Origin of the sequence: Methanimicrococcus stummii (genome assembly GCF_032594435.1) — an archaeon.
Taxonomy (GTDB): Archaea; Halobacteriota; Methanosarcinia; order Methanosarcinales; family Methanosarcinaceae; genus Methanimicrococcus; species Methanimicrococcus stummii.
Genome location: NZ_CP131062.1, coordinates 57672 through 288357, shown reverse-complemented (window position 1 = coordinate 288357; position 230686 = coordinate 57672). Strand labels below are relative to the sequence as shown.

Below are 230686 nucleotides of genomic sequence, written 5' to 3'. Positions count from 1 at the left end.
TCAAAACGTCGACAACATCGGTTTCGTAATCGTAAGGAAGCAAACTGTCATATTTGTCGCTGCCGTAATCATCAAAACCGCGTTCACCGAGATCTTCAAATTCAAATCCGCAATTGATGCCGTCTTCGTAATCCGGATCTTTGTGGAAACTGATCAATTCATCCGCTTTCAGCGGCTGAGCCGCGCGGATTGTTTCAATTTCTTCTTCAAAGTCCTGTTCGCAAAGACCGGAACGAATGTATGAAATACCTCTGTCAACGGCGGTCAGGCCGGTTGAGCCTGTCAAACCGCTTAAATCGCTTTGGCGATATTTTTCTCCGCTGATTTTTATTAAAGAGTATTCCGTTCCGATTTCAATTGCCATTATTTCACCTGAATTATTTTGATTCTCGATTTTATTTTAAGAACAAATTCAAAAACATCTTTGAGGCATATAAAGGTCAAATAAGCGGGGTGAAAGTATTGAACAACAAAATCAAAACCAGCCGTTTGAAAACTCGAAAAAACGCCGGCGAAACTATAAAAATATATAGCCCGAATGCCAATTCAATCTCATGTTCAAATACGACTTTCACATTCATTCCAAATATTCCAGAGATTCCCAAACGCCGCTCAAAGACATTTTGCGTGCGGCTGCCGATAAAAATCTCAACGGAATCGCAATCTGCGACCATGATGAAGTGAAAGGCGGGCTTAAAGCCGCCGAAATCGTTCGGGAAAATCCAAACAAATACGGCAATCTCGTCGTCATTCCGGGAACCGAAGTCAGCACCTCCAAAGGACACGTTTTGGTGCTCGGCGTAACCGAGAAAATTCCTTCATTTATGACGCCGGAAGAAACAACCGATTACGCGCGCGATTTAAATGCGGTTTCAATCATCGCGCATCCGTTTCGAAAAGCGGCTCACGGAATCGGCTATTTGGCCGGAAGCGGCGCGGATGCCGCTGAAACTTTCAATTCCAAATGCATTACAAACGGCTCCAACAAAAAAGCGCGCGCTGAAGCGGAACGCCTCGGAATGCCGCAAGTCGGCGGCAGCGACGCGCACATCGCCGAGCTGGTCGGGCAAGGATACACATTGGTCAACATCGAAGTCAACACCGTCGAAAACGTGTTTGATGCGATTCTTCGCGGAAAAACAGTTCCCGCCGGCGAAAATACGCCGAAAGGAATCGTAATTAATCAGATGAAGAAAAATGTTGTCAGAAGAACGCATTCTTTATTGAAAGGCAAAACACATGAGCTTTAAAATTCTCAAATAATAGATTATCATAAATTAATCAAATCATTTTCAGGGCCGGTTATGAAAAACACTTCCATTCACACGGTTGAAAAATCCGAAATCAGGATTTTACACACGGGCGACACGCATCTCGGATCGCGCCAATATCACAGCGACATCCGGCGCCGGGATTTCTTCGATTCATTTGAAAAAGTCATCGCCGACGCGATTGAAAATGAAATGGATGCCGTGATTCATTCAGGCGATTTGTTTGATAACCGCAATCCGACGATCGAAGATTTAATTGACACGATTGCGATTTTAACGCCGCTGAAAAAAGTCGGCATTCCGTTTTTGGGAATTGTCGGCAACCATGAAGGAAAACAAAATACGCAATGGTTGGACATATTCCAGTCGATGGGTCTTGCTGAAAGACTCGGCAGCGACCCGGTAATCGTTGAAGGACCGCGTGCCCAAATTCGTTTTTACGGCGTTGACAATCTTTCGGGACCGCGCCTTGCAGCCTTTGATTTCTCTGTTTTTGACGCGAATCCGAATTACGGCGGCGACGGTAAAAAGATCTATAACGTGCTGACGCTTCACCAACTGCTCGACCCGGTTTTACCGGGGCAGCCGCTCTCATGCGACGATTTTACAAGCGCCATTCCGATTCCGTTTGACGCGGTTTTGCTCGGCGACAATCACAAATACGAATGTATTAAGCACAACGGCGCTTGGCTGACCTATCCCGGCAGCACGGAACGGTGCAGCGCCGCCGAGTCCGAGCCGCGCGCGTACAATATTTTGACTTTTGACGGCGCGGACATTTCAATCACCCGCCGCACGATTCCGACACGTGATTTCGTGACAATTCCGGTTCAAAGCGATGACAGCGGAGAGATTCAAATTGATGAAATTTATTCTAAAATTGATTCATATTCCGAAAAAATAAACGGCGCCGTCGTTTTTATTGAATTTTCAGGCGTTAAGAAAACACTGATTCCGATCAGCGAAATTGAAGAATATGTCAAAAGCAAAGGCGCAATCGTCGCGCGCGTCGGTGATAAAAGAGATTTGGAAAAGGACGAAGACGATTCGGTGAAGCAAATCGTTTTCAGAGACCCCGACGAAGTGGTGACGCAGGAGCTTCGAAAATTGAATTTAACGGAAGCCGGCCTTCTTTTGGACAGCATTATCCGCGATTCCGAAACCACAAAAACGAATGTTGCCGACGTTTCCGAAGACCGATTAAAAGAATATTTAGGAAATCACGATTTTAAAGACGAATTCAGACGCGACAGCGTTTATTTTGACGAGGATGAATCGACTGATGAAAATCAAATTGATGTAAATGATTTAATCGAAACGGCCGGCTTGATTGACCGGAATGCCGCCGAGCAAGCGGTTTCAGTCGAGGAAACGCCCGTCGAAGAAACAAAAATCGACAACGAAATTTCAAATCAAACCGATGAAACGGAGGAGAATTTAATGTCTCCCGAAACGGAACCCGAATCAAAGCCGGTTTCCCAAAAAGAAAAACCGAACAGCAGGCCGCGGCAATATACGTTGGGCGACATGTTCGGCGCGGAGGAATCCGAATGAAATTTAAGCATCTGCATGTTGAAAATATCCGCAGTTACGAAACGCTGGACTTGGATTTTCCAGACGGCGTCACCGTGATTTCAGGCGTGAACGGCAGCGGCAAGTCCAGTATTTTGGAAGCCTGTTTCATGGGCATTTTCGGCGGCGAAGTTTTGAAAGGAACGGCGCTTCAGATTCCGGATATGATTCGAAAGGACAGCGCGAAGGCTTGCATTATTTTGGATTTTGAGCATGCCGGCGAGGATTACCAAATCGAGCAGCATTATCGGGCGACGAAAAGCGGCGCGAACAATTCCAAATCCATTCTTCGAAAAAACGGCGAGATTATTGCCGAGCAATCTAAAAACACGTACGCAGCGATTCAAAATTTGCTGAATATGGATGAGAAAAATTTCCAAAATTGTGCTTACATCCGACAGGGAGATGTCGACGCGCTCATTAACGCAAAACCCAAAGACCGCCAGCAAATGATTGATGATTTGCTGCGCCTCGGCAAATTGGAAGAATATCGCGAGCGGACGCAAAGCGCAAAAACGGCGGTTTCAAGGGTTTTGAGATCCGAAAACGAAAGAAAAAATGCCGCGGCGGAAAAAATTGACCGGCTGCGCTCTAAAAATTTACATGAAGAATTAAACCGCCGCTTGGAAGTGATTGATAAAATCAACGCGGCGATTGCAAAGAAAAATGAAGAGAAAGAAAAACTTTCAAGTGACCTGACGCTTTTAGATGCCAAAATCAAGGAAATCGAAACGGATAAGGCGGAAATTGAAACGCTGAAAAAGGAATCCACTGAGCTGGATCGGCAATGCGCTTCCGAGCTTGAAAGGCGCGAGAAATCGCTTTCGGAAGTCCTGGCCGCCGAGAAAAAATTAGCGGAAATCGCCGCCGCATCCGACAAACTTCGCCCGGAAATTAACGGATTTAAAAATACGGACGACGCTTCCTTTTTGAGCACCGATTTCCCGTCGCTTCGAATCAATGGCGACGACGGAAATCTCGAATCCGTTTCGCTTTCCGTCCGCGCAGAAGAGAGCCGCGCGCTTGACGCGAAACATGCGGCGTCTAAGGAAGTTGATATTATTAATGTTCGAAAGGACACAGCTGAGAAAGAAATTCTGCAAAAGGAAAAGGATCTCACGGATTTGAAATCCAATTCGGAAAATCTGAAAGCGCATATTGAAAAACAGGTTTCGGCCGTTTCGAAGGCTGACGCTGCCGTTTTGGGCGGGCTTTCAAAAGCCGACGCGGAAAAAACGGCTTTTTTGAAATTGTTTGACGAATTATACGCCGTTCTTCTGAAAGATTCGGAAGCGGTAAAGATTGACAGTTCGGCCGAAAGTTTTGTTGAAAATTCGGCTGAAACCGCTGCCGATTGCATTTCCGGCGTTTGCGACATTTCGTTTTATTCCAATGTTGTTAAAGTCGAAGATTTGCCGCGTCCGGCTGATGAATCTTCCTGGAAAATGATGATATCGGATATTGAAAATCTTGAGAAATACATTTCCGATAAAATTCGCGGCGAAGAAGCGCGAATGACGGAAGAAGAGAAAAAGAAAGCGTCTATCAAAGGCGAGCTTGAGGAAAAAGAAAAGAGTATTGAAGAGACCGAAAAAGATCTAAGAAGATTGGACGGGGAAAAGGAAAAAACGACGCTTGATTTGAAAAACGAATCCGCGGAGTTTGAAAAGAAGAAAAAACTGATTTCCGATTACACGGCTTTGCTTGAAATGCACAACGCGAAGCGCGCCGAAAAAACGGCGGCCGCATTGATTTTAAAAGAAACCGTTCCGCCGTCGCGTTATCAATTAAATGATATTTTACCAAAAGACGTGACGGACGCGTATGATTTTCTGTCGGCGCAGAAAGAATCTTTCATTTCGGAAAGCGCGGCGCTTGAATCGCGCGATAAAGAGATTCAAAAGGCGGTTTTAAAGAAAGAGGAGCTTTTAAAAGCCGGCAAATGTCCGACATGCGGTCAGGCGGTTTTGGCGGATGCGGCGCATCCCGAACACGGAACGGATGACGAGATCAAGCAGCGGACCGAAATCGAAACGCGCCTCAAAGAGCTTTTAAAACTTAAAGCCGATGCGGATTTGCAGGCGGCTGTTTTGAAAGAAATTTCTCAAATTGATGAAAAGATTGAACAAATTAAAGCGGAAATGAATACATTCCGCGCCGAGGAAAAAGGAAAAGCGGAAATGATTGAAAAATTCCGCAAAGATTTGGAAGAAATCGAACAGCAGAAAACCGCGCTGAATGCGCGGAAGGTTGAGCATTCCGTTTTCTGTGACGCGCGCAAAAAGGATTTGGCGAAAATTGACGCGCGCTTGGCCGACCTTTTGGCAGAAAACGATAAGCGCCGCGAAAAGTTGGAATTGCTTTCAGAACGAGAGAAAAGTTTTTCGGAAGCTGCAAACGCCGTTTTGATGGAATACAAAACGCTTGAAGCCGAAAAGAAAATGAACGAAGAGTCCAAAAACCGCCTTGCCGAACTCGAAACTCAAAAAGAAACGGCTGAAAAGGTGTTGACCGAATTGAAAGCAAAAGCCGATCAAATCAATGTCGAAATGATTCAGGCAAAAGCGAAAGATGGGACGGCAGACAAGATTTATGTTTTGATTTCAAATCTTCGCGCGAAAATTGACGCGCTGGCGGATTTTGGAAATGAAAAATCCACGCTGAAAGCGGTTTTGGAAGGGCGCCGGACAACGATGGCGGAACAGGACAAAGCCGTTGACAATTATAAAAAACAAATTGCCGATAAAGAAATCAAAATCCGGGCGCTGACAGAAAAAGTTGAAAACGCACTTGGCAGCAGCGCAGACGGTGAAAGCGGTGCGCTTTCCGTTGCCGATCAAAAGCAGCGGCTTTCCGATCAAATCCGCGCCGTTTCGGAATCCGTCGCCGAATGGGACGCGAACAGGATGAAAATTTTAGAAGAAACCGGCCAAATCCGAAATGAAATTTCCATGCTTTCCGATTATGAAAAAGAAGCGGAAACTCTTCGAAACAAACTTCTCTTTTTGTCTTTCGTGTCAGAAGACGTTTCCGTTCTGGAAGAGATGTATTTGCGTATCCGCTCGGAAATGCGAATGAAAAATATCAAGGCGCTTGACCGCCTTCTCAACGATATGTTTGATTTCATTTATTCAAACAACGCTTATTCTCATCTGGAACTTGACAGCGATTACAATTTAAAAGTTCACGAAAAAGACGGATCGACGCTGGAGCCCAAACAGCTCAGCGGCGGTGAGCGCGCAATTTTCAATCTGGCGCTTCGCTGCGCGATTTATCGCCTTCTTTCACTCGGATTCGGTGAAAACAGCACGGGAAAGACATCGCTTCCGCCGCTCATTTTCGATGAGCCGACTGTTTTCCTGGACAGCGGTCATGTTCGCCAGCTCATCAATTTGATTGAACACATGCGAAAAGACGGTGTCGGGCAAATCATTGTCGTCTCTCACGACGAATCATTGATTGATTCGGCCGACGTGAATTTCAAAATAGAAAAAGATCCGCTGACAAACGCGTCATCGGTGGTTTAATTTTATCAAAGCCGAGATTTCGGCTTTGATTATTTTTCGTATTCAACTGTTTTTAATTATTCGACAATCGCGCCGGAATTGGCCGAGTGTACCGTTCTTCTGTATTTTTTCAGGTAACCGTCAACAGGTTTTTCGACCGGCTTGAAAATTTTGCGGCGCTCATCAAGCGTTTTTTCATCGACCAAAACGTTAAGTTTTCTGTTCGGAATGTCGATTTCAATCAGATCGCCGTCAGCAACGAGACCGATCGGACCGCCTTCCGAGGCTTCGGGAGAAACGTGACCGATACAAGGACCGCGTGTGCCGCCTGAAAATCTGCCGTCTGTCACAAGCGCGACCGACTCAATCAAACCGAGACCGGCAATCGCCGCCGTCGGCGAGAGCATTTCACGCATTCCCGGACCACCGCGCGGTCCCTCATAGCGAATGACAACGACATCGCCGGCGACGATTTTGCCGTCCATAATCGCGGCCATCGCGTCTTCTTCACTGTCAAAGACGCGGGCGGGACCGGTATGCTTCATCATTTTTTCGCTGACCGCCGCTTGTTTAACGACCGAACCGTCGGGCGCGAGGCTGCCTTTCAAAACGGCGATGCCGCCTTCTTTGTGAACCGGATTGTCAACCGTTGAAATCACTTTTTGATTGAATTTCGGATTCACCAAAACGCGGCTTTTCAGATTTTCGCCGACAGTCTTGCCCGTCACCGTCGCTTCATCTTTGAAAACGCGGTCGCCGAGTCTTTCAAAAATCGCGTAAATGCCGCCCGCGCGGTCAAAATCCGTCATAAACCAAGAGCCGGCCGGGCGCAGCGAAATCAAATGCGGCGTATTTTTACTGAGACGATCGAAATCATCCAGCGTCAAATCGATCCCGAAAGCATTTGCGACCGCCGGCAAATGAAGCGCCGTGTTGCTGCTGCCGCCGATTGCCATGTCCGTCATCACGGCGTTTTCAAATGAATTTGCCGTTACGATTTTTCGAGCGGTAACGCTGTCTTTGACCATTTTGACAATCCGCTCGCCGGATTCTTTCGCCAACCGAATTTTATTCGCGTCCACCGCCGGTGCCGTCGCGCAGCCCGGAAGCGAAAGCCCAAGCGCTTCGGTCATGCACGCCATAGAATTCGCCGTAAACATGCCGGAACAAGAGCCGCAGCCCGGACAGGCGTTGTCTTCAAGCATTTTCAATTTTTCTTCGGAAATGTCGCCGTTTTTAACGGCGCCGACGCCTTCAAACATGGAAATTAAATCCAATTCAGAATCGTCGGCAAAACCGGGCTGCATCGGACCGCCGGTCACAACGATTGCCGGAATGTCCAATTCGCCCGCCGCCATCAAATGGCCGGGAACAACTTTGTCGCATGACGGAATCAAAACCATGCCGTCAAACTGATGCGCGCGGACCATCACCTCAATCGTGTCCTGAATCAATTCGCGGCTCGGAAGTGAATAGCGCATGCCGGCATGACCCATCGCGATGCCGTCGCAAACGCCGATGGTTTGAAATTCGAACGGAACGCCGCCGGCATTTCGAATGCCGGCTTTAACGGCTTCGCCGATTTTATCCAAATGAATATGCCCCGGAACGATTTCATTTTTGGAATTGACCACCGCGATAAACGGTTTGTCGATTTCGGAATCCGTGAGTCCCAAAGCTTTCAGCAAAGAGCGGTTGGCGGCTCTTTCAAGTCCTTTTTTCGCATTATCGCTTCTCATAATTGCTGTCATAATTGTCGCCTGATTATATTTTGAAATTTTAAAATTTTTTGAAATAATGAAGAATGAATAGAAAAAAGAACAGAAGAGTATTAAAATTATTGCGTTTGCCGACCGCCCGAAAACAATTCGAAATGATTTATTTCATTTCGGAATCGGCCTCATCGGATTTTTGAGTTCCTTCAAATTCCTCTTCCGATAAATCCGAATACTCATCCTCATCGCCGACCTGCTGCACTTTTGTGAGAACGCTCTTATTGTAAGCGTTCATGATGTCTTTTTGCGTAATGATTCCGACCATCTTTTTCGGATTCGATTTCATCACGACGGGAAGCCGGGAAACGTCGCGGCTGACCATTCTGTCCAAAACGACATCCAGCGTCTCAAACGGATACGCGGCAATCACGTCCGTTGTCATAATGTCTTTTATTTTCTGTTCTTCGTTTTCCGGATCGACTTTTTGCTGCATGTCTTTAATCGTGACAAGCCCGGTCAGCTCGCCGCTGCGGTTGAGCACCGGAAATCCGGCATGCTTGCTGCTTTGCATAATCGCGCTCAGCGCCTCGATGGAATGATCTTCAAAAACGGTTTGCGGATGCGGATACATCGAATCTTTAACCAAAATGGACTCCATGACATCGATTTCGCGGCCGCCGCGAATGGTATAGCCTTTCCGGCGAAGCATTTCGGTAAAAATGGTTTCGGGATTTGCTTTGCGCGCAACCGCATTGCTGAGAACGCAGGCGACCATAAACGGCAAGATGAGGCCGTAATCCTGCGTCATTTCCATGAGCAGAATGATGGAAGTGAATGTCGCGTTAGACGTTCCGGCAAACACCGCGCCCATTCCGGCCAGAGCAAACGCGCCTTGGCTGACGGAAAGGCCGGGGATGAGAGAATCGCAGATGAGGCCGAAGGCCGACCCGAGCATGACGCCGACAAACATGGACGGAACGATTGAGCCGCCGGCGCCGTCCGAGCCGATCGTGAACGAAAAGGCCAGTGTTTTAAGAACGATCAATGCGAGCAAAAGCATAATCGGAAGCGGATTTTCAACGACATCAATCATCACAGTGTAGCCGAGGCCGAGCACTTGCGGGAAATACCAGCCGATGACGCCGACTAAAATGCCGCCGATTGCGGGTTTGAAAACGCTGCTGATTTTCAGATTTTTAAAAAGCTCGCGGATGAAATAAAAGATTTTGATGAACAAAACAGAAGCGATTCCGGCCAAAATGCCGAGGACGGGGAAAAGCCAAAATTCGTAAAGCGGCTGAGCCAGGCTGTAATGCGGAAAGCTGAGGGCATCGGATCCGAAAAACGCTTGAAAGATGAAGGTTGAGAAAATCGAGGAAAGCACAATCGGAATAAATGTTTTGGCTTCGAGTTCGCCGAAAATGACTTCAACGACAAAGACGATTCCGGCAAGCGGCGCGTTAAACGCGGCAGAGATTCCGGCGGCAGCGCCGCATCCGAGATAAATGCGGAGGCTTTTGCCGCGCAGATTGAAAACTTTTGCGGCCAGCGATCCTGCGCCCGCGCCCATTAAAACGCCGGGCGCTTCTTTGCCGGCAGAGCCGCCGGTTCCGATTGTGATGACGGATAAAAAGGCTTCGGCAATTGCGTATCGGGCTTTCAGGCGGCCGCCGTGAAGGGCGGAGGCTTCAATGACGCTTTCAACGCCGTAATGCGTTTTTAAGAAATATTTTCGGATTAAACCGACGGCTAAACCACCGAACATCGGAACGAGAATGATTGTCCAACGCGGAATGCCGTAATATTCAAAAACGGAATTGCCGCCGTAAAACGTGTTGCTGAGCGCGTCCATCAGAAATGTGTACACGCCGATTAAAAGCCCGGTCAGAATGCCGATGAGAATCGCAATGAGAGAAATCTTAACGGTCGGCGTATAAAATTTTTTGACCTGCTGCTTGAGCGAGAAAATCTTACCCTCAAAAGATTTTCCGAAGAGGGGGGAATTAAAGGCATCTGCCACCCGAAACCGTCCGTTAATTGTAAAAGCAATAATGAAATTTGCGTGAAATCGTTTGTGTGAAATGAATGATAATGAAAAATCATCCATAAAACGAATTTTATTTTTGAATAAATTTAATGTATCCCGTTTTTGGATTTGTGAAAACTTTTTGTGATATACGGTTTGAGAATATAAATATTCGGATAACAGAGGAAATATGAGAGTCTGAAAAATTATATACTATTACTTTCAGTAATATTCTTTATGCAATTACCGACTCCTGAGGATTTAAAAAAGAAGAGAATAGAGTTGGGTTTGACCCAAAGCGATTTGGCAAAGCGCGCCGGAGTCAGCCAGCCGCTGATTGCGCGCATTGAAATGAGCGACGTCGATCCACGTCTCTCGACGGTTGCAAAAATTCTCACCGCTTTTGACGAAGTGAAAAAAGAGCAGCAGATTGTCGCAAAAGACATTATCAGCTCCCCTGTCATTCACGTTCAGCCGAAGCAGCCGCTTGAAGAAGCGGTTCACATCATGAATTTAAACGGCATTTCCCAGCTTCCGGTGATTGAAAACGGCGTCCCTGTCGGCAGTTTGTCCGAAGGCGTTGTCGTCCGAACAATCGCGGTCAGAAAATCACTAACGGGAATTACGGTTTCGGATTTGATGGAAGAATCGTTCCCGACCGTTCCTCAAACGGCATCCGTTTTAACGGTCTCTCACATTTTAGAACGCAGTCCGGCAGTCTTGGTGATGGAAAAAGGATTCGTGACCGGCGTGATTACAAAAAGCGACATCATGAAAATCGTCAACGGTTAATGAAATATAACCGGCAGTTTTAAACCGCCCGATTTTATTAATTTGTTTGGCTGAATTTGATTTATTCATTCGATTTATCCATTTGATTTATCATTTATTTGATTTATCGTTATTTTTTGTATTTGATTTTAAATTATTTTTTTCTGCTGATATTTATGATGACTGAAAAAGAAAAAGCTGCCGCCGGATTACTTTATGATTCGGCGCTCAAATCTTTTGAAAAAGAGCGGCATCGCGCGAAAAACTTGTATTATAAATACAACCGCTGCAAACCGACAAATTTTGAGAAAAGAAACAAAATTATCAAAAAACTGTTCGGAAAAACCGGTAAAAACTTTTTAATTGAGCAGCCGTTTTATTGTGATTACGGTTATAATATCGAAATCGGCAACAATTTTTTCGCGAATATGAATTGCGTGATGCTTGACGGCGCGAAAATCAAATTCGGCGATAATGTGATGATTGGGCCGAATGTCGGCTTTTACGGAACGGGGCATCCACTGAATGTTGAAATTCGAAACAAATTCATTGAATATTCTTATCCGATTACGGTCGGCGATAATGTTTGGATCGGCGGCGGCGTTTCCGTTATGGGGGGCGTTACAATCGGCGACAATTCTGTTATCGGCGCGGGAAGCGTCGTGACAAAAGATATTCCGGCGAATTGCGTTGCTTACGGCAATCCCTGCCGCGTTGTCAGAACGATTGATCAGGAAGAAGCGAAGCGGAATGAAAAATATTTCAAAAAGCTGACGAAAGAGGAGTTTAAAAAACTCAAAGAAATGAATGAAGAAGAATGAGGAATAAATTTATTATTGGATGGTGGATTAATCCGTCTGATTCAAATAAAATTCATCAAATTTGAAAAATTAATTTTCTTAAATTCAATTAATTCACGTTAATATTTTAATTAAACAATTACAAAATTTACATCAAAAACGGCAACTACAGAGGTATGAATATGATTAAAACCGAAGACAAATTAATGATGATGCCCGGACCGGTTTCGGTTCCGCACCGCGTTTTAATGGCAATGGCCAAACCGATGATTAACCACCGCGGAAAAGAATTTTCCGCAATTTACGATGACTGCCAGAGAATTTCAGCATCTCTTTTTAACACCGCGCAGGAAAATGTGTCTGTCATTTCCGGCTCGGGAACCGCCGGCATGGAAGCGGCTGTCGGCTGCTTGAACGGCAAAGACGACAAGATTCTCGCGATTGAAAACGGTAAATTCGGTCAGAGATTTAAGAAATTGGCCGGCAAATACGGAACCGTCGTTCCGCTCGAATTTGAATGGGGAAAATCCGTTGACTTGGCGGCAGTTGAAGAAAAATTAGCGGCCGGCGACATTAAAACAATTACAATGGTTCACAACGAATCATCAACCGCGATTCGAAATCCGGCGCCTGAGATCGGCGCGCTTGCCAAGAAATACGGCGCGTACTTCATTTTAGATGTCGTGTCATCCCTCGGCGGCGATGACATTCGAATTGACGAATGGAACGTTGACGTTGCCGTCACAGGTTCACAAAAATGTATTGCAGCGCCGCCGGGAATTTCCGTCGTTGCCGCAAACGAACGCGCGCTTGCCGAAATGGAAAACATCGCAACTCGCCCGTATTATTTGGACTTGGTCGCGTACCACAAAAGCGCGTCCAAAGAATTAAAAGAAACCCCGTACACGCCGGCCGTTTCATTATTTTTCGCAATGCAGGAAGCTTTGAAAATCATCGAAGAAGAAGGTCTTGACAACAGAATCGAAAGACATTATTTAATGACAAAAGCCGTCCGCGATGCCGTGACCGCAATCGGCGTTGAAATGTTCCCGCAGCTCAATGATGTCAGCGCGTATTCAAACACGGTTTCCGCGATGAAAGCGCCTGCCGGAATCAGCGGCGAAGACATCAAAAAAGCGCTGAACAAGAGAGGAATCATCATCACCGGCGGCCAGGACGATTTGAAAGGCAAGATTTTCAGAATCGGCTCCATGGGCTCGACAACACCGACAAACATCATGACAACGCTTTCCGAATTGGAACAAGTTCTCTATGATATGGGAATCGCCGAAGAAACCGGCGCGGTTATGGAAATTGCCGGCAAAACAATGGCAAAGCTTTACGAGTAAAGCATCATCAGAATCAATCGCAAACTATCGCAATATCACAATAACAAATAATAAGGTGAAAAAATGGCAAAAAAAGCAATTTTATCCTATTCGGGCGGCCTTGACACGTCTGTCTGCATCCCGATGCTCAAAGAGGATTACGGATTTGACGAAGTCATTACCGTTTCCGTTGATGTCGGTCAGCCGGAGCAGGAAGTCAAAAACGCTGAGGAGAAAGCAAAACTCATCAGTGACAAACATTACACGATTGACGCGAAAGACGAATTCGTCTCCGATTACATTTTCCCGCTCATTAAAGCGAACGGCGACTATGAAGGTTATGTGATGGGAACATCCATCGCGCGCCCGTTAATCGCTAAAAAGGTGGTTGAAATCGCCGAAAAAGAAAGCGCGTCCGCTTTTGCGCACGGCTGCACCGGCAAAGGAAACGACCAACTTCGTTTTGAAACCATTTTCCGCTCGACCGGCAAAGATGTAATCGCGCCGATGCGCGAGCGCAATTTGACGCGCGAATGGGAAATCGAATACGCGAAAGCCCACAACATTCCGGTTGCCGCAACCAAAGACAAGCCGTGGAGCGTTGATGAAAACCTCTGGAGCCGCAGCATCGAAGGCGGCCGTCTGGAAGACCCGAGTTTTGTTCCGCCGGAAGAAATCTACGAATGGACGACATCTCCCGAAAATGCGCCCGACAAGGCAACAATTGTGGACATCGGCTTTGAAAACGGTGTTCCCGTTTCGCTTGACGGTCAAAAAATGAAAGGATACGATTTAATCCAAAAATTGAATCAAATCGGCGGTGCAAACGGCGTCGGCCGTTCCGACATGGTGGAAGACCGTGTTCTCGGCCTCAAAGCGCGTGAAAATTACGAACACCCGGCCGCAACGATTCTCTTAAAAGCGCATAAAGATTTGGAACAGCTCGTCCTCACCCGCGCCGAACTCAAATTTAAAGCAAACGTTGACACACAGTGGTCCGAACTCGCGTACCAGGGACTTGTTGACGAACCGCTTTACGCTGATTTAAACGCGTTCATCGACAAAACACAGGAGCGTGTGACAGGAACCGTCAAAGTGAAGCTTTACAAAGGCGGTTTGATTGTTGTTGCCCGTGACTCTCCGTTCGCGCTTTATTCCGAAGATTTGGTGTCTTTTGACAGTCAAACGATTGATCAAAAAGACGCGGAAGGATTCTGTAAATATCACGGATTCCAGGCGCGTTTGTATAAGCAGTTGAAGAAGTGAATTAAAATTGAAGCGCTATCGCTTCATTTTTTAATTTTCATTATCAATTGAAACAATACGATTTTAGGAAAAGATTATTAAAGGAATAATCCTGTTTACGATTCATTCAAACGTTCTATCGAAGTATATAACGCATATCGAATCGCCGTGTCTTTTCACAGCGGTTTTCATTATTTTTATACAATTATTGAATCAGAGGATTCGCTCATGAAGCGATTCCGCTTTTAAAAGTGATTACTATGGCATTGAAGAAAGGCGATTTTGTCCGGTTAAACTACACCGGTAAAATGGAAGACGGTAAAGTCTTTGACACAACCGAAGAAGAAGTTGCGAAAGCAGAAAACGTTTACACACCGCAGGGCCTTTACGGCGGCGATGTGATTATCATCGGCTACGGCCACACAATCCCCGGTCTTGACAAGGAACTCGAAGGCAAAGAAGTCGGCGCGTCCGGCGAAGTCACAATCGGCCCCGAAGATGCGTTCGGCATGCCCAGAGAAGATTTGATGCAGTCCGTTTCAACTTCCAAATTCAAAGACGGTAAAGCTCAAGTCGGCATGGTCATTGAACAGGAAGGCCGTCAGGGCGTTGTGACAAAAGTCATCGGCCGCCGCGCAACAATCGACTTTAACAGTCCGCTTGCCGGAAAATCTGTCACTTACAGCTACAAGATTGAATCCGCTTTGGAAACACCCGAAGACAAAATCAAAGGGCTTTTCGCGCTTTACACCGGCGTTCAGGATGCCGATGTGAAAATCGACGGTGACGCTGCCGAAATCGAAATCCCGACGGGAATTACATTCAACCAGAGATGGCTTTTCATGAAAGGCAAGTTGGCCAACGAAGTTTTGGAAAACACTGACCTGAAAGAAATCCGCTATGTTGAAACTGTGAAAAAAGCGGAAAAGGAAGAGAAGGCTGAATAATCGGATTCATTCCTTTTATTCAATTTTTAATTTCTTTCATTTTTATTTGATTTCATTTAATTATTTTAATTTGATTTCGATTCGTTTTTTGAAAAATCATTATATATCCGAATCGTGTTTATGTGTTGCAGTTTTGCTGCGCGAATCCCTTTGCGGAGATAGCCAAGCGGCCCACGGCGCCGGTCTTGAAAACCGGTGGTGCCTCGCACCTCGGGAGTTCAAATCTCCCTCTCCGCGCTTTATTCTTTATTTTTATTTTTTGATTTCATTGACATCATTGAAATAAATACTGAAATGAATTTCATTAATTTTAAAAATCAAATGAGGAAACATCATGACAGAAGTTTTACTTGAAACCACGATGGGAAACATCAAAATTAAGTTGTACGACAACATGCCGATTACCGCCGGCAACTTTAAACAGCTCGTTGAAAACGGCTTTTACGACGGCATCATCTTCCACCGCGTGATTCCGAATTTCATGATTCAGGGCGGCTGCCCGAACGGAAACGGAATGGGCGGTCCGGGATACTCTATTCCCGACGAATTCGTGAAAGGCCCCTCCAATGTCCGCGGCACAATCGCAATGGCCAACGCAGGCCCGAACTCCGGCGGCAGCCAGTTCTTCATCAACCTCGTTGAGAACACCTACCTTGACTGGGACAAGCCCCCGGGATCCTCCAAGCACCCCGTTTTCGGCGAAGTCGTTGAAGGCATGGACGTTGTTGACAAGATCGGCGCTGTCAAAACCGCAAGAGGCGACAAGCCGACTCAGGATGTTAAAATCATTAAAGCAACAATTGTTTGATTGAACAATGGGAAACGGATTCAAAATCCGTTTCATTTTTTATTTTTATTTCTGTTTTTATTTTCATTTCTGCTTTTATCTACTTTATTTCAAGTTCTATTTTCGGATTTTTTTGTTTTGCCAATACTTTTTTAACCCAAAAACAAGAAACTCTTTTTCATGGATTACAGAGTCGGACAAATCGGCCGTGTCTTTGCCGTCAGAATGGATCACGGCGAAGATTTATTGGAATCACTGAAAAATCTCGCGAATCTTGAAAATATTCAAGCTGCGACATTCGTTTTACTCGGCGCAATCGAGTCCGGAAATTTGGTTGTCGGCCCAAAAAAGAACGAGCGTCCGCCGAATAAAATGTGGACGCGTTTTGAAGAAGCGCATGAAATCGTCGGCGCCGGCAATTTGTTCCGTGAAAACGGCGAGCCGGTTGTTCATCTTCATGCCGGGCTCGGCAGAGCCGAGGACGGAAAAGTCGGATGCGTTCGAAAAGAGAATCAAATTTTCATGGTGATTGAAGCGTTTATCTTTGAATTGACGGGATTTGAGGCGGAACGCGTTTGGAATGAAAAAGAAGGATATTCGCCGATTACTTTTAGATGAAAAACCGAGGGTGGTTTTTCAATTATTTTTTAAAAACGGAGCAGCTCGCGCGCGGCGACGGCAGCGGAAACGGTAAAGTAGCAGACAGCAACGGAAACGGCAAGGTAACCGCGCCCACGTTCGCGAAGCGAACGGCTGCTCTAAAAAGCAGATGCTTGCACAGACAAGACTTCCCCACCGGCAGCAAAATAAGAGAAAAGCATTCGAAAAACTGTTTTTTTGGTTTCATCGAAGTCTTGGGGCGAATCTCCAATCCTCATTTTGCTCGCTTCGCTCACAAAACTCGGATTGGAGGGACGGCTCTTATGATTTCGATTAATGATTGTAAACCGAAACATCGTTTTATTTAAAATTTAAAGAAAAATGAACCCCTTTTTTAAATTTTTATTTTTCAGAAAAAGGGGGCTCGGGTTTTCAAAAATTTATGAAAAATGATGTTTCGGTTTTCAAATTTTTAAAAACACAGCCGAGAGAAAGAATTGGAATAAATCAGAAAAGACGGGAAAACGGATCCATATTTTTAAAAAAATAATATTCATTTTTACAACCTAAAAACAGGATTGGAAAAAAGGATTAAACAAACATGTTTATATACATTGAAACCCTTTTTTTGTCATTCGAAAATGAAGAATAGAACAGAGTTTTTCGATTCAAAAAAATAACCGATTGATATTGTTTTTAACCAAACGGCAAATTAAATCCCAAAAATGATTTTTTTAGATTTGTCATTGCTAAAAATTCAATAATTTTTGAAATCAATTCTGTTTGAATAAAAATTGCCGAAAACAACAGCAGGCAAATAAAAATAAAATTTTAAAAATCGCGGAAAATTGAGATTCATTAGCACACCCTGTAAAATTTTTCACGAAAATGAAACGGCAGACAGAATCGCACACAAGAGATGTGACAAAAATTGCCGTTTGAATCAAACTTATTTTCTCATAAAAATACATAAAACATAAACGCACGAAGGAATTATTCCATGGACGAACAAAAAAACTATGACGGTTCCAGTATTCAGGTTTTAGAAGGCCTCGAAGCCGTCCGTAAAAGACCGAGCATGTACATCGGCAGCACGGACGCGCGCGGTCTCCATCACCTGGTTTACGAAGTCGTTGACAACAGCATCGACGAAGCGCTGGCCGGATACGCGAAAAACATCCGCATGACAATTAACGAAGACGGCAGCGTGACCGTTGTCGATGACGGAAGAGGCATTCCCGTCAGCATCCAGCCGAAATATCAAAAATCGGCACTTGAAGTCGTCTTAACAATTCTTCACGCCGGCGGCAAATTCGATAAAAACACCTACAAAGTGTCCGGCGGTCTTCACGGTGTCGGCGTTTCCGTCGTCAACGCGCTTTCCGAATGGCTGATTGCAGAAGTCAGAAGAGACGGCAAAGTCTACCGCCAAACCTACGCCTACGGGATTCCGACATCCGGCGTTGAAGCCGTCGGCGAATACGAAGGCGACAAAACCGGAACAACCATTCAGTTCAAGCCCGACAGCACGATTTTTGAAACAACCGACTTCAAATACGATATCCTGCTCAACCGCCTCAAAGAATTGGCCTTCCTCAACAAAGGCATTCACATCATCACCGAAGACCTCAGGCTTCCCGAAAACACAGGCGAAGACGAATTCGGCGACATTGCGGAAGACGATTCCGATGTGACCGCCGACATTGAGTTTGAGTCAGCCGAAGAAGATGATGAAGACGGCGAAAGCGCCGGCAGCAAAAAGAAATCCGGACGAACGCTCGGCACCAAAGAAAAATACCACGACCTTTACTACGAAGGCGGTATCATCGAATTCGTCAAATATTTAAACAGCGGCAAAACCGTTCTTCACGACACGCCGATTTATTTTGAGCGCCAAAGAGACGGCACCGACGTTGAAATTTCCATGCAGTACACGGAAAGTTACAATTCAAACGTCCATTCTTTCGCGAACAACATCAACACGACCGAAGGCGGAACGCATATGGTCGGCTTCAAATCTGCTTTGACCCGCGTTGCCAACGATTACATCAAAAAGAACAATTTGGACAAAGACACCAAAGACGGCGCGTCATTAAGCGGCGAAGACATTCGCGAAGGCTTAACCGCAATTATCAGCGTCAAACTCTTAGAACCGCAATTTGAAGGCCAAACGAAGACAAAACTCGGCAACAGCGAAATCAAAGGCATTGTCGACTCCCTCGTCACCGAAGGACTTGCCGAATACTTCGAAGAGAATCCGAAAGTGGCAACCACGATTTTGGAAAAAGCGCTCCTCGCCAAAAAAGCCAGAGAAGCCGCGAAAAAAGCCAGAGAATTGACGCGCAGAAAAAGCGCGCTTGAAGTCAGCACCTTGCCCGGCAAGCTCGCCGACTGCTCCGAGCGTGACGCCTCTTTGTGCGAACTCTACCTTGTCGAAGGTAACTCCGCCGGCGGATCGGCCAAGCAGGGCAGAAACCGCGCGTTTCAGGCGATTCTGCCGTTTAGAGGCAAGATTCTTAACGTCGAGAAGACAAGAATGGACAGAGCGCTTAAAAACGCCGAAATCGCGTCGCTCATCACAGCGCTCGGCGCAGGCCTCGGCGATGACATGGACATGGACAAACTTCGCTACCACAAAGTCGTCATCATGACCGATGCCGATGTCGACGGCGCGCACATTCGAACACTCATTCTGACATTCTTCTTCCGCTACATGCCGGATCTCATCAACAGCGGCTACGTTTATATCGCTCAGCCGCCGCTTTACAGAATCAAAAAAGGCAAAGCGGAATACTACGCTTACAATGACAAACAGCTCCGGGCGAAATTAGCTGAGCTCGGCGACAAAGGAATTACGGTTTCCAGATACAAGGGTCTTGGTGAAATGAACCCCGAACAGCTTTGGTCCACCACAATGAACCCGGAAACCAGAACCTTGCTTCAGGTAACGATTGAAGACGCGATTGCCGCCGATGAAATTTTCTCAATTTTGATGGGCGATGAAGTCCTTCCGAGAAGAGAATTCATTCAGGCGCACGCGAAAGAAGTGGAGAATTTAGACATTTGAGGAGGCTGGAATTATGGATGAAAATCAAGACAACCAACAAAACAATCAACAACAGCATCTCCTCGATGAATACATCAGCCGCTCCGAACTTCCCGACGAAGTTGAAGACGATGTAAAAACCGCAGCCGTTTCTGAAAATGACGGCGGAAATGCAGGCGGTGACGGAAACAATGGCGGAGATGATGAAAACGATGAAGACGGCGCGCCGATCGTTGACGAAGAACGCGTTTCCGTTCGCCCGGTTTTATTGAACGATGAGATGAAAAATTCTTACATTCAATATGCGATGAGCGTTATTATCGGCCGCGCACTTCCCGACGCGCGCGACGGTTTAAAACCGGTTCACCGCAGGATTCTCTTTTCAATGAAAGAAAACGGCATGGTTTATGAAAAGCCGCCGAAAAAATCCGCGCACGTCGTCGGTGACGTTCTTGCGAAATACCATCCGCACGGCGATTCCGCTGTTTACGATTCCATGGTCAGAATGGCGCAGGACTTTTCACTGCGCTACCCGCTCATTGACGGACAAGGCAACTTTGGTTCAATTGACGGTGATGAAGCAGCCGCCATGCGTTACACAGAAGCGCGAATGGCAAAAGTTTCTGCTGAAATGCTTGAAGATTTGGATAAGGAAACCGTTGACTACCGCCCCAATTACGACGAATCGCTTCAGGAGCCGGCAGTGCTTCCGGCAAAACTTCCGAATCTTTTAATCAACGGCTCCACCGGCATTGCCGTCGGTATGGCAACAAACATGCCGCCGCATAATTTAACGGAAGTCATTGACGCAACTGTCATGATGATTGACAATCCCGACGCGGATGTCCCGGAATTAATGTCCGTCATCAAGGGACCCGATTTCCCGACGCGCGCCGTGATTTTAGGAAACGAAGGAATAATTAATGCGTTTAAAACCGGACGCGGAAGCGTTCGCATTCAGGCGGTTTCCCACATTGAAGAAATGAAAGGCAACCGCGAAAAAATCGTCGTGACCGAACTGCCTTACCAAGTGAACAAGGCGCGGTTGATTGAAAATATCGCCGAGCTTGTCCGCGATAAAAAAGTGACCGGTATTTCTGATCTTCGCGATGAATCCGACCGCGACGGTATTCGTGTTGTCATGGAATTGACGAACGGAACAAATGCCAGCGTTTTGATGAATCAGCTTTACAAGCACACGCAGCTTCAGACGAGTTTCGGTATTATCAATTTAGCAATCGTTGACGGCGTGCCGCGTGTGATGGGACTGCGCCAGCTTTTAAAGATTTATTTGAAACACAGAATGGATGTTGTTCAGAGAAGAACGCTTTACGATTTAAGAACCGCAAGAGAGCGCGAGCATATTTTAAACGGTTTGAAAATCGCGCTTGACAATATTGATCCCGTCATTGAATTGATTAAAGCGTCCGATGACGCGCAAACCGCAAGAGACGGTTTGATGGCGCAGTTCGGCCTTGATGAAATTCAAGCGAAAGCCATTCTTGAAATGAGACTTCAAAGGCTCACCGGCATGGAAATTCAAAAGATTTTGGACGAACTCGAAGAGGTTTTGACCAAGATTCAGGAACTTGAAAAGATTGTCGGAAGCGATGAAATCAAATACGGAATCATTCGCGATGAACTAACGGAAATGAAAGAGAAATTCGGCGATGACCGCAAGACGCAGATTATTCACGGCGGTTTCGACATCGACAACGAAGATTTGATTCAGAAGGAAGATGTTATTATCACAATGACGAACCGCGGCTACATCAAACGTCTTTCCGCGAACACTTATTCGCGTCAGCGCCGCGGCGGCAAAGGAATTATCGGCATGGAAACAAAGGATGAAGACATTGTCGTGAATCTTTTTGTCTCTTCCACCCACAATTACATTTTGTTCTTCACGAACAAGGGCCGCGTTTACTGGAAGAAAGGCTATGAAATTCCCGAAGGCAGCCGAACTTCAAAAGGCAAATCCATTGTCAATTTCTTGGATTTGAAAGAAGACGAAACGGTTACTGCGTCCATTCCGGTTTCCGAATTTAAGGACGGGCAATACCTGATGATGGTGACGAAGCAAGGAACGGTTAAGAAAACGCCGCTCACCGACTTCAAGAACCCGAGAAAAGCCGGCATTATCGCAACAACGCTTGCCCCCGGCGACGAACTTGTCAATGTGATTCAAACCGACGGCGCCCGTGAAGTTGTGATTGTTTCACGCGCCGGCAAAGCCGTTCGCTTCGCCGAAGAAGAAGTCCGTCCGATGGGCAGATCCGCGCGCGGCGTGATGGGCATGCGCCTGTCAAAGCCGGGAGATGCCGTTGTCAGCATGGACGTCGTCAACCCGGAAGAGTCGCTCCTGACAATCACGGAAAACGGATACGGCAAATTAAGCCCGTTCACGGAATATCTGAAAAAGCACCGCGGAATCCAGGGCGTGATGTCCATCGTCACCGATGACAGAAACGGTCAAGTCGTTGCCGTCAAGTCCGTCAATTTAAGTGACGAGCTGATTATCACGAGCGCCGAAGGAATTATCATCAGAATCCGCATCGGCGAAGGACTCCACGAGCAGGGCAGAAACACAAAAGGCGTTCGCATCATGAAGCTTGCCGACAACGATAAAGTTGTGAGCGTCGCCACCGTGAAACAGCCCGAAGACGGAAAATTAGAAGCATCGGAAGGTGCCGAAAACGATTCGGATTCCGCTCAGCAAACTTTTGATGCCGATTCCGGCGAAGCCGAAACCGTCGTTGAAGAAGTAATTGAAGAAACAAAGTTTGAAGAAAACGAATAATCGAAATGTATCTCACGATACATTTCTTTTTTTAATTTTTAGCAAAAATCATCCGTTTTTGAAAAAATTATCAAAAACGAAAACACCGGCATGTGACCGGCCCTGCCAAGTTTTATTCCGCGCACTGTTTTATGCAATCCGCCGGCAATGTTCATTTCTGCGACGCTTTTGTTTGCGGCAAAGCCGCCAAAATTGCGAAGCAATTTTCTGCAAACACCGCCCCAAATCGACGGCGAAGCCATTAAAATTTGTGAGCGCAGCGAACAAATTTTCTGCAAACACCTGATAAAACAGCCCTTGAAATTTTGTGAGCGAAGCGAGCAAAATTTATTTAGAAAATCCAAATTCCGTCTAAAACGTCGGTAAACTCATGGAGAATGAAAATAATCATTAGAAAAACAATAATCACTTTGGTGGACCAGAAAATCGCCCAATAAATCGGTTTGACTTGAGCCTGATTTCCCATATATTTTATTTTCGGCATGATACATTCATAAAACCCCTTTTGTGATTTAATGTTTTTCAAAAATGATTTTTTATTTTTCAAAAATTAACTTTTTTTCAGATAATAGATTGTATTTTTCAAAAAACTTGATCAAGAACGGATTTCTTCCAAAAAAATAGCTTCAATTGAAACCGCATTTTAGAGAACGGTTATAAAGAAAAACTTTCTTTTGGGGGTATCGGGAAATTTGAAAAAATATTTTTCAAGAATTTCTAAAAACGATAAAATCAAAAGGGGAAAACTTATGAAGAAAATACTTATGGTTTTTGCGGTTCTTGCAGCCGCGATTTTAGCAGTCGGCGCAAGTGGCTGCTTAGGCTCAGACTCCGATATCGGAAACGACACGATTGTGACCGGCGCGCCCGCGCAGTCCGTCATCATTTACACTGACGGTGACGATGTTATCGCTCAAATGGTTGTCATGATTATGGGAACGCACAGTCAGTCCATTGACAAAGACAATGTGACTGTCAACGTCAGCGGCTCGGTTGTTGACATTTTTGTTCCGGCTGTTACTGTCAGCGGCATTAACACAATGGACATCGGCTACGAAGATGTGACCGTTGTTCTCGGCAAAGTCAGCGACTTTGAAGCCGGCAGAAAATATACGATTGCAATCGACGGCGAAGCGAATGTGATGAAGCAGTACGGTTTTGAAATCGTTGACGGCACATTGTATTCATTCAGACCGGCCAACATTGACACTGTCACCGTCGCTGTTGACGGAAACGACATCATTGCAACCGCGGTTGTCGCAATCGGCGGCGGCTCAAACAGCATTGACAAAGAAAACATCACAGTCGCAAGCGAATTTGATAAAGACAACGAATATGACATTTACATTCCGTTAAAAGTCAAAGACGGGCCGTCCACCATGGAAATGAAATGGGGCGAAGAAAAATTCACAATCGGACAAATTAATAAAATGAAAGACGGAACATATGCCGTAAACGTCAACGGATATTTCGTTTCATTTACAATTACCGGCGGCGAATTAACAGTCAACGCTTAATGAATTAAAAAATAAATTCGATTAAAAAATGTCAGTCCTGAAATCAGGAGCTTGACATTTTTCTTATTCTAAAATCGCTTTATGCAAGCGTGTTTTGATCACAAACAGTAATTTGAAAAATCTCTTTTCAAATCTGAATTAATCGTCACCAGGGAACGAACAATATTTGTGATGACGGATTCCGATAATTCGATTAATCTTAAAAGAGCGGCATCCGCTTTTTCAAATCCTTTTAAAACGTCGCCGGTGTCGATATGCGTAATGAAAACCTGCTCCGTCAAGAGATTTTTAATGGATTCGAGAGAAATGACGACGACAATCGAATCTTTATTGAATTCTTTGCCGACATAAGGATGATCATTGTTTAATTTTTGACCTTTTACGATGAACTCGTCAACGATTTTCGCCAATCCTTCATGATATTTCAAAACCGAAACATGACGGAATTTGGAATCCAATTCATAATCCTTTTTCAATTCGGCGCGAAATTCGTTTAAGTCCTTTCGAACCTGTTTTAACAATTTATTGGACGGAACGTAATAATCTTCTAAAATCGTTTGATAATATTTGAAATTTTCAATCGCCAGATTCTGTTTTTGATATTGTATAAGAGTTAAAATTTGGTTATTGTCTGTTAAATCCATTTAATTTCCCCGTTTTAAGATTCAATTTTGATAATCAACGAATTTATAATTTAAAAAGAATTTATATAAGCGTTGTCACAATAGAATATGTAGGGAATCATATTCAAAATAGAATATATAGAACATTGTGAACCAAAATTTTAGGATTCTTCTTGCATCACTTTTTTGTAATAATTGCCCCATGACTGCATTGAATCCAACACAGGTGCCATGCTTTCCCCAAGTTCCGTTAATGAATATTCAACACGCGGCGGAACTTCAGCAAAAACTACCCGGTTGATTAATCCGTCTCTTTCCATGGCTTTAAGCTGCTGTGTCAGCATCCGCTGACTGACGTTACTGATGGATCGTTGTAACTCACTGAATCTTTTTTTATCAGGCATTAATTCCCTTAAAATTAAAACTTTCCATTTGTCACCGATTAATTGAAGCGTGATTTCGACAGGACAGGGCGGTAATTCTTTCATTTTAATCACTTTTTACATTTCTAAATCATTCAAACAGGTATATGGAAACAACAGTTACTTTTTGGTTCATATATTACATTTTGATTTCTGCTTACTATAAATAAGAATCGTTCGTTCTGAGAATTATGTTTGCCGGCAACTTAAATCAAACAATAAAAATCAAATTGAACAAAACCAAAAATATGAGGTAAAATATGAAAATCGCAATTATCGGCGCAGCCGGAAAAGAAGGAAAATATCTGTTCGAAGAAGCCGCCTCGCGTGGACATGATGTGACCGCTGTTGTTAGAGATGCTTCTAAAATCACAAATTTGAACATGAAAATTTTAGAAAAAGATTTGTTTGACTTAACTTATGACGATTTAAAAGATTTTGACGTTGTCATTGACGCATTCGGTGCTTGGACACCGGACACGTTGCCGCTTCATGAAACATCTTTGAAACATCTGGCAAACATTTTGAAAGGCCATGAAAATATTCGCCTTTTAATTGTCGGCGGTGCCGGCAGTTTATATGTCGATCCCGAACACAAAATAAGACTCGTGGACACACCTGAATTTCCCGAAGCTTTCATGCCGCTTGCAACAGCGATGGGAAATGCTTTTGACATGTTGAAGAAAACGGAAGGCGTAAATTGGACATATCTGAGTCCTGCGGCGGATTTTGTCGCCGACGGTGAGCGGACAGGAAAATACAAACTCGGCAGCGATGAATTAATCGTAAACAGCGACGGAAACAGTCAAATCAGTTATGCCGATTACGCAATCGCGATGATTGATGAAGCCGAAAACGGAAAATATTTGAAACAAAGATTCAGCGTTGTTTCTGAATAAATGAATGGAAAATGAAAAGTGATATAATGAAATTAAAATTAATTTTGGTTCTTGCAGTTATTTGTATTGCATTTTCAGGATGTCTCGAAAACGGTGATGAAACAAAACCAACTCCGGAAATACCTTCAAATGTTATCGTCAAAGAATTCGGTGATGTGAAGCTTCATTCATTCCTGTCCGATAGCGTTTCTCCCGTTATCGTCGAACATGATAAGCTTATCATTATTGATTATCCGGGCGACTCGGAAATACAAGCAACTGCCTTTAAAGAATATGTTGAAAGTTTCGGTAAACCCATTGACCGCATCATTATCAGCCATGTTGATGAAGCACATTGGATCAATATTCAAAAATATTTCCCAAATGTTTCGATTTACAGTGTCGATGCCGATGAAATAATGGCAATGGCCACCGGATCGAATTTGACTGTCACAAAGTTAAACGATGATTCAAAAATGACAATTGACGGCGTGAAATATGAATTTGAAACGAATCGTGAAATCGGCGCATGGGCAATCAAATTGTCGGATCAGAAAGCTGTTTATGTCGAACATTTGGGTTATGTGAATCTTCATGTTTTGATTGCGCCGCTTGAACCGCGTGCGGAAATGCTGAAAGATTTGGAAGCGCAAGGGTACATTTGGTTTATGTCCGGGCACGGCGTTCCTGCAACAGCATCTGAATTTGTTGATAATGTTGAAAAATATTACAGCGAGATTTTGAAGGCCGTTGCCGAATCTGAAACGCCTGATGAAGCAAAAACAATTATTATGCAGAAGTATCCGAATTATGTGACAGAAGAGATGCTTGATGCAATGCTGCCGCAGTTTTTTTGAGTCAAATGTAAAGAACCGGATTTTAAATTCAGTTCTTTATTTCATTTTTTTGAAAAAAATCAAAATGAATCATCAATTTAGCCGTTTAATTCTTTTTTAAATTCATGAAACACTCTCAAAGATTAATTAGATTTTAAACAAAATAATCATACAAGATTATATTAAAAAAGTATAAAGTGCGGGGAAAGGGAGTCGAACCCCTGAACGCCTACGCGAACAGATCTTGAGTCTGTCACCGTTGACCACTTGGTTATCCCCGCAGAACGAGTTTTCAGAAAAGTAAACAACTCTAAAATCGATTTTTCATATAAATAAGTTATGATGAGCAGGAACAGGTATGCTCCTTTGTTTACCGCCCTTTGCATTTATGAACAGCATGATCGGGATCAATAGAAACAATGTGAAATACATTTCCGGTGTAATAGCCGTGTATTCTGTATTTCGAACTGAGTTTAATGTGTTCAAGCGGATATTTTCCGCGATCGGGGTGATTTGAATCTTTGAACGTATTGGAATCTTGATTGGATACCGAATTATGCCATATTCTTTTGAAATCGTTTATTTTGCAGCAAAAAGATTCTTTTAAAAATTGATCAAAAATTTCTTTCTGTTCTTTTGTTTGTCGGCAAAAACAAGTTTCCGAAATTCCGCAGGATTTGTAATCATGAATTCGGAATTGAACAAATTGAACAATCGGGAATGTCGGAGTCAGCGGAAAAATTCCTTTTGCGTACCCTTCCGGTTTGTTTGGAATTTTTCCGATGCCGATTGAAATATTTTCAACCGGCTCAATTCGTTTTTTCATTTTGTAAGCCATACGGAATCAATCGTTTTGTGAATTTTCATATAATTTACGATAAAAATCTTTCATAATTTCCGGTGAAATCACTTCTTCCGAACGCTCAAACTCGGAATATCCTGCACGCGCTTTTTCCCACGGCAATTCCGAATGCGTCAGGTTTTCCAACTGAAATTGAGAATAATCTTTGTACACTTCCCAAACGAAATCCAAAACTTCTTCAGACTTTCCGAAATCTGCGGCGGATTCAGTTTGCGGAATAAAAGTCCAGCCGTAATTTTTGTAAAGATCGTAAAGGACAGGGCTGACGGGTCCGTGGATCCATGCTTGGAACGTGTCTCTTTTACAAAGCGGCGCATCTAATAATGCATAATTCCAGGCAACTGCATAATAACTGAGTTTTTGAAGTTTTTTGTGCTGCAATGAACTTTTGTTCAAAAACCAATTCGCAACGTCTTCAATATCAAAATAATCGTTCATTTTATCCCCCGTTCAGACTTTGTTTCTGTTTTGAATTGCAGGGCATATACTTAAATCTTTTTTTAAATTTTTTGAAAGATTGATTTCTAAAGTATATTTTATGAAAAATGAATTTTTGAAAATATTAGTTTTGAAAATATTTCAAAAAATTTGCGGTTTAAAACAGCAGGAAGTAAAGCGCAAATGAAATAACCGCGCCCGAAAGCGTTGAGAAAAAGTTGACACTGCTGTTGGTGAGCCAGCCTCTTTTTTGGCAAATTGCGCCGAGAACACTGTCGATGTTGGTTCCGATAAATCCGCCGGCGATTGCAACGGCGAGAGCAAGCGGAAGCGAGCCGATCATGCCGAACGCGAAAGCCATGAGGCCGATGATTGTTGATCCGATGAACGCCGCGGCTTCGCCGAGAAGGCTGACACCGCCGTCTTCGCCGACTCTTGCTTTTCTGAAATTCGTAATCATGTAAGTCGGCCCTTTTGCCGTCACGCCGATTTCACTGGCCATTGTGTCACCGGTTGCCGTTGCGACTGTTCCGACGTACGCGAAGACAAGCGGCATCGCAAGCCAATTATATTCCGGATGCGCCGCGAGGATGCCGTAAAGAACGGCGATTGCAAGCGCCCAAAAGCTGTTTGAAAAAACATTTTCATAACTGCGGATTCCGGTTTTGGATTCGGCAAGCCCGGCGGCCTTTTTTTGCTTGAATTTGTATTTTGTAAAACCGCCGCCGAGGATGAAAAAGGCGACGAGAAGGACAAACCACCACAAATTTGTGAAAAGAATGATCACAATTCCGAGAACGGCTGCCGAGAAAAGTGCCGAGACATCCGCGATTTTGTAGCGGTAGGCCAAGAATGCCAAGACGACGGAAAAGAGTGCGGCAAGCGCAGTTTCCGACCACGGCGTTTGGTAGCCGAGCAAGTAAAGCGCCCACATGGAAAGCAGTGCGCCGAGATAAATGGAAGCGTTGGCATTCATTTTTGACGGGATTGATTCAAACAAGCTGCCGACAAAGGCGCCGATGATTGAAATGAAAAACAGCTGATTGAGAAACTCCGCCGTCAAATCAAATCCCGTAAACGAAGCCGCCCAAACGCCGGCTAAAAACGCGACCGTGACGCGAAGCAAAATCAAAAAGAATTCGTAAAGCAGAGAAATGTTTTTGAAACCGTCCGTTTCGCGGACGTTTTCATAAAGCGTGACTTTGCCGAATAAACAATACCAAGAGCGCGTGCTGAAAATCGTAACCGCAAGCGCTTGGAAAATCAAAAAGCTTGGGAGCTGAATGCCTGTGCCGAGCCCCGACATTTCAAAGAGCAGCGCCGCCAAAAAGCTGAGCGCCATGATGCCTGCCAGCAATCTGAAATCAAACGAAAGCTGACGAAGCTTCTCTTCATCGGTTAAATGAAAAAGCGCCGCCGTCTTTGAAAGAGCCGGCGTAAACGCCAAAATGAAAAGAATAAAACAAATCGCAAAGAACATCCAAAGCGGCAGAACCGCAGCAGATAAAATGAACAAAATACCGGCGGCGTATTTTGCCAAATAAAATAATTTGCAAGTACGAATATCCCGATCAGAGTAAGAAGTACTTGATGATTCCGCCGATGTCATAAATGAAAGCCGCCTGTTCGATGCAATATAAAAGATTGAAAATTAAGATTGAAAATATACATTAAGAGAATGGGTTTTCTTATCTTTTGCGGTATATTAAATTGTCTGATGCGAAAATGAAGAGTGACAAATAGAAAATGACAAAAAAATTGGAAATAAAATAAATGAAAAAATGAAATGAATAAAAAAGTAAAATAGATGGAAAGTAAAATAGATGGAAAATAAAATGGATGAAATAACACGAACAGCCGTCGTCAATTCAAGTAAATGACTCTTGTGTAAGTATAAACCTGATTGAAATTATCGCCGTAAACCACGCACGAAAAACGCGTTTGATTCCGCCGCGGAACTTGAACCATGTATTCCGCCCATCCCGAAGCTTCGTCAACCATTGTGCCGACCAAAATCGCATCGCTTTGAGACCAAACACGCGTCATGTCAAACGGATCGGATTCTGCGAAAAGCAAAGCCGTAACATTGGAAGCCGTTGTCGGTCCTTTGTTTGTAATGTCGCAATGAATTTTGTAATAAGCGTAATTCAAATCACTGTCAATCAAATCAGCGCGCAGCTGAATTTTAATTTCCGGCATCGGGTTCATTGTGTATAATTTCGCGCTCGCATTTTTGAATTCGGCAGGAATTTCGCCGAGTTTGTAACCGCTTGCCGTCGTTTCAACATAGAAATACCGATCACCGTTGTGTGTATAATAGGTGCCGCTGATGTTTTCGCTGCCTTTAACACCGAGCGCCATGTGTCCCGGAAGCTCGATTAAAACGACGCCGTAATTCATTTCAAGCAAAAGCGCGGCGGCCAAAATCGCGCTGTCTTCACAGTCGCCGCCGCCGTCAACAAGCGTTTCAATCGGATAGCGCGGATATTCGTCATATCCCGTCGTCACGCTGTCGGAAGTGTAAGGCATCGCCTGCACGAACGCGATAATATTCAAAACATTTTGATCCGCCGTAAAATTGCACTGCTCACCTTGTTCTTTAAAACTTTCAATCATTTTCCCCAGGAAAACGCGATCGTCTTCAGACAAAGCGTAATGATCGAAGTCTTTCCCCGAATGCGATTTGTTGCGATAATAATCATAATATTCTTTCGGAACGGAAACGGTAATCGTTTGATTATATCCGCCGTACGTCCACGAATATGTTCGCGTATATGTATCGGAAGACAAAACGAGATCGTCTTCGGCAGGATCTTCAATTGATGAAATCGAATCCGGTGTTTCCGCCTCTTCGTATTCGGGCTCGGACAGAACGGGAATCACAACAGGCACATTTGCCGGGCTTGAAGGCGCTGTTTCAGAATAAACGAAAGCGATCGTCCCGATTGCGATACACGCGGCAAGAAGGAATAAAAAAGCAATAAAGCAAACACTTACAAATTTTATAATTCCGCGCGCGTCTCGAACCATAAATTCACCGATTGTAATAAAAAGAGAATGAAATAAAAATTTAACGTAAGCTGTAAAAAAAATAGAAATAAAAAAGCAAAAATGCTGAAAAAACAAAAAACAAAAAACAAAAAACCGAAAAACAAAAAACCGAAAAACAAAAAACCGAAAATTAAAATGAAAGTGACGAGCAAAAACGAAACAAAAAATAAAAACAAAAAAGACTGAAAAAGATTTCAGTCTCTGGATTTGTATTTCTTGTTTTCAATTCTTTTTGTCGCGTAATCTTTGTTGTGGGAGTATTTTCCGCCGCCGTATTTCTTGCCGCCGCCGGAGCCGCCTTTGCCGGAGCCGCCGTATTTTTTACCGCCGCTTCCGCCTTTGCGGTCATCGTATTTGCCGCCTTCTTTTTTGCCTTTGTAACCGCCTTCGCTTCTGCGGCCGCGGCCCTGACCTTGTCCTTCGTCAGTGTTTTTAGCGCCGTATCTTCCTTTTTTGCCGCTGTCGCTTGTAAAGCGCTGTTTCGGAATCTGCGCGAACATTTCGTCAATGATTTTGTCATCAGCGCGCGGCAAAATTCTGTTTTCGTAAGCGCGTTTTAAGAGACAGACGACGACGTCTTCTGCGGTTCGGTCTTCTGTAATCAAAGCTTCCGCGAATTCTTTAAACGGCTCGGCTTCGTCGGTGTTAACGAAATCAGATTCGATTGCAAGCGATAAGTCGTGAAGCAATTTGTCGCGCTTCATCATGGCGACCTGATCGGCATCGGGAAGCTCAACGCGGCGAACATCGACGTTCGCGAGTTTTCTGATAAAAGCGAATTTTCTGAAATCGGCAGGCGTTAAAAGCGTGATTGCGATGCCGGTTTTTCCGGCGCGGCCGGTTCTGCCGATTCTGTGTGTGTAAGATTCGGGATCTTGCGGGATGTCGTAATTGACGACGTGCGTCAATTCGTTCACATCGATACCGCGCGCGGCAACGTCTGTCGCGACCAAAATTCTCAATTTTTGCTTTCTGAAGCGGTCCATAATGCGAATGCGCTGCTCCTGTAAAATGTCTCCGTGAATCACATCAGCATCGTAGCCGCGCTCTTCCAATCTTTGAACGACGTCATCCGACGTGTCTTTTCGGGCGCAGAAAACCAAGCCGTAAAAGTCGGGATCGGAATCAATGACGCGGCAAAGCGCTTCAAATTTCAAAGCCGGCGGAACATCGATGGAAAGCTGTTCAATTAAAGCGGTTTCTTTGAGTTTTTCAACGGAAACCATCTCGTATTGACCCATATATTTTTTTGCGATTCCCAAAATTTGCTTCGGCATCGTCGCCGAGAAACAAAGCATGCGTTTGTCGTCGCTGGTGTGCTGAATGATTTCTTTGATGTCGTCAATGAATCCCATATTCAGCATTTCATCGGCTTCGTCCAAAACAAAATAAGAAATGTGAGACAAGTCGAGACGTTTTCTGTGAATTAAATCAATCACACGGCCGGGTGTTCCGACAACGATGTCGGCGCCGCCTGCAAGCGCGCGAAGTTGAATCGGAATCGGCTGGCCGCCGAAAACGGGGACGATGTTTAACCCTTTGATGCCGCCAAAAGACGACATTTCGTCAGAAACCTGAATCGCAAGCTCGCGCGTCGGCGTTAAAACAATCGCCTGAACGTGGCCGGTTTTTTCGATGATATTCTGAATGATCGGAACGCCAAAGGCGGCGGTTTTTCCGGAACCGGTTTGCGCCTGCCCGATAATATTGCAGTCGCCGCTTAAGAAAAGCGGAATGGTTTGAATCTGAATCGGTGTCGGGTTTTCATATCCTTTCACGAGAAGCGATTGAATAATTCTGTCATTTATTCCGAGATCTTGAAATGTTGTTGTCATGATAAATTGTCCTTTAATTATACAAAAACAACGTCATCAGAACCTGCATAAAGCTTCAAAGAGACCGACTCGCCGGGCCACCCCGAACGGAAAAGGCAACAATAAAAACAAATTCAAATTACTGCGCCGAAAGCTGCTGAAAAAAACGGTTTCAGCAAATCAATAACACGATTGAAGAACAGGTCAAAACGCTGTTTCTGGCGGCCGTTTGCTTAGAAGCAAAGATAAAAACTAATCTACTGATTGCGGATTCTCTCTGATTGTCGGAATACGGCCAAAAATTCCGGAATTATCCTCTGAAAAATGAATGCGTCGTAACGCATCTGAGAGAACCTTAAATCCGGTAAGAACACTTAGAATAGTATCCCACTATATGAACTTTTCTAAATTGAAAGTGAAAAAAATGAAAAAAGCACAGCGAAATGGAAAACACAAGACAAATGATTTATCCGTTTGGTGCATTCACTTCATTCAATTCAAAACAAAATTAAAAAAAGTAAAAAAAACAATCAGGAGTCTACAAATGTCATTTCCGCTCACTCAAAAAAACTATGATGTCGTCGTTGTCGGCGCGGGGCCTGCCGGGTCCGTCGCTGCGAAATATGCTGCTCTCGGCGGCGTGGATGTTTTATTTGTGGAAAAGAAGCGTGAAATAGGATCGCCTATTCAGTGCGCCGGATTTACGCCGGACGCCGGCGAAATTGAAAGTTTGATTCCCGGAATGACGCTTCCAAAAGAAATGAAAAAGATTCCGAAAAAAAGTATTCTTTCCAAAACGACAACGCAAAGACTCTACAGCCCGGATTTGAAATCAAAAGAGTTTGACGTCAACGGCTATGTTTTAGACCGACGCATTTTTGACACGGATTTGGCGGAGCAAGCGACTTTTGAAGGCGCGGAACTTTTGTGCGGAACGTCCGTTAAATCCATTTTGTCAGGATCGACAAAATATACCGTTCGCCTGAGCGGTGTTTTTGGAAAAGCCGACATAACGACGAAAGTTATAATCGGTGCCGACGGCCCGAATTCTTTTATCGGAAAAACATTCGGTTTGTGTCACGACGCGGGAATTCCGAGACCGGAAGAATATGATATCGGAAACACGATAAATTCGGTTCAAGATTCCGGTTTTGAGAGAGGAATCGGTTTTGAATATAAAATGACGGATGTCGACATTGATTCGGAATCATTGGAAATGTTTTTCGGAAACAAATACGTCCCCGGCGGATACATTTGGATATTTCCGGAAGGCGAAGGCAAAGCAAATGTCGGCATCGGCCTTCGAAGATCATTATGTTCGGAAAAATTATCCGCCCGTGAATTCCTGAATCGTTTTATTCAGGAACATCCGATTGCTTCTGAAAAATTAAAAGGTGGAAAAGTCACGTCCGTGATCGCCGGTGTCATTCCAGTCTCGGGCGCGCCTGAACGGACGGCGACGAACTCCGTGATGGTTGCAGGCGATGCGGCCGGACACGTGATGGCGACAAACGGCGGCGGCATTCCGTTCGCGATTGCGGCCGGAAAAATTGCAGGTGAGACGGCGGCAGAAGCTGTTTTGGACGACAAATGCGGCAAAGGACTTTCCGTCGCGCTTTATGAACAGCGCTGGCGCGCGGAATTTGGAAACGCGCTTGACGCGTCCGTTCAGGCAAGAAAAGTGATGGATAAATTTTTGGTCTCCGACAAACGAATTAACGCGGCGTTTAAGCTTTTGCCGGCGGACAAATTAAAAGAAATGCAATGCGGAAGCATTCCGAATGCAATGAAAAGAGGACTTGATCTTCTTTTAAAATAACTTTTTTAGCAATTCTTATTTTAAAAAACGATTTCTGTTTTTGAAAAAAAAAAAAAAAAAAAATCAGCGGTTTCCGAGCGTGAAATAAAATCCGCCGACTTCGATCGGATCGAAATTGTCGCCTTCGATAAAAAGAGTAATGAGGCCGTTTGCTCTCGGCACTTTTACAGTTATTTCAATGTCGGCGTTGTAATCTTCGGGAACCGTGCCGATTGAAATCAGCTGATCCGAAACAGGCGCCGCTTCCGGATCGGTCACATTTGTGACAACGCGAAGAGAAACATTTTGGCCGTGTCCTGCGCCTGCGTTTTGAACAACGCCTTGAAGAACATATTTATAAGATTCGTCATCGAATCCGATCATATACTGATTCAGGCGCGCTGAAAAATCGGGTTTTTGAGCCACGGGAAAAATCGCGATGACTTCGGGATTGATGGTGTCAGAAATGACCCCGATAACCGTTTCGCCGTCAGTCACGCCGGCGTAATAGTAAACGGTGTCATTATAACGGTAAGAAGCGCCGGAGAAATTGCCGTTGTCTTTTAAGCCGAGCGCCATGTGATCTTTCATTAAAATGAGAATGCAATCCATATCAAGCTCGTAAAGAATGGCAGCTGCAAGGATTGCACGGTCTTCACAATCGCCGCCTTCGACAAGTGTTTCTGCCGGATAACGCGGGTATTCGGAAAGACCTGTTGTTTCTAAATCAATCGTGTACGGAATCGTGTGAACGAAAGAAATGATGTTTAATGCGATTTCGTCATCGGAATATCTGTTTTTTTGGCCGTGCGCCTGAAAAGAATCGGCGAGTTTTCGAACGATTTCGCGGTCGTATTCGGAAACGGCATACTGTGCGTAATCGCGGCGAGAATGAGATTTGTTTTGCTGATAAAAATCAAACATTTCGCGCGGAATTTCAACGCTTTGAGAATACGCTTGTTTATCAAAAAACCAAGTATAAGTGACGTTGTAAGATTCGTCTTCAGCGGATAATTTGAATCGTTCCGGACCGTTCCAATTGGAAAGAGACGGATAAACGATGACAATATCACTCTCAGGCGTCATCAGATCGCGGACGGCGTAGACAATCGTTTTTTGGACATCCTCGGGCGGAACAAAATGAAAAAGTCCCGCGGAAATGACGATGACGCAAACGGTCATGAAAATAAAATATTTAAGAAGATTGAAAAGCGTCCGTTTAGAAATCACAATGAATCAACAGGATAAACAGAATTGATATTAAATAAAGATTCCGAATAAGGAATCAGAAGGATTTTGCCAAAAACGAAGCCCCGATTAAAACTGCTTTTTGAAAAGCAGTGGCGTGATTAGAATATTTTTAAAAATCTGTATGTTTCGCGTGCGGTGCCGCGCAGCACACTGCATCGCGGAAAAAAAGAAAAAGGAAAACACAATTCGCGTTTTTATTCATTCACCAATTCGCTTGATGAAACAAGCGGAATCAAATCGACGCCGAGTTCTTTTAAGGATTCTGCCGCGCCGGATTCGCGGTCTACGATTGTAATGACTTTTCGAATGAGCGCGCCGTCTTCCTGCAAGGCGGCAATCGCTTTTTTGACGGAACCGCCGCTGGTTGTAACATCTTCCATTAAAATGATTTCTTTGTTCGGGTCCAATTCGCCGACATAACGGCTTTTGGTGCCGTATTCTTTTTCGGATTTGCGGATGATTAAAAGCGGTTGCTGCGACGACAAAGAAACGGCGGTTGCAATCGGAACGCCGCCGAGTTCAACGCCGCCGATAATAATTCCGCCGGCATTTAAATCCGCGACCGCCGGAAGCAACCGCGTGATGTAATCCGCGATAATTTTCAGTGTTTTCGGGTCGGTACTTGCTTTTTTAATATTGATGTAAAAATTGCTTTTTTGTCCCGATGCCAAAGTAAAGTCGCCGAATTGAACGGCATCGCAGTCTTTTAATGCTTGAATAATTTCAGAATTGTCCATAATAATCAGCCAGATGAGAATGTTTTTAAGTTTTTACCACGGCTCGTTTTTAATGCCGAGCCAATAGCCGACGATATTCGTTCCCAAATGAAGAATGGGCGTGATAACGATAATCATAATGAATGTCAGCCAGTCCAGTGTTGCCGTCAGCCAGCCGAAAGAGGTGAGCGCAGTCAACAGGAAAGCGCCGATTAAAAAGTCGTATTGGTCCGCAAGCGGCAGAGATTGTCCTCTTTTGAGTCCGATGCGGCGTTTCAAAAAGCTGAACGCCATGTCGCCCAAAAGCGCGCCGACGGCAAGCGATAAAATGGCGATGCAAGCGGAGAGGTCAAACGCGCCCGAAACGCCTGACGCGCTGAATCCGGGAAGCGAGATGCCGAAAACATGAAAACCTTTGCTGAGAAGGAAAATTTCGGCGAGCCCCGTTAAAAATCCGAGAAGAATACCTGCGAAAAATCCGCGCCAGGTTTTGCCGTCACCTAAAATGCGGCGCCCATCTTTCATTGACTTTCCGCCGTCAATCGGTTTTCCGCCGCCGAAAACAGCCGCGAATGAGTTCGGCAGATATGCCGGAAGCATCACCCACAAACCGACAACGATTGCCGTTATGATTTCAATAAACATGTTTTTTAGATCCTTTGAAATGAATGAAAGGAAATAGCTGTCCCCTATATTATATTTATCGCGGAAAAACCGAACGGAAGATTGAAAAAACGGATTGAAGAGGGATTCCAAATCCGGCTGATATGATTTTTGGCGGAAATCGGAAATTTATTAAAAGAATTGTATTGTTTTTCCGAAAATTTCGATTCGTTTAAATAATTGGACAAAATTTATTCACAAAGTTGATAGGATTTAAAATCGCATGAAAAATAAATTCATGCGAAAAAAACGGATTTAAATGAAGTAAAATGTGTCTTTTCGAAAAGTTTTGTATTTTACAGATATCGAGAGGCGCGATTAGGTGGTTATTTTGATCGATTTTGAAGTAAAAATATTAGATGAAAACGATTTGATATTCGTTTCCGATTTAAGGAATTTGGGCGTGCAAAGAAATGTCGCGCTGACGCTCGTTTATCTGACAAACGTAAAAGAAGCTTCGTCGCGCGAAATTGAAATCGGAACAAGCTTGCGCCAACCCGAAATCAGTCTCGCGATCACATTTATGAGTGAACACGAATGGATTGAAAATAAAATGCTGAAAGTCAATAAAAAAGGAAGGCCGCTGAAAGTGTATTCCCTCTCGGTTCCGATGGAAAAGATTTACGCGTTTTATGAAACGAAAGCGCATCGGGACTATGAAGAATCTATTGTAAAAATAAATCAGCTTAAAGAATTGGTTCAAAAAGAAAATGAAATGAATTAAAAAATAACAACCAACGTTGTTATTTTTTAGATTATTTTTTCAATTGTTTTCGAAATAATCAGTCTTCTTCGCCTTCAAAAACCATATCCGTAATGTCAATGCTGTCGCCGCCGAGTTCTTCGGACAAATCGTATTCGACGCCGTCTTCATCGACAAAACCGTCAAAAGAATTGTCGGCCGGATTTTTGCGGGCGATAATATACGTTTCCTGTCTTTCAGGCTCAATGATTTCTTCAACCATATAGCCGGCTTCTTCGATTTTTCGAAGAACAGCGGACTTGGATCTGTTTTTCGGAATTTTGATGACTTGAAGGAGGCGGCCGCCGGCTCGGAGAAGCGGTGTCATTCGAATCAAAGCTGAAATGGAATCGGTCGGCTCAAGCGTCATGTCATTGAGCAAAACATCAAAAAGACCGTTTTTAGACGTTTCGGCTGTCGCCACGGTTTCAAAAGGAACGGTAAAAACGTCGGCGAACATAACACTGATGTTTTCATTTTCAAATGCCAGTTTTCCGAGTTCTGTTCTGAAATCTTTTGAAAATTCAATGCCGTGAACGTGCCCGGACGCGCCGATGTGTTCGCCCGCATACATTAAAAAACCGCCGGCGCTGGACCCTAAATCCAAAACATAATCGCCGTCTTCAAAAAGCGGAATTCTTTCGTGAATCGCTTTGATTTTAAAATAGCCACGCGGCATATCCATGCCTTCTTCGACTTCAATCACGTCATCGACGGTGATATTTTTGGAAGGTTTTGTGCAGATTGCGCCGTTTAATTTTACTTTTCCCTCTTCAACCGCTCTTTTCGAGCGGCCGCGCGATTTGAAAAAGCCGGAATCTACCAAATAACTGTCAAGTCTCATAATAACATGCCAAAAACATCTTTGATATAAATAACATCGTTTGTGTCATTGAAAAGAAAATTACAAAAAATGATTAAATAAAAAAACAGAGTTATAAAATTGCTTTTTGAGAAGCAATTCATGGAGATGAAAGAAAATGGTTAAATTAACAGCTGAAATGAAAGAAGACATTAAAAGCGTCGGCGTTCTTCCGCTTGCAACCGCGACAAAATCCGGCGTCCCGAATGTTGTCCCGATCGCGATTTTAGAAATTGACGACAGTGATGAGAAAGACGATTACATCAACATTATGAACAATTTCTTCCTCAAAACACTTAACAACATCAAAGAAAATCCGCTTGTCGCGCTTTATTTCTGGACACCCGAGACAGTCGGCTGCAATCAAATCAAAGGCGAAGTCGTTGAAATCACCGACAAAGGAAATGTTTACGAAGATTTCGCGGCGCGCGTCAGACCCGAAAAGCCGGACCTGCCCTTAAAAGAAGTTATCCGCGTCAAAGTCACGGAAGTCTTCGACTGCCAACTCGGAAAGGAAGCCGGCAAACAGAAACTTTAAATGAATCGATTGATTCTGCTTTCTTTTTCTTTTTTTATTTAACACTCATTTTAATTTGTTTTTTGATTTATCAGGGGAACGTCTTTTGATTTATTTAATAATCGTGCGGCTCGCGCGCGGCACGCTGCGGCATTGACCGGCGCAAATTCAAAACAAAAATAAAAACAAAAAACAATAAAAATTAAAAATATAGAACAGGGAATTTTTAAATAGACTGCAATTCTATTTTCATTGTTATATTAAAAACGGTTTAACGATTTAAAACTCAAGGAGATGTAAAAATATGGTTAAATTAACCCCTGAAATGAAAGAAGATATTCAAAAAGTCAAAGTTTTACCGCTTGCAACCGCCTCAAATGACAAAACACCGAATGTCATTCCGATCGGAATCGCCGAAATCGATGACAGCGACGCAAATGATGATTACATTCACATCATGAACAACTTTTTCTTAAAAACCATCGCCAACATCCGTGAGAACCCGAAGGTCGCGCTTTACATCTGGAGTCCCGAAACTGCCGGCTGCATTCAGATTAAAGGCGAAGTCGAAGAAATCGCCGCCAAAGGCAATGTTTACGACGACATGACCGGACGCGTCGCGGAAGCCAAACCCGGCCTCCCGATGAAGGAAATTATCAGAATCAGAATTACGGATATCTTTAACTGCAAAGGCGGAAAAGATGCCGGGCAAAAGATTTTGTAAATCAGATTGATGATTTTGCCGGAATTTTCCGGCATTCTTTTTTATGAGTCACTCATATTTTTTAAAAACGGCATCATAAACTGAATTTTGCGGAGATTAAAATGTTATTCGCCGCATTTTTGCGGTGATTAACAGACATATTCACCGCACAATTTGCGGAGATTATTTATATATTCGCCGCATAATTTGCGTCGAATAAATGAAAAATGTTTTTTTGCATATTTCTGCGGAGAATAAATAAAAGCGAGAGGATTTGAAATGACTGAATACATATATGATTTGGAAAATTGGCCGAATTTTACATGGGATTATGGAAAACTCATTATACCTCTCGGCGAGGCTCGAAATAGACAGGGAAAATTAATCGGAAAGATGTCGGCATTGGGATTTTCGATGGAAGAAGAGGCTGTATTGAAAACAGCATCCGTCGAAATTGTTAAATCATTCGAAATTGAAAATGAAAAATTGAATGAAAACGAGGTTTATTCTTCCATCGCAAAAAACTTGGGAATGGATAAGCCGGGATTGATTCCTTCAAGCCGCCGAGTGGATGGCATTGTTGAAATGACTTTAGACGCCGTCAAAAATTATAAAGAACCCTTGGCAAAAGAGCGTTTATTCGAATGGCACAAATCTTTGTTTTCGGAAAATCAAAATCGGTTGAAAGTCATCGGAAATTGGAGTCCGAATCAAATGTATGTCATTTCCGGAAGACCGGAAAAAGAAGTGATTGAATATACCGCGCCGAGCCCCGAAAAAGTTCCGCATGAAATGGATCAATTCTTAGAATGGATTAATTCAGATGAACCCTTGGATCCCGTATTAAAAGCCGGAATCGCGCATTTGTGGTTTTTAATCATTCATCCGTTTGAAGACGGAAACGGCCGAATCGCGCGCACGATGACGGATATGCTTTTGGCGCGCGCGGACGACACGCCGCAGCGTTTTTACAGCATGTCTGCTCAAATTCAAAAAGAACGCAAAGAATATTACAAAATGATTCAAAAAACGCAAACCGGAACATTGGACATAACGGATTGGCTGGTTTGGTTTTTGGGCACTGTTGAAAAAGCGATAGACATGTCTGAAAATACAATCGGAAACGTCCTTCAAAAAACGGACTTTTGGAAAAAACATTCCGAGACGAACTTTAATGACCGTCAGGTAAAAGTCATCAAATTGCTGCTTGGCGATTTTGACGAAAAATTAACAACATCCAAATGGGCAAAAATTACAAAAACATCACAAGATACGGCGTTAAGAGACATCAAAGATCTGATTCAAAAAGGCGTTTTGGAGCAGGAAGAAGAAGGCGGAAGAAGCACGAGCTACAGGCTTTCTGATTTGAAATGAATTCATAGATTTATTTTAAGAAATGATTTGATTTCATTTAAAAAATTGATTTCATTCAAAAACAACATATTTCGAAATCAATTTCCCGTGCTGAAATCGTTTCACTAAATCTTCTTCATCCGCATAAGGCCGTTTCAAAATCAATTCTTCCGCCATGGATTTATTCAGCCCCGGCAACTCTTTTAAAATCGAAAGCGTTGCCGTGTTTACATTAATCGGATACGGAACGCCCGTAATCGAGCGGAAACCGTGATTCGTCACAAGAATATCATAAAAACGATTGAGCGGCAAGTATTCGGGAACCGCAATCAAAAGCGGATACGTTCCGAATTGGCGCCCGAATGTTACGGACTTTGAACCGCTTTTTTCATTTGAACTTTCTGAAACTTCCGCGAATACGTCTTTTAGGACTGTTCCGACCGGAACAACACGGCGCAGCATCAGCAAATCAATTGTTTTTCGAACGAGTTCTTTGTGCGCGCGGAAGAGTTTTTCGTTTTTGAAATCAGTGATTTTGTTATCGGCTAACGGTGTTTTTTGAAAAACCATCACTTGGCGGAGGTTGATTCTTCGAACCATTAAACCTTCGTCATAGATTTGCTTTAAAAAATCGTAATTGAACTGATACGTTTTTTTCGTTTCGCCAAGCAATCCGTAAACGAAATTAATGCCCGGCAAAATCTCGGGCATGCCGTTTGCGCCGCGCGCCGCGCCGACTTCGTTGACGAGGCGGACGGCCGCAAGAACCTGCTCGGGCGTTGCTTTGAGTCCGTTTGCTTCAATGACGGCAGGATCGGCGCTTTCAATGCCCATCGCAATCACGTCTCCCGGCGTGTGATATTTGACAATCGTGTTTAAAATTTCACGCGACTCTTCGGGATATTCGGCAATCGTAATCGGATTGCCGTTGTCCATATGAAGCGTTTTCAAATCGGGCGCAACGCGGCGGATTCCGGAATATAATTTTTCAATCGCCGCAGGGTTTGGTTTTAAAATCGCGCCGCCGTCATCAATTCCTTTGTAGGCGAATAAATCCGGCTGACGGCCGATTCGAAAATGGCGGACGCCGTTTTGGTAAAGCAATTCGGTTTCGGCGATAATGTCCTCCTCCTCTCTGAAATCGGGACGGCCGTAAAACGCTTCCGTGCAGAAGGAGCAATGCTTTTTTCGGCCGCAGCCGCGGTAGGTTTCAAGCTCGCAGATAATGTTCGGGAAATCGGGGTGCTGTTTTGCAATGAATGCGCCTCTTTTTGACCAATCGGCAATTTCCTCGGTTGTTCGATAACGGTGCGCAAACGGCGGCTGTCCTTCTTTATTGGAAAAATAATCATAAACAAAACTTTCAATATCTTTTTGCGCGACCGTTACGTCTTCGGGCAAAAAGGAAAGATTTGAGGCGGCGATTCCGCCTTCATTGGAATAGCCGAGGCGAATCGGGCCGCCGAGGATTTTAACGCCGTCTGAGAGGCGGAAAAGCGCACGGATTTCGTCGGCGGTAATCGGCGTTCCTTTCAAATATTTGCCGGGGACGGTCATTCCGGAAATGATGATGAAAACGTCGGCGGATTTGAATTGTTCGGTCAGCGTTTTTCCGGACGCACGGACGGTGTCAATCGTGAAATAGGAAATGTCGGATTCAGAAAAGCCGGCGGCAATCAGCGCGCCTGCCGTGTATCTCGGATAGGGGGAAAGATAAGGCGGAACGCCGAAACAGGCGGGCTCATCCACATAACCGTCGAGAATAATTGCTTTCATTGTTTTTTCCGGTCCGTTCAATTCTGTTCAATTCCATTCAAATTCGATTCTTTGATTTTCTTGTCAAATGAATACCTTTATTTATTTATCTATCTATTTTTCTGTCATGCCTACAATCGGAATTGCCGACACAACTTTTGCGCGCTACAATATGGGCGCGGCCGCCGTTGACGAACTCAAGCAGCGGGTCAACGCGAAAATCATTCGCGTTACGGTTCCGGGAATCAAAGATTTACCCGTCGCCGCCAAAAAATTAATTGAAGAACAAAACTGCGACATCGTGATGGCGCTCGGCATGCCGGGCGCGAAAGCGCAAGACAAAACGTGCGCGCACGAAGCGTCACAGGGAATAATCATGGCGCAGCTGATGACAAATAAACACATCATCGAAGTTTTCGTTCACGAAGACGAAGGGCGCGACGATAAAGAACTCGCTTTTTTAATGGACAGCCGAACGCGCGAACATGCTCAAAATGTTGTTAAAATGCTTCAATCCCCCGACCAATTGATTAAAGAAGCGGGAACGGGACAGCGCGAAGGATTTGCCGACGCGAAACCCGTCGGGCAATGAACGAAAATCAAAAACAAAAAATTAATAAATCAATTTGCGGTGAATCAATGATTATTTCTTTTGCTTCTGTTTCCAAACAAAATGTCCGCGATTTTGAAAACGGAGAAATTGATGAAAGCAAATTCATTGAAATTTTAGCAAAAGCCGAGCGGATCGGTTTGTCTCAAATCGACCGCGCGGCAAATATTTTAGCCGGCGACGATGAATTTTCAAAATATTGGGAAATCACGGGCGCCGGCGAAATTTTAGCAGGCGGCAACGGCGAGGCGCTTATCATTGATCCGGTTTCGTTTGAAGATGAAGACGGCGGCGGTTTTGAAATTTGCGACCCTGCCGTTTACATGATGAATGAAGAAGTGAAAGAGGCCGCCGCGCTTTTGGCTGAAATTGATGAAAACCAATTCAAAGCCGCGTTTGACGCGAAAATGAAAAAACTCACGAAATGGAGCTTTTTGAACAAAAACAAAAAAGCGCTCAAAGAAAGCGCGCCCGAGATTTTTGAAACATTTTGGGACGAAGTTCAAATGTTGAGAGATTTTTATCAAAAGACGGGCGATGCGGGAAATTGTGTTGTAATTTTTGTGATGTATGAAGATGCAGATTTTGAATAAAATAAATTTAAAAAACAAAACGACCGCCTCCAACAACGAGTTTCGCAAGCGTAGCGAATGAAAGGAGAAGTTGGAGATTCGCTCCAAAATTTCAATAAAATATTGTTACCGATTCAACAATTCAAAATTAGACGGAGAAGTTTGAATTGTTTATTTTTCTTTATTTTATCCGCAGCTCTCAATTTTGCTCACTTCGCTCACAAAATTTCGCGTTGCGGTCGTACTCGAACTTTTCTTTCATTTCAACAAAATCCAAACATCGTTTTTGAAAAATAATACAAAACTGATTTTTCAATCTCAAAAATGTCTGAATTAAATATTTATCAAATTACTTGATACATGGTTTAACAATCGAAGTAATCAAAACAATTATCAAAACAAGAAAAAGGAGATTCAAAAAAATGACAATTAAAATCGGATTTGTTGTTGCCGAATTCAACAGAGATATCACTTACCAAATGGAAATCCTCGGAGAAGAACACGCCAAATTCCTCGGCGCGGAAGTCACCGAAAAAATCTACGTCCCCGGCGCTTATGATATGCCGCTTGCGATTAAAAAATTGCTCGAAAACAAAGACATCGACGCGGTTGTCACCGTCGGCTGTGTCATTGAAGGCGATACCAGCCACGATGAAGTCGTTGTCGCGCAGGTGACAAGAAAAATGACCGACTTGTCGCTCGAATACGGAAAGCCTGTCGCGCTCGGCATCTCCGGCCCGGGCATGACGCGCATGCAGGCGATGGAACGCATGGACTACGCCAAAAGAGCAGTCGAAGCGGCTGTTAAGTTGATTCAGCGCGTTTAAGCGCAGTTTTTATTTTTAAAAAGTTAAATCATCGGCTGAATTTTCAGCCGAAACTGTTTTATTAATTCTGATTTTCATGAATTTATTTATTATTCAAATTTTGATTCATTGGTTTTGTTGAAATAGGTGCGGAAAAATGATTTCATCCAGAATAGAAAGAGTTGAAGAATCGGCGACAATCAAATCTTCCAAAAGAGCGAAAAATTTAATCAGTCAAGGCATTGACATCATCAATTTCACGCTCGGTGAGCCGGATTTTGACACGCCGGCAAATATCATTGAAGCCACTCACCGCGCAATGCTCGCCGGAGAAACACATTACTCCGCCGGCGCCGGGATTCCGGAACTCCGAAACGCGATTGCCGACAAACTCCAAACCGAAAACAACATTCCGACATCGGCCGAAAACGTCATGGTGACGCCCGGCGCAAAGCTTGCCATTTTTGAATCTATGATGACGCTTGTCGAAGAAGGCGACGAAGTTCTTTTATTCGACCCCGCTTGGGTTTCTTATGACGCCTGCGTGAAAATGGCCGGCGGAAAAACCGTATGGGTGGAAACCGATCCCGACAGAAATTATCGGCCGACGAAGGATTTAGCGGAATACGTCACCGACAAAACAAAAATGATTGTGATTAACACGCCCTGCAATCCGACCGGCGCGGTTTATGAAAAAGAACAATTGCAGGAAATCGCCGACTTGGCAATTGATCATGATTTCCTGGTCATGTCGGATGAAATGTATGAAAAAATCATTTACGACAAAAAGAATTACAGCATCGCCTCGTTTGATAACATGCACGAGCGCACTCTGACGATTAACGGTTTTTCAAAAGCGTACGCGATGACCGGGTGGCGTCTCGGCTACATGGACGCGCCGCAACACATTTTCAAGAGCTTGGAGAAAATCCAAAGCCACACCATCAGCAACGTGACGACTTTTATCCAATACGGCGGTGTCGAAGCGCTCACCGGGCCGCAGGACGAACTTCACAAAATGCAGGCGGCATTCAAAGAGCGCCGCGGTGTTTTGGTCGAAGGTCTCCGCGAACTCGGACTGAAATGCGCGATGCCCGACGGCGCTTTTTACGCGTACCCCGATGTCAGCGAATTCGGAACCGGCGAAGAAATCACAGACCGCCTGCTTGACGAAGCGCATGTCGCAGTCTCTCCCGGAATCGCATTCGGCGAGTCCGGCAAAAACAACATTCGCATTTCTTACGCGGCCTCCGTTGACCGCATTCAAGAAGCGCTTGTCCGAATGGAAAAAGTGTTTCAGTAATCATAAATCAAACTTTTGTCAATTGTCGCCGTTTTTCGGTATTACAATTGGCACCTTTTCGTATTACAAAACTGTTTTAAACAAATGTATCCTATTTTGAATGATTCAAATTTGGAGATGAAAAAATGACTGAGATTCCGTGGAAAAAAATCGCTGTTTTCGACATCAATCACGGCGGACTCTCAATTGCGAAGCAATTGAAAAAAAACGGTGCTTCACCAACTGTTTTTGACACTTACAAAAAGATTCCGCCCGAAAAATTAAAAATGTATTCGAAAGATTGCGATTTTTTGGTAACGAATGATGAAAACGCGCTGACCGATGATTTTGAAATCGTCTGCATGCCCGTTCATTTAAGCCCCGAAAACAGTTTTTACAAAAAAGCGGTCGAACTCGACCTTCCGATGATGACGCATCACGAAACGGTCGGCAGAATCCTGAGAAGCGATTCGAGAATTGCTGACCGTTATTTGATTGAAATCACAGGCGTTCGCGGCAAAACCAGTACCGCCGTCTTACTTGCGCAAATGCTTTCCTACAAAAACCGCGTGCTTCTGCACACTTCGGAAGGCCTGACATTTTGGGACAACGGCCGCTTCGAGCGGATTGAGCCCGGCATCAGCATAACGCCGGCTTACATTCCCGATTTGGCAGACTTGGCGTTTGAGCGAAAATACAATCCCGACACACTCATTTTTGAAGTTTCCCTCGGCTTTACGGGCGCGCAGGACATCGGCATTTTAACTGAAGCGCAGCCGGATTACTTAATTGCGGGCGGCGCGATGACATCAACGGATGCCAAAACCAAAATGATCAGCCGTTCCAAAGAGGGCAGCGTTTTCGTCATCAACTACGATGATTTGGAAACCGTTCAGAATTATATTCGGGAAGATCAGGAATTTATTATTTTCGATGACTCCGGCGCGGCGGTTGCCGAAAATACGCCGACGGACGTTTATGTCAATATCACAACCGATTCGGATGACGAATGCGTCGCGGATATTGAGTCGTCAAGAACAGGAATCGTATTCAGAGCACCGCTCTCTTCGGGCTACGATGTAAATTCTTACACAACGGCAATGGCCGCAGCCGTTGCAACCGCGCTTGAATTAGACGTTCCGGAATCTCAAATCGCGGAAGTCATTTCAAACTTTGAAGGCGTGAAAGGTCGAATGCGCGAATATGAAGAAAACGGCCGATTGATCATGGATAATTCCAATTCGGGGCTTACGATTGAGACGGCGGAGACCGCGATTCAATATATGCTTGAGAAATATTCGGATAAAAAGTCGCCCGATTACGACACGTCCAAAAAGATAACGCTTGTCATCGGCGAAGAAGAAAAAACAGTTTGTGAAGGGCTTGATCCTCACGACGTTGAAGAACTTATTGTCAATTATAAAGATGAAATTCAAAATTTAATTCTTGTCGGCGAACGCATGAAACCGTTTGTTGCAATCGGAAAAGCCGACTTGAATTGTGAAACGCTTGAGAAAACGGAAGATGAAATATTCTGTAAAGCGCGCTGCGCCGAATCGTTTAAAGACGGCCTCGCGCAAGCGCTTGAAATATCGGAAGACGGCGACATCATCATTGCCGCAGTCAAGTGTTTTAGATAATTAGGTAAAAATAAGGTTAAAAAATGACGGAAGAGAAACTGATTATTCACCCGAGGCCGAGTTCGATTGTGGCCTCGCTTTATACGCTCCGCGATTTAAACGTGGACGTCGCGATTTTACACGGGCCGCCCGGCTGTTCTTTTAAACACGCTCGGCTTCTTGAAGAAGACCGCCTCCGCGTTTTGACAAGCGCGATGGATGAAAACGATTTCGTCTTCGGCGGCCGGGAAAAACTGGAGCGGACCATTCAACAGGCCGTTGACTTGTTCAATCCGAAAACAATCGCTTTGGTCGGCACTTGCACGAGCATGATTATCGGCGAAGAGCTGACGGATTCAGCCGCTGCCGCGCCCGACGGTGTCGATGTCATCTGCGTTGAGACGCACGCCGGCTACGCCAACAACACCGACGGCGTTGTCAGCGTGCTGGAGCCTGCAATGGAATGCGGCATGATAACGACGGAAGAGCTGGAGCGTCAGCGCCGATTGCTCGCGGAAGCGACCAACGTTGAAATTCGTCACGGTGCGGCCAGCAAAGGGTATTTGGCGCCGTCCCGCGGTGATATCAAATACAAAACGGCCGAGCGTTTAATTGAAATTATTCGAAGCGGCAAAAAAATTGCCGGCATTTTAAACGCGAAAAAGGAGACGGCCTACATGTTCGCCGACGAACTCATCGCACTTTACGAAACGGCGCGGCTTTTCGGCATGGAAGAAAATATTACGATTTTTTCAAACACCGACATCAATCTCGGCCTTACGCGCGTTCGCGAACACGCGGCCAACGTGATGAAAGCGTTTGACGAGCAAAGCATTCCCGTTCACGAAATCATCGGCGGGCTCGACGAATACGCGGTGACGGGAGATGTTGTTTCAGATTTGATTCTCAACAAATACGGCGTCTGTAATGTAACGCGCCGCTGCGGCATGTTTGAAGCCGCGGTTATTGCCGGCGTTCCGCACGCGCTCCCGATGGAAGCGTTTGCCGGCATGGAACTCTTCTCCATTACGAACGGTCCGAGACAAGTGGCGCCGCTTAAAGATATGGGACACCAGCACGTGATGGTGGAAATTGATCTGCATCCGCAGACCCTCGGTGTTTCAACAATCGTTGCATCAGAATTCGGCGACACGCTTCGAGCGGTTGCGGCAGACATAATGGCGGCGGAAATCGGAGAGAAAAAATGAAGAAGATTATTGCAATTTACGGAAAAGGCGGCATCGGAAAATCCAGTACGGCATCCAACATGGCGGCAGCCTGCGCGCTCGCCGGCAAAAAGGTGATGTTAATCGGCTGCGATCCGAAAAGCGATTCATCAATTACGCTTCTTGGCGGCAAAAGGATTCCGACCGTCCTCGAATCTTTGAAAGCAAAGAAGAATGTTGAAAAAGATGACGTGATTTTTGAAGGTTTCGCAGGCGTGAAGTGTATGGAAGTCGGCGGTCCCGAACCCGGTGTCGGCTGCGCCGGCCGCGGTATTATTGTCGCGATTGAAACGCTGAAAAAGATTTATCCGGAATATTTGGACAATGATTTGATTATTTACGACGTTCCGGGCGACGTCGTCTGCGGCGGATTTGTCGCGCCGATTAAGAAAGGGTTTGTCAACGAAGTTTACGTTTTGACATCGGGTGAATACATGCCGCTTTATGCCGCAAACAACATTTGCCGCGGATTTAATAAAATCGGCATGGAACTCGGCGGCGTCATCTGCAACTCTCGAAATGCCGATCGCGAACACGAACTCGCCGAGGAATTTTCAAGTTCAATCGGCAGCAAGCTTATCGGTTATATTCCGAAAGATCCGCTCGTTCAAAGCTGCGAGCGCGACGGTTTTTCGGTTCTTGAAAAAGCACCGGATTCCGAGATTGCAGGCGTTTACAAAAAACTTGCCGAAGATTTGCTTGCCAATAACGAACGCGTGAAAGCAACGCCGCTTGACGATGACGAACTCAGAGAATTGTCAAAAAAATACAGCGTTTGATTCAAATAAATTTTAAAAAGGGAGAAAAATGACATCCGACAACCGCCAAATTCCGAGAATTTTAATCTCTGCCGACCGCTCATCCTCGGGAAAGACGACGATTTCAATGGGCATTATGGCCGCTTTGAAGGCGCAGGGCTATGTCGTTCAACCGTTTAAGGTGGCGCTTGATTACATTGATCCAGAATACCATACGGAAATTGTAGGCCGCCGCTCCCGAAATTTGGACGGCTATTTGATGGAAGAAGAGGGCGTCATTGATGTTTTTACTCACGCCTGCAATTCTTTGGAAAACGACGAAAAAGGCGCGGACATTGCCGTCATCGAAGGCGTTCGCGGTTTGTATGAAGGATTAACCGCAGACACCGACATGGGCAGTACGGCGCAGATTTCGAAAATGCTAAAATGCCCCGTCATTATGGTGATTAACGCGCGCAGCATGACGCGGTCGTGCGCGGCGCTCATTAAAGGGTTTGCGTCGTTTGATCCCGATGTCAATATTGCAGGCGTTGTTTTAAACAATGTCGGAAGCCAGCGCCACGCGGATAAAGCAATCACGGCGATTGAAAGCGTGACGGGAATTCCGGTCATCGGCGTTGTTTACAGAAATCCGGAGCTCGACTTTTGGATGCGCGAACTCGGTTTAATTCCGATACCGGAAGGTCGAAAAACGTACGACAGATTCGCCGAAAGAATTCGAGTGATTGAAGAAACGGTTCAAAACAGCGTGAATTTGGAAAAATTAATTGAAATCGCAAACACAGCCGGACCGATTCAGGCGCCGGCAAAAAGCCGTTTTGAAGAACGCCCCAAGATTCCCGGCGAAATCGCGCCGAAAATCGGCGTGGCTTTCGATGAAGCTTTCAACTTCTACTATCCGGACAACATGGACTTGCTGCAGGCGCAGGGCGCGGAAATCGAATTTTTCAGCCCGATTCGAGATTCGGAATTGCCGGATGTTGACGCGGTTTACATCGGTGGCGGAACGCCTGAAATTTTCGCGCTTGAGCTTTCTCTGAATGAGTACATGAAAGAATCAATTAGAGAAGCATCGGTCGCAGGAATGCCGATTTTTGCCGAGTCGGCCGGCATGAATTATTTGACGAAAAACATGACGATTAAAACGCGCGACGCGCCGGATGTTTCGTTTGATATGGTCGGAATCTTTGACTGCGAAACAGTTTACGGCAGCGGAAAACGCGTTGTCACTTACACGAACGGCGTTTTTGAAAAGGACACGCCGATCGGAAAGAAAGGAAATCAGTTCATCGCACACGAATTTCACCATTCGATTTTGGAAAACATATCAGACGACATCGAATACGCGATTGATATTTCGCGCGGTATCGGAATAAAGGATAAAAAAGACGGCATGATTTCGAAAAACACAATCGGAACGTATGTTCATTATCACGGCTCTTCTTATACGGATTTTGCCAAAGAATTCGTTAAAAGCGCGCGAGACTATCAGAATAAAAAATGATTCTTTTTATTTTGATATTTTTGCTTTTTTGAAAAAACGAAAGATATTTCGTTTTTAAACTATTTTTTAATTTATTTTCATCTTTTTTAATTTATAATTATAATTTGTCATTACAAATTAATTTCAATTTTCAGCACCCAGAGAACCGATGGCAAAAACTTACATTTTAAAATTTTCAGAGGACAGCTGAAATAAATCGACACCAAGAGATACATTTTTTTTGAGAAGTCCATGCAAATGTCAAAAAAAAGAGTTATATAATAAAAGGATTCATACAAAAGAACATAGAATAATATACCAACTGTATAAATTATATCAAAAAGCATTTAGACTGTCAATAAACATTCTAACAGTAAATAATACCAATAACGAATAAATGCGAATAAAACGGAGCAGAATATGAAAAATTACGGGAACAGATTCAAAAAAACACTCACCGCCTTGATTCTCATTTTACTGGTCGTGAGTCTTGCTCCGGCGCAAGTATCCGCCGGAGAACCGACCGCGATAGTGACATTTTATGCGAACGGGGAGAAATACGAGACAGAAACAGTCATCATCGGGCAGGGCGCATCCGTGCCGCTCGCGCCGGCGATTCCTTCCGGCATGGTTTCATTTATCGGATGGTCCACCGAATTAAACGGGCATGATAATTTATACAATTTTTCAACGCCTGTAACCGGCAATTTGAACTTGTTCGCGCAATATTCCGATAAACATCTGATTTCATTCAAAGATGCCGATGGCGACATTTATTATACGCAATTGGTGGAAGCCGATGATTATGTTGTACCCCCCGAAGCGCCGCCGAGCGGGACCAATGACGTTTTTGTTTATTGGGTCATCGGAGACACCTATGACATTTATGATTTCAGTCTGCCCGTGAACAGCAACATTATTTTAAGACCGATTTATGACAACTCCTATTACATTTACTTCAATTCGATGAAGGGAACTCCTGTCGATAACCAGTTAATCGGCATCAACGAAGCCGCAGCCGAGCCGGCAGACCCGACACGCGTCGGATACAATTTCGCGTTTTGGAGCAAAACGATGAACGCAAACCCGACCAATTTGGGAGCAGCCTATGATTTCTCGGCGCCCGTCACAGAATCATTTACACTGTACGCGATTTGGAAAGCGGACAGCGTTAACAAACCCGAAGTGAAAGTCATCATCTGGAAAGAAAAAGAGAATCTTCCGCTTCTGTTTGATAAAACGGATGCCAACAATTATGTTTATCATGACTCGTTTGTGATTTGGGAACTTGCCGGCACGACGGTTGAAATCACCGAATCCGATATGAATTCTGATTATTCGTATTACATCCCAAAACACAGCGAATTTTCGCGCTCCGTTCCGGCCATCGTCGAAGGCGACGGCTCAACCGCTGTCAATGTTTATTACACGAACACGATTTACACTTTGTATTATTATTTGAACAACAGTTCCGCCTCCATGATTGACAGCAGTCAGTCCCCTGCAAAAACGTATACAAACACGACGAACGAAGTGGATCAATATTCGATTCAACTCAAACTTGGAATGGATGTTGAAAAAATTTGGCCGGTGAACGGAAATGATAATTTCAGCATTCAAACAGCTGCTTCGGGATATTCATTCCAGGGCTGGTTGATTCCGCTCGGATTAAATGCCGAGACAGGTTCTTTAGTGAATACGGTTTGGGTTTCAAAGAGACAAATCGTAACCGAAGAAATGCTGCCGGATTCGACTTACGGAAACGGATCGGAAACCGAATTCACTTTAAGCGGTTATTGGATTAACAACGGCCTGGACACAAATTTAAGATACATGTTTGAAGCACTCCCGGGTGAAGGAAAAACCGGAACATTGGGCGTGGATTACGTTGAATACAACGGCAAAGTGTATATTAACGCCACTCAATACAGTCAAGTCGCAATTTCAAACGGTTCTGCTTTCAAACCGAAGAGCATCGAGGGTGAAACGGCGTTAACGGAATATGCGCTTCAATTAAATGCGGTGACGGAAGAGTTGGAAGACATTTCGGGGATAAGCTTCACGCAGTATTTTGTTTATGACCGCAAAAAATTCGGCCTTGAATTTGACACTTTAGGCGGCAGCGCGATTACGGGTCAAACAAACATAATGTTTGAAGAGCCTTTGGTAAATTACATGCCGGCTGACCCGACACGAACAAATTACGTCTTTGTCGGCTGGTATGAAGACCGCGAATATCAAAAGCCGTATGATTTGGAAAACGCGCTCATGCCGAACGGAAATTTGGAATTGTTCGCGAAGTGGGAGCATGAAGGCGTCACCGCGACATTTTTGGATCAAAACGGCGGCGTGCCGCTCGGCGTTCAGAATGTGAAGCTGGGCGAATCAGTGCACGCGCCTGTCAACGCGGATTCTTATTTCCTTGAAATCGGCACGGCTTATCCTGGTTTAGGCGTTTTCAAAGGATGGTATCACACGCTGAACAACGGATTGATTGTGCCTTATGATTTCATGATCGGCATCGAGAAGAATGCTGTGATTTACGGTTTGTACAAAACCGACGGATTCAAAGTGACTTATGACGAAAACGGCGGAAGCGGAACTGTCCCGACAGATCCCGAAACGTACAAAGTAAACGCTTTGGCACCGGTTAAAAACGCGGCGCTGACAAAGGATTCCATGATTTTGGCCGGCTGGCAGGAAAAGGACAAAACCGGCATGATTTACTATCCGGATTCCACGATTAAGATTTACGGAAATGTCAATTTTGAAGCCGTTTACGCTGATTCAAGTTCGCTCGTCAATTTGATTTACAATTCGAATTACGGCGGATCGGAGACGAAAACGGACACGGTGATTGAAGGACGCGCATACGCTTTAAGAGACAATCAGACGTTTAAGAGAAGCGGATACGTTTTGACAGGCTGGTCGGAAACGCCGGGAGCAACAACGCCTCAGTATGACTGCGGCGACAGCTTCTTGATTCCTGCCGGCGGCACGACTTTGTACGCGACGTGGGAAGAAGTTCAATACTTTACAGTCACGTTTGCGATTCGCGATGCTGATTTGAATAAAGGAAGAATTACTTCTCAATACGAATTCAAAGTCGAAAAGGGCGCGCTCAGCGTTCAGGCAATTCCTGTCGCCGTTCGTCCTTTGGTCGAAATTATTCCGGACGCGTACGGTGAATACAAATACAGATTTACAGGCTGGAGCGCGCTTCCTGTGACGATTACAAGAGATTTGATTGTTTACGCCAATTTCGAAAGCCTTGAAAAAGGCGGCGGAGGAGGCGGAACGGCAATTGTGCCGCCGACAGAAGAAAACAAAGAAGACGGCGGCGGACTCGGAGACAGCGGCGCGCCTGACGCGGCGGCGGAAGGTTTTGAAACACCGATTGTTCCCGGAAATCCGGTCCTGAAAAACTCAATCATTTTGCTGTTCCCGATTGCAATCGTGATTTTCATCTACTTCAAAAAAGAAGAACAGGACGAGGAATGAAATGAGATTCGCTCTCATTTCATTTTTTTAATTTTTCAATTTTGTTCGATAATTTGACAAATTGTTTTTTGGTTTGTCGTTTGTTTTTTGTTCATTCGTTTTTTGTTCATTCGTTTTTTGTTCATTCGATTTTGATTTCATTTGATAAATTCGAAGTCACGGAATCTTTTTTAACTTGAATCAATGTTTAGTTGTCATCAGTTACAAGTCAGGTGTGCTTTTTGAAAATGCAGATTAAAGGAAACTATGTTGTCGGGGACGCGCAAGCTGTCGCAACGCTTTACGAGACGGGCGGCTTCGGGCGGCCGCGCGACGGCAGTCTTCAGCTGCGCTTTGTTGAAGCCGCTTACCTTTTGTCACGCGGCAAAATTGCGATTTTGAAAAACGGCAAAGAATTGGATTTTGACGAATTTATTCAATTTGCGGCGCTTGCCGAAGATTTTTTCGAACTCAAATACATCGTTTACAAAGATTTGAAAGAACGCGGCTATTACGTTCAATCTTCCGCGACGGATTTCAGAGTTTATCCGCGCGGCGGAAAGCCGGGAAAAGGATCCGCGAAGAGCTACGTTTTCGTGAGATCGGAACGCGTTCCGATTCCGCTGTCAGAACTTCTCGGACTCATTAATGAAGCGCAGAATGTGCGAAAACAATTCATTCTCGCCGTTGTCGATGAAGAAAGCGACATTACATTTTACGATGTAAAACGTTCCGATGCAGTCGGCAGTTTCGAAGGCGGCATGTCCGCGCCGTATCCGGCGGAAGCAAAGAAAGAAAAGCCGGTGAAAGCGGTTTTGTTTAAAGAGCGCGTGATTTTATCGGACAAGGAAACTGCGGATTTACTTTACAACCGCGCATTTTTTGGAAGAAAAATGGACGACGAGCGCCTTTTGCTCTCGCTGCCCGAGTCTTTGTATTTGGCGGAAAACGGAGTTTTGGAACTTTACGAAATGGACGGAAAAAGGCTTTCAAATGAGGATTTTTCTAAAAAAGCCTCCCTCATTGATTCCGAATTTTCGAAAAAATATACGATTTACAAAGAGCTCAAAGAGAAAGGATTCGTTCCGAAAACCGGTTTTAAATTCGGAACGCATTTCCGCGTTTACCGCAAAGTCGAGTCGCTGGACAAGATTCCGCACTCGGAATTTTTGTTAAACGCGATTTCGACGGATTATGAATTCCATTTGCCGGCGACATCGGGCGCGATTCGCTTGGCAAACAGCGTTCACAAAAGAATGATTTACGCGGCGGATTTCGGCGGCAAGCGCGAATATGTTGAATTTGAGCGCATTAAAATGTAACAGCGAGAGACTGATTTTTCATGTTTACGATAATTGCAGTCGATATTTCGGGAAGGCATCGGATTGATGCCGGCTATTATATGGTTTGCGCCGCCGCGTCCCTTGAAATGACACCGACATCGATTGAGCGTGTCAATGAAATTAACACCGACGCTTTTTTATTTAACAAACCGCTGGAACTGCCCGATATTGTGAAAATCATTGAAACGACGGCGGCGAAAATCAAGAAGAAAGGACCGCTGATTGTTGAGCGCGGCGATCTTTTTAATTTGGACGAAAATTTATCAAAAACTTTGTTTTCACAAGAAATCCGCTATCAAGAATCCATCGGCGAGCGAAAAGCAATTGAGCTTGCGCATTATGTTTCGCTTTCGACGCGGAATTTATTGCTCAAAGAAACGGGAATGGACATTCGTTACGAAAGTGAAGAGGAAAGCGAAGAAAACGAAACGGACGGTGATGTCGAATGAATCCTTACCAAGAAAACGGCGCGGACGCTTCCCGGAATGTGATTCTTGTCATGCGCATTGACCCCGATTCGGACGCGGAAGACAATTCAAGAAAGCTTCAGGAATTTTCAGAATTGACAAAAGCACTTAATGACCGCGTTGTTGATATCATCACACAGGAGCGCTATCCCGATCGAAAATATAATGTAGGCAGCGGCAAAGCAAAAGAAATTGCAATCGCCGCGCGGGACAAAAAAGCGAACCGCGTCATTTTTTATGACCCGCTGTCAACGTCTCAAATTTACAATATTTCAAAGCTTTGCAATGAAGCAGGTGCAAGCTGCCGCGTGATGGACAGATTTCAGCTGATTTTAGACATTTTTGCACAGCGCGCGACAACGCACCGATCCAAATTGCAGGTGGAGCTTGCGCGCCTGCGCTACGAGCTGCCGAATGCGCGCATGCTTGTGTCGCTTTCCAAGAAGGAAGAGCGCGCCGGCTGGGGCGGTCTCGGCGATTATGAAGATTCTTACGAGCAGGACATTAAGAAACGGATTGCGAGAATCACGGCGGAATTGAAAAAAGCGGATTTGGAAGAAGAAGCGCGCCGTGTTTATCGTCATAAAAACGGTTTTTTCATTGTCTCGCTCGCGGGTTACACAAACGCCGGCAAGAGTACGCTTTTTAACGCGCTCGTGGATGAGGAAACGGAATCCAAAAATATGTTTTTCACGACGCTGATTCCAAAGACACGAGCGCTTCTTATCAATAAGCGCAAAATTCTGCTGACGGATACGGTCGGCTTCATTGAAGATTTGCCGCACTTTTTGGTGGACGCTTTTCGCTCAACGCTTGAAGGCATTTATTTTTCCGACATGATTTTGCTCGTCGTTGATTTCAGCGAACCGGCGGAACATATTCGAAAGAAACTGATGATCAGCCACGAAACGCTTTGGGAAAAAAGCACGTCCAATATCATCACCGTGCTCAACAAATCGGAAACGATGAAACCGGCGGAACGAAAAAGGAAGCTTCAGGAATTAGAGCATTTGATTTACAATCCGATTTTCATTTCCGCCAAAACAGGAATGGGCATACAGGATTTGGTTAATAAAATCAATGAAAACCTGCCGCTGCTTGTGACGAAAACGATTTCGCTCCCGAACGACGAACGCGGCGCTGCCGCCTTGTCCTGGTTTTACGACAACGGCGTTGTTGAAGAAATTTTATACGGGAAATACATGACGTTTGAATTCAGCGCGACGGAAGATGTGATGGCGAGAGCGGATGACGCGGTTTCAAAAGCGCAATAAAGCCGCCCTAAATCTTTTTTTAATATTTTCCGCTGAAAACGGTATGTTTGAGACATTCGAATTTCCGGGAAGAATCGGAACATGAACAAAAGCGGCATCGTTTTGCCGTTCAGTAAAGATATTTTGCAGCGCTTCTTTTGTACAAACTCTTGAAATGTTTGAAAAACCCGCACCTTGAGCAATGACTGCCAAATCCGCAGTTTTGTAAGCCGGACTGATTTGATTTCCGGTGCTTCCGAAAGTGCCGTTGTCCAATGCGAAAATTGTCAGATTTGCAGGATTTTCGGCAGCGATCACCGGCAAAACGGAAGAGCTGAGCAGGCTGCCGTCGCCGTCAATGACGTAAACCGCGCGCCTTGAACAGAGGCTGCAGCCGAGTCCGATTGCGGAAGCCTGCGTGTAGCTGCCGAGCATGTAGAAATTTAATTCGCGGTCTTTGTAAGCATATAATTCTTTGGAAGGGATGCCGATATTTGAAATTAAAACGGCGTCTTTTGGAACATTTTCCGCGATTGCGGAAATCGCATCCCGTCTTTTCATAGAAAGATCTTTGAATCCGTCAAATGAAATCGTTTTATTCGGGCAGTCTCGCGGCAGATATTCTGTCGGTTTCGCGAGCAAATCCGCCGAAGATTCCCAAACAGACGGCAGAATTAAAGCAACAGCCGGCGTATTTTTTTCATAAGCGGTTTTTATGATTTCGCTTAAGTTTTTCAAATCGGCGCTTTTTGCAAAAATACGATACGGAATGTTGTAAACGTCTAAAAGTTCCGGCAATTTTTGATTGAACGGTTTTTGCGCTTCAATCGTTTCATCCGGTCCGCCGCGCCAGCTGGCAAGTATCGGAAGCGGTATTTTGTAAACACACGTCAGCGACATCAAAGCATTAAGCATATTGCCGAGGCCTGAACTTTGAATTGACAAAAACGGCTTTCTGCCGGAGAGATAAGCACCGGCACAGATGCCGACGCCGTCTTCTTCGCGCGTGATGTCAACCGTTTTGAAAGAATCATAAAGCAAAGACGTGAAACGTTTGTTTTTGTCGCAGGGAAGAGAAACGGCAAGGTCGATTCCTTCTTCTTTTAAAATTTCAATGACGTTTTCTTCAATCATTTTAAAACCTCTTTGAGTTCGTTTGCGGAAAATTCCGAAGAAACGGCGGCGGCGACATCAATCGGAATTTTCCCGAGATCTTCTTCGATTTTTTTAAAACCGCCGCCGGTCAAATTCAAAACGATTGTTTCATTGGCGCAAACGATTCCGTTTTCCGCCGCCTGAATCAAACCGGCAAACGCAACCGCTGCCGCCGGATCCAAATCAATTCCGGTTTCATTTTCAAATATTCGAAACGATTCTTTCGCACTCGAATTATCAACCGCGGAAATATCGCCGCCGCAGGCGCACATCGCATCAAAAACGCCGCCCGGAATTCCGTAAGGCGGCGTCCGATTTGTCAAAACAGGAGAGTAAACTGAAGCAATAGAAGAGTCGGAGAAATCCGAAGCATTTATGTCTCGGCTGCCGCGTTTCCAAGCCGAAAACATCGGCGTAAACGGCTGATTTTGAATCAGATGTAATTTCGGAAGCGATGATCCGAACCGACCGTCTTGAATCAGCCGCTTTGACGCTTCCCACGCGGCAATGCCGCCTGTTCCCGAGCCGACGGCTTGGAAATAGCGATTCGGAAGGCGGCCGATTGTTTCTGCGGCGTTGAGCATAACCGTTCCCATACCATCGCGCCGCGCAACATTTTTGGCGCCGCCTTCGGAAACAAAACCGTCTGATGCGCACAGTTTTTCAGAAAGGCGAATCGCATCCGAATAATCACCGGAAACGGCAATCAATTTGATATTCGGGCCGGCAGGCGTTACCGTCCAAAGCGAATCCAATGAAGTTTCCGGAACAAGCAAAACAACGGATGCGCCTGTTTCCGTGCAAGCTTGTGCAAACGCACGTCCCGTATTTCCGGCGGATGCGACGACAATGGACTGAGTATGCGGCGCGCGTGAAAGCGTCGGATACGCTTCCAGTTCTTTAAAAGAGCCGGTTTTTGCGTAAGCACCGATTTCGGGCGCCCAGCCTGTAAATGTGAACCAAAGATTGGGAAGTCCGACCGTTTTGGAGATGTTTTTGTTTTGAAACGTAATCGGACAAGCAGTTGTCGGGATTGTTTCAGAAACGGGAAGCCAATCAAAATAGCGAAACAGTCCGGGAAGCTCGGGGCGAACGCTGAACTGTTTATTTTGATAAACCGTTTGAAGAAGACCGAAATGGTTGCAGCATTCCAAAAAAGAATAATCCGGCGGCAGGATTTCATTGCCGCCGAAACATTTGAGCCGATAATTTCCCGTTTAAATCACCCACCGGCCGAATTCGATTTCGGATTTAAGAAGAGAAGCCGCTTTTTCGCCGCGCCGCCGATCAGATTGTCTTAAACGAATCGGCACTGTTTTGCCGTTTACGAAAAGACTGCCGCCGTCTGCGGTAAAAACACCGTTCGGACAAGCGGACGTACATGACAGGCAAAAAACGCATTCATCGGAAACAATACAAGAATCTGAAATCGCGCCGGTCGGACAAAACGCCGCCGCTGCGCATTCGCCGCACCGATTACATTTTTCAGGAGAAACGGAAATTTCGGCATCAACTCCTTTCCAAACAGCTGCATACGTCGTTTCGGCAACGATTCGGCGCGATGAGACGTCAATAATCGGAAGGGAAATCTTTTCATCCGTTATTTGAAGCGCGGCGTATGTTTCGGTGTCCGTTATCGGAATGACGGAAGCAACGGATGTCAGGCATTCGGCACCTTTTGCGGTGACAAAGCCGCCCATCAAATCGGGATTCATTTCAAACATATCGGCTGCCGCGGATAAATTCGGTTTATCTTTTGTGCTTCGCGTCCCCGTTCCGATGATAATTCCGGGCGCGCCGTTAATTAAAACAAAAGTCCCCGGTTTGTGATGTTTCAAAAACGGATCGTTTTGAAGCGGATTGATTTCACCGCAGCCGGAGACGGTTGCTTCTTCCGATTCGCCTTTGAGAGGCCGAACGGAAAATATTGTTGAAACGGATTCATCGGAAACGTTGACAAAAGCGGTATAATTTTTAAAAGCGCCGCGTGTGAGAATTATTCGGGCGGTATTAAAATCGTCAATCGTCAGTGTTTTTGTAAAACTGTCGTTATCCGTTTCAATTTCTGCGAGAATTGCGCGGCGCAAAACGAGATCTTTAAACAATCGGCCGCCGCCATACTTTTCTGAATCTTTGGAAACGGCGGTTCCGAGAACGATTAAATCAATAAAACCGTTGTTTTCATTCGGACAGGGACCGATGACAGTCGGAACACCGTTGAAAAAAACGGATTTTGCTTTTCCAAAAACACCGGCTTCCGTCGCCTGAAATGAAAAGACGGCGATTGTTCCGGACATTATGCCGAATGTTCCGCAGGTAACGGCATCGATTTCATCAATCGCCGGAATTTTTCCTTCGCGGATTTTTGTTTTAAATTCGGATGCCGTCATCACGCGAATTTTATTTTCATTTTGAGCTGCCTTCATCATAAAACAATCACCCCTTCGACGCGAACATGAATTCCGGATGGTTTGTTCAAAACCAAATTGACAAGTCCCGAATGCGCCCGATGCATCATGCAAAATCCGGGAAGAAACGAATAACGTTTACCGAATTCCGGCGGATTTGAGATGACTTGCGCGCGCCCTTCAAACCCGATCATATGATACATTTTCACATCTTTAATTTCGGAATTTTCGCGTGCTTCTGCCGGGCTGACAACATACCCGATAATGACGCCCGTCACGGGATCTGCTTCGCGAACTTTAAGAACATGCTGAACGGGACATCCGGCGCCGGCCGGTCTTCCGAGAACCAAATCGTCCGCCCGAATGTCCATTCGTTCCGTTAAATCCGGACGAAACGGCAAAATGATTTTTCGAGCGGACGGCTCGTTCGGAAAAGCGTGAATGACAAAATCATAAGGCATTCCCGTCACGTCCGTTCCGGAATAACAGGAATCGGAAATTATCGGGAACGGCGATTCTTTAGAAGACGAAGACTTGCCGGAATAGAAAATGCAATCGGAAACGGCTTTAGATTTTCGGGCAACTGCCGCTGAAAAATCGGCGCAGGTTTGAAAGCCGCAGACGCCGCAATTTTTCCCGGGCGGTGTCCATTGTTTTGATTCGGACATTTTATTCGCCTCGAAACAGATTTTCGGGAGAATCCAATGAGCGGATAACACCAAAGTGATTTTGCCAGCCGACATCTGTTTTTCCGACGCAGACGGTGCACACGCCAAGCGGCGGAACACCGCGCAGAACATCCGGCTTTGAATCGGTTTTTGGAAGTTCTTTGATTCGTTTCAGCAAATAACGCATATTTGTTCCGGAAAGGGCATCGGTTTCAATAATATCGATTTCAGAAGAGACTTCGCGGACAGCTTCTCTGAAAACTTCCTTTTCGGCTTGGGACACCAAATCAATTTTTGTAACGATGACGGCATCGGCAAAAGTAATCATCGGCGCCATTTTAAGCGGCGTATGGATTCCGGAAATCGCCGGAACGACGCACAGCCCGAAAGAATGAGACGTGTAAGGCGTACATCGAAGACAAAGTCCCGCGCTTTCATAAATTAAGTAATCGGCGCCGACGGATTCGGCCCACTCGACCGCATCCTGAAGAACCATAATTCCCATGTGATCGGGGCACATGTCGCCGGAATAAACTTTTTTCGTCGGGATTTTAAATTCGGCGGCGAGTTCTTCATCTTCAAAAGCTCGAACGACATCGATTTTCAAATACGCGGCTTTAAATTCCGGGAGCAGATTTTTGAGAATTTGGCGAACAACGGCAGTCTTTCCTGCGCTCGGAGGACCGGCAACCGTAATCAAACGAACTGTCATGTGAAAACCTCTTTTTTTAAATCGACAGAATTTGACTCAACCAAATTCGGATCGGCAAAATTTGAGTCGGTGTGGGTTGAGTCGACGTGGTTTGAATCAGTAAGATTTAAATCGGCCAGAATTTCTCCCCTCCGGATACGTTCCCGAAAAGCGGAAAGTTCTCGATCCATTCCGGAAATGCGCAACAAAACTTCTTTTTCACATCCGTTCGGTTCTAAAATACATTTCACGGTTCCGTTTTCCATGACAATTCGGCGGTCGGTTAAAAGAGAAACATACGGATCGTGTGTGACAAAAATTGTTGTTTTGCCGAGCGTTCGAAGTTCTTCGATGACTTTTTCTTTAAAAATTCCGGCATTTTCCAATTCGTCTAAAAGAAGAATCGGTGTATCGGAAATAATGACGGCATCGGCGATGAAAAGAGAGCGGGTTTGACCGCCGGAAAGAGATGAAACACGCATGTCGGCATGAATTTTTTCGCCCGTGAATTTGTTGGCGGTAGAAATCGTTTTTTCCAAAACATCGTTTTCGGAGATTTTTCGGGAACGGATATGCATTTCCAAAAATTTGCGCACGGTTAAATCCGCTAAACATTTCGTATTTTGAGTAATCATTGCAATCGGTTTTTTAGACGGGTCGCGAATGAAATCATCCGGCGGCAAACAGCCGTTGATGAGAATTGTGCGACCGGTTGCGGTATCGCCTTGAGCTAAGACTTCGATGTCGTTGATAAAAGCTGTTTTTCCGGAACCGGTTGAGCCGACAACGGATAAAACATCGCCGGGCGAAAGGATGATTTCGGAAAATGTTTCAACTGCACCGCATTTATTTTTGCCGGGAAGAATTGTCAATGAATGAATTGTTTTTGAAAAGGACATAGAGAGTGATTTTGATTAATTAAATATGAATGTTGGCACAAAACTGAATTTATTGTACAAAAAGGAAAGAATGAAAAATGCGAATTTTTTGAAAACATGACGAGTCGTATAAAGAAGATAAATTGAATATTTTAAAAATTGTACAATTGTCATAATATTGAAAAATCATAAATTCGACCGAGTTGGGTTATACTTTTGTAGAATATATTCAAAAATTATCCGAATCAGGCATAAATGAATTCAAAAAAGAATTGACATGTTATTTTTCCGTTTTCGTTCCCTTTATATACATTGATTCATTCTAATTTTACGCAAGTTTTCATAACCACATTCTGCCGCTTTCATATGAGGCAGACTTCTTGCAAACAACTCAAAAAAGGAGTTAACAGAAATGGATAAACAAACACAGGACGTTCTTGAAATTCTGGAACAAAACGCGAAAGCGACTCCCGAAGAAATTTCAGAACTCACCAGAATTCCGCCGGCTGAAGTTCGAGAAATGATTCGGACGCTTGAAGCGGCGGGCGTGATTCGAAGCTATAAAACAATCATTGATTGGTCATTAGTCGAAGGTCCGTACGCGTACGCGTTTGTCCATTTGAAAGCGTCACTTAAAAGGGGTCACGGATATCAGAAATTGGCTGACAGAATCTGCAAATTTCCGGAAGTCCGGTCACTGCGTATCATATCAGGCGAAGATTATGATTTGGAATTCATGATCAAAGGAAAATCCACAGGCGATATCGCAACCTTTGTCATGGAAAAAATCGCGACGCTCGACCAAGTTCAGAGCACATCGACACACTTCATTTTAAAAACATTCAAAGAAGACGGTGTAATTTTGGAAGAGAAAAAAGAGCTGAAAAGACTTCAAGTTTCACCGTGAGGAATAAAAAATGACGCAAATTCCAAAACAAACTCCGAGAAAAGTGGATCTCGATTATTCAAAATACATCACCAACAAAATGCAATATGTGCCGCCGTCAGGAATCAGAAAGTATTTCGACATCGCGGCAGGCATTGAAGATGTGATTTCTCTCGGCGTCGGCGAACCCGATTTCGTGACACCCTGGCATATTCGCGAAATGTGCATTCATTCACTTGAAAAAGGCGAAACCGCTTATACTTCCAATTACGGCATTCCCGAATTGCGCGAAGAAATCGTCAAGAGATACAAACGAGATTACAGAATGGATTACGACTCCGACAAAGAAGTTCTCGTGACAACCGGCGTTTCAGAAGCGTTAGACATTGCGATTCGCGCGGTGACGGATCCTGGAGATGAAATTCTCATCGTTCAGCCGACTTATGTCGCTTACATTCCCGAAATCATTTTAAGCGGCGGCGTTCCTGTTGTCGTTAAAACGGCCGCCGAAAATGAATTTAAGATTTTGCCGGAGGAACTCGAAGCCAAAATCACGCCGAAGACGAAGGCGATTATTATCAATTACCCCCATAATCCGACCGGCGCCGTCATGACGCGCGAGGATTATGAAAGAATCGCGCCGATCATTGAAAAGCATGATTTGATTGTGATTTCGGATGAAGTTTACGAATGCATGACTTACGACGGCGTTCACACGCCGTTTTCCGCAATCGACGGCATGAGAGAAAGAACGATTCTTCTCAACGGATTTTCAAAATCGTACGCGATGACAGGTCTTCGCCTCGGCTACATTTTAGCGCCGCCTGAACTGATTTCCGCAATGATGATGATTCACCAATACTGCATGATGTGCGCGCCTGTGACATCACAAATCGGCGGCATTGAAGCGCTCAAAAACGGCGAAGAGGAAATGAAATCCATGGTTCGCGAATTTAACCGCCGCCGCATTTTAATCGTTGACGGCTTTAACAGCCTCGGTTTAGATTGTTTCGAGCCCAAAGGCGCTTTCTATGCGTTTCCGTCCATCAAATCGACGGGGCTGACATCGGAACAATTCGCCGACAAATTCTTTGCCGACCAGCATGTTATCACAATCCCGGGAACCGCATTCGGCGAGGCCGGCGAAGGTCACATGAGATGCGCTTACGCGACATCGCGCGACGATATTAAAATCGCGCTGGACCGGTTTGAAGATTTCTTAAAAACGATTTAAAATGAAACGAAGTGGAAACTTTGTTTCATATTTTTACAATTTTAAAAAAAGAATTTATTTGATTTTCAAATAAATCAAAAATTTAAAGTTCCGATTTCATCTCATTAAGAACGTCTTTAATGAGCGATTTCAAATACTCTTTTTTAACATCTTCAATATTATGCGTCTCGGATGCCGAAGACAAAGAATGATCATATCTTTTAAAGAATTCATTTAAAGCGATTCGGATGATGACGGAACGCTTTAATTTTGTCATTTTGGAAAGATGTTCCAATTTATTAAAAAGATAGAAACTCAAGGAAACCGATATGTTTTTTGTTTCGCTGTCAGTCTCTGCAATCAGCTGATGAATCATTGAATAATCAAAAAAAGGATCGTTTTCATAAATCGAAAGCTGTCCGACAAATTCCGCGGCGGCGACATTGATAACATCAGAAACATTTGAAAATTCCGATGTTTGAAGCAACTCCCCATCTATTTTTTCAGACAAATTCTCACTTATTGTAACCGTGATTGTTTTCTTTTTATGAGTGAGAAAATCTTTGGGGATTTGTTCGACATTTGAATCATTTGCCATTGAAGTTATTTTGAGGTTATTAAAAAATATTAAGTATTAGACGTATAAATACAACATTTTTTTCTAAATTGTTAAAATAATAATTTTTTAGGAAAATTATTAAATAAAAGGTTGTTAAAATAATATTTTTAAGAAGTAGAACAAAATGCAATAAAATTGGTATGAAAATTCTGCTTAATTATTAATAGAGAGGTGTAAAATGAATCGTTCGTTTTTGTTTTTATCTAAGGGGTTAAATAACAATAAAAAACAAATGAATATGAAAATTGCCGCCGTATTGGGAATTATCATAATCGGAATTGTACTCGGTGTATCCGGATGTATTGAAGAAGAGTACACGGTTACTTATGCGCCGGGAGACCATGGAACCTTTTCAAGCCAAACGACAAGTAATCTTACAAACGGTACCGCAACTCCAAAAGCACCGGCTGTCATTGGTGAACCGGGATATGATTTCAATGGGTGGTCGCCTTCGGTTAAATCTGTTGTGACCGAAAATGTGACATATACAGCGCAATGGGTAAAAGTTCCCCCGAGTATTGAAATTACAAGTAAGAATATTCGAACCGACATTTCCGGTTTGCATTATTACACATATGTAGATGTCAGCGTTCACAATTATGGCGGTGACGGAAATGCCGTTGTTTGGACGACTGTTTATCAAGGAAATAAAAACTGGACAAAATCCCAGCCTGTGTATTTAAACGGAAGAGGAACGCAGAATTTAATGTTTACATTCATAGAACCCAGTTTATGGGATTCAAATACAATCAAATACTCAGTTTGGGTAGAAAACCAATATATTTTGTGAAACAAAATTTTTTGTTTCACTTTTTCTTTTTAAATTCAACATTTACTTTACAGCTGCCGCCGTTCGCGCGCGTGCCGCACATTTTCTTGGATTTTTCAAAATAGAACTCACAATTTGCATTTGTTTTTAAAACCCAACTCGATTGAAAAAATCAGCTGAAAACGCCGCCGTTGTATTTTTTCTGAATGAAATAAATCCAAACGACTGCCGCAATCAGAATAATTATTAAAACGGCAACGGATAGAATTACGTCAACAGGCCACAGCAATACACTGACCAAAGGAGCGATGCCGATTAAAATCATGGCAAACCCCATTTTTTGACCGTACCCTTTGAAATCGGTGACATTTTTTTGATGATAATCGTGAATTAAATCCGTTTTTCCGTTGTAGATGAAATAACCCAACATGAGACAAAGAAAACTTGAAAATAACATCACTGATAAATAAATTAGAAAGCTCGCGTCCATGAAAAACCTCCAAAACGGAATTTAGGAAAACGAATCATAAATAGGTTTGCAGAAACGAATAATCCCTAACGTGTCGGAAAAAGACCGATAAAGAGAAATTCAGCTTAAAAAACTTTCTCTTTTTTTGAAAATATTTTTTCCATTCGGAAAAAGCAATATTTCATGAACCGCAGAAACAGATTTTAAACGAAATTGAAACGCAATGTTTAAAACCAGAATTTTGTTTTACGTTCTTGAGAAATTATGGAAATAGGTATAGAAATCATCATCATTGCGATTTATCTCATTGCGATGCTCATCATCGGTTTCGTGACCCAAAGAATCGGGTCCTCCTCTTCCAAAGGGTATTTGGTTGCAAACAGAAATGTCGGCGCGCTGTTGATTGGCGGAACGCTTTTTGCGACATTCTGGGGTGGCGGAACGGTTATGGGCGGCGCAGGTGCAGCTCTTGACTCATACAATTTAGGCACAGTTGCCGACCCGTGGGCTTCGGGTATTACGCTTATTATTATGGCCATGTTTATGGTCCCGCTTTTGCTGAAAATGAAAATGGGAACGCTTGGCGAAATGTACCGCATTCGATTCGGAAAACGCGGCGCGTACGTCGCGTCTATTCTTTCGGTTCCGACATTGATTGCGTGGACAGCCGTTCAAATGGTTGCCATCGGCAAAATGCTGAATTTATTCATCGGCGTCGAACCGTGGATCAGTATGCTTTTGGCCGGCGGTATTGTTATCGTTTACACTTACATGGGCGGCATGCTCGCGGTCATTTGGACCGACAACATTCAAGCCGCTGTTATTATTTTAGGTCTTTTAGTTTTGATTCCGGCAGCTGTCTGCTACATCGCAGCCGGCGGCAATCCCGATTTCACGCTGAATTTGAATAATATGATTTCGGGTCTCGGCATCATCAAAGAGAATACGCCCAACGATTTCTGGACGCTTTTCCCGTCGGCTGATCCCGATCATCCAAGCGGCATGGTGCGCACGGTGAAAGGCATTTTGCTTTGGGCCGCCGCCTGGTGCGGTATGGGTCTCGGCAGTTTGGCCTCTTTAGACATCACGCAGCGTGTTTTGACCGCAAGAGATGAAAAAGCCGCGAAAAGTGGTCTTGTCGCAGGCGCCGGTCTTTACTGGATTGCCGGCCTCGGTCCGATTTTCATCGGTCTTTTGGGCATTGTGATGACACAGCTCGGCTTCTTCTCGGGTCCAGAATTGGCGACGCTTGCCAGTGATTCCGAAGTGATTGTCCCGATGCTTGCTCAAAAACTGCTTCACCCAATTCCGATGGCAATTTTCATCGGCTCTTTGATGGCCGCGATTATGTCAACATCAAGCTCAACGATTTTCGCATCAGCTGCCGTCATTTCAACGGTTTTGATTCCGGGAACGGTCGGCGAAAAACAAACGGTTGAAAACGATATGAAAGCCATTCGTCTGACGAAAATATTGGTCGTCGTTATCGGCATTTTCTGTATCGGCATCAGTATGCTTGCCGTCAGTTTGTATGATTTGATGATTTTCGGATTTACGCTTTTGTTCGCCTGTTTATTCTGGGCGGTCGTTTGCGGTTTGTTCTGGAAAAAGGCGAATGTTCCCGGCGGAATCGCGTCCATGCTTGTCGGCATTACGTTTTCGATGTTGGGCTGCCTTTATTTATCGATTCAGGCAGGCGGTCTTGTGATCGTTCCGCCCGACGCGGAATGGGAAATTTATTTCACGTTTATTCCGTGGCTCTTCTCAGGCATTGCGATGTTTGCGGTATCGCTTCTGACGCAAAAGAAACACCCGCCGCTTCCGCTGACGGACACGGACGGCAATGTTTTGAAATGGCCTGAGCTTGCGAAAAAATAAGAATAAATTATTGACGGGAATTATTCCCGTTCATTTCTTTTTTTATTTTTTTAAATTTTTTACAACTTTTTTTGAACTTTTCACACGTTTTTGATAAAACTTGTCAGCGAAATTTTATAATTTCGCGGATTATTTTTCCTTGATATAGTTATCGTTTTTGAAAAAATCAGAACGCCTATTAATGTTTAAGAGGTTGGCTCATTTGCAGTAAATCGTTTTGTCTCAGGGTTTGCTGCCATCTTAACAAATAAAAGAGGATAACTATGAAAAACAATTTTAAAAACATCGGGAAAGCACTTTTGCTTTCTTTTTTGATTTTGCTCGCGCTGACCGGAACGGCAGCCGCAAAGGAATGGACCGTCGGCGCGACAGGAGCTGATTTCCAAACATTGCCCGAAGCCGTGACAGCCGCTTCTGACGGCGACACGATTCTCATCAGCGCCGGACTTTATGAAACGTCGGCAAATATCAGCGTCGGGAAAACACTGACGATTGAAGGCGCGGATCGCGAAACCGTGATTTTGGATTTAGGCGGATTTTCAATCATTCCGAAAAAAGAAAACTTCGTTCTCCGCAATGTGACGATTTACAACGGATCCAACGGCATCAATCTTCAAACAAATGCAAACGATGCCGTCATTGAAAATTGTATTTTTGACAGCCTGACGCACAAAGACGGCATTAAGCTTGCCAAAGACGGCGCTGTTTTCAAAAACAATATCGTCAAAAACATGAACGGTTTTACGACTGCCGTTAACGTCACCGGAAATGAGGTTCAAATCATCGGAAACACATTATCCGGGCTTTCCGGAAGCGGCAACGCGGCCAGAATCTTGTGTCTTGAAAATGCAAGCGATGCGCTCATCGAAGGCAACACCATTACAAACAATGCCGGCGAAGCAATCCGTTTGTGGAAAGCGGAAACCGCAAACGCCGTGATTACGAAAAATACAATTTCCGGAAACACGCAAAAAGGAATTTACCTTTACGCCGCCGGTGAAAATAACGAAATTTATTTGAACAACATTTTTGACAACGCCGGCGGAAATGTTGCAAGTTCCGGAGCGCTTCCGGACGTTGTTTCATTCAACAGCCCGAGCAGCCTGACTCTCGTTTACAACAGCCAATCCTGGACCGGAAATCCCGGCAATTACTGGGGCGACGACTATGACGGCGCCGACAACGGCAAAGGAATCGGAAGCACTCAAAAAACAATTTTGGACAAGTATGCCGATCTTTCTCCGTTAATGTATTCTTTTGCCGCGTATTCCGCAGAATCCGGAAACGAGAATCCCGAACAGCCCGAAGAACCGGAAATTCCAGGACCGCAGCCCGGTAAAACAGGAAATCCGATTTCAATGACAACAAACATTTTACCGTCGCTTTCGGTTTCATTCTCAATCGACTCTCTTGACTTCGGCGACTTGGCCGCGGGACAGACAAGCGCGCCCAAAGATCTTGAAATTACAAACAGCGGCGGCTGTGATGTCAAAGTGACCGCGGAAGTCACCGAATCATCTGATGATTTGTACAAGAGAGGCATTTGGATTGATAACGAATTCTGGCCCGACTTTGAAAAAGTTGTTGAAAATGGCGAAACCGAAATTTCAGAAGTTGTCTTAAAAGTTCCCGCTGATTATTCCGGCACAGGAAATGTTGACGGCACTTTGATTTTCTGGGTTGAAGCCTGTTAAATAAAAAACAAAAAAGAATCAGGAAATAAAAAATCCGAAAATAAAAACTAAAAATCAAAAAATTAAAAAAATGGAAATCATCGCAAGATGATTTCTTTATTTTTTGTTTTTTGAAATTAAATTGATTTTAATTCGGGATTATCATCAATAAACAAAATCACGACTTTATCGCCGATTTCCGTTTTCAGCCTTTGTGCCAAAACGCGCATCCCCGGATTTTCCGTCGCGTAATGACCGGCGTCAATAATTGTCATGTCGCCGCGCTCACGCAAAACGTCACTGTGTTTGAGCTCGGAAGACAAAAACGCGTCAACGCCGTTTGCTTTGGCGATGGAAAGCGCGTGTCGGTTGAGACAGCTGCCGCCGCAAATCATTACTTTTCGAATCGTTTTATCGCCGGCGTAAAGAAGCGGCGCGTTTAACTTTTCGGAAACGGTTTTGACAAACGTTTCCGTTTCAATCGGATCAACCGTTCCGATGATCCCGAAATCCGTCATGAATGTTTTTTTGAGTCCGAACATGTCGGCCAAAACAGTATTGATGCCGCCTTCCGCGTTATCGTAATTGGTGTGCATCGCGTAAATGGAAATGTTGTTGTCAAACGCGATTTTCAGGCGTTTTGCCAAATCTTCGGGAATCACCATAATCGGATGAAAAAGCGGTGTGTGGTGGCAAATCAAAAGATCTGCGCCGAAATTCGCCGCCTTTTGAAGAACGGCATCCGTGACATCTAATGTGACAGCGATTTTTTGAATATTTCTGTTTTTTGTGTACAGCAAATCTAAAATCAAACCGATTCTGCCGTTGTCGAAATCATCAGCAATTTCGGGCGGCGCGATTTGTTCCAGTAATTGAATTAAATCCTCTTGCTTCATAATTTCAAAAAAGGTCTGCATCCTTTAAATAGAAGACGACAATATTCATGCCCATACAAGAGACTGATTGATTTCTTGATTAAATCAATCTCCAATCACCCCCAAATAAAAGAGGTTAAGAAAATGACAATCCCTCCCGTGTCCCATAAGCCGAAACACGGCATTAAAAGAAAGAAAAATTTAGCGAAATTGAAAAGCCGCCAGAAAGTCAAAACGATGGAAAAAATCGAGAAGAAGAACAATGCCGTCACTTTTGAAGTTGTTTTTGTCGGCCGGTCCAATGTCGGAAAATCCACGCTTTTGAAAAATCTGACCGGCCGAAATGTCCGGACAGGAAAACGTCCGGGTGTGACGCTGAAGCCGACACACCTTTATTTTGACGACTTTTTAATCACCGACATGCCGGGCTTCGGTTTCATGTCAGGCGTTACAAAAGAGAAATCAGAAGATGTGAAAAACAATATTGTTCAATATATCGAAGAGCATGCCGACCGCATTTTTTTGGCGGTTCAAGTCATTGACGGGCCGGCGTTTGTTGAAATCGTTGAGCGCTGGGACGCGCGCGAAGAAATTCCGATTGATTTGGAACTTCACGATTTCTTGGAAGAAATGGAAATTATCCCGATTATCGCCGCCAACAAAATGGATCGCGTCAAAGAAGATGAAAAAGATGCGTTGCTCAATGATGTCGTTGAAATTTTCGGATACGAAGGAAACTGGAAAGAAAGCGGCGCGCTTGTTGCGCCGGTCAGCGCTCGCGGCGGCGACATTCGACCGCTTGTATCGCATTTGAAAAATGAGTTCCATAAAATGAAACGCGACGATTTGTTTAAACATTTCAAATGAGGAGAGGAAAAAATGACAACGATTCATGAAATTGCCGAAAAAATTATCGCGGAAGGACCGATTTGCGATCACTGCCTCGGCCGCCAATTCGCGAAATTATCAACGGGGCTTTCCAATGACGAGCGCGGCAGATCTGTGAAACTGGCGCTTGCCATGGATGCTGACCGCCGCTTCAAAGACGACGGCGACGACGCGCTTCTCTTAGAAATCGCGCCTTCCAGCATTCACGCTCAAAAAACATTGGCAAAAGAAAACAAAACGGAAATTGAAGCCGAGCCCGCCGTTGAAAAATGTTGGGTTTGCTTAGACATTTTCAAAAATTTGGATTTCTGGGCGGACATGGCAATTGAAAAACTTCAGGGAATTGAATACGAAACGTTTTTGGCCGGCACAAAACTCAGCGGTCTTCTCAGCGAAAACGAAGAAATTTTGTGGGAACAAGCCGGAACCGCCTACGCCGAACAGCTGAAAAGCGAACTCAACCGCGAAATCGGAAAAATCATTTCACAAAAAACCGGCAAAACGGTTGCGTTTTCCAATCCCGATATCATGATTACATTTGATATTGCCAAGAAAGAAGCGGACTTAAACATTCGCTCGCTTTACATTTACGGCAGATATCAAAAGAAAGTCCGCGGCATTCCGCAAACCAAATGGCCGTGCAGAAACTGCCACGGCAGCGGCTGCGACAACTGCGGCGGCACCGGCAAACAGTATCCCGAATCCGTCGGCGAACTGGCCGGCTACCCGCTTTGGAAAGCCGCGCAATCGGAAGACGTTGTTTTCCACGGCGCGGGCCGAGAAGACATTGACGCGCTCATGCTCGGAACAGGCCGCCCGTTTGTTTTGGAAGCAAAAGCACCACTGATTCGAACTTTGGATTTGGCGGCGCTTGAAAAGGAAATCAACGAATACGCCGCCGGAAAAGTCGAAGTTTCCAAACTTTCGATTTGCGGCAAAGATATGGTTGAAAAACTGAAAACGGAGAAAGCGACAAAAACATACCGCCTCAAAATTAAATTTGAAGCGCCGGTGACAAACGACGTGCTGACAACCGTTTTAAAAGAATTGGAAGGGAAAGAAATCAATCAGAACACGCCCAATCGCGTCAAACACAGACGCGCTGATTTGTGCCGCAACCGAACCGTGCACACCGCCGAATTGGAGCGAACGGAAACCGAAGGGACATTTGATATCGCGTGGGTGAAAATTCATTGCGACGGCGGCCTTTACGTCAAAGAATTGACGTCAAGCGATGAAGGCCGGACTGTTCCAAGCATTGCGGGACTTCTCGGCATCGGCGCGAAAGTGGACGAATTGGACGTTATTGAAGTGGACATTAAAGACGCAGAGTGAAATGCGGCACCGCGCGCGAGCCTGCAAGCTTTTCAAAATTCTGAAAATCGTCCTGCGTTTTTTAATTTAAACGAAAAATCATGAAAAACAAACAGAATCAAATCCGAAAAAGCATATGTTTATTAAGGTTGGATTTGTATTCTGTTTTCTTCTATTCGATAAACTTAATATACCAAAATAATTATTCATGGCTTAACTTTGATTAAAAACGCATGAAAATAATTGTTTTTTCATTATCAAGAGAAAAAGCGGCTTAAACGAAACTAAACCGCTGACAGGGACTGCCCTTTAAAGAGCAATTTCTGAAACGATCAAAATATTGATCAAGAACCGGTTTCGGTTCATAAATTACGTTCATCCCATCACTACATGACAACGTTAACGTCATTATTTAGGAGGATTTAAAAATGTCATCAAAATCAGCAGGCGAAAGACGCTGCACAAGATATAAATTAAAGAACTCGATTCGCGAGAGAGGTACTTCTGCACCGAGCAGAGCCATTCAGGAATTCGAAGAAGGACAAATGGTCCACATCGACATCGACGCAAGCACCCAACACGGCCACCCGAACCCTAAATTCCAGGGCTCCACCGGCAAAGTGATTGGTCAGCGCGGCCGCGCATATATTTTAAGTGTCAGAGACGGAAGAGCTCAAAAAGAAGTCATCTCCCTCCCCCAGCACTTAAAACCCCAAAAATACAATTAATTAAAAAATAAACGAAAGGCTTGATTTTATTTAAATAAAATTAAGCCTTACTCTTTTTATTCATAAATAAAAACTCAGTTGCAAATGAGTGAAAAATATTCGATCGGAAGTGTTTTGAAATGATTGTCAAAGAAGTTGTCGAAGAAGAGCTCTTAACCCTTGCCGAAGTCAAGGAAATGTTGACTCAAATTATGGAAGAAAGACGTGAAGAAAGCGACGAAGAACAAGTTTACGAGTTCAGAAAAGCTTTGAACCACGCTGAAATTTTCTCAAAATTAAGCGCTGCCGATGCGAAAGAATTGGTTGCCAAATTATTGGAATTTGAAAAAATGAGACCGACCGTTGCCGTCAGAATCACAGACATTTTGCCGCAATCCAGAGACGAGCTCAGATCCATTTACGCCAAAGAAAAATATACATTGAAAGATGAAGAATTAGACGCCATTTTAGATGTCGTCAGACAATACGCCTGAGGCGTAAAACACTTCATTCATTTTCACTTATTTTGAAAAATAGTTTAAAAGGTTTTTTTAAAAAGAACCTTTTATATTACATTATTTTCTTAATCAGTTCTGTCTGACGAAAACAGAAACTGACATTTGAAAAACAAATTCTGTTATTTCAAATGAAATCATTTCAGCATGACAATGATCAGCCGCAAAGAAGCGGCGAAAGAGGGACAAAAATGAAAAGTAACGATTGGCCGGAATCCGGCGATTATGTTGTTTGTAATGTCACAAACGTGACAGACTTCGGCGCTTATGTCGAACTTGAAGAATTTAAAGAAAAAGAAGGTTTTATTCACATTTCTGAAATCAAAGCTGGCTGGGTCAAATATGTCCGCGATTACATTCGCGAAGGACAAAAAGTTGTCTGTAAAGTGCTCAACATTGACAAAACCCGCGGTCACATTGATTTATCCTTAAAAGATGTCAACGAACATCAGAAAAGAACCAAAATTCAGCTTTGGAAAAACGAACAAAAAGCTGAAAAATGGATTCAAATCGCAGCCGAAGCCGCCGGTTTTGATGAAAAAATGGTTGAAGAGCTTTACCATGATTTCGTTTCGGAATTCGGAAGCGCTTACACCGCGTTTGAAGAAGCCGCAATCGCCGGCGAATCCGCGTTTGACAGCATGTCTGTTAACAAAAAGATGATTGAAGCCGTTGTCAATGTCGCGCGCGAAAACATCAAAGACGCATTCGTTGAAATCGCAGGCTATGTCGATTTAACGACAAACGCGCCTGACGGCATTGAAATCATTCGCGAATCTTTAAAAGCGGCGGCAGATGCAATTGATGATGAAGAAGTGCGCGTTGAAGTGACTTATGTCGGCTCACCGCGTTACAGAATTAAAGTCGTTGCGCCGGATTACAAAAAAGCGGAAGCCGTTTTAAAGAAAGCGTCAACCGCATCAATTAAAGTTATCACGGACCAAGGCGGCGAAGGTCTCTTCAACCGCCACATTGAATCCGTTAAATCGTAATCGGACAAAAATAAATCCGGTGATGAAATGGGAAAGCGAATTAAAAAATGTCAAGGCTGCGGAAGATATACGCTGTCGGATACTTGTCCCGATTGCGGCGGCGTTTGTGTCAGCCCGAAGCCGGCTTCCTATTCACCGGAAGACCGATACGGCAAATACCGCAGAATTTACAGGCAAAATTTGTCTTCCCAAAAGGAATAAACCGCAATAATACCGAATTAATACCCTTTATATCGGGGGTTTAAAATGAAAGAAGAAATAATTTATCACATTGATCAAAACGTTCTTGAATTAAACAATCCGGTCATGATTGTCGGCCTTCCGGGCGTCGGTCATGTCGGAAAATTGGTTGCCGATCATTTGACGGAAGCGTTGGACGCTCAAAAAGTTGCGGAAGTTTATTCCGAGCATTTTCCGCCGCAGGTGATGGTCAAAGAAGACAGCACGGTCGAACTTGTCGGAAACAGACTTTATTTGGCGAGAACGGAAAAAACGGATTTATTGATTTTAGCCGGGGATTCACAAAGTAACGATCCTGCCGGCCATTACAAACTTTGTGAAATTTATCTTGATTTCGCGTCACAGTTTAAAGTGAAACGCATTTTTACACTCGGCGGTTATCCGACAGGCGTGATGACGGATGAAAATTACGTCATCGGCGCGGTCAACAACGCAGATTTAATTGAAGAGCTGAAAGAAAAAGGAATTCAATTTAATCCGTCCGAGCCGCCGGGAGGAATCGTCGGCGCGTCAGGTTTAATTTTATCATTCGCGAAATTCAGAAATATCGACGCGGCATGTTTAATGGGAACAACAACGGGATACATTGCCGATCCGAAAAGCTCAAAAGTTCTTCTCGGAAAATTGTGCGGCATCTTGGATATTGAAGTCAACATGGATGCGCTTGATGAAAAAATCAAAGATATGGACCAAATCGTTGAAAAAATCAAAGATTCCGTTTCAGGCGAAGAATCCGACGAATATTACGAATCGCCGGCAACAGATGAAGATTTGGTTTATTTCGGTTGAATAAATTTAATTTTCATTTTTTATTTTTAATTCAATTGTTTTATTTTGTGTTATTATTTTAATATCGTTTTAATTATTGTTTTAATTTTTATGTAACATATCTTAAAAATTAAAGGCGGAAACAGAAATGACACTTTTCGGAACAAACGGTGTCCGGGGAATCGTAAATGAAGACCTGACACCCGAAGTCGCGCTGAATTTGGCGCGCAGTTTAGCTGTTTTTTTACTGGGAAAGAAAAGTGAAACCGACCGGCGTTCTGCACCGGTTGTCATACTCGGAACAGACACAAGAATTTCCGGAATGATGTTAAAATCCGCCGCGGCATCGGGTTTACTAGCAAGCGGCATTGCGATAACGGATGTCGGCGTTGTTCCGACGCCGTCTCTTCAATATTATGTCAAAAACCATTCGGAAGCGGATGCCGGAATCATTATTACCGCATCACACAATCCGCGCGAATACAACGGCATTAAATTAATCGCAGAAGACGGAACGGAATTTTCAAGAGATGATGAAAAACGCATCGAGGCGATTTACAATTCCAAAAAGTTTGTCGGCGCGGCCTGGTCAAAAACCGGCGATATTTGTTTTGATCAAAACTGCAACGATGATTATTTAGCAGGCATTTTGGCGATTATTGACAGAAAAGCGATTGAGAAAAAACAATTCAAAGTACTGACCGATACCGGAAACGGCGCAGGCTCGCTGACAATGCCGAGACTGATGAGCAGTTTGGGCTGCAGCGTGCTGGCGCTCGGCGCGCAGCCGGACGGTACTTTCCCATGGCGGAATCCGGAACCTGTCCCCGACGCGCTCAAAGAAGCGGCGGCGCTGATGACCGAGTCCGGCTTTGATCTCGGAATCGCGCAGGATGGAGATGCTGACCGCGCGGTTTTCATTGACGAAAAAGGCGAATTTATTGATGACGAAATAATGCTCGCCGCGGTCGAGAAATATATTCTTCACAAAGAAAAAGGACCGGTTGTCACAACCGTCAGCACATCTCAGCGTTTTACGGATATTGCAAAAGACGAAGAAGTTGATATTTATTACACCGCGGTCGGCTCTGTCGATGTCGGCCGAAAAATGGTTGAAGTCGGCGCGGTTTTCGGCGGCGAAGGAAACGGCGGCATTATTTATCCGCGCCATCAGGTTTGCCGAGACGGCGCGATGGCGGCGGCGCTTGTTTTAGAAATGCTTGCGCACACAGGAATGAAGGCATCCGATATTAAAAGCACGGTTCCGACTTATTTTAATGAAAAAGAAAAAATTCGCCTGCAAGATAAAGATTTGAAAAAAACGATGGCGGAAATTACGAATAAAATCATCGCCGACAAAGATGAAATTAATTATACGGAAGCCGAAAGGATTGACGGTTTGAAATTGTGGTTCGGCAGCGGCTGGCTTTTGATTCGCCCGTCGGGAACGGAGCCGATTATTCGAATAACAGCCGAAGCAAAAAACGAAGAAGACACTTTGAAATATTTGGAAATTGGTAAAAAATATGTGAATGAAGCGGCGCGCTGAAAACCGCCGCTGATATTTTAAGATAATTTGAGAAAATATAATTCTTCTAATCGTTCTTTCGTTAAAGGGCAATTGATTAATTCGTCAAATTGTTCATTTTCCAATTGCAATTGTTTAATCATGGAAAACAAAATCGGACCATTGTACTCGACCATTCCGCGACTGATAAAAGTTTGAACGGTTGACTTCCGGCCTTTGTTTTGCCAAATATAATATTTGTGATGTTTTTTATTATATTCTTTAAATCCTTTTTTTAAAAGCGCGGATTCGATATCCCTTGTTTTGTATGTTTTTGACTGCATTCGCGACTCTCCAAGTATTCTGTCAGAAGTTTCTTAAGCCGAATGCTTTCCGGTGCCAGGCGCTGCTCATCTTCCAAAACATATTCTTCCCACAAAAAAGAAAAATGCTGTTCGATTTCTAAAACCGCAGTTTCTAAATTCTCCGAAAAAGAAAAAAGATTAAAAACGGCGTTTTCGATGATGTATAATTCGTCTTCATACCGGAAATTCAGCTCAAGCGGCCTGCGCAATATCAAAGAAGGGTCAGGAGAAATAAATCCGTTCAAACAATAAGAAACGGAATCGGACATTTCAGTAAGCAAGCGGCTGATTTCATGAAGCGGCAAAGAGTCGGAAGGCAGAGACAAATCGAATTGAGAAATTTCCGTAACCATTTTTATCACCTGAATTTAAAATAACAATTAAACCGAAGATATTTAAATGATTTTAAATTTTTTTGAATGTTATAGATTTGAAAAAAATAAAAACGGAACAGAAAAATACAAAAAATCAAGACCGATTGCATAAACCAAGATGAAAAACAAAAACCGGAAAATGAAAAACAAAAAAAAACGAGAAAAACAAAAAAGAAATCAGAGAATCAAAATTGATTCTCATTCATTTTAAAAAGTATCCAATTGCCCGCTTGAAACCAATTCCGTAATCTTCTTTGTATCAGCAAGCCAAGCGTCTGTAATTCCTTCGGCTTCTTTTCTCATGGAATCGAATTTAACGCCGTCTTTGACGCTGATTTGAACGCTCGCGACAAGCGGTTTGTCAATCGGCTGACCGATTTGGGACAAAAGCTTGACATAAACGTCGTCGATGCCGTCGAGTTCGGAGGCGATTTGTCTTGCAATTTGCGTTGACATGAGGTTGTAGATTTTTCCGATGTGGTTAATCGGGTTTTTGCCGCTTGTTGCTTCCATGCTCATCGGACGGTTCGGCGTAATCAAACCGTTGCAGCGGTTGCCGCGGCCGACAGAGCCGTCATCGCCCATTTCGGCGGATGTGCCGGTGACGGTTAAGAAAACAGATTCTTTTTCGATGTTGTCCGCCGTGTTGACATTAACATCAACGTTCCTGGAAGTGTATTTCGGAACTAAGTCTTTCACATAGTCTTCCAACTGTTCTTTGTAATTGACATAAGCGCCGATGTCGTCAACGTATTTGTCAACCATGCCGCAGCAGATTGTTAAGGAAATGTCTTCGCCATTTCTGAGACCCATGACTTTAATGTCTTCGCCGATGGCGTTAAATCCCTTTTTCTTTTTCAAATCTTCAATCAAAGAGCGTTCCGTGTTGTAAACAATGTTTTCAAGTTCTGAAAACGGCGCATGGCCGACACCGAATGAAGTGTCGTTTGCCATCGGGACGTAACCTTCGCGGCCGAAAACGTCGGACAAATCGGAAGAGCCGCGGCCGAATTTGCAGTCAATAATGACATCGGAATCCAAATCGAGATTCGGAATCGTGTTTTTCAAATAATTGCGCGCGGTTTTGATGGCAAGCGTATCGGTTGCGATATCAACGTCGCCGAACGCTTTGGTCGCGCGGCCGACAAGTAAAATGAAAATGGGATGAATAACCTGACCGCCGCCGAATTTAGGAATTGAATGACCGGCCGCGATTTGCGTTTCATCGGTGTTGTGATGCAAAATAACGCCGCATTTGTCCAAATATTCCTTACAGAAAGCGCGGCTGACCGCCTCAGCCAAGCCGTCTGCGATACTGTCCGGGTGACCGATGCCTTTTCGTTCGACCAGTTCGATTTGCTGCTTTTCGATGGGCGTTTCCATATATTGCTCAACGCAAACGTTTCTTTGACTCATGTAAAACACATCCTTTTTTAATAATTAAGCCTCAAATAATCGTTTTTAGATGGGGTCTGCTTTCTCTTCGATTCTTTCCCAAAAGCAGACGTTTTTAAATTTAAATAAAATTGATTTTGATGTAAAATAAAATCAGGAATTAATCTTATTGAAGCGATACTATATAATCGTTACACTTAAGTATAACTGACAGTAATATGGCGAAATGATTTTCGGTAATAATATCCGCATTTTTATCAAAAGGATTTGATAAGAAAACAACCGGATTTGACAAACCGACCAAAAATTATTCGGCAATATTCACATTTTGAATGATTCGAAAATTTCCGATAATCTCTAAAAATTCTTAAACAAACAAAGTTTTTATAAACACAGTGTCTCAATAAAGCTATACAAATAGCTTCTATAGTTCATTAAAACATAATAAAATTAAGGAAAATTAAAATGATTCGAATTGCGATTCCGAATAAAGGCCGCCTCCACGAACCGACATTGGCATTGTTCAAAGATGCCGGCCTTCCCGTTTTCGGCGGCGGGCACGAAAGCCGACAATTGATTTCAAAAACAACCGACCCGGAAATTACGTTTATTTTCGCGAGAGCCGCAGACATTCCGCTTTACGTGGAAGAAGGAACGGCCGACCTCGGAATTACGGGGCTTGATTTGATTACGGAAAGAAATGCGGAAGTCGAATGCCTCATTGATTTAAAATACGGCAGTTCACGCCTTGTTTTGGCAGTTCCCGAAACATCCGAGATTCAAAAACCCGAAGAGCTGTCCGGAAAACGCGTCGCGACGGAATTCCCGGAAATTACGAGACAATATTTTGAATTCAATAAAATCAAAGACGTTGAAGTGATTCAAGTCAGCGGCGCCTGCGAAATGACGCCGCACATCGGCGTTGCCGAAGCGATTGTTGACATCACCAGTTCGGGAACAACGATGATGATCAACAAATTAAGAGCGATTGACGTTGTTTTTGATTCAAAGGTCTTTTTAATCGCCAATAAAAAAAGTTTGGCGGCGCAGGAAAAGATCAAAGATGTTGAAACCGCGTTAGAAAGCGTTCTTTTGGCAAAAACCAAAAGATATGTGATGATGAATCTGCCGGCAGCGGCGCTTCACGACGTTTAGAAGATTCTCCCCGGCATGAACGGTCCGACCGTCATGGAAGTTCAAAGTACAAAAGAAGGTGAGAAAATGTTTGCCGTTCACGCGGTTGTCGATTCGGATTCCATTTTTTCAGTCGTCCGCAAGTTAAAAATTCTCGGCGCAAGAGACATTTTGGTTTTGCCGGTCGAGCGTTTAATTCCGTGAGGGGAACATGTTTCAAATCATTCCGGCCGTTGATATGAAAGGCGGCAAATGCGTCCAGCTCGTCCAAGGCGTTCCCGGCAGCGAAATGGTTTCCCTTGACGATCCGGCGGCGGCGGCGCTGAACTGGGTCGCACGCGGCGCGAAAACGCTTCACCTCATCGATTTGGACGGCGCTTTTGAAGGCAAAAGGAAGAACGGACAAATCATCGAAGACATTGTTGCGCGCGCAAAACCGCTCGGCATTGAAATTCAAATCGGCGGCGGCATTCGTTCATTTGAGGATGCGGAAACGCTGCTTTCGGCCGGCGCCGACCGTGTCATTCTCAGCACGATTGCGATGCAAAATCCGCAAATCATTCGCGAGATTTCTGAAAGTTTCGGAAAATCGGCGGTTGTTGTCGGCTTGGATGCGAAAAACGGAAAAGTCGCAATCGAAGGCTGGACAAAACTTTCAGAGAAGAGCCCGACAGATGTGGGAAAACAATTTGAAGATTTGGGCGCGGGCTACATTCTGTTTACAAATATCGACACAGAAGGACTTCTCAAAGGTGTTGATGTCAAGCCGACGAAGGATTTGATTGATTCTGTCAGCATTCCGGTGATTGCATCGGGCGGCGTCGCATCAACCGATGATTTATTGAAGCTTCGGGATGCCGGCGCGTACGGCGCAGTTGTCGGAAGCGCACTTTACACGGATAAATTTACGTTAGAAGAAGCGATTGCCGTTTTAGAGAAATAAAATAAATAATAGAAACGGCAATATTGTCATATTTATAAAAGAGGAAAGAACGATGTCACAATCCAGAAAAGCTTCAGTCTCCCGGAAAACAAAAGAGACGGACATTACGATTGAAATCAATTTAGACGGCAGCGGAAAGTCCGCAATAGACACGGGCATCGGTTTTTTTGACCACATGTTAGACGCGTTTTCACGCCACTCCGGCTACGACCTGACGGTCAAAGCCGTCGGTGATTTGCACGTTGACGCGCACCACTTGGTGGAAGACTCGGGAATCGTCCTCGGCCAAGCGGTGGCAGACGCGCTCGGCGACAAGCGCGGCATTGCCCGATTCGGCGAAGCGCGCATCCCGATGGACGAAGCGCTCGCAGAAGTTGCGATTGACATCAGCGGCCGCAGCTTTTTGGTAATGGAAGCGGATTTCTTTTCGCCTGTTGTCGGCACTTACAGCACGCAGATGACGAAACACTTCTTTGAATCATTCGCATCCGCGGCCGGCATTAATATGAATATGAAAGTCGAAGGCGACAACGATCACCACAAAACGGAAGCGCTTTTTAAGGCGTTCGCCTACGCCATGAAAAGAGCGACCGTTATTGAAGGACAGGAAATTAAAAGCACGAAAGGCGTGCTTTAATTTCATTCATTTTTATTTTTTCGTTTTGGTTTGCCGCCGCGCGCGAAAGCATCATTTTTTCAAAATATTGAAAAGGGGCAGCTGCGTTTTTTTAAAATTGTGACAAATTATGAGCAGAGCTCATATTAATTCATCAGAATTATTCATTCCAATTGTCATGACTTCAACCAAGCCCTTTTTTTAAAATCGTAATGAGGAATTGAAATGATTATGTTTGTCGGTAATATCATGATTTAGCGTGATATTTTTCACTAAAAAGGTTTATATTCTACTTCAAATCAGTTAAAATTATGATGAAAGAAAAGCGAATTATTCCTTGTCTTGACCTTCTTCTTGATGAGAACGGTGGTAGAGTTGTCAAAGGCATTGAGTTTGAAGAACTCAAAGATGCCGGAGATCCGGTTGAATTTGCCAAAAAATACGAAGCGCAAGGCGCTGACGAACTTGTATTTTTAGATATTACGGCATCGGTTCAAGGAAGAGAAACGATTCTTGACGTGATTAAAAGAGCGGCCGAATCGCTTACAATTCCGTTTACAATCGGCGGCGGCATTTCAACGCTTGAAAACGTTCAAAAGAATTTGGACGCGGGCGCGACAAAAGTTTCAATTAACACGGCCGGCGTTAAAAATCCGGAATTTATTTCAAAAGCGATTGAAGAGTTTGGCGCAAACAGAATTGTGATTGCAATCGATTGCAAAAGAAACCCCGACATCAGTGTCGAAGGCGTGAATGTTTTTGAAGAAAACGGCCAAAAATTCTGGTACGAAGTCGCGATTATGGGCGGAAACGAGCACACCGGAATGGATACCGTGGAATGGGCCAAGCAAGTCGAAGCACTCGGCGCTTATGAAATCCTTTTGACCAGCAAAGACCGCGACGGCACTTGCGACGGATACGACCTCCCGATTACGCGCGCCGTTGCCGAAGCCGTTTCAATCCCGGTCATCGCGTCAGGCGGTGTCGGAACGCTGGAACACATGGTCGAAGGTGTCACGGAAGGCGATGCCGGCGCTGTTTTGGCGGCAAGCATTTTCCACTTTGATAAATATACGGTCGGCGATGTCAAAGAAGAATTCCGCAAGAGAGGAATTCCCGTTAAGGATTAAGTTTTTACTTAATTCTTTTTTACATTTTTAAAAATAAAAAATACGAACCGGGCGATTACAAATCGCCCTTTTTTATTCATTTTTTTGTTTTAGTTTTGTTTATTCATTTAATTTCATTTTTGCGATTTCTTTTTTCGATCAAATAAATACCATCCGACAGCGATTGCCGCAATAATGAGAATGAGAATCGGAATCCAAATCGGATATTTGGGATAATAACAACCGATTTCGCTTGGGGGTTCAAAAACCGGATTGTAAGAACAGTCAACGATGTTTGAACCGTAATTTTCATTGAAACCGCCGATAAACAAATTTTCATCAACCGGAGAATATGACAAGCCTGTTGCCGAACAATTCGTAATATTTCCCCGATAAATATAACCGATAAAACCGCCCGCGTTTTCATTTTTTGCCGTCGCGGATATATCGGAAGAACTGTCCGAAATATCACAATTGCGAATCAATCCCGCAAAGCCGCCGACGTTGCTGTTTCCGAAAACGGCAGCTTCGTTTCCCATAACGGAGCAATTGACAATTTTCGGAACCGCATTTTCAACAAGACCGGTAATTTTGTAGTGAAACGCATTTGTCCCGTTGCTTGCGATTCCGACAAAAGCGCCGACATTTGAATCGTTTTGATTGAGAATGTCGCCGTTATAAACAATCGTTAAATTTCGAATTTCGGCATCGCCGCGAATGTTTCCGAAAAAACCGTAACCTTGGCTGCCGGCATCAATCGTCGGGCCGAACGGTTGCCCAAATAAAACATCTTTCGTGAAAATAATAGCGTGGCCGTTGCCTTCAAATTCCCCTGTGAACGGTGAATTGGAATAACCGATGCAACGCCATGTCGAATCGCTGATGACAATATCAGACTCCAGATAATAAACGCCGTCTAACGGCCATTCCGCGCCGATTTTTAAAAGATCGGTTTCGGATTCAATCGTCTCAGAAAAACGCGGATCAACGACAGAAAGAGCATCTGAAACCGAAAGCGAACATAAAAGGAACAGCAGAACAAAAAGGATGGATTGATATTTCATGAGAATCACATTTTTTAAATTTTTAATGAGAAGACACAACGCATCTTTTTAAAAGTTTCGATTTTTAAAAACGGAATATTTTTCAATTCAATTGTATCGGATTTATGAAATTTAATCATCTTTTTAAAGCAGAAACCCGTTGTGTCAAAACATATCTTGAAAATTAAATACGAGTGAAAAAATGGAAACAGATACATTTCAAAAATTAAGCGACCGCGCGGAATTGTGCGCGGCGCAGTTAAGGGCGGCTGATTCGGTTCATTTGGTTTCCCATATTGACGCGGACGGCATCACTTCCGCCGCGATTATGTGCCTTTCTTTTGAGCGCGCCGGTATTGATTATACGGTCGAGTTCGTGAAGAAATTAGATGAAAAAATTATGGCGCGCCTTTTGGAAGAAAATCATGAGCTGCTTGTTTTTACCGACCTCGGCAGCGCCATGGTCGATTTTATGGTTGACAACGGTATGAAAACAATCATTGCCGATCACCATCAGCCCAATGGCCGCCCGGAAAACATCGCAACCGATTCAACCACATTTTTGTATCACATGAATCCGCATTTGTTCGGCGCAAACGGCGGTTTTGAAATCAGCGGCTCCGGCGTGTCTTACATTTTGGCAAACGCGCTCGGGGACAACAAAGATTTGGCAGGCCTTGCGATTGTCGGCGCAATCGGCGACATGCAAAACCGCAAATACGGCAAACTTGTCGGCTTGAATAAGGAAATTTTAGAACAAGGCGTTGCCGCCGGCGTTTTAAAGAACGCGCAGGATTTGTCCCTTTTCGGCAAACAAACGCGCCCGATTTACAAAATGCTTCAATATTCGTCCGAACCGTATTTGCCGGGACTGACAGGAGATGAAGAAGCTTGCATCCGATTTTTACAAAACGCGGGCGTCGGCTACGACCAGCGCGACGGCGCAAAACTTTGGATCGAACTGTCCCAGGAAGAGCGCGTGAGCGTCATTTCCGCGCTGATGAAATTCTGCCAGGACCGCGGATTTCCGGCGCACCGCGTCGAAGAGCTGATTCGCGAATGCTACACGCTTCTGACGGAAAAAGAAGGAGCAGAAATGAGAGACGCGTCCGAATTTTCAACGCTTTTAAATGCGACCGGCCGTTACGATAAAGCCGATATCGGCGTTCGCGTTTGTATGGGCGACCGCGAAGACGCGCTTGCGGAAGCGAGAACGCTGCTTTCGGAACACCGGAAAAACCTTGTCAACGGCTTGAATTTCGTCAAGGAAAACGGCGTGACACAGCTTGAAAATATTCAATATTTCTATTCGGGCGAAGAAATCAAAGAAACGATTGTCGGCATCATTGCCGGAATGGCAACTTCAATTGACGGCATTGACCGCAAAAAACCGATAATCGGCATGGCGGATTCCGAAGACGGCATTAAAATTTCATCACGCGGCACACAGGATTTAATTCGCCGCGGACTGAATTTATCCAAAGCGATGAACGAGGTCACGGAAATGGTCGGCGGCGCGGGCGGCGGACACGACATCGCAGCAGGCGGAACGGTTCCGCCGGAACGGGCAACAGAGTTCATTGATTTGCTGGACAAGTATATCGGAGAACAGCTGAAAAAATAAAAACGAAAAGGTGCATGAGTTAACAAAAAAATGAAAAACAAAAAAGCTTTAAGATTATGTTCTTAAAGCCGAGGTGTAAGCATCGTAAATGTTCCAGAGCCAATAGAGAAGAACAATTAAAAAACCGATGACCGGAATAAAAAAGCTGATAGCTGAAACCACAGCTGCACCGATAAAAACCATAATACCTTTTAAAAACTGACCGCAATAAAATTGTCCGAGACCGGGAATGAAAAACGAAAAAACCGCTGCTAAAACTGAATTTGCCATAGGCGGAACAAACGGTTTAATCGTATATCACTTTTGTTGTCGGTTTTAAAACTTTAAAAGATTTATATCACTTATTCATTACAACATACAAAAGACAGGAGGCGCAAGTATCGGAAATTATCTGGCAACGGGATGCAAACCGATTGACGATTTAATCGGCGGCGGCATTGAATGCGGCATTGTCACGCAGATTTACGGCGAGCCCGGCTCAGGTAAAACGAATTTATGTCTTCAGACGGCGATTGAATGTTCAAAATCGGGAAAAAAAGTCATTTATATTGATACGGAAGGGCTTTCTTTTGATCGATTTACGCAAATCGCCGGCGAAAAATCCAAAGAAATCGCGCAGAATATTTTGATTTATGAGCCCATGAGTTTTGACGAACAATATACCGCGATTTGCGAAGCGGAAAAGATTTCAAGTGAAAATATCGGTTTGATTGTCGTCGATTCCGCAACCTCTTTTTACCGCTACGAGCTGGACGATGAAGACGCCGGCATTCAGGGACGGCGCGAGCTTTCCAACCAAATCGGATTTTTGCAGGGGATTGCGCGAAAAACAGGCATTGCCGTCTTGATTACAAATCAGATTTTCAGCGACGTTGAAAACAGCGGAAACGTAAAACCGATCGGCGGCCGCGGCATCGAACATATTTCTAAAAGCATTTTAAGATTAGACCGCGTCGGAACCGGCGAGAGAAGCGCGAAAATCATCAAACACCGCGCAAAACCCGAAGGCGAAATGTGTTATTTTGCAATCACGGCGGAAGGATTAAGGTAATATTCAAATTTTATTCACAAATCAAGGAAAAAACATGAGAACAATTGAATGGGACGATTCGGATTCGTCCGTAAAAATGATTGATCAGACGCTTTTGCCGAGCGAATTAAAAATAATTAAATGCAAAAACATTGCCGAGCTTTGCGAAGCGATTCAAAACTTAAGGATCAGAGGCGCGCCGGCGCTCGGCGTTTGCGGCGCGTTCGGCGTTGCTCTGTCGGCGCAGCTGAGCAGCGCAAGCACGGTAGAGGGCATTATCAAAGACATGAAAGCCGCAGGAGACGCGATTAAAAAAACACGCCCGACCGCGATTAATTTGGCGTGGGGCGTTGACCGCGTTCTCGAAGTTGCCGAAGATGAAGGAATGGACCCGCGCCTGATTCAAAATATCGCGCTTGAAGTCGCCAAAGAAATCGCCGACGAAGACGTGGCGACCAATAAAAAAATCGGTAAAAACGGCGCGAAACTGCTTCGCGACGGCGACGTCGTTTTGACGCATTGCAACGCCGGCAGATTGGCCTGCGCGGACTGGGGAACGGCGCTTGGCGTGATTCGCTCGGCCGTTGCCGACGGAAAGAAAATTACCGTCGTCGCCTGCGAAACGCGCCCGCTCAATCAGGGCAGCCGCCTTACCGCCTGGGAATTGCACGAAGATAAAATTCCGGTTCAAGTCATACCGGATTCGGCTGCCGGATTTTTGATGAGCGAAGGCGTGATTAACAAAGTCATTGTCGGCGCGGACAGAATCACGCAGGAATTCGTGTACAACAAAATCGGAACGTACACCCATTCCGTTTTGGCAAAGGAACACAACATTCCGTTTTATGTCGCGGCACCGATCTCAACGCTGGACCCGGAAAGCTGGGAAGAACACGTGCAAATCGAAAGGCGTTCCGAAGACGAAATCCGATATATCGGCTCCAATAAAGATTTGAACGTGCCGCTAGGTGTTCCGATTTTGAATTTGGCGTTTGACAAAACGCCGATGGAAAACGTATCGGCAATCATTACCGAAAACGGTGTGTTTTATCCGCCGATCTTGCTTGATGAAATCATTCTCGGCTGAAAAAAAGATAAATGTTTATATAAGAACAAACGCTCTATCAATTACATTCTTTGAGTCGTATTAAAATTAAAAATTAAGGAAAGATATATTTATGGCAAAGCAAAAAGGAAACGGTCTCCAGTCTTCCGCAGGATTGATGAGATATTTTGACGCGGACAAAAAAGCAATTACTTTTAAACCGATTTATGTTTTAATTGCAGGCATTGTCATCGGTCTTTTCGTGTTAATTATTTCTTACTTCTACGGCACCTGGCCGTTGACAACTGTTTAATGAAGATGAATAAAATTCATTTTCAACATTTCTTTTTAAATTTTTATCAAAACTTTTAATTATATTTTATTGAATTTTTTTTGAAATTAAAAATAGAGAGCAGAAATGCCGAACAAATCAAAAAGAAATGAAAAAAAGAAAATTGGACAAAAAGGAAAGAAATTTAAAATTTTATCCGATTTTTCGCATCGCAATTTCAATCGCTTCCGTGATGCTTTCTTTGGGCATAATCGTTGTGACCGGAATGGAAACGATTTTTTCAACGGTGTGACTGACAATCGGCGCGCAGACCAGCGCTTTGGCACCGTCGCGCTCGGCGCGCGTGGCAACGATAATCGCTTCTTCGATGGAATTTGCGGAATATTCTTTAACTGTAATCAAGCGGCCGCCGATTTTTCGTTTGGTTTCCGTAATCGTGTCCAAAACCATACGCGCGGCAATGACTGCGATAAATTCGTCCGACGGTCGCTCATGCATTCGAACCGCAAGAACAATCTGCCGCAGCGTTTTGATATTCGGTGTCCGGTTGCCGGTCAGAATTTTGTATAAAGTGCTGTGCGGAATGCCGGCTTCTTCCGCGAAATCAATCGCGCTCATGTTTAAATCTTCTTTAATCACGCGATGAAGGACGATTTGAAAATTTTCATCAGATTCAAAAGCGGCTTTCATTAAACGTTGGGATGTTGATAGATTCATCCCCCTGCCCTGTGTTTTCATAATTCGCGAACCATTTTTTCATTTTTGTTTTATTTCATTTGAAATGATTTTTTCAAATTCATAATTTTATTTTTCAATAATTTGAATAGAATATTGTCCTAAATAGGAAACAGAGTATAAAAAATTATCACAAAAATGACAAAAATTGACTGATTTCGGATAGATTTTTATATGAATTTCAGGCAAATTGTTATTTGCGGTTAAATCCGCACAATTAAATGCCGAATTCGGCAAAACCAAAAAAAGTATTTCGAGGAAAAATAACTCATGTTGATGCGCTGAAATTTCAAGTGTATCGCTTTTCATTCCCCTGTATTACGCCGTAAAATTTTTTCTCGAAATACTCCCCAACCGATTGAAGTTTTGTGTATATTATAGAATATGATGTCTCACGATGACAAATCATTGCAAGCCGAATATCGCGCTTGAAATTGTTTTTGAATTTACGGAGGTTTACTATGAAAAAATTAATGTTTATCAGTCTCGCATTTTTGCTGATTGCGGCTGTTGCGTTTTCAGGCTGCTTAGGCAACGATGACACCACCGAAGTCGTTATCGGCTACCAGCCGAGCACGCACCAAATGGCTTACACCACCGCAAAAGAACTCGGATGGTGGTCCGCCAATTTAACACCGATGGAGGAAGTCAAATCCGTCGGCGACAAATCATTCCCGAGCGGTCCGTCTGAAGCAACCGCGCTTGCATCCGGCGCCATTCAATTCGCATACATCGGCGCAGCGCCGATTATTCCGGCCGTTGCTCAAAACAACGCCGATTTAAAGATTATCGCAGCCGTTCAAATCAACGGATCCGGCTTGGTTATCCCGACAGATGCCGAATACACCGACCCGACTTATTTCGAAGGCAAAAAAATCGCGACCTTCCCCCCGGGCTCCATTCAGGACACGCTCCTCAAACAGTGGCTGACCGACAACGGTGTTAACCTTTCAAAAGTTGACATTAAAGGAATGGACTCAGGCGAAGCGCAAACCGCTTTGAAAGCAGGTTCTGTTGATGCCGTTTTCTTGCCGCACCCGGCACCTTCCATCATCGTTAAAGCCGGTGACGGAAAAGTTATTTTGGACTCGGGCGAAATGTCCGCCGACCACGCTTGCTGTGTTTTGGCCGTCAGCCAGGATTTCATTGACAAATACCCCGACATTGTCGCGGAAGTCGTTAAGATTCATGTTGATGCAACCAAATATACAAATGACAATCCCGAAGAATCCGCCAAATATTACGCAAAAGTAACCGGCGTTTCCGAAGATATTATCATGGCTTCTATCAGCGAATGGGACGGCGCATGGATTTCAGACCCGCACATCATTGAAGAGTACGTCGTCGCTTACGCGAAATCTCAGTATGAACAAGGTTTGGTTCCCAAACAATTGACATCTGAAGACCTCTTTGATATGTCATTCTACGACGCTTATGTCAACCAAAAATAATTAAACCGAATTGACATCCCTCATTAAAAACAAAAACGAAGGATTGCCGTCCCCACGGCAATCCGCTTCCTCTACATTTGCTCTCTGCCATTTCTTCTTCGATGACTTTTTTTGAAAAAGCAAAGCTATTTTAAAGTGTATCCTGTTTTTCAGATTGTTATCAATCGATTTATTTTGCTTTCAGGTGTTTTTGTGTCCGATTCCAAATCTTCATCTCATTCCAATTCTTGCGCGGATCCGGCCGTTGAATTGCTGGCGCCGGCAGGAACGCTCATTTCGCTTTTGGCGGCCGTTCAAAACGGAGCGGATGCTGTTTACATGGGCGCGTCCAGGTTTGGCGCGCGCGCTTACGCCGGCAACTTCTCCGACTGTGAACTTGCTGCCGGAGCCGATTACGCGCACGCATTCGGAAAAAAAGTTTATGTAACGCTCAACACGCTCTACCGCGATGACGAATTAGACGATGTTATGATTTTATTTGACGAACTTTACCGCCACGGCGTTGACAGCGTTATCGTTCAGGATTTGGGACTGTTAAAAAGAGTTACCGAACGCTACCCCGATTTTGCCGTTCACGCGAGCACGCAGATGACGGTTCATAATTCCTATCACGCCGCATTTCTTCACCGCCGCGGCATCTCTCGCGTTGTCCCGGCACGCGAAAATTCGATTCCGGAACTTATTGAAATTAAAAAAACCGGCGTCGAAGTTGAAACATTTATTCACGGTGCCCTTTGCATTTGTTATTCCGGCCAATGTTTGTTCAGCAGCCTTGTCGGCGCGCGCAGCGGCAACCGCGGAAAATGCGCACAGCCGTGCCGAAAGAGATATTCGCTCAACGCTTGCGGAAAAACCATGTCAACCGACGGCCAATATTTAATCAGCCCGAAAGATTTGAACGCTTCAGAAAACATCGGCGCGTTGATTCAAGCCGGCGTTGATTCTTTTAAAATCGAAGGCCGCATGAAAAAACCCGAATATGTTGCAGGTGTCGTTTCCGTTTACAGAAATATTATAAATCGGGCGCTGTCGCAACCGGGTTCAAAAATTTTGCCGACCGCAATTGAAAAAGGAAAATTAAAAAAACTGTTCAATCGCGATTTTACGGAAGGCTATTTCCAAAAAAATCCCGGCGGCGACTTGATGAGCCGAAAACTGCCTTACAATAAAGGCATCCTCATCGGAAAAATCACAAGCGTTGACCGTAAAAATGAAAATATTTACGTTCAATTAACGTCGGAACTATCCGCCCACGACGGCATTTCAATCGGCGACATCGGAAAAAATATGAATTCAACCGAAGACCCGCGCCGCGGTTTTACGGTAAAAAAAATGTTTGCCGGCCGAAAAATTTGCAGCAAAGCCGGCGCGGGCGAAACTGTTGAGATTCCGCTTCCGCAAACCGCAGAAAACCGGACGTCCCTTCCGGCCGTCGGCGATTCCGTTTACAAAACATTTGATTTTGAGCTTCAAAGAGAAATTTTAAAAACGTTTCCGGAAAACAACGGCAGCGACGAAGACCGCGACACTCTTATTGAACAAACCGTTTTAGCCGCATATGAAAATGAATCCGCTGAAATTAAAGACGTTTATTCGTCATCAGACGTGTTCCCGATTGCGGAAATGGTTGAAAAATTATCACCTGCCGAATCTCTTCAAATTCCGATTTCATTCGAATGTAAAATAGAAACAGGATCACCGATTTCAATAACCGTTTATGACTCATGCAACCGCAAAGCAACGGTTTTATCAGATTACATTGTCGAACCGTCTCAAAAGAATCCGTTTTCAGAAGCGCAGGCGCGAGACATTTTATCAAAACTCGGCGGAACGATTTATCAAACCGCATCAACCGACATAAAAATAATTGGAGATTGTTTTGTTCCGGTCGGAGAATTTAAAACGGTTCGCAACAAAGCTTTGCAGGCGCTCCTTTTCAAAAGAATTTCCGAAAAAAGAAGAAACTCGCCTGCGATTTTTGATTCGGCAGCAAACGATTCAAAAGAACAAACAGACAGAGATTCAAAACACGAATTGCCGCCTCAAATTTCCGTTTGCATTTATTCGGAAGATGAATTGTTTGCGGCGCTTGCAGCCGGCGCGGACAGAATCTATATCGGCGGCGACATTTTTAAAGATCCGCTGTCCTTTGCGGAATACGGAATTTCAGCGGATATGATTTCTTCAATTTCCGGCAAATTATCGGCAGCCGACAAGGAAAAAATATTTTACAAAACGCCTGTCATTACGAAAGAAAATGATTTTGAATCGTTGAACCGGATTTTTAAAACGCTTCAAGAAGCCGGAATTTTTGGAATATTAGCGTCAAACGTCGGCGTTTATGAATTTATAAAATCGCATCCGGATTATTCGAAAAATTTCAAAATCGCAACCGACGGTTCGTTTAATATTTTTAATTCGGATGCGGCTCAACTCTTTTTAGAAGACGGCGCTGTGTCGGTTTTATTATCACCCGAACTCTCAATTTCCGAGATCGGACAACTGACAGAAAACGCGATTTTAAAAGGAAATCCGGCGGATTTTGAATGCACCGTTCACGGAAGACAAAGATTAATGGTGACAGAACATCCGCTTTTACAATCGCTTTTGACCGAAACGGAATCAAATTTAAAAGAAAACGAATCAAAATCAGGCAACGAAGAAGAAAAAACATTACCGTTGCAAAATTACGTTTTAAAAGATTCCAAAAATTATATGTTCCCCGTATTTCCCGATACAGTCGGCAGGAATCATATTTTCAATTCACGAGAATTGAATGCGTTTGATTTATTGGACAAGCTTCGCCATGCGAATATTACATTTTTCAGAATTGACGGAATCGGCCACACCCCGGATGAAATCGCCGCATTGATTCGCCGTTACAAAACAGGCTTGGAAGAATCAAATAAAAACAACCCCGGCAGACCGGATTCAGATTTAAACACAAAAACGAATTCAAACGCAAAAACAAATTCAACCGATGGATCTGAATTTACAAAAGGCAACTTTTTAAGAAGCGCCGAATAAACGATTTAACCGAGCAATTCGAAATAAAAATAAAATTTGATGACAAATTGATTCGAATTATTTTTTGGACAAAATTTAGAATAATCAATTTGAAGTCACCACATATTTTTATTCTGTTTTGAAAATATATTGTCTATTTATTAAATTTAATTCAATTTAATCATTTCAATTAAATTTATATAAGGGAAATGTTTAGTTCCGTTTACATTTCTGTTAAATAGAATTTTCATATTGATAATGAAATTCTTCCTTAACACGTACTTAATTTGTCATTCAAACCAATTGAGTAATTGATTGAGATTATTTTTCAACAGTGCAATCCGATTATATTTTCGGATGAAAACTGCAGACAAAACTTAAGTAAGTTTTAAGGTATAGAATTATACAAACAAAGTTTTGAAACAAAACATTTAATTATAACTGTTTCACTATACCTTTTATTAACGGCTATCAATGATTATTTTGGAATTAAAATATTTTCTAATGAACAATCTTGATGCATTTATAATATACCAATCTACCATCAAAAAACAGAGAGAGGGAGCAATGAAAATCAGAATTATCAGTTCTAAGGACGAAATCGGGACGTTGAAATCAGGTGACAAAATTGTCCATCTGGCATTCCGACCCTCAAACAAGGATATCATGACATTGATTTCACTCTGCCCGAGTGTTAAAGCAATTCATATTCCGAGTTCCTACAAAAAAACATTATCTGAATCCATTCAGATGTTTTTGGCAATGCAAAACATTGCACTTCTTGAGGGAGATGTTTGGGGACATCGAAAAGACATTAACGAATATTTTGAAATTTCGAAAGAAATGATCAATACAATCAACGAATTAAAAGAAAACAATGTCTCAGAGGAAGATATTATTTCACATCTCAGAGATACAAAATTAAGCGCCGATTTAATTCGGTATATTATGAATTCCTAAAAACGTTTTTAATTAGAATTTTTTTGCCGGTTTTACGGCTTTTATAAAATCATGATGCTGCCAGCCTCGGCGCATCTTTTAAATTTTTATAAATTTTAAATATATCATATTGTTTTGTATATTTGGAATTGTTTTTTCAAGCAAGATTGAATACTTTCTCTCCGCGCGGCAAACCGTCATATACTTTTTAATTGTTTTGAAATTATGACGGAATTTGAGAGAGGACTTGTCACTTCTTTTAACAATTATTTTAAAGAAAACAATATGCGCGGAATTTCATATCGGTTAAAACAGCACCGGTTTACGTCGCAATTTCTGGATGTTTTAGTTGATTCTCTTCACCCCGATTACTACATGGGAATCGAATGCAAGAGCATTTCCGTTGAAAAAGGAACGAAAGCGCTTTACTTTACCCAGCACTTTACGACCGATAAAAAAGGCGTTCATCAGATTGAACGCATATCCGATTTTTTGAACCACTCCGGAAGATGCGGTTTTTTGGCGGTTGAATTGCGTTACGGTGCCGGGCGCCCGCGCGAAGCGTACGCGATTCCGTGGAAAGACATTTGGGAAAGATTCGACTCGGATTCTTTGAAATTCACAATTGAAGAAATCAGCGAATACCCGTCAATCATTCGATCGGGCGGCGGTTATCGAGTCGACCCGACCGCTTGGATTAAGAAATAAAGACGGTTTTCCGATGTTTTCCTTAAATTGCCGGAATTCAATTTTATCGCCGGATTTTGTCCTTTTTGTACATTCCTATCGTTTTTTCCTACAAGGTTATAAACAATGAACCCGTTTAGAATAGGCATGGAATCCCAAAACGCGCAAAAAATAATTATCGGGGCTTTATCGTTAGCAGCCTTCGCAATTCTTTGGGAATTGCTGGCGATATATATTAACAATTCATTTTATTTGCCCCGCTTCTCAAGTGTTATTACGGCATTTTTCAGTGTCATTCAAACATCCGTTTTCTTTAGAGATGTCGGTATCAGTTTGTACCACTTCATCATCGGATTTGCTTTTTCATTAATTGTCGGCATTCCGATCGGCATGCTGATGGGCTGGTTCCCGATATTGGACAAAGCGCTCAACCCGATTGTTGAGATTTTTCGGCCGATTCCGCCGCTTGCATGGATTCCGTTTGCAATCATTTGGTTGAAATTGACGCACCAAGCCGCCGGCTTTATCATTTTTATGGGAATGGTTTTTCCGATCATCATTAACACCTATTCGGGTTTTAAAAACGTCCCGAAAATTTATGTCGAAGCCGCGAAAGTTCTCGGAAGCGCTTCAAGTTTGAAATTAATAAAAAATGTCGCGATTCCGGCAGCGTCGCCGATGATTCTCTCAGGCATTAAAACCGCAATGGGTGTCGGCTGGATGTGTTTGGCAGCGTCTGAAATGTTCGGCGTCAGCGATTCCGGCATCGGCTACAAGATTTGGTTCTATTACGGCATCCAGTCCATGGATTACGTTGTTGTTTACATGCTGATTTTAGGTTTTATCGGACTCCTCCTGGACTTCCTGTTCAGATATTTCATTCAAAATCGCGTCTTAAAATGGCAAAAAGGAACGGTGGTCTGAATGGGCGATTTAGTTATTGAAAATTTATCCAAGAAATTCAAAAAAGGAGACACTGAATTTCTGGCATTGGAAGACATTAATCTGACCGTCAGAAGCGGTGAATTTGTCACGATTTTAGGCCCGTCCGGCTGCGGCAAAACAACGCTCTTGCGCATCATCGCAGGCCTTGAAACTTATTCAAGCGGAACGGCATCTTTGGACGGCGAGCTGATTACCGGCCCCGGCCCGAAGCGCGGCATGGTTTTTCAGGAATATTCCTTATTCCCGTGGAAAACTGTTCTCGGAAACGTCATGTTCGGGCCGCTGATGCAAGGATTTTCAAAGAAAGAAGCCGAAGAAAAAGCGATGTCTTATTTGAATTTGGTCGGCTTGACCGAATTTAAAAACAGTTACCCGTACGAACTCTCAGGCGGCATGAAACAGCGCGTTGCAATCGCGCGCGCGCTTGCAAACGAGCCTGAAATCATTTTAATGGACGAGCCGTTTGGCGCGCTCGATGCGCAAACCCGAAACAATCTTCAAAACGAACTCCTCCGCATTTGGCAGGAAGAGCAGCGAACGATTATTTTCGTTACGCACAGCGTTGACGAAGCAGTTTTCTTGTCAGACAGAATTGTTGTTTTATCCAAACGTCCCGGAAAAATCAAAAAGATTATTGAAATTCCGATTCAGCGCCCGAGAGACAGAACGCGCCCCGCCGAAAACGCGGTTCGCAATGAAGTTCTCAGACTTTTGGACACCAACACAAATTGTGAAATTGATTAAAAGCCGTGTCTTTTAATCTCTTTTTTATTTTTTAAAAACGCCAGTTATTAATCTGTTTTAAAATCACAGATTCTCTTTTTTGAAACTTTTGGAAACACCTGCGGATTTGCGCGCGCGGCGAAGCGGCGGCAGCACGGCGGACAGCAGCACTTTACAAAAAAGAATACAAAACACAATTCAATTTAAAAACGACAATTAAAAACGTACACCGGAATTCAAGAACACAATAAAAAAGAAAAGGTTCGGAAAACCCGAACCTGTTTATTTTAAATTAAGATCAAATTCCTTATTTTCTTTGGAATTTGGATTTCATGTCGCTAAAGATTTCGCCGGCAACATCTTGATAGTTGTCTTTTGTTGCACCTTTCACACCGAAAAGATACGCGACAAATCCGATCACCGCAATAACGATGATTGCAAGGATTGCCAAAACCACGTACAAGATGGTTGATCCGAACTTCGCCGCGTTGACAGGAACGGTAGACATGCTGGAAGGCAAATCAATTGTTCTGTTGCTGTCGGTTTCGCGAAGCGTCAGAGTGTAAGTGCCTTCTTCGGGTGCTTTCACAGACAAGGAAACGCTCTTTGTTTTGCCCATGTCAACGGAAACGGTTGCATTGTCCTGATCGACAATATTTCCGCTGCCGTCTCTCAAAATCAAAGAAACGTCGTGAGAACCGCTTTTGACACCATTGTTGGTCACGTCAAAGGAAAGTTTAATTGCTTTCTTTGCGGCCGGATCCTCGGGTTTCATTGAGAAAGCGGAATAGACGAAGGCGACTTCTTGAGAAATATTAACATACGTGGTTCCGTTGTTGTATTTCTCTTTAACGACATCGATTGAAATGTTTCCGGTATTGTTAAAGGTATAACCGAATTCACCGGAAGAATTGGTCGTGCCGACTCTTTCGCCGCTGATGTAAACAGTCGCATCACTGACAGCTGATCCGTTCAAGGAATCTGTGGCTTTAATCGTTGCAGGCACGCCGTAGTAAACGGTTTCCGGAGAGACGCGAACCGTCATGTTGATGAGTTTTTCTGCGACGTTCAAAGTTGTGCTGCCGTTCACAAAGCCGGATTTTTCACCCGTCACTTTGAGAGAACCGACAGAATTTGCCGTATAACTGACTTCACCGGAGGTGTTGGTTGTGCCGACACTTGATCCGTTGACATAAACAGTAACTCCTTCAAGTTCCAATCCGCGGTCAGTAACAGTAATCAAAACCGAATCGCCGACCGTGACGTTGCTCTGGTTCAAAGAAACCGTCAGCGGATCCGTTGACCCGATTGTACGTTCAACGACAGGCGCGAATCTCAATGTGCTGCTGTCACCGACTTTGAAGTACATCGTATCGTTTCCGACTTTCATAAATTCAACATCGTTGTCTTGTGAAAGTGTGATCCTTTCATCATTGGAAAGGCGAATACCATCTTTACTATAAGTGCCCTTCATTTTACCGTATTTTGTATCTGAATCAAGTTTTGTTAAATCTAAAGACGCTTGGAAAACACCCGAGATGGAAACAATACTGCTTTCAGTACCTTGGAAAACGGAATCAACACGAACACGAATGAAAGAAGTATCATTGATTTTACTGAAATTACCTTCATAAATCAAATCACTGCCAGCTGAAACGATATCGGAATGAAGTTCTTTGCCGTTTCGTTCAACGACCAAACGAGCTTTACCACCATTTGTATCAATTTGCTCGACTTTAATTGAAACGCCTTCTTCAAGCGTCATATAAGATCCGACACGCATTTGGTATTTGTCATCCCGATCAATCAAAACTTTGGACAAATTACCATCTTTCAACAAACTGCCATTGTCGCCGGCATAATATTTCTCACCCATGAAACCGACAATGGTATAATTCTCATGCCATCCGGAATAGTCATAACTAATATTCCTGATTTGAGATGTATATGTCAAATTTCCTTTTTCGATTGTGCGGGAACTATCACTAAGCGTTTGAAGAATTTTAATTTCTTCAATAGAATCATTATCATCATTGATGTCATAATAAAATCCTTCAAAATTTCTCGGATTCCATACATCAATGATAAAATCAAAATTAGTATCATAATCTGAAACAGTTCCACGGATTTCATAAACGCCCGGATCAGTGTATTCAATGACAGGCATAAACTTCAAGAAAGAGGAATCGGCAACGATGAGTTTGACTTTTCCCATCAGTTCGACTTCAGAATCTTGACTTAAGCTAATTCTTTCGTCATTCTCCATCAAGATTTCAGTATCGGTGACACTCTTGATTTTCATTTTACCGATGGATGTACCGCTTTCCAATCGAACCAAGTTATCCGAAATTTGGAAGAAACCTTCAAGTTCAACAATTGCGCTTTCTGTCCCTTGGAAAACGCTTTTAACGCGCGTTTTCACAAAGGTTGTATTATTACCGCTGCCACTGCCGACATTTTTCGTATAAACGGCATCTTCATTTTCGTTTGTAATATAACTTCCGATTTCTTTACCGTCTTTTGAGAAGATAATTTGTGCTTTACCGCCGTTAATATCAATTTGCTGGACGGAAATGGAATAACCTTCTTCAAGAGCATAATTTTGACCGGTACGCAATTGGATCTTATCATTATTATCTAACAATACTTTTGAAAGGTTTCCATTCTTCATTAACCTGCTTTCATCATCACCTGCAAAGTATTTATCACCCATAAAACCGACAATATTATAATTGCCCCATTTTGAAAAATCATAATTGACGGGAGACGGTTTGGTTTTATAAATCAGATCATATTTCTCGATAGAACGACTAATGTTTTTGATGGTCATCTCTTCATTACCTTCACCGGTATCCAAATCATAATAAAAACCGGAGAAACTGCGTGCTGTCCAGGTATATTCTCCACCCAACGCATAAATCCGTTCATCCCAAACACGATCACCCGTTGTTTTGGGAATGACTTCAAAAGCCCATGTTTTGATTTGAGCAGGATTTGTTCCGTCATTCACGGTTAATTCCAAAGAATAATTCCCGGTTTCATTTGTTCTCCATTCAAAAGCATCTTCTGTAGCACCGGACACATCATTTTTAGTAAGAATGCTCGTAGAGGTGTCAGTATTATTCAATTTCCATACGAATGAACAAGATGCTGTTGTGATTGCCTTCAAACGGATAGAAGAACCATTTTCAATATCCGCAATAGATTTTTCAGTACCGTTCGGATAAAGGAAATCTTCCATTTCAGTTAAATCGAACAGATTTAATGCAGCCAATTCGACTTCATCAGTACTGTATAAACTGTAATAATCAGTATCATTTCCTCGAATTTTAAGAGTATATTTATAACCGGGATCAAGATTTGAAGCAGTCAATACACCCGTTCCAGATAAAGAAAGATCAGACGGGTTCACAGTAGCACTGTCATTTCGGGTAACAGCATAATCACTGCCATAAGTATCCCAATTTGATAAAGTCCATGTAATTGAATCAGTGGTAGTTGCATTGGAAAAACCGACAGGTGCAATTGTTTTCAGAATTGTTTCATTATTATCTGTCCCATCACTTGTACGGAAACGGATGTCTGTATTTGCATTCGGATTTCCTTTAACGAAAGCAGTTGTTACAGATGTAACATCCTCCCAGCCGGTTCCGTTATAAATTTCTAAGAAATATGTGCCGGCAGGTGTCCAAGATGTCCACGTTAATTCAAAATGCGTTTCATTGGAATTAGAAGTAGACTTCAAATCACTAACATCAGGTTCCGGAACAGGAGTCGGTACAGGAATAGGAATAGCTGAGAAGGGAGCTGATTCTTCAGTAATACCGTTGTCAGTAAGTTTGACAATATAAGAATCGCCTGCAGTTAAACTAATACCAGTAAACATATAGCTACCGGAGTCAGACGGGGTTTTGACAGGACTGATTGAAGTAGAACCGGTATCATCAAAAATCTGAATAGTCGCTGTAGAAGCATCATCCAAAGTGCCACCCCAATTAACAGTGACATTATAAATTCCCGAACCGAGAGCATCTTCAGTAGCCGAAGCAGAAACGCTGTTGGCATCAACAGCCGCGCTCGCCATTCCGACCATTGAGAACAGAAGCAGTAAAACGACCGCGTATTTTAATATGGTTTTCATAATTTTTTCCTTTAATTTAATCAATATTTAAAAATCCCTAATTATTCAAACTTTAATTATTTTTGAAATATAAACCCTAAATTTTTACTGAAAAGTAAAAACAGATGAAACAATTTCACAATCTCATCTCATATATATTTTGTGAACGAATCGTACCCCAATTTCATCAAGGGCTGCCTTTGTGAATTTAAACCCGTATGTCTGAGAATGACGTTTTCATTTTCGGCGATTGCCTTTCCGATAACCGTGAACTTGCAGGGATATCTGCCGGATTTGCCGTTTGAAGAAAGAGAATCAAACCGGCCTGCTGCGCCTTCGTTGAACTTTTGGAAAAGTTCTTCGATGAACGAAAGTTTATCGGACGGAATCGTAAACAAAAGTTCGTAATCGCCGCCCGTATAAAGCGCTTCATGAATCAGCAAAGAACGCGCGGCCGCTGCGATTTGTTCGTCAGTCATTTCAGTTTCGTTTTGTTCATTTTTCTCGTTTTGTTCGTTTTGGTTTTTCAAATGATCTGAAAGGATTTCCAAAGCTTCCGCATCTAACGGAAGTCTTTGTTCGTCGATTTCAAAGAAGACGCCAGAAAGCGCCGATAATTCGTAAACGGATGATGCCAAGCCGTCGCTTGTGTCAATCATTGAATTGACGGCGCCGCTTTTTGCAAGCATTTCGCCTTCAAAAACACGCGAGAAAGGCTCGGTTAAATTTTTCAAAAATTCGGCAGAAGCGTTGGCTTCCCCGATTTGTCCGAGCAAACCGGAAAGTGCGACACCGGCAGAGCCTAAAAATCCCGTCACGCAAAGGAGGTCATCGGGTTTTGCGCCTTTTCGCAAAATCAGATTTTTATTTTCGGAAATCCCGATGACGGTTCCCGTAATCGTCAGTTCATCGCAAAATTCGGTATCGCCGCCGATAACTTCCGCGCCGAAAAAGGAAACGCATTCCTGAATACCGCGCGCAAGATCTTTCGCATTTTCAAGCGTAAAGCCCGCAGGAAGACCGGCCGAAAAAAGGAAAGCGACCGGTTTTGACCCCATCGCCGCCAAATCGCTTAAATTAACGGCCGCCGCCATCCATCCTTTTTGGAAAAAAGTCATTCCGGACGGAAAATCCGAAGATTCGCGAACCGTATCCGTGCTGAAAGTCAACGATTCAAGAGAAATGTTTTTCGAAAAAGAATCAAGCCTGAGCGCCGCGCAGTCATCGAATTCGGAGCCGGAGAGAATCGGTTTATTTTTAAATTGAAAAACATCGGAAAAAACACGAATAAAATCTTTCTCCGTCGGCTGATCGCTCACAAATGACACCCGGTTTGGTTTTACAAAACATACAACATGATAAAATACGGCAAATTGACCGTACAAAATGGAATAACAAATGAATAGAATCGAATCCGATTACATAAACGATATCTGATACTTGATATTTAAACCTGTTTAAGAAGAATTCAAGAGTGCAAGGACTCGAACGAAAAACATTACCATCGGAATAGGGAATTGGGGTTTGGAACGAGGGGTCGTATCCTTCGTTTTTGAGGGTTCGTTTTTTTACAAAACATGAATATTTTCCGTTCGAGGTGCAAAAGAATAAAATGCCAGATATATTAAATCATTTACTTTAACTGCAATCGAAATTGAAGTTAATCGGAAACAAAAACAGAAACAAGAATCAAAATAAAAAAATAAAACGCGCCGTTTTTCTAAAAAAGATTTTTTCAAATAACTGAAAAAACAAATAAAATAAAAAAGGAACAAGGAAACCTTGTTCAAGAATAAATTGAATTTGAATGATGTGATTACAACGGAACTTCAAAGTTGGAAAGTTCGGCGTTGAACGGAATTCCCTTTGCTTTGCAGAGTTCTCTTGCCAAAAGCCAGTAAACGAGGGAAAGCGCTTTTCTTCCTTTGTTGTTGGTCGGGATGACGAGGTCAACATTTTTGGTTAAGTTGTTGGAGTCGGCAAGCGCGACAACAGGGATGTTGATGTCAAAAGCTTCCTTAATCACTTGAGCGTCACCGGCAGGGTCTGTCACGATGATAATCTCAGGTTCGAAGTAGTTGTCCATCTTCGGGTTGGTCAGCATGCCCGGAATGAAACGTCCGAGTGCGGAACGGCAACCTGTTGCTTTTGCGAACATTTTTGCAGGGTATTGACCGTACTGTCTGGAAGAGACAACCAAAACACGGGAAATGTCGTATTTGGAAAGTAATTCGGCCGCTGCGATAATTCTGTCGTCTGTGGACTGAATGTCAAGGACGTAAAGACCGTCGGTTCTGACGCGGTAAACGAAGCGCATCATGTCTTTTGTTTTCTGTTGCGTTCCGATGTGGACACCGGCTGCCAAATATTCGTCGATTGAGACGAGATAGTTCTGTTCGTTTGCTGCAGTTTCTTCAACTGCGGGTTGTTCTTGGTTTTCCATTTAATTCACCTTTTAATTTGAATTCAAATTGAGTTCCTTAATGTTTATTTTCCTTAATTCGATGAGTGATGATTAGAATCACACGTTTGAGAATAAATTCGCAAATTTCTTCGAATCTTGTCGACTCGAACTCGTGATTTGAAAATGTTTTGAGATAATCAATTCGATGAAATTATCTCTTGACGGTAATCGGAACGACGCCTCTTTCGAACTCTTCAAGAGCGATGTAGAGCGGATCGACACCCGATTTTTCATAATCTTGAATTAAGACGGGGGCACCCATTGAAATTTGAAGGGCGCGGGCACCGACAATTCTGGCTCTTTCGAACCGTGTATATTCTTGTACTTGGAGTTTCATACCCTTTTCACCCGGAACTTTGTCCGTCGCTGTTTCTGAATGTGAAACGGACAGAAGAGAACAAAGAAAATTTCAAAGAAACGAAGGATTCAAAGAACCCGACGAATCCGAGAAAACAAAGAGGATTTCAGAAGAATCCTCTGTCTTTGCTTTCGCTGTCGGTTGTATCAATAAATTGATTTTTTTGTTTTTACTGGTACGGTGCAATCACGTCAACCATTTCGATATGACTCAAAAGCATTCTTCTGCAGCAGTATCTGGAATAGCCGAGGTCGTTTAAGACCTGGCCTTTATCTTCGCCTGCTTCGACGCGTGCTTTGAATTCTTCATATCCGGAAGCAATGACTTTCCCGCATGAAAAACAACGGACCGGTAACATGTTTTATCACTTTATCTGTAAGATTTCTGGTATTTTGCTCTGGCGCCCGGACCACCGTAGTATTTCGGTTCTTTCTGTCTGGAGTCGCTGACGAGCAAGCTTCTGTCAAACTCTGCAAATGCGTCGCGGATAGCTGTGTCGTTGGTAAATTCAACGATGCCTTTTGCGATTGCCGTACGGGCCGCGTTTGCCTGGCCGACAAATCCGCCGCCCTGAACGGTGACGTTAATGTCGAGCTTTGAGATCACCGCTTCGCCGGCGATGTTAACGGGCTCGGAAACTTTTTGGTTCACAAGCCAGCTGCCGTAAATGGGAAGCGGGATTTTGTTAATTCTGACGATGCCTGTTCCGCTCTTAACGGTTGCTCTGGCAACGGCGGTTTTGTGTTTACCTGAAGTGTTTACAACTTTTTCTGCCATTTGAATCACTCCACCTTAGCGCCGAGGTTCTTGCTGATTTCGCCGAGCTTCACATATTTTGCGGAGCCGAGACGGGTCATGCTTGCGGCGTCGATTGTTTCGGTTTGTGCGTTCTTCAGTTCCATGGGCACACCGACATAGACTTTGAGGTTTGCCATTGCGTTACGGCCGCTCTGTCTCTTGTACGGAAGCATACCGCGAACTGTTCTTTTCAAAATTCTCTCCGGTCTCTTCGGGAAGTAGGGACCGTATTCGGGTCTTCCTCTCTCGACAGAGTGGCGGTAGTCTGCAAAAATTGTATATTTGTTTCCGGAAACAACCGCGTCTTCGGCGTTGATAATATCAATCTTTTCACCGGCAAGGAGACGCTTCGCGACAATGCTTGCCAGACGTCCCATAATTAATCCGTTTGCGTCAATAACTGTCATACTTTTGCACCTCACTGGAAAATTCTGATGCCGGAACCGGTCGGGTTCTCTTCGATGATGTCTTCGATACGGACACATGTGCCGCCTGCTGCGGTGATTTTGTCAAATGCGCCGACGCTGAAATTCAATGCCGCAACGGTCACGGGAATCGTGATGTCGCCTGCGCCGAGAACTTTTCCCGGAACCAAAAGGACATCGTTTTCCTTTGCGTGTCTGTTGATTTGACTCATGTTGACAGCGGCATAGTTTCTGGACGGGTTTTCCAATTTCTTGGCAATTGCTGACCAGATCGGTGCATCATTTTCTGTACTGGCGCTCTTAAGCGTCAAAATAAGGTTAATCATTCTCGGATTTGTCTTTCGAGAGAGCTTTACAAGTGTTTTCTTACCCATTATTTTCCTCCGCAAGATTTTTTGAAATAAAAATCCTACTCACGCAGTTTGCTTAAAAATTAGAAAAGCCGGTTGCGTTCGAAAATAAAGTACCTTGAAATGATATATCAAAAAAGATATCTTACAAAATCAGATACGCTATTTTCCTATAGGTGAACGCTTAGAAAGGAGTAATGACATATAAAGGTTTCTTGAATCCGCGCATTGCGGTTCAAATGCAAATCGCCGACAAATATTGATTTTAAAAAATCGGAACCAAAATTCGATTCGAAAAAAATGATTGAAACGGTTCTGCTCAATCAGAGCAGAGACCATTCCAAGAAGTAAATACAAAATGCCAAAAGCGCCGCCGATAAAACAATCAGCCCGACGAAGATGACCGCATTGATTTTTCCGCTCGCGCCGATCAAATCCAAAATGCCGGTTTTGGTGTTGACATATTTGCCTGTCTTTTTGAAAATAAATTCCAAAATCTCATCAAAGAACAAACCGCCGCCGATATTGACAAGCGTTCCGAGAACAAGCGGAGACATGTACGCCGCGTACGGTGACAACAGCCCGCCATTTAAAGACGCGTCAACCGCATCCCCGAGAAGCGTGTCAATCACACCGATACCAAAGATGAAGAAGAGAACCAAATAAGCGGTTCTGGCCGTCAAAAACTGCGCTAATTTCGGCGGATTGAATTTAAACGAAATTTGTCCTTTCATCAAATTTCGAACTTGTCCGGACGAAACATCGAAGAATAAATCGATAAGACCGGCAACAATCAATAAGATTGAACCGACAGCCGCGCCGACAACAACCGATGACGGCGCGATGTAACCGGAAACGACTTCATTCGTCGGCACATTTCCGTCTTTTAATCCGACAAGAATACCGTTAAAACCGCCGCTGCTTCCGGCATAGCCGGCACCTTGGTCACCGGGACCGGACTCCGGATCTTCAGGCGGCTGCTCGGGCGGCAATTCGGGAGGTGCCTCGGGTGGTTCTTCCGGAGGCAATTCGGGCGGTTCTTCCGGCGGCTCAGAACCCCCGCCGGAGGAGGAGGAATATTTTGTCAAAGGATACGGATCGGTGAGACCGTATATGTTGCCGAAAGTTGCGGAAATCAAATAAGGAGTTTCCGAATATCCTTTCGCTTCTCGCGGCAGCATGTCCGAATAACCGTCGTCGGCAAGAGTTCCCCAGTAATTACCGCCGACCCACGGCGCACCCATGATACCTGACCCGTCCATATACGGACCTCTATAAAAATCTAAGTTTGAGAAGAAACTGCTTTCACCGGACGGATAATCAATATAGTCGGCACCGGAATTTATGAAGACGTTATTGAAAATTTCAGATGTGTTCACCGAAAGATTTTCAAGCGTTAAGACAGGACCAAAATTTGAAATTTTATTGTTGCTGACTGAAACCCAACAATCCAAAGAAGAAAGCCAAAGATGTCCGTTTGTAATGTTCGAGTTTGTAAAAGAAAGAGAATGTGAAGCGTTGCCCGACCGCCAGAAACGAACATATCCGTCTGACACCGTTAAACCGTCAACGGATACACTTGATGCGTTGCTCGGCCAATTGAAATCATAAATCATTGAACTGCCGATCATATCCAATTCGGAAATAAAAGCAGAACTGACATCCGCGTGATTAACATTAATATCACCGCCGTCAAACGCGGAGTTGCTGAGTTCAAAATTATCGGCAGTCATATCCAAGAAAATTAAATCAGACGGCGTGGCTGTCGCAAAATTTGAATTGTTGATTGTAATATTTTTGGAGAAAACAGAAGTGAAATTCAATGTTCCGTTTGTTAAAGTCAGATTATTCACAGTTATGTTTCGATTTGTGATAGTATTAGAACCAACATCCCCCACCGTTACATTGCCATTGATTACAGAATTTTCGATAGAAACCTTTGTTGCTGCATTATCGACGTATCTTATACTCAAATTTCCATCCAACATATTTAATCCGTTTATTGAAATATTACCAGAAGGCCCGAATATAGAAATGTTTTCATGCGTTTGTTTATTATTACCTTGAAAAATGATATTATGAGTATTATTCAGGATAGAAATAGAAATATTTTGATAATAATTTTCGAGAATGAAATTATCTGCCAAAACAAATGTTACATTAAGCGGCGTGAGATCAGAAACAGAAATCGACAGACCTGTTGTACCACCGACTGACAAATCATAATAGATAATAAAATCGTAACCACCTGAATAAGTGTAAATATCGGAAACTTCAGTGAGATCGGCATATGACACACCACCTGTTCCCCGAATTGTACCGCTGTCGTTCCAAAGACCGGGATCAATAACAAATGTATAATTATCGCCCCCGGTATGTGTAATAACAGTATCTGCAGAAGCTATTCCCATTAAACAAAACAAAATCAAAATACTCAACAATATCCGAGCGAACGAAGCAAAACGCATATTTTTCCCTTTTTACCCTTTTAAACCATTAAAATCGAATGCTTAACAGCATAACGATTGAAGATAATTAAAAAGAAAACAAAAATGAGATATAAATACCTTTACCGCGAAAAAAAGATACTTTGACGAAAAAATCGGCTGCCGCGAAAAAAAATGTTTTTGAGAATAATGTTATGTAAACAATGTTTGCGAAATAATTATTTAGAAAGAATTAATTAAAAATAAAAACAGAAGGGGAAAAAATGAGTTCGTTTGCGGTTGAAGATATTTTACAATACATAAATCAAGATGAAACAGCATTAATCGGTGTTTTTTTTGTCGTTCTCGGCATTTTGTTATTTGCCGTCATGCGGAAAATTCGAAAGCTTTTAATTTTAAAAGCGAAGGGAACAAAAACAAAATGGGACGACATTTTGCTGGCATCTTTCGGAAAACCTGCGACAATCATCGCGCTTCTGATTCCTGCTTATTACGGCATTTCTCACTACATTTTAACGCCGGAAGGAATGGAAATTTATCGGGAAACCGAATTAAACGAAGTTCTTTTTGTGATCATCGCCGCCTGGTTCGTCTCCGCCTTGGTTCAAAATATCATGGAATTTTACGGCCGCAAATTCATTCACGGAACGGCGCGCGGCTCTAAAAGAGACTTCGCCGCTCGATTCTTAGGTCTCCTTGATTTGCTGTCCGTTTACCTGATTTGGTTTGTCGCGTTTTTAATTATTTTAAGAATTTATCACATCAGCTTGACACCGCTTTTGGCCGGCGCGGGTATTGCCGGTATCGCAATCGCCTTGGCCGCGCAGGATATGCTCGGCAACTTCTTCGGCAGCGCCATGATTTACCTGGACCGTCCGTTTAAAGTCGGCGACCGTGTCAAGATCGGCGAGCATGTCGGCGACATCATGGACATCGGGAACCGCAGCACGCGCATTCGAACGTTGGACAACGAATTGATGACAATCCCCAACTCCACCGTCTCAAACAGCATCATTACAAATTACGCGCTTCCCGACATTAAAATTAAAGTCCGGTTCAAATATTTCGTCAGTTATAATTCCGACATTGTCAAAGTCAAAGAAATATTGCTTGAAATCGCTAAAGAAGCCGCGCACAATTTCGATCACATTTTAGAAGACCCCGAACCGGAAGTTTTCTTTTTAGAGTTCGGCGAACATCGTTTGGATTTAATGCTGATTATCTGGTCCAACCGTTTTGACAGAAAATGGGAATCGAAAGACTACATCAACACAAAAGTTCTTCAAAGATTCCGCGAAGAAAATATTGAAATCCCATACCCGCAGCGCGACATTTACATTCACGAATGCGATAACACAGCGATTACCCGTAAACCGAAATCGGTTTGGGAAGGTATGGATAGAGATGTTGAAGATGAATAATTAAAATAAAACAGATCAAAGATCTGTTTTTCACTTTTTTGAAATATATTCTTTCAATTGATTTTGTAACTTTTTTCCGCCGGCTGTTAATTTTGTTTCGTCTTCTAAAACATAAATTCTCCAAAGCAATTCAAATTGAACTTCTAAAGAATGAATAGAATTCAATTGAATAAAATGATGAGAAAACAAACGATATTGAAAAACAAATCCGTTTTTTAATTATATAAAAAATAAGAGGCCGTTTAAAACGGCAAAAATAGAGTTAAAAACCAAAAAGCAAGGATTGGAAAATTAAATTTCCACAATCTTCGCGCTCAAAACACCGTCAACCGTCGTCAGCTTCGAAAGAACGTCTTCCGGAACATCGCTGTCAACGCTGATGACCATGATTGTCGGCTCACCGACTGCGACGTGTCCGACCTGCATGCCGGAAATGTTAATGTTGTTTTCACCGAGAATCTGGCAGCACGGGCCGATGACGTTGGGTTTGTTGATGTGATCGGCAAAAATCATGTGCGCGGACGGGAAAACGTCGACGCGGGTTTGGTTGATCTGAATGATTTTAATGTCGTTGCCGATTGCAGTTCCCGAAACACTTGCGGATTTTCCGCCGCCGGAAACAGTCATCGTAAAGACAGACGCGTATTCGCCGGATGTTTCAGACTTCTTTTCGCTCACTTCGATTCCGCGGGACTTGGCAAGGCCGGGGGCGTTGACATAGTTGACGCCTGCGCCGACTGCGACCGCAAGCGCGCCTTTAAGCGCCGCAAGCGTGACCGTTCGGACATCTTTGGTTGAAATGTCGCCGTTGTACGCGAGTTCGACTTTGTCATAGCTGCCGCCGATTAAGGTTGCCGCGATTTTGCCCGAAACTTCCGCCAATTTCACATACGGAGAAATGACTTCCATCACTTCGGGGCGAACGGCCGGAATGTTGACCGCGCTTTTCGCGCCTTCGCCGTTTAAAACATTGATAATTTCGTGAGCGATGTCGATTGCCACATTCACCTGCGCTTCGACGGTGGACGCGCCGAGGTGGGGTGTGACGATAATTTTATCGGATTTCAAAAGACCGGCACCGGACGAATTGAACGGCGGTTCTTCGACGAACACATCGATTGCCGCGCCCGCGATTTTTCCGGATTCAACGGCTGCCGCCAAATCTTCTTCATTAATAATTCCGCCGCGGGCGCAATTAACGATTCTTGCCGTCGGCTTCATCACGTTAAACATATCGGTGTTGATGAGGTTTTTAGTCTCTTTCGTGAGCGGCGTGTGAACGGTAATGAAATCCGCTTTTCTGCAAATTTCTTCGACGGTTGCGAGTGTGATGCCCATCGATTTTGCACGCTCTTCGGAAACGAACGGGTCGTAACCGAGAACGGTCATGTTAAACGATTGGAATCGTTTGGCAACTTCGGCGCCGATACGGCCGAGACCGATGACACCGAGCACTTTTTTATTAAATTCAACGCCCATGAATTTGTTGCGCTCCCACTTTTCGGATTTGAGAGAAGCGCAAGCCTGCGGAATGTTTCTGGCAACCGCCATCATCATGGCGCAAGTGTGTTCGGCAGCGGAAAGCGTGTTGCCGTCGGGCGTGTTGGACACGATGATGCCTTTCTTGGTTGCCGCATCGACGTCCACGTTGTCGACGCCGACACCGGCGCGGCCGATGATTTTCAAGTTGTCGGCAGCTTCAATCACGCGCGCGGTCACTTGCGTTCCGCTGCGAATCACGAGCGCGTCAACGTCTTTAATCTTTTCAACAAGCTGGTCTTCGGACAAGCCTGTATCAACAACAACATCAAAACCGCTGTCTTTTAAGATATCCAAACCCTCGCCCGAGAGGGAATCACTGACTAAAATTTTCATATTACAAACTCCAATGAATAAATAATTAAAATTTAATTTTTAAATTTTTTTAATTTTTGAAACGAATAATTCATAAATTGAAACAAGATTGAATAAATTTCAATCTGTATATCATTTTTGCTTTTTGATTTCAAATTGAATTTTATTTGTGCGCGAAATACGCGACAACGTTTTCACCGTCAACCGAATCAATGCGGCAGAAGCCGAAACGCTCAAACTGAACGACTTTGTCAAGCTCGCTTGAAATCGTGCGCTCCCCGATTCCCGAGAAATTGCCGTCGGGTCCGAGAACCGTCACTTTCAACCCGTTTGTCGGCGCCCAGTGAATGATTTTCATCTTTTCTTTTTTGGTTGTTTCCATTGAATTGTCGATGTATTTTGCCGAAAGCGGCGACATCGATGTGATTTCCGCATTGCCCAAATCTTTCAAACGGATTTTGGAGCCGACTTCCAAGTTGGCGGCATCCTCTTTTGTGATAACAACCGTATTGCCGGTTTCGATTTTTCTCATTTCCGGCTGATTCGGATAAAGCGGCGCTTCGACAATACCGCCGCCATAGCCGTCAATCGTCAACTCGACCGGATTTGCAACGAAAAACATTCTGTGCGCAATCGGGTCAACAAACTTGCGGTTTTCGGCATAGAGCGATTCCATGCTCATGCTGACATCCGTCTCGCCGACGCCCATTTCGATCATGAATTTTTTGAGCGCTTCGGGCTGAATGCCGCGGCGGCGAATCGCCTGAACCGTCGGAAGACGCGGATCGTCCCAGCCCGTGTAAACGCCGGCCTCAATATCGCGGCGGATGCCGCTGGTGCTGAGTTTGCCGAACTCTTCGATTCGAACGCGTCCCCAGTGAAGCGTCACCGGATAAGTCCAGCCGAGATAATCGTAAATGTATTTTTGGCGCTTGCCGCTGTCCTGCAAGTCTTTACCGCGGATGATGTGGGTTGTTCCGAGCAAATGGTCTTCAATCGCGCCTTCAAAATCCAAAAGCGGCCAAACGATGTATTTGTCACCGATTTCAGGACGCGGATGATCTTTCTTTAAAATTCTGAAAGCGCCCCAGTCGCGAAGCGCGGGATCTTTGTGTGAAATGTCGGTTTTAATCCGAAGAACCGCCTCGCGCTCCTCATAGCCACCGGCAAGCATTTTCTTCCAATGCTTCATATTTTCTTCAGGCGCAGCATCGCGGTGCGGACAAGCCTGCTTTTTGTCTTTCAATCCTTTGAACGTCTCGCCGTCGCAGAAACAAACATAAGCGTGCCCTGCTTCAATGAGCTGCTCGGCGATTTCGTAATAAGTGTCAAATCGGTCGGACGCTTTCACAATTTCATCGGGGACAACGCCGAGCCATTTGAAATCGTCAACGTACCAGTCGTAAGCTTCAAGCATTGGTCGTTTCTGATCGGGATCCGTATCATCGAACCGGAGAATAAATTTCCCGTCATACATTTTGACGTATTCGGAATTGACAATCATGCCGCGGGAACTGCCGATTGTCGGCGGCCCGTTCGGGTTCGGCGCAAAACGCATGACAACTTTGCCGGCCTCAGCGCCCGGAAGCGCTTTCAATCCCTTCTCAGGCTCTTTTTTCACGGAAAGCTCTTCCAAAAGTTCGGGCGCGATTTCGTTTAATCTCGCCCGCCACTCATCCGGTGTTGTTTTATTCAAGCCGGCGGCGATGTTTTCAATCGCTTCCTTCACTTCGGGAACGCGCGCGCGAAGCTGAGGCGCAACACCCATAATTTTTCCGAGAACCGCTTTTTCCTGCGGCACGGCTTCATATTTCACAGCGTTTTGAAGCGCGTATTTCTCAATCGTCAGTAAATCTTCGGGATCTAATGCCATAGTTTTTCCTGTAAATAATTCGATAGAAGTTGATATAGAATGAAAGAACAGAATTTCATTTATAGATATTTAAAGGTGCTCATCAGCTTGAAAACGAAAAATATAAAACCGAACAGAAATGGAAAAACGAAATGAAAAACGTGAATCGGTTTTACAAGTTTTTGAAAAACGGAGACGAGAGTCAGGCGCGCGCGGCTGTGGGCAGCTGCCGCCGCAAACGGAATCGGAAGGTAGCGGCGGCAACACAAACCTGAAGGTAACAGTGCCACGTTCGCGAAGCGAACGGATGTGATAAGAAAGAGGAGATGCACGCAGAAATGCAACCCGCCACGCAGAACAGGCGCCGTAGCAGGCACAGCGAACAGTACTGAACAGGCACAGCAGACAGCAGCGCGCGCCCGAACGTACCCAGACAAACGAATTTAAAAAATATTGAAAAACCCGACCACGAGTTTTAAAAAAAGATATGAAACGAGATAAAAAAGAAAATTAAAAAAATCAAAAAAATCAACGAACGATCTCATCGCCGTGTTTTTCAATCATATCCAAAAGATCTTTCATTTCTTTGAATTTTTCATTCGCCGTTCTCAAAAATTCGTCAACCGAATCGCCGGCGACGGCGCCTTGAGGAGACGCTTTAATCAAACCGTTTTGTTCCAAAACGCGAAGCGAATAACGGACTTTGTGCGCCTGCATTCCCGTAATTTCGGACAATTTCAAAATACCGATCGGTCCGTTCTCGATGACGATTTTCAGCACCTGAGTGTGACGGTCGATTAATTCCAATTCATTGCGGGCCTGATCAAACAACATGACAAACAAAACCTGATTTGATTAAAAATAATTCAATAATTCTAATGACTTCCCATTCATAAAAGTTCTTCTTGATTTTAAAAATCATGAACAATTTCAGAAAATTCCGTTTTGAAAACATTTTTCAAGAAATCAGCCTGATACAACCGTATTTCTCAAAACGCCGATGCCTTCAATCTCAACTTCAACAACATCGCCGACCAAAAGCTCACCGACGCCCGGCGGCGTTCCCGTCGCGATAATGTCACCAATTTCAAGCGTCATAACCGATGAAATAAAAGAAATCAATTCGGAAATGTTGAAAATAAATTCACTCGTCGACGAATTTTGCCGAACTTCTTCGTTTTCATTTCGAATCACACGGCATGAAATCATAAGATTGTCAGGCGAGAGCCCGGTTTGAGAAAGTTCCTCGGATGTGACAATAAACGGCCCCGCCGGCGCAAATGTGTCAAATCCTTTCGCACGCGTCCATTGCCCGTCCGCGCGCTGCAAATCACGCGCTGTCACATCGTTAAAACACGTGTAGCCGAGAACATAATCAAAAGCGTCATCAACGGAAACGTGACGGCAGGTTTTGCCGATGACAATTCCCAGTTCCGCTTCATAGTCCACCTGTTCGCTTTCCGTCGGGTATTCAATCAACCCTTCGTGAGATAAAATCGCCGACGGCGGCTTTAAAAACAAAAGCGGATTTTCGGGAAGTTCCATATCCAATTCTTTCGCATGATCTTTATAATTCAGCCCGATGCTAACGATTTTTGACGGTTTGACCGGCGGCAGAACCAAAACGGACGACAGCGCGTATTCGTCATCCAATTCCTGATAACACGGATCGGGATAAACGATGCCGTCAAAAACTTCGCCTGAAAAAACAACATCACCATATTGAAAACGACCAAACATGGAAAATCACCAAACCCGAATGAAAAATATTTCAAGAAAATCAAAAAAATTAAAAATTAAAATTCAAATTTTGAATTATTTCAAAAGCTCATCCAATTCTTCTTTCTTAAATCCCGATCGAATCATACGCGTCCGCCCTTTCGACCCTTTGCCCGAAAAATCAGCCGTGAGGTAGCCGGCGGAAATCATTTTGTTTACGATTTCATAAAAACGCGTGTAGCCGATTCCTGTATGGTCTCGGAATTTTTCGTACAAGTCGCCTGCGGAAATTTCTCCGGCTTCCGCGGCTTGAATCGCTAAATATTTTTCGTGATCCGTTAAGACCGAAAACATTCGGGACAAATATAACGAACGAGAAGCGGCGTACGCTTTGTTGACATCTTCCGTGTCAATTTTGCGCGACGAACGCTTTTCCGCGTTCAGGCCCGAGCGTTTCATCAAGTCGATGCCGACGCGGAGATCTCCGTTTTCGGCGACATAATCCGTCATGCATTCGCGAACGGAATCGGAAACGACGCCGGGGAAAAAGCCGCGCTGGATTCTGTCGGCCAAAATGTCATCGATTTCCGACCATTCGTAACGCGGAAATTCGATTTCTTCGGGGAGAAAAACGGATGCGACGCGCTTGTCAACGTTGTAAATCACTTCGGGATCGTTGACGATTGCAATCACGCCGATTTTGGATCCGGGATACTGCTCATGCGCGCGGAGAAGCGAATACATCACTTCGTCGGCGTGGCCTTCGTAAAAGAGATAATTGATATCGTCCAAAACGACAACCAGAACCTTGTCGGTGTCAACCAGCTTTTTGGCAAGTTTATCAAAAATGCGGTTAAAAGAAACGCCGGATGCCGGCGGCGCGACATTGAGAACGGTTTTGTAAATGCGCGAAATGACAGCGAATCGAGTGGAGTCGATTTGGCAATTGACTTTGACCGTTATCACTTTGTCAGTATACTCTTTCAATTCGTCGAAAATTTTAAGCGCGGCGCTTGTCTTTCCCGTACCGGGCGGGCCGTAAAGAAGACAATTGAGAGGGCGGCCGCCGCGAACCGCCGGCTTGAGCGCGTAGCGTATTCCGTTGAGCTGATTTTCACGGTGCGGAAAATAATCCGGCAGGTGATCCAATTCAAAAATATCGGATTCTCGAAAAAGCGTTTCATCCCACATCAGCATATCTTTTTCCGTCGTCAATGTCCTTACTCCGCTGATTTTTAAAATGACCAAATTCAATAATTTAATAAATTCAATAAAGATTCAATAAGTGAAATAATGATTAAAAGGACTACTGCCGCACATTATATAACCGTTTTCAAAAAAACAGAGCAACGGAAACCGCCATATTATATAACAGAGCATATAATATAGTCAGCAGAACGCATAATCAAATAAAATGCAAATAAGGTATGCAGATCAAGTAAACGGTTGATTCAAAAATGTCCGGCATCAATAAAATGGAAATCGAATACAAATTCGGCATCAAAAACTCTGAAACGTTTGACTTCTTAACCGCGCTTTCCGCCGTGAAAGATTATCAAATTAAAGACAAATCCCATCCGCTGTTTACGGATATTTTTTACGACACGCCGGATTTTTTGCTTTTTTCACTCGGCATTTATTTGAGAAAGCGTTTGGAAGTCGGAAGAGAAGACGCTGTTTGGACATTAAAACAGGCGGATGTGTCCGATGAGGAAGCTTGCCGCCGAAAAGAAATGATTCAAACGCTTCCAAAAGATTCAACGGCGAAAGACATTTCGGATCCTGCCTTTGAAAAACTTTTGACGGATATTCTCGGCGATTTCGACCTTGTTCCGATTTTAACAATGGAGCAGGATCGGATTTTTAAAACCGTTTTCAAAAAAGGGACAACAGAAGACACCTCTGAAAACAGATTAGGCGATTTGTCGGTGGATTTGGTCAGCTTGAAATTTTCCGAGCAAAAACATACGTTTACCGAGCTTGAAATTGAACTTGCGAACGGAACGGAAAAAGAGCTTCAGGCGTTTATTAACGCACTTAAAATGATACCCGAACTTCAAGGACAAATCGAAAGCAGCCGTCTTTCAAAATTTGAGCGCGGTTTGATTTTGTACTTTAACCGCGACAAAATCGAAGGAAAAGTGATTCCCGATTTTGAAAAGAAATCTTATTTTACGGATTTGGACGGAACGAAAAGCGGGAATGGAATCGGCGGAGGCGAAGATGAAACCGGCGGAACAGGAAACGAAAATGAAGAGGAAGACGCGGCGTCTGTTTTTGAATATGATTCAACCGACGCCGGGTTTTTGCTGCCGCGCGAAAAAGCGGCGCTGCTTCAGATTTGCGGAAAAGATTACACCGCCGATCCGACCGATTACTTCGGCGCGACCGGGTTTATAAATTCGGGCCCGACGGATTTGTTTTCCAAACAAGCTTCGATTTTGCTTGCGCTTGACAGCGGCGTATCCGCCGGATTTGCCGCCCAGCTGTTTGGTTTGCCGATTTCGAAAATAAATGAGATCCGAGAAAACTTTGAACAAAATCGGACGGAAATGTTTCCGCTGGCTTTTGAAATCGGCGAGAACGAGCGTTATTATTATCAAAAACCGATTACGGACGGAAAAGTTTGGACGACAACCGAACTTTCAAAATATTACGGCGCGGACGCGGCGCAAATTGATTCAAAATCAAAAGTCGCAGCCATTTTGTTTGATTTCGCGAAATCCGCGAATCTGCTTTTGGAAAAAGACAGAAATTTATTTAATACGGCGGCGCAGCTTTCCGAAATCGGGAAAGGGCTGACAATGGAGAAGAATGTAAACATCGCCGCCGACATTGTTTTAACGCACCCGATTGAAAATTTAACACTGAATGAAATTAAAACGCTGGCGCTGGCATTTGTTTTAAGAGAAATTAAAAACCCTGCGCCGGAAAAAATCAGAAAAGCGACAATAACCGCCGGATTTTATGTTCCGCCGGCATATCAAAAAAAGGCGTTGATTGCCGCCGTGCTTTTGGAAGGAAAGCGCTTTTCAAAGATTGAAGGACTTGATTTTAATTCGCCGGATATGAATTTCCCTAATTTTGATTTCACGGAAAAATGCGAATCGGAAATGATATCGACTTCTGCACAAATCGAAAAGACAGATTTAATGGCAATCGCCGCCGAAAAAATATTAATTGCCCGGCTGAAAGAAGTTGAAATCGCCGAGCCGGGCGTTCTTGCGGCAGAAGACATTGAAGACGTTCACGACATGCGCGTCGCGCTTCGAAAAATGCGCTCTTCGAATTTGATTTTCAAAGATTTCTTGAACCCCGAATGGCTTGAAGAAACCGAAAACGGCATTAAGAAAACGCTTTCTGGGCTCGGAACGTTGAGAGATTTGGATGTCATTTTGGAAAAAACCGATGACTGGCGAAAGAAAGAAAATTTGAGTCGTGAAAAAATGTCTGTCTTTTACGACACGGTTTCCGCCGACCGGGAAAAAGCGCATACGGAAGTCGTGAATTATTTGACGTCTGACGAATACACGGATTTCATGAACGATTTGAAGGAGACGCTGGGCGAAAACAAATATCTCGGCATGCCCCGCATTAATAAAAAAGGGGATGTTGCGCCGGTTCGCATTTGCGACGTTCTTCCGTTTATTTTGTACGAAAAAGCGGCGGACATTACCGCTTACCACGAATGGATGGACGGACCTTACATTTACGTTGACAAGCTTCACCGATTGAGAATCGCCGCAAAAAACTTCCGTTACACATTAGATTTCTTCAAGGATTGTTTGGGAGACGCTGCCGGGCAGCTGACAGGACAATTGATTAAGGAATTTAAAGAGCTCCAAGATGTTCTCGGCGATTTCCATGATGCAGTTGTTGCCGTTGACGTTATCGGAGATTATATTGAACGAATCGGAGAAGAAAACTGCGGCGCAGGTTCGAATGCGGAAGATGAAAAAATTGAAACCGCGCTTGAAACGCTTGAAGATTACAAAAATTATCGAGAACAAGAAATGGAAGAGCTGCTTTTCGCATTCCACACGAAATGGGAAAAGATGGACCGCCGCTTCTTTAACGAAAGAATTTCAAAAATAATTGCGGAAGCGGATTTATAAGAAGAATTACAAAAATGAAAATAAAGCGGTGAAAAAATGTCTAAAAGAAAATCAGAAAAAAAGATGGCTGAGAAGAAGAAAATGCCGGAAAAGAAAATCAAAGCGGATAAAAACAAATTCGGCAAATCGAATCAATTGATTTCAAAAGAGCTTCGAAAAAAGATTGGCGCGGAAAAGAATCCGGATGCGGTCATCGCGGAAGCTTTGGAAAACTATTACGGTGGGCAAAAACGCCGCAATGAGAACGCGCTTCAAAAGGAAATTGACAACAATATCATTGAAATTCAGCGCCGCCACATATCTGATTTGAAAGATCAGCTGGAGGCGTCCAATAAAAATTACGAAGAATTGATGAAAACGTATCAGGCGTACATGCTTCAAGTGCAGCCGCTTGTTGAAGCGGCAAAAATTCAAAAACCGCAGGAATTGGAATCTTTGAAAAAAAATGAACCGGAATCGACCGCTGAAAAAACAGAAATGAAAAACAAGAAATGGTACGAATTTTGGAAATGATTTAAAACGCATTTAACTTTCGTTTTAAATTTTTATTTCCTTTCTTTTTCGTTTCATTTCTTTTTCGTTTTAATTTTTTTCATTTCTTTTTACTTCTCCTCTTTTCATTTTTTCTCTTTTTTTCATTTTTTCTCTTTTATTTTGCTGCTGTTTCGGCGGCGATGCGCGCGCGAACGGCACGAATTTTCAAAAAGAGTCGAAACGGAAGAGTCAATTTTTCGATTAAATTATAAAGAAAAGATTGAAAAAAATGCTTGAACAAACCGTTTGCTTGGGAATAAAACGAAAATAATTGAACCCCGTTTTTCGTAAACGCAAACGATTTGTTCAGTTTTGACTGAAATATGAATTTCTGTCAATGGCGTGTTTTTGTGTATTTAGGTTCAGATACTTTTTAAGTAAAGATATTTTGGAGATATTTTTAAGTTATGTTACTTGTTGATGTTTTTGTATTTTGTTTTAAACTTGTTCGTTTTTGTGTGTTTTTTGGTGTTAGGATTAAATTTGGGGTAAATTTGGGGTTGGAATTGTAAATACATGACAAAAAACATCTCAGACTTAAGAAATATGGGGGAATTTCTTGCGTAATCGTTGAGCATCTTTGTATCAGAGGTAAAATGTGTTATTTTTCTGTTTGTGTTTGTTTTTTGTATTTTAAAGTCTGCTTTACAGATTGTCTTTGAACATTATTTGTCGTGTATTTTTATGAGTAAATTTCGTTTTTGTGGCTTAAAATATATTTTATGAGGAATTTAGAAAGATACAGGCGGGTTTTTTGCGGGTTTCACCCGTATCTTTCTGTTTAGGATTTTTGGCGTTCGTTTTTGTGTTTTAGGGGTTATGCCTTCTGAGCGTTTAAGAGGCTTAGTTTTTGGTTTAATGGGCTTTAGTTTTTACACGTTTGTTTTGTTTTCATCCCGGAATCGGAAAAAACCGAAATGAACACATGAGAAAACTGCCGACCGTTTTTCAACTGGAATTACCCAATTAATGCAGCTTTCTCAATACAATCCATTAATTTTAATATATTTAAACCTAAGCATATATTTAACCGATAAAATATATAGATTTGAAAACGAACCAAAATAAAACAAACTAATAAAAACGAGAAGAAGAGAATCAAATGACCGAAAAAAGGACATTTTTGAAGACCAAAATCTAATTACAAATAATTGATTTGACATGACAAATTAAAATAAAATTATAAAAATAAAATTGGGTGAATTGAAAAATGAAAAAATAAAAAGAAATGAAATGAGATTTTATCAAAAACGATATTAATCCCATTTATCCTGGTTTTCAGTCATCCAAATTTGAGAATCGAGCGGCTCTTCCCCCTCGGGCCGAGCAACTTTTTTAAACGAGCCGTCGGGAAGCCCGATTCGGAGTTTAACGTTATCGTGAAGATGCTTTTCCAAAATAACATCTTTGATTTTTCGCAAATAATCAGCGTTGACCGGGAACAAAATTTCAATGCGCCGATCTAAATTGCGCTGCATTAAATCCGCGCTGCCGAGATACAATTCTTCATCGCCGTTGTTATGGAAATAATAAACGCGCGTGTGTTCCAAAAACCGGCCGACGATTGAAGTAACATGAATGTTGTCGCTATAGCCCGGAATTTGCGGCCGGACACAGCTGATGCCGCGAATTTGAAGATCAATTTGAACGCCTTCAATCGACGCTTTGTACAATTCGGAAATGCATTCGGGATCGACAAGCGAATTCAGTTTAAACAGAATGTGACCGTTGCCGTGCGCTTTGTGGTTTTTGACTTCACGGCGGATTTTAGAAACCAATTCATCGCGCATTGCGCTCGGTGCCACGAGAAGTTTCCGATAATTCAATTTCCGCGAATACCCGGTCAGCGAATTGAATAAATCAACAGCATCCTGTCCGATATCGGGATCGGCGGTAAAATATTCGAAATCCGTATAAATTCGGGATGTTGTCGCGTTGTAATTGCCGGTGCTCATGTGAACGTACGGAATGATTTCATCGTCTTCCTTTCGCAAAACCATACAGACTTTCGCATGCGTTTTCAAATTCGGAACGCCGTAGACGACATGAATGTTGGAATGTTCCAGCTCTTTGGCTTTGGCGACATTGTTTTCCTCATCAAAGCGCGCCTTAAGCTCAATCAGGACGGCGACTTGTTTTCCGTTGTCGGCTGCTTCTTTTAAATGCTGGATGATTCGGGATTTTTTATCGACGCGGTAAAGCGTGATTTTAATCGCGACGACATCGGGATCGATCGACGCCGCCTGAACAAAATCAATAACGCTTTCGAAACTGTCGTAAGGGCGGTAAACCAAAACGTCTTTTTTCTTGATTTTTGAAAAAATGCTGCTCTTTTTGGAAGGCTTCAAATATTCTTTCTTATTCGGCGTGAACGGCTCGTATTTCAAATCCGCTCGGCTGACATCGCAAAGTTCGGAAATGGAAGACAAACCGACGGGAGACGCCAACGTTTCGACCTGCGTTGAGCGCAGCTTCAAGTTTTCCATCAAAATTTTCAAAACGTAATCTGACATTCCGTTATTGATTTCCATACGAAGCGGATTTCCGAAATACTTAGCACCGGATTTCTTTTCGATGGATTTCATCAAATTAAAGTCACCGTCATCGTCAAGCCCCAAGTCGCCGTCACGCGTAATTCGAAAAGCGTGCGCTTCCTGAATGACTTGTCCCGGAAAAACCATATCCAAATTGGCGATAATCACATCATCCGCCCAAACAAAATTGAATTTACCGGACTTGCCGGCCGCCATGTTATCTTCGACCTTGCCGGATTTCAAATCCTCTTTCGACGGCACTTGAATCAACCGCTTGATGTTGGACGGAATTTTAATCCGAACAAAAACTTTTCCGTAAGCGGTATCGGAAAGGATAACAGCCAAATTAACGCTTTGATTTGCAATATACGGAAACGGATGGCTGGAATCATATGCGAGCGGCGTCAGCTGCGGGAAAATGTTTTTCTTGAAATATTTGTTGACATATTCGATTTGAAATTCTTCCAATTCGGAATATTCCAAAACGCGAATGTTTTGTTTTTCGAGTTCCGGCATCAAGATGTTGATCCAGCAATTTTCCATTTGGCCGAGCATGACCGGAAGTTCGGCGTAAATTTTCTGCATTTCCTGATAAACGTGGCTTTCGCTGCCGGGACTGATGCTGTCTTCCAAAATCGTTCGGTTGACAGTCGGAATGCGGACCATGTAGTATTCGTCCAGATTGCTCGCGAAAATCGAGAGGAAACGAACACGTTCCAAAAGCGGATTGGACTCATCCAGCGCTTCTTCCATGACGCGGTCATTGAAATAAAGCCAGCTGAAATCCCGATCAATATAAAGGTCGGGATCGGAAGAAACAACAAGTTCATCCGGACCGGGAATATCAGAAACCGTTACCCGCTTTTCGCCATTCAAAGGGAGTGAATCAGAGCTCATAGTATAACCATTTTTAATGAAGACATAATCATATTCAATTTGACTATTCTTATTTTTATATACACATAGATATATAAAACGATTGGCTTTTCCCGATTATTTTCAAAAAAAACAAAAGAAATAAAAACATTTTCAGAAAAAACAGAAGAATAAAAACATTTTCAAAAAAAATTCAGATAAGAATTTAGGGGAAATTAATCAGAAAAGAAAGCTACCGCTCATCATCAATGAACAGATTGAAATCATTAAAAAAAAGGAATTTTGAAAAAGAGAAGAAAACGGTTGGGTTGTTTCTTCTCCTTTTCAGGGGACCGATTTTTTAAAGCCGCCGGAGAAAACAGTGTAAGTCTTCCTTTGGCCGAATTCAATAGTAATTTCAACGTGCGATGTCTTAATATTTGGAACGCTGGAGGGCCATGAGGTCTTCCATTGTGAGTTTTCCGCCGTCTTTGAACTTGTCGAAGATGTCTTGCGCATCTTTTTCCTGTTCTTCTTTGTCGACTTTGGTTTTGACATCTTTGTCTTTCTTCTTTGCCTTTCCGTTTTCTTTGTCAATGTCACGGATTTCTTTTTGGGCTTCGATGAAGACTTTGTGCTGTTCGTCAGCGGCTTCCTGCGCGCGGATGAAGTTTTTGTGCGCGACATCGGATTCTGCGCGAACTTTGTCGGCTTCCTTGAAGGTTGCGATCATTTGTTCGTGGAATTCCTGTGCCTGGGCTGCGTAAACAGCTAACTGCGCGTGGTATTCGGAAGCTTCGTCTCTGATGACTTGCGCTTCGTCCAAAACTGCTTTTAAGTCGCTGTTTTCTTCCAACTGCTGTTTCTTTTCAGCGTATTCGACTTCAAGTTCTTTGATCTTGGTGACGAGTTCCTTTTCTTTCTTCGGGTTCATCACGGATGTCTGCTGCTTGAATTCAAGTTCGTCGATCTGCTTGCGGATTTCTTTGATGGACGGACCGGCAAGGCCGCCTTCTTTTCTGAGTTCGTCCGCTTTTGCGAAAAGATCGTTGGCTTTCGCGTTGGTTTCATCACGCAGGGTCTTGTATTTGCTGACGTTGACGTTCACTTCGTCACGTTTCACTTTTAAGTCCTGAGCGACTGTAATTAATTCTTTGGTCTTGTTGTTTAACTCATTTCTTTCAGCAGCGTATTTGCTTGCTTCGGCATTTAACTGATTTCTCTTTTCTTTTGCCTCTTCAGAGATATCTTTCAATTCTGCTTTTCTGATTTGCAGTTCATTCGTCATATTTTGGTCCCCCTTCCCGAAAAAACAAATTTCGGGCCGGTTTCTGTACGTTAAGCCAAACGGCTTAAATTATGATTCCGAAAAAATCGGTGTTCATAAATTGAAATAATGTTTGCGCAGGATGCACATCTCGTTTGTTTTAAGATTCCGGCGGCGCCATAACGGATTCCAAAACGGGAATCACGTTGCGCAAATCTTTTCCGGAAACAACGGCGTGCGCTTTTTCCTGTACGCGCGGTTTTGCGTTAAACGCAATTGAAAAGCCGGCTTTCTCAAACAGGCAAATGTCATTGGCGCCGTCGCCGACAACCAAACATTCTTCGTACGGAATGCCTGTGATTTTCACCAGCTCGTCTAAAACGGCGGCTTTGGCGTTCGTGACCATTAAAGGCCCGATTGCGTCGCCTGTCAGGACACCGTCTTTGACAATTAATTCGTTTGAATAAGCGTAATCCAAATTCAACTGTTCTTTGACAGAATCAGCCGTTATACTGAAGCCGCATGTTATCATTGCTGTTTTTCCGCCGATTCCGCGGATGTATTCCGTCAGTTCGGCTGCACCCGGCATCAATTGAATTTTGCCGGCCTGTTCCAGCGCTTTTTCATAAGGAAGGTCTTTTAAGGCGCGGACGCGCATTTGAAAGGATTTTGTGTAATCCATTTCGCCGTTCATCGCCGCTTCCGTAATTCGCGAGACTTCCTCATCGGTGCCGGCGGCTTTCGCAAGTTCGTCAATGACCTCTGCGTCAATCAGAGTGCTGTCCATATCGAACACAAAGAGTTTAAACGAGTGATTTGCCGGTTTTTTGTTGTAATGAGAAAAGTTCACAGAATCATAACCTGTCTGCTTTATGAAATATTATTGCCGTCAACAGCAAATGTTTTTCGCAGAGCGGCAAACGATTTTACTGATTTTGACATTGTGCCGTCGCTTTTTGAATTTAGACAAAAACCGAAATTACATTTGACACATTAAATCGCAATAGTTTTGATGAATGAAATGCATTGCTTTTAAACTTTGTGGATAAATAAGAATAAAGCGAAAATAAAGTAGAAATGAAGCGGAAATGAAACGAAATGAAAAACAAAATCAATGAAAAAGATAATATCGTTTCAATCGCTAAAAATGTCTTGATGATCGGAAAGCTGGTAACATTTGAAGGAATTGACGGATCGGGCAAAAGCACGATGCTTGCGCGCCTTCAAAAATTGAACGAATCCGCCCCGTTGAACAAGGAAACGGAAAATACAATTTTTACGCGTGAACCGACAAAGGAAACGCTCACAGGAAATGCAGTTTACGCGGCAATTGAAAACAATGTTGACCCGCTCGCCGAGCTTTTTTTATTTTTGGCGGATCACGCCGCGCATTTGTCCGACACGATTCGCCCGGCGCTGAATGAAAACAAACTCATCATTTCCGACCGCTACTCCGACAGCCGCTGCGCCTATCAAGGCGCAACGCTCAAAGACACTGTCCCAAACGCTTTTGATTTTGTCCGCCGCCTGCATGAGCCGTGGACCGTCAAGCCGGACCTGACTTTCTTTTTTGACATTCGCCCGGAAGTTTCCTGTGAACGCTGCAAAGACCGCGGCGCGCAAACGAAGTTTGAGCGCGTCGATTTCTTAAAAGAAGTTCGAGAAAATTTCAAGAAATTAGCGGCAGACGAGCCGAGCCGGTTTGTGATTTTGGACGCGGAAAAACCGCCGGAAGAGAATGAGAAGATTGTTCTTGAGAAAATCAGAAGTTTATAATAAACATAAACCAAACCGAAACATCGGTTTAACAAATATTCAAACCCGAACTCCCTTTTCATTAACATTATGAAAAGAAAAACGGAGTTCGTTTTTTCATAAAATTAAGAAAAAACGATGTTTCTTTTTTGCGAATATTTCAGAAACCCGAAATAACCGCCTCCAACGACGAGTTTCGCGAGCGTAGCGAGTGAAAGGAGAAGTTGGAGATTCGCCCCAAGACTTCGACGAAACCAAAAAACAGTGTATTGTCTACCAACTGTCACAGAGTATCAGCTTTGCTGCGTGCATCTGCTTCTTTTTATCACATCCGAACGCTATCGCGAACGTGGCGCCGCTACCTTACCGTTTCCGTTTCGCACGGCCACCTTACCGATTCCACCCTGCTGCCGGCAGCAGCCGCGACCAAACGCCGCCGCGCGCGAGCTGCTCGGCTTTTCAAAAAGATAAATAAAACATGTCCATCGTTTTTAAAAAATAAGAAATAAAAAAGAAATTTGAATTGAATCGAAATGAATCAATCAATACGGTTTTTCTTTGATTTTCCGGTTGTTGTTCATATAATAAATCCAAACAACCGTAAAGACGAAAATACAAATAATGCCGACAAGCGCCCACATTGTATTGTTTAAAACCATTCCCGTGAAAAGCGTGAATGTCATTAAAACCGCCATGACGATTGTAAAAATGCCCATCGCGCGCGTTAATTCTTTCAAATCGTATTTTTCCTGCTCCTCTTCAGGAAGCGTATTGTAGCCGGAAATTAAAAACGCGCCGCGCCCCGAAAAGAAATAAATCGAAAGCGCAAGCAACAAAATCGGAACAATAAAAATGAGATAAGTCATTTCAAAAGCCATATCAAACACACACCTTTGATTGCGGCTTATTCATCGCTGCTGCCGCTGCTTTTGTTCTCAAAATTGTCCAAATCGTTTTCATCGGCGAATTTGATGAGCGCTTCGCCCAAAACGCGTGTGTGTTTTGGGCTCAAATTGAAACGAGATCTCTTTTTGCCGGCGCGCTCTTTGGAAATTTCAACATATTCCTTGTCAAAGCGTTCGCTTCTCTCCAAAGAAATCGCCATGTACCAGCCGCCGCCCATCTTAATTTCAGAATACGCTGTTGGTTCATCGTCGCCAAGGTCGCCGATGACTTCTTCCATTTCATCTTTTTTTGCCATAATTATACTCTCCTGCTTGAATAACAATAAAACTGTAATAAATGTGTAAATTGAAAATAAAATAGTAAATAGGACTATCCTTGTTTTTATTTTTTCGGTCATTGTTTTTGATTCGTTCTGAAATCCCAATCATTCGCTTCCCGAACTTTTTGCAAATATCCGGGGTCGTAAAGAACGTGAACGTCTCTTTTTTGTCGAAGCGCCGGCTCTTTTCGCATACGCGCCCAAGCCTCCTTCATCGGCACGTCATTGAGATTGCCGTAAGAAAGCGGAATGTAAGGATCGGGCTGCATATCGCCCTCCGTTGTCACATGCAGCCAGCGCCGCCCGGCCATTGCGCCGAACATTTCACCTTCGAAAATCGTGTTTGAAAAAATGCGCGGCGTGCCGTCATCAACGGCATTGACGCGGCGGTAAAAATCATTAATAATCTTGCGCTCGGCATCGTTCATTCGGCTTTCGCCGTCCAGTGTCGGAACGGATTCCCAAATCGAGAACTCGTGAACGCCCAAATCGCCGGCCAATTTCCATAAACCTTCCATTTCACCCACTTTCGCGCCGTCCAAATGCGTTGCCATCGTTACCAAAAGCCCGGCTTCAAGACCGAATTGAATCGCGGAAACCGCCTTTTCGTAAGCGCCGGGAATGCCGCGTTTTTGATCGTGAATCTCGGAGTCGGTTGAATAAATGCTGACCAAAAGCGTTTGAAGGCCGGCTTCTTTGAGCTGCTTCGCTTTTTCCAAATCAAAATCCAACCCCCAAGTGTAAGCCATGACAACCGCTTTTGATTTGTCAACGTAACGAACGTAATCGACAATGTTTTCCGAGAGAAGCGGGTCGCCTTCCGTAAACGTGATAACGACTGCGCCCGAATCAAGCGCCTCATCAATCGCTTTGTAAATCAATTCCGCCGGCGGATCCGCCGATTGAAACGGATTGTCAAAATCAACGCCCCCTGTACGGTTTTTTCGCGCGTATTTTTCGGCATTCGCATTAAACTTGCGCGTGACTTCTATTGAAACCGTTTCGGGAACATATTTCCCAAAACCGATTCCGATTTCGTCTCGAACAAGACGATTAAAAGTCGGGCTCGGAATCGGCGGAAGCCAGGCGGACGGATAAACGGCGGAATCCGTAATCAGTGCAGGCTTTTCGGCTTTCAGATGTTTGTTGGCAACGGATAAAAAGGGGCGCGCCGCGAATTTGAGAACGCCGGCTGCGGATAATTCAATTTTTCCGTCGTCCGTTCGCGCCGCGTCAACAGAAAGGCCGCGCATTTTAAAAACATTGACAGGCTGCTGCATTTCATCACCAATGAATACAATGTAAAGATAATAAAAATAATAATAAAAATAAAAAAGAAAAAATTCAAAAAATGAATCAAGCAATGAAATCGAAATTCAAAAAATGATTCATATTTGAAAATTAAAAATAAAAGCCGTCATTAAACGGCTTTTTGATTTACGCTTTTTCGGCGAAAGCCAAATAGCCGGAAATCTTTTTGATTTTCACGCTAAGAGTCTGGCCTTTGGCCGCGCCCGGAACGAAAATCGTAAATTTATCGAACTTCGCGATACCATCGCCTTTGGAACCGACTGCCTGAATGTTGATTTCATAAGTGTTGCCTTCTTCAAGCGTCGCAACGGCTTTGGTGGTCGTCGTCTGTCTCTTTTTAACCGGACGGTGCGCGCCGCAGGCGGCACACTGCAAGATCAAAACGCGTTCGCGTTTACCGAGCGTTGTGTCGGGGCGGTTGCATTCGGAACACATAACGTATTCGTCAACGTAGCTCTGGATGTTGGCATCCATTTGATCTCTTGTAAAACGTCCCTGGAAAACAGCGCGACCGCCTTCAATTTTACCGGCGGTACCGAGTTCGCGCGTGAGGTATTTCATCACGTGATCGGAATCGCGGCGAAGAACGCTGACAATGTTTGCAAAATTGTCCAAAACTGTTGTTTTTCCTTCCGAGAAGAGTTTTGCTTCAGGAACGGTGAAACGCTCGTCCGTGGTTTCCTCATCGGGAAGCTGTTCAATCGCCCGATTCAAAAGTTTTTCATAATCGTCCATAATTTTCCCTCTTGTTTTTTGAATAAAAATTGAATTGAATAATATTAATGAGTATTGAAAAAGTACCGTATTAATACATTTGCCTTTCAGAAGACAAAGATATTATAAAAGGTTTTACAAATCGGAATTTCTTTCGATTCATTTTAAAAAATCCGCGCTTGTAAACAGATTTATTTTTTGAAAGTCGCACACCCGAATTTGATGCAATTTTTAAAACCTTGTGCAGGCCGCGCGCGGCGGCGCTTTGCCGCGGCTGCTGCCGGCAGCAAAACGGAAACGGTAAGGTAGCCATACCCCGTTCGCTTCGCGAACGGATGCTCTAAGAAAAAGAAAAAGCGAATGGAAATGCAAACGGCAGATACAAGTTAACAGATGCAAACAGCAAATGAAAACAGCAAGTATCAAGCGGCAACAAAAAATGAAGCTGATAAATGTAACAAAAACAAAAGAGAACAAAAAACGAAAAAGAAATCCGAATTTAAATTCGGATTTTAAAAATGAATTTTTAATAATTTAGAAAAACAAAGCGCTTACAAAACCAAGTCGGCACCCTGATCAATGACGATTCTTGTGGGTGTCGGAAGTTTCTGTCCGGCGTTTTGGAGTGCTTTCTTTGCTGCGGGGAAGTATTCCTTGTCGCAGGAGATGGTAAAGATTTTCTGAAGCGGGACAACACGTGCTGCCGTTCCGACATTTTTACCGAAAGCGCCTCTCATACCGCTTGAAACACGGTCAGCACCGGCGCCGGTGGCTTGTTTGTTTTCTCTGAGAACTTCGTGGGGGTAAACTCTCAACTTAATGTGGAAGTTTCCTCTGCCTGCTCTGTTGACCATGTGTCTGTTTGCAGTAATACGAGCCGCTTCAAGAGCGGTGTGTCTGATCGCGCATTTTTCTTCAACGAGCAATGAAAGTTTGACGGGGTAGTCCTGTCTTGTTAAGTTACCCATGTCGTAGTGAATAATCTGAACACCCGGAACACCGCCCATATATTTTCTTCTTGTGAAGGAGCGCTGTCTGATGTTTCTGTACATACTTGCCGGCTTTCTAACCATAATAAATCTCCGATAATTGATTATAAATTTTAATAAATTTTGAATATTTTTGATAAATATAAATTTGAATTGTGACGAGAAAAACAAATGCGGTATCATAACCGAAAAATTGCTGCCGTCAAAAAAACCCGCTGCTGCATCATTGCTTCTTGAACCATTCCAAGAAACATCCTATGTATGATGGTTAGCCGCCTTCGGCGCGGATTAAACTTACAGGCGAATCAAGCCCGATTTGTAACCCCCTAATACATTCAGGGTTTATAAAGGTTATTCTTCCGAGCAAATCCGCCGAAAGAAAAGGAAAAAATGAAAAATGTAACGGCAGATTCCATGACGAATAATCGGAAATATATATAGAATATAGCGATAAAATATAAATTGAATCAACGAAACTATATTTATAAATGGTTTTGAAAAATAAACCGTTCGGATTTAGCGTAAAATGAAATAAGAGGTGCCGACCATGAAAGAGCAAAAGCTGGCAGAAATCGCGGAATATCAAAAACAGCTTATCGACATCGGAAATTACAATTATTATCAATCAGCCATTGATGTTTTTTTCTACCCTTCTGAAAGGCTGAATATCAGACTGCAAACCGATTTGCAGACGCTTCGAGCGGAATTGCTTGAAGATCAAAAAACAAATCCGCCGTTTGTAAAAATCACGATTACAAAATACAGCGATCGATTAACAGAAATTTTGAATTATTATATCGGCGAAGGGAAATTTTTAGGAAGACCGTATCCGCATATCGGGAAAAAATTAATTAAAAATTCCACAGAAATTATCCAGATATTGGAGTCTCTCAAAAATAAATTGACCAACATCGTTCTGGAACCGGAAACAATAGAAGAAACACTGAAATATTTTGAGAGAGTGGACAAATTGCTGACGGAAAATATCAGATTATCAAAAGCAATTATTAAGGATATTTCAAAGAGAATGACGGCAATCAATATCCGTTTAGACCGTGATTATACGAAATATACATTAAAAAACGAATCTCTTTAAAAACAAACAAAAACAATTAAAATAAATAAAAAATTACAGCCATTCATAGCCGTAAAAGGATTCAATATTGTAATTATTCATCAGCGTCAATTCGGCATAACCGAAAAATTGGCAGCCTTCGCAATTTTGAATCATTTCTTTTCTTTCTTTTTTCGTTTGATTCCAGATTTTTGTCATACCGTTTTGGACGATTTTTCCGTTTTCATCAAAAACGGATGTTTCAATGACATTTCCAAGCGGTTTATTGTGAATGCGGCAATTGTACAGATTGCTGTGATGATCAATCGCCAAAATACCGCAATCGACACGGCAATTTTTGATGAATTTGCCGTCGCGGATTTGTTTGAGATAGGTTTTGGAATTAATCAGCGGATAGCCTTGTTTTTTAAGATCGATTAATTCATTCATCAGCGAAACGAATTGCGGTTTTTGATCTTCTCGAATGCTCAAGCCGTCCCAATCGGTATCGTCCATTCGCTTGAATGTGTAAACCGGCTCAACCGCCATTTTAACATTGCCAAGCTCTTTGGCAAAATGAAGCAAATCAACGACCTCATCAAGGTTTTTGCCGCTGATGACACAATTCATTAAAAGCGGCTCGTTTAAGAATCCGCTTTCGGAAGCGTAACGGATGCCGTCTAAAATCGTTTCATAGTTCGCGCCTCTGATTTCGCGCGTCGCCGTCGGCCCGTCAATTGAAACGGAAATGTAATCCACATCTTTGAACTCATGAATCCGTTTCTTAAGAAGCAAGCCGTTTGTAATCGTAAATGTCTTCATCCCTTTGGATTTGGCGTATTTCATAATGTCCGGCAAATCTTTTCTGAGAAACGGTTCGGTCGACCACGCGTTATAAGAGCCGATGCCGAAATCAACCGCCAGATCAATGATTTTGCAAACATCTTCAAAAGAAGGTTCTCTCACGGCGGATGAGCCGTCTTTTTCAAACTTTTTCCACTCATCGCAAAAAGAGCAGCGCAGGTTGCAAACGGAATTGACGGCGTGAGAAATTGTCACAGGCCTTTTTCGAATTTTCATTTGCCAAGCACTTTTCACCATAAAAACGGGATCGAATTTTGACACGCGGAAAAAAAGAAATTAAAATGACTTATACTTAACCCAAAAAAACAAAAATAAACAAAAAGAGATAAATAAACAAAAAAAGATGAAAATAATACAATCGTAAAAACGAAATGAATCAATCTAAAAAAGAAGTAAAACGATTAAACTCGTTTTACTTCTGACATAAGAAAAGAAAATGGAGAAATTAAGGGATTAATCACAATGAACGGCTTCAAAAATAACTTTTGAATCGTCTGTGACCGGGTCACCGTTTGTTTTTAAATCGGAATAAGATCCCCAATTGCAAACAATTTTGTACGGGCTCTTAAGCTGGTCTAAAATGTCTTTCTGTTTTTCTTTATCGGCATCGATCCAAACCGTCAGCATCGTATAATCGGATTTTTCGACTTTTTCGGGCTCGTCACCGTTTTTTAAAACTCTTGCGCCTCTGTCGCGGTAAAAACCTGCGACATGAATCGGATATTTGTTTTTGTTTTTGAATTCAACATATTCGTCGGTCATTATAGAACCTCCAAATAGTAATAACATTTTCAACGATATATAAAATTATTCAAATGTATTTTATAAAAATTATATAGAAAAAACATCACCGACGAATAAAAATTTTTGAAGATGAATATCCGGTTTTCAATCTGTTTTTGAAAAATGAATGTTTGGTTTTCAATCTGTTTTTTGAAAAATGAATGTTTGATTTTCAATCTGTTTTTGAAAAATGAATTTTGGTTTTCAATCTGTTTTTGAAAAATGAATTTTGGTTTTCGATTTGTTTTTGAAAAATGGAGCGACTCGCGCGCGAGCGGAGCGACGCAAAACGAAGAAATTCAAAACGAAGAGATGCAAACCAAAAAAAAGCCTGAGGGAAAATCCCTCAGGCTCGAAGCGGTAAATTTCTGTAAAGAAATTAACCGAAAAGGGCGCCGAGACCGGCCATGCCTTCTTCTTCGGAGTTGTCTTCTTCTTCGGGCTCAGGTGCTGCTGCTGCAGGTGCGTCAGCTGCTGCTGCGGGTGCTGCTGCGGCTGCGGGTGCTGCGAATGCTGCTTTTGCGATTGCTTCTTCGATGTCGACACCGTCGAGTGCTGAGATGAGTGCTTTGACACGTGCATCGTCAACGTCTGCGCCTGCTGCTGTAAGGACTGCTTTGACTGAGTCTTCTGTGATTTCTTTTCCGCTCTTGTAGATTAAAAGTGCTGCGTAGATGTACTGCATAATATTTCACCTTTTGATTTGTTTATTTAAATTTTTAATTAATTCGTTAAATTTATAATTCGTATTTGCTTGCGTTTGCAACAGATGTTGCTTCTGCATTGGCTTTGCCGATTAATTTGTCCATCACTTCAGTTTCAAAGATAACGGCTTCAACACCCAAGTTGACGGCTTCAGTTTGAGCCTTCTGGATGAGAACTTCAATGTTTTCTTTGGTCGGGATGGCTGCATTTACGGACAAGTTGAACGCTTCCTGCGCTGCGGTGACGAATTTGTTGAACATTTCTGTTTCGTCAACGTGCAAGACGTCCGGAAGATAAATCGTTCCGTCTTCGTAAACGGCTCTCAAAATTAAACCGACTTCCATCGGGAAAATTTCCAACTTGCTTAACGCGGTTGCCAATTTTTGGGAAACTTTTTCGCCGGCTTTACAGACGACTTTTGTTTCTTTAATGGCGATTTTGCCGCCGTCGACAGCTGTCGGAATGCCTGCGCCCTGGAACTCACTGAGCATCGGACCCGGCGGGAAGTTGGTCGGACCTTTCTCGACAGTGATGTCAAAGGGTGCGATTGCGCCTGCCTTAATGGGTGCCGGTGTCTTGGTCTGCGCCAGCATTTTGTATAATTTAAACGGATTGTCGTTTGTGAAAATCAAAGCGGACTGTCCTTCAATGTATTGAATCATGTCAGGAACACTGCCGTCGCTTTCTCTGAGCGCTTTTTCGTTCAAAGTGTTACGCGTAACTTTCAAAACGGCTGATTCACGAATGTTGCGTCTCATTTTCTGAATCTGGTCGGCGGTAATGCCTTCAAAACTGACAACACCGAAAATGCTGTAGTTTTTGACGAGATCTTTGATTTCGGTAACTTCGTCCATTTTCCACTGCGGGATATGTTCTGCGCCTCGAGTTTCTGCCATATCACATCACCCTCTCGGATTTTCCCATTGTCGTTGTGACATAAATGGATTTAATGTTCTGCTTACCTTTGACGAGCGCACGTTCGACACGGGAAATGACGGTTTCAATGTTCTGAGCCAATTGCTCAGCCGGCATGTCGCGGCGGCCGATAGAGACGTGGAACGTCATCTTGTCTTTCGATCTGGCGCGGACAGCGCTTTGTTTTGACTGAATCATTTCACCAATGCTTTTTCCGGGAAGAAGCGGAACCGGCATTTTGCCTCTCGGACCGAGAACGGTACCGATGGTTTTACCGATTGTTGCCATGAACTGGGTTTCCGCAATGAAGAAGTCACATTCGTCGGCGACGGCTTTCGCGCGTGCCTTGTCGTCCTTCATTTCCTGGATATCAGCATCGTCAAAAACGTATGTTGCCCCGGCCTGTTTGGCCTGCATTGCAACTTCACCTTTTGCAAAAACGCCGATCTTCAATTCTTTTCCGAGACCGTTCGGGAGAACGATTTCTTCGTCAACCCTGTTTTTGGGCTGATTGAGATCAAGGTTTTTAAGGTTGATCGCAAGGTCAACGCTTTCTGAAAATTTGCGCTGAGGCGATTCCTCTAATAATTTCTTTACGAGTTCTTCGATAGCTACATCTGCCATTTTAAGGCCTCCCCGTAGTCCCGCCAATTAAATCGCCGAAAAAAGAAACAACCGAAAATATTCGGCCGCGCGGCGTTTTAACGTGCGTCAGTCATTTTGACTTTCTACGGATTATTGGATGTTTTAAATACAAAAGCTGTTTTCAGAAAAGTTTGGCGTGAACCGAAATTTTCGAAAGACGCTTTTAATAAATGTGAAAAAAGAACGGTAAAATTACCATTCTTCGTTGTTGATAATGTCGTCGTATTGGCCCGCATCAACTGCTTTCTGGAAGTCTCTGACATCCATGCCTTCGACGGTAACGCCCATAGAAACACCGACGCCGGTGACTTCTTTGATGGCTGCTTTCAAGTCGTATGAAAGAATGTCGTCCTTTTTCATGCGCGCGATTTTTGCGGCCTGCTGGACGGTAATGTTTCCGACTTTTTCTGTGTTGGGTCTGCCGGAGCCTTTCTGAATGCCTGCTTCCTGAAGGAGGAGGGAGGATGTCGGGGGTGTTCCGACTTCGATGGTCACGCTTTTGTCGTCAGCGACGATCACTGTCACCGGAACCTGCATGCCGTTAAAGTCTTTTGTTTTCTCATTGATTTGATCAATAACGTCTTTAATGTTGACACCGAGAGGACCCAATGCCGGACCGAGCGGCGGACCGGGAGTGGCTTTTCCTCCGGGGACCAATGCTTCTACTGAACTTGCCATTAAAATCACCGTGGATATAATAATATAATAAATTTAATTTGGATTGATAATTCAGATAAATGAATTTGTTCATTCTGAAAGAGATTCTAATAAATCGGATTCTTTGATTTAAAGCTTTCTCATGAAATACAGAATGAAATGTTGTTCAAACAACGCCCTTCCTTATTCTTCTTCCTTCTTTAAAACGCGAACAGTGTCGCCCCGAATTGTAATCGGGATCGGAACCACGGCGTCGAATAACTCCACCGTAATTTCATCGTGCTGTCCGGTACCGATACGCTTGACTTTTGCTTTTTCGCCCTTGAACGGGCCGGATGTGATTTCAATAATCGAGCCTTCGGTAATGCCGACGGAAATGGGTTTGGGCTTTAAGAAGTGTTCGATTTCGCCGATTTTAGTCGGGCTTTTCAGCATGGATTTCGCATGCGGAACTGCCTGAATCAAACTGTCAACGATATCGGAACGGGGCGTTTCAACGAAGACGTACCCTTTCAGCTCTTCGGGAGCGAGAACGGATCTGACGTCCAGATGCTCTTTTTTAGCCACAAGCGCCATTGATTTGGCAACGGATTTTTCTTGGTTGACGGTCGTTTTTACAATGTAAATATTGACATCGTCGTTATTTTCTTCTTCAAACATTTTTATAACCTGAATATGCCCTTATGTTCTGATCGGGATGAAATATTCCGGAACGATGTCCATCAAGACATAGAAAATAAAGCCCATGACACCGATTGCGAGAATACCGAGCGCTGCAACTTTTGCAATCGTTAAGAATTCTTTGCGAGACGGCTTGCGGGCCAATTTTAAAATTCTGAGGTAAGAACGAAGTGTCGGACCGATGTTTGCAATGCCGTCCTTCACTTTATCTGCCGTGTTGTTTTCTGCCAATTTTTCACATCCGAATCGCTTCCGAGGAAGCGGATAAATTAAAAATTTGAATTTGAGATTTCTCGAATCTAACAGATAACCGAAAAATAAAAACTCAAAAAAGATAGCGATTCTAATACATTCATTCTTAATATACTTTGTCCTTTTTCGATTTTAAAAGAGAAAATGAAAAGTCCGCTCGGCACAGCTTACGCTCAGCCGGAAATCAAAAAAGAAAAAAGAAAATTGATTTGCCGAGATTACTCGACAAAGTCAATGCCGTATTTGGCGGTAATGAATGTACCGCTGCCCTGGCCGTAAATCTGAGAGGATTTAACGCCGGTCACGATAATCATCGTACGAATCTTGTTTTCAAGTTTCGGGTCGATTCTGGCACCCCAAATGAGGCGGGCGCCGGAGTCAATGCGGTTGTGAACTTCCTGAACGACGGATTGCGCTTCTTCAATCGTCATGTCGGGGCCGCCGATAACGTTAACAAGCGCGGATGTCGCGTCGGAAATGTCGACATCCAAAAGCGGGCTTCTGAGGGCTTTTTGAATGGATTCGACCGCTTTGTTTTCGCCGGATGCTTCGCCGAGACCGATCATGGCGACGCCGCCGTTCTGCATAATGGTGCGGATATCGGCAAAGTCGACGTTCACGAGACCGTCTTCGGTGATGGATTCCGTGATACCTTTAACGGCGCGCATCAAAACTTCGTCACAAACTTTAAAAGCGGCTTGGAGCGGAAGTTTCGGGACCATTTCAATTAATTTGTCGTTCGGGATAACGATAACGGTGTCAGCAACATCGCGAAGTCTTTCAAGACCTGCTTCCGCGTTTGTTCTTCTGACAATACCTTCAACGCCGAACGGTAAAGTGACAACAGCGATTGTGAGTGCGCCTGCCGCGCGTGCGGCTTCGGCGACAACGGGCGCAGAGCCGGTACCTGTACCGCCGCCGAGACCGGTTGTAATGAAAACCATGTCGGCGCCTTCAACGGCGTGGCGGATGTCGTCAACGTTTTCAATTGCCGCATCTTCGCCGACTTGCGGAAGACTGCCTGCGCCGAGACCGCGGGTCTTCTTTTTGCCGATGAGGATTTTTTTGTTGGTGCCGATTTTTAAAAGGTGCTGAGCGTCAGTGTTGACGGCGAAAAGCTCGGCGCCGGAAATGCCTTCTTCGAGCATTCTCTGGATACTGTTAGAACCGCCGCCGCCGCAACCGATAACTTTAATGTTTGTCTTTAAGCCTTCCAAAAAGGCGCGCAGTTCTTCGTCCACTTCTTCGCCCTGAAGGTTGACGTTGGGAGAATAACGGGGCGCTTCGCCGCGGTCTTCGCGGGCGCTTCTGGCTAATGCTTCTTCTACGATGGATTTCATGTGTGAACCTCTGTGTTGTATCAAAAACGGAATCGGCTCGTGTGACGTTTCCGAATCCGCATGTAAAAGATGAAATGATTACTCTGAAAAATATCAAATCATTAAATCATAAATGGAATCAATAAGTTTCTGAAATATTTAATAATTCCTATGAATGAAATATTTTACAAACGCCAAAGTTAAAAAAGTTACCATTGAGAAGAGCATTTAAAAAGAGCATTTAAAAATATCGTTTTTGAAAAAAACGCAACCTGAAAATAGGATATTCTGAAATAATCGAATATGACTCAAAACCCGGAAAAGCAAGAAAAAAAGGAAAAAAGAGAAAAACTTGATGATAAAACCGTATTCGTATCGGAAATCAAAATTTGGGCGGCTTGCCCGAAGCAATTGTATTTCAAAATATCTGCCGAGAGAAAAAAACATCCGGATTTATTATTTAACGAAAATCGAGCCGGCGTTTTTGAAAATAAAATTTGGCGTGAAATTTGCTTGGAATTGCCGGCTCTGGTTTTAGAAAAAATGGATGAAAATCCGGATGTTGTTTTTGCCGAAAACGATGAATTCAAAAAACGGCTGACAGAATTAAGAAAAGAAATAACGGAAGACTTGGAAAAAGAAAATGAAGAAATCAAAAACAAAGAAAATAAAAATGAAATCAAAGACTTTGAAAATGAAGATGAAAACGCCGCCCGAATTCAAAATCAAATTGAAAAGTTGTGCGCTAATGTTGATTTGACGCTGAAAAGAAACGGCGCCGATGTTTTTGAATCGGCGGCGATGCCGATGAACGTTGAAAAAGCGGCGCGTTTTTCAAAAGCGAATTTAGCCGGCGCGCCTCCCAAAGTTTTAATGATTGATGAAAAACGGCTGCCGTATTTAATTAAAATATCAAACGCGCCGATGAACGGCGTTTGGGAATCGGACAGAATAACGGCGGCAGCGTATTTAATAATATTAGAAGAAAAATTCGGGCGGCAGTTTGTGTCAGACAGCGCGATTGTGGATTATTTCGGCGATTATCGGCTCATGCGAGTTCGGCCGCAAGACAGGCGAAAAGTGTTTCGTGCGGCACGAAAAATCCGCGACATTAAAAAAGGAAAAATGCCGCGCGAGAAAAACATTTTTTTGTGCGAAAAATGCGCTTACAAAGAAAAATGTCAGGTGAAAGCGAAGACATTGTTTTCAAAAATATTCGGCGAAGCGTGAATTTAAATAAAAAAAATAAGTTTTACGAATAAGAATCAGCAGAATTGCAGGAAAATAAAAAAATGGAAATCGGAAAAGTGCCTCACGACCTTTTGGAAAAAATCGTCTTTCAGAAACTGAAAAACTTTGATGAAAAGGTGAAAGTCTCGCCCGGAATCGGCGAAGACTGCGCGATTTTGGATATCGGAGACCAATTTTTCGTCCTCTCCTGCGACCCGATTACGGGAACGGCCAAAGAGATCGGAAGACTCGCCGTTTACGTCTCCTGCAATGACATCGCCTCTTGCGGCGTTCGCCCGTTCGGGCTTCTCGTAACAATTCTTTTGCCGCCCGACTCAACAGAAGATGATTTGGACAAAATCATGACGGAACTTGCCGAAACCGCGACCGCGTTAAATGTCAGCATTATCGGCGGCCACACGGAAGTGACGGACGCCGTGACGAGAATTGTCATCAATACGACGGCAATCGGCATTTCAAATAAAAATAATGTCATCAGCTCATCCGGCGCCGTTCCCGGTGACAAAATCATCATGACAAAAACCGCGGCGCCCGAAGGAACCGCAATTATCGCTTTTGAAAAAGAAGATGAATTGAAAAAGGAATTCGGCGACGCGTTTGTTCAAAAAGCGCAGTCGATGATTTCCCAAATCAGCGTGATTGAAGAAGGCGCTGCAGCCGGTGAGCTGGGTCCCGAAATAATTCATTCCATGCACGACATCACGGAAGGCGGGCTTTACGGCGCGCTTTGGGAAACGGCGGAAGCCTCCAAAACCGGCATCATCGTTTACGAAGAAAACATTCCGATAACAAACGAAACGCGAAAAATCTGTGAATATTACAATTTAAATCCATATCGGTTGATTGCAAGCGGCACCATGATCATGACAACGCCGAATCCGGACCTTGTTTTAGAAAAACTGAAAGAAAAAAATATTCCGGCTGCGGTCATCGGCGAAATTGAGGCAAATCCGCTGAAACGTTTGATTTACAAAAACGAGAAACAGGAAACTGAAACGATGAGCGTTTTGCGCGCGCCGAAATCGGATGAGTTGTATAAATTGCCGCGCTCATAAGGAAAATGATTATTAATAAGATGGAAACATCTTTGCCTTCATGGTCAAACCCGTTTTTTTAGGAAAATTAGTCTTACATTGGTGCCCGGCGTGCAATGTTCCTGTTTTGGATGAAAAATGCGCCTGCGGCGCTCAAACAAATTTTGTAACCGTCACGCCGCCGGCCGATATCCGTCCTGCGTTTCCGTACGATATTAACCGCATCAACGAAGTTTCCGTTCGGCAATTCGGCAAAAAAATGATTGCCGACGGGGAAATTGCCGTTTATAACAAGGCGCCTTACGATGACAGAATGGAAGAAATCATCTGCGGCGGCGAAGTCATCGGAACGATTCGTTTTGAAATTGACAAACCCGGCTGGGTTCTTTTGCCGAGGCTTTCGGGCGCGCGCCGCATTTTTAACGCGAATGCAAAAACCGATGATCCGGATGTCGAGAAAAATTTGAAAAATTGGATAATGGTTCATGAAAAAGCGATTCCGTTCGTTGCAGAAGGTTCCAGCGTGCTGGTTCCGGGCATTTTGAGAACGGCGCCCGGATTTGAAAAAGAAGATGAAATTGTCGTTGTCACACCTGATTTTGAAGTCATTGCGACCGGGCGCGCGAAAATGTCTTCTGAGGAGATTCAAAATTCCGAGCGCGGCAAAGCCGTTAAAATCAGATGGAATCAAAAAGACGAAGCCGAAAGAAAAATTACGGCAGAAACGATTCCTGCGGACAAGGAAATTCCGGACGGAACGCAGGTTCGTGAGATTTGGCAGAAAACGATTGACGCGAATCGTCACGTGATTGATAAATTTGAAGCAGACAGCATCAGATTCATGCAAAACGCGGCAAACAATATGAACCGAAAATTAACGTGTTCATATTCGGGCGGCAAAGACAGTTTGGTGACGCTTCAGCTGACGGAAAAGGCGTTTGGGAAAGATTCCGGAAACGAAAGAGATTATGAAATCATTTTCGCCGACACCGGTCTTGAATTTCAGGAAACGATTGACAACGTCAAAGAAGTCGTTGAAATTTACGGCAAGCCGTTTAAAGAAACCTCCGCAGGAAATGCTTTTTGGGAAGAATATGAAATCAACGGCCCGCCGAGTGTGGATAATCGCTGGTGCACGCAATCCTGCAAACTTCAGCCGATTACAAATGTGATTGAAATGAATTACGCTGATGACGGCGGCTGTATGACGTTTATCGGCCAGCGCCAATACGAATCCAAAGCGCGCGCCAAAAGTCAAAGAATTTGGAAAAGCCCGTCCGTGCGCGGCCAAATCGGCGCCGCCCCGATTCAGGAATGGACGGCGATGCACGTTTGGCTTTACATTTTTGATCAAGATCTGCATTACAATCCGCTTTACGAAAAAGGCCTCGACCGCATCGGCTGCTGGCTCTGCCCCGCCGCGTCTCTGGCGGATTTTGAAAATTTAAAAACCACGCACCCCGAAGCGATGGCGATGTGGGAAGGAAAACTCATTGAAGCCGGACGCGAAAAAGAAATTGAAAATCCCGAAAATTGGGTGAAATTCGGTTTGTGGCGCTACGACAAACTTCCGCCGCTGATGCAGAAATTGGCCGCCGAAAAAGGCGTCAAATACAAAAAATAAATTTGAGGATTGCCTCAAATTTGTTTTTCTTTTTTTGAAAAAACGAATGTTGATTCGGGTTGATTTTTTGAAAAGCGGACCGGCTCGCGCGCGGCGGCGGGCAATTTGAAAATAGATAGACTTATAAATTATCCCATGCTTATGATTTATTCGGTGGGCTAGTCAGGGCAGCTAGGCGTCGCTTGTAACCCGAAATCGCCGATACGCGGGTGACGAAGCTTTTGGCCAGGTGCATTGACTTTATGTCAAGTCCGAAATTTTAACGTTGAAACCTCGTCCTGCTGGGAATGTGGTGATTGCCGTGACAAAAGGAGTTTTGGTTCGGCTTTCTTAATCGTGGACACCGGTCCAGGCCCGGAAGGGAGCAGACTTACCGCGGACAACAGTCGCTTGCGGGATTGCGGGGCGGAGGAGAGATTTCGGAGACTGCTTATGGGAAATGTATCGAACCAAACGCGTGCTCACCTTTTCCATTTACAAAAACCGTAAAATGAAGAGATTCGTCGAATAGGACGGCAAGCGTTAAATATCTCAATTTCATTTATGGGAAGCAATTAAACGATAATCGTTTGACGAGATAGCCTAGCTCGGTAGGGCGCAGGATTGCTAATCCTGTGTTGCTTTGCAACTCGGGGGTTCAAATCCCCCTCTCGTCGCTCATTCTTACTTTTTTGATTTTGAAATTAAAATGAAAGAGCTTGGCTGCCGTTAATATATCAGAAAAACATAACTGAAGTCATGGAAATTGACGACGTATTTTTATCCCTTGAAGAAATTCAAACAATTTTAGAAAACGACGGCTGCACTTGGCGCATTGCCGCCGACGATGACGATATTGAAGAAGAAGACGACTGCGATTTAAAAATTGATTTGAAAACGGCTTCATTTTCCGCCGATGCCGACACCACTGAAATTGAAAAGTGGGAAGCGGAACTGCCCGATTCTGATGAAAATAATGAAGACGAGGAAAACGAAAAAGAAAATCAAGGCGAAACAGTTTCAAAATCCGGAAATGAAACAAATCTGTCCGATCAATTTGAAAACGCAGCCGTGATTTATTTTGATATTTTCAAGAAGAGAACATACACTCAAACCCTTATTTTTCAAAAAGAAGATGAAAACGGAAAACGAATATATCGCTTGATTGGTTTTTGTGACGCGCCGATGTGTTGAATTTTCGAAATATTAATATACAAATGATGTAATTCATTATGTTTTCTCAAAGATTATACAATTCAAAACGGATTTAAATTTGGAAAACATGGGGAATTTACAAAAATGAAAAAACAGGGAACAAGAATATTTTTCGTTATAATAACAATAATGGCAGCGATTTTGCTGACAGGAACGGCAGCCGCCGCAATTACAGAAACGAGCACAAATTCGTATTTGATAAGCGATAAAGATGATTTGCTGGCCTTTAAGGCTCATTACGATGCGTTGACGACTGCCAATAAAAGAAATTCAAGTTATACAATAGATTCCGGTTTCACAACTGTTGATTTGAAAGACGATACATGGGAACCTGTTTTGAATTTCAGAGGAAAATTTGAAGGCAATAATATTGTCATTCAAAATTTGACAATTGAAAAAAACGCAGACAGATACGTCGGTTTTTTCGGAACAACGAGAGACAATGCATCAATTAAGAACATGACATTTGTAAATGCGACAATTACCGGGAAAAATTTAACAGGAATTTTAATCGGCGATCATGGCGGCAACCTGACGGTTGAAAATTGCCATGCATCCGGAACAGTAACGACAGCGGAGAACTATGCAGGCGGATTAATCGGCAGCGCCGACTATGACAGTAATGCCAACGGCGGTCTTTGGATTAAAAACTGCACCACAAATGTCGAAGTAAAGGCAGGGACAACTCATGCAGGCGGCATTGCCGGCAACCTTGTCGGCTCCAAACCGAAAGTTATAAACTGTCAAACATTTGGAAATGTGACAGCTTTGAGCAGTTATGCCGGCGGAATTGCAGGAGAAACAGGCGCGGAAATTAATAATTGCAGCGCAGCCGGAAACATAAAAGGATACAATTATGTTGGCGGAATTGCGGGTGGAACACGCTCAGTAATATATTGGGTTGATCCCGGACCCCAACCTGTAACAGTCCCGCCGAAGATTATTAATTGTTATTCAACCGGAGACATAACCGCGGAAGGAACAGATGCGGGAGGTCTTGTCGGAAGATATTACCATACGGCAACGAATAGTCAGGGAGATATTTCATATTCATACGCGACCGGAAATGTTACCGCGGCCGGAGCAGCTGCCGGTCTTGTCGGAAATGCATTGCATAATGTGACAATCCGCAAAAGTTTCGCCCTCAATGAATTTGTAAACGGATCAGCCGTAAACAGAACAGTCTGGACGACAGACAGTAATGTGATCCGATCTGATTTGTTCGCGTGGGAAGGCATTGAAACGAACGGAACATTCGGAACAGAGCCGTCGTATGTGACTTTGGTTCGTTCCGTTAAAATTTGGGACATTTTCGATAATGTCAAATCCGGCTGGTACGACGCTGGCTGGAGCGACACGGAATGGAAAATCAATGACGGAAATGAGAATTATAAATTGCCGATTCATTTTCATGAAGAATTCCGTGACAGCGGCGTTGACGCGAGTCATTTAATTCCGTTTGTCATTGATACACCGGCAATTGATCAATCAGGAGCAAACGCCGAGGCGGATTTTATTGTTTATTGGATCGGCGAATCTGAAATGAGCTGGGATAAGAAACTGGCTTACAGCTTAACAAATGATCCGCTGACGGCAACCGTCATTCCGGCATCGTTTAAAATAATGGTTGGAAACGGGGATGTTTATAATTCGTCGATTGATACAACCGGATTTTCCGAGGGCGATACATATTATGTATGGGGAATGACATACGACAGCGTTTTGGACATGACCTTTTTCAGCGACCCTGCAACGTTCATAATCGGTAGCGGCGGAAGCGGCAACAATAACGAAAAAGGAAATTCGGGTTCTTCGAAAAACAATGCGGTCGTCGTTGAGAAAGAAGAAAACATGGGACAGCCGGAAGACGAGTCGGAACAGGAAATCGAAGAAGGATACGAAGAGCTTGAAGAAAATGTGCCGACACTGCCGGAATCTTCAGTATCTTGGTTATTCATTTTCTTCATAATCGGCATTGCAATCGCCGTTTATTGTTTCAATGAAAGAAGAGAACAAGAAGAAGATCAGTCTTAAAGACTGATTTCTTCTTCTTTTGAATTTTTTTTAGTTTTAAAATTTATTTCTTTTAATTTGTTTTTAATTTCTTCTTTTAATTTTTTCATTTTTAGCTTCTTTTTCTTAATTTTTTTCGTTTTTAGCTTCTTTTTCTTAATTTTTTCGTTTTTAGCTTCTTTTTTAGCTTTTTTTATTTTAGATTAAATTTATGTGCCTGCGGATTTTGTTTATGATTCGAGATTATTTTTTAAAAAACAATGATTGAGCGTATATAAATTCTATATATACCCTTTATATACTTGATAAACGTTTATGAATATCCGCATTGATTCAAAAAATTGAATTAAAAAATAAACAAATATTTTTGCGTTTGTTTACATTTTTTGCTGAAAATATTTTAAAATAAATTTACAAATTATTATTTAAAATATTATTTAAAGTTTTAATTATCAGATTACAAAATCACATACGGTAATAATTATGAGCGATTCAAACCTTAAAATCGAAAACGTCGTTGCTTCCACAAAATTGGCGGAAGAATTTGACTTAAACTTAATCGTTGAGAAATTCCAAACCGCGGAATACAACAAACAGAAATTCCCGGGTCTCGTCTACCGCGTTTCCGACCCGAAAGCGGCTTTCCTTGTCTTTACGTCCGGCAAAGTCGTTTGTACCGGCGCGAAAAATGTGGCCGACGTTCATACCGTTATCGGCAACATGGCAAAAAAATTAAACAGCATCGGCATCAAGACAATTGAAAACCCGGACATCGCTGTCCAAAACATCGTCGCATCCGCCGACCTCAAAGCAGTTTTGAATCTCAACGCAATTGCAATCGGCCTCGGTCTTGAAAATATTGAATACGAGCCCGAACAGTTCCCCGGACTTGTTTACAGAATCAGCGACCCGAAAGTCGTCGTTTTGATTTTCAGCTCCGGCAAACTTGTCGTCACCGGCGGCAAAACACCCGAAGACTGCGAGCGCGGCGTTGAAGTCGTTCGCGAACAGTTGGACAACATGGGACTTTTGTAAAGTCTCTTGTTTTCTTTATTTTTTGAACAGATTATAACATTAAAACACCCGATTGAATAATTCAATTTGAACAGTTCAAAGAAATTCAATTGATTTGAAATCGGGTCAAAAACACCTTGTCGGGATTTTTATGACTGAAGACCGTACCCTTATTTTTGACAAAAATGACGTTTGTATTTTTATTCCCGTCCTCAACGAAGAAGGCGCAATCAAAGACGTGATTGAAGGCTTTAAAAACGTCGGCTACACCAATATTTTGGTTTACGACGGAAACAGCAAAGACAAAACGAGAGAAGTTGCGGCTGCCGCCGGCGCGCGCGTTGTCGTTCAAAGCGGCAAAGGCAAAGGTCAGGCGATGATTCAGGCGTTTGATGCCATGACCGAAAAATACATGGTCATGATTGACGGCGACGGCACGGAATTGCCCGAAGAAATTCATCATTTACTGTATCCGGTTTTGGAAGGCAAAGCCGACCATGTCGCAGGAAACAGAATTGCCGGAAGAACGCCGGGCGCGTTTACGGCGCTGAATCTTCTCGGAAACCGCATGATCAACTGGTTCTTCCGCCGTGCTTTTCATTCCGGCCTGCGCGACATTTTAACTGGATACCGCGCGTTTACACGTGAATCCATTCAAGCTTTGGATTTAAAACAAAACGGTTTCGTCATTGAAACAGAACTGACGGTTGAATGTTTGACAAAAGGACAAAAAATCCTCGAAGTGCCGATTACATATCTGCCGCGCCCCGAAAAAGTGGAAACGAAACTTCACCCGATTCGCGACGGTTACAGAATCAGTATGGCGATTTACAAATATTCAAGATTCTACAATCCGCTGTTTTTCTTCGGCGTCTGGAGTTTGCTTTCATTCACCATCGCTTTGCTTTTGATTGCGCTTCATCCGTTTATCACATGGCACGGCGGTTCAATTTTCGGAACAGCTTCCGTTTTCTTTGCGGGAATCGGCGCGCTTCTTTTGGTTGCAGGATTTGTCGCAGACATCAGCGCAACGCTTCACAGAAAAACATTAAAAGCGATTCAAGCGAATCGAAAAGAACAGGAAAAAGAATACGATCAATTCTGATTCCTTTCATTTTTCTTTTTTTAGAATTATTTACTTGTGAGCGATCGCTTCGCGCGCGAGCTGCGCCGTTTTTGAAAAATAAATGGAAAAACAAGCCGTTTTTGAAAATTTGATTTAAAAATGATTGGATTAAGAAATGTTAGAGAAGGAATTGGGGAATTCCTTCTCTGTCTTTATTTCCGTTTTGATGAGGAATTGTTTTTATGATCGAGCGATCATAGATTGCTCAATCAGCGTTATTTTGCGAGGTCGTAGTGTTGGTTGACGATTTTTAAAGCGCAGAAGTCGCCGCACATGGTACAGGCGTCTTCGTCGCCGGGCGCGCGGCTGTTGCGGACAGCTCTGGCGTGGTCGCCGTCGATTGCGATTTCGTACATCTTTTCCCAGTCGAGTTCTCTTCTGGCGCGGGCCATGGCTAAGTCTTCTTCTCTCTTGCCGAGACGGATCATGTCACCGATGTGCGCTGCAATCTTGGAGGTTTTAACGCCGGTAATAACGTCGTCGATGTTCGGAAGCGCCAAGTGTTCGGCAGGCGTCACGTAGCAGAGGAAGTCGCAGCCGTAGGATGCGGAAACAGCGGCACCGATTGCGGTTGTGATGTGGTCATAGCCGGGCGCGATGTCTGTAACGAGCGGGCCGAGCATGTAAAATGGTTTGTAGTTGCTCATGACTTTCATCAACTGAACGTTGGTTTTGATCTGGTCGAGCGGAACGTGTCCGGGGCCTTCGACAATGACTTGGAGGTCGTATTTGTCGTGCGCGATTTCAGCGCATTCGGAGTTGATAATCAATTCCTGGACCTGTGCGCGGTCGGTTGCGTCGTGGACGGCGCCTGCGCGCATACCGTTGCCGGTGGATAAGGTGACTTCGTGTTCTTTTAAGATTTCACAAAGGTAATCGAACTGAGCGAAAAGCGGGTTTTCTTTTTCGTTGTGGAGCATCCAGGTGCTCATGAAAGCGCCGCCGCGTGAGCAGAGACCGCCGTATCTGCCGTGCTTTTTCAATCTGTCAAGCGTAATCTGGTTGATACCTGTGTGAATCGCCATGAAACAGGTGCCGGCTTTGGCCTGGTCTTCTGTTGCCTTGAAAAGCTCGTCTTCGGTCATGTGAACGATGGAGCCGTGTTTTTCTGCGGCTTGGATAAATGCCTGGTAGAGCGGAACGGATCCGACCGGAAGCGTAATTGCGTCACAAACGGCTTTTCTGATGCCGAGGAAGTCGCCGCCGGTTCCGAGTTCCATCAAAGTGTCGGCGCCTGCTTTTTCTGCGGCGACGGCTTTGTCGATTTCCATCTGCATGTCGATAATGTCTGAGGAAGCGCCGATGGAGGCGTTGATTTTGGTGCGGCAGCCTTGACCGATACCACCGAGTTTGACTTTTCTGTAGGGGCTGACCGGAATAACGATTCTGCCGGCGGCAATGCCTCTTCTGATAAATTCGGGGTCTAATTCTTCTTTTTCTGCAACGATTTTCATTTCGTCGGTAATGATACCGTTCTTTGCGTCTGTAACAATGGACATATTATAACTCCTCTCTTAAAAATAGTTAAAAACGGACTGAATTGACATCATAAATTGAAATCAAGCAGGACATGCGCCTGCAGTCGCGAATTAAAAATAAAATGAAGTTTTCGAATATATACCTATTTAAAAAATAAAATGGATTTTAAAACAAAAAAATATGATTTTATCGGAAACCGCATTTGATAAAAAATAATAAATAAAGAAAAATTGATTTGATGACAAATAAAATTGAACTGTTTGAAATGATAATTATTTATTTTTATTTTGAAAAACCAAACATCGTTTTTTCTTAATTAAAAAAAATCGAACTCCGGTTTAATTCAAAATTTTGATAATTTTTGATTTTACCGGGAGTTCGGGTTTGATTAAATTTTCAAAACCGATGTTTGGATTTTGTTAAAAAATAAATGAAAAGTCCAAGTACGACCGCAAATTGAGATTTTGTGAGCGAAGCGAGCAAAATTGAAATTTGCGGATAAAACAAAGGCGAATGAAATGACTCTGTTAGCTGCATATTTTTAATATTTGTGAATTGAAAACGGCTGTATGTGTTTCATAAAAGTCTTGGGGCGAATCTCCAACTTCTCCTTTCACTCGCTAACGCTCGCGAAACTCGTCGTTGGAGGCGATTGATTTGTTTCTCATTTATTTTATTTCAAAAAAACAAACATCGGTTTTTCTTTAATTTTAATAAAACCCGAACTCCGTTTAAACCCCAAATATTTTTTTGATTTTTAGGTTTTAGCAGAGTTCGGGTTTTGAATAATTTTCTTCAAACCCGATGTTTGGCTTTGTTGAAAAATAAAAAACAAACAAAAAATGACAAAAACAAAAAAATGAAAATAAAAAAGTAAAATTAAAAAATTGATTTTCGTAAATTGAATGAAATTTGCGCTGCCGAAGAGAAGATTTATTAATTACGGAAAACTTTTGAAGTCTAAATTTATGACCGAATTAAAGATTTTAAAAAATAATTAAAGATTAAAAAGGCAAAATTATGGATAACATTAAACTCTACACGCTCAAAAAAGAATCCGTGAACTTAACGCCGCTTTTAAGCGTCGGCAAGAACGGTATGTCGGATTCGATTATTGAGGAACTCAAAAAGCAGCTGAAAGTTAAAAAGCTGGTCAAAGTCAGAATTCATAAAAATTCCGGTGAATCCGACGACATGAAACAAACCGCCGCCGAATTGTGTGAAAAATGCGGCGCGGAACTGATTGACGTTCGCGGCCGAACAGCAACATTGTACAAAAGATGATTGGGCAGGGTGGAAAAATGCTTGATGCTGAATATGAAGATATAACATATTTCAAAGAAAACGGCTTCTTGGAAAAAGAATGTACCAAATGCGGAAAAACGTATTGGACGCGCGACACCAACAGAGAAACCTGCGGCGATCCGCCGTGTGATCATTATACATTCATCGGAAAGCCGATATTTTCAAAACCGATGGACCTCGCGGAAATGCGCGAATATTTCTTAAATTTCTTTGAAGAACGCGGCCACACCCGAATCAACAGATATCCGGTTGTCGCCCGCTGGAGAGACGACATTTACCTGACAATCGCGTCCATCGCCGATTTCCAGCCGTTCGTCACATCCGGCCTCGTGCCGCCGCCGGCAAATCCGCTCACGATTTCACAGCCGTGCATCCGCTTAAACGATTTGGATTCCGTCGGCCGAACCGGACGCCACTTAACCACTTTTGAAATGATGGCACATCACGTTTTCAACAGCAAAGACAAAGAAATTTACTGGAAAGACAAAACGATTGCCTTGTGCGACGAACTTTTAATGTCGCTCGGCGCAGACGAAACCGATGTCACTTACATCAAAAGCCCGTGGGCAGGCGGCGGCAACGCCGGCGCGTCTGTTGAAGTCATGGTCGGCGGCCTTGAGCTGGCGACACTCGTTTTCATGAATTTGAAAGAATCAAAAAACGGAACAATCGACGTCAAAGGCAAAATGTATGAAAAAATGGACAATTACATCGTTGACACCGGCTACGGTTTGGAGCGATTCGTCTGGGCATCTCAGGGAACGCCGACGATTTATGATTCCGTTTTCCCGACAATCGTCAAAGAACTGACGAATTTGGCCGGCATTGACCACGATTTGGACAATCCCGAATACGCGAAAATGTTTGCCAACAATGCGCAATTCGCAGGCATTATGGATGTCAGCGGCAGCGCAAATCTGGCAGAACTCAGAAAACAGGTGGCAGACAGCATCGGCATGGATGTCGACGAACTGTCCCGAATCATGGACCCGATGGAAAAGATTTTCGCGATTGCCGATCACACGCGCTGTTTAACGTTTATGCTCGGCGACGGCATCATTCCGTCCAACGTCAAATCCGGATACTTGGCGCGCCTCGTGATTCGCCGCACGATTCGTATGCTTCAGGATTTGGGAATGGATGTGCCGCTCTCAGAAATTGTCGCGCTTCACATTGAAAACATGCCGGAATACCCAGAATATGAAGACACTTTCAAAGTGACGGAAGAAATCCTGGCACTCGAAGAGGAAAAATATCGCCAGACGATTGAGCGCGGCAGAAAAATTATTCAAAAAGCGGCTGTCCGTTATCAGGAAAAGGGTGAAAAACTGCCGCTTTCCGAACTCATGGAAATTTATGACAGCCACGGCATTCCGCCGGAAATCTCCAAAGAAGCGGCCAAAGAAGTCGGCGTCGACGTTGAATTCCCGGACAATTTCTATTCCCTTGTTGCCGATATGCACAGCGAAGCCGGCGACAAAGACGAATCCGTTTCCGGATTCAAATACATGGACAAATTGGAGCGTTTGCCGTTGACGAAACGCTTTTACTATGACGAGCCGGAAAGAATGGAATTTGAAGCCGTCGTTTTAGACGCTTTTGATGATTGCGTTGTTTTGGATAACACATATTTCTATCCGGAAGGCGGCGGCCAGGAAGCCGACCTCGGTATGATCATGGCCGGCACTTTCGTTTATGATGTCGTGGATGTTCAAATGTACAACGGAATCGTCATTCATAAGTTGAATATCACGGATAAAGAATTGCTTATCAATCGCGGCGACATGGTTATTGGCCAAGTGGACAAAAAACGCAGAATGGCGCACTCTCGCCACCATACGGCAACGCACATCATCAACGATGCAGCGCGCAAGGTGCTCGGTAACCACATTTGGCAGGCCGGCGCCCAGAAAACGGAAACCCGCGCAAGACTTGACATTTCCCATTATAAACACATCACGCAGGAGGAACTCAATGAAATTGAGATGATTGCCAACAAAACCGTGATGGAAAACAAGAAAGTTTACTTTGAGAGCATGGACAGAACCGATGCCGAACAGAAATACGGTTTCGGTTTGTACCAGGGCGGCGTTCCGCCGGGAAAAGTTCTCAGAATTGTCAAGGTCGGCTCCGACATCGAAGCTTGCGGCGGCACACACTGTCTCAGCACGGGTGTTGTCGGCCCGATTAAGATTTTGAAAACGGAACGCATTCAAGACGGTGTCGAGCGTTTGGAATACGCAGCCGGAGAAGCGGCGGTGGCGGCAATTCAGGATATGGAAGGATTGCTTCGCGATTCGTCTGAGACGCTCAGCATTCAGCCGGAAATTTTACCGCAAACGGTTGACCGTTTCTTTGAGGAGTGGAAAGAGCTTCAGAAAGAAAATGAAAAGCTGAAGGAAGAATTGGCCGGCGCGCGGACGATTAAGATGATGCAGGACGCTGAAAAAATCGGCGACATTTCGATTGTCGTCAGCGTGACAAAAGGCGACGGCATTGATTCTTTGAGAATGGCGGCGGTTGAGATTTTAAAGAATGAAAACGCCGTCGCGATTTTGCTCAGTGAAAGCGATGGTGTAAAAGCCGTTGCGGCCGCCGGCAAAAACGCGGTTGCCAAAGGCGTGAAAGCCGGCGATCTTGTCAAGATTATGTCACAAGCAGTCGGCGGCGGCGGCGGCGGCAAGCCCGATCTTGCGATGGGCGGCGGCCCGGACGCGGCAAACATCGACAAAGCAAAAGCGGAAGCGATGGCAAAAATTAAGGAGACTTTGTCTTCTTAATTTTGTATTTCATTTTTTCGTTTTTCATTTTGATTATTAATTTTCTTTTTTGTTTTGATTCATATGACTGTTTCTAAAAAAGATGTCAGCGCCTGGGATTTGGAATACGCGCATTTGAAATGGGGCGGTCTTGCCGAGCTTTCTTGGATTCAAAACCGACTGGCAGACGACAGTTTTTTATTGGACGCGGGATCCGGTGAAGGCCGTTATTTGCGGAATTTTTGTTTCAAATTTCCGTGCGTCGGCATTGACATTTCAAAAACCGCACTGGCGCGTTCAATGGAATCGATTTCAAAATCCGCCGGCGCGAATAAAACATTTTCAAATCCGAATCCGGATCATATTGTGTCAAACATTTCCGCGCTTCCGTTTGCAAACGAGTCTTTTGACGGCGTTTTGTGTCTGGGTGTTTTGCAGCATTTGTTTTTAAAAGACAGAGAAAAAGCCGCGGCTGAGTTTTATCGCGTTTTAAAAAACGGCGGGCGCGTTTTCTTTGAAGCCTTCGGCGAAGAAGATATGAGATGTTCGGGCGCGCCCGCGGTTTTGAATGAAACAAACGAAACCGAGCCGCGCACTTTTGAGCGTCAAAACGGCATCATTTACCACTATTTTGAAGAAAGCGAAATCCGAGATTTATTTGAAAAAATCGGATTTAAAACAATTGACCTTCAATCGCTGAAAAAAGAAAAACGGTACAATGGCGAGAATTATATTCGCCATCACTACCGCGCTGTTTTTGAAAAATGAATCAATGAAAAACCGATTGTTTTCAAATTTAAAAACGGCAGGGTGCTTTTTTGAAATATTATTAAAACGGGTGCGACTCGCGCGCGGTGAGCGGCAGCGTTGCCGGCGGCGGAGGCAGCAGCGAACGCAGAAAGCAACCGCTCAGCAAGAAGAACAAACCAAAAACAAGCAACAGGCGAGCTGAAAACAAATGAAGCTTGAAAAAAAGTAATAAAAGAATTAAGATGAAAATTCATCTTAATATCAGAACGGGAAAAGGTGGAAGATGTTTAAAATAATCAAAACCAATGCGCCGAAAACGCCGGTTAAAGCCGTCACGATGATTGTCACCAAAGTGGAGAGAGAGAAACTGAACGGAATGCTTGTCAAACCCAACAGATTTGTGACAATGATGAGCAGGAAACCGACAATGATGTTGACGGCGATTTTTTTGGTTGTTTTTAAAGCTTTGTACAAGACGTATGCGATAATAATTGCCACAGCAACTAAAATAATGTCTATGAATAAACCGGGGATTGCCATTTTATAAACCTCGAAATGTTTGAATGAATTGCTAAAAACTTTGTTAAAAAGAAGAAAGCAACGGAATCATAAGATTAACAGTATAATATTCTGTCAATTATTAATTGTCAATAACATATTCAGCCTATATATTTTTTATTGTCTTTAATTTTGATTTCGGCAGACATCGGCATCTCAAATTAAAAATCCTTTGACAATCATGCCGATTCCGACGAAAAAAGTAATCACGGAAAACGCGCCGCGAACATATTTCGGATTGATTTTATGAGACATGCGCGCGCCGATTGCCGCCATCACAACGCCCGGAATAACCAAAGCAATCCACATTCCGAGATTGACGTAACCGATTGAGAAAGGCGGCAATCCCGAAACGCCGATTCCGTTAATGATGTAACTGATAACGCCGCCAAACGCCGTGAAAACGATTGTCGCCGACGATGTTCCGATGGCATGCCGAAGCGGCATCTTGACAAGAAAAATGACGAGCGGAATTAGAATCAAACCGCCGCCGATTCCGGTTAATCCGGAAAGCAAACCCATAACTGACCCACAAATCGCATACAAGATCGGATTCTCCGACATTTTTGAAGGATCTTCATTGACATTTTTCGATGTCACAAATTTGAGAGACGCGCCTAAAACGACAACGCCGAAGATGATTGAAAGATAAGACGCGTTCAAAAGCGACGCGATGTAAGCGCCGACAAATGAAAATAAAAACCCGAAAACGCCCATCAAAATTCCTTTTTGCCAAAGAACCGCGCCTTTTTTAGAATGATTGTAAGCGCTGGAAAGCGAAGTCGGAAGCGTAAAAAACAAAGCGGTGGCAATCGCAGCTTTCAGTGCGATGTCCGGCGGATAGCCGAGTTTTGTCAAAAGATAAAACTGAAGCGGGACCAGCAAAATAGATCCGCCGATACCGATGAGCCCGGAAAATGAACCGGCAACCGCGCCGCCGACAATAAGAGCCGCGAAGAAGAAAAGAAGCATCAATTCCAAAGAGATCACCTGCCGCTGTTTTTAGGATTCAGATTTTTAATTTTAGAATTTAAATTTTAAATTTCAGAATTTAAATTTAAATTTTTAAATTTCGAAATTTTGATTTTATTTTTTGAACAGATTCCATTGCAATTCTTGAAATGCGTTCGTCGGAATGATTGAAATAAGCTTCAAGATACGGAATTGTATCAAGATTTCCGATGTCGCCCGAAAGTTCAATGACTTTTGCGAGCACGTGTTCGTCTAAAACATAGCTTTCGGAATCACCATGTTGATTCAAATCACATTGATTCAAATCGCATGGATTTGATTTAATTTTGGTCGGGGAATCCATATAAGTTTTTGGATTATTTTCTAAAATCGTTTCGAAGTATTTCAATGCAGTCGGGCCGCCTTTTGAAAGCGCCGCTGCCGCTTCGTAAGCGGTTCCGGGATTCGAGTCCGTCGTCAAAACGTCAAATAATAAAGAATCGAAACGGCGGTCATTCAAAAGAGAAAAACCGAGAATGCCGTTTTGCCGAACGCGCGGAATTTCGCTTTTCAAAAAGGATTCAAAAATGTATGCCGGTGTTTCAGAAATTTGTGAAAAAGCGTAAGAGAAACGAATTTGAAGCTTTTCGTTTGTTTCCGAAAAGGCAGGCAAAAGCATATCAACAGCCTGTTTTCCGACATTCTGGAGAATCGGATAAACGGCGGCGCAAATGAAATCATTTTCATTCGGGTCTTCAAGAAAAGAAATAAGCTGAGACAACTCTTCGGTTGTCGGAAAATCAATTGAGCGAATGAATTGAAGTTTGTCTTGCAAAGAGTCGGTTTCCGAATTCATGTTCAACCAAGCAGAGATTTTATGTAATCGCGGAACTCTTTGATTTTGAAGGGCTTTTGAATAAACCCGTCGAACCCGACTTCAGTAAATTGTTTGCCGTCTTTGGTTTCAACGTCGGAAGACATGGCGATTACTTTGGCTTTTTGATCCGTTTCTTCGCGAATGCGCCGGACCAATTCCAAGCCATCCATTTTGGGCAGATTAATATCGGTTAGAATTAAATCAAAAGATTCTTTTTTCAAAATATCAAGCGCGCTTTTGCCGTCGGCTGCAGCTGATACGCTGTAATTTTCAATTTCAAGAATATCGATGATTAATTCGGAATTCATAATATTATCTTCAATCAGAAGAATATGTTTCAAAACTCAATCTCTCCTTTATTATCAAACCCCGTAAACCTTACCTTAGGACATCATAAGATAATTAAATAAATTGCGTTGCGAAAAAAGTAAGACTGTTGGCGATTTAAAAAAATTAATTGAACCGGCCAAAAAACCGATTCAATCCGAATCCGTTTTTGAAAATGAAACAAAATTAAAGTTTAACCGTTCTCGGCTCTTCTGTAAATGAATAGAAAGTGGCTTCGCCGTCATCGATGTAGAAGAATTCCAAAATCGGATTGTCCGGAGATTGATACATCGGAACAAAGAAAGGCGCGGAAGCGAATGCTTTTTCTGCGATTTCTTTTCGGGTGTCAAAGACGACTTTTCCTCTGACGCGAATCCAAGTGCCGCCGTCGGCGGAGGTTGCTGACAATTCAAAGCGCGGATCTGCCTGAAGCTGTTTGAAAACATCTTTTTGATTGTTGGTTGTCATGTACAATTTGCCGTTGTCTTCCATGATAAAGCCGAACGGTCTGACGCGCGGGCCTTCGGGGCTGCATGTTGCGATGTAGAAAGTCGGGTTGTCGGTTAAAAATTTTAAAACTTCTTCCATAATTTCACCATATTTTTGATTTTTTTAATTTTTTTGTCTTTTGACTTTGAATTTTATGTTACAATTAAGGATTTTTTTTCAAAATCCACCCTGAATGCTTTTAAACGCTATTTTCGGTTAAGTAATTTTTTGAATTATTTAAAATTCAAATTTACTTTTACCTGCTGTTTGTATTTGCTGTTTATGTTTGCCGTTTATTTTTATTTTGTTTGTACACTTGCTGTTTGTATCCGCACGCCGGTATCTGCCACTTGCATCAGCTCTTTTTTAGAGCAGCCGTTCGCTCTCGCGAACGGGGGCACAGATTACCTTACTGTTTCCGTTCCGCTGTTACCTTACTGTTTCTGTAAATACAGTTGCCGCCTTGCAGGCCTGCCTCTGCCGCGCCGTCCGCCGCGCGCGAACTGCATCCGTTTCAATAATTTTTCAAAAACAAGCCGCAATTTTAATGAAAACAAGAAAATGAAAAACAAAAATAAACATCAAGAGAAATCAAAAAAGAAAAAAAGAAGAAAGAAAAAGAGAAGAATGAATTTTAAATTCTTCACTTTGTCATAATTTCGACCATTTTGTCGGCAACTTCACTTAATTTTTTGTCGCCGCCCATGTCGTAAGTCACGAAACCATCAGCGATTGCCTGCTCGGCCGCCTTGAAAATCTTCTGGGACTGCTCTTTTTCACCGAGATAATCAAGCATCCAAGCGCCTGCCAAAATCGTTGCGTAGGGATTGACTTTGTCCATTCCCGTGTATTTCGGCGCGGAACCGTGCGCCGGTTCGAACATCGCGTAATTGTCGCCGATGTTTGCGGAATAAATCATGCCGATGCTGCCGACGAGCGCGGAACATTCCTCGCTGATGACATCCATAAACAAGTTGGTGGACAGCAAAATTGTCTGATCGAACATCTGCGGGTTTTTGATGAGCTGCATTGCGATGTTGTCGATGTGATATTCCCAAACTTCAATGTCGGGGTAATCCTTGGCGACTTCTTCAACGACATTGAGGAAAGTGCCGCATGTCTTTTTCAAGATGTTGCTCTTGTGAATCGGAACAACGGCTTTGTAGCCGCGGCGTTTGGCTTCTTCAAAAGCGTATTTGGCGATTTTGTGAGACGCGGTTTTCGTGATTTTACGAATTGCAATCACAACGTCGTCTGTCAACTGAACTTCTTCACCGATGTAAAGGCCTTCCGTTCCTTCTCTGACGCAAACGTGTTCGACCGCGCCGAGCGGACCAACTGCGCCTTCAATCGTTTTGATCGGGCGGACATTGGCGTACAAATCAAATGCTTTTCGGATGGAAACCGCAACACTGCGCGGAGAACCGATGCCGCCGGGCGTTGTTGTCGGGCCTTTGAAACACGCGTCGGAATTTTTCATAATTTCCCACGTTTCGGGCGGAATTAAAGAGTCGCCGCCGTTTGCTTTCCACCAGCCTTCGCCGGCATCGCACATCTTAAATGTAACTTGTGTTCCGGAAGCTTTCAAAACTTTAAGCATTGCATCAACCAATTCGGGTCCTACGCCGTCTCCGCGGATAACGGCTGCTGTTTTAGTCATTTCATATCACCTGATAAAAAACGGTATTTGTAATAATAAAAATAAAATTGAAATTCAAACTTTGAATACGATTCTAAAATAAAACATTTCTGTTTCATGAAAAATGATGAAAATAAAAAAAAAGAAACAAAAAAGAAGGAATTAAGCTTCAATGCCTTCTTTCTTCCAAATTTCAAAAGCTTCGACGACTTCCCAACCTTCGACAAAAATCATATCGTTCTTTTCGCCGTAGGCTTTCGCATCCTCTTTGGAAAGCGCTTTGCCGTTCGTATCGTCCAGCATTTCACAGACAACCATTGCCGGTGTCGTTCCGGCCATCAGCGCAAGCGCGATTGAAAGTTCCGTCTGGCCGCGGCGCTCGTCCAAAAGTCCCTTTGAAGCGCGAAGCGTTGCCGTGTGACCGGGTGTTCTGAATTCGGAAGCGAAATCAACCGGCTTTCCTTCAAGCGCCGTTTTCGTCATTTCCCCGAGGCGGCGAATCGTAAACGACCGGTCGTCGTCGGGAATGCCGGTTCTGTTTTCGCGGTGGTTGACCCAAAGCGAAAAAGAAGATTTCTTGTCATATTGAATGTCACCTTCTTTTTCAACGAAAGTGCCGATTTCAAGTTTCGGATTGATTTTGTCATTGGTTGCGGCGGCGGTCACCACATCCGCCATAAACGGCAGTTTCATGATTTCAGATGCTTTCGGGCTGACCGCAACGCAAATCAAACCGCCGCCGTCTTTTCTCATAATTTTGACATCCTGAGGCTGAACAGCCGTTGCCGCGATGACGAAATCGGTTTCACCTTCACGCTTTTCAGAATCATAAAGCAAAAAGAATTTGCCGTCGCGAATCGCTTGAAGCGTTTTTTGAATTTTTTCGGAATATTTGCTGTCGTTTTGGTTTTGAGTTTTGTTGTCCATTGTTTTCACCTTTGATTTTTAACAGTCATAAATAAGAAAAATGAATTTAAATTGAATTTATTCTCTCCAGTGTTCCGGTTTATCTAAAGCGTCAGCACATTTGATTTTCCCTTTAAGATAAGGCTTGCCGCTTTTTGAAACAGATTGCATCATCCAATATTCCTGATGGATTTCCGGAATCGGATAAGGTGCCGGATAACCTGCTTTTTCCGCGCATGGTTCGAATCCGAATTTCGGATAATATTCTTTGTGGCCTAAAACAAAAACCAATTCGGAATCAAGTTCCTGCAGTTTTTGAAGGCCGGACCGGATCAGCGACTCGCCGACTCCTTTCTTTTGGGATGACGGGACCACGGCCAAAGGGGCAAGAATATGCATCATCAGGTTCGCACCGTTTTCAAAAGACGCGCGTGTGAACAAAATATGTCCGACGGCGGTTTCTTCTTCAAAAGCGATTAATGAAACAACCGGCGCGGCACTTTTATCATTTAAGAGGGCCGCGGTCAGCTTTGCTTCTTTGTCATGCCCGAATGCGGTTTCATGAATTTCCATAATCGTTTGAAAATCTTCAGACACCGTTTCACGAATACTGATTTCCGGATACATTTTTGAACCGACTCCCTTTATCCCGTCATTTTAACAAACTTCGCCGACGGTGACTTTAATTTCGTCGCCGTCTTTCAATTTCAATTCCTCGCGCATTTTAACGGGCGCGATGATTTCAAGCAAATCGCCTTGATAATGCGTTCTTTCGGGAACGATAATATAACACTGAATGCCGCCGATTTCGGCGGAATAGCAATCACTTGCGCCGTACGTTCGCTGACCGTCGGAAAATCCGTCGATTTTAATAAACGGCAATTCGTTCATACGCTTTCGATTTTCCAAACAATAATCTTTAACTTTAACATTCAGCGTTCCCGGAAACGGCGTGAAGCCGAGCTTTTCTTTAAATTGAGACGCGTAGCCGTCAATCGAAATATAATATTGTCCTTCGCCGAGGCCGGACGCAACAACGCCTTCCAATTCCAATTGCTCGCGGACGTGAAATATTTTTTTGTAATCGGCAAACTCGCGAGAGAGTGCTTTCATGCCGAGCGGACTGATTTGAATCATCTGGCCGGAAGGCGTGATTTCGCGCGCGATGAGCTCCTTTTCTTCCAAGAATTTCAAATTTCTGGAAATCGTCTTATCGCTGGCTTTAAAATCATGCTCCAGCTCCTTGACGGAAATTTTGACCGGCTTTTGATCGCAGCCGAGCAGTGCCAACGTTTTCAAATATTTGATTTGGTCCATGTTCAGCAAATCCTTTTCAAAATAAATGTTTTCAAGATAACACATCTCAAAAATAAGACGTTTCTCAAATATGAGATGAGATTCTATTAATATTTATCCGTTTATGAAATCGAAATATTTCGAATTTTCAAACAGCTTTGAATATGCTTATATGGGATTGTTTTCTTTCTTTCGCTATACGATATTTAATGTGAGAATTATGCTTGAAGAAGAAAATGAAATTGAAATTAAGTGCCCGAACTGCTCGCCGGCAGATGAAACGTGGCATGAAGTTTTAAAGCCGGGCCAGAGTCCGGTTGCCAAATGCATGGACTGCGGCCACACCCACAGCTACCGCATTCCGCGCGTGAAGATGAAAACCGTCAAAATCATTGTCAGCAACATGGAAGATTCCGTTGTCATGCAGACGCTTTTGCCGGAAGAAGAGCGTTTTTTTATTGACGATGAGTTTGTCGTTGAAGACATCAATTCCGGCGACGTCGTTCCGATTATGATTACGGTTTTGGAATGCGGCGACAAAAGAAAACCGTCGGCCGCCGTCAAAGACATTGACACGATTTGGGGCCGCGCAATTGATGAAATAACCGTAAAAGTTGCGATTCAGCAAAGAGAAATTACGGATCCCGCCGAAATCAAAGTTCCCGGCGATTTCAAATTCGTCGTCGGACAGAACGTAAAAGTGGATGGTAAAGATTATCCGATTGTTTCAATTAAAGTCAGAGGCGGCAGCTTCAGATCAAAAGAAGGCGACTTCGTTCTCGCGAAAAAAGTCAAACGCGTTTACGCGAAAAAACCGATATACGGAAGACGCGGAAGATATTAATTTGAATGAAATATCTTCAACTTTTTTTTATTGATTTTTTCTTTTGTTACTTTTTTAATTTTAGTTTTATTTCATTTTTGAATTCAGTTTTTGTTTTTGTTTCAGCCTCTTTGTTGTGATTAATTTACTTCATAATTGAGTTTGTTTTTGGTTTTTTGTGTTGTATTATATTTATTAAATTTTATCAAAACCGGCGGCAGTAATGCCGCCGCCAATTCATCAACCGGGAATAACATAACCGGCATAATATAATAATTTTGAAAAGATATATATACACAAAATGCCATTCAATAATATTCAATCATACAATTTATAGAAAAATATACATTTGATATAAAATAAGATATTTACATTTAATCGAAGTGAACTGAAATGAAAACGAAAATATTAATTCCGGCAACCGTCATAATGATTTCTGTTTTATTGGCCGCCGGCGCCGTTGTTGCCGCACCCGGGCTTACCGATTATAAAAACGATTCGCCGCCCGAAAATCAAAATATTCAAAAATCTGCGCCGGATTCCGGAAATGAAATTCAGTCTTATTCGATGGATATGAAAAAAACGGAAAATTACGGAAAACCGCATTTCCCGTTAATTGTTTTAATATTCGGATTTACAATGATTGTTGCAATCATTAATTACAGTCTGAAAAAAGAATAAAATATTAAAAAAAGAATCAGAAAAAAGACATGATCTGCAAAAAACAAGATCATATCCTCTGTTTTACATTTACTTCTGAATTCTTAAAATGTATTTGATTTCATCAATGAACAAATCCCAAAGGCCGAGAACGTTATCAATCAAGCCGGGAAGCAATTTCATTGTGATGTACGCTAAAATGACTAAGGCAACGCCTGAGCCTGCTTTTCCGATGTAATGGTGCGCGATTTCAAAGCTGTTTGCGCCAAACCACATGTCGCCGTAAGCAGCAACAATGAAAATGTTTCGAAGCAAATTCAAAACATAAATGACGGGAACGGTCAGCATGAAAACGGTCAGCTTTTTCTTCGGCGTGCCGGGGACGGCAAGGATTAAACCGGTGAAAAAGGCGATGCTTTCAATCGCCGTGCAGGCCAGAATGACACTGACTTTAATGCCGTTGTAAGAAATTGTATCGTAAGCGACCATTTTGGCGTTGTAGCCGAGGAAATTTAAGATGTCGACCGTTTGCGTGGTCACCGTTTCAATGATTAAATGATTGAGCGGCGTAAACAAACTGAACGGCATGTAAATAATGCAGACGACTGCGATTAATTTTGTCAGATCGAAAATCAATTTGACGCGGTCGTTCATCAAAACAGATTCCGGGCTTTTGGAATTCGGATTTTTGGCGCCGCTCTTAAACGCGCGCGCCGCAAAATGCGCGACTAAAACGCAAAACGTGAACAAAAGAATCGTTAAAACAATGTTTGTGTAATCCGCTTTCGCGTAATAATACGGAATCAGCGTAATCCAATAAAAACCGAAAATCAGCCAGCTTGCGCCGCAAATAATTTCAGCAATCTTCATGTCTTTTTTCAAGAGCAGGGAAGCAACCATTAAAGCAACGGAAAACCAAAGCAAGCTTGTCGTCATTTTTATCCTCGTTTTAAATTAAAAATTCGTTTTTGAATCATTGAATTATAAATTCCTTAAATTTCATCGTATTTTTTCAAAATGTCAATAAAAGAGTCGGCAACAAAATTTGTTTTTTCCGCGCCGAGTCCGTATGTGCTGATTTTGAAATTTTTCGTCAGCCCCACTTTGATGCCGTGAATTTTTCGCTCTTTCAGTTCGTCATAAAGGAAATAACGACCGCGCTTTGCTTTTTCGGAAATATTGAAAAAGCCCGGGGCTTCGAAAAACATTAAATCGTGATTGTGCGGATTTTGCCCGAATAATTTGAATTTGTCGGGGGCTTCGTCTTCCAAGCGTTTAATAAACAAGCGCGCGTTTTCAACTTCTTTTTCCCAATTTTCGGGCTGCGTTCTTTTCACAACTTCCGGAAAAGACGCCATTAACGTCATAATCGGCGCGCCACGCGAGGTGCAGCCGAGAAGTTCGACTTCTTTGACTTTGTTGTAAGCGGATTTTCTAAACAGCTGCTCCGCCGCCTCTTCGCCGTTGACGCCGAGAACGCCGACAGGACCGCAGGCCGACATGGATTTGTGGCCGCTTCCGACAATGTAATCGACACCGAATTCCTTCGCGCTGACAGGCATTCTGCCGACAGCGTAAGCGCCGTTTAAAAGAACGGGAATTTCAAATTCATGAGAAATGTCGGCAATCTTTTTGACATCGGCTAAATTGCCGTAATTGCCGTCGGGATATGTCAATAAAGTTAAAAGCGGTTTCTTGCCGTATTTTTCAATGCCGGCTTCGATTGCTTTTTGGAAATCTTCGGGCATGATTTCTTTTTCGGGCTTTTCGGTTTGAACAATTTCAAGACCCGCGCGTTCCGCTGCGACTTTGCTGGAATAATGCGCCCAAGCGTCCATCACGACATAATTATTTTTGTCGGCGGCGGCGCTTGCCAGCGTGTGCATCACTGCGAATTTAGATTCGCGCGCGCCGTTCATCACACGCGCCGCGTCTGTTCCGAGAAATTCGGGCAGCGCTTTGTGAACAAATTCCTGAATCGGCGGCTTTTTGACCAAATCCAGCGCGCCGTTACAATAATCACAAACGGAATAGCCGTCGCCCCATTCGAGAAGAGCATCGCGCGCCGCATCCGTTAAAAGACCGGCCGTTTGAAGCGGATCAATATTGATAAAATCGCGCGTATCGCGCTTGATATACTGAAACATTTGAAGATTGTTCGCTGCCACTGAAATCGCCACCTGAAAGCCCGAGCGCCGCTCGGAAAAAATTGAAAAAAGAATAAAGAAACAGAAAAAAGCAGAATGTTCTGCTTACTTCTGCTGAACAGCTTTTGTGAAAGCTGTTGAAAATTCGTCACACATCGCCATGATTTTGTCGGCGACATCTTTTAAAATTTCAATCGGCTTTTCGCCGGGCATTGTTTTGATGTAGAGAACCGGTTCTCTTTCGACGGAATTGGATAATCTTTTCACGTCATAGAAAGCGGTTTCAATGCGCGGGTCTTCCAAAAGCGTCGCTTTAATAATGTTCATCAGGGTGTGGGTTTCCCCTTTAACGAGAATTTCCATCTCGTCTTTGCCTTGTGAAAGAATTGTAAGTTCCATAATTTAATCTCACTTGTTTAAATATTTAAAATTCTGAATTGAATGATTTCTGATAAATTTATCGGTGAAAAATAAACGGATTAAACGGAAGGAATTCCTTTTCCGTATCCGTCCGCCAATTTGCGTCTTTCGCGGTTGCCGCAGTTGCTGCAAACCAAGCCGTCGTCGCTTCTTGTCAATGATGTTTTGCATCGGGAACAGTAAGCTTTCAAAACGCCGAGGTCGGAATCAACCGTGGACAAACCGATTTTTGAGCTGTCGATGACTTTTGCGCGAACAATGTCGCCGACGCTGAATTCGTCGCTGACGGATTTTGCAAAGCCGTCTTTGATGTTGGAAACGTAAATTTCGGCGTTGCCGTTGTTAACGATTTCTTCATCCAAACTCTTTTCCGCCGCAACAATATTGACGCGCGCGTTGGATTCGCGGACATCCGAAATGGACGCGATCACAATGTCGCCTTCCGTAATCGTGTTCAGCGTTTTCGTCTTGGGAATAACGGAAACCATGCGGTGTTCTTTGTTGATGCCGATGACACCGGAAACCGTCGCGCGGATTGTGCCGTCATCGTTAACGGTTCCGAATCCGGGTTTGTACTCTTCGATTGCGCCGACAATATCACCCGGGAAAACGAATTCTTTCGTTTTCTCGTAAACGATTTTTTCGGGGCGTTTCTTCTTCTCAGCAGGTTTTCTGCCGCCGAAACCGCCTTTGCCGTTTCTGTCGCCGCGTCCGCCGTTGCGATCTCTGCCGCGGCCGCCATCACGTCCGCCGTCTCTGTCACGGCTGCGGTTGCCGTCACGGCCGCCGTTACGGTCACCGCCGCGTCTGTCACTGCTGCGCTCGCTGCCGCTGTCAGATCTGCGTTCGGGACGCTCGGCGCGCTCAGCCGGCGCGCGGCGCGGCTTGTCTTCGGCTTCGCTGCTTTCGGCTTCGGTTGCGCGCGGGCGGCTTGCGCGCCTGACAGGCGCTTCAGCCTCTTGCTTCGCAATTTCGGGTCTGGGTTTTCTCGGAATGCGAGGTTTTTGAGAGTCTTCCGCCGGAGCTGCCGCGACCGGCTCTGTTGCTCTCGGTTCGTCGGGTTTGCCCGCGGTATCTTTCAATCTTCTTCGGATCGGCTTTTTTTGCACTCTGCTCATAAATGAACCTTCATAATTTGATAATCGTGAATCGCAGCAATTTTACCGTTTTGCTGCCATAATTAGATTTGCTGAAAACCATTTTCAGCGCTGTTATATTCAACTCGGTGATAGGAATATATCTTAAACATAGATAAAATAATCTTTTACGTTCATAAAAAATCAAAAACCAAAAATCAAGATTTGGATTCGATTCTGTAAATTTCAACATCAATTGTTTGAACTTCTTTTTTATGAAAATCAAACGTTTTTCGTATCGGAAACGCTGTTATAAAACAATCTGTTACAACAGCCGGTTTAATAAATTTTTCTATAAAAGCGCGGCTGCCTTTATTGTGAATGGAATAAATAACGCCGCCCGCTGCGATCGCCGCTTCCAAAAACGGCCGATCATTTCCTTTTTCCTGAGCCCCGAACGGCGGATTCATGAGAATCGTATCGGCCCGTTTCAATTCCCCCGATTCAATCTTCCCCGAAATTTTGGAAATATCGGAAACCGCGAATTCAATAACAGATTCACCAATTTCCGCGCCCATTTTTTCAGAATTTTTCTCAGCACTCTTGACCGCGTTTTCATCAATGTCAAAACCGACAACCTCGGCCGCGCCCAAAATCGCCGCACCGATTGAAAGAATCCCCGTGCCGCAGCCCAAATCATAAACTGTTTTTCCCTCAATGTCGCCGCTCATAAAAGCTAAATGAAGAAACGGCGCGGCAACCGTCGCCGGCGTTTTGTATTGTTCATAATTGACATTGGGCGTCTCAAATCCTTCCACTTTTTCAAGCGCCATTTCCAATTTTCGAAGTTTCATAATTTCGCCGCAAATATCGTTTCGCCCAAGTATTTGTCATGCGGAACAAGCAAACATTTGTCAATCGTTTTCCAATACGTTTCATACAAATTTTTCTGAGATGCGCCGTACTGTTCTGCCGTCTCGAATTCCCAATAAAGCAAATAACGAACACTTTTGACAACGCGCGTCAATTTATGCGGCGGTAATCCTTCCTTAACGAGAGAAAAGTCATTGATGTCATGCGTTCGTCTAAAAAAGCGAATCAACAAAACACCATCTTGCTCATTTAAGAATTTTTCAACTTCTTCCATTAAAGTTTCAAATTCATCGATTTTATCCGGCTTGACCTGGTAAACACAAATTTCCGAAAACATTTATTCGCCCCATATAAAAATTTCAATCCTGGCCGCCTTCTAAAATTTCGTCCATCACCAAATCTTCCCACTCGCGCTCGCCCAAAACGATTTCAAATTCCTGCGGCGTTAAAACCGGCGCGGGATATCTGCCGGAATCGTCAATTGCAAGCCGCGGGCAAGCGGTATTGACAAAAGCATCCGCCTTAAACGACAGCATTTGATCGGGCGACACAAAATCCATGAACAAAATAAACGCATCCTTCCCGTGCGCTTTCGCCTTATTTTGAATGGAGTCCGCCAGCGTTTTTCGATATTGGCCGTTTTTGGTTGAAACAATAATACAAAAAGTTTCGGCATCCGCCGCGTTTCCGATGACCGCGCTTCGCTGCATCAAGAATTTGCGGTAATTGAGTTCAAAAACATCCGCCGTAAACGGATCCGCGCAAACGACGCGCTTCTTTGATGAAATCGCCGCGCCGATCGGATGAAACTGACCGCTTCCGATATACAAAAACGCATCACAATTTTCGGAATCGTCGGAATGTGCCGCCGAGAAATTACAGCCGAGAATTTGTCCGGGATAAGCGATTCGGCTGTCGCCGTTTGAAATGATGACGGTTTTTCCGGCATCTTCCAAGATTTTTCGCGCCGCCTCCAATTGATGAACATGCTGAACCGTCGTTAAAATCCCGATTGTCTGCTCCGGCAAAAGCGGAACAGCCGCAGCAATTGCTTTTGAAACATCCGCCTTAGAACGCGTTTCAATAAATTTGACTTTGTTTTCGATTGCGCCCTGTTTTAATTCGGCGTGTCCGAAATGGAAAAGAATGTCTGATTTTTCAATCAGCCGCATATCCAAATCGCAAGCGCCGAAACACGGGTCTGCCGAAATATAAACTTCCGCGCTCGTTTTTTCTTCAATCAATGATGCAATCCCGAGCGCGTGTTTTTTCAATCCTTCGGGAAACTGAAGCCCGACAACAACGCGACCGTTTTTTGTTTTTGAAATCTTTTCGATCTCGTCAAAAACGGCTTTCATCTCAAAATCATAAGACGAATCGGAAGTGAGTGTCGGAAGCTCGGTCATCAAACGCCCCCGATAACCGTGACGCCGCCTGCGGACACGTCAATGTCAACCAAAACAGTCACATCAACGCCTGTTTTTCTTTAATATGTCTCATTCCGGCACCGCGCCCGATGACACAGTAAACGCCGGCAACGCCGACACCCATATCGCCCAGCGTTTCCAACAGCGGCAAAAGCGTTCCGCCCGTGCTGATGACGTCATCGACGATTAAAATGCGGTCGCCGTTGTTGAGACCGTTAATGAAAAGCGCGCCTTTGGAATATCCGGTCGACTGCGAAAGTTCGACTTCGCCTTCCAGGCCGTATTTTCTCTTACGAATAATCGTCACCGGGATTCCCGTTTTCACGGAAAGCGCCGTTGCAATCGGAATTCCCATCGCCTCAACCGTGACAATTTTGTCAACGCTGCCGGTTTTGCCGTCGGCGATAATGAAATTCGCGATTTCTTCCAATATCGCGGGATCCGTTTCGGGAATACCGTCCGAAATCGGATGAATAAAATAATTATAAACCTGTCCGTCACATTCTTTTTGAATGATGGGAGCAGCTTCTAATGATTTCTTTAATTTATCAAGCATATTTTTAATTCAAGGGAATTTGCGGTATTTATACATTTAGAAGAGGAAAGTCGGTTTTGAAGCCGACACCGCCGCGCGCGCGAACGGCACAGTTTTTCAAAAAAAAATAAAAAAGAAAGTTAAGGCTGATATTTCGCAGCCTCTCTGAATCTCTGAACCAAAAAGTCGTTGTCAAACGACGTTAAGAACCAGCCGGCTTTCGGGCCGGACGGCTGTCCCAAAAGCGCGGTGTAAATCGCGATAAAGAAACTCTTGGTATCAATTTCTTCAGCCGGAATTTCGCATCCGGCATATTGAACCATCTTTTTGGCAATACCGGAGTCGGCTTCTTTTGTTTCATAAACAATGCGCTGGATGTCTTCGGGACCGAGTTCTTTTCCGGCTGCTTCGAGTTCGTCCGCGAACGCATTTAAAAACGCGCGCTGCGTGTTTGTCAGAGATGCGGCTTGCACCGGAACGGTGTCTTTGACGCCGAATTTCGCAAACGGCGGCGCGTATTTATCAAGCCAGAGACCGACGTTGCGCGCCATTTGATTAATCATTTCGGGATCTTCATCGAAGCCCGAGCGCTTGGCAATCGCGTCAATTTTGTTCAAATCGCCGCCGGCAACCTGATAAATTGTCACCATTTGCTTAAACGGAATCTTGGATTGTTTCACGTCTTTGGATTTTGAAAGATCCACGATTCTTTCTTCAAAAACCGTCGGCTCTTCTTTGTCACGCATGCGCTCGTATTCATCGACAAGATTTAAAAGCGGCTGTCCCGGATCGAATTTGATGTGCTTTTCCGGGCGCGTTTTCATAATTAAGAAACGAAGCGCTTCGGGCGGAACAACGTCAAGCATATCCGAAATTGAAACAACAACGCCGGAAGACGAAGACATCGCGCCTTTTTCGCCGAGCATAATCCATTCATAAACGATCGGAAGCGGCGGTTCGTGGTTGAAAATTTCACGAGAGATGCGGATTCCGGAATCGTAAGAGCCGCCGCTTGACGCGTGATCCTTGCCGAACGGTTCTGCCGTCACGCCTAAAATTTTCCACTTCGCCGGCCATTCAACACGCCAGGTCAGTTTACCGCCGCCGGTCATGGAAACTTTTCCGGATGTGCCGCAGTCGGCGCACTCGTAGCTGACGGTTTCGTTCGCTTCGTCAAAGCCGGTCACTTTCGCGCTGTTAATACGACCGCAGCCTTCGCAAATCGGGTTAAACGGACTCCAGTCTTCCTGAACTTCCTTTCCCGAAACCTCTTCTAAGATTTTCGCAATGGCATCGCGGTTTTTCAAAGCGGTTTTGATGGCATCGACAAACTTGCCGGCTTTGTATAATTCGTCCGTTTTCAAAACTTTCGGGCGAATGCCGAGCGTTTCCATCGCCGCGATAAACGGTTCCAAGAAGTGGTCGGCATAGCTTTTGTGATTGCCGCACGGGCAGGGGATTTCAGAAATCGGGTGGCCGACATACTGCGCGTACTCTTCTTCTTTTAAGAATGGGTAGACCTTGCGGAGCGGGTCGTAATTGTCGGCGATGTAATAAAACTCGGGTTCTTCACCTTTGGTTTTCAAAGCGCAGTAAACAGCATCAGCCGTCAGCACTTCTCTCATGTTTCCGATATGAATGTGACCGGAAGGCGTAATTCCGGTTGAAATCACATTCTTCTTGTTTTTTGCCATCGCCTCATCCGCGACGACGTCTGCCCAGTGGGTAATTTCTGTCATAATATTCCTTTAAAAATTGATAAAAATAAAAACGGTAAAAAATTAAATTTTCGATTTGAAATGATGTCTTAATCATTCTTTTTTATTAAAACTTTATCATTTCCGATTCATTTCAAATCGGGGTCGTAATCCGCCGCCAATTCGTCAAACGGCGCGTAATCGTAATGCGTCAGGCATTCCTGAAGCGCTTTGTTGGAAAGATAAATCAGTTTCAAATCGTCGCGCTCCGTCGGCTCGGCGCCGCACGCAAGAGAAATGAATTCCGCCAAATCGTAAACGGGAAGTGAATCGCATTCGGATTCATTCAATCCTTTCTTTGCCGTGTAGCCGCCTTCGATAATGTTTTTCATGCAGCCGCCGCAATTTGTAATAATAATATCGCTGCCCAAACTTTTGGCGTATTTGTGAACGCCGGCGGCTTGACTCACGGATTTTTTGGGAAATGAAGTTCGAACGCCGCCGCCAAAACCGCAACAAACGGAATTCTCCGGCGTCGGATTCACAAGTTTCGCGCCCGGAATCGCCGATAAAACCCGGCGCGGCTCTTCATAAATTCCGGCGGCGCGCGTTAAGTGGCAGGGATCCTGATAAAAAATATTGAGTTTTTCGCCGATTCCGAAGTATTCGCCCATATCTCTTTTAAAATTCAGTTTGCCTTCTTTAAGTAAGCGGGCGAAGTATTCGGAAGATTGAAGCACTTCGAAATTCAAATTTTCAAATCTTTGCGGATAAAGCAATTTAAACGCGCGGTAGCATCCCGGGCACGTCGTAATTAAAATATCTGAGCCGCGCGCGTTGATTTCATCAATGTTGCGCTGCCCGAGTTTTTCAAGCGGTTTTGTGTTGCCGGCGCCGGCCGAAACCGAGCCGCAGCAATAATCAATGCCGCTCATCACGGAATAATCAACGCCTGCCGCCTCCAGCGCTTTGACCGTCGATTTGCCGACGACTTTATTCATACAGGATGCCGCACAACCCGGGAAATAAACGACTTTGCTTTTCTTGCCTTCGTTTTGGAATGCGACCGGCTCTTCCCATTCGCCGATTTTGGTGTAAAGATTATTATCGGAAAACGGATCGACAAGCCCTTGTTCTTCCGTTGCGCCGTGAATACCTGTTCTCTTTTCGCGTGAGGCGGAAATCAGTTTTCGAATGCCCAAGTCTTCGGGACATGTTACGGTGCAGACGTTGCATGTGTAGCAAAGGCGGATGTCATATTCAAGCGGTTTGTCTTCTTCGGCTTTGCCGCCTGACTCGATGTAATCGCAAAGAGAAGGGATGACATCAACCGTGTCATAGCTCGGACAGACATCGACGCATAAGCCGCAGAGAGTGCATTTATCGGTATAAACTTGAATCAGATCCATAAAAACCCTTTTTTGTTTTTGAAAAACTTATATCTATGAGGCAAATTATTTCTATTTTGCTCAAAAGCATTTATTCAAAATAATTCAAATGATTCGGAATTATACTTATAAATCGGGCAAACGATTAAAAAGTATTGAATTAAAAATAAGAATGAGGAAACAAAATGGCAGGAAACAGTTTCGGTGAAGTCTTTCGGGTGACAACTTGGGGCGAGTCCCACGGCCCGGCTGTCGGCGCGGTCATTGACGGCGCGATTCCCGGAATTGAAATCACGGCTGCCGACATCCAAAAAGAATTGGATCGGCGCAGACCCGGCCAAAGCGGCGTTTCAACGCCGCGCGAAGAATCCGACACGGTTGAGATTCTTTCCGGTGTTTTTGAAGGCAAAACAACCGGAACGCCGATTTCCTTATTGATTCGAAATTCAAATCAGCATTCTGCCGATTACGACAGTCTTCGGGACACGCCGCGTCCCGGGCACGCGGATTTCGGATACGCGGAAAAATACGGCATTCGCGACCATCGCGGCGGCGGCAGAAGTTCCGGGCGCGAAACAGTCGGGCGCGTGGCGTCAGGCGCTGTTGCCAAAAAGATTCTGGCGGAATACGGAATCGAAGTTGTCTGCCACACAACTCGAATCGGCAGCGTTTGGGCCGACACAAATTTATCATTATCTTTTGATGAAATCAAAGAAAATATTGAAAAGAATCTGGTGCGCTGCGCCGATTTAAAAGCCGCGGCGCTGATGGAAAAAGAAGTCGACGCGGCAAAAACTGCGGGCGATTCCGTCGGCGGCATTGTCGAAGGTTTGATTCGCGGCGTTCCCACAGGAATCGGCGAGCCTGTTTTTGACAAGCTGGACGCGGATTTGGCAAAAGCGATTATGAGTATCGGCGCCGTCAAAGGATTTGAAATCGGCGACGGATTCGCGGCGGCGGAATTCACCGGCAGCGTTTTTAATGACGCGTTTGAAATCAAAGACGGAAAAATTCAAACAACGACAAACCACGCCGGCGGCATTTTAGGCGGCATTTCAACGGGAAATTTGATTCGTTTCAGAGCGGCGATTAAACCGACACCGTCCGTTTCGATTTCACAGAAGACGGTGAACATTGCCGAAATGAAAGAAACCGAAATTTCAATTTCAGGAAGACATGATCCTGTTATTGCGCCGCGTTTTGTTCCGGTCGGCGAAGCGATGGCGGCAATTGTTATATTAGATCATTTGATGAGAAATCAAGCTTTACGTTTATCAAAAACAAATTTAAATCAAAATAATCAAAAATAAAAACGAGAGGGTAAAAATGAATCATGGAAACGGGGGCTGTCCGCACGGACACGGCGCAGAAACGCAAATGTCTCAATCGAGAGATGAAAGCGGAAGCGAAGGCGGCGTTCGTCCGCCGAGAATTTTGGCGTGGGAGACGACAGGCGCCTGCAATTTAAAATGCAAACACTGCCGCGGCTCTTCGACGGAAGATGCCGATCAAGACGAGCTGACAACGGCGGAAGCGAAAAAATTGCTTGATGAAATTCGTGAAACCGGAACACCGATCATTATTTTAAGCGGCGGCGAGCCATTGATGCGCGACGACATTTTTGAAATCGCGCGCTACGGGACGGATTTAGGATTTCGGATGACGCTTGCGACCAACGGTGTTTTGGTCACCGAAGAAATCGCAAAAAAGATGAAAGACGCCGGCATTCAGCGCGTCAGCATCAGCTTGGACGGGCGCGAAAAAACACACGACGCATTCCGAATGATTCCCGGCTGCTTTGCCGATTCCATGAAAGGCATTGAAAATTTGAAGAAAGCCGGCGTTGAATTCCAAATCAACACGACGATTTCCCGCTTCAATGTTCATGAAATGGAAGACGTTCACAATTTTACAAAAGAAATCGGCGCGGCAGCGCACCACTTTTTCTTTTTGGTTCCGACCGGCCGCGGCGCGGAACTTTCAGAATTTGAAATTACACCCGAAGAATACGAAGTCGCGCTTGAATGGCTTTATGATCTTTCAAGAAAAACCGATTTGCAAATTCGACCGACCTGCGCGCCGCATTATTTCAGAATCATGAGACAACACGCTAAAAAAGAAGGCATTGAAATTACGCCAAAAACGCACGGCTTGGACGCGATGACAAAAGGATGTCTCGGCGGCATTTCTTTCGGCTTCATTTCACGCGTCGGCGAAGTCAACCCCTGCGGCTACCTCCCGGTTTCCGCCGGCAACGTCCGCGAACAATCGTTTAAAGAAATCTGGGAAAACGCGAAAGTTTTCAACGACTTGCGCAATTACGCGGAATACAAAGGCAAATGCGGCGCCTGCGAATATAAATCCGTTTGCGGCGGCTGCCGCGCGCGCGCTTACACCGAACACGGCGATTATATGGAAGAAGAGCCGCTTTGTTCCTACTATCCGGAGGGATACTGATGACGAAAACCGTTGAACTGGACGACATCGACAGAAAGCTCATTAATCTGATTCAGCTGAATTTCCCGATTTCCGCGCACCCGTTTGAGGAAATCGCAAACGAAATCGGAACAACCGAAGACATTGTTATTTCCAAGCTGAGCCGCTTGAAAAACGAAGGCATCATCCGCAGAATCGGCCCGATTATCAACACGCGCGGCATCGGCGGCACCAACACGCTGGCTGCTGTCAAAGTGCCGGCAGGCCAAGTGGATGCGGCAGCAGCTGTCATTAATCGTTACGATGAAGTCTCTCACAATTATCTCAGAAATGAAGAATACAATGTTTGGTTTACGGTGTCGGCGCCGACACAGGACCGCCTGAACCAAATTTTATCGGAAATTCAAACGGAATTGAATTGTCCGCTTTTGGATTTGCCGACGATTCAGCAATTTAAAATACAGGTGAATTTCCATGTCTGAAGAAAAAGCGGTTTGGCGTTCCGATATGGACGAAATTGATGAAAAACTCATTCGCCTGATTCAAGGCGGCATTGAGTTCACGCACGCGCCTTTTGCAAAGGCTGTAGCCGAGCTCGGCATTTCCGAAGATGAAATCGTTTCCCGCTTGAAAAAATTGGCTGAAGAGAAGAAAATCCGCCGTTTCGGCGCGTCCATCGGCCATATCGCGCTCGGTTTTACCGCAAACGGCATGGGTGTTTGGGATATCCCCGAAGACCGAATTGAAGAAGTCGGCAAAAAGATGGCCGCCTTTGATGAAGTCAGCCATTGTTATCACCGCCCGCGGTCGGCAGAATGGCCGTATAATATGTACACAATGATTCACGGCAAATCGCAAGAGGAATGCAAAGCGGCCGCCGAAAAAATTTCAAAAGCCGTCGGCATCACCGATTATAAACTCGTTTTCAGCGAAAAAGAATTGAAGAAAAAAGGCGTTCGCATTTAAAAATTCATTTTAATTTATTTTTTATTTTTTACAACAGGAGCAGCAAGAATGACAACACCGACGCAAACCAATAAGAATCCGTATTTGCCGTTATGGATTGATTTCACGGACAAAATCGTTGTCATTTTCGGCGGCGGCGCTGTCGGCGAGCGCAAAGCGAAACGCTTTTTTGAAAAAGCAATGGTGACGGTTGTCAGTTCAAGCTTAACGCCCACGCTTTCAGAAATGGAAGCGAATGATTCGATTCTGTTTATTGAAAAAGACCTTTCCGATTTGAGCGACGGCGAGATTTTTGACTGCATGTCCGATGCGTTTTTAGTCATTGCGGCGACTTCTGATTCGGAAGTGAACCGCAGAATCATTTCAATGGCAAAAACCGCCGGCGTTTTGGTTAACGACACCGAAAAAGCCGACGAAGTTATCATTCCGTCTTTGATTGAACGCGGCGGGCTTCAAATCGCGATTTCATCGAGCGGCGAAAGTCCGGCGGTCACGAAATACGCGCGAATGACAATCGAAAACGCGATAGATGACAATTTGGAACTGATGATTGACCTGCAAAATGAAATGCGCGAATATCTGAAAACGGTTGTTTCGGATCAGAAAAAACGGCAGGAAATTTTGTGGGACATTATGAATGATGAAGAGATTTGGAAGCTTTTGCCGGCGGATTTTGAGAAGGCGAAAGAGAAGGCGATGGGGAAACAAAATTGACGATATGATTCAACCTGCAATCGTCGCTTTTTAAAATCTTATTTTTTAGTTATTGTCGCCATTTATCACTGCTGTTTGTGTTGCTGTTGCTGTTTGTTGTTGCGATTTTTTGTGTATTTGTTACTGTTTTGTCTACTGCTGTTGTTTTTATTTTATTGCTGCATTTTAAATTTTATACAATCATTTTGTCCGAAAAAATTATATCTTTTCGGACGAAATTAGATTTATGAAACGTGAAATGTATTTAGAAGAAATTAAAAATAGAATTCTCCGAGAGGGGGGTGACAAAGTCTACATTTCGGCAGATTTTGCTGACATTGCCCGCATAGAAACTGTAAACAGAATTCTTTCGAGATTGGCAGACGAAGGAATTATTCGCCGCGTGCTGCAGGGGATTTACGAATGTCCGAAGTACAGCACATTTTTAAAAGAATATATTTCACCGTCCGCCGATAAAATTGCGCAAGCTATTGCGCGAAAAAACGGATGGGAGATTATACCGAATGAAGATGCGGCATTAAACATGCTCGGATTGTCAACTCAAGTTCCTGCCGTATATATTTACGCTTGCGACGGAATAACAAAAACATATGAGGTTGTCGGTGAATTCAACAAGATCAAAATCATTTTTAAGAAAACACCGATTAAAGACATCAAAGGAATGTCATTTAAAACCGCTTTAATTGTTCAGGCTCAAAAAGCGAAAGGGAAACAGAACATTGATGACATATTTATCCGAACTGTTTCAGATAAATTAACTCCTGTAGAAAAAACGGCGCTTCTGTCGGAAACAAAGAATTCGACATTATGGATTCGTGAAAATATGAAAAAAATCGCAACATATTAAAAAAACGGAATCATGATAGATTTTATGAAAGATATTGCAATCTCATCTGAAGAAAATCGCCGGGAATTATTCCAAGCAACTGCAAACCGAATGGGCATTCAGCCGGCAATCGTTGAAAAGGATTTTTGGGTTTGTTGGATTTTAGATTATTTATTTCATCGGAGTTTATTGAAAAATCATCTTGTTTTCAAAGGCGGCACCAGTCTTTCAAAGTGTTATAATCTCATTGAACGGTTTTCCGAAGATGTTGATTTAATTCTTGATTGGCGTGTTTTGGGATATGAAACTTCAGAATTAATGGAAAAACGCACTTTGAAACAGCAAAATAAACTGAATCATAAAATTCAAAATGAGAGCTGTCTTTTTTTGAAAAAGTTTCTTCCGAAATTAGAGAAAGATTTGAAAAAAGAATTGGGAAGTAATATCCACTGTGATATCGATTCAAGCAATGAAGCTGTCATTCGATTTTCCTATCCCCGAAACTTCTCGGAGGTTTCCATTCTGCCTGCGATTCGGCTTGAAATAAATGCGCTTGCCGTCCGAACACCGTCAGAAAACATCAAAATTTCACCCTATGCCGCCGACTTTTTCCCGAATCTTTTTTCCGAAAAAACAACGGAAATACAAACCGTTACTTGTGAACGAACGTTTTGGGAAAAAATTACAATTTTACATCGGGAAGCGCACCGTTTGAAAGAAAAACAATTTCCTGAAAGATATTCCAGACATTATTACGATGTTTACTGCATTGCAAATTCGGCATTCAAGAAAAAAATGATGAACCAAATCGGATTGCTGGAAGAAATTACTGCGTTTAAAGAGAAATTTTATCCGAATTCTTGGGCCCAATACAATGACGCAAAACCGGGAACTTTGAAATTAATGCCGCCTGAATATAATTTAGAAAAACTGAAAGACGATTATGAAAAAATGAAAAATATGTTTTTTTATCCGGATGAAATTTCCTTCGATGAAATTATGAAAGTCATTGAAGATTTGGAAATTGAAATAAATAATATAAAATGAATTTGAAAAGTAAATGGAGCAGGTTAAGTTTATTAAAAATTGAATCTTTGTAACGATTCAATTTATCGGGAAACATTCATATGAGAGTTCCAATAATTAGTATTACTTTTGACCTGAATTAATCATACTCAAACGAAGCGGTTGGATTTATGAACGAAATTTCAAGCATGGTTATCTCTCACAAAAAAGCGACGGTCGCCGAAATGGAATGTGCGTGGCCGCTGACGACAGAGGAGATGCTCGAAAAGCTTTACGAAAGCGATCTCGTTTATGAATGCGTTATTTTAAAAACGTGCAACCGTGCGGAAGTTTATGTTGTTTCCGAAAAGGGAAGCAGTGTTTTATTTAATTTTACGAAAGCGATCGGCGTTGAAACCCGAATCGTCGATTTTTACGATCATGAAGAATCTTTGGATCACTTGCTCCGCTTGTCTTGCGGTCTGGAATCCATGATTATGGGCGAAGATCAGATTCTCGGACAAATCCGGGACGCTTATAATTTGGCGGTCAAAAAGAAGACAATCGGCCGCATTTTGGACACCGCGTTTACAAAAGCGATTCAAGTCGGCAGACGCGCTCGGACAGAAACAAAAATCAACGAAGGATCTGTTTCAATCGGCTCGGCGGCGGTTGAGCTGGCGGAAGACACGCTCGGCGGCTTGGACGGCAAGTCCATCATGGTTGTCGGCGTCGGCGAAATCGGCGTTTTGGTCGCGCGCGCGCTGGCGGACAAGAATCTGGAAGGCATTTACATTTCCAACCGGACGCACCAAAAAGCGCAGGAACTCGCCTACGAGCTGGGCGGCGAAGCGATTTTGTTTGACGATATTATGAAATATTTGGAAACGGCGGACGTTGTGATCAGCGCAACCGGCGCGCCGCATTACGTGATTACGAAAAAGATTGTCGAAGAAGCGCTGCCGAAAAGAAGCGGAAAACCGCTTTTCATGGTCGATATCGCCAATCCGAGAGACATTGAAGAGTCGGCGGATGAATTAGACGGCGTGACGCTTTGCAATATTGATAATTTGCGCGTCGTCAGCGAAAAAACGCTTAAAATGCGCAACGAAGAAGCGAAAAAGGTTTTTGAAATTATTCATGAAGAGCTTGGTCTTCTCGGAAAACAGTACAAGCGACAGAGAGCGGATGACATCATCGCCTCCCTTTATCGAAATGTTTATGAAATTCGCGAGGAAGAGAAACAAAAAGCGGTTAACAAATTCCGCGTGAAGCACACCATCGGCGAATTTGAAGAAACGATTTTGGAGAATTTAACGCACAGCATCGCCAATCAGATTTTAGCGGAGCCGACGAAGATTCTCAGAAACGCGGCGGAATATGACGACGACGAGCTTTTGGAAGCGGTCGCGCGTGTATTTAATATTCAGCGCGAACCGGAAGAATAATACAAACCGCAATCGAGAAATTAATATTTTTGAATCTTTTTTGAATGAATTTTATTGGAATTAATTGTTTTTGAATGTGAATTTTTAAGCTTGAAAAGAATTTTTTGGATTTTGATTTTATTAATTTTTGATTTTATTAATGAAGTTAAATGTTATTTCATCAAATCTTGAGAAAAGCATAAATAGTAAATATGAAAGTCTAAAAAACAAGATTTTGCATAATCATTTAAGAGGCGTAATATGGAAAAAATGAAAGATATTCTCGGAGAACCGATGGATTTAGTGATTGTTTCACTCACAGAAGATGAAGACTACGGCATTTGCGTGATATCGGTTCGTGATGATGATCCCATTTATCAAATAAAACTGTTCCAAAATGCTTTGGATTTGGAAGACAAAAGCCTGACAAAAGCATTGGAAGAACTGGAAGACTATTCCAAAATATTCACCGAAGAATCCAATGACATTTATGAAATTTTAAACGTTCACCGCGACTTTTGGCTTCAGCCGGAAATCACATCCGACGAATGCGACAAATTGCCCGTGACCGTTATTTCAAGCTGGGCGGAACTCGAAGAGACAATCCGCAAAGGCAAATTGAAAGGCTTGTTCAATTATTTCGCGTTGGACGACAAGTAACATTAAACTTAAAATTGAAATTAAAAAAATCAATTTACTTTTTTTAACTTTCGTTTTCGGACTTCTTTTTCTGAATAACAAATGCGAAAGCTATTTTATATTCATACATCTTAATTCATTTCATATTTTATCGAACTTTTATTTGAAAAAATGAAAGGAGAATCCAAATGTTTCCGCAAATACGAATGAGACGCTTAAGATACGGCAAATTAAAAGAGATGGTTCAGGAAAATGACCTCTCCGTCAGCGATTTGATTTATCCGTTTTTTGTTGATGAAACCGCATCCGAAAAAATTGAAGTTGCGTCCATGCCGGGCGTTTTTCGCTGGCCGCCCGCGCTGGCTGTCGATGCCGCCCGGGAAGCGTACAACCTCGGAATCCCTGCGGTTTTGATTTTCGGGATTCCGAAGACAAAAGACGCGCTCGGCACTTCTTCTTACGGCGACGATGACGTTGTCCAAAAAGCGGTCCGCGCGATTAAAGCGGAATTCGGAAACGATTTGATTGTCATTACAGACCTTTGCATGTGCGAATACACCGATCACGGTCATTGCGGAATCGTGAATTTTGAAACGCATGATGTTGTCAATGATTTGACGCTCCCCATTCTCGGAAAAATCGCGGTGAGCCACGCCCGATCAGGCGCGGACATCGTCGCGCCGTCCGGCATGATGGACGGCATGATTGAAGCAATTCGCTTGGCGCTTGATGAAAACGGCTTTGAAAACACGCCGATTATGTCTTATTCTTCCAAATACGCGTCTGTTTTCTACGGCCCGTTCAGAGACGCAGCAGACTCCGGTTTTTGTTTCGGCGACCGCTCGGAATATCAAATGAATCCGGCAAACGGTGACGAAGCGATTCGCGAGGCGGAACTCGATGTTTTGGAAGGCGCGGACATTTTAATGGTGAAGCCGGGAATGCCGTATCTTGACATTGTTTACAGAATCAAGCAGGAATTTAAAATGCCGCTGGCCATTTATCAGGTGAGCGGCGAGTACGCGATGATTAAAGCCGCTGCCGAAAAAGGCTGGCTGGACGAAGAAAAATGTTTTTATGAAGCGTGCATTTCAATGAAAAGAGCAGGCTCCGATATGATTATTACTTATTACGCGAAGGAACTCACAAAAATCATTAAAGAAAAAGCGTGAGCGGAAAAACACCCGGCAAAGGGAAAATTAAATGGTGGCATTATGAATTTTGATAAATCCGAAAAATTATACAACGAAGCAAAAACACTCATTCCGGGCGGCGTCAGCAGTCCCGTTCGCGCGATTAAGCCGTTTCCGTTTTACACCGCTTCCGCAAACGGTTCTAAAATTTACGATGAAGACGGAAACGAATTCATTGATTATTGTATGGCTTACGGGCCGATGATTTTGGGACACAATCCGCCGGCAATCCGGCAGGCCATTGAAAATCAGTTGGACAAGGGCTGGCTTTACGGAACGCCGAGCGCACTTGAAGTTGAAATGGCGGCTCGTGTTTCCGATTTGTATCCGTCGATTGACATGATGCGTTTTGTATCAAGCGGCTCGGAAGCGACGATGAGCGCGCTTCGATTGGCGCGCGGATTTACGAAAAAGAACAAGATTATCAAGATTGAAGGCGGTTTTCACGGCGCGCACGACGCGGTTTTGGTAAAGGCCGGCTCCGGCGCGACAACGCACGGCGAGCCGAATTCTCCGGGAATTCCGGCAAGCGTGACGGAACACACGCTTCAAGTCGCTTATAACGATATTGAGCAAATGACCGATGTCATTGAAAAAAACAAAAATGATTTGGCGGCCGTGATTTTGGAGCCTGTTATGGGAAATGTCGGCCCGGTTTTGCCAAAGGACGGCTATCTTCAAGAAGTTCGCAAGCTGACGGCGGAAAATGATGTTTTATTAATTTTTGATGAAGTGATTACGGGCTTCAGACTCGCGCCCGGCGGCGCTCAGGAATATTTCGGCATCAAGCCGGATTTGACAACGCTCGGGAAAATTGCAGGCGGCGGCATGCCGATCGGAATTTTCGGCGGCAGAAAAGATATCATGGGAATGATTTCTCCAAACGGCCCGGTTTATCAGGCGGGAACGTTCAGCGGCAGCCCGTGTTCGATGTCTGCCGGAATTGCGGTTTTGGATTATTTGAAAGAAAACAAAGTCCAGGAAACTTTGAACAAACGCGGTGACATGTTCCGGAAAATGCTTTCCGATGTCGTAACCGACAAAAAGCCGGATTACTCTGTCGGCGGTTTGTCTTCCCTCTTTGTGATTTTCTTCGGCGGCAAGCCGATGAATTATCAGGATGTTTTGAAATGCGATTCCGCGAAATACATGGAATTCTTCCATAAAATGCTGAACTCGGGTGTCTTTTTGCCGCCGTCACAATTTGAGACGAATTTCATTTCGATGGCGCACACAGATGAAGATTTCAGCAAAACGGCTGAGGCTGTTGAGAAAAACTTAGTTTAATAAATTTAAATTTGATTTTTGAAAATTATTTAAATTTGAACTTAACAATTGAGAGGGGAAAATGGAACATTTTATCAAATGTCCGGCGTGCTGTATGACGAACGTGGAGCCGACGCAAATCGGCAGAGGCGCAGGAGACAAATATCTCTGCGCGGACTGCCGTCACGGTTTTACGGTTGAATACAAAAAAACGCCGCAGAATATTGTTGAGCAGTATTGGAAAAAAGGGGCGGTCGCCGCAATTGTATTGCTGTAGATCGGGGTTTTGGCTTGGTTCTTCTTTTTGAGATGAACATTTAAGCAAAAGCTCAATAAAATAATAAAAACATCAGTAAAACTAAAAACACGGGAAAACAGATGATGATTATCGGAACAAGAGGAAGCCGGCTTGCGTTGGTTCAAACGAGAAAAGTCGCCGCGCTTTTAAAAGAAAAGGGATTTGAAACGGAAGAGCAAATTATCAAAACCGACGGCGACCGTTTCACCGACAGGCCGCTTTATCAGGTTTCAACCGGCGTCGGCGCGTTCGTCCGTGAACTCGATGACGCGATGATTGCAGACGGCATCGAAATTGCCGTCCATTCCATGAAAGATCTGCCGACAATCCGTCCGCCCGAATTGATTACGGCGGCAGTTCTCCCGCGCGACTCGCCTTACGATGTTTTGCTTACAAAAGACGGCTTAACGATTGATGAGCTTCCGAAAAACGCCGTCATCGGCACAAGTTCCATGCGCCGCCGCGCGCAGCTCATGCGCTACCGCCCCGATTTGGAAATTGCGGAATTGCGCGGAAACATTGACACGCGTCTGCGGAAATTAGAAGAAGGGCAGTATGACGGCATCATCTTGGCCGAAGCCGGTTTGGAGCGCATGGGCTGGGACGACATGGTTCGCACACGATTGCCCATTGATGATTTTATCCCCTCGCCGAACCAGGGGACGGTTGCGGTTGCCGCACTTTCCGGAACGCCGGCGGTTGATGCGGTTTCTCTTTTGAATGATGAAAAATCCCAAATTGAAACACGAATTGAAAGAATTGTTGTGACGGATTTGGAAGGCGGCTGCACGACGCCGATCGGCGCTTACGCGAAGTTTGAATCAAGCGGCAAAAAAATCCGCGTGCGTGCGGAAGTTCTCTCCTGTGACGGTACAAAAAGCATTCGCGTCGATGAGAAAATTTCAGCCGATGATTGGGAAGAAGAAGCGGAAAAACTCGGCAAATATCTGGCCGATTCCGGCGGCAAAATGCTTGCGGAAGATGCGATCTGCTACATTCAGGAATTGAAAAACCAAAAGGAACAGGCCGAATAAAAAGTGAAAATTCATTCCAGAAATGAATGAAATAAAATAATAAGAATATAAAAGGAATCAGGGAAAAATTATGGTTTATTTAGCAGCCGGCGTTCCGCTTAAAAATCCGACAATCTTAGCGGCCGGCATTCTCGGAACGACCGGCGCGTCTATGACGCGCGTGATTCAAAACGGCGCGGGTGGCGTTGTTACAAAATCAATCGGCCCGATTCCGGTTTACGGACACGCCAATCCGTCTATGATTACGCTGAGTGCAAACGGCGGCAGCGGCGATGTTTACGGTTATTTGAATGCGATGGGACTTCCGAATCCGTCTTATGACGAATTCCGCCAGGAAATTGAATTTGTTAAAAACAATCCGGTCGCTAATGACGACGGAAACGCGCCTGTCATTGCCAGCATTTTCGGCGGTGACGCGAAAGATTTTGTCGCGGTTGCGGAGGGGTTGTTGCCGTCCAAACCCGACGCTTTTGAGCTCAATGTCAGCTGTCCGCACGCCAAAGGCTACGGTGCGGATATCGGAAGTGCGCCCTGCCAGGTGGAAGAAGTGACGGCGGCGGTGAAAAATGCGGTTAACGTTCCTGTATGGGTGAAGCTGACACCGAATGTCGCAAATATTAAAGAAATCGGTCTTGCGGCGCAGGCAGGCGGCGCGGACGCGGTTGTTGCAATCAACACGGTTCGCGGAATGGCGATTGACATTCATTCGGGCTGGCCCGTTCTCGGAAACAGATCCGGCGGCATGTCGGGCCCGGCAGTGAAACCGGTTGCGGTTAAATGTGTTTATGATTTGTACGAAGCGCTTGAGATTCCGGTGATCGGTGTCGGCGGCGTTTCTTGTTTTGAAGATATGATTGAAATGATGATGGCCGGCGCATCCGCGATTCAAATCGGGTCGGCGGTTTATGAGAATGATCAAATTTTCGCGGATGTTTGGGACGGCGCGCAGCAATTTATGAAAGAAAACGGATATGCTTTTGACGAGCTCATCGGCATGGCGCACAGGAGGAAATAAGATGGCAGACGGAAACGAAAGCGGACACGACTCAAACTGCAAATGCCATTCCGGCGGCTATCCTGTGAACGCGAAAATCATTGATGTGATTGATGAAACGAATACCGGCAAGAGAACGCTTCTTTTTGACCGTGGATTTGAAAATATGAAACCCGGCAATTTTTGTATGGTTTGGATTCGCGGCGTTGATGAAATCCCGCTCGGCTGCGCTTACAAGAACGGTGTCACATTTCAAACGGTCGGTCCTGCGACAAACGCGCTTTTTGATTTGAAAGCAGGCGACAGCGTCGGCCTGCGCGGACCGCTCGGAAATCCGTTTACGCTTCCCGAATCGGGAGAAAATGTTTTAATTATCGCAGGCGGCATCGGTGCAGCTCCGCTTGCGCCGCTTGCCGAAAAATCAAAGGAAATCGGCGCGAACGTAACAATCATTCTCGGCGCGAGAAGTGAAGCCGACATTATTTTTGAGGAACGTTTCGGCAAAACCGGAGAAGTTTTGCTGACGACCGATGACGGAACGAAAGGCCGAAAAGGTTTTGTGACCGACGTTTTAGCGGAAGCCGATTTGGAAAAAATAGATCGGATTTACGTTTGCGGTCCTGAAATGATGATGAAATTCGTCATGAAAATTTTAATCGAAAAAGACGCGCTTTCCAAAGCCGAATTTTCAATGGAACGTTATTTCAAATGCGGCATCGGTGTTTGCGGCGCCTGCTGCATTGACACGCTCGGCGTTCGCGTCTGCAAAGACGGACCTGTTTTCAAAGCGACAACGTTACTTGACTCTGAGTTCGGGAAGTATCACCGCGATGCTTCCGGGAAAAGAATTACGTATTGATTTTGGCGCGGCGACCGCGCGCGAGCTGCACCAATTTCCTTATTTTTTTTGAAAAATGATGTTTGATTGTTATTGAAATTTTAAAATCGTTGTGTCCATTTTTTGAGATTTAATTAAAAATCCGGATAACCACCTCCAACGGCGAGTTTCGCGAGTGGAAGAAAATATTGGAGATTCGTTCCAAGATTTCAATAAATATATGTAACCGATTCAATAATTCAAATTTAGGCGGACAGGTTTGAATTGTTTATTCTTCTTTGTTTTATCCGCAAATCTCAATTTTGCTCGCTTCGCTCACAAAATCTCAATTTGCGGTCGTATTTGGACTTTTCATTTAATTTTCAATGAAACCCAAACATCGGTTTTGAATTTAATTTTCAAACTCGAACCCCCGATAAAACCAAAAAAATAGAATTGTTTTGGGGAAAAGGGGGTTCGGGTTTTTATTAAATTAAAAAAACGATGTTTGTTTTTTTGAGAATAAAATAAATGAAAAACAAATCAGCCGCCTCCAACGCCGAGTTTCGCAAGTGAAAGGAGGCTTGGAGATTCGCTCAAATATTTTATTAAAAAATATATGACTGTTTCAATTATTCAAACTCTGGTTTGAAAATTAAAGACCAAAAATTAAAAATTCATTGGTCGATTTTTTGAAGTTCAAGCGCCAGTTTTCGAATGCATTCGGCGATTTGCCATTCGCCTGCGCCCCAGTGAACGATAACGCCTTTCTGTCCGTTGATTTGAATAATTTTCCCGGAATTTTCCGATTTGCAGCAGCGCATGACAAACGGTTTATCGGGTTTCGTCAAATCCGAACGCATCGGACACATGTCAACAAAATCGTATTTCAAATTCGGGTACAGTGTTTGAATAATTTGGCGAGACGTGTCGCAGCCGACCAAAAGCCAGCCGTCTTCTGTTTCGTCCAAAACATCGGAATCCAAAAATTTGCCGGAAAGTCCCGAAGAATGACACGGGTAAATTGTTTTTTCGCCTTGATAAACGGAAAGGTCGGCGAGTTTTTCAGTAAACCGAATTTGGAGGTCGCCAAAAATGTTTGCGGCTTCCAGCCGTTTAATGCAATTGGAAAGCCACGCCGGCTCCGGCGGATAAACATCAACGATTTGAATTTCCAAAATTTCGGAAACATCAGGGTCTTTGACAAAAGTCAAATGTTTGTCAAATCCTTTAAAAACAACTGTCGTTGCAAGCTTTCCCCCGTTTTGATTCGATCGGATTTCATTTTCATCGCGAATGAGCCGATCGGCCGTTTCAATCAAAAGCGTTCTGTTTTTGATATTCATTTCTTCCGGATACAAAAGAACTTCATCGGCGCCGGCAATCAAAACGGAGCGAACCGGATTTCGAAGAAAACCGCTGCCGTCATGTTCAATTTCATATAAATTGTAGCCGGCATCCGTTTTTTCAAGAATGTATTGAGACAAAAAATAAACTTTTTGATTATCATGACCGGGTTTTCCGGCTTCCGCCCACCCGATTGTTTTGTATTCGTCCGGAAAAATCATTGCATCTCTGTCCATAATTAATAATTAAACAAATCAATGAGTCATATAAAAACGTAAGCACTTGGATTAATAGAAAATATGGAATTTGAAACTTATTGTTCTTTATTAATCTCATCCATAATCTCTCGAATCATCTCTTTCAAATCGTTTTTTGAAAGAGGAATATCTTCATCAGGAATCAAATCAAGCTCAATTTTCTTTTCAGTATTGTTACAATATTCAAAAAAATCAAATAATGCAGAACGTACAATTAAAGATTTATTTTTTTGAGTTGTTTCAACCAACTTTTCAAGTTCTTGATCCAAAAATGTGCTGTATGTCACCGATATTTTCTTTCGAGCGGAATTATCAATCGGAAAATTTTCAAAAATTGTTGTATGTACAAAATTTTGATTCATACTATAAACAGACAATTTCCCTAAAAAAACAGCCACTGCAACATTTACAATATCTGATACGGAAGAAAATTCACCTTTTTTAATTAACGAATTCATTTGATTCAAAAGGTTTTGACTTACCGTAAGAGATATTGATATTTTTCTGCTGCTTGGAGAAGTCATACTTATTTGAAGTTTTTGAAAAAATATTATCGTTTGTGACGTGTTTATCGCATTTGAAATTTAAAAGCTATAAAAATCGCATTTTAGAAAATATTAAATAGTTTAATGCGATACATATGGTATTGAATTGACTCCAATTAATTCAACAAATATTACAACTCAATTTAGGAGGACGTCTGTGATAATAGGAATCTTACTTGTTGCGGCATCAACACTGCATGTCGTAAATACATTTGGCGTTTTTGATATTATATTATAAATTAAATTTTTAAAAAACTATTTTTAATTTTTTGAAGGATTATTATGGGAATTGTCAACGTTTTAACATTTTACGGCACAGCCGACACGTTTGCGTGGAAATATCCGAATGATGAATTGAGCACTTACACACAATTGATTGTCAAAGAAACTCAAGAAGCTGTTCTTTACAAAAGTGGTATGGCGTTGGACGTATTCGGCCCCGGACGGCATGTATTGGAAACAGCAAATATTCCTATTTTGAATAAATTGATTAATCTGCCTTTCGGCGGTAAATCGCCGTTTAAAGCGGAAGTGTGGTACGTCAACAAAATTTATTCATTAGATATTAAATGGGGGACAACATCACCGATTCAAATTCAGGATCCGAAATACGGAATATTCGTTCCGGTTCGTTCATTCGGACAATTCGGCATTAAGATAGAGGATTCCAAAAAATTCTTGACAAAGTTAGTCGGAACACTTCCCGAATATAATAAAACGACTTTGACAAATTACTTCCGCGGTCTTTATTTGACGAAAGTCAAAGATTCAATTTCTTCATATCTTGTCAACAAGCAAATAACGCTCCTTGAGATTAACGCGTATTTGGATGAAATTTCAAATCATTTGGAAGAACGTATAAAACCGTTTTTTGCCGAATATGGAATAAAAATTGTTAATTTTTATGTCAATGATATCAGCGTTCCCGAAGATGACATAGGGGTTATCAGATTAAAAGAAGCATTGGCAAAACGTGCTGAAATGGATATTATCGGATACAATTACCATACAGAACGCACTTTTGATACTCTTGAAGGAGCTGCTACAAATCCCGGATCAAGTTCTGCCGGAATAGTTGGAGCAGGACTTGGGCTCGGAATGGGGATTCCTTTGGGAAATATAATGGGACAACAAGTAAACAATATGGGACAAATTTTCAATAACGGTGAAACTATTCAATGTAGCCGATGCAAATCGCCGGTTTCTAAAAACAAACAGTTCTGTCAGGATTGTGGTTTTGATATGCATTCAAGTTCAATAATTCATTCCGTTAAATGCAGCCATTGTGGTTTTATATTAGATCCATCAAAAAAATTCTGTTCGAAATGTGGAGACAAATACAATCCGTGTCCGAATTGCAGTGCAGATTTACCAGAAAATGAGAAAGTATGCAAATCTTGCAATTACGCATTGCCTGAACCATGCCCATCTTGCAATGTACCTGTTTCTAAGGAGAGTCGTTTCTGTCCGGAATGCGGTTTTCTCCTTGTTAAAAAATGCAAGTCCTGTGATGCCGATATTTTATCAGATGCTTCTAAATTCTGCCACAAATGTGGTTCAAAATATGAATTGGAGGGGGGTTTAGAATGAAAAATCAAAACATTCATTCTACTTTAACATATATTTCAATTAGCCTGATTGTTCTTGTAACCAGTTTACTTTTGTTTTTTTTGCTTACAGAAGACAGAACATATATTGATTGGGTGGGAATCGGATTTATTTTGATTGCTGAGCTTGGTGTAATGTTGTTTTTAGTGTTGAATACAATACCGAAACAAAAAAACACCCTTATGTTTCAATCAGGTTCGATTTCAATTATTTCCATTTATGTTTTGGCAGCAGTTTTTATTTCCGTTATTTTCATGATTTGGTTTAGAGATGAGATTTTTGTTCTCGGTTCCGTCCAATTCGCTTTAATTGCAATTGTTTTGATGAGTTTATTGATACTGTATAAATTCAGTGCAGACAACGAAAAATCAAACAATGAAACAATGCAATCTGTTGAATTTATGAAGAAATTGATTGATAAAACCGAATTTATGAAAAAAACTGTCAACACTGATTATGAAGAGGACTTAGAGCAAATATCAGAAGCACTCCGATGCAGTGATATGTCTTTGACATCAGAAATTGACGGCCAGATTGAACAAGAGCTGGATTTGCTTCAAAAAATGCTTCATTCCCAAGAAGCTGAACCGGAGCAGATTAAAAAACAAAAGGAATCTGTTTTAAATTTAATTTTGTTGCGGAAACAAGATGTTTCCCGTCGAAACCAAGGACAGATTTAAAAAATAAATTTAAAAAGGGGCATCATGCCTTTTTTAACATTTAAATGTTGTTATAATAGTAATTAAAAATTTTAAATTTAATAAAATCAAAGGTAATTTTTATGACTGATACACAATCTAAAAAAAATATTACAGGTCTCGAAATTATTACATCATCCTTTAAAAAAGGATGGGGAGCTTTTATCAGCAATATTATCGTTTTTATTGTTAGTTTGTTAATCGCTGCCCTCGGATCAATTTTAATCGTTACATTTGCACCCCTTTGGTATGGCTTTATTCATATGGTTGTTAAAGCTGCCAGTGGTGAAAAAGTTGAAATTAAAGATGTTTTCTATGGTTTTAAATCTGTTAATGTATTTATCCGAAGTTGGATTTATTGGATTATTACCATCATCGTTTTGATTATCATCACAACTATTACAACTTTACTGGCAAGCATTACTCCTATTTTAGGATATATTGGTATGTTCTTGAACTTTACATGGATTTTTATCACATTATATATGATTTACATATATGTCATGACACCTTCCGAAAATATCATTTATGCATACAAAGAAAGTTTCAATTTGTTCAAGAAAAATATTGTTATAACAATTATTGCATACATCGTTACTTACATCCTTTCTATTATCGGCATGCTTCTTCTCGGTGTCGGTCTTTTGATTACAGTTCCGATTTCATTACTCTTCACAACGTTTGTTTTAAAAACAATTACTCGAAATGAAACAAAAACTGAGACGTCTTATGGTATCGTCCATTGCCGCAATTGTGGTGCAAGCAATTATCGTGAAGACCTTCTTGAAGAATTAGAAAAATGTGAATACTGTGGTACTTCATTCAAATAAATAATTTTAAAAAATTAATAGAAGCTGTCTGAAATCAGACAGCATTTCAAATTTTTAATTAACTCTTTTTTATGAAATAACTTGAAATCAGACTTCAGATTCCATTCCTGACATATCCTTCAGCATCGGATTCAATTCTTTAAGCATATAAGCGCCGAAAATGTAGCCGAGCGGAATCGTAATGATCAAGATGGACAAAATCCAGGAAATAATGATTGTCAAAAGAACCATGACAATGTTTGATTTGCCGACACTGATACTTTCCTTCAAAGCGTAGAAGAAACCTTCATCGGGCCTCATCACATAAATATAAATCGTGAAGAAGAAGAAAATTTCAACCAAAAGCATCAGAATGATGTACAGAAGACCGCCGATTAAAATGCCGACGGATTCGCTTGCAAAAGCGATGACGTAGCCGACGAAGTCGGAAACTAAGGCGACAAGCGCCGTCACCACGGCAATAATGATTGCGTAAACCAGCGTGTAAATCAAACTTCTGACATAAGCTTTGCCGGATTTAAAGGCGTAGAAAAGATCACCGATCTTAACGTCGCTGCTGCGCGTTCCTTTAATCGCCATGTAATACAAACTGTAAGTCAGCGGGGAAATTAACAAAAAGCCGATAACCGTCGTGACAATCATAATCAAAAGAGAAAGACCGAATTCTCCGTTGACAAAAGCTTCATAAACAGCCCAAAAATCGCCGCCGAAGCCGATAAAGTAAGCAATTCCGGCAATGATGAAGAAGAGAACAATGCCAACCAAATACGCGACAATATTGTCCAAGTAAGAACGACCGGCTTTTTTAACGCCGTCGACAAGTAAACCGAATTCCATAATGAATCACCTTTCGTTTTATTTTGTTTTTTTTAATTTTTTATTTGTTTTTATAATCAATTAAACTATTATTCAAAGTCGAGACCACACATTTTACAAATCAAATCACATTCAATTTTAATTTGTAAATCGGCACACACATTTTACAAATAATATATGTATGTTTTTAGTTAAATATTTTTATATATTTGCATTTGCAAAAAAAATTCAGAGTCTGAAAAAGACTCTGAATCAGTTTTCGTAAATGTTTCAGTCAATTAGTTGGCTGCGTCAATTCCGGGCTTCAATGCTTTCAAGACAGAGACTGTGAAGACGAATGCAATTGGGATTGTAACCAAAAGACCGATACCGAGAAGGATTGCGCCGATAACAGCGAGGAGATAGACGACAATGTACGCAAGGATTGTCATAATGAGGTTTTCCTTAAGAACATTGAAACCTTCTTTATATGCGTAAACCGCATTTTCGGACGGTGTCATGACGTAGATGTACATCGAGTAGAATGTAACAAGGGCCCAGATAACGGACAAGAGTGTGCCGATAATTGAGAGGAACGGTGAAACCATCGTCAACAAATATGTGATGACTGCGATGATGATGATAACAACAACGTAAACGATGTAGTACATCCAGCTTCTGATGAAAGCGCTGACGGATTTAAATCCGTAGAAAATGTCCGTAATTTCGACTTTTTCGCCGCGGGCGCCTTTAACTGCCATATAAGAAAGACCGTAAACTAACGGTGCAATCGTAACGATTAAAATTGATCCGATAACTGCAATCAAAAGACCGAGGACGTACGCAACAATGTTGTTTTTGAATGCGTCCCAGCCGTTCTTGAGACCGGATGTAAGAATATCAAAATCCATAACAATGACTCCTAAATTTTTACAAATATTACAATATTTTACAAATACTATTTTTAAATCTTTGAATCGGTAATAATAACGTAAAGTGCGATCACCGCATGAATAAAATTACCGAAAATACGCAGCGCTGCACCACATTAATGCAGACATTTATTAGACAAAAATCTGAGAAATAAACAGCTGCCATTTCTGGAAATGCCACTGCATACATATTTAATGAAAACGCTGTATTAATACGTTTCCATTCCTTGATAATTATATTGTATATCTTATATATATTTTTGGTTTAGAAATTGTCGAAGACTACCGCCGCCATCAGGAATCATCATTTTGAGGCGGCATATTCTCCCAAGTTCCTTTCAATTTGCCGCCGAGTGCAAGCTTGCCGAGTTTCTTGGAAATTTCCGGATGAACCTTTGCAGGCGTCACGTTTTCATACGCCGTTGACGGAAGCGGCGTCAAATAATGTGCGCGCACTTCACCGCCTTTTTGACAAAGCCAATCAATCATTTCCAGCGTTTTTTGCTGATCTTCTTCGGTCTCACTCGGAAAACCCGTAATAAAATCGACAATCGGCGTAATATCATTTGAAAAACAAAGCTCGGCCGCCGAATAAACATCATTTGCCGAATGACCGCGCCCGATTTCTTTCAAAACTGCATCACTTCCGGACTGCGCGCCGATGCTGAGCGAATCATTCGCGCAATACGCGTGAAGCAAGTCAATCATTTCTTCCGTGACGAATTCCGGGCGCACTTCCGACGGAAATGTTCCGAAAAAGAGGCGCTTGTTTTCGAGTTTTGACAAGGAAGACAGCAATTCTTTGACTTTTTCAGGTTTCGGCGTTCCCCCGTTTCCGCCATAAGCAAAGGCGTTTGAAGAAATGAACCGCAAATCGTCATAATACGCCGCGTATTTGACAATCTCGGAAACACTTCGATGGCGCATTTTGTGCCCGAAAATCTGCGGCGTTTGGCAAAATTTGCAGGCGTGCGGACAGCCACGCGAGATTTCAAGCGGGCGCCAAATATTATCGGGCGAAAAACAAGGGCAGCTGTCTAACGAAACAGCTTCTCTTTTCGGCGTTGTTACGAGTTTTCCGGCGCCTTTTTTAAACGCGATTCCGGAGATTGTTTCAAATCCGGATTTCAAATCAACGCCGTTTCGGCGGTTTTCCTGAATTTTTGAAATGAGCATGGGAAGCGTCACTTCGCCTTCGCCGACAACAACCGCGTCAAAATATTGCAGCGTTTCAAACGGCGCGCCGGACGGGTGCGGCCCGCCGGCAATAAAAAATGCAGGAATTTTGTCGGCGCGAGCTTTCATAATTTCTTCAAAAACATTTTCCTTTTGGTTTGTAAAAAAACTGTAAAGCATAATTCCGTCAGCCGGTGATTTAACAAAATCCGCGCCGGGAAGAACCGGAATCAAGGCCGAATAACTGTAAGTGTTTTTCTTAAAATAGCGGAAATGAATCGGAAGAGGAAAAGAGAATTGATTTGGCGCGCCGTTTCCCGAATTCATTTTCAAATAACCGCCGTTACAAAATTTCAATAAATCCTTCCGCGCTGTTGACTAAAACCTCGTCGCCGTTCTTTAAAACGTCATACGGATTCGTCTCCAGCTTATCAATCAGCGGAATTTCGGAAATGATTGCGCCGACGGCGACAATCGGCTCGCATTCCAAATTAATAATTGCAGCAGGTGCCTTGTTGTTCTTTTTCAGCTGATAAATGACATAAGAGCCGACGGTTGATCCTTTTCCTTGCGGAAAAACCAAAATCTTGCCCGTTATGGATTCACCGAAAAGCTCATGCGCCGGATCGACAATTTCACCGGTTTCGGGATTAACGTTTCCCAAAAACGAAATCGGATCTTTCGTCATCAAAACTTTTCCAGTCGCCTCGCCGCGCGCAATCGTCCGCCCGTGAATTGTTTGGCTCATTTAAATCTCCCCCGTTGCATCTTTAACGCAAGCATCAGCCGTGCCGTATGTCGCTTTGATGCCGCACATGCTCGGAACGTAAGCGAATGCTTTGCCGGAATTGACCATCATGCAATTGTAAGAATTCGCGGCCGGTGAGACCACCATGCAAGTATCGCAAACGACTTTCGCGCCGCTCTTTTCGATTTTGTCAACCAGAGCTTTATTTTGTTCGGCAATCTCGCGCGATGTGAAAATCCAAAATTCTTTGACAACGGTTTTGCCGTCAAGGAGAGCGGCAATTTGCTCAAGTTCCGCTTTGGAGCAGTGCGGGCAGCCGATTGTAACGATGTCGTTTCCGTCGGCCAGCGCGTTTGAAGATTCGTAAACCGCGTCAATGTCTTTCCTTTCAATCGAAACACTTTCTGCCGGTTTTTCGTAAACGAAATCGATGTCGGTGATTTCAGGCGTGACACCGTCAATGTGATAAAGCGCGACCGCGCCGGACGCCGCCATTGCCGCGCCGAGCATTTTCATTTCGTCTTTGGACGGAACGGATTTCATCCGAAACAGCGGAATTCTGCTGCCGATGACTTTGCCCGCGACATAGCCGAGCGCGCCGTAATCGGCGCCGATTGTCTCAAAATCGACATTGATTTCAATATCAGGCTTTCGATTTTCAACTTTGTGATAACCGTAATCCGGCGTTTTTCCAACAAGCGCTGCCGCGAGCGCAGAGGGTCCGCCTTCGCGGTTGGTGCGCGCGCCGAGAACGGAGTTCGCATACGAAATGGCAGAGGACTCGCCCCACGCCAAATGATCTTTGTATTGGACGTCAAATCCGCTCAAATAATAAGGCGTACACGTGCATTTCGGCGCGATGCCGAGGCTTCCGAAAGCGTTGATAATTTCAATCTGTTTGGCCGCGAATTTCGGGTCGATTCCGAGGCGTTCCCAGTTGTTCATGTCCATGCCGGCCGGATTGAGAACGGTCGGCACTTTAACGGTTCCTTTCAAATCGGAAATCCATTCGATACCGGCGTCACCAATCGTTTTGTAAGAAACGCCCGAGACTTGCGCGCTTTTAATCGGAATGAGCGCGTCCGCGCCGTAAATGTCGCCGAGCGCGACAAGGATTTCAATCATTTTTCGAAGCGTCTCGCCGTCGTCGCCGCGAAGCGTTTTTTCTTCATCTTTTGTCAGATACATTTTGCCACCTCATCCGACATTTATTTCTTCAATTCGGGAAACTTCGCGCGTTCGAAATCTTCTTTGTGCGCGAGCACTTTTGTCGCGTCCACGCCGACTTTTGAAGTCGTTCCGTCCGGCGCGCCGCGCGGGTCAAGCGAGCTTCCGCGAACGTTTGTGATAATCATCGTGTCCATGTCGCCTTTGACACGCGTCGCAATCGCGAATTCGACATCGTCCGGATTGAAAATGTCAATATCCTCGTCGACGACAACGACGTGTTTTAAGCTGGTGTGCGCGGCAAACGCAGCCATGATTGCGTTTTTCGCGTCGCCTTCTGTTTGCTTTTTGATTTGGACAACGGCGTGCAGATAACAGCAGCCGCCTTCCGTTAAAACAACATTGGAAACGGTTGTCACTTCGCTGACCGCTTTATAAATTTTCGGCTCGTACGGAACGCCCATCATGAGCAAATGTTCGGCACCGGCCGGCAGAATGCCGTGATAAATCGGATCTTTTCTATGGTAAATTTTCGTAATTTTGATAACGGGCTCGGGACGAATGTGATCATACGTTCCCGTGATGTCAACAAACGGGCCTTCCGGCACGCGTTCGGCAGGGTCAATATAGCCTTCGAGAACATATTCGGCGTGCGGTACTTTGATGCCGTTTGAACATTCAAAAAGTTCAACAGGCGCGCCGCGAAGCGCCGCTGCGTATTCAAATTCTTTGGAAAGCGGCACGCGTGTGGTACTCGCATAAGTGATGACGGGGTCTGCGCCGAGAACGATTGCAACCGGCAATTTTTCTCCTTTTTCGGACGCTTTTTTATGAATCACGTAAGTGTGGCGCGGCGGAACAAGTCTTGCTGCAAGCGTATTTTTGTCAACGACCATTAATCTGTGAATGGATGCGTTCTTTTCGCCTTCGTATTCCGACACAACAATTCCGGCGGTAATGTAACCCTCGCCGCCGTCTTTTTCAAAGTGCTTCATAATCGGCAGCTTGAACAAATCAACGTCTTTCTCTTCGACGACGACTTCTTTTGTCGGCGAGTCTTTCACGACGACAACTTCGCCGTCGGGCGTGATGTCTGCCAAACGCTGAATGATTTCTTCTTTGGAAACGCCGAGCATCGCGCCGAGTTCTTCGCGGCTGCCGAGCAGGTTCATGATTGCTTTTGAGCCGTCAACATTGTTGAAAAGAACAGGGCCTTTGTTTTCGTGCGCTAAAATCGGCGCTTCATATTCTTTTGAAACAGAGCGATCGATTTCAGTCAAGCGCCCGTTCTTTCTTAAATTGTCAATAAAACCGCGAAAAGTCATAGTATCTGTTTTTGAAAACGGTGTATGTAAATAAAAAGGTTGCTTCTTTCTTTTTTGATTGGGGGAATTAATTCGAGGCACCGCCGTGCGCGAGCCGCTCCGCTTTTTCAAAAAAAATAATAAAAGCTTCCGTTTTTCAAAAAAATAAAAAAGGGATTCTCACATCATTTTTTATTTTTCACCCTCGTCCGAATTCATTTTAAAAATGCCGGAAGCTTCGCCCGGCAGAATCTTTTTCGGACTTTTCGTCTTGGTTTTAGACGTTTGATAAACGGCGTTTTCTTCGGCGACAATTAAAGACAATTTGGAGCTGAGCATAAAAATCGCTTTTTCATGATCGTCCTTGCTTTTGTGAATATGCATCGGCGTGATAAACAACTCATTATAATCTTCAAACTCTTCCTGATAACCCATCTTTTCGTAACTGTTTTTCATTTTTGCCAAATCGGCGTGAACCCTGATTAAATCTTGCTTTTGAATAGAATCACCTCCAAACTGCAAACGCATTTGTATTTACAGCAAAACCCCAATTCTGCTGAATCAAATTCAATGAATTTTGGAATGATTCCCCATACGCTTGGAAAACTTGTCTAAATCAGTTACATAAATATATTTCGAAATATTTTTAGTTGAATTTGTTTCAGATTTATAATTTGCTTCAAAAATAAACATCATGCGGCTCAAAAAAAGAATTATCACCGATTTGTAAAATCCGCCTTCAAAGACATTTATAATGAATAATATTTATAAATTTGATTTTTGAAAAACATTGTAAAACAATTGTCAACAGATTTGAACAAAATTCAAAAAACTCATTTGTTAAGGCAATTATTCCAATAATATATTATTAAAAAGAATAAATGTGATTTAACAAATCTGATTTTAAAACGATTAAAAAACACGATAAAATAAACAAATAGAAAAACAGAATTAATAAAATAAAAACCAATCGGAAAAGCCGAATTAATCAAAAAACAAAAGTCAAAAGTAAAAAAGCAAAAATCAAAAGCCAAAAATTAAAAGTCAAAAATAAGAAAAATAATGGCGGCAATTGCCGTCATTATTCTTTTTTGCCGCCGGAAATCTTGTTGCGGATTCCGTCAAACGGTTTTTTGTCAAGCCCTTCTTTCTTGTATTTTTGAGACATGGTAAGATAATAGCCGGCTGCGATTAAAATCAAAACAACAATCAATGCGATCGCGATTGTCGCAGGCGTCCAAAACGGCGTCTCTTCAACCTGAACTTCCACTTTTAAAGCGTCTGTAATCTGCTGGTGACCGTAATTGTCTTCGTACAAAATCTCGCTGTTGATTGCGTAAAGTTTGTCGAAGATAACGGAATCTTCATCGACGCTGATTTTAAACGCGGCGGTGACTTCATCTCCGGGTTTCACGGTTCCGAGATAGGACTGGTCGTCGGTTGTACTGAACGGTGTTGCCGTGCTCAAACGGACAAACGCGCTTTTTGCCTGCTCTTCACCGTTGTTTTTGTAGGTCACATAAAGCATGCCGTCATTCTTTGCGGACAAAGAATGGTCAACGTTCACGATTTCGAATTTCGTTGCTTCTTTGACTTTGATTGTGACAGGGATTTTCTGGCTCACGTCTTCATTGTACCAGTAAGAAGCGTTTAAGTTGCGGATGCCGGAAAGAGAAACGCCGTTACTGATTGCGTCAGCATCGTAAATCACATTTCTCAAATGTTTGAAAGTCACATTCAGCGTTAATTCGTATTCGCCGGCCGGAACATCTTTTTGAATGTCAACATAATAGTTGAGCGGATTGGTTGTTGAGCCTGATGTCAAACTTCCGGCTTCCTGAGTTCCGGTTTTAACGGTAATTCCGGAAACGTCGGATTCAAGCGTTGCGACAACGCCGACCGCTGTTAAAATGGAATTGATGTTTTCAAGTTCCATCTGCTGAAGCGTTGCGTTCAGCTGCTGGTCAACATTACTTCCTCTGTCTTTGACTTCATTTTCGGATTTGAAGCCTTCAATCACGCCGTGATTGGACAGCGTCAGCGGAACGGTTGCGGTTTGCCCGCGGGAGTATTCGCCGTTGCCCTGAACGCTGACATGGATGTCAGGCTGACCGTAAAACGAATAGTAGTTGCTGCTTAAGCTGCCGTAATAAGTTTGATTCGCTGCTGCACCCAAAGCCATCGGCGTCATTGCGCTGAAGACAAAAATTGCCAAAATGGCAAACGTTGCGTATTTTTTAATATTTTTAAGCATAAAGATCACAATCGGTTTTTATTTTAATTTTTGAGATCATTTGATTCGATTTTAATTTTGATTCTTTTTAAATTTTAATTCGAAATTTAATGATTTGTTAAATTTAATGATTTAGAATTTGTAAATCTCGGTACCCGTCAATTTTCAGAATCGGCAATCCTTTTCGTTTCCTCTTCTTTCTTGCCGCCTTTTTTCTTGCTGCCTTTGTAATAATCATAAACCAAAGAAAGCGCGACAAGGAGAAGGACACCGACTAACGCGTTTTTAAACGTGAATATCGTAAACGGATTTATCATTGACATGTCCAGCTTAATCGCCGGCGCAATCTGTAATTTATCTTCCTCGTCGTAATATCTGACATCGGAGTTCACGCCGTAGATTTTCTCCATCGCGGAACCGTGAGCGGTAATCGGATATTCAATCGTTACAGATTCTCCGGGCGCAACGTCTCCCAAAAGTCCTTTGTTTCGGGTTGAGCTGAGCGGATACATCAAACTGAGTTTGGATTCCGCGTTGTAAGCCATTTCGTCGCCGATGTTCGTGTACGTCACGGCAATCGTTTTCGTCTTTCCGGCCGAAATCGTTCCGTTGATTTCAGACGCTTCGAAAACCGCGCCGCTTGTAATGTAAATCGGGATTTGTATGACAGTTTGGCGCATTTCATATTCCTGAACAAACGCATCGGAATAAAGGAATGTCGTAAATCCGTCGGTGCTGTTTCCCGCTTTAATCATTTTCGCGTTGGACGGATACTTGTAATCCACCGTCATGTTAACGATGTATTCCCCCGCAGGCGTATCCGGACTGATTTTAATCGGAACGGACACGACATTGTAATTTCCGCTGTTCAAGCTGCTCAAATACGCATAATCGCCGCTGTTGTCAACTTCGATATACGGACTGTCGCAAACGAATTTCAAATTAAGGGATTGGGCGTTAATTCTGCCGGCTTCAATCATCATTTCGGTTTGCGCCAATGTATTTTGTTGGTTCATGTCAGCGGATTCAATGGAATAATTCACATAGTCTGAGAAATGAATGATATTTACATCTTCAGTTACTGCCGGATCACCGGGTGTAGCTCCTTCACGGATATACTTTTTAATTGTTTCATTGCTCAGATTCGATGCAATAACATATTCTCTGTACACGACTTTTTCCAGCAATCCTTTGTTGGCGACGGCGATTTGAACATTGGCCGTTTCGCCTTTCTTAAATTCTTGGTTGCCGCGCAGCGCGCCGGTAATTTCGGGCTCGCCGTAGCCGACGTAATAGTCGAGTGTGTCCGATCCCATGACGGGAATGAAACTTTCAGCGGCGGCCGGGCTGCAAATGGAAATTAATATAAATGCCGCTGCAATCAAACAGTAAAGTTTGGATTGCGTTTTGCTTCGGCCGGTCTTTTCATTTTGTTTATTCATTGTGCCGTAGCCTCTTAATTTTTCTGTGTTTGCCGGATGATTTTGATTTTCACAAACTGTGTTCATTTAAATCATCTCCGTTTTCTTATTTGATTTGAATATTGAAAAAATTGAATCTTTCAAGTCGCCCATTGTTTGTTTGAAACCTTTTTCTTTAAAGTTGTCAAACGTCAGCATCAGCGGCGGGAACACGACGAATGATGCGAGAAGCGTCATCAGCATGTTAATCACCGTCACAAGGCCGAAACTGGAAATGATGCCGAAAGCCGATGCCGTCAGCGCGAGAAAACCGAAAATCGTTGTCGTCCCCGACACGACCAAAGCGATACCGGTGTTTGTCACAGCCGTTCGCATGGCTTCCGTTGCCGGCAAGCCGTGGCCTTTCTCCTCGTAGAAACGCTCCATTAACAGAATCGAATACTCCGATCCCGCGCCCAAAATCATACAACCCATAACAGCCGTCATCGGTGTGTAAACAATATTAAAGGCGTACATCACAAGACCCGACCAGCCGATCACCATCGCAATCGTCAGAACCGGACCGAGCGCTTTGTAAATGTCTCTGTAAATGAGAAGAAGCGCGACAAAGACGAGGAAAACACCGAGCAATGTCTGCTGAACACGGCCGGAGAGGAGCGAGTCCAAGAGTTCCGTGTACGGAATCGTCGATCCCGTAATCGTTGCCGTTGTTCCGGGCGGCATTTGGTGCCACATCAAATCCTCGTTGATAATCGCAACAAGCGTTTTGACGCCGTCCATCGGCAAATCACTGACAGCGGATCCGACGTCCAAATTCAAGAGCAGCATTGAGTTGCCGTATGAATATTGTTCCATCGTACCTTCGGGAAGTTGGTCGTAAATCGCCTGAACTTCTTCGCGCGTATCCGGAATGATGCCGCCATTGTAATCTTTGACAATGTTTGCCAAACTGTCGGTGCCGTAAACATAATCTTGATTCGTAATTTGATACGTTCCGAATTCGTCCATCCATTTCAGAATATGCGGTGACGCAATGTCTGAAGTTTGAATCATAATATTAATTGCATCAGATCCGCCCATCACAGTTCCCATGTGATAGAAATCAACAAGTGCCGGCATATCTTGCGGCATGTATGTTTTAAAATCGGTTTCTGCGGGAATCGTTGAATCCGCGTAAACGCCTAACGCACCGGTTACAATCGCGACGACGAAAATCGTTTTCTTATGGCGGAGCGTGAAATCAATGACTTTGTTTAAAGTCGCTGTAATAATATTGCTTGTCGAATCTTCGGCAGCTTCGGTTTCAATAATTTCTGCCGCACCGGTTTCGGATTTGTATCTTTCCAAAGCCGGAAATATTCGGCTGAATATTGATTTTCTGCCGGTTTCTTCTTCTTTTTTATGAACTCTCTCGGAGAGCTTGTCCATGAAATACAAAGAAATCGTTCCGAAAAAGAGCGCTGCCGTGTAACAGCCGATACAGCCGATAATCAGCAATTTTCCGAAATCCTGAATCATCGGGATTGATGATGTCAAAAGGGACACGAAACTGACGCAGGTAACGAACAATGCCGTCAGCACAGCAGGTCCCGTGTATTTAAAAGTTGAAATGACCGCTTCGCGGCGTGTTTCGGATCTTCTGAGCTCTTCTTCCATACGATTGTGGAACTGAATCGCGTAGTCGATGCCGAGACCGATGAGAATCGGGAACGCGGCGATTGATACCATCGTCATATTGATTTCTAAGAATCCCATTGCGCCGAACGTGTAAATCAAGCCGAAAATAACGACGACTAACGGATAAAGTCTCCAGCGGACGCCTTTAAAGACAAGGCCCAGCGCGACAACCATCAAAAGAACAGCAAGCAGCAGTAAAATAACCATGCTGCCGGACATTTCAACATTCATGTCCGATGTCAGCGCCGCGTTTCCGGTAACGATTAAATTATAACCGGGTGGGAACGACGCAAAATTGACGGCATCTTTTGTCGCCGCCAAAATATCCGCTTTTTGCTCTTCGGAAATGTTTCCGTAGGTGATTAAAATAAGCGAATGCGTATTATCATAAATCAAATTTTCATAGATGTCGGGGTTGTAGCTGATTAAAGTTTCAACTTCTTCAATCGAAGAAGGAATTTCAGAACGCCCTGTTACTTGTTCATTGGTTGCTTTAATTATCGTCGCCGGGCTGGCAACAGAATTGACGCCGGCTACATTTTCCATTATACTTTCAAGCCGTTCGCTCGCTTTTAAAAGAGCAGGGTCCCGAACATTCGCACCCTCGACCATAATAACGATCGACTCTTCACTGAACATACGCGTGTATTGGTCCAGATCCTGATACATTTTGGAATCTTTTTGAATATACGTGTCCATTCCGGAATACATTGTAATTCCGGTCGCGCCGTAAACAGCAATTAAAATTAAAACAATGAAGCCGATGAAAACAAGCCAGCGGTTTGAATCCGCAAATTTTCCCATTTTTTCAAAAAGGCTTGATAAAGACATAAAAATCCTCGACTAATAATTATTAATAAATCTAAATGTTTTTGAAGAATTTGAGTTTAAATTTAGTTAAGTTTTTTAAGATTTTGAATTGTTTTTAGATGTTTTTTTACAAAAATCCTCATTTAACACCGTTTCAAATCTTCTTTTAGTTATTATAGTTTCTGTATTTTAAAAATTGAATTTAATTTTCTTTAATCGTTTTTAGAGTTGATTCATTTTTATTTGTTTTTGGGATTTTGGGTTGTTTTGATTGAGTTGTTTTGGTTTATTGATGTTTTTGGTGGTTTGAGTTTCTGGGTTGTTTTTAGGTTTGTTTTTTGGTTTTTAAGGTTTGGGTTTTTAGGGTTTGTTTTTGGTTTATGGGTTTTGGTTTATTGGGTTTAGAACTCAATTAATGAATCGCGGTTTTAAAGAAAATTAAATCCGTTTCGTTTTGTATAGACACATTCATCTCTGTTGGCAACGCCGAAAATTTTCGAATCAAAATGTTGTTACCCCCAGAGTAACAGAATATTTGCAATCGTACAATACTTTTCTTGCATATATATGTTGTTACTTTTAGGGTAACAATTTTTTCAATTCATTCTCTTCATTTTGTTTAATTTTTGAAATTTGAAGTTACAATATGATTCCGAAAATTGTCAAGAAATTCAAGAAAGCTTCCGGCATGAAGAGCATTTCCAATCCGCCGGTATAGATTCCGACAGCGCTGAATACGCCGCCTGCTACAATGGAAAATACGGAAGCGTAGAGAAGTCTTCCTCTCAACTTTTCATAATCCATTTTAATCGCCTCTCTTTCGGTTTTTGTGATTTTGTTTTCCGTTTTTCGAATACAATAAAATCGAAAGAATGATGCCGAACAAAGCCGCAAAAACAGAGACTTTTAAGATCTGCTTTAAAATTCTCATTTACTCCACCTCAATTCGGTAAACGCTTTTTTTCAATTCTCTTATAGTTTTCACCGATAAGCCGATGTATTCGCGAAGAACATAATTTGTCGCATAAAAAATCGGCGCGGCAAGTCCGACGGCGAGCAGGCCACCGCCAAACGCGAACAAGAAAGCGCTTCCGGCCCCGGCAGTGTAGTTCATAATGCCGATGACGATTGCCGTTAAGCCGACAATCAAAAATGCGAACGCTGTAAAATAACCGATTGCAACCAGCAGTGCGCCTGCGAAAAGAAGCAGTCCTTTAATAACATTTTTACAGATTCTGATCGGGACCAACAAAGATTGTGAAATTATTTCCATAATTTCTTTGTTTGAACTCGAATTTTCGGCGAAATTATATTTCATTTCGCCGCTTTTTTCGTCATTTCCTTTATTATTCATGAGTATTTACCTCTTCCAATTATTCGTTTTTGATTCTTTCAAAACTGTTTTTTGAAAATGTTGTCACCAAAGTGGTAACACATTAAAATTTTAAAGACGACGTGAAGTATATAAACATTGTTGTCACATTTGGGGTAACAATTTTTCAAAAACGATTCTGATGATTAAAATAAAATTTTGAAATCATTAAAAACGAAAAATCAACACAACAAAAAACAATAACGATAAAACGAAAATTGCTTTAAACAACAGGATGGAACGAAATGAGATTAAGTGGAAAAAGCGGTGAACTCGTCTATAATTTGAAAAAACTTGGCCTTTCGGAAAATGAAGCGAAAGCATATGTCGCGCTCGTCTTCAGAAAAGAATCCAGTGCGCGTGAAATTCATGAATTTACGGAAATCCCGCGCGCGAAAGTGTATGAAGTATTGGACGGGCTTGTCGAAAAAAGATATGCTGAAGTTCTTCACGGAACACCCGTTCATTACAAGGCGACCGAACCCGAAGAACTGGTTCGAATGCTTCGGGAAGATTTCGAAGAAATCACGGCAACGATTTTAAAAGATTTTGAAGAAATCGAATATGTCGGCCCCGACCAAATTCAGGATGCATCTTTTATTTTGTATTTGAGAAGCGAATTTACAATCCGGAAAAAAATAAACGAGCTGCTTGATGAAACCCGAAAAAATATCATTATTCTTTCAAGTTCCGCCGAGCCGTTAAAGAAAATCGAAAGCGATTTGATTTCCGTCAAAAAACGCTTGAATATGATTATTTTAGTCAACGACGTCAAAGAATTTGACAATTTTTCATTGCCGGTCATGCAATATCCGCCAAGCGTTCAATCGTTATTGGTGGAGCTTGAAGACAGCCACCTCGCCAACCAAAGATGCTTCATTATCACGGATGTCAAAAAAGCAATCGCAATCGGCAGTGACGAATCAAAAATGGAAGCGCACTTCATTTCTCAGCCGGTTATTGATTTTCTCTATAAATCCATTTATTATTTTATTGTGAATGCCGACAAAATCGAGCTCCCGGAAGAGTTTTTCGAACCTCAGCAAATCGAGGAAAAATCCGACAAAAAAACATCCAAAAGATGTGTCTGCAAAAAACAGAATAAGAATTGAAACGATAAAAAATGAAACAAAAAAGTGAACGAACTTTTGTTCGTTCTTTTTTCTAAATTAAAAAAGATTATTTTGCGAGAGCCTTCGGGGATCTCTTCATGTATCTTCTTTTGTGTCCGGAAGATGTAAATCTCTGTGCCGGTCCCGGGTGTGCTTTTGCGCTCAATCCGTTTTCGACTTTCTTAGCGTTACCTTTTCTTCCTTTAACTCTGACCCAAACAATACTTCCTGTCTTGCCCATAATCAGTCCTCCTGTCTTTTTTAAGTTCCTTAAATTTAGTTTAATTAATTTTAATAATGTATGATTGTAAAAACAATATCGTGCACGATATTATTGCTGTTTCGGATTGCCGCCGAGAAATCCGATCCAATATATAATTAAGATTTAGAAAAATCGTAATCTTTAAGGTTTGACTATAACAAAGTTTTACAAATATAAACCTTACGTTTTGACCGGCTGCCTCTCCGCGCACGATGCCACACGATTTTCAAAAATTGCCCGAAAAGGACGGCATGTTTTCAAACATTAACTTTAAAATGAAACAAATTGTTTTTCGTTTCATGAAAAAAGCCGATTCGGATTTGGAATATTTTGAGAACGAAGCGAACGCTCTCAAAGAATATCCGAAATCCCGTTTTTTAGAAGTGGTTCAAGATGTCGGCTTTGAATGCGACTTTTGCGGCAAATGCTGCACGCATGCGTTTAACGATCACGTTTATTTGCTCAAAGACGATGTTTCCCGTCTTCTCGAAATTGATTCAAACGCTTTGATGCCGTCGCCTTATTTTGATTTTTGTGATCAGGACGGCAGGTTTTATGTTTCCGGCTACAGTTTGAAAACGCAAAGCGATGATGTCGGCAGCTGTGTTTTTTTGGAAAACAATCGCTGCCGGATTTATGATAAACGACCGCTTATTTGCCGCGTTTATCCTTACATGATTCACAGAGAAGAAGACGATTCGGGTTCGTATGATTGGCGCGAAATCAGCGGCCTCAACGAACACGGATTATACGGCGCCGAAATGAATGAAAACGAGGCCGCCGAGATTTATGAAATAACAAAAAAATACGAATCGGGATATATCAATCAAGAAATTGAATTCCTGAAAGCCGTTTCAAATCATTTTGAGAAAAACAAGCTCAAACACATTCCGAAAGTTTATGACAAACGGATTCGTGATTTTGAAAAAGGCGAAATCGTTACGGTTTTTGTTTATTATAACGGCATTTTTCACGAACATCAAACGCAAAAATAAATTTAAAAAAAATCAAACGTTTTCTTTTTCGACTTCATTTTTTTCATAATACGGATACCGGCTTATCTTGCCGCATTCAAAACAAGTTGTTTGAACGATACTGTCTTTGAGCCGGATTCTACAATTGTTTCCGGGAACGAGCCAGCCGTAACAGTGTTTGCAGATGCGTCTTTTTTGCGGGCGCGTCAGGCGGACGCGGTAGCGCATGCCGATGAGGCGTGCCAGCTCAACATAGCGTTTTGTCCGTTCGGGATGCGTTTTAAAATTTTGTTCCGCAAGCTCTAAAAGAATAACAATTCGCTCTTCGGCGATTTTTTTGGATAAATCTTTATTCTTTTTTCGGCGGTTTTGAGCCATGTTTTGCCTCATTTGTGTTTTTCATTAAACGCGGCAATCGCAATTCCCGTGTTTTTCAAAAGCGCGGCTGCCAGTTCCTGTGACGGCCACGAGCCGAGACCGCAGTCGGGACCGGCATATTTAATTCGGTCGCCGAAAACGCCGTAAAGCTTTTCCAATCGCTTCATTGCCGTTTCAGGCGTCTCCATTTCCGTTATGATTCCCTGCATGATTTCCGGCTTGTCCCAAACGTTGCCGCCGTATTTTTCATTTAAATTTCCGGCCATGCTGAAAATATCCGTTCGCGTAATGCCGGCGCGGACGTAGGTGTCGTAATCGGAAAGAACATTTTTGTCAATCATATCGGCGTAAGAAGGCGTTGCGGCGGATTCCATGCCGATGACATTAATCGTTTCCGCTTGGCAAGCCAAATCATAATAAAGCGGCGAATGAATGTGGATTTCAACGTCCGCGCCGAATTTTGCGGCATCGCCGCCGGCTTTAGTCAGCGCCGTTATGATTTCGTCGGCAGGAAGCGCGAGATCCGGATTGATTCCGATGCTCGGCTCGTCAATGGAGACGGTTGCGATTTGACAGTTTTTCATGTTTGAAATCGCGTTTTTGACAAAGAGATTGACATCTTTTGCGAATAATTGATAAATATCGGTGTAAGACGCGCCGCCGAATTCTTTAAGATACAATTCGGTCGGACCGGTTACACACATTCGAACAAGCGGCTTTTCGCCCGTTTCTTCTTTGATTTTCTGACAAAACAAGTCCATCGCTTTCATTTCGATGGTTCCGGCGCATTCTTCTTTTAATTCAAACGGACCGGTGCAGCATTTTTCGTCTTTCATCGGGCGCAAAAACTGTTCGTTCATGTCTCTGACTTGCGAATAATTGGGAATCAAAACGCCGGCTTCCATTTTCAATGCCGTAATCTGATCCAAAACGGGAAACAGCAAAGCGTCATCGTTTTGATTAAACGCGGCTTCGCTGAGCGCGGTTTTGGAAGCACCCGGCGGAAGCGGAAAACTGCCGATGTCGTCAAAAAGAATTTCAGTCATTGTTTGTCAATTGGCAACGAAGGAATAAAAGCATTTGCAAGAAACTTTTTTTTAAACTCGCGAGCGATTTCTAATTTTTTAAAAAATCTATGGGTGAGTTTTATAAATTTTTAAAAAAATTGTGCCGTTCGCGCGCGCCGCGGCATTTCGCAGGTGATAAGGAAGGGGTGCCGAAGGCACCCCTCAGAACAGAAACTGACACCAACCGGAAACGAAAAACTGACACCAACCGGAAAAAAGAAATTGAGGACAAAGCCTCAATTTTAAATTACATGGATTCGGGCGCGTCAATTCCGAGGCAGGAAAGCGCGTTTGCAATCGCCGCCTTGGCGGCGAAAACCAAAGCCAATCTCGCTTTTTTCAATTCGAGGTCTTCGACATTTAAAACCGGTGCGTAGCGGTAGAATTGATTGAAATCGTCCGCCAATTCTCGCGCGTAAATCGCGAAGGTGTGCGGTTTTAAGCTGGCGGCGCTTTCTTCGATTTTTTGTTCGAATTGCGCGATCTTTTTAATCAGAGCCGCTTCCTGCGGCTCGGTCAAAAGCGCAAAATCCGCGAAATCCGCAGTTATGCCGCCTGCGCCGATTGTTCCGTCTTCTTCGGCTTTTGCCAAAATGTTAGATGCGCGCGCGTGAGCGTATTGAATGAAAGGCGCGCCTTGTTTTTCAAAGTCAAGCGCCGTTTCCCATTCAAAAACGGTGGATTTGTCGGAAGACACTTTGATAATATCGTAACGTGTCGCACCGATTCCGACCATTCGCGCGACTTCTTTCTTAAAGTCCTCAGACTCTTCCGGACGGCGTTTTTCGATTTCTTCAAACGCTTTGTCAATCATTTGTTTGAGCAATTCATCGGCGGTAATGAAAACACCGCGGCGCGTGCTCATAGATCCTTCCGGAAGAGAAACGAATTCAAAAATAACGACTTCGGGCTGCTTGTCGCCGAGCAAATCAAGCGCGGCGCGAAGCTGACCGGAAATCAATTTATGATCCGCGCCGAAAACATCAATCATGCGGTCGCATTGCGGCGCTTTCCATTCATGGTAAGCCAAATCTCTGGTCGTGTAAAGCGATGTGCCGTTTGAGCGGCGAATCACAAGCGTCTTTTCAAAACCGTAATCGGAAAGATCAACGACAAGCGCGCCGTCGGAGTCTTTCGTTTTGCCGGTTGCTTCCAATCTTGAAATGACATCCCAGACGGCGCCGCTTTCAATAAATTGAGATTCGCGGACGAATTTGTCATGTTTGACATTCATCAGCTGAAGCGTCTCGGAAATGCCGGCAACCGCCATGTCAACCGCGCCCGTGAAACTGTCAATCGTTTCTTTGTCACCGTTTTCCACCTTTTTCATGAGCTCTTCGATATGCGCGTTGACGGTTTCGTCCTTTGCGATATCCTCATTGGCCTTGACATAAACGTCAACGATCGCATAATCCGGCTTAATATCCATATTGAGCGGATATTTCGACGCGGCCCATGAAACAACCGCAATCTGGCGGCCGATGTCGTTGACATAATATTGAACTTCAACATCATAGCCGGCTTTTTTCAAAATTCTGGAAAGCGTGTCACCGAGAATCGCGTTTCGAATGTGACCGACATGGAGCGGCCCGTTCGGATTTGCCGATGTGTGTTCCAAAAGAATTTTGCCGGTATTTTTTCCGCTGCCGTAATTTTCCTTTTCGACGACGACGTTTTCAACGGTTTTTGCTAAATATTTGCCGGAGGCAAAAATATTGATGTAAGGACCTTGCGCCGTTATTTTTTCAATCAAATCCGCTTCCTTTAAACTGTCCGCGGAGACGGCGCCTGCGATTTCCTGCGCGATTTTCGCAGGGTTTGCGCCTTTTTCCGCCTGAGCCGTCAGCACAAACGCCAGCCGCGTCGCTAAATCAGCGTGCTCCGAAACTTCCGTCGGCACCTCATCTTCCCGAATGCTGTAGCCGAGAGAAACCGCAGCCGTGCTGAGCACTTTTTGAACCTGTTTCTTAAATTCGATAAACAAAAAAATCACCCGACCCGAATGAGCCATTATTTAAAATAATTTTGAAATTTTCCTCAGATTATCTCAGATTTATTAGATTAAAGTTATTACAACGATTAAAATTGACTTGAATATTATTATGGATATTTGAATCGGATATCAGAATTTAAATATTTCTCTTTTTTTCGGAGATTTTTCTTTCACGTTTTCGATTCACCCGCTCTGATAATTATTCTTTTTAAATGAATGTGTTCATATAGGATTAATCATATAGAATGAGCCAATATAAATTAAACATAATTTAAGCAGGGAACGACATGGGCAAAACAAAAACAACGTCTACAAACCTTTATCAGGTGCCTTTGCCGCTGACGACAAGCAAGCGCGTTTGGCTGGCGATGGCAGGCATTTTTGCCGCTCTCTGCGCAATTATCATGACCTTGTTCTATTTTTCGGAACTTTTCATCGTTATTCTTTTCGGATTATGTTTTATCGCGCTCTTGAATAAAGCGATTAAAATTTTCAATAAATATACCGGTCAATACACGCGAAAACAAAAACAAGTGCTTGCGATCGCCGGCGTTTTGCTGACCGTTGCAATCTGCGGCTACTTTTTCATAACGCAAATTAATAATTTATCCGATTTGTTTTCAGACTTAACAGGCCTCCAAGACATGATTTTACAAGGAACGCAGCTCTTTTTGGACACGCTTTCCGTTTTGCCCGATGCTGTGACAAATTGGGTTCAAAACATGATAGATTCCATCGTCAACTCAATTTTTTCGTACACCCGCGCCTTTTTATCTCAGGCTTTGTTCTATATTTTGGCAATCGTCCTTCTTTATCCGATTATGTTCAAAATGTATTTTAAAGACGGAGAAAGACTTAAAAAAGTCATCAATTCCGCCGTGCCGAAAAGATTTGAAAACGAATTCGCTTATACGGCAAATGCGGTTTTGACGCAATCCAATAACTTTTTCGTCGCGAAAATCATTGAAAGTTTCGGAATTGCATTCATTTGCTGCACCGGATTTTATTTAATAGGTCTTCCCGGTTGGCTTTTCCTCGGCATTTTAGCCGGTCTTTTAAACAACGTGCCTTACATCGGCCCGATTTTTGCAACCATTCCGCCGGTAATCATCGGTTTTGTCATCGGCTGGAAAGTCGCGCTGCTCGCGGCCGGCGTTTGTCTGATTGCTCAAATCGTTGACAATATTTACCTTGTCCCATTTATGATTTCAAGCAAAGTCAGTGTCAATCCGTTTACAACAGTCTTATTGATTTTGATTTTCTCACAGCTGTACGGCGCACTCGGAATGATCCTCAGCATCCCGATTTATATCATATGCAAAATCATTTTGGTTGAATCTTATAAGCTTCTCGTCCGGCTTTTCCCCGAACCGCTCAGCTGAAAAAAGATTAAAAAAGGATTAAAAAATAAGAATTCATTCAACGATCCTGAACGAATGAATTGATTTTATTTGAACTTGATTTCATTGATTTTATTCTTCCGCTTTTTCAACTTTATCGATTTGCATCAACGGATAATTAAATTCATGATTCATTTTTAAAGAAACGAAAGCTCTTGCGGTATTAAATCGAATAATTGCTTTGACATCCAGCATTTTTCCTTTTAATTCGGTGTATTCAAAGATTTCATTTAATTCCGCTGCCACCACTTTTGCGTCAATTTTGACGCTTACGGATTCCACAAAAGGCTGCGCCGAAATGCTTTCTTGAATTGCTTTCTCCATCGACGAAATTCCAGAAACAGAAAGCGGACTGCCGACAAATTGATGATAAAGCGCGCCGAGTTTGATACCGGCTTCAAAAAGAGCGTTGTCGCGATCCGTAATTTCAAAAAAATCAGTTTCGGTCATGGATTCACCTTAAAGGTCAACGCTTTTCTTTTTTCCGATGATTCCCGCCAGCGGGGAAATCAAATACATCAGCATCAAAACGCTGAGAATGAGCGGGAAAACGATGATGACCGGGTTTCCGATAAAAACAGAAGCAATCGTTCCGAGGAAAACAATAATCAAAACGACGAAAGTTCCTTTTTTCATGACTTTCGAATACGGAACCGTGCTGATCATGAGTAATGAAAGAACGAACATGAAAATCATCAGGATTTCAATGCCGTAAGGGAAAACAACTTCGATTTTTTCCAAATTCAAATACATTATAATGAACACAGCGATTGCAACGCACGCGCCTGTGATCGGGATACCTGAATAACCCGGCTCTTTCGACGGAAACGCATTGTAGCGCGCAAGTCTTAAAATGCCGCAAATCAGATAGAAACAGACGAAAACGACTGAAATGAAACTTTCGCTGATGCAGTAAATGATGACGGCCGGCGCGACGCCGAATGAGACTGTGTCGACAAGCGAATCAATATGCGCCCCGAGCGGGCCGCTGGATGTTTTCCGGGCGACGTAGCCGTCTACGCCGTCTGCCGCTGCGGCAATCAGGAGACAGGCTGCTGCCGCTCCGTAAGCGCCGCTGAATGCAAGAAAAACAGCTGCCATTCCGAAAAGGAGATTGATAATTGAAACAAAATCGGGTGCTTTGAGAAGATGTAACACGCTCTTAGATTAATTCTGTATTATTTATATATTCTTCGGCGGTTAGGCTGACGATTTCTGTTTTTTGTCGGTTTTAAAGGTTTCAAAGTTGTATAACTTCAATCAAATTTGTATTTAAGAAAACAGTTATAAACAAGAAATTATATTCATTAATTACTTGATAGTTTTTGAACTACTATTAGTTCATTGAACTAGTCAATCATCTGCAAAAACGAATTAAAACGAAAACCATCTATCCCAAAAACGATTAAAAACGAATACATAAAAACTAAATCCGAAAAATTTCAAAACCAAAACCAACCAAAAACGAAAAAAACGATTTCGATTTCATCCGCAAAAAAACGACTCCAAAAAACGATCTTCGGATGAAATCGACAATGCAGATGCTGATTTATTATCAAACTTATCTCTTCAATTTATGAATCATTCATTCCGACTATAATTGATTCTGAATCTTCAAATCATATTTATCTTATCATAAAACAAAACGAGGAAAAAACAATGAAAAAATCAATTCTTTTAACTTTTTCAGTTCTCGCCATTGCCGTTTTGGCAGTCAGCTTCAGCGGCTGTTTGGGCTCAGGCGACGACAAACCTGTCACGATTGACAATCCCGCAACGATTCAAGCGATTACTTATTACACACTTCCCGTCGACGACAATGAAGTGAAAGCTGAAATTCTTGTTCAGATTCAGGGAACACACAGCCAGAGCGTTGACAAAGACAACATTACCGTGACAATCATCGGCGACAAAGTTTACGTCAATGTTCCGGTCGTCAATTCAAGTCCGGTGAACACCAAAGATCTCGGCTTTGAAGCGGTTGAAGTCGTTCTCGGCACCAAAGACCAGTTCAAAGACGGCGAATACACCGTAATCGTCAACGGCGGCACCGACAAAGAATACACCTCTGTCATCAAATTCGAAAGCGGTGAACTTTACTATTTCACAGCAGGAAACATCGGTGACATTGTTATCGGAAACGACGGCAACAACATCACAGTCGATGTCAGCGTCGTCCTCGGCGGCAGCGCTGAAACCCTTGACAAAGAAAACATCACAACTTCCGGCAAGTTTGACAAAGACGGAAAATATGAAATTTACATTCCGACACAAATCAAAGACGGCATTACAACTTTGAATTTGATTTACGTCCAGGAATCTTTTGTCATCGGTCAGCTTGATTCATTGGAAGACGGCACCTACACCGTAATCGTTAACGGCGCAGAAATCCCGTTCACAATTGAAAATCATCAGATTGTAACCGAGTAATCGGTTTGATTTGGTTATATGTGAAAACTTCAAAGCCTTCGGATATTTTTGTCCGAAGGCTTTTTTTATTTAATTTTGACGGATTTTTGATCCGGTTTTCTTTTGATTTTGCATTAAATAACAACAGTTAAATAATTCAAACATCAGAAGATACTGTATGAAATTTTTGCCACATCTAATCGGATTATTAATTCTTTTAACAATTTTCTCTGCCGGATGTTTGAATGGCTCTGACGGCGTTTGCGGTACGTTTCCCGAAGACGGTATTGTTGTTTCGGGAAATTCATCTGTTTTGTCAATTTTTTCAAAAGACGGCGAATTGTTTATTGAAACCGAAACGATTCTGACAGATACAAAAAACCAAACGCTTTTGAAAGAAGACATTGCTGTCAACCGAGACGGAAATCAAATTCATTTGTTTATTCCTGTTTATCAAACAGAAGTTTTTGATACAAAATACAAATCAGAACGCATCAATATTTCCATCGGAAAAATAAGTGAATTTGATGATATGGGAGACTTTAATGTTTTCATTAATGAAAGAGGAAAGAACCATACGATTCGTTTCTCGGTAGAGGACGGCAGTTTATATCGATACATATCGGCAGCAATCGAGAGCGGAGAATTTAGAATGGACGGCGATAACATTGTTCATGTTGTCAAAGCAGCTTTGTTTGACAGCGAGGCAAGTGTCGATTACAGCCGCATTGTTCAGTCAGAAGGATTTGATGAGAAAAATTCTTATTCGATTTATTTGCCTGTTAAAATCGGAGAAGGCGGTCATTATGTTGATGATTGGAGAACAACGGTTCGTTTTACCGTCGGTAATCAAAAAGAATTGAGTGACGGGAATTACACTGTTTTCGTCAACGGAAATGATCTTTCATTTCACATAGAAAATCATATCATGCTTGATGAAGGTGCTTCATACAGCACAGTTTGGTGTTTATGATGATTTTTTGAACGGTGTTTTCGGATTCCGAACTTATTTTCAGATTGCAAAATAATCAATCTGTGACGAAAGGCATAAATAAGAAGAATCCTATGTGTTGGAATACGTTTTCGACGGCATTTGATTCTTATCCTATGCTTTTGAAAGTGAAAATTGAGTGAAAGGCATCATAAATAAAAATGCTGAAATTTGCATTGCAGCGTTTTTGTTTCAGATACCCACCTTAACTCAGTGGTAGAGTGCGCGGCTGTAGTTTGATCTTTTCACAGTTTGTGAAATTCGCGCAGGCACCGCGATGCCCCCGGTTCGAGTCTGGGAGGTGGGACTTGATTTCTTACGGAATTCGGATTTATCCGTTTCCGTATGAAAACGATTTAATTGAGTCAATAAATCAATTAAATAAAAAAACTCGAAACATGTAAAACGGGTAACCTTTTTATATGTAAATAACATTTTAGGGGCGCAGGTGCGAACCTGAAATGAAAATCAGCATGTCCAGATAGTGTAGGGGACTATCATGGGGCCCTGTCGAGGCCCCGACCCGGGTCCGAATCCCGGTCTGGACGCTACTTACGAACCGAAAAAATAAGGAAGCCTTCCGATGAAAATCGGAAGGCTTTTTTTATGGACTTTTTTTGATTAAACTGTTTAATCGAATTTGTAATTATTTTTGAAAAACATTTTTTTTCAAAATAATTTGTGATTTACTTAATCATTTTGAAATTCAAAAAGTTGATTTTTAAGAATCGGCAGCGATTCATTTTCATTCGGATTTTCCGCCCAAATATCAGCCTCCCATTCATTCCAAATACCGTTTGGAAAATCGTTTATTTTTGCAGAAGTGACCCTTTTACCGTTTTCGCCGTCGAATATAATCTTATTGCTTTTGATTTTGTGCCAATAATAACAGTTTTCGAAATCCGAATCATTAACATGACCCGCGATTTTTCCCGTGTTCAATTGGTTCAAAATTGTCCAACTGCCAGGGTGGTGATTTAATTTTTCATTTACGGCAATACAATTTTTAAAATCAGATCTTGTGCAGTTTCCTGCAATTCCACCATTGTAGGATAATCTCTGATAAGAAACAATGGAAGCGGTTGAGAAACAATTTTCAATTATTGAATCCTCGGAATTTCCAATGATTCCGCCAAGATTTGCATGATAATACTCGTACCTGTCTTCAATTGCAACAATTGAAACATTATTCGTATAACAATTTTGAATCGTACTCACAAACGAACTCCCTGCAATTCCGCCTGCAACCAATTTTGTTTCAATATATGAATTCGTGACGGAACAATTTGAAATGCTTCCGTAATCATAAGCGACAAGACCGCCGCAGTAAACTGCTTTAATTGTGCAATTTGAGACGTGAACATTCATTATATCAGCGCGATTGGTCGAAGAAACAGCCCCTGCGCTTTCGGATTCAATTGTTGAATTTTGAATGGTGCAATTTGAAATCGTGCTGTTAGCAACAGAAATCCCGGATAAAATACCGACATACATTTCACCGGTCACTGTTGAGTTGAAGATTCCGACATTTTCAACCGTTGCGTTTGGTCCGATTAATGCCGCTAAAATTCCCACATTGGAACTTTTTGAAGGAACAGACGCATTTTCAAAATTTAGATTTGAAACCGACCCATCCCAAACGGCGTAAAAAAACCCATTGTACACCTCGTCAGGAAAATCAATAACAAGATTCGAAATCGTTTTATTGTTGCCGTTTAAAGACCCCTCGAAATTGCAGTAAAGGTCATTAATTATTTTTTCTTTCCCGATCGGAAGCCAATTATCAACATCGGATTCCGAAAAATCTAAATCATTCATTAAAACAAAATTTGAGTTCAGATGATTTCGAATTTCATCTAATTGCTCAATTGTTGTTATTTGATACGGATCTTCAAAGGATCCCAAACCCGCACCGGAAAACGGAATTGATTCAATGTCCTCTGTTGCCGTTGCCGAACCGCAGACAAATAAACAAACAACAAACAAAAATGTAAGGGAGAATACGATTTTAAAAAAACAATTATTCATGACTGTACAAATATTTTAATGTTATATAAATCAAAGTTTTTCAAACAACTTCAAAATATTTTCCGCCAACTCTTTTCGCTTCCTCTCGTCCGTCATCATGGTATCCAACGCAACCGCTGAAATTCCCATCGCTTCAACCTCTTTCGGATCAATCAAATCATCGCGAATGTCATAAACAAAAATATCAACAACCTCCTGATACAACTCGGCAACACCTTTTGAAGAAACTTCGAGTCCCTTCGATGCCATCAATTTTCCGGCAGGGCCGCTGACCGGCGCGTTTCCAATGATCGGGCTGATTGCAATCACTTTTTTGTTTTTCAAAATCTCTTTGATTTCCGGCAGTGCCAAAATCGGGCCGATGCTTGTCATCGGATTGCTCGGCCCGATGATAACACAATCTTCTTTTTCCAGTATTTTCTTGGCGGCCGGTGATAATTTCGCGTTTTTCGCGCCTTCGTATTCAAAAGAAAGAATTTCAGGCGCGCCTTTTTTTGTCACCCAAAATTCCTGGAAATGAATTTTGCCGTCGGGTGTTTCAATCATGCTGGTGACGATTTCATCTGACATCGGAATGATATTTGCTTTGATTCCGAATTGATTTGCGATTTCAGCGGTCGCTTCTGTCAGCGTTAATCCGTCTTTCATTAATTTTGTTCGAACCAAATTCACGGCGCGGTCGCGGTCGCCGAGCATGAGAAATTCGTTTTGACCGAGTTCTTTCATCTGATCGTAAGTGTTGTACGTGTCGCCGACAATGCTCCACCATTTGGTTTTATCCAAAATGCCGGCAAAAAGGTAAAGAACAGTATCGATGTCCGGCGTTATGAAAACTTCCGATGACCAAATGTCTTCGCCGGTGTTGACAATGACGGTGATTTCTTCATCGGGAAGGATTTGACGCAGGCCGTCAATCAATTTCGGGGAGCCGGTGCCGCCGGAGAGAATAATCATTTGTTTCAGGAAGGCATTGATTCATTAAATAATTCCCGATTCCAAAAGCAAATGCAATGCCGGAATCGATCCGAGTGACACAGCCGTTGACAAAAATGTTGCGGCCGATATGAGTTTAGTATCAAAACCGTAAATTTCGGCGAAAATCATTGGCGTCATTGCAGGCGGCATGCTTGATTCCATGACTGCGACTTTTTTGTCCAAATCCGCGAACGAGAACAGCGGCGACGCCAAAATGCCCATCGCCGGCGCAATAATGAGCTGAATCAAGGTAACGCCGATTGCCGGAATCATCGCGATTTTCAAATATTTGCCCGAGAGCGAAACGCCGAGCGAAATCATAATCAGCGGGACAACAACGCCGGCCAGCAAATCCAAAACCGTCGGAATGAATTGCGGAAACATATCCATATTCACGCCGAAGAGAATCAGAACGAGCGAAATCGCCCAAGCGATTGACGGCGGAAATTTCAAAATCTGCTTGAAAACGTTTACCTTCTGACCGCTGACTTTCGCGCCCAAATAACTTGCCAGCGCGACCACGACAATCAAAGTGGCGACGTCGCAGAAAATCGCGCGCGTAAACCCTTCCGCCCCGTAAAAGCCGGTGATAATCGGAAAACCCATGAAAGCCGTGCTGCCGCAGGCGCAGACCAAAATGAATGCGGCAAGCGACTTCGGCGGCAGTTTGAACAGCTTTTTGCCGATCAGCCAAGCGATTCCCGCGCAAAGGAATGAAATGACCAAAATGAAAATCGTCAGTTTCAGAAACGATGCCAACTCGTCCGCTTTGACATTTGTCAACATTGAATTAAAAACCAATGCCGGCATGCCGACGTAAATAACGATGTTGTTCAACGTGATTTTATCTTTTTCCGCCAAAAGCCCGAAATTTTTCAAAGCCCAGCCGAGAAGAATCAGAAAAATAATGACAAAAATAATATCCATACAATCATCGCTTTATGTGTCAACTGTTTTTGAATTTAAATAAACCAATCTGAAATGAATTTAATATTTGTCATTTGATTGGTTTCTTTATAATTCTTTTGTTTTTAAAAATTTAAATTTTAAAATCGGAATCGGTTTTTGTTTGTTTCTCAAAAACGGTGCAGCTCGCGCGCAAAGAGCCGGTTTACGCTTTAACAGCGGTTTTTGCCGGCGCTTCATCGACATGGTTATAAGTCGTGGTTCGAAGCTGCGGTTTTCTTCCAAGCTGCCCGATGCATTCTTCGATTTTTTGCTGCGTCATGTTGGTGCCGTATTTTGATCCGGCCGCCTTTGAGATCGTGTCTTCCATGAGCGTTCCGCCAAAATCGTTTGCGCCCGAGCGAAGTCCGACTTGGCAGAATTTAGCGCCGAGCTTGACCCAGGAAACTTGAATATTCGGCAGCAATTCTTTAAAAAGCAAACGCGGAACCGCATACATTCGAAGATCGTCCAAACCGGATGCGCCCGACTTGACGATTCCTTTTCTGTAAAGCGGCGTATTTTCGTGCAAATATGTAAGCGGAATAAATTCCGTGAAGCCGCCTGTTTCTTTTTGAATGCGTTTGAGACGGAAAAGGTGTTCCACGCGGTCTTCATTGTTTTCGATATGACCGTACATGATTGTGGATGTCGTTTTGATGCCGGTTTTGTGAATGATTTTAATTGTTTTTTCCCATTCTTCAACCGATAATTTTCCGGGACACAAGTTTTTCCGGACATCGTCGACCAAAATTTCGGCGGCGGTTCCGGGAACGGTGTCAAGACCTGCTTCTTTGAGCATTCCGACGGCGGTTTTCAAATCAAGTCCTGCGTTTTCGGCGGCGGAGTGGATTTCCATCGGGGAAAATCCGTGAATCGTGATTCCACCATGTGGAGCGGTTTCTTTGCGGATGCTTCGAATCATTTCAACTTGGAGATGCGTGTCGATTTCTTTTCGGATGCCGCCTTGGACGCAAACTTCCATCGCGCCGGCTTCTCTTGCCGCAAGCGCTTTTTTGCCGACTTGTTCCGGCGTCATGAAATACGCGTTCTCGTCTTTGGGTTTTGCCTTAAACGCGCAAAAACCGCAATTGAGCGTGCAGACATTTGTAAAATTCAGATTGGCGTTGATGATGTATGTCACGACATCGCCGCAAATCTCTTGGCGAAGCTCGTCGGCCGCTTTGAGCGTGTCAAAAAGCAGATCATCATTTTCGAACAATTCCAAACATTCCGATTTGGATATGTCTCTGTTTTTCAGTTCAAGTACATCCATAATAGACACCAAGTTCGCTCTTTTGTTTGAACCTATTTAAACTTAATCAACGGCGGACGAATTTTTTCCGAAAGATTTTTCATTTTTTGCTTTTAATCTGAAAAAGTGTAGAATTTGTCGGAATTCATGACAAATCAAAAGAAGATTTCAGGGAATTTAAGAAGATTTATAAATCGGTTTTTGATTCTATTAGTATTATCAATTATATCATTGAATTATCATTGAAATTATTTGAATATTAAAATTTAAAATCTAAAATCTAAAACCATAAAAAAGTTCATTTTAAGAGCGCCGACATGAACCGAAACGTTATCTTGGACCCGATTCACGGGTATATTGAATTTGATTCGCTGAAAAGTTCCCTTTTTGACACGCCGCAAATGCAGCGCCTGCGCCGCATCAAGCAGCTCGGCTTCTCGAATTTAGTTTATCCCGGCGCCAACCACACGCGTTTTGAACACAGCATGGGCGCGATGCACTTGGCATCGCTTTTTTTGAAGATTCAGCGTGAAGACGGAAATCAAATCTCAGCCGTTTCGGATTACGACGGCTTGGACGAAATTGTCGTTGCCGCGCTTCTTCACGATATCGGACACGGTCCGTTTTCACACGCGACGGAAAAACTGATTGAACAATACACGCGCAAAAGCCACGATGACGTCCGCCACATTTTATCCGAATCGGAAGTCGGCGACATCCTCAAAGAAAATGGTTTCAAACCGTCCAGAATTGCCGAACACATCGCCGGAAAAACGCCGGTCAGCCAGATTCTCAGCAGCGAAATCGATGTCGACAAAATGGATTATTTGGCGCGCGACATGCATTACACGGGCGTGACTTCCGGCAGCGTCGATTACATGCGTTTGCTGAATCATTTGGAATATTTTGAAAGCAAATTGGTTTTGGATTCCGGCGCGATTCGCGCGGCTGAAGGCCTTTTGGTTTCTCGATATTGGATGAACGTTTCCGTTTATTATCATCACGTTTCAAGAATCTCAGAAACGATGTGCTCTCGCGCATGCGCTTATCTCCTGGAAAACAAAATCGTCCGCCCGCACGAGTTTTCAAGATTGGACGATATGGGTTTGACAGCGATTATGCGCGCCGACGAGGGTTTTGCCGGCGAAATTTCTTCGCGTTTGGATAATCGGAATTTATACAAGCGCGCGCTTTATACCGGAATTGAATCGGTCGGACAAAGTGTTTTTGAACACCGTCAAAATGTCGGTCGAATTGAAAAAGAAATCGCGGAAAACGCGCATATTGATCCCGAAAATGTCATCATCGACATTCCGTCAAAGCCGGCGATGGCTGAAATGAGAGCGCTTGTGATGGACGGCAGCATGAAAAAACTGACCGACGCATCTCTTTTTGTTAAAGAATTGGAACATGCTCAAATCAATAACTGGAAGTTGGGTGTTTTCGCGCCGAAAGAGCATTTGGAAGCAGTTTCGAAAGCGGCTTACGACTTCTTTGAGATTGAGACGAAGCCGAAAACGAAACAAGCGGCGTTGACGGATTTGCTTGAGAATGAAGATTGAGCTTCTTCGAAAATGATTTTTTGAAATTGAAACATTAATGATTCAGATTGGAAAACTGTTCATGTGATTTTAATTCTATATTGTTGAGTTCTTTTTGTCAATGTAAACGGCAATTTTGTACCGATTTTTAATTCTTTAAAAAATGTAATTGGTTTTGAATTTACCCCATAGTTTTTGGGATTAAAAGCATTATCTTTTTTATACAGTTCATTCATAAATGTTGAAAAATGCATGTATCCGTCATCTGGATCCGCGCCTTTTTGAATAATCTCTTTGGAGATTTTTATAAGTTCGTCCAAAGCTTTCTTTTTCTTCGTGTCTTCTGCTGTTTTTTGTTGATTGCTCTCAGGTCTTGTTTTATTTACAATTTTTGCAAGAAGTTGATCCATTAATAAAAAACGATGACATGCAGCTTTGAATGATGTTGGCGTTTTTTCCTCTCCTGCTCCTATTACAACATAATTTTCATTTCTAAATCGGATTGCAAGTTTTGTAAAATCGCTATCGCTCGTTGCTAAACAAACACAATCAACATTTCCTTTGTGTAAAATATCCATTGCATCAATTATCATTGCAGAATCGGTTGCATTTTTCCCTTTTGTATATGAGTATTGTTGTATCGGTTCTATTGCAAATTCAAGTAACAATGGACGCCACGAATTGGCTTGTTGCGTTGTAAAATCCCCATAAATTCGTTTGTATGTAACATTTCCAAACTCATTTAATTCATCCATCAAGATTTTGAAATAATTTTGGGAGATGTTATCTGAATCTATAAACAATGCTATTGTTCGATTTTCTATTACCAACACAATCACCTTTGAAAACATCATTTAAACGATTTCAATCCTTCAAAATCCAATGTCGCAAAATAATCGTCAATTGTTTCCGCTCTTCTGATTTCTAAAATACTTCTGTCGGTTCTGAGCAGGAGTTCTGCCGATCTCAATTTGCCGTTGTAATTGAATCCCATTGCAAAACCGTGCGCGCCGGTGTCGTGAATGACAAGCAAATCGCCGCGCTCGATTTCGGGAAGCATTCTGTCAACGGCGAATTTGTCGTTGTTTTCACAAAGCGATCCCGTGACATCATATTTGTGATCGGCGGCGGTGTTTTCTTTGCCGAGTACGGTAATGTGGTGGTAAGCGCCGTAAATTCCCGGGCGCATCAAATTTGCCATGCAGGCATCCGTTCCGACATAATCTTTGTAAATGTGTTTCATGTGACGAACTTCCGTGATCAGGTAGCCGTACGGACCGGTAATGACGCGGCCGCATTCGAAATAAACATTCGGCTGCGCAATTTTGGCTTTTCCGATTGTTTCCGCATACGCTTTTTTAACGCCGTCGGCAATCGCGTCAAACGAAACGCGGTCTTGGTCGGGGCGATAAGGAATACCGATGCCACCGCCGAGATTGACGAATTCAAAGCCGATTCCCAGTTTTTCGGAAAGCTCAACGATGACTTCAAACAAAATGCGCGCGGTTTCAACGAAATATTCAACGTTAAGCTCGTTTGACGCGACCATTGTATGAAGACCGAAGCGTTTAACGCCTTTTTCTTTGAGCATTTGGTAGCCCTCAAAAAGCTGCTCGCGCGTAAAACCGTATTTCGCCTCCTCCGGCTTTCCGATAAGCTCGTTACCGCCCTTAAGCGGTCCCGGATTGTATCTGAAACAAAGAATGTCGGGAAGCCCCGCGACTTCTTCGAGATATTCGATATGAGAAATATCATCCAAATTGATAATCGCGCCAAGTTCTCTCGCTTTTTTGAATTCTTCAGCCGGCGTATCATTGGAGCTGAACATGATTTTTTCACCCGTAATGCCTGCCTTTTCCGCCAAAATCAATTCCGGCAAAGAACTGCAATCGGCACCGAACCCGTGTTCGGCGAGGATTTTTAAGATATAAGGATTCGGAAGCGCTTTGACCGCGAAAAATTCCCGGAAACCGTTGAGGATTCCAAAAGCGCGCTTCATGTCTTCGGCGTTGTCGCGAATCGCTTTTTCATCATAAATGTGAAACGGTGTCGGGTACGTTTTGATAATTTCTTCAATTTCTTGTTTGGTGAAGGGGAGTTCTTTTGAAACCATAATGAACCTCTTGTTTTGTTTTTGTGAGCCAGAATAATTTTGAATATTTATTTTTATGAAATTAATGAAATTTCGATAATAATAGAACAATTTCGAAAATTATTAATATGTTTTGATTGTACTAACAATTAACAGAACCTGCCCGGCCTCTCAGCGATGCACACTTGGGGCAGGTCATTTCTATTCTTATCATTTTTATGTTGATTTCAATGCAGTATTCCAAACCTTCTTATTCTGTTCAAAATCAAATTGAAAGGTTAAAAGGGAAGGGATTACAATTTGAAAAAGAATATGAAGCTGAATCTTTTTTCCAGTACAATAATTATTACAGATGGAAAGGTTATGCGTATCATTTTCAAGACCATAATGCGTTGAACAGCCTTTTTACAAAGACAACTCATTTTGAAACAATAACCGAAATATACAATTTTGACCGCGAATTGAGATCTTTAATTTTTTCTTCAATCGAGACAATTGAAATCGCGCTTAAAGCTCAAATTATTTACCAATACAGCTTGGTTTACGGAAGTCATTGGTATTTAAATCCTGATCTTTTTAGAGATAAAAGAATGTATTTGGATTCAATGAAGGTTTTGTTCGGAGAAGTTTCAGGCAGCAAAGAAATGTTCATCGGACATTATTTGAACAAATATAATGACCCTTCATTGCCTCCTGTTTGGTCTTGTCTTGAAATCGTCAGTTTCGGATATATGTCCAAATTTTTTAAAAATTTGAAAGGCGGCAATTGTAAAAAAGATGTGGCGCAAATGTTTGGTTTAGCCGACCCGAATATTTTAGACAATTGGATACAATGTATTTCGGTTTTGAGAAATATATGCGCACATCACGGAAGATTATGGAGACGAAAATTTCTTCCGGTCACAATTCCAAAAAATCCTTCAAAGTGTTTTGTAAATGATATCGGCAGCCCATTTGATTTATATGCTCCAATCTGCTGCATTAAATATTTATCAGACAGAATCAACCCGAACAATGATTTCAAAGAAAAATTGAAAATTTTGTTGAATAAATACCCTTCAATAGACACAAAGTACCTGGGTTTTCCTCTTGACTGGAAACAAGAAATGTTTTGGAAATAAACGAATTTAAAATGAAATTTTAATCAATAAACCCTTTCTCAAGCGCCGATTCCACGTCAATAAACCGACACATTCCCGTTTTGGAAGGACGGAATCCGAATTTGTGATAAAACTCTTCTTTTCCGGGCGTCGCGTAAAGAATAATGTTTTTGTCTTCTTCGCCTTCCGTCAAAAGTTTGACAATCATTTTGCCGATTCCTTTCCCCTGAGAATCGACATCGACGGCGACGTCGTAAATCACGCTTTGGTACGCGAAATCTGAAAGGAGACGACCGCAGCCGATTAAAATGTCTCCGTGATAAATGAAAATGACTTTTGCGCTGTTTTCAAACGCCTTTTTGTGCAGTTCAACATCGTACGTTGTCATATCCGTTCGCTGCAGCAAGCTTTTGACATCGTTCCAATTGATGCCGTCCGTGTTTTTTTGTATGGTCAATTCCATGAACATAATTTTCCCCAAACATAAAAGACGCTGATGGTTTATAAAATTTGTAATACGGCAAATGACGATTTTTGAGAAAAGCAAAGCCTGTCGGCTTTTATTTATTGAGAATTCAAAAGTAGATGTGGTGGGGCTGCTGAGATTTGAACTCAGGTCGCAAGACCCCCAGCCTTGCAGGATGGACCAAGCTACCCTACAGCCCCAATTGAGGTCAATTTTACTTTAAAAAAGCAAGTGTAAAAACCGTTTTTATTATATAAAGGTTTCAATCGGAATGATTGGAAATTTTCGAAAAGGCCGCGAAAAAGTATAACATTTAACGCTTTCATTAAAGAAACTTAATTTTATTGGCTTTTTGAGCCGGTTTATTTTTCAAAAGTTATTGATTTCATTTGATATTTTTGAATCAATAATTTTTAATTCGTTCATATAAATTTCAGCCAAATCTTTTTCTTTGAGAGGACAATCGATGAATAATTGATATTGTTCTTTTGTCAAATGCAATTGATTTCGAATTCTATTTTCCAAATAAGGCGTCATCTCCCGGCCCGAGTGTCCGGAACTTCCGTGACTTGTTTTTGTTTTGATGTTTGTTCGAATCCCGTTGAGATAAAAATAATAAAAATTGTGATCGCCGGACTTTTTTTGGAATCCTTTTTGTTCGAGAAGATGTTCAAAAACGCGTGTTTTAATCGCCATCCTTTGCCCCCAAATATTTTAAAAGAAGCATTTTGTAAAGTTTGGAGCTTTCAGACAATTTAGTTTCATCTTCCAAAACATAATATTCCAAAGAGTGGAAAACTGCGATTCAATTTCATTTCTTGCCTTTTCCAAGTCCTCGCCGTATGAAAAAATGTCAAAAAGATCATTCTCCATGAAATACATTCCATCTTCACGAGCGATTTTAAAAGGAATCGGAATTAATATTTTCAATCGAACACTTTGGTTTAAAAATGAATCCAATAAGAAATCATCTGTTCGGCTGTTTTCATTATCATTGCCCATATTATTCATCTTTAGAATCGGATTTGTTTCGTTGATTTGATATGACGGTCTAAGATTTACTTTTTTTGATCATCATTTCCAAATTCAACCATTCGTGTTTTTCCCGGGCGTTGAAACAAATTCGAAATTTCACTTTTTAATGTCATTACAGAAAAACTGGTCCATTCGGTATTTTAAAATTTTTAATTTTTTATAAAACAATCAAATCTTTCAAATAAAAATCAAATGGATACAATTCAAAAATATAAAATAGACACATAAAATCAAGCTGTGTTCAACCGAGTATAAAATCAAAAAACTAAAAATATGAATCAAAATGCCTCAGAACTCATAGGGCTCATCACTCAAATCAGCTCAAACTCTCATCATCGGCATTTCAATTTTCAAATTTAGAATTAATTTGGTACAAACCTAATGCTATTAACACGAAGACCTGAATCGATATATTCTTTTTTTACTTTTTCAGAATATTTTTTATTTCGATAGTACCTTTTGTTTTTTGGATCATTTTCATATTTGTATTGAAATTCTCCTTCTAAAGGAGACATTACAAAATAGTGGATAAATCCTGCATATTCCTCTTTTGAATTAATAGGGTACCACTTTGAAACTTCGTATTCTTCCATAAAATCACCTCTTTTTCAAATCAATTTCTCAATCTCACTCTTCACTTTCTCGGCTTCCGCCTTCGGATCCGCCGCATTGTAAATGCTGCGCCCGACAATCACCCAGTCCGCGCCCGCTTTAATCGTGTCCGCCGCGCTTCCGCCCTGCGCGCCGACGCCGGGTGAAATGATTTTCAAATCCGCGCCGATCACGGCGCGAAGTTCTTTCACGCGTTCAGGACGCGTCGCCGGCGCAACAATTCCGAAAGCACCGGATTTTTTAGCAAGCGCCGCAATTTCTTTGGAAATTTCATCCGTAAAGAAATAATCGCCGCCCGGATGACTCATTTCGGAAACAACAAAAACTTTGCCGCCGAACTCATTTGCCGTTTTCACGCATTCCGCCAAGCTGTCCGGACCCGTAAATCCTTGAACGATGATTGCGGCGCATCCTGCTTTGAAAACATGCTCGCAAATTAAGCGGTCGGTGTTCGGGATGTCCGCAACTTTAAAATCGGCGATAATCGGCGCGTATCTCGAAAGTTTTGAAACGATTTGAAGTCCCGTTCCGAGAACAAGCGGATAACCGATTTTGACGGCATCCACCATATCGGCGACAGCTTCCGTCACACGAATCGCGTTTTCTTCGTCGGTCACGTCAAGCGCCAAAATAATGCCGGTTTTTCTTTGAAATTCGAAATGATTTGTTGTCATTTTTCAACCTCAGTCGGTCGGATAAGTCAATCCGTCTTTATCAGCATCGCTTTTCTTTTCCGTTTTGCCGGCCGATTTCTTCTTCAGTCGGGATCTGGCCGCTGCGACCATCAACGGAAGCGTAATTGTCGCGTCAGAGTAAACCGTCACCGTTTTAGATTCCGCGTTTACCTTGCCCCAGGAAACCGCCTCATCCAAAGTCGCGCCGGAAAGACCGCCCGTCTGCGGCGTGTCCATCGTCAGCTGAATCACATAGTCAAATTCGCGCGGCGTCACAAGCATCGTCTGAAGCGTGTAATTCTTCGGAACGCCGCCGCCGACGAAAACCGCGCCGGCTTTTTCCGCTTCCCAGCAAATATCCATCAAATCGTGCATGTCGCCGAGCGCGTCAATCACAAGCGGATTCGTTTCTTTGTAAAGCCAAGCCTGAAGACCGATAACGGAATCCGGAAATGCCGGACAATAAATCGGAACGTTCATGTCGTACGCGGCTCTCAAAATCGAATCCGGATTGTCGATGTGTTTTCCCATGTGGCGCATGAATTCAACAATGGAAACCGGTTTTTCAGTCGGAAGCTCCGCGATAATTTCCTGCATAAAACCTTCAAAATCTTCAAAATGGTTATCGGGAAGATAAACATCGTAAATGCGGTCAATGCCTTCTTCTCTGAGCTCGACATCGTTTGCCGTGTCGTCGCCGACATAATGCGGCATGTAAAGACCTTCAAGCGCGTCATGAACCATGTTCGCGCCGGTCGTAATCAGAACGTTGATGTGCCCGTCGCGAATCAAATCGGCGATGATTTTGCGCATGCCGGCCGGAACCATCGCGCCTGCGAGGCCGAAAAATTTGACCGTTTTCTCATCCGAGAGCATGTCCGTGTAAATATCTGCCGCTTTTCCGATACGGCGCGCGCCGAAGCCGCACCCAGACAAGGCTTTGACGAATTCATCCAAATCCATGTCCGCCGTAATTTCCGCCGGCACAATCGGTTTGACCAGTTTGCTTTGACCTTCCGTAATATGCATAATTTTCATTCCTTGTGAAATTTAAAAAAGTATGATGGAAGAATTAACGAGCCAAACAATTTAAACCAACCGATTGCAAATCAATCATTCGGTTTTGCCGCCGCGTTCGCGCGCGAGCCGCACAAATTTTAAAAAACAAGAATCGAAAACCGACCCTATGTTTTGATTTAAAAATAAAAAAGAAATGATTTTGCAAAAAATGCAAAATCAGAACTGAACTTTCGGCGCTTCTCTAACCTCTTCGGGTCCGGCATCGAAAAGTTCCTTTTTCTCAAAACCGCCAAGCTTTGCAACAATGTTTTTCGGAATGGTTTGAATTTCATTGTTGTATTTTGTAACGGTGTCATTATAAAACTGACGCGCGTAAGCGATTTTGTCTTCCGTGTCTTTCAATTGTTTTTGAAGATCCTGGAAGTTCGCGTTCGCTTTCAAATCGGGATAGTTTTCGGTAACGGCGAACAAGCTTTTCAAAGTGGACGAAAGCATGTTAGACGCTTCCGCTTTGGCGTG

212 protein-coding genes, 6 tRNA genes, 1 other RNA gene and 4 pseudogenes (2 of these 223 only partly in view) are annotated in these 230686 nt (G+C 43.3%); 107 read left to right on the top strand and 116 right to left on the bottom strand.

Translation table 11 applies throughout. From position 1 onward, the window contains the following. Nucleotides 1–364, bottom strand: the 5' portion of a protein-coding gene (locus MmiEs2_RS01400; protein ID WP_316559653.1) for a hypothetical protein. Its footprint begins 101 nt before the window's first position; the window shows 364 of its 465 coding nt (coding positions 1–364); the start codon lies at nt 362–364; its stop codon lies beyond the left edge, outside the window. A 190-nt stretch (nt 365–554) separates the two neighbouring features. Between MmiEs2_RS01400 and MmiEs2_RS01395 the strand changes: the two genes are divergently transcribed. From MmiEs2_RS01395 to MmiEs2_RS01385, 3 genes are read left to right on the top strand one after another with little or no spacing between them, the layout of a single operon-like run. Further along, nucleotides 555–1250, top strand: a complete 696-nt coding sequence (locus tag MmiEs2_RS01395; protein ID WP_316559652.1) for a PHP domain-containing protein — start codon at nt 555–557, stop codon at nt 1248–1250. A gap of 54 nt (nt 1251–1304) precedes the next feature. After that, the gene (locus MmiEs2_RS01390) at nt 1305–2825 is read left to right on the top strand and encodes a metallophosphoesterase (protein ID WP_316559651.1); all 1521 of its coding nucleotides are present in this window, start codon (nt 1305–1307) and stop codon (nt 2823–2825) included. Then, nucleotides 2822–6370, top strand: coding sequence for an AAA family ATPase (locus MmiEs2_RS01385; RefSeq protein ID WP_316559650.1), 3549 nt, complete (start codon nt 2822–2824; stop codon nt 6368–6370). The genes MmiEs2_RS01390 and MmiEs2_RS01385 overlap by 4 nt, the downstream gene beginning before the upstream one ends. A 56-nt stretch (nt 6371–6426) precedes the next feature. Here MmiEs2_RS01385 and ilvD read toward each other — a convergent pair whose 3' ends face one another. Then, entirely contained in the window at nt 6427–8088 is a 1662-nt protein-coding gene (ilvD, locus tag MmiEs2_RS01380; protein ID WP_316560216.1) for a dihydroxy-acid dehydratase, read from the bottom strand. A 139-nt stretch (nt 8089–8227) separates the two neighbouring features. Continuing rightward, nucleotides 8228–10084: a chloride channel protein gene (locus tag MmiEs2_RS01375; protein WP_316559649.1), complete on the bottom strand. Its 1857-nt coding sequence runs from the start codon at nt 10082–10084 to the stop codon at nt 8228–8230. 243 nt (nt 10085–10327) lie between these two features. On the opposite strand from MmiEs2_RS01375, the gene MmiEs2_RS01370 reads away from it, so the two are divergent. The 10 genes from MmiEs2_RS01370 to gyrA all read left to right on the top strand — a co-directional run bounded on the left by MmiEs2_RS01370 (nt 10328) and on the right by gyrA (nt 22414). Next, a complete protein-coding gene (locus MmiEs2_RS01370; RefSeq protein WP_316559648.1) occupies nt 10328–10882 on the top strand; it encodes a CBS domain-containing protein in 555 nt (184 codons plus the stop codon). Nucleotides 10883–11037: 155 nt separating this feature from the next. Further along, nucleotides 11038–11682, top strand: coding sequence for a sugar O-acetyltransferase (locus MmiEs2_RS01365; RefSeq protein WP_316559647.1), 645 nt, complete (start codon nt 11038–11040; stop codon nt 11680–11682). 161 nt (nt 11683–11843) lie between these two features. Beyond that, entirely contained in the window at nt 11844–13010 is a 1167-nt protein-coding gene (locus MmiEs2_RS01360; RefSeq protein ID WP_316559646.1) for a pyridoxal-phosphate-dependent aminotransferase family protein, read from the top strand. A 63-nt stretch (nt 13011–13073) separates the two neighbouring features. Continuing rightward, entirely contained in the window at nt 13074–14255 is a 1182-nt protein-coding gene (locus MmiEs2_RS01355) for an argininosuccinate synthase (protein WP_316559645.1), read from the top strand. A gap of 239 nt (nt 14256–14494) precedes the next feature. Continuing rightward, on the top strand, nt 14495–15181 hold the full coding sequence (locus MmiEs2_RS01350) for a peptidylprolyl isomerase (protein WP_316559644.1): 687 nt from the start codon (nt 14495–14497) through the stop codon (nt 15179–15181). A gap of 152 nt (nt 15182–15333) precedes the next feature. Further along, nucleotides 15334–15418 (top strand) — tRNA-Ser (locus MmiEs2_RS01345). 97 nt (nt 15419–15515) lie between these two features. Then, nucleotides 15516–15989, top strand: a complete 474-nt coding sequence (locus tag MmiEs2_RS01340) for a peptidylprolyl isomerase (protein WP_316559643.1) — start codon at nt 15516–15518, stop codon at nt 15987–15989. Nucleotides 15990–16148: 159 nt separating this feature from the next. After that, nucleotides 16149–16586 carry a PPC domain-containing DNA-binding protein gene (locus MmiEs2_RS01335; protein WP_316559642.1) on the top strand — a complete coding sequence of 146 codons (438 nt, stop codon included), beginning with the start codon at nt 16149–16151 and terminating at the stop codon, nt 16584–16586. A 982-nt stretch (nt 16587–17568) separates the two neighbouring features. Beyond that, nucleotides 17569–19635, top strand: a complete 2067-nt coding sequence (gene gyrB, locus MmiEs2_RS01330; RefSeq protein ID WP_316559641.1) for a DNA topoisomerase (ATP-hydrolyzing) subunit B — start codon at nt 17569–17571, stop codon at nt 19633–19635. 13 nt (nt 19636–19648) lie between these two features. Beyond that, nucleotides 19649–22414, top strand: coding sequence for a DNA gyrase subunit A (gene gyrA / locus MmiEs2_RS01325; protein WP_316559640.1), 2766 nt, complete (start codon nt 19649–19651; stop codon nt 22412–22414). A 331-nt stretch (nt 22415–22745) separates the two neighbouring features. Here the strand turns inward: gyrA and MmiEs2_RS01320 are convergent, their stop codons facing one another. Then, nucleotides 22746–22898 carry a hypothetical protein gene (locus tag MmiEs2_RS01320; RefSeq protein ID WP_316559639.1) on the bottom strand — a complete coding sequence of 51 codons (153 nt, stop codon included), beginning with the start codon at nt 22896–22898 and terminating at the stop codon, nt 22746–22748. A 265-nt stretch (nt 22899–23163) separates the two neighbouring features. On the opposite strand from MmiEs2_RS01320, the gene MmiEs2_RS01315 reads away from it, so the two are divergent. After that, nucleotides 23164–23931: a hypothetical protein gene (locus tag MmiEs2_RS01315; RefSeq protein ID WP_316559638.1), complete on the top strand. Its 768-nt coding sequence runs from the start codon at nt 23164–23166 to the stop codon at nt 23929–23931. 98 nt (nt 23932–24029) lie between these two features. Here MmiEs2_RS01315 and MmiEs2_RS01310 read toward each other — a convergent pair whose 3' ends face one another. Both MmiEs2_RS01310 and MmiEs2_RS01305 read right to left on the bottom strand, forming a co-directional pair. Further along, nucleotides 24030–24575 (bottom strand): hypothetical protein, encoded by a 546-nt coding sequence (locus MmiEs2_RS01310; protein ID WP_316559637.1) that lies wholly within the window; start codon nt 24573–24575, stop codon nt 24030–24032. A 140-nt stretch (nt 24576–24715) separates the two neighbouring features. Further along, a complete protein-coding gene (locus MmiEs2_RS01305; protein ID WP_316559636.1) occupies nt 24716–25042 on the bottom strand; it encodes a winged helix-turn-helix transcriptional regulator in 327 nt (108 codons plus the stop codon). 194 nt (nt 25043–25236) lie between these two features. Here MmiEs2_RS01305 and MmiEs2_RS01300 point away from each other — a divergent pair, with 194 nt between their 5' ends. Together MmiEs2_RS01300 and MmiEs2_RS01295 are read left to right on the top strand one after the other, a co-directional pair. After that, nucleotides 25237–25875: an NAD(P)-dependent oxidoreductase gene (locus MmiEs2_RS01300; protein ID WP_316559635.1), complete on the top strand. Its 639-nt coding sequence runs from the start codon at nt 25237–25239 to the stop codon at nt 25873–25875. A gap of 26 nt (nt 25876–25901) precedes the next feature. After that, nucleotides 25902–26711, top strand: a complete 810-nt coding sequence (locus MmiEs2_RS01295) for an MBL fold metallo-hydrolase (protein ID WP_316559634.1) — start codon at nt 25902–25904, stop codon at nt 26709–26711. 177 nt (nt 26712–26888) lie between these two features. On the opposite strand, the gene MmiEs2_RS01290 is transcribed toward MmiEs2_RS01295, so the two are convergent. The 6 genes from MmiEs2_RS01290 to MmiEs2_RS01265 all read right to left on the bottom strand — a co-directional run bounded on the left by MmiEs2_RS01290 (nt 26889) and on the right by MmiEs2_RS01265 (nt 32876). Next, nucleotides 26889–26971, bottom strand: a tRNA-Leu gene (locus MmiEs2_RS01290). Between the two features lie 89 nt (nt 26972–27060). Further along, nucleotides 27061–27516, bottom strand: coding sequence for an MAG6450 family protein (locus MmiEs2_RS01285; protein ID WP_316559633.1), 456 nt, complete (start codon nt 27514–27516; stop codon nt 27061–27063). 18 nt (nt 27517–27534) lie between these two features. After that, nucleotides 27535–27990, bottom strand: a complete 456-nt coding sequence (locus MmiEs2_RS01280) for a Panacea domain-containing protein (RefSeq protein WP_316559632.1) — start codon at nt 27988–27990, stop codon at nt 27535–27537. A gap of 157 nt (nt 27991–28147) precedes the next feature. Continuing rightward, complete coding sequence (locus tag MmiEs2_RS01275; protein ID WP_316559631.1) at nt 28148–29599, bottom strand: DUF92 domain-containing protein; 1452 nt, start codon at nt 29597–29599, stop codon at nt 28148–28150. A 254-nt stretch (nt 29600–29853) separates the two neighbouring features. After that, nucleotides 29854–31020, bottom strand: coding sequence for a hypothetical protein (locus MmiEs2_RS01270; protein ID WP_316559630.1), 1167 nt, complete (start codon nt 31018–31020; stop codon nt 29854–29856). Between the two features lie 215 nt (nt 31021–31235). Beyond that, nucleotides 31236–32876, bottom strand: coding sequence for a DEAD/DEAH box helicase (locus tag MmiEs2_RS01265; RefSeq protein ID WP_316559629.1), 1641 nt, complete (start codon nt 32874–32876; stop codon nt 31236–31238). Between the two features lie 523 nt (nt 32877–33399). On the opposite strand from MmiEs2_RS01265, the gene MmiEs2_RS01260 reads away from it, so the two are divergent. Beyond that, the gene (locus MmiEs2_RS01260; RefSeq protein WP_316559628.1) at nt 33400–34674 is read left to right on the top strand and encodes a geranylgeranyl reductase family protein; all 1275 of its coding nucleotides are present in this window, start codon (nt 33400–33402) and stop codon (nt 34672–34674) included. 63 nt (nt 34675–34737) lie between these two features. Here MmiEs2_RS01260 and MmiEs2_RS01255 read toward each other — a convergent pair whose 3' ends face one another. The 3 genes from MmiEs2_RS01255 to MmiEs2_RS01245 all read right to left on the bottom strand — a co-directional run bounded on the left by MmiEs2_RS01255 (nt 34738) and on the right by MmiEs2_RS01245 (nt 37265). Continuing rightward, a complete protein-coding gene (locus MmiEs2_RS01255; protein ID WP_316559627.1) occupies nt 34738–35883 on the bottom strand; it encodes a hypothetical protein in 1146 nt (381 codons plus the stop codon). Nucleotides 35884–36098: 215 nt separating this feature from the next. Beyond that, nucleotides 36099–36641, bottom strand: coding sequence for an orotate phosphoribosyltransferase (pyrE, locus tag MmiEs2_RS01250; RefSeq protein WP_316559626.1), 543 nt, complete (start codon nt 36639–36641; stop codon nt 36099–36101). Between the two features lie 33 nt (nt 36642–36674). Continuing rightward, the gene (locus tag MmiEs2_RS01245; protein ID WP_316559625.1) at nt 36675–37265 is read right to left on the bottom strand and encodes a CDP-2,3-bis-(O-geranylgeranyl)-sn-glycerol synthase; all 591 of its coding nucleotides are present in this window, start codon (nt 37263–37265) and stop codon (nt 36675–36677) included. Between the two features lie 340 nt (nt 37266–37605). On the opposite strand from MmiEs2_RS01245, the gene MmiEs2_RS01240 reads away from it, so the two are divergent. Then, entirely contained in the window at nt 37606–38007 is a 402-nt protein-coding gene (locus tag MmiEs2_RS01240; RefSeq protein ID WP_316559624.1) for an MreA family transcriptional regulator, read from the top strand. A gap of 58 nt (nt 38008–38065) precedes the next feature. On the opposite strand, the gene MmiEs2_RS01235 is transcribed toward MmiEs2_RS01240, so the two are convergent. Then, a complete protein-coding gene (locus MmiEs2_RS01235; RefSeq protein ID WP_316559623.1) occupies nt 38066–38869 on the bottom strand; it encodes a S4 domain-containing protein in 804 nt (267 codons plus the stop codon). Nucleotides 38870–39005: 136 nt separating this feature from the next. Between MmiEs2_RS01235 and MmiEs2_RS01230 the strand changes: the two genes are divergently transcribed. The 3 genes from MmiEs2_RS01230 (at nt 39006) to MmiEs2_RS01220 (ending at nt 41481) form a co-directional block, all read left to right on the top strand. Then, nucleotides 39006–39425 carry a pyridoxamine 5'-phosphate oxidase family protein gene (locus MmiEs2_RS01230; protein ID WP_316559622.1) on the top strand — a complete coding sequence of 140 codons (420 nt, stop codon included), beginning with the start codon at nt 39006–39008 and terminating at the stop codon, nt 39423–39425. Nucleotides 39426–39708: 283 nt separating this feature from the next. Continuing rightward, nucleotides 39709–40128: a pyridoxamine 5'-phosphate oxidase family protein gene (locus MmiEs2_RS01225; RefSeq protein ID WP_316559621.1), complete on the top strand. Its 420-nt coding sequence runs from the start codon at nt 39709–39711 to the stop codon at nt 40126–40128. A 258-nt stretch (nt 40129–40386) separates the two neighbouring features. Beyond that, a complete protein-coding gene (locus tag MmiEs2_RS01220) occupies nt 40387–41481 on the top strand; it encodes a Fic family protein (RefSeq protein ID WP_316559620.1) in 1095 nt (364 codons plus the stop codon). 51 nt (nt 41482–41532) lie between these two features. On the opposite strand, the gene MmiEs2_RS01215 is transcribed toward MmiEs2_RS01220, so the two are convergent. After that, complete coding sequence (locus MmiEs2_RS01215) at nt 41533–43236, bottom strand: radical SAM protein (protein ID WP_316559619.1); 1704 nt, start codon at nt 43234–43236, stop codon at nt 41533–41535. A 106-nt stretch (nt 43237–43342) separates the two neighbouring features. Between MmiEs2_RS01215 and ribC the strand changes: the two genes are divergently transcribed. From ribC to hflX, 12 genes are all read left to right on the top strand, one after another. Next, a complete protein-coding gene (gene ribC / locus MmiEs2_RS01210; RefSeq protein ID WP_316559618.1) occupies nt 43343–43807 on the top strand; it encodes a riboflavin synthase in 465 nt (154 codons plus the stop codon). 47 nt (nt 43808–43854) lie between these two features. Then, the gene (locus MmiEs2_RS01205) at nt 43855–44418 is read left to right on the top strand and encodes a DUF1877 family protein (protein ID WP_316559617.1); all 564 of its coding nucleotides are present in this window, start codon (nt 43855–43857) and stop codon (nt 44416–44418) included. Between the two features lie 401 nt (nt 44419–44819). Further along, a complete protein-coding gene (ribH, locus tag MmiEs2_RS01200; RefSeq protein ID WP_316559616.1) occupies nt 44820–45224 on the top strand; it encodes a 6,7-dimethyl-8-ribityllumazine synthase in 405 nt (134 codons plus the stop codon). A 136-nt stretch (nt 45225–45360) separates the two neighbouring features. Beyond that, complete coding sequence (locus MmiEs2_RS01195) at nt 45361–46506, top strand: pyridoxal phosphate-dependent aminotransferase (protein WP_316559615.1); 1146 nt, start codon at nt 45361–45363, stop codon at nt 46504–46506. A gap of 125 nt (nt 46507–46631) precedes the next feature. Continuing rightward, nucleotides 46632–48125 carry a coenzyme F430 synthase gene (gene cfbE, locus MmiEs2_RS01190; protein ID WP_316559614.1) on the top strand — a complete coding sequence of 498 codons (1494 nt, stop codon included), beginning with the start codon at nt 46632–46634 and terminating at the stop codon, nt 48123–48125. A 23-nt stretch (nt 48126–48148) separates the two neighbouring features. Then, entirely contained in the window at nt 48149–49312 is a 1164-nt protein-coding gene (gene cfbD / locus MmiEs2_RS01185) for a Ni-sirohydrochlorin a,c-diamide reductive cyclase catalytic subunit (protein ID WP_316559613.1), read from the top strand. Then, nucleotides 49309–50109, top strand: coding sequence for a Ni-sirohydrochlorin a,c-diamide reductive cyclase ATP-dependent reductase subunit (gene cfbC, locus MmiEs2_RS01180; RefSeq protein WP_316559612.1), 801 nt, complete (start codon nt 49309–49311; stop codon nt 50107–50109). Before cfbD ends, cfbC begins: the two co-directional genes overlap by 4 nt. 28 nt (nt 50110–50137) lie before the next feature. Continuing rightward, nucleotides 50138–51592, top strand: a complete 1455-nt coding sequence (gene cfbB / locus MmiEs2_RS01175; protein ID WP_316559611.1) for a Ni-sirohydrochlorin a,c-diamide synthase — start codon at nt 50138–50140, stop codon at nt 51590–51592. Between the two features lie 399 nt (nt 51593–51991). Next, the gene (locus MmiEs2_RS01170; protein WP_316559610.1) at nt 51992–55072 is read left to right on the top strand and encodes an InlB B-repeat-containing protein; all 3081 of its coding nucleotides are present in this window, start codon (nt 51992–51994) and stop codon (nt 55070–55072) included. Nucleotides 55073–55299: 227 nt separating this feature from the next. Further along, nucleotides 55300–56373 (top strand): tRNA-intron lyase, encoded by a 1074-nt coding sequence (gene endA, locus MmiEs2_RS01165; protein WP_316560215.1) that lies wholly within the window; start codon nt 55300–55302, stop codon nt 56371–56373. Between the two features lie 20 nt (nt 56374–56393). Continuing rightward, nucleotides 56394–56843, top strand: coding sequence for a DUF2209 domain-containing protein (locus tag MmiEs2_RS01160; protein WP_316559609.1), 450 nt, complete (start codon nt 56394–56396; stop codon nt 56841–56843). After that, nucleotides 56840–58135: a GTPase HflX gene (gene hflX, locus MmiEs2_RS01155; RefSeq protein WP_316559608.1), complete on the top strand. Its 1296-nt coding sequence runs from the start codon at nt 56840–56842 to the stop codon at nt 58133–58135. Before MmiEs2_RS01160 ends, hflX begins: the two co-directional genes overlap by 4 nt. Here hflX and comE read toward each other — a convergent pair. The 6 genes and pseudogenes from comE to MmiEs2_RS01125 form a co-directional block, all read right to left on the bottom strand. Next, on the bottom strand, nt 58121–59248 hold the full coding sequence (comE, locus tag MmiEs2_RS01150) for a sulfopyruvate decarboxylase subunit beta (RefSeq protein WP_316559607.1): 1128 nt from the start codon (nt 59246–59248) through the stop codon (nt 58121–58123). The genes hflX and comE overlap by 15 nt on opposite strands. Beyond that, a pseudogene (locus MmiEs2_RS01145) lies at nt 59245–60465 on the bottom strand (cysteate synthase); the annotation flags it as partial. The pseudogene MmiEs2_RS01145 and the gene comE, both read right to left, overlap by 4 nt. 21 nt (nt 60466–60486) lie before the next feature. Next, nucleotides 60487–61698: a methanogenesis marker 16 metalloprotein gene (locus MmiEs2_RS01140; RefSeq protein WP_316559606.1), complete on the bottom strand. Its 1212-nt coding sequence runs from the start codon at nt 61696–61698 to the stop codon at nt 60487–60489. Continuing rightward, nucleotides 61695–62345: a (Fe-S)-binding protein gene (locus MmiEs2_RS01135; RefSeq protein ID WP_316559605.1), complete on the bottom strand. Its 651-nt coding sequence runs from the start codon at nt 62343–62345 to the stop codon at nt 61695–61697. The genes MmiEs2_RS01140 and MmiEs2_RS01135 overlap by 4 nt, the downstream gene beginning before the upstream one ends. Before the next feature lies 1 nt (nt 62346). After that, nucleotides 62347–63057: a GTP-binding protein gene (locus MmiEs2_RS01130; RefSeq protein ID WP_316559604.1), complete on the bottom strand. Its 711-nt coding sequence runs from the start codon at nt 63055–63057 to the stop codon at nt 62347–62349. Continuing rightward, nucleotides 63054–63908, bottom strand: coding sequence for an ATP-binding cassette domain-containing protein (locus MmiEs2_RS01125; protein WP_316559603.1), 855 nt, complete (start codon nt 63906–63908; stop codon nt 63054–63056). The genes MmiEs2_RS01130 and MmiEs2_RS01125 overlap by 4 nt, the downstream gene beginning before the upstream one ends. A gap of 418 nt (nt 63909–64326) precedes the next feature. On the opposite strand from MmiEs2_RS01125, the gene MmiEs2_RS01120 reads away from it, so the two are divergent. Next, nucleotides 64327–64821: an Lrp/AsnC family transcriptional regulator gene (locus MmiEs2_RS01120; protein WP_316559602.1), complete on the top strand. Its 495-nt coding sequence runs from the start codon at nt 64327–64329 to the stop codon at nt 64819–64821. A 10-nt stretch (nt 64822–64831) separates the two neighbouring features. After that, entirely contained in the window at nt 64832–66034 is a 1203-nt protein-coding gene (locus tag MmiEs2_RS01115) for an aminotransferase class I/II-fold pyridoxal phosphate-dependent enzyme (RefSeq protein WP_420891230.1), read from the top strand. Nucleotides 66035–66116: 82 nt separating this feature from the next. On the opposite strand, the gene MmiEs2_RS01110 is transcribed toward MmiEs2_RS01115, so the two are convergent. After that, nucleotides 66117–66524 (bottom strand): hypothetical protein, encoded by a 408-nt coding sequence (locus tag MmiEs2_RS01110; protein ID WP_316559601.1) that lies wholly within the window; start codon nt 66522–66524, stop codon nt 66117–66119. Nucleotides 66525–66864: 340 nt separating this feature from the next. Here MmiEs2_RS01110 and MmiEs2_RS01105 point away from each other — a divergent pair, with 340 nt between their 5' ends. Beyond that, a complete protein-coding gene (locus tag MmiEs2_RS01105; RefSeq protein WP_316559600.1) occupies nt 66865–67422 on the top strand; it encodes a hypothetical protein in 558 nt (185 codons plus the stop codon). 151 nt (nt 67423–67573) lie between these two features. Here the strand turns inward: MmiEs2_RS01105 and MmiEs2_RS01100 are convergent, their stop codons facing one another. After that, nucleotides 67574–67858 carry a DUF3784 domain-containing protein gene (locus tag MmiEs2_RS01100; RefSeq protein WP_316559599.1) on the bottom strand — a complete coding sequence of 95 codons (285 nt, stop codon included), beginning with the start codon at nt 67856–67858 and terminating at the stop codon, nt 67574–67576. Between the two features lie 276 nt (nt 67859–68134). On the opposite strand from MmiEs2_RS01100, the gene MmiEs2_RS01095 reads away from it, so the two are divergent. Beyond that, on the top strand, nt 68135–69748 hold the full coding sequence (locus MmiEs2_RS01095; protein ID WP_316559598.1) for a sodium:solute symporter family transporter: 1614 nt from the start codon (nt 68135–68137) through the stop codon (nt 69746–69748). Nucleotides 69749–70011: 263 nt separating this feature from the next. Next, nucleotides 70012–71442, top strand: a complete 1431-nt coding sequence (locus MmiEs2_RS01090) for a right-handed parallel beta-helix repeat-containing protein (RefSeq protein ID WP_316559597.1) — start codon at nt 70012–70014, stop codon at nt 71440–71442. A 116-nt stretch (nt 71443–71558) separates the two neighbouring features. Here MmiEs2_RS01090 and MmiEs2_RS01085 read toward each other — a convergent pair whose 3' ends face one another. Next, entirely contained in the window at nt 71559–72338 is a 780-nt protein-coding gene (locus MmiEs2_RS01085; protein ID WP_316559596.1) for a Nif3-like dinuclear metal center hexameric protein, read from the bottom strand. A 195-nt stretch (nt 72339–72533) separates the two neighbouring features. Here MmiEs2_RS01085 and engB point away from each other — a divergent pair, with 195 nt between their 5' ends. From engB to glmM, 8 genes are all read left to right on the top strand, one after another. Then, nucleotides 72534–73163: a GTP-binding protein EngB gene (gene engB, locus MmiEs2_RS01080; RefSeq protein WP_316560213.1), complete on the top strand. Its 630-nt coding sequence runs from the start codon at nt 72534–72536 to the stop codon at nt 73161–73163. Between the two features lie 12 nt (nt 73164–73175). Next, nucleotides 73176–74519 (top strand): tRNA pseudouridine(54/55) synthase Pus10, encoded by a 1344-nt coding sequence (locus MmiEs2_RS01075; RefSeq protein WP_316559595.1) that lies wholly within the window; start codon nt 73176–73178, stop codon nt 74517–74519. 407 nt (nt 74520–74926) lie between these two features. Then, complete coding sequence (locus MmiEs2_RS01070) at nt 74927–75226, top strand: 50S ribosomal protein L21e (protein WP_316559594.1); 300 nt, start codon at nt 74927–74929, stop codon at nt 75224–75226. A gap of 119 nt (nt 75227–75345) precedes the next feature. Next, the gene (locus MmiEs2_RS01065) at nt 75346–75699 is read left to right on the top strand and encodes an RNA polymerase Rpb4 family protein (RefSeq protein ID WP_316559593.1); all 354 of its coding nucleotides are present in this window, start codon (nt 75346–75348) and stop codon (nt 75697–75699) included. A gap of 212 nt (nt 75700–75911) precedes the next feature. After that, complete coding sequence (locus MmiEs2_RS01060; protein WP_316559592.1) at nt 75912–76712, top strand: translation initiation factor IF-2 subunit alpha; 801 nt, start codon at nt 75912–75914, stop codon at nt 76710–76712. Between the two features lie 27 nt (nt 76713–76739). After that, on the top strand, nt 76740–76913 hold the full coding sequence (locus tag MmiEs2_RS01055) for an RNA-protein complex protein Nop10 (protein WP_316559591.1): 174 nt from the start codon (nt 76740–76742) through the stop codon (nt 76911–76913). Nucleotides 76914–76958: 45 nt separating this feature from the next. Then, the gene (locus MmiEs2_RS01050; RefSeq protein WP_316559590.1) at nt 76959–77741 is read left to right on the top strand and encodes a proteasome assembly chaperone family protein; all 783 of its coding nucleotides are present in this window, start codon (nt 76959–76961) and stop codon (nt 77739–77741) included. Between the two features lie 127 nt (nt 77742–77868). Then, nucleotides 77869–79269: a phosphoglucosamine mutase gene (gene glmM, locus MmiEs2_RS01045; protein WP_316559589.1), complete on the top strand. Its 1401-nt coding sequence runs from the start codon at nt 77869–77871 to the stop codon at nt 79267–79269. Between the two features lie 253 nt (nt 79270–79522). Here the strand turns inward: glmM and MmiEs2_RS01040 are convergent, their stop codons facing one another. Together MmiEs2_RS01040 and MmiEs2_RS01035 are read right to left on the bottom strand one after the other, a co-directional pair. After that, nucleotides 79523–79945: a hypothetical protein gene (locus tag MmiEs2_RS01040; protein WP_316559588.1), complete on the bottom strand. Its 423-nt coding sequence runs from the start codon at nt 79943–79945 to the stop codon at nt 79523–79525. Nucleotides 79946–80173: 228 nt separating this feature from the next. Continuing rightward, a complete protein-coding gene (locus tag MmiEs2_RS01035; RefSeq protein WP_316559587.1) occupies nt 80174–81382 on the bottom strand; it encodes a methionine adenosyltransferase in 1209 nt (402 codons plus the stop codon). Nucleotides 81383–81826: 444 nt separating this feature from the next. Between MmiEs2_RS01035 and hisG the strand changes: the two are divergent. The 4 genes and pseudogenes from hisG to hisF all read left to right on the top strand — a co-directional run bounded on the left by hisG (nt 81827) and on the right by hisF (nt 85184). Then, nucleotides 81827–82699: pseudogene (gene hisG / locus MmiEs2_RS01030) on the top strand (ATP phosphoribosyltransferase). Nucleotides 82700–82706: 7 nt separating this feature from the next. Continuing rightward, nucleotides 82707–83438 carry a 1-(5-phosphoribosyl)-5-[(5-phosphoribosylamino)methylideneamino]imidazole-4-carboxamide isomerase gene (gene hisA / locus MmiEs2_RS01025; RefSeq protein WP_316559586.1) on the top strand — a complete coding sequence of 244 codons (732 nt, stop codon included), beginning with the start codon at nt 82707–82709 and terminating at the stop codon, nt 83436–83438. A 52-nt stretch (nt 83439–83490) separates the two neighbouring features. Further along, nucleotides 83491–84075, top strand: coding sequence for an imidazoleglycerol-phosphate dehydratase HisB (gene hisB, locus MmiEs2_RS01020; protein WP_316559585.1), 585 nt, complete (start codon nt 83491–83493; stop codon nt 84073–84075). Between the two features lie 293 nt (nt 84076–84368). Next, nucleotides 84369–85184 carry an imidazole glycerol phosphate synthase subunit HisF gene (gene hisF, locus MmiEs2_RS01015; protein ID WP_316560212.1) on the top strand — a complete coding sequence of 272 codons (816 nt, stop codon included), beginning with the start codon at nt 84369–84371 and terminating at the stop codon, nt 85182–85184. Between the two features lie 113 nt (nt 85185–85297). On the opposite strand, the gene MmiEs2_RS01010 is transcribed toward hisF, so the two are convergent. After that, a complete protein-coding gene (locus tag MmiEs2_RS01010) occupies nt 85298–86227 on the bottom strand; it encodes a GLUG motif-containing protein (protein ID WP_316559584.1) in 930 nt (309 codons plus the stop codon). 181 nt (nt 86228–86408) lie between these two features. Between MmiEs2_RS01010 and recJ the strand changes: the two genes are divergently transcribed. After that, the gene (gene recJ, locus MmiEs2_RS01005) at nt 86409–87830 is read left to right on the top strand and encodes a RecJ family nuclease (RefSeq protein WP_316559583.1); all 1422 of its coding nucleotides are present in this window, start codon (nt 86409–86411) and stop codon (nt 87828–87830) included. 54 nt (nt 87831–87884) lie between these two features. On the opposite strand, the gene MmiEs2_RS01000 is transcribed toward recJ, so the two are convergent. Then, entirely contained in the window at nt 87885–88100 is a 216-nt protein-coding gene (locus tag MmiEs2_RS01000; protein ID WP_316559582.1) for a hypothetical protein, read from the bottom strand. A 64-nt stretch (nt 88101–88164) separates the two neighbouring features. On the opposite strand from MmiEs2_RS01000, the gene radB reads away from it, so the two are divergent. The 3 genes from radB (at nt 88165) to MmiEs2_RS00985 (ending at nt 90218) form a co-directional block, all read left to right on the top strand. Beyond that, nucleotides 88165–88881, top strand: a complete 717-nt coding sequence (gene radB / locus MmiEs2_RS00995) for a DNA repair and recombination protein RadB (protein WP_316560211.1) — start codon at nt 88165–88167, stop codon at nt 88879–88881. 34 nt (nt 88882–88915) lie between these two features. After that, nucleotides 88916–89947 carry an S-methyl-5-thioribose-1-phosphate isomerase gene (locus MmiEs2_RS00990; RefSeq protein WP_316559581.1) on the top strand — a complete coding sequence of 344 codons (1032 nt, stop codon included), beginning with the start codon at nt 88916–88918 and terminating at the stop codon, nt 89945–89947. Between the two features lie 91 nt (nt 89948–90038). After that, a complete protein-coding gene (locus tag MmiEs2_RS00985; protein WP_316559580.1) occupies nt 90039–90218 on the top strand; it encodes a preprotein translocase subunit Sec61beta in 180 nt (59 codons plus the stop codon). Between the two features lie 171 nt (nt 90219–90389). Here the strand turns inward: MmiEs2_RS00985 and MmiEs2_RS00980 are convergent, their stop codons facing one another. Beyond that, complete coding sequence (locus MmiEs2_RS00980; RefSeq protein WP_316559579.1) at nt 90390–90914, bottom strand: helix-turn-helix domain-containing protein; 525 nt, start codon at nt 90912–90914, stop codon at nt 90390–90392. A 479-nt stretch (nt 90915–91393) separates the two neighbouring features. Between MmiEs2_RS00980 and MmiEs2_RS00975 the strand changes: the two genes are divergently transcribed. The 6 genes from MmiEs2_RS00975 to MmiEs2_RS00950 all read left to right on the top strand — a co-directional run bounded on the left by MmiEs2_RS00975 (nt 91394) and on the right by MmiEs2_RS00950 (nt 98704). Beyond that, nucleotides 91394–92383 (top strand): ABC transporter substrate-binding protein, encoded by a 990-nt coding sequence (locus MmiEs2_RS00975; protein WP_316559578.1) that lies wholly within the window; start codon nt 91394–91396, stop codon nt 92381–92383. A gap of 192 nt (nt 92384–92575) precedes the next feature. Continuing rightward, nucleotides 92576–95410, top strand: a complete 2835-nt coding sequence (locus tag MmiEs2_RS00970) for a U32 family peptidase (RefSeq protein WP_316559577.1) — start codon at nt 92576–92578, stop codon at nt 95408–95410. Nucleotides 95411–95956: 546 nt separating this feature from the next. Continuing rightward, a complete protein-coding gene (locus tag MmiEs2_RS00965; RefSeq protein WP_316559576.1) occupies nt 95957–96349 on the top strand; it encodes a DUF1699 family protein in 393 nt (130 codons plus the stop codon). A gap of 204 nt (nt 96350–96553) precedes the next feature. Beyond that, nucleotides 96554–97036: a hypothetical protein gene (locus MmiEs2_RS00960; RefSeq protein WP_316559575.1), complete on the top strand. Its 483-nt coding sequence runs from the start codon at nt 96554–96556 to the stop codon at nt 97034–97036. A gap of 105 nt (nt 97037–97141) precedes the next feature. After that, nucleotides 97142–97939, top strand: coding sequence for an ABC transporter permease (locus MmiEs2_RS00955; protein WP_316559574.1), 798 nt, complete (start codon nt 97142–97144; stop codon nt 97937–97939). Beyond that, a complete protein-coding gene (locus MmiEs2_RS00950) occupies nt 97940–98704 on the top strand; it encodes an ABC transporter ATP-binding protein (RefSeq protein WP_316559573.1) in 765 nt (254 codons plus the stop codon). A 286-nt stretch (nt 98705–98990) separates the two neighbouring features. Here MmiEs2_RS00950 and MmiEs2_RS00945 read toward each other — a convergent pair whose 3' ends face one another. From MmiEs2_RS00945 to MmiEs2_RS00905, 9 genes are all read right to left on the bottom strand, one after another. Further along, nucleotides 98991–102824 (bottom strand): S-layer protein domain-containing protein, encoded by a 3834-nt coding sequence (locus MmiEs2_RS00945; RefSeq protein ID WP_316559572.1) that lies wholly within the window; start codon nt 102822–102824, stop codon nt 98991–98993. A 128-nt stretch (nt 102825–102952) separates the two neighbouring features. Then, entirely contained in the window at nt 102953–104122 is a 1170-nt protein-coding gene (gene thiL / locus MmiEs2_RS00940; RefSeq protein ID WP_316559571.1) for a thiamine-phosphate kinase, read from the bottom strand. Nucleotides 104123–104619: 497 nt separating this feature from the next. After that, the gene (gene rpsB, locus MmiEs2_RS00935) at nt 104620–105246 is read right to left on the bottom strand and encodes a 30S ribosomal protein S2 (RefSeq protein WP_316559570.1); all 627 of its coding nucleotides are present in this window, start codon (nt 105244–105246) and stop codon (nt 104620–104622) included. A gap of 172 nt (nt 105247–105418) precedes the next feature. Further along, nucleotides 105419–105604, bottom strand: coding sequence for a DNA-directed RNA polymerase subunit K (locus MmiEs2_RS00930; protein ID WP_133517917.1), 186 nt, complete (start codon nt 105602–105604; stop codon nt 105419–105421). A gap of 190 nt (nt 105605–105794) precedes the next feature. Further along, a complete protein-coding gene (locus MmiEs2_RS00925; protein WP_133517916.1) occupies nt 105795–105983 on the bottom strand; it encodes a DNA-directed RNA polymerase subunit N in 189 nt (62 codons plus the stop codon). A gap of 11 nt (nt 105984–105994) precedes the next feature. Further along, complete coding sequence (locus MmiEs2_RS00920; RefSeq protein ID WP_316559569.1) at nt 105995–106402, bottom strand: 30S ribosomal protein S9; 408 nt, start codon at nt 106400–106402, stop codon at nt 105995–105997. A gap of 5 nt (nt 106403–106407) precedes the next feature. Next, nucleotides 106408–106830 carry a 50S ribosomal protein L13 gene (locus tag MmiEs2_RS00915; RefSeq protein ID WP_316559568.1) on the bottom strand — a complete coding sequence of 141 codons (423 nt, stop codon included), beginning with the start codon at nt 106828–106830 and terminating at the stop codon, nt 106408–106410. A gap of 11 nt (nt 106831–106841) precedes the next feature. Continuing rightward, nucleotides 106842–107222, bottom strand: coding sequence for a 50S ribosomal protein L18e (locus tag MmiEs2_RS00910; protein WP_316559567.1), 381 nt, complete (start codon nt 107220–107222; stop codon nt 106842–106844). Between the two features lie 299 nt (nt 107223–107521). Next, nucleotides 107522–109051 carry a hypothetical protein gene (locus MmiEs2_RS00905; RefSeq protein WP_316559566.1) on the bottom strand — a complete coding sequence of 510 codons (1530 nt, stop codon included), beginning with the start codon at nt 109049–109051 and terminating at the stop codon, nt 107522–107524. 857 nt (nt 109052–109908) lie between these two features. Here MmiEs2_RS00905 and MmiEs2_RS00900 point away from each other — a divergent pair. After that, on the top strand, nt 109909–111066 hold the full coding sequence (locus MmiEs2_RS00900; protein WP_316559565.1) for a mechanosensitive ion channel family protein: 1158 nt from the start codon (nt 109909–109911) through the stop codon (nt 111064–111066). A 291-nt stretch (nt 111067–111357) separates the two neighbouring features. Here MmiEs2_RS00900 and serA read toward each other — a convergent pair whose 3' ends face one another. The 5 genes from serA to MmiEs2_RS00875 form a co-directional block, all read right to left on the bottom strand. Then, a complete protein-coding gene (serA, locus tag MmiEs2_RS00895) occupies nt 111358–112941 on the bottom strand; it encodes a phosphoglycerate dehydrogenase (protein ID WP_316559564.1) in 1584 nt (527 codons plus the stop codon). A gap of 142 nt (nt 112942–113083) precedes the next feature. Next, nucleotides 113084–114793, bottom strand: a complete 1710-nt coding sequence (locus MmiEs2_RS00890) for a glutamate--tRNA ligase (protein ID WP_316559563.1) — start codon at nt 114791–114793, stop codon at nt 113084–113086. A gap of 507 nt (nt 114794–115300) precedes the next feature. Next, complete coding sequence (locus MmiEs2_RS00885) at nt 115301–115606, bottom strand: winged helix-turn-helix transcriptional regulator (protein ID WP_316559562.1); 306 nt, start codon at nt 115604–115606, stop codon at nt 115301–115303. Nucleotides 115607–115738: 132 nt separating this feature from the next. Continuing rightward, complete coding sequence (locus MmiEs2_RS00880; protein ID WP_316559561.1) at nt 115739–116512, bottom strand: fumarylacetoacetate hydrolase family protein; 774 nt, start codon at nt 116510–116512, stop codon at nt 115739–115741. A gap of 75 nt (nt 116513–116587) precedes the next feature. Further along, the gene (locus MmiEs2_RS00875; RefSeq protein ID WP_316559560.1) at nt 116588–117706 is read right to left on the bottom strand and encodes an ORC1-type DNA replication protein; all 1119 of its coding nucleotides are present in this window, start codon (nt 117704–117706) and stop codon (nt 116588–116590) included. Nucleotides 117707–117948: 242 nt separating this feature from the next. On the opposite strand from MmiEs2_RS00875, the gene MmiEs2_RS00870 reads away from it, so the two are divergent. After that, entirely contained in the window at nt 117949–120606 is a 2658-nt protein-coding gene (locus MmiEs2_RS00870) for a CYTH and CHAD domain-containing protein (protein ID WP_316559559.1), read from the top strand. Nucleotides 120607–120642: 36 nt separating this feature from the next. Then, entirely contained in the window at nt 120643–121119 is a 477-nt protein-coding gene (locus MmiEs2_RS00865) for a hypothetical protein (RefSeq protein ID WP_316559558.1), read from the top strand. Between the two features lie 1277 nt (nt 121120–122396). Here MmiEs2_RS00865 and ppk1 read toward each other — a convergent pair. The 3 genes from ppk1 to serB form a co-directional block, all read right to left on the bottom strand. After that, nucleotides 122397–124571: a polyphosphate kinase 1 gene (ppk1, locus tag MmiEs2_RS00860; RefSeq protein ID WP_316559557.1), complete on the bottom strand. Its 2175-nt coding sequence runs from the start codon at nt 124569–124571 to the stop codon at nt 122397–122399. A 391-nt stretch (nt 124572–124962) separates the two neighbouring features. After that, nucleotides 124963–125817 carry a coiled-coil protein gene (locus MmiEs2_RS00855; RefSeq protein WP_316559556.1) on the bottom strand — a complete coding sequence of 285 codons (855 nt, stop codon included), beginning with the start codon at nt 125815–125817 and terminating at the stop codon, nt 124963–124965. 139 nt (nt 125818–125956) lie between these two features. After that, complete coding sequence (gene serB / locus MmiEs2_RS00850) at nt 125957–126646, bottom strand: phosphoserine phosphatase SerB (RefSeq protein ID WP_316559555.1); 690 nt, start codon at nt 126644–126646, stop codon at nt 125957–125959. A gap of 248 nt (nt 126647–126894) precedes the next feature. Here serB and tmk point away from each other — a divergent pair, with 248 nt between their 5' ends. Together tmk and MmiEs2_RS00840 are read left to right on the top strand one after the other, a co-directional pair. Next, a complete protein-coding gene (gene tmk, locus MmiEs2_RS00845) occupies nt 126895–127572 on the top strand; it encodes a dTMP kinase (protein ID WP_316559554.1) in 678 nt (225 codons plus the stop codon). 285 nt (nt 127573–127857) lie between these two features. Beyond that, nucleotides 127858–128022 carry a hypothetical protein gene (locus tag MmiEs2_RS00840; RefSeq protein WP_316559553.1) on the top strand — a complete coding sequence of 55 codons (165 nt, stop codon included), beginning with the start codon at nt 127858–127860 and terminating at the stop codon, nt 128020–128022. A gap of 71 nt (nt 128023–128093) precedes the next feature. Here MmiEs2_RS00840 and MmiEs2_RS00835 read toward each other — a convergent pair whose 3' ends face one another. From MmiEs2_RS00835 to MmiEs2_RS00815, 5 genes are all read right to left on the bottom strand, one after another. Beyond that, on the bottom strand, nt 128094–128429 hold the full coding sequence (locus MmiEs2_RS00835) for a DUF3784 domain-containing protein (protein WP_316559552.1): 336 nt from the start codon (nt 128427–128429) through the stop codon (nt 128094–128096). Between the two features lie 26 nt (nt 128430–128455). Continuing rightward, nucleotides 128456–128734: a hypothetical protein gene (locus MmiEs2_RS00830; RefSeq protein WP_316560210.1), complete on the bottom strand. Its 279-nt coding sequence runs from the start codon at nt 128732–128734 to the stop codon at nt 128456–128458. A gap of 116 nt (nt 128735–128850) precedes the next feature. Continuing rightward, nucleotides 128851–130056, bottom strand: coding sequence for a radical SAM/SPASM domain-containing protein (locus MmiEs2_RS00825; protein ID WP_316559551.1), 1206 nt, complete (start codon nt 130054–130056; stop codon nt 128851–128853). 157 nt (nt 130057–130213) lie between these two features. After that, nucleotides 130214–130822, bottom strand: coding sequence for a translation initiation factor IF-2 subunit beta (locus MmiEs2_RS00820; protein ID WP_316559550.1), 609 nt, complete (start codon nt 130820–130822; stop codon nt 130214–130216). A 530-nt stretch (nt 130823–131352) separates the two neighbouring features. After that, nucleotides 131353–131874 carry a 50S ribosomal protein L16 gene (locus MmiEs2_RS00815; protein WP_316559549.1) on the bottom strand — a complete coding sequence of 174 codons (522 nt, stop codon included), beginning with the start codon at nt 131872–131874 and terminating at the stop codon, nt 131353–131355. A gap of 463 nt (nt 131875–132337) precedes the next feature. Between MmiEs2_RS00815 and MmiEs2_RS00810 the strand changes: the two genes are divergently transcribed. After that, nucleotides 132338–132886, top strand: a complete 549-nt coding sequence (locus MmiEs2_RS00810; RefSeq protein WP_316559548.1) for a hypothetical protein — start codon at nt 132338–132340, stop codon at nt 132884–132886. 33 nt (nt 132887–132919) lie between these two features. On the opposite strand, the gene MmiEs2_RS00805 is transcribed toward MmiEs2_RS00810, so the two are convergent. The 9 genes and pseudogenes from MmiEs2_RS00805 to ftsZ all read right to left on the bottom strand — a co-directional run bounded on the left by MmiEs2_RS00805 (nt 132920) and on the right by ftsZ (nt 139686). After that, nucleotides 132920–133924, bottom strand: a complete 1005-nt coding sequence (locus MmiEs2_RS00805) for a radical SAM protein (protein WP_316559547.1) — start codon at nt 133922–133924, stop codon at nt 132920–132922. Between the two features lie 237 nt (nt 133925–134161). Further along, a complete protein-coding gene (locus tag MmiEs2_RS00800; RefSeq protein WP_316559546.1) occupies nt 134162–134470 on the bottom strand; it encodes a hypothetical protein in 309 nt (102 codons plus the stop codon). A 400-nt stretch (nt 134471–134870) separates the two neighbouring features. Further along, entirely contained in the window at nt 134871–135176 is a 306-nt protein-coding gene (rpl12p, locus tag MmiEs2_RS00795) for a 50S ribosomal protein P1 (RefSeq protein WP_316559545.1), read from the bottom strand. 73 nt (nt 135177–135249) lie between these two features. Then, nucleotides 135250–136092, bottom strand: a pseudogene (locus MmiEs2_RS00790) (50S ribosomal protein L10); the annotation flags it as partial. 1 nt (nt 136093) lies between these two features. Next, nucleotides 136094–136735: a 50S ribosomal protein L1 gene (locus MmiEs2_RS00785; protein WP_316559544.1), complete on the bottom strand. Its 642-nt coding sequence runs from the start codon at nt 136733–136735 to the stop codon at nt 136094–136096. A 213-nt stretch (nt 136736–136948) separates the two neighbouring features. Next, nucleotides 136949–137434 (bottom strand): 50S ribosomal protein L11, encoded by a 486-nt coding sequence (locus tag MmiEs2_RS00780; RefSeq protein ID WP_316559543.1) that lies wholly within the window; start codon nt 137432–137434, stop codon nt 136949–136951. A 162-nt stretch (nt 137435–137596) separates the two neighbouring features. Next, entirely contained in the window at nt 137597–138073 is a 477-nt protein-coding gene (locus MmiEs2_RS00775; protein WP_316559542.1) for a transcription elongation factor Spt5, read from the bottom strand. A gap of 21 nt (nt 138074–138094) precedes the next feature. Next, nucleotides 138095–138325 carry a protein translocase SEC61 complex subunit gamma gene (locus tag MmiEs2_RS00770; RefSeq protein ID WP_316559541.1) on the bottom strand — a complete coding sequence of 77 codons (231 nt, stop codon included), beginning with the start codon at nt 138323–138325 and terminating at the stop codon, nt 138095–138097. 239 nt (nt 138326–138564) lie between these two features. Continuing rightward, nucleotides 138565–139686, bottom strand: a complete 1122-nt coding sequence (gene ftsZ, locus MmiEs2_RS00765; protein WP_316559540.1) for a cell division protein FtsZ — start codon at nt 139684–139686, stop codon at nt 138565–138567. A 522-nt stretch (nt 139687–140208) separates the two neighbouring features. Here ftsZ and MmiEs2_RS00760 point away from each other — a divergent pair. The 9 genes from MmiEs2_RS00760 to aglJ all read left to right on the top strand — a co-directional run bounded on the left by MmiEs2_RS00760 (nt 140209) and on the right by aglJ (nt 148900). After that, entirely contained in the window at nt 140209–140895 is a 687-nt protein-coding gene (locus MmiEs2_RS00760; protein WP_316559539.1) for a CRISPR-associated protein Cas4, read from the top strand. A 62-nt stretch (nt 140896–140957) separates the two neighbouring features. Then, nucleotides 140958–141971 (top strand): AIR synthase family protein, encoded by a 1014-nt coding sequence (locus tag MmiEs2_RS00755; RefSeq protein WP_316559538.1) that lies wholly within the window; start codon nt 140958–140960, stop codon nt 141969–141971. A gap of 40 nt (nt 141972–142011) precedes the next feature. Continuing rightward, entirely contained in the window at nt 142012–143574 is a 1563-nt protein-coding gene (locus MmiEs2_RS00750; RefSeq protein WP_316559537.1) for a phosphoadenosine phosphosulfate reductase domain-containing protein, read from the top strand. Nucleotides 143575–143725: 151 nt separating this feature from the next. Continuing rightward, nucleotides 143726–144041, top strand: an RNA gene (ffs, locus tag MmiEs2_RS00745) — signal recognition particle sRNA. Between the two features lie 104 nt (nt 144042–144145). Beyond that, nucleotides 144146–144230, top strand: a tRNA-Ser gene (locus tag MmiEs2_RS00740). Nucleotides 144231–144312: 82 nt separating this feature from the next. Beyond that, a complete protein-coding gene (locus MmiEs2_RS00735; RefSeq protein ID WP_316559536.1) occupies nt 144313–144747 on the top strand; it encodes a hypothetical protein in 435 nt (144 codons plus the stop codon). Between the two features lie 150 nt (nt 144748–144897). Next, nucleotides 144898–146802, top strand: a complete 1905-nt coding sequence (locus tag MmiEs2_RS00730) for a GLUG motif-containing protein (protein WP_316559535.1) — start codon at nt 144898–144900, stop codon at nt 146800–146802. A 462-nt stretch (nt 146803–147264) separates the two neighbouring features. Then, nucleotides 147265–147816 (top strand): TATA-box-binding protein, encoded by a 552-nt coding sequence (locus MmiEs2_RS00725; protein WP_316559534.1) that lies wholly within the window; start codon nt 147265–147267, stop codon nt 147814–147816. Nucleotides 147817–147946: 130 nt separating this feature from the next. Then, nucleotides 147947–148900 carry an S-layer glycoprotein N-glycosyltransferase AglJ gene (gene aglJ, locus MmiEs2_RS00720; protein ID WP_316559533.1) on the top strand — a complete coding sequence of 318 codons (954 nt, stop codon included), beginning with the start codon at nt 147947–147949 and terminating at the stop codon, nt 148898–148900. Between the two features lie 236 nt (nt 148901–149136). Here aglJ and thiC read toward each other — a convergent pair whose 3' ends face one another. Further along, nucleotides 149137–150420: a phosphomethylpyrimidine synthase ThiC gene (gene thiC / locus MmiEs2_RS00715; protein ID WP_316559532.1), complete on the bottom strand. Its 1284-nt coding sequence runs from the start codon at nt 150418–150420 to the stop codon at nt 149137–149139. A 1000-nt stretch (nt 150421–151420) separates the two neighbouring features. Between thiC and MmiEs2_RS00710 the strand changes: the two genes are divergently transcribed. From MmiEs2_RS00710 to MmiEs2_RS00700, 3 genes are all read left to right on the top strand, one after another. Further along, entirely contained in the window at nt 151421–151684 is a 264-nt protein-coding gene (locus tag MmiEs2_RS00710; protein ID WP_316559531.1) for a YhbY family RNA-binding protein, read from the top strand. A 17-nt stretch (nt 151685–151701) separates the two neighbouring features. Then, nucleotides 151702–154485, top strand: coding sequence for an alanine--tRNA ligase (gene alaS, locus MmiEs2_RS00705; RefSeq protein WP_316559530.1), 2784 nt, complete (start codon nt 151702–151704; stop codon nt 154483–154485). 63 nt (nt 154486–154548) lie between these two features. Next, entirely contained in the window at nt 154549–155232 is a 684-nt protein-coding gene (locus MmiEs2_RS00700; RefSeq protein WP_316559529.1) for a methyltransferase domain-containing protein, read from the top strand. Between the two features lie 243 nt (nt 155233–155475). Here the strand turns inward: MmiEs2_RS00700 and MmiEs2_RS00695 are convergent, their stop codons facing one another. The 9 genes from MmiEs2_RS00695 to MmiEs2_RS00655 all read right to left on the bottom strand — a co-directional run bounded on the left by MmiEs2_RS00695 (nt 155476) and on the right by MmiEs2_RS00655 (nt 162278). Next, nucleotides 155476–155754 (bottom strand): pro-sigmaK processing inhibitor BofA family protein, encoded by a 279-nt coding sequence (locus MmiEs2_RS00695; protein ID WP_316559528.1) that lies wholly within the window; start codon nt 155752–155754, stop codon nt 155476–155478. A gap of 174 nt (nt 155755–155928) precedes the next feature. Beyond that, the gene (locus MmiEs2_RS00690; RefSeq protein WP_316560255.1) at nt 155929–156744 is read right to left on the bottom strand and encodes a sulfite exporter TauE/SafE family protein; all 816 of its coding nucleotides are present in this window, start codon (nt 156742–156744) and stop codon (nt 155929–155931) included. 85 nt (nt 156745–156829) lie between these two features. Next, on the bottom strand, nt 156830–157579 hold the full coding sequence (locus MmiEs2_RS00685) for a HEAT repeat domain-containing protein (protein ID WP_316559527.1): 750 nt from the start codon (nt 157577–157579) through the stop codon (nt 156830–156832). A 2-nt stretch (nt 157580–157581) separates the two neighbouring features. Then, on the bottom strand, nt 157582–157941 hold the full coding sequence (locus tag MmiEs2_RS00680) for a response regulator (RefSeq protein ID WP_316559526.1): 360 nt from the start codon (nt 157939–157941) through the stop codon (nt 157582–157584). Nucleotides 157942–158113: 172 nt separating this feature from the next. After that, a complete protein-coding gene (locus MmiEs2_RS00675; protein ID WP_316559525.1) occupies nt 158114–158515 on the bottom strand; it encodes a pyridoxamine 5'-phosphate oxidase family protein in 402 nt (133 codons plus the stop codon). A 544-nt stretch (nt 158516–159059) separates the two neighbouring features. Continuing rightward, entirely contained in the window at nt 159060–160076 is a 1017-nt protein-coding gene (locus tag MmiEs2_RS00670; RefSeq protein WP_316559524.1) for an isocitrate/isopropylmalate dehydrogenase family protein, read from the bottom strand. Nucleotides 160077–160217: 141 nt separating this feature from the next. Continuing rightward, nucleotides 160218–160982 carry a 3,4-dihydroxy-2-butanone-4-phosphate synthase gene (ribB, locus tag MmiEs2_RS00665; protein WP_316559523.1) on the bottom strand — a complete coding sequence of 255 codons (765 nt, stop codon included), beginning with the start codon at nt 160980–160982 and terminating at the stop codon, nt 160218–160220. A gap of 57 nt (nt 160983–161039) precedes the next feature. Beyond that, nucleotides 161040–161588 carry a GNAT family N-acetyltransferase gene (locus MmiEs2_RS00660; RefSeq protein ID WP_316559522.1) on the bottom strand — a complete coding sequence of 183 codons (549 nt, stop codon included), beginning with the start codon at nt 161586–161588 and terminating at the stop codon, nt 161040–161042. A gap of 30 nt (nt 161589–161618) precedes the next feature. Then, nucleotides 161619–162278 carry a winged helix-turn-helix domain-containing protein/riboflavin kinase gene (locus MmiEs2_RS00655; RefSeq protein WP_316559521.1) on the bottom strand — a complete coding sequence of 220 codons (660 nt, stop codon included), beginning with the start codon at nt 162276–162278 and terminating at the stop codon, nt 161619–161621. A 199-nt stretch (nt 162279–162477) separates the two neighbouring features. On the opposite strand from MmiEs2_RS00655, the gene MmiEs2_RS00650 reads away from it, so the two are divergent. Together MmiEs2_RS00650 and MmiEs2_RS00645 are read left to right on the top strand one after the other, a co-directional pair. Beyond that, nucleotides 162478–163101, top strand: coding sequence for an HVO_0476 family zinc finger protein (locus MmiEs2_RS00650; protein WP_316559520.1), 624 nt, complete (start codon nt 162478–162480; stop codon nt 163099–163101). A gap of 372 nt (nt 163102–163473) precedes the next feature. Further along, entirely contained in the window at nt 163474–163761 is a 288-nt protein-coding gene (locus tag MmiEs2_RS00645) for a hypothetical protein (protein ID WP_316559519.1), read from the top strand. A gap of 69 nt (nt 163762–163830) precedes the next feature. Here MmiEs2_RS00645 and artA read toward each other — a convergent pair whose 3' ends face one another. The 10 genes and pseudogenes from artA to MmiEs2_RS00595 all read right to left on the bottom strand — a co-directional run bounded on the left by artA (nt 163831) and on the right by MmiEs2_RS00595 (nt 173324). Next, entirely contained in the window at nt 163831–164676 is an 846-nt protein-coding gene (gene artA, locus MmiEs2_RS00640; RefSeq protein WP_316559518.1) for an archaeosortase A, read from the bottom strand. Nucleotides 164677–164732: 56 nt separating this feature from the next. After that, nucleotides 164733–165914, bottom strand: a complete 1182-nt coding sequence (gene pscS / locus MmiEs2_RS00635; protein ID WP_316560254.1) for an O-phospho-L-seryl-tRNA:Cys-tRNA synthase — start codon at nt 165912–165914, stop codon at nt 164733–164735. Nucleotides 165915–165992: 78 nt separating this feature from the next. Further along, nucleotides 165993–166286, bottom strand: coding sequence for a DNA-directed RNA polymerase subunit L (locus MmiEs2_RS00630; RefSeq protein WP_316559517.1), 294 nt, complete (start codon nt 166284–166286; stop codon nt 165993–165995). An 80-nt stretch (nt 166287–166366) separates the two neighbouring features. After that, the gene (locus tag MmiEs2_RS00625; protein WP_316559516.1) at nt 166367–167425 is read right to left on the bottom strand and encodes an exosome complex RNA-binding protein Csl4; all 1059 of its coding nucleotides are present in this window, start codon (nt 167423–167425) and stop codon (nt 166367–166369) included. A gap of 176 nt (nt 167426–167601) precedes the next feature. Continuing rightward, on the bottom strand, nt 167602–168237 hold the full coding sequence (locus tag MmiEs2_RS00620; RefSeq protein ID WP_316559515.1) for an METTL5 family protein: 636 nt from the start codon (nt 168235–168237) through the stop codon (nt 167602–167604). Continuing rightward, nucleotides 168234–168593, bottom strand: coding sequence for an antibiotic biosynthesis monooxygenase family protein (locus MmiEs2_RS00615; RefSeq protein ID WP_316559514.1), 360 nt, complete (start codon nt 168591–168593; stop codon nt 168234–168236). Before MmiEs2_RS00615 ends, MmiEs2_RS00620 begins: the two co-directional genes overlap by 4 nt. Before the next feature lie 22 nt (nt 168594–168615). Then, the gene (dph2, locus tag MmiEs2_RS00610; protein WP_316559513.1) at nt 168616–169662 is read right to left on the bottom strand and encodes a diphthamide biosynthesis enzyme Dph2; all 1047 of its coding nucleotides are present in this window, start codon (nt 169660–169662) and stop codon (nt 168616–168618) included. Then, a pseudogene (hpt, locus tag MmiEs2_RS00605) lies at nt 169662–170239 on the bottom strand (hypoxanthine/guanine phosphoribosyltransferase). The gene dph2 and the pseudogene hpt overlap by 1 nt, the downstream one beginning before the upstream one ends. 119 nt (nt 170240–170358) lie before the next feature. Then, nucleotides 170359–171957 carry a lysine--tRNA ligase gene (gene lysS, locus MmiEs2_RS00600; RefSeq protein ID WP_316559512.1) on the bottom strand — a complete coding sequence of 533 codons (1599 nt, stop codon included), beginning with the start codon at nt 171955–171957 and terminating at the stop codon, nt 170359–170361. A 107-nt stretch (nt 171958–172064) separates the two neighbouring features. Continuing rightward, entirely contained in the window at nt 172065–173324 is a 1260-nt protein-coding gene (locus MmiEs2_RS00595; RefSeq protein ID WP_316559511.1) for a (Fe-S)-binding protein, read from the bottom strand. 164 nt (nt 173325–173488) lie between these two features. Here MmiEs2_RS00595 and aroC point away from each other — a divergent pair, with 164 nt between their 5' ends. From aroC to MmiEs2_RS00520, 15 genes are all read left to right on the top strand, one after another. Next, nucleotides 173489–174613 carry a chorismate synthase gene (gene aroC / locus MmiEs2_RS00590; protein WP_316559510.1) on the top strand — a complete coding sequence of 375 codons (1125 nt, stop codon included), beginning with the start codon at nt 173489–173491 and terminating at the stop codon, nt 174611–174613. 16 nt (nt 174614–174629) lie between these two features. Beyond that, a complete protein-coding gene (ahbD, locus tag MmiEs2_RS00585; protein ID WP_420891228.1) occupies nt 174630–175760 on the top strand; it encodes a heme b synthase in 1131 nt (376 codons plus the stop codon). Then, nucleotides 175760–176221, top strand: coding sequence for a siroheme decarboxylase subunit alpha (gene ahbA, locus MmiEs2_RS00580; RefSeq protein ID WP_316559509.1), 462 nt, complete (start codon nt 175760–175762; stop codon nt 176219–176221). The genes ahbD and ahbA overlap by 1 nt, the downstream gene beginning before the upstream one ends. After that, entirely contained in the window at nt 176214–176705 is a 492-nt protein-coding gene (gene ahbB / locus MmiEs2_RS00575; RefSeq protein WP_316559508.1) for a siroheme decarboxylase subunit beta, read from the top strand. Before ahbA ends, ahbB begins: the two co-directional genes overlap by 8 nt. A gap of 48 nt (nt 176706–176753) precedes the next feature. Next, nucleotides 176754–177419, top strand: coding sequence for a precorrin-2 dehydrogenase/sirohydrochlorin ferrochelatase family protein (locus tag MmiEs2_RS00570; RefSeq protein ID WP_316559507.1), 666 nt, complete (start codon nt 176754–176756; stop codon nt 177417–177419). A 226-nt stretch (nt 177420–177645) separates the two neighbouring features. After that, nucleotides 177646–178266 (top strand): DUF6088 family protein, encoded by a 621-nt coding sequence (locus tag MmiEs2_RS00565; protein ID WP_316559506.1) that lies wholly within the window; start codon nt 177646–177648, stop codon nt 178264–178266. A 24-nt stretch (nt 178267–178290) separates the two neighbouring features. Further along, nucleotides 178291–179292, top strand: coding sequence for a nucleotidyl transferase AbiEii/AbiGii toxin family protein (locus MmiEs2_RS00560; protein WP_316559505.1), 1002 nt, complete (start codon nt 178291–178293; stop codon nt 179290–179292). Between the two features lie 149 nt (nt 179293–179441). After that, the gene (gene hemA, locus MmiEs2_RS00555; RefSeq protein WP_316559504.1) at nt 179442–180698 is read left to right on the top strand and encodes a glutamyl-tRNA reductase; all 1257 of its coding nucleotides are present in this window, start codon (nt 179442–179444) and stop codon (nt 180696–180698) included. A 240-nt stretch (nt 180699–180938) separates the two neighbouring features. Then, nucleotides 180939–181337, top strand: a complete 399-nt coding sequence (locus tag MmiEs2_RS00550; protein ID WP_316559503.1) for a hypothetical protein — start codon at nt 180939–180941, stop codon at nt 181335–181337. Between the two features lie 167 nt (nt 181338–181504). Next, nucleotides 181505–182488, top strand: a complete 984-nt coding sequence (gene hemB / locus MmiEs2_RS00545; RefSeq protein WP_316559502.1) for a porphobilinogen synthase — start codon at nt 181505–181507, stop codon at nt 182486–182488. Nucleotides 182489–182530: 42 nt separating this feature from the next. Further along, nucleotides 182531–183796, top strand: a complete 1266-nt coding sequence (gene hemL, locus MmiEs2_RS00540) for a glutamate-1-semialdehyde 2,1-aminomutase (RefSeq protein WP_316559501.1) — start codon at nt 182531–182533, stop codon at nt 183794–183796. A gap of 61 nt (nt 183797–183857) precedes the next feature. Then, nucleotides 183858–184052: a hypothetical protein gene (locus tag MmiEs2_RS00535; protein ID WP_316559500.1), complete on the top strand. Its 195-nt coding sequence runs from the start codon at nt 183858–183860 to the stop codon at nt 184050–184052. Between the two features lie 104 nt (nt 184053–184156). Next, entirely contained in the window at nt 184157–185107 is a 951-nt protein-coding gene (hemC, locus tag MmiEs2_RS00530; RefSeq protein WP_316560252.1) for a hydroxymethylbilane synthase, read from the top strand. A 70-nt stretch (nt 185108–185177) separates the two neighbouring features. After that, nucleotides 185178–186122 carry a dihydroorotate dehydrogenase gene (locus MmiEs2_RS00525; protein WP_316559499.1) on the top strand — a complete coding sequence of 315 codons (945 nt, stop codon included), beginning with the start codon at nt 185178–185180 and terminating at the stop codon, nt 186120–186122. Nucleotide 186123: 1 nt separating this feature from the next. After that, nucleotides 186124–186960, top strand: coding sequence for a dihydroorotate dehydrogenase electron transfer subunit (locus MmiEs2_RS00520; protein WP_316559498.1), 837 nt, complete (start codon nt 186124–186126; stop codon nt 186958–186960). Nucleotides 186961–187595: 635 nt separating this feature from the next. Here the strand turns inward: MmiEs2_RS00520 and MmiEs2_RS00515 are convergent. Further along, nucleotides 187596–188486, bottom strand: coding sequence for a DUF7714 family protein (locus tag MmiEs2_RS00515; protein ID WP_316559497.1), 891 nt, complete (start codon nt 188484–188486; stop codon nt 187596–187598). 92 nt (nt 188487–188578) lie between these two features. Next, nucleotides 188579–189046, bottom strand: a complete 468-nt coding sequence (locus MmiEs2_RS00510) for a ribbon-helix-helix domain-containing protein (protein WP_316559496.1) — start codon at nt 189044–189046, stop codon at nt 188579–188581. Between the two features lie 303 nt (nt 189047–189349). On the opposite strand from MmiEs2_RS00510, the gene MmiEs2_RS00505 reads away from it, so the two are divergent. From MmiEs2_RS00505 to MmiEs2_RS00495, 3 genes are all read left to right on the top strand, one after another. Next, complete coding sequence (locus tag MmiEs2_RS00505; protein WP_316559495.1) at nt 189350–190657, top strand: SPFH domain-containing protein; 1308 nt, start codon at nt 189350–189352, stop codon at nt 190655–190657. Then, entirely contained in the window at nt 190654–191355 is a 702-nt protein-coding gene (locus MmiEs2_RS00500; RefSeq protein ID WP_316559494.1) for a hypothetical protein, read from the top strand. The genes MmiEs2_RS00505 and MmiEs2_RS00500 overlap by 4 nt, the downstream gene beginning before the upstream one ends. 101 nt (nt 191356–191456) lie before the next feature. Beyond that, nucleotides 191457–192203 carry a hypothetical protein gene (locus MmiEs2_RS00495; protein ID WP_316559493.1) on the top strand — a complete coding sequence of 249 codons (747 nt, stop codon included), beginning with the start codon at nt 191457–191459 and terminating at the stop codon, nt 192201–192203. An 87-nt stretch (nt 192204–192290) separates the two neighbouring features. On the opposite strand, the gene MmiEs2_RS00490 is transcribed toward MmiEs2_RS00495, so the two are convergent. The 13 genes from MmiEs2_RS00490 to MmiEs2_RS00430 all read right to left on the bottom strand — a co-directional run bounded on the left by MmiEs2_RS00490 (nt 192291) and on the right by MmiEs2_RS00430 (nt 205820). Further along, nucleotides 192291–193040: a hypothetical protein gene (locus MmiEs2_RS00490; protein ID WP_316559492.1), complete on the bottom strand. Its 750-nt coding sequence runs from the start codon at nt 193038–193040 to the stop codon at nt 192291–192293. Between the two features lie 257 nt (nt 193041–193297). Further along, nucleotides 193298–193909 carry a hypothetical protein gene (locus MmiEs2_RS00485; protein WP_316559491.1) on the bottom strand — a complete coding sequence of 204 codons (612 nt, stop codon included), beginning with the start codon at nt 193907–193909 and terminating at the stop codon, nt 193298–193300. A 315-nt stretch (nt 193910–194224) separates the two neighbouring features. Continuing rightward, nucleotides 194225–195433 (bottom strand): TIGR04013 family B12-binding domain/radical SAM domain-containing protein, encoded by a 1209-nt coding sequence (locus MmiEs2_RS00480; RefSeq protein WP_316559490.1) that lies wholly within the window; start codon nt 195431–195433, stop codon nt 194225–194227. A gap of 16 nt (nt 195434–195449) precedes the next feature. Next, complete coding sequence (locus tag MmiEs2_RS00475; RefSeq protein WP_316559489.1) at nt 195450–195854, bottom strand: DUF126 domain-containing protein; 405 nt, start codon at nt 195852–195854, stop codon at nt 195450–195452. Beyond that, complete coding sequence (locus tag MmiEs2_RS00470) at nt 195855–197042, bottom strand: phosphomevalonate dehydratase large subunit (RefSeq protein ID WP_316559488.1); 1188 nt, start codon at nt 197040–197042, stop codon at nt 195855–195857. It lies immediately after the preceding gene. A 20-nt stretch (nt 197043–197062) separates the two neighbouring features. Beyond that, nucleotides 197063–198346 (bottom strand): anhydromevalonate phosphate decarboxylase, encoded by a 1284-nt coding sequence (locus tag MmiEs2_RS00465; RefSeq protein WP_316559487.1) that lies wholly within the window; start codon nt 198344–198346, stop codon nt 197063–197065. Nucleotides 198347–198517: 171 nt separating this feature from the next. Then, nucleotides 198518–198853, bottom strand: a complete 336-nt coding sequence (locus MmiEs2_RS00460) for a UPF0058 family protein (RefSeq protein ID WP_316559486.1) — start codon at nt 198851–198853, stop codon at nt 198518–198520. 553 nt (nt 198854–199406) lie between these two features. After that, the gene (locus MmiEs2_RS00455) at nt 199407–200579 is read right to left on the bottom strand and encodes a COG1361 S-layer family protein (protein ID WP_316559485.1); all 1173 of its coding nucleotides are present in this window, start codon (nt 200577–200579) and stop codon (nt 199407–199409) included. Nucleotides 200580–200716: 137 nt separating this feature from the next. Next, nucleotides 200717–202066, bottom strand: coding sequence for a COG1361 S-layer family protein (locus tag MmiEs2_RS00450; RefSeq protein WP_316559484.1), 1350 nt, complete (start codon nt 202064–202066; stop codon nt 200717–200719). After that, a complete protein-coding gene (locus MmiEs2_RS00445; RefSeq protein WP_316559483.1) occupies nt 202067–204487 on the bottom strand; it encodes a hydrophobe/amphiphile efflux-3 (HAE3) family transporter in 2421 nt (806 codons plus the stop codon). A 618-nt stretch (nt 204488–205105) separates the two neighbouring features. Then, nucleotides 205106–205270 carry a hypothetical protein gene (locus MmiEs2_RS00440; RefSeq protein ID WP_316559482.1) on the bottom strand — a complete coding sequence of 55 codons (165 nt, stop codon included), beginning with the start codon at nt 205268–205270 and terminating at the stop codon, nt 205106–205108. 1 nt (nt 205271) lies between these two features. After that, nucleotides 205272–205397 carry a hypothetical protein gene (locus MmiEs2_RS00435; protein ID WP_316559481.1) on the bottom strand — a complete coding sequence of 42 codons (126 nt, stop codon included), beginning with the start codon at nt 205395–205397 and terminating at the stop codon, nt 205272–205274. After that, the gene (locus MmiEs2_RS00430; RefSeq protein ID WP_316559480.1) at nt 205398–205820 is read right to left on the bottom strand and encodes a hypothetical protein; all 423 of its coding nucleotides are present in this window, start codon (nt 205818–205820) and stop codon (nt 205398–205400) included. It lies immediately after the preceding gene. A 263-nt stretch (nt 205821–206083) separates the two neighbouring features. Here MmiEs2_RS00430 and MmiEs2_RS00425 point away from each other — a divergent pair, with 263 nt between their 5' ends. Next, nucleotides 206084–206950 carry a TrmB family transcriptional regulator gene (locus MmiEs2_RS00425; protein ID WP_316559479.1) on the top strand — a complete coding sequence of 289 codons (867 nt, stop codon included), beginning with the start codon at nt 206084–206086 and terminating at the stop codon, nt 206948–206950. A 67-nt stretch (nt 206951–207017) separates the two neighbouring features. Here the strand turns inward: MmiEs2_RS00425 and MmiEs2_RS00420 are convergent, their stop codons facing one another. After that, the gene (locus tag MmiEs2_RS00420) at nt 207018–207191 is read right to left on the bottom strand and encodes a DUF5350 domain-containing protein (protein WP_316559478.1); all 174 of its coding nucleotides are present in this window, start codon (nt 207189–207191) and stop codon (nt 207018–207020) included. 233 nt (nt 207192–207424) lie between these two features. Between MmiEs2_RS00420 and MmiEs2_RS00415 the strand changes: the two genes are divergently transcribed. After that, entirely contained in the window at nt 207425–208207 is a 783-nt protein-coding gene (locus MmiEs2_RS00415) for a YkgJ family cysteine cluster protein (RefSeq protein WP_316559477.1), read from the top strand. A 12-nt stretch (nt 208208–208219) separates the two neighbouring features. On the opposite strand, the gene MmiEs2_RS00410 is transcribed toward MmiEs2_RS00415, so the two are convergent. The 3 genes from MmiEs2_RS00410 to argS all read right to left on the bottom strand — a co-directional run bounded on the left by MmiEs2_RS00410 (nt 208220) and on the right by argS (nt 211615). Continuing rightward, a complete protein-coding gene (locus MmiEs2_RS00410; RefSeq protein WP_316559476.1) occupies nt 208220–208564 on the bottom strand; it encodes a ribonuclease P protein component 4 in 345 nt (114 codons plus the stop codon). An 8-nt stretch (nt 208565–208572) separates the two neighbouring features. Continuing rightward, nucleotides 208573–209610 carry a methionine synthase gene (locus MmiEs2_RS00405; RefSeq protein WP_316559475.1) on the bottom strand — a complete coding sequence of 346 codons (1038 nt, stop codon included), beginning with the start codon at nt 209608–209610 and terminating at the stop codon, nt 208573–208575. A gap of 268 nt (nt 209611–209878) precedes the next feature. Then, nucleotides 209879–211615, bottom strand: coding sequence for an arginine--tRNA ligase (gene argS / locus MmiEs2_RS00400; RefSeq protein ID WP_316559474.1), 1737 nt, complete (start codon nt 211613–211615; stop codon nt 209879–209881). A 296-nt stretch (nt 211616–211911) separates the two neighbouring features. On the opposite strand from argS, the gene MmiEs2_RS00395 reads away from it, so the two are divergent. Next, the gene (locus MmiEs2_RS00395) at nt 211912–213006 is read left to right on the top strand and encodes an AI-2E family transporter (protein WP_316559473.1); all 1095 of its coding nucleotides are present in this window, start codon (nt 211912–211914) and stop codon (nt 213004–213006) included. A gap of 90 nt (nt 213007–213096) precedes the next feature. On the opposite strand, the gene MmiEs2_RS00390 is transcribed toward MmiEs2_RS00395, so the two are convergent. Next, on the bottom strand, nt 213097–213474 hold the full coding sequence (locus MmiEs2_RS00390) for a dihydroneopterin aldolase family protein (protein ID WP_316559472.1): 378 nt from the start codon (nt 213472–213474) through the stop codon (nt 213097–213099). A gap of 9 nt (nt 213475–213483) precedes the next feature. Then, a complete protein-coding gene (pssA, locus tag MmiEs2_RS00385; protein WP_316559471.1) occupies nt 213484–214182 on the bottom strand; it encodes a CDP-diacylglycerol--serine O-phosphatidyltransferase in 699 nt (232 codons plus the stop codon). A 501-nt stretch (nt 214183–214683) separates the two neighbouring features. Here pssA and MmiEs2_RS00380 point away from each other — a divergent pair. The 4 genes from MmiEs2_RS00380 to MmiEs2_RS00365 all read left to right on the top strand — a co-directional run bounded on the left by MmiEs2_RS00380 (nt 214684) and on the right by MmiEs2_RS00365 (nt 216972). Further along, nucleotides 214684–215454: a hypothetical protein gene (locus tag MmiEs2_RS00380; RefSeq protein ID WP_316559470.1), complete on the top strand. Its 771-nt coding sequence runs from the start codon at nt 214684–214686 to the stop codon at nt 215452–215454. 157 nt (nt 215455–215611) lie between these two features. Continuing rightward, the gene (locus MmiEs2_RS00375; protein ID WP_316559469.1) at nt 215612–216406 is read left to right on the top strand and encodes a hypothetical protein; all 795 of its coding nucleotides are present in this window, start codon (nt 215612–215614) and stop codon (nt 216404–216406) included. Nucleotides 216407–216623: 217 nt separating this feature from the next. Beyond that, nucleotides 216624–216731 (top strand) — tRNA-Tyr (locus tag MmiEs2_RS00370). 168 nt (nt 216732–216899) lie between these two features. After that, nucleotides 216900–216972, top strand: a tRNA-Asp gene (locus MmiEs2_RS00365). A gap of 142 nt (nt 216973–217114) precedes the next feature. Here the strand turns inward: MmiEs2_RS00365 and MmiEs2_RS00360 are convergent. The 4 genes from MmiEs2_RS00360 to cofH form a co-directional block, all read right to left on the bottom strand. After that, complete coding sequence (locus MmiEs2_RS00360) at nt 217115–218329, bottom strand: GLUG motif-containing protein (RefSeq protein WP_316559468.1); 1215 nt, start codon at nt 218327–218329, stop codon at nt 217115–217117. A 153-nt stretch (nt 218330–218482) separates the two neighbouring features. Next, the gene (gene cofD / locus MmiEs2_RS00355) at nt 218483–219406 is read right to left on the bottom strand and encodes a 2-phospho-L-lactate transferase (RefSeq protein WP_316559467.1); all 924 of its coding nucleotides are present in this window, start codon (nt 219404–219406) and stop codon (nt 218483–218485) included. Between the two features lie 24 nt (nt 219407–219430). Continuing rightward, nucleotides 219431–220354 carry an AEC family transporter gene (locus MmiEs2_RS00350; RefSeq protein WP_316559466.1) on the bottom strand — a complete coding sequence of 308 codons (924 nt, stop codon included), beginning with the start codon at nt 220352–220354 and terminating at the stop codon, nt 219431–219433. A 184-nt stretch (nt 220355–220538) separates the two neighbouring features. Continuing rightward, the gene (cofH, locus tag MmiEs2_RS00345; protein ID WP_316559465.1) at nt 220539–221648 is read right to left on the bottom strand and encodes a 5-amino-6-(D-ribitylamino)uracil--L-tyrosine 4-hydroxyphenyl transferase CofH; all 1110 of its coding nucleotides are present in this window, start codon (nt 221646–221648) and stop codon (nt 220539–220541) included. A 296-nt stretch (nt 221649–221944) separates the two neighbouring features. On the opposite strand from cofH, the gene MmiEs2_RS00340 reads away from it, so the two are divergent. After that, nucleotides 221945–223189 (top strand): HD domain-containing protein, encoded by a 1245-nt coding sequence (locus MmiEs2_RS00340; RefSeq protein ID WP_316559464.1) that lies wholly within the window; start codon nt 221945–221947, stop codon nt 223187–223189. Nucleotides 223190–223248: 59 nt separating this feature from the next. Here the strand turns inward: MmiEs2_RS00340 and MmiEs2_RS00335 are convergent, their stop codons facing one another. Together MmiEs2_RS00335 and lysA are read right to left on the bottom strand one after the other, a co-directional pair. After that, entirely contained in the window at nt 223249–223998 is a 750-nt protein-coding gene (locus tag MmiEs2_RS00335) for an NYN domain-containing protein (RefSeq protein WP_316559463.1), read from the bottom strand. A gap of 20 nt (nt 223999–224018) precedes the next feature. Beyond that, nucleotides 224019–225281, bottom strand: a complete 1263-nt coding sequence (lysA, locus tag MmiEs2_RS00330; RefSeq protein WP_316559462.1) for a diaminopimelate decarboxylase — start codon at nt 225279–225281, stop codon at nt 224019–224021. A gap of 164 nt (nt 225282–225445) precedes the next feature. Here lysA and MmiEs2_RS00325 point away from each other — a divergent pair, with 164 nt between their 5' ends. After that, nucleotides 225446–226381 carry an Abi family protein gene (locus MmiEs2_RS00325; protein ID WP_316559461.1) on the top strand — a complete coding sequence of 312 codons (936 nt, stop codon included), beginning with the start codon at nt 225446–225448 and terminating at the stop codon, nt 226379–226381. A 19-nt stretch (nt 226382–226400) separates the two neighbouring features. Here the strand turns inward: MmiEs2_RS00325 and MmiEs2_RS00320 are convergent, their stop codons facing one another. From MmiEs2_RS00320 to MmiEs2_RS00290, 7 genes are all read right to left on the bottom strand, one after another. Continuing rightward, the gene (locus MmiEs2_RS00320; RefSeq protein ID WP_316559460.1) at nt 226401–226823 is read right to left on the bottom strand and encodes a GNAT family N-acetyltransferase; all 423 of its coding nucleotides are present in this window, start codon (nt 226821–226823) and stop codon (nt 226401–226403) included. Nucleotides 226824–226948: 125 nt separating this feature from the next. After that, nucleotides 226949–227026, bottom strand: a tRNA-Pro gene (locus MmiEs2_RS00315). Nucleotides 227027–227195: 169 nt separating this feature from the next. Then, nucleotides 227196–227363: a hypothetical protein gene (locus tag MmiEs2_RS00310; protein WP_316559459.1), complete on the bottom strand. Its 168-nt coding sequence runs from the start codon at nt 227361–227363 to the stop codon at nt 227196–227198. An 860-nt stretch (nt 227364–228223) separates the two neighbouring features. Continuing rightward, the gene (locus MmiEs2_RS00305; RefSeq protein ID WP_316559458.1) at nt 228224–228454 is read right to left on the bottom strand and encodes a hypothetical protein; all 231 of its coding nucleotides are present in this window, start codon (nt 228452–228454) and stop codon (nt 228224–228226) included. A 15-nt stretch (nt 228455–228469) separates the two neighbouring features. Continuing rightward, nucleotides 228470–229147 carry an orotidine-5'-phosphate decarboxylase gene (gene pyrF / locus MmiEs2_RS00300; RefSeq protein WP_316559457.1) on the bottom strand — a complete coding sequence of 226 codons (678 nt, stop codon included), beginning with the start codon at nt 229145–229147 and terminating at the stop codon, nt 228470–228472. A 9-nt stretch (nt 229148–229156) separates the two neighbouring features. Then, entirely contained in the window at nt 229157–230176 is a 1020-nt protein-coding gene (locus MmiEs2_RS00295) for a deoxyhypusine synthase (protein WP_316559456.1), read from the bottom strand. 207 nt (nt 230177–230383) lie between these two features. Then, nucleotides 230384–230686 carry the 3' portion of a LemA family protein gene (locus tag MmiEs2_RS00290; RefSeq protein WP_316559455.1) on the bottom strand. It continues 264 nt past the right edge of the window, so only the last 303 of its 567 coding nucleotides appear in the window; the start codon falls outside the window, past its right edge — the gene reads right to left on this strand; it ends in the stop codon at nt 230384–230386.

Coding starts and splice junctions, on each gene's coding strand:
- MmiEs2_RS01395 (WP_316559652.1), top strand. CDS start 555: ATGTTCAAATACGACTTTCACATTCATTCCAAATATTCCAGAGATTCC.
- MmiEs2_RS01390 (WP_316559651.1), top strand. CDS start 1,305: ATGAAAAACACTTCCATTCACACGGTTGAAAAATCCGAAATCAGGATT.
- MmiEs2_RS01385 (WP_316559650.1), top strand. CDS start 2,822: ATGAAATTTAAGCATCTGCATGTTGAAAATATCCGCAGTTACGAAACG.
- ilvD (WP_316560216.1), bottom strand. CDS start 8,088: ATGAGAAGCGATAATGCGAAAAAAGGACTTGAAAGAGCCGCCAACCGC.
- MmiEs2_RS01370 (WP_316559648.1), top strand. CDS start 10,328: ATGCAATTACCGACTCCTGAGGATTTAAAAAAGAAGAGAATAGAGTTG.
- MmiEs2_RS01365 (WP_316559647.1), top strand. CDS start 11,038: ATGATGACTGAAAAAGAAAAAGCTGCCGCCGGATTACTTTATGATTCG.
- MmiEs2_RS01360 (WP_316559646.1), top strand. CDS start 11,844: ATGATTAAAACCGAAGACAAATTAATGATGATGCCCGGACCGGTTTCG.
- MmiEs2_RS01355 (WP_316559645.1), top strand. CDS start 13,074: ATGGCAAAAAAAGCAATTTTATCCTATTCGGGCGGCCTTGACACGTCT.
- MmiEs2_RS01350 (WP_316559644.1), top strand. CDS start 14,495: ATGGCATTGAAGAAAGGCGATTTTGTCCGGTTAAACTACACCGGTAAA.
- MmiEs2_RS01340 (WP_316559643.1), top strand. CDS start 15,516: ATGACAGAAGTTTTACTTGAAACCACGATGGGAAACATCAAAATTAAG.
- MmiEs2_RS01335 (WP_316559642.1), top strand. CDS start 16,149: ATGGATTACAGAGTCGGACAAATCGGCCGTGTCTTTGCCGTCAGAATG.
- gyrB (WP_316559641.1), top strand. CDS start 17,569: ATGGACGAACAAAAAAACTATGACGGTTCCAGTATTCAGGTTTTAGAA.
- gyrA (WP_316559640.1), top strand. CDS start 19,649: ATGGATGAAAATCAAGACAACCAACAAAACAATCAACAACAGCATCTC.
- MmiEs2_RS01320 (WP_316559639.1), bottom strand. CDS start 22,898: ATGCCGAAAATAAAATATATGGGAAATCAGGCTCAAGTCAAACCGATT.
- MmiEs2_RS01315 (WP_316559638.1), top strand. CDS start 23,164: ATGAAGAAAATACTTATGGTTTTTGCGGTTCTTGCAGCCGCGATTTTA.
- MmiEs2_RS01310 (WP_316559637.1), bottom strand. CDS start 24,575: ATGGATTTAACAGACAATAACCAAATTTTAACTCTTATACAATATCAA.
- MmiEs2_RS01305 (WP_316559636.1), bottom strand. CDS start 25,042: ATGAAAGAATTACCGCCCTGTCCTGTCGAAATCACGCTTCAATTAATC.
- MmiEs2_RS01300 (WP_316559635.1), top strand. CDS start 25,237: ATGAAAATCGCAATTATCGGCGCAGCCGGAAAAGAAGGAAAATATCTG.
- MmiEs2_RS01295 (WP_316559634.1), top strand. CDS start 25,902: ATGAAATTAAAATTAATTTTGGTTCTTGCAGTTATTTGTATTGCATTT.
- MmiEs2_RS01285 (WP_316559633.1), bottom strand. CDS start 27,516: ATGAAAAAACGAATTGAGCCGGTTGAAAATATTTCAATCGGCATCGGA.
- MmiEs2_RS01280 (WP_316559632.1), bottom strand. CDS start 27,990: ATGAACGATTATTTTGATATTGAAGACGTTGCGAATTGGTTTTTGAAC.
- MmiEs2_RS01275 (WP_316559631.1), bottom strand. CDS start 29,599: ATGACATCGGCGGAATCATCAAGTACTTCTTACTCTGATCGGGATATT.
- MmiEs2_RS01270 (WP_316559630.1), bottom strand. CDS start 31,020: ATGGTTCGAGACGCGCGCGGAATTATAAAATTTGTAAGTGTTTGCTTT.
- MmiEs2_RS01265 (WP_316559629.1), bottom strand. CDS start 32,876: ATGACAACAACATTTCAAGATCTCGGAATAAATGACAGAATTATTCAA.
- MmiEs2_RS01260 (WP_316559628.1), top strand. CDS start 33,400: ATGTCATTTCCGCTCACTCAAAAAAACTATGATGTCGTCGTTGTCGGC.
- pyrE (WP_316559626.1), bottom strand. CDS start 36,641: ATGGACAATTCTGAAATTATTCAAGCATTAAAAGACTGCGATGCCGTT.
- MmiEs2_RS01245 (WP_316559625.1), bottom strand. CDS start 37,265: ATGTTTATTGAAATCATAACGGCAATCGTTGTCGGTTTGTGGGTGATG.
- MmiEs2_RS01235 (WP_316559623.1), bottom strand. CDS start 38,869: ATGAGACTTGACAGTTATTTGGTAGATTCCGGCTTTTTCAAATCGCGC.
- MmiEs2_RS01230 (WP_316559622.1), top strand. CDS start 39,006: ATGGTTAAATTAACAGCTGAAATGAAAGAAGACATTAAAAGCGTCGGC.
- MmiEs2_RS01225 (WP_316559621.1), top strand. CDS start 39,709: ATGGTTAAATTAACCCCTGAAATGAAAGAAGATATTCAAAAAGTCAAA.
- MmiEs2_RS01220 (WP_316559620.1), top strand. CDS start 40,387: ATGACTGAATACATATATGATTTGGAAAATTGGCCGAATTTTACATGG.
- MmiEs2_RS01215 (WP_316559619.1), bottom strand. CDS start 43,236: ATGAAAGCAATTATTCTCGACGGTTATGTGGATGAGCCCGCCTGTTTC.
- ribC (WP_316559618.1), top strand. CDS start 43,343: ATGCCTACAATCGGAATTGCCGACACAACTTTTGCGCGCTACAATATG.
- MmiEs2_RS01205 (WP_316559617.1), top strand. CDS start 43,855: ATGATTATTTCTTTTGCTTCTGTTTCCAAACAAAATGTCCGCGATTTT.
- ribH (WP_316559616.1), top strand. CDS start 44,820: ATGACAATTAAAATCGGATTTGTTGTTGCCGAATTCAACAGAGATATC.
- MmiEs2_RS01195 (WP_316559615.1), top strand. CDS start 45,361: ATGATTTCATCCAGAATAGAAAGAGTTGAAGAATCGGCGACAATCAAA.
- cfbE (WP_316559614.1), top strand. CDS start 46,632: ATGACTGAGATTCCGTGGAAAAAAATCGCTGTTTTCGACATCAATCAC.
- cfbD (WP_316559613.1), top strand. CDS start 48,149: ATGACGGAAGAGAAACTGATTATTCACCCGAGGCCGAGTTCGATTGTG.
- cfbC (WP_316559612.1), top strand. CDS start 49,309: ATGAAGAAGATTATTGCAATTTACGGAAAAGGCGGCATCGGAAAATCC.
- cfbB (WP_316559611.1), top strand. CDS start 50,138: ATGACATCCGACAACCGCCAAATTCCGAGAATTTTAATCTCTGCCGAC.
- MmiEs2_RS01170 (WP_316559610.1), top strand. CDS start 51,992: ATGAAAAATTACGGGAACAGATTCAAAAAAACACTCACCGCCTTGATT.
- endA (WP_316560215.1), top strand. CDS start 55,300: ATGCAGATTAAAGGAAACTATGTTGTCGGGGACGCGCAAGCTGTCGCA.
- MmiEs2_RS01160 (WP_316559609.1), top strand. CDS start 56,394: ATGTTTACGATAATTGCAGTCGATATTTCGGGAAGGCATCGGATTGAT.
- hflX (WP_316559608.1), top strand. CDS start 56,840: ATGAATCCTTACCAAGAAAACGGCGCGGACGCTTCCCGGAATGTGATT.
- comE (WP_316559607.1), bottom strand. CDS start 59,248: ATGATTGAAGAAAACGTCATTGAAATTTTAAAAGAAGAAGGAATCGAC.
- MmiEs2_RS01140 (WP_316559606.1), bottom strand. CDS start 61,698: ATGATGAAGGCAGCTCAAAATGAAAATAAAATTCGCGTGATGACGGCA.
- MmiEs2_RS01135 (WP_316559605.1), bottom strand. CDS start 62,345: ATGTCCGAATCAAAACAATGGACACCGCCCGGGAAAAATTGCGGCGTC.
- MmiEs2_RS01130 (WP_316559604.1), bottom strand. CDS start 63,057: ATGACAGTTCGTTTGATTACGGTTGCCGGTCCTCCGAGCGCAGGAAAG.
- MmiEs2_RS01120 (WP_316559602.1), top strand. CDS start 64,327: ATGGATAAACAAACACAGGACGTTCTTGAAATTCTGGAACAAAACGCG.
- MmiEs2_RS01115 (WP_420891230.1), top strand. CDS start 64,832: ATGACGCAAATTCCAAAACAAACTCCGAGAAAAGTGGATCTCGATTAT.
- MmiEs2_RS01105 (WP_316559600.1), top strand. CDS start 66,865: ATGAATATGAAAATTGCCGCCGTATTGGGAATTATCATAATCGGAATT.
- MmiEs2_RS01100 (WP_316559599.1), bottom strand. CDS start 67,858: ATGTTATTTTCAAGTTTTCTTTGTCTCATGTTGGGTTATTTCATCTAC.
- MmiEs2_RS01095 (WP_316559598.1), top strand. CDS start 68,135: ATGGAAATAGGTATAGAAATCATCATCATTGCGATTTATCTCATTGCG.
- MmiEs2_RS01090 (WP_316559597.1), top strand. CDS start 70,012: ATGAAAAACAATTTTAAAAACATCGGGAAAGCACTTTTGCTTTCTTTT.
- MmiEs2_RS01085 (WP_316559596.1), bottom strand. CDS start 72,338: ATGCAGACCTTTTTTGAAATTATGAAGCAAGAGGATTTAATTCAATTA.
- engB (WP_316560213.1), top strand. CDS start 72,534: ATGGAAAAAATCGAGAAGAAGAACAATGCCGTCACTTTTGAAGTTGTT.
- MmiEs2_RS01075 (WP_316559595.1), top strand. CDS start 73,176: ATGACAACGATTCATGAAATTGCCGAAAAAATTATCGCGGAAGGACCG.
- MmiEs2_RS01070 (WP_316559594.1), top strand. CDS start 74,927: ATGTCATCAAAATCAGCAGGCGAAAGACGCTGCACAAGATATAAATTA.
- MmiEs2_RS01065 (WP_316559593.1), top strand. CDS start 75,346: ATGATTGTCAAAGAAGTTGTCGAAGAAGAGCTCTTAACCCTTGCCGAA.
- MmiEs2_RS01060 (WP_316559592.1), top strand. CDS start 75,912: ATGAAAAGTAACGATTGGCCGGAATCCGGCGATTATGTTGTTTGTAAT.
- MmiEs2_RS01055 (WP_316559591.1), top strand. CDS start 76,740: ATGGGAAAGCGAATTAAAAAATGTCAAGGCTGCGGAAGATATACGCTG.
- MmiEs2_RS01050 (WP_316559590.1), top strand. CDS start 76,959: ATGAAAGAAGAAATAATTTATCACATTGATCAAAACGTTCTTGAATTA.
- glmM (WP_316559589.1), top strand. CDS start 77,869: ATGACACTTTTCGGAACAAACGGTGTCCGGGGAATCGTAAATGAAGAC.
- MmiEs2_RS01040 (WP_316559588.1), bottom strand. CDS start 79,945: ATGGTTACGGAAATTTCTCAATTCGATTTGTCTCTGCCTTCCGACTCT.
- MmiEs2_RS01035 (WP_316559587.1), bottom strand. CDS start 81,382: ATGAGTCAAAGAAACGTTTGCGTTGAGCAATATATGGAAACGCCCATC.
- hisA (WP_316559586.1), top strand. CDS start 82,707: ATGTTTCAAATCATTCCGGCCGTTGATATGAAAGGCGGCAAATGCGTC.
- hisB (WP_316559585.1), top strand. CDS start 83,491: ATGTCACAATCCAGAAAAGCTTCAGTCTCCCGGAAAACAAAAGAGACG.
- hisF (WP_316560212.1), top strand. CDS start 84,369: ATGAAAGAAAAGCGAATTATTCCTTGTCTTGACCTTCTTCTTGATGAG.
- MmiEs2_RS01010 (WP_316559584.1), bottom strand. CDS start 86,227: ATGAAATATCAATCCATCCTTTTTGTTCTGCTGTTCCTTTTATGTTCG.
- recJ (WP_316559583.1), top strand. CDS start 86,409: ATGGAAACAGATACATTTCAAAAATTAAGCGACCGCGCGGAATTGTGC.
- MmiEs2_RS01000 (WP_316559582.1), bottom strand. CDS start 88,100: ATGGCAAATTCAGTTTTAGCAGCGGTTTTTTCGTTTTTCATTCCCGGT.
- MmiEs2_RS00990 (WP_316559581.1), top strand. CDS start 88,916: ATGAGAACAATTGAATGGGACGATTCGGATTCGTCCGTAAAAATGATT.
- MmiEs2_RS00985 (WP_316559580.1), top strand. CDS start 90,039: ATGGCAAAGCAAAAAGGAAACGGTCTCCAGTCTTCCGCAGGATTGATG.
- MmiEs2_RS00980 (WP_316559579.1), bottom strand. CDS start 90,914: ATGAATCTATCAACATCCCAACGTTTAATGAAAGCCGCTTTTGAATCT.
- MmiEs2_RS00975 (WP_316559578.1), top strand. CDS start 91,394: ATGAAAAAATTAATGTTTATCAGTCTCGCATTTTTGCTGATTGCGGCT.
- MmiEs2_RS00965 (WP_316559576.1), top strand. CDS start 95,957: ATGAAAATCAGAATTATCAGTTCTAAGGACGAAATCGGGACGTTGAAA.
- MmiEs2_RS00960 (WP_316559575.1), top strand. CDS start 96,554: ATGACGGAATTTGAGAGAGGACTTGTCACTTCTTTTAACAATTATTTT.
- MmiEs2_RS00955 (WP_316559574.1), top strand. CDS start 97,142: ATGAACCCGTTTAGAATAGGCATGGAATCCCAAAACGCGCAAAAAATA.
- MmiEs2_RS00950 (WP_316559573.1), top strand. CDS start 97,940: ATGGGCGATTTAGTTATTGAAAATTTATCCAAGAAATTCAAAAAAGGA.
- MmiEs2_RS00945 (WP_316559572.1), bottom strand. CDS start 102,824: ATGAAAACCATATTAAAATACGCGGTCGTTTTACTGCTTCTGTTCTCA.
- rpsB (WP_316559570.1), bottom strand. CDS start 105,246: ATGGAAAACCAAGAACAACCCGCAGTTGAAGAAACTGCAGCAAACGAA.
- MmiEs2_RS00930 (WP_133517917.1), bottom strand. CDS start 105,604: ATGAAACTCCAAGTACAAGAATATACACGGTTCGAAAGAGCCAGAATT.
- MmiEs2_RS00925 (WP_133517916.1), bottom strand. CDS start 105,983: ATGTTACCGGTCCGTTGTTTTTCATGCGGGAAAGTCATTGCTTCCGGA.
- MmiEs2_RS00920 (WP_316559569.1), bottom strand. CDS start 106,402: ATGGCAGAAAAAGTTGTAAACACTTCAGGTAAACACAAAACCGCCGTT.
- MmiEs2_RS00915 (WP_316559568.1), bottom strand. CDS start 106,830: ATGACAGTTATTGACGCAAACGGATTAATTATGGGACGTCTGGCAAGC.
- MmiEs2_RS00910 (WP_316559567.1), bottom strand. CDS start 107,222: ATGGGTAAGAAAACACTTGTAAAGCTCTCTCGAAAGACAAATCCGAGA.
- MmiEs2_RS00900 (WP_316559565.1), top strand. CDS start 109,909: ATGAGTTCGTTTGCGGTTGAAGATATTTTACAATACATAAATCAAGAT.
- serA (WP_316559564.1), bottom strand. CDS start 112,941: ATGAAAATTTTAGTCAGTGATTCCCTCTCGGGCGAGGGTTTGGATATC.
- MmiEs2_RS00890 (WP_316559563.1), bottom strand. CDS start 114,793: ATGGCATTAGATCCCGAAGATTTACTGACGATTGAGAAATACGCGCTT.
- MmiEs2_RS00885 (WP_316559562.1), bottom strand. CDS start 115,606: ATGTTGTTTGATCAGGCCCGCAATGAATTGGAATTAATCGACCGTCAC.
- MmiEs2_RS00880 (WP_316559561.1), bottom strand. CDS start 116,512: ATGTTTGGTCGTTTTCAATATGGTGATGTTGTTTTTTCAGGCGAAGTT.
- MmiEs2_RS00870 (WP_316559559.1), top strand. CDS start 117,949: ATGTCCGGCATCAATAAAATGGAAATCGAATACAAATTCGGCATCAAA.
- MmiEs2_RS00865 (WP_316559558.1), top strand. CDS start 120,643: ATGTCTAAAAGAAAATCAGAAAAAAAGATGGCTGAGAAGAAGAAAATG.
- ppk1 (WP_316559557.1), bottom strand. CDS start 124,571: ATGAGCTCTGATTCACTCCCTTTGAATGGCGAAAAGCGGGTAACGGTT.
- MmiEs2_RS00855 (WP_316559556.1), bottom strand. CDS start 125,817: ATGACGAATGAACTGCAAATCAGAAAAGCAGAATTGAAAGATATCTCT.
- tmk (WP_316559554.1), top strand. CDS start 126,895: ATGAAAAACAAAATCAATGAAAAAGATAATATCGTTTCAATCGCTAAA.
- MmiEs2_RS00835 (WP_316559552.1), bottom strand. CDS start 128,429: ATGGCTTTTGAAATGACTTATCTCATTTTTATTGTTCCGATTTTGTTG.
- MmiEs2_RS00830 (WP_316560210.1), bottom strand. CDS start 128,734: ATGGAAGAAGTCATCGGCGACCTTGGCGACGATGAACCAACAGCGTAT.
- MmiEs2_RS00825 (WP_316559551.1), bottom strand. CDS start 130,056: ATGCAGCAGCCTGTCAATGTTTTTAAAATGCGCGGCCTTTCTGTTGAC.
- MmiEs2_RS00820 (WP_316559550.1), bottom strand. CDS start 130,822: ATGGACGATTATGAAAAACTTTTGAATCGGGCGATTGAACAGCTTCCC.
- MmiEs2_RS00815 (WP_316559549.1), bottom strand. CDS start 131,874: ATGGTTAGAAAGCCGGCAAGTATGTACAGAAACATCAGACAGCGCTCC.
- MmiEs2_RS00810 (WP_316559548.1), top strand. CDS start 132,338: ATGAAAGAGCAAAAGCTGGCAGAAATCGCGGAATATCAAAAACAGCTT.
- MmiEs2_RS00805 (WP_316559547.1), bottom strand. CDS start 133,924: ATGAAAATTCGAAAAAGGCCTGTGACAATTTCTCACGCCGTCAATTCC.
- MmiEs2_RS00800 (WP_316559546.1), bottom strand. CDS start 134,470: ATGACCGACGAATATGTTGAATTCAAAAACAAAAACAAATATCCGATT.
- rpl12p (WP_316559545.1), bottom strand. CDS start 135,176: ATGCAGTACATCTACGCAGCACTTTTAATCTACAAGAGCGGAAAAGAA.
- MmiEs2_RS00785 (WP_316559544.1), bottom strand. CDS start 136,735: ATGGCAGATGTAGCTATCGAAGAACTCGTAAAGAAATTATTAGAGGAA.
- MmiEs2_RS00780 (WP_316559543.1), bottom strand. CDS start 137,434: ATGGCAAGTTCAGTAGAAGCATTGGTCCCCGGAGGAAAAGCCACTCCC.
- MmiEs2_RS00775 (WP_316559542.1), bottom strand. CDS start 138,073: ATGTTTGAAGAAGAAAATAACGACGATGTCAATATTTACATTGTAAAA.
- ftsZ (WP_316559540.1), bottom strand. CDS start 139,686: ATGAAATCCATCGTAGAAGAAGCATTAGCCAGAAGCGCCCGCGAAGAC.
- MmiEs2_RS00760 (WP_316559539.1), top strand. CDS start 140,209: ATGGATGAAAATCCGGATGTTGTTTTTGCCGAAAACGATGAATTCAAA.
- MmiEs2_RS00755 (WP_316559538.1), top strand. CDS start 140,958: ATGGAAATCGGAAAAGTGCCTCACGACCTTTTGGAAAAAATCGTCTTT.
- MmiEs2_RS00750 (WP_316559537.1), top strand. CDS start 142,012: ATGGTCAAACCCGTTTTTTTAGGAAAATTAGTCTTACATTGGTGCCCG.
- MmiEs2_RS00735 (WP_316559536.1), top strand. CDS start 144,313: ATGGAAATTGACGACGTATTTTTATCCCTTGAAGAAATTCAAACAATT.
- MmiEs2_RS00730 (WP_316559535.1), top strand. CDS start 144,898: ATGGCAGCGATTTTGCTGACAGGAACGGCAGCCGCCGCAATTACAGAA.
- MmiEs2_RS00725 (WP_316559534.1), top strand. CDS start 147,265: ATGAGCGATTCAAACCTTAAAATCGAAAACGTCGTTGCTTCCACAAAA.
- aglJ (WP_316559533.1), top strand. CDS start 147,947: ATGACTGAAGACCGTACCCTTATTTTTGACAAAAATGACGTTTGTATT.
- thiC (WP_316559532.1), bottom strand. CDS start 150,420: ATGTCCATTGTTACAGACGCAAAGAACGGTATCATTACCGACGAAATG.
- MmiEs2_RS00710 (WP_316559531.1), top strand. CDS start 151,421: ATGGATAACATTAAACTCTACACGCTCAAAAAAGAATCCGTGAACTTA.
- alaS (WP_316559530.1), top strand. CDS start 151,702: ATGCTTGATGCTGAATATGAAGATATAACATATTTCAAAGAAAACGGC.
- MmiEs2_RS00700 (WP_316559529.1), top strand. CDS start 154,549: ATGACTGTTTCTAAAAAAGATGTCAGCGCCTGGGATTTGGAATACGCG.
- MmiEs2_RS00695 (WP_316559528.1), bottom strand. CDS start 155,754: ATGGCAATCCCCGGTTTATTCATAGACATTATTTTAGTTGCTGTGGCA.
- MmiEs2_RS00690 (WP_316560255.1), bottom strand. CDS start 156,744: ATGCTTCTTTTCTTCTTCGCGGCTCTTATTGTCGGCGGCGCGGTTGCC.
- MmiEs2_RS00685 (WP_316559527.1), bottom strand. CDS start 157,579: ATGAATTCGGAAACCGACTCTTTGCAAGACAAACTTCAATTCATTCGC.
- MmiEs2_RS00675 (WP_316559525.1), bottom strand. CDS start 158,515: ATGGAAGAAGTTTTAAAATTTTTAACCGACAACCCGACTTTCTACATC.
- MmiEs2_RS00670 (WP_316559524.1), bottom strand. CDS start 160,076: ATGACTAAAACAGCAGCCGTTATCCGCGGAGACGGCGTAGGACCCGAA.
- ribB (WP_316559523.1), bottom strand. CDS start 160,982: ATGGACAACAAAACTCAAAACCAAAACGACAGCAAATATTCCGAAAAA.
- MmiEs2_RS00660 (WP_316559522.1), bottom strand. CDS start 161,588: ATGTATCCGGAAATCAGTATTCGTGAAACGGTGTCTGAAGATTTTCAA.
- MmiEs2_RS00655 (WP_316559521.1), bottom strand. CDS start 162,278: ATGGACCAAATCAAATATTTGAAAACGTTGGCACTGCTCGGCTGCGAT.
- MmiEs2_RS00650 (WP_316559520.1), top strand. CDS start 162,478: ATGCTTGAAGAAGAAAATGAAATTGAAATTAAGTGCCCGAACTGCTCG.
- MmiEs2_RS00645 (WP_316559519.1), top strand. CDS start 163,474: ATGAAAACGAAAATATTAATTCCGGCAACCGTCATAATGATTTCTGTT.
- artA (WP_316559518.1), bottom strand. CDS start 164,676: ATGACGACAAGCTTGCTTTGGTTTTCCGTTGCTTTAATGGTTGCTTCC.
- MmiEs2_RS00630 (WP_316559517.1), bottom strand. CDS start 166,286: ATGGAACTTACAATTCTTTCACAAGGCAAAGACGAGATGGAAATTCTC.
- MmiEs2_RS00625 (WP_316559516.1), bottom strand. CDS start 167,425: ATGAGCAGAGTGCAAAAAAAGCCGATCCGAAGAAGATTGAAAGATACC.
- MmiEs2_RS00620 (WP_316559515.1), bottom strand. CDS start 168,237: ATGAAACTTCGAAAATTGGAAATGGCGCTTGAAAAAGTGGAAGGATTT.
- MmiEs2_RS00615 (WP_316559514.1), bottom strand. CDS start 168,593: ATGTTTTCGGAAATTTGTGTTTACCAGGTCAAGCCGGATAAAATCGAT.
- dph2 (WP_316559513.1), bottom strand. CDS start 169,662: ATGACCGAGCTTCCGACACTCACTTCCGATTCGTCTTATGATTTTGAG.
- lysS (WP_316559512.1), bottom strand. CDS start 171,957: ATGACAGAAATTACCCACTGGGCAGACGTCGTCGCGGATGAGGCGATG.
- MmiEs2_RS00595 (WP_316559511.1), bottom strand. CDS start 173,324: ATGGATCTGATTCAAGTTTATACCGATAAATGCACTCTCTGCGGCTTA.
- aroC (WP_316559510.1), top strand. CDS start 173,489: ATGGCAGGAAACAGTTTCGGTGAAGTCTTTCGGGTGACAACTTGGGGC.
- ahbD (WP_420891228.1), top strand. CDS start 174,630: ATGAATCATGGAAACGGGGGCTGTCCGCACGGACACGGCGCAGAAACG.
- ahbA (WP_316559509.1), top strand. CDS start 175,760: ATGACGAAAACCGTTGAACTGGACGACATCGACAGAAAGCTCATTAAT.
- ahbB (WP_316559508.1), top strand. CDS start 176,214: ATGTCTGAAGAAAAAGCGGTTTGGCGTTCCGATATGGACGAAATTGAT.
- MmiEs2_RS00570 (WP_316559507.1), top strand. CDS start 176,754: ATGACAACACCGACGCAAACCAATAAGAATCCGTATTTGCCGTTATGG.
- MmiEs2_RS00565 (WP_316559506.1), top strand. CDS start 177,646: ATGAAACGTGAAATGTATTTAGAAGAAATTAAAAATAGAATTCTCCGA.
- MmiEs2_RS00560 (WP_316559505.1), top strand. CDS start 178,291: ATGAAAGATATTGCAATCTCATCTGAAGAAAATCGCCGGGAATTATTC.
- hemA (WP_316559504.1), top strand. CDS start 179,442: ATGAACGAAATTTCAAGCATGGTTATCTCTCACAAAAAAGCGACGGTC.
- MmiEs2_RS00550 (WP_316559503.1), top strand. CDS start 180,939: ATGGAAAAAATGAAAGATATTCTCGGAGAACCGATGGATTTAGTGATT.
- hemB (WP_316559502.1), top strand. CDS start 181,505: ATGTTTCCGCAAATACGAATGAGACGCTTAAGATACGGCAAATTAAAA.
- hemL (WP_316559501.1), top strand. CDS start 182,531: ATGAATTTTGATAAATCCGAAAAATTATACAACGAAGCAAAAACACTC.
- MmiEs2_RS00535 (WP_316559500.1), top strand. CDS start 183,858: ATGGAACATTTTATCAAATGTCCGGCGTGCTGTATGACGAACGTGGAG.
- hemC (WP_316560252.1), top strand. CDS start 184,157: ATGATTATCGGAACAAGAGGAAGCCGGCTTGCGTTGGTTCAAACGAGA.
- MmiEs2_RS00525 (WP_316559499.1), top strand. CDS start 185,178: ATGGTTTATTTAGCAGCCGGCGTTCCGCTTAAAAATCCGACAATCTTA.
- MmiEs2_RS00520 (WP_316559498.1), top strand. CDS start 186,124: ATGGCAGACGGAAACGAAAGCGGACACGACTCAAACTGCAAATGCCAT.
- MmiEs2_RS00515 (WP_316559497.1), bottom strand. CDS start 188,486: ATGATTTTTCCGGACGAATACAAAACAATCGGGTGGGCGGAAGCCGGA.
- MmiEs2_RS00510 (WP_316559496.1), bottom strand. CDS start 189,046: ATGACTTCTCCAAGCAGCAGAAAAATATCAATATCTCTTACGGTAAGT.
- MmiEs2_RS00505 (WP_316559495.1), top strand. CDS start 189,350: ATGGGAATTGTCAACGTTTTAACATTTTACGGCACAGCCGACACGTTT.
- MmiEs2_RS00500 (WP_316559494.1), top strand. CDS start 190,654: ATGAAAAATCAAAACATTCATTCTACTTTAACATATATTTCAATTAGC.
- MmiEs2_RS00495 (WP_316559493.1), top strand. CDS start 191,457: ATGACTGATACACAATCTAAAAAAAATATTACAGGTCTCGAAATTATT.
- MmiEs2_RS00490 (WP_316559492.1), bottom strand. CDS start 193,040: ATGGAATTCGGTTTACTTGTCGACGGCGTTAAAAAAGCCGGTCGTTCT.
- MmiEs2_RS00485 (WP_316559491.1), bottom strand. CDS start 193,909: ATGGATTTTGATATTCTTACATCCGGTCTCAAGAACGGCTGGGACGCA.
- MmiEs2_RS00480 (WP_316559490.1), bottom strand. CDS start 195,433: ATGAATTCGGGAAACGGCGCGCCAAATCAATTCTCTTTTCCTCTTCCG.
- MmiEs2_RS00475 (WP_316559489.1), bottom strand. CDS start 195,854: ATGAGCCAAACAATTCACGGGCGGACGATTGCGCGCGGCGAGGCGACT.
- MmiEs2_RS00470 (WP_316559488.1), bottom strand. CDS start 197,042: ATGTATCTGACAAAAGATGAAGAAAAAACGCTTCGCGGCGACGACGGC.
- MmiEs2_RS00465 (WP_316559487.1), bottom strand. CDS start 198,346: ATGACTTTTCGCGGTTTTATTGACAATTTAAGAAAGAACGGGCGCTTG.
- MmiEs2_RS00460 (WP_316559486.1), bottom strand. CDS start 198,853: ATGCGTTTGCAGTTTGGAGGTGATTCTATTCAAAAGCAAGATTTAATC.
- MmiEs2_RS00455 (WP_316559485.1), bottom strand. CDS start 200,579: ATGCTTAAAAATATTAAAAAATACGCAACGTTTGCCATTTTGGCAATT.
- MmiEs2_RS00450 (WP_316559484.1), bottom strand. CDS start 202,066: ATGAACACAGTTTGTGAAAATCAAAATCATCCGGCAAACACAGAAAAA.
- MmiEs2_RS00445 (WP_316559483.1), bottom strand. CDS start 204,487: ATGTCTTTATCAAGCCTTTTTGAAAAAATGGGAAAATTTGCGGATTCA.
- MmiEs2_RS00440 (WP_316559482.1), bottom strand. CDS start 205,270: ATGGATTATGAAAAGTTGAGAGGAAGACTTCTCTACGCTTCCGTATTT.
- MmiEs2_RS00435 (WP_316559481.1), bottom strand. CDS start 205,397: ATGAGAATTTTAAAGCAGATCTTAAAAGTCTCTGTTTTTGCGGCTTTG.
- MmiEs2_RS00430 (WP_316559480.1), bottom strand. CDS start 205,820: ATGAATAATAAAGGAAATGACGAAAAAAGCGGCGAAATGAAATATAAT.
- MmiEs2_RS00425 (WP_316559479.1), top strand. CDS start 206,084: ATGAGATTAAGTGGAAAAAGCGGTGAACTCGTCTATAATTTGAAAAAA.
- MmiEs2_RS00420 (WP_316559478.1), bottom strand. CDS start 207,191: ATGGGCAAGACAGGAAGTATTGTTTGGGTCAGAGTTAAAGGAAGAAAA.
- MmiEs2_RS00415 (WP_316559477.1), top strand. CDS start 207,425: ATGCCACACGATTTTCAAAAATTGCCCGAAAAGGACGGCATGTTTTCA.
- MmiEs2_RS00410 (WP_316559476.1), bottom strand. CDS start 208,564: ATGGCTCAAAACCGCCGAAAAAAGAATAAAGATTTATCCAAAAAAATC.
- MmiEs2_RS00405 (WP_316559475.1), bottom strand. CDS start 209,610: ATGACTGAAATTCTTTTTGACGACATCGGCAGTTTTCCGCTTCCGCCG.
- MmiEs2_RS00395 (WP_316559473.1), top strand. CDS start 211,912: ATGGGCAAAACAAAAACAACGTCTACAAACCTTTATCAGGTGCCTTTG.
- MmiEs2_RS00390 (WP_316559472.1), bottom strand. CDS start 213,474: ATGACCGAAACTGATTTTTTTGAAATTACGGATCGCGACAACGCTCTT.
- MmiEs2_RS00380 (WP_316559470.1), top strand. CDS start 214,684: ATGAAAAAATCAATTCTTTTAACTTTTTCAGTTCTCGCCATTGCCGTT.
- MmiEs2_RS00375 (WP_316559469.1), top strand. CDS start 215,612: ATGAAATTTTTGCCACATCTAATCGGATTATTAATTCTTTTAACAATT.
- cofD (WP_316559467.1), bottom strand. CDS start 219,406: ATGATTATTCTCTCCGGCGGCACCGGCTCCCCGAAATTGATTGACGGC.
- MmiEs2_RS00350 (WP_316559466.1), bottom strand. CDS start 220,354: ATGGATATTATTTTTGTCATTATTTTTCTGATTCTTCTCGGCTGGGCT.
- cofH (WP_316559465.1), bottom strand. CDS start 221,648: ATGGATGTACTTGAACTGAAAAACAGAGACATATCCAAATCGGAATGT.
- MmiEs2_RS00340 (WP_316559464.1), top strand. CDS start 221,945: ATGAACCGAAACGTTATCTTGGACCCGATTCACGGGTATATTGAATTT.
- lysA (WP_316559462.1), bottom strand. CDS start 225,281: ATGGTTTCAAAAGAACTCCCCTTCACCAAACAAGAAATTGAAGAAATT.
- MmiEs2_RS00320 (WP_316559460.1), bottom strand. CDS start 226,823: ATGGAATTGACCATACAAAAAAACACGGACGGCATCAATTGGAACGAT.
- MmiEs2_RS00310 (WP_316559459.1), bottom strand. CDS start 227,363: ATGACGCCTTATTTGGAAAATAGAATTCGAAATCAATTGCATTTGACA.
- MmiEs2_RS00305 (WP_316559458.1), bottom strand. CDS start 228,454: ATGGAAGAATACGAAGTTTCAAAGTGGTACCCTATTAATTCAAAAGAG.
- pyrF (WP_316559457.1), bottom strand. CDS start 229,147: ATGACAACAAATCATTTCGAATTTCAAAGAAAAACCGGCATTATTTTG.
- MmiEs2_RS00295 (WP_316559456.1), bottom strand. CDS start 230,176: ATGCATATTACGGAAGGTCAAAGCAAACTGGTCAAACCGATTGTGCCG.